Annotated in this window: 183 protein-coding genes, 12 tRNA genes, 1 rRNA gene and 5 pseudogenes (1 of these 201 running past the window's edge); 118 read left to right on the forward strand and 83 right to left on the reverse strand. The window is 21.9% G+C overall.

Annotated elements, in window-relative coordinates:
* Positions 1-88 precede the first annotated feature (88 nt).
* The 4 genes from ilvN to AB4W51_RS00995 form a co-directional block, all read right to left on the reverse strand.
* The gene (gene ilvN / locus AB4W51_RS00980; RefSeq protein WP_367676816.1) at positions 89-568 is read right to left on the reverse strand and encodes an acetolactate synthase small subunit; all 480 of its coding nucleotides are present in this window, start codon (positions 566-568) and stop codon (positions 89-91) included.
* 6 nt (positions 569-574) lie between these two features.
* Complete coding sequence (locus tag AB4W51_RS00985; RefSeq protein WP_367676755.1) at positions 575-2,290, reverse strand: acetolactate synthase 3 large subunit; 1,716 nt, start codon at positions 2,288-2,290, stop codon at positions 575-577.
* 324 nt (positions 2,291-2,614) lie between these two features.
* Positions 2,615-3,526, reverse strand: coding sequence for an FAD:protein FMN transferase (locus AB4W51_RS00990; RefSeq protein WP_367676817.1), 912 nt, complete (start codon positions 3,524-3,526; stop codon positions 2,615-2,617).
* Positions 3,453-3,644, reverse strand: coding sequence for a hypothetical protein (locus AB4W51_RS00995; protein ID WP_367676756.1), 192 nt, complete (start codon positions 3,642-3,644; stop codon positions 3,453-3,455). The genes AB4W51_RS00990 and AB4W51_RS00995 overlap by 74 nt, the downstream gene beginning before the upstream one ends.
* A 566-nt stretch (positions 3,645-4,210) precedes the next feature.
* Here AB4W51_RS00995 and AB4W51_RS01000 point away from each other — a divergent pair.
* Positions 4,211-5,641 carry a Do family serine endopeptidase gene (locus AB4W51_RS01000; RefSeq protein WP_367676757.1) on the forward strand — a complete coding sequence of 477 codons (1,431 nt, stop codon included), beginning with the start codon at positions 4,211-4,213 and terminating at the stop codon, positions 5,639-5,641.
* A gap of 85 nt (positions 5,642-5,726) precedes the next feature.
* Here AB4W51_RS01000 and dapD read toward each other — a convergent pair whose 3' ends face one another.
* Both dapD and map read right to left on the reverse strand, forming a co-directional pair.
* Positions 5,727-6,551 carry a 2,3,4,5-tetrahydropyridine-2,6-dicarboxylate N-succinyltransferase gene (dapD, locus tag AB4W51_RS01005; RefSeq protein WP_367676758.1) on the reverse strand — a complete coding sequence of 275 codons (825 nt, stop codon included), beginning with the start codon at positions 6,549-6,551 and terminating at the stop codon, positions 5,727-5,729.
* Between the two features lie 95 nt (positions 6,552-6,646).
* Complete coding sequence (gene map, locus AB4W51_RS01010) at positions 6,647-7,435, reverse strand: type I methionyl aminopeptidase (RefSeq protein WP_367676759.1); 789 nt, start codon at positions 7,433-7,435, stop codon at positions 6,647-6,649.
* 357 nt (positions 7,436-7,792) lie between these two features.
* Between map and rpsB the strand changes: the two genes are divergently transcribed.
* The 8 genes from rpsB to dnaE all read left to right on the forward strand — a co-directional run bounded on the left by rpsB (position 7,793) and on the right by dnaE (position 18,573).
* Positions 7,793-8,503 (forward strand): 30S ribosomal protein S2, encoded by a 711-nt coding sequence (rpsB, locus tag AB4W51_RS01015; RefSeq protein ID WP_367676760.1) that lies wholly within the window; start codon positions 7,793-7,795, stop codon positions 8,501-8,503.
* 154 nt (positions 8,504-8,657) lie between these two features.
* Positions 8,658-9,464 (forward strand): translation elongation factor Ts, encoded by an 807-nt coding sequence (gene tsf, locus AB4W51_RS01020; RefSeq protein ID WP_367676761.1) that lies wholly within the window; start codon positions 8,658-8,660, stop codon positions 9,462-9,464.
* A 92-nt stretch (positions 9,465-9,556) separates the two neighbouring features.
* The gene (pyrH, locus tag AB4W51_RS01025; RefSeq protein ID WP_367676818.1) at positions 9,557-10,291 is read left to right on the forward strand and encodes a UMP kinase; all 735 of its coding nucleotides are present in this window, start codon (positions 9,557-9,559) and stop codon (positions 10,289-10,291) included.
* Positions 10,292-10,429: 138 nt separating this feature from the next.
* Entirely contained in the window at positions 10,430-10,987 is a 558-nt protein-coding gene (frr, locus tag AB4W51_RS01030) for a ribosome recycling factor (protein ID WP_367676762.1), read from the forward strand.
* A 362-nt stretch (positions 10,988-11,349) separates the two neighbouring features.
* Positions 11,350-13,785 carry an outer membrane protein assembly factor BamA gene (gene bamA, locus AB4W51_RS01035; protein WP_367676763.1) on the forward strand — a complete coding sequence of 812 codons (2,436 nt, stop codon included), beginning with the start codon at positions 11,350-11,352 and terminating at the stop codon, positions 13,783-13,785.
* Between the two features lie 82 nt (positions 13,786-13,867).
* Positions 13,868-14,311 carry a 3-hydroxyacyl-ACP dehydratase FabZ gene (gene fabZ, locus AB4W51_RS01040; RefSeq protein ID WP_367676764.1) on the forward strand — a complete coding sequence of 148 codons (444 nt, stop codon included), beginning with the start codon at positions 13,868-13,870 and terminating at the stop codon, positions 14,309-14,311.
* A gap of 121 nt (positions 14,312-14,432) precedes the next feature.
* Positions 14,433-15,020, forward strand: a complete 588-nt coding sequence (locus AB4W51_RS01045) for a ribonuclease HII (RefSeq protein WP_367676765.1) — start codon at positions 14,433-14,435, stop codon at positions 15,018-15,020.
* A gap of 55 nt (positions 15,021-15,075) precedes the next feature.
* A complete protein-coding gene (gene dnaE / locus AB4W51_RS01050; RefSeq protein WP_367676766.1) occupies positions 15,076-18,573 on the forward strand; it encodes a DNA polymerase III subunit alpha in 3,498 nt (1,165 codons plus the stop codon).
* A 39-nt stretch (positions 18,574-18,612) separates the two neighbouring features.
* On the opposite strand, the gene AB4W51_RS01055 is transcribed toward dnaE, so the two are convergent.
* Complete coding sequence (locus AB4W51_RS01055) at positions 18,613-20,313, reverse strand: proline--tRNA ligase (protein ID WP_367676767.1); 1,701 nt, start codon at positions 20,311-20,313, stop codon at positions 18,613-18,615.
* 303 nt (positions 20,314-20,616) lie between these two features.
* On the opposite strand from AB4W51_RS01055, the gene flhB reads away from it, so the two are divergent.
* Both flhB and flhA read left to right on the forward strand, forming a co-directional pair.
* On the forward strand, positions 20,617-21,774 hold the full coding sequence (flhB, locus tag AB4W51_RS01060) for a flagellar biosynthesis protein FlhB (protein ID WP_367676768.1): 1,158 nt from the start codon (positions 20,617-20,619) through the stop codon (positions 21,772-21,774).
* The gene (gene flhA, locus AB4W51_RS01065; RefSeq protein ID WP_367676769.1) at positions 21,767-23,878 is read left to right on the forward strand and encodes a flagellar biosynthesis protein FlhA; all 2,112 of its coding nucleotides are present in this window, start codon (positions 21,767-21,769) and stop codon (positions 23,876-23,878) included. The genes flhB and flhA overlap by 8 nt, the downstream gene beginning before the upstream one ends.
* 217 nt (positions 23,879-24,095) lie before the next feature.
* Here the strand turns inward: flhA and argS are convergent, their stop codons facing one another.
* Positions 24,096-25,832, reverse strand: a complete 1,737-nt coding sequence (gene argS, locus AB4W51_RS01070; protein WP_367676770.1) for an arginine--tRNA ligase — start codon at positions 25,830-25,832, stop codon at positions 24,096-24,098.
* Positions 25,833-26,160: 328 nt separating this feature from the next.
* Here argS and AB4W51_RS01075 point away from each other — a divergent pair.
* From AB4W51_RS01075 to AB4W51_RS01085, 3 genes are all read left to right on the forward strand, one after another.
* Positions 26,161-27,717 (forward strand): 16S ribosomal RNA (locus tag AB4W51_RS01075).
* Positions 27,718-27,781: 64 nt separating this feature from the next.
* Positions 27,782-27,858 (forward strand) — tRNA-Ile (locus AB4W51_RS01080).
* Positions 27,859-27,872: 14 nt separating this feature from the next.
* Positions 27,873-27,945 (forward strand) — tRNA-Ala (locus AB4W51_RS01085).
* 7 nt (positions 27,946-27,952) lie between these two features.
* Here AB4W51_RS01085 and gloB read toward each other — a convergent pair.
* Entirely contained in the window at positions 27,953-28,693 is a 741-nt protein-coding gene (gene gloB / locus AB4W51_RS01090) for a hydroxyacylglutathione hydrolase (RefSeq protein ID WP_367676771.1), read from the reverse strand.
* 85 nt (positions 28,694-28,778) lie between these two features.
* Entirely contained in the window at positions 28,779-29,264 is a 486-nt protein-coding gene (gene rnhA / locus AB4W51_RS01095) for a ribonuclease HI (protein WP_367676772.1), read from the reverse strand.
* A gap of 80 nt (positions 29,265-29,344) precedes the next feature.
* Between rnhA and dnaQ the strand changes: the two genes are divergently transcribed.
* The 4 genes from dnaQ to AB4W51_RS01115 all read left to right on the forward strand — a co-directional run bounded on the left by dnaQ (position 29,345) and on the right by AB4W51_RS01115 (position 31,540).
* On the forward strand, positions 29,345-30,082 hold the full coding sequence (dnaQ, locus tag AB4W51_RS01100; protein WP_367676773.1) for a DNA polymerase III subunit epsilon: 738 nt from the start codon (positions 29,345-29,347) through the stop codon (positions 30,080-30,082).
* A gap of 69 nt (positions 30,083-30,151) precedes the next feature.
* Positions 30,152-30,225 (forward strand) — tRNA-Asp (locus tag AB4W51_RS01105).
* 194 nt (positions 30,226-30,419) lie between these two features.
* Positions 30,420-30,875: a xanthine phosphoribosyltransferase gene (gene gpt / locus AB4W51_RS01110; RefSeq protein WP_367676774.1), complete on the forward strand. Its 456-nt coding sequence runs from the start codon at positions 30,420-30,422 to the stop codon at positions 30,873-30,875.
* 50 nt (positions 30,876-30,925) lie between these two features.
* Positions 30,926-31,540, forward strand: coding sequence for a nucleotide exchange factor GrpE (locus tag AB4W51_RS01115; RefSeq protein ID WP_367676775.1), 615 nt, complete (start codon positions 30,926-30,928; stop codon positions 31,538-31,540).
* Positions 31,541-31,580: 40 nt separating this feature from the next.
* On the opposite strand, the gene AB4W51_RS01120 is transcribed toward AB4W51_RS01115, so the two are convergent.
* Entirely contained in the window at positions 31,581-31,868 is a 288-nt protein-coding gene (locus AB4W51_RS01120) for an RnfH family protein (protein ID WP_367676776.1), read from the reverse strand.
* A 149-nt stretch (positions 31,869-32,017) separates the two neighbouring features.
* On the opposite strand from AB4W51_RS01120, the gene smpB reads away from it, so the two are divergent.
* Entirely contained in the window at positions 32,018-32,503 is a 486-nt protein-coding gene (gene smpB / locus AB4W51_RS01125; protein WP_367676777.1) for an SsrA-binding protein SmpB, read from the forward strand.
* 32 nt (positions 32,504-32,535) lie between these two features.
* Positions 32,536-33,012, forward strand: coding sequence for a tRNA adenosine(34) deaminase TadA (gene tadA / locus AB4W51_RS01130; protein WP_367676778.1), 477 nt, complete (start codon positions 32,536-32,538; stop codon positions 33,010-33,012).
* Between the two features lie 2 nt (positions 33,013-33,014).
* On the opposite strand, the gene acpS is transcribed toward tadA, so the two are convergent.
* From acpS to lepA, 5 genes are all read right to left on the reverse strand, one after another.
* Positions 33,015-33,395, reverse strand: coding sequence for a holo-ACP synthase (acpS, locus tag AB4W51_RS01135; RefSeq protein ID WP_367676779.1), 381 nt, complete (start codon positions 33,393-33,395; stop codon positions 33,015-33,017).
* 159 nt (positions 33,396-33,554) lie between these two features.
* Positions 33,555-34,415 (reverse strand): GTPase Era, encoded by an 861-nt coding sequence (gene era, locus AB4W51_RS01140; RefSeq protein WP_367676780.1) that lies wholly within the window; start codon positions 34,413-34,415, stop codon positions 33,555-33,557.
* Entirely contained in the window at positions 34,412-35,092 is a 681-nt protein-coding gene (gene rnc / locus AB4W51_RS01145) for a ribonuclease III (RefSeq protein ID WP_367676781.1), read from the reverse strand. Before rnc ends, era begins: the two co-directional genes overlap by 4 nt.
* A 112-nt stretch (positions 35,093-35,204) precedes the next feature.
* Positions 35,205-36,110, reverse strand: a complete 906-nt coding sequence (gene lepB / locus AB4W51_RS01150; RefSeq protein WP_367676782.1) for a signal peptidase I — start codon at positions 36,108-36,110, stop codon at positions 35,205-35,207.
* Between the two features lie 24 nt (positions 36,111-36,134).
* Entirely contained in the window at positions 36,135-37,922 is a 1,788-nt protein-coding gene (lepA, locus tag AB4W51_RS01155; protein WP_367676783.1) for a translation elongation factor 4, read from the reverse strand.
* Between the two features lie 455 nt (positions 37,923-38,377).
* On the opposite strand from lepA, the gene mnmA reads away from it, so the two are divergent.
* From mnmA to ribA, 9 genes are all read left to right on the forward strand, one after another.
* A complete protein-coding gene (gene mnmA / locus AB4W51_RS01160) occupies positions 38,378-39,499 on the forward strand; it encodes a tRNA 2-thiouridine(34) synthase MnmA (RefSeq protein WP_367676784.1) in 1,122 nt (373 codons plus the stop codon).
* 243 nt (positions 39,500-39,742) lie between these two features.
* On the forward strand, positions 39,743-41,113 hold the full coding sequence (purB, locus tag AB4W51_RS01165; RefSeq protein WP_367676785.1) for an adenylosuccinate lyase: 1,371 nt from the start codon (positions 39,743-39,745) through the stop codon (positions 41,111-41,113).
* Between the two features lie 196 nt (positions 41,114-41,309).
* Positions 41,310-42,080 carry an enoyl-ACP reductase gene (locus tag AB4W51_RS01170; protein ID WP_367676786.1) on the forward strand — a complete coding sequence of 257 codons (771 nt, stop codon included), beginning with the start codon at positions 41,310-41,312 and terminating at the stop codon, positions 42,078-42,080.
* A 236-nt stretch (positions 42,081-42,316) separates the two neighbouring features.
* Positions 42,317-44,284, forward strand: a complete 1,968-nt coding sequence (locus AB4W51_RS01175) for an exoribonuclease II (protein WP_367676787.1) — start codon at positions 42,317-42,319, stop codon at positions 44,282-44,284.
* A gap of 198 nt (positions 44,285-44,482) precedes the next feature.
* On the forward strand, positions 44,483-45,130 hold the full coding sequence (locus AB4W51_RS01180; protein WP_367676788.1) for a YchE family NAAT transporter: 648 nt from the start codon (positions 44,483-44,485) through the stop codon (positions 45,128-45,130).
* A gap of 161 nt (positions 45,131-45,291) precedes the next feature.
* Positions 45,292-45,894 (forward strand): lipoyl(octanoyl) transferase LipB, encoded by a 603-nt coding sequence (gene lipB, locus AB4W51_RS01185; RefSeq protein ID WP_367676789.1) that lies wholly within the window; start codon positions 45,292-45,294, stop codon positions 45,892-45,894.
* Positions 45,895-46,009: 115 nt separating this feature from the next.
* Positions 46,010-46,954, forward strand: coding sequence for a lipoyl synthase (gene lipA / locus AB4W51_RS01190; RefSeq protein WP_367676819.1), 945 nt, complete (start codon positions 46,010-46,012; stop codon positions 46,952-46,954).
* 88 nt (positions 46,955-47,042) lie between these two features.
* Positions 47,043-47,753: an orotidine-5'-phosphate decarboxylase gene (gene pyrF, locus AB4W51_RS01195; RefSeq protein WP_367676790.1), complete on the forward strand. Its 711-nt coding sequence runs from the start codon at positions 47,043-47,045 to the stop codon at positions 47,751-47,753.
* A 195-nt stretch (positions 47,754-47,948) separates the two neighbouring features.
* The gene (gene ribA, locus AB4W51_RS01200) at positions 47,949-48,557 is read left to right on the forward strand and encodes a GTP cyclohydrolase II (RefSeq protein WP_367676791.1); all 609 of its coding nucleotides are present in this window, start codon (positions 47,949-47,951) and stop codon (positions 48,555-48,557) included.
* Between the two features lie 1,323 nt (positions 48,558-49,880).
* Here the strand turns inward: ribA and cls are convergent.
* The 8 genes and pseudogenes from cls to trpD form a co-directional block, all read right to left on the reverse strand.
* On the reverse strand, positions 49,881-51,341 hold the full coding sequence (gene cls / locus AB4W51_RS01205) for a cardiolipin synthase (RefSeq protein WP_367676792.1): 1,461 nt from the start codon (positions 51,339-51,341) through the stop codon (positions 49,881-49,883).
* A gap of 509 nt (positions 51,342-51,850) precedes the next feature.
* Positions 51,851-52,249: an acyl-CoA thioester hydrolase YciA gene (gene yciA / locus AB4W51_RS01210; RefSeq protein ID WP_367676793.1), complete on the reverse strand. Its 399-nt coding sequence runs from the start codon at positions 52,247-52,249 to the stop codon at positions 51,851-51,853.
* A 52-nt stretch (positions 52,250-52,301) separates the two neighbouring features.
* Positions 52,302-52,828 (reverse strand): annotated as a pseudogene (locus tag AB4W51_RS01215) (septation protein IspZ).
* Between the two features lie 31 nt (positions 52,829-52,859).
* Positions 52,860-53,597, reverse strand: a complete 738-nt coding sequence (locus tag AB4W51_RS01220; RefSeq protein WP_367676794.1) for a YciC family protein — start codon at positions 53,595-53,597, stop codon at positions 52,860-52,862.
* Positions 53,598-53,826: 229 nt separating this feature from the next.
* Positions 53,827-54,636 carry a tryptophan synthase subunit alpha gene (trpA, locus tag AB4W51_RS01225; protein WP_367676795.1) on the reverse strand — a complete coding sequence of 270 codons (810 nt, stop codon included), beginning with the start codon at positions 54,634-54,636 and terminating at the stop codon, positions 53,827-53,829.
* Positions 54,623-55,828, reverse strand: a complete 1,206-nt coding sequence (gene trpB / locus AB4W51_RS01230; protein WP_367676796.1) for a tryptophan synthase subunit beta — start codon at positions 55,826-55,828, stop codon at positions 54,623-54,625. The genes trpA and trpB overlap by 14 nt, the downstream gene beginning before the upstream one ends.
* Positions 55,829-55,861: 33 nt before the next feature.
* Complete coding sequence (trpCF, locus tag AB4W51_RS01235; protein ID WP_367676797.1) at positions 55,862-57,229, reverse strand: bifunctional indole-3-glycerol-phosphate synthase TrpC/phosphoribosylanthranilate isomerase TrpF; 1,368 nt, start codon at positions 57,227-57,229, stop codon at positions 55,862-55,864.
* Positions 57,192-58,233 (reverse strand): annotated as a pseudogene (trpD, locus tag AB4W51_RS01240) (anthranilate phosphoribosyltransferase). The gene trpCF and the pseudogene trpD overlap by 38 nt, the downstream one beginning before the upstream one ends.
* Positions 58,234-58,542: 309 nt before the next feature.
* Here trpD and AB4W51_RS01245 point away from each other — a divergent pair.
* The 5 genes from AB4W51_RS01245 to cysB all read left to right on the forward strand — a co-directional run bounded on the left by AB4W51_RS01245 (position 58,543) and on the right by cysB (position 65,838).
* Positions 58,543-59,433, forward strand: coding sequence for a DMT family transporter (locus AB4W51_RS01245; protein WP_367676820.1), 891 nt, complete (start codon positions 58,543-58,545; stop codon positions 59,431-59,433).
* A gap of 296 nt (positions 59,434-59,729) precedes the next feature.
* Positions 59,730-60,485 carry a pseudouridine synthase gene (locus AB4W51_RS01250; protein WP_367676798.1) on the forward strand — a complete coding sequence of 252 codons (756 nt, stop codon included), beginning with the start codon at positions 59,730-59,732 and terminating at the stop codon, positions 60,483-60,485.
* Between the two features lie 222 nt (positions 60,486-60,707).
* Complete coding sequence (gene sohB, locus AB4W51_RS01255; protein ID WP_367676799.1) at positions 60,708-61,727, forward strand: protease SohB; 1,020 nt, start codon at positions 60,708-60,710, stop codon at positions 61,725-61,727.
* Between the two features lie 417 nt (positions 61,728-62,144).
* Positions 62,145-64,745, forward strand: coding sequence for a type I DNA topoisomerase (topA, locus tag AB4W51_RS01260; RefSeq protein ID WP_367676800.1), 2,601 nt, complete (start codon positions 62,145-62,147; stop codon positions 64,743-64,745).
* Positions 64,746-64,863: 118 nt separating this feature from the next.
* A complete protein-coding gene (gene cysB / locus AB4W51_RS01265; RefSeq protein WP_367676801.1) occupies positions 64,864-65,838 on the forward strand; it encodes an HTH-type transcriptional regulator CysB in 975 nt (324 codons plus the stop codon).
* A gap of 172 nt (positions 65,839-66,010) precedes the next feature.
* On the opposite strand, the gene AB4W51_RS01270 is transcribed toward cysB, so the two are convergent.
* Positions 66,011-66,790 (reverse strand): inositol monophosphatase family protein, encoded by a 780-nt coding sequence (locus AB4W51_RS01270; RefSeq protein WP_367676802.1) that lies wholly within the window; start codon positions 66,788-66,790, stop codon positions 66,011-66,013.
* A 342-nt stretch (positions 66,791-67,132) separates the two neighbouring features.
* On the opposite strand from AB4W51_RS01270, the gene rlmN reads away from it, so the two are divergent.
* The 3 genes from rlmN to glyA all read left to right on the forward strand — a co-directional run bounded on the left by rlmN (position 67,133) and on the right by glyA (position 71,105).
* Positions 67,133-68,218 (forward strand): 23S rRNA (adenine(2503)-C(2))-methyltransferase RlmN, encoded by a 1,086-nt coding sequence (gene rlmN, locus AB4W51_RS01275; protein WP_367676803.1) that lies wholly within the window; start codon positions 67,133-67,135, stop codon positions 68,216-68,218.
* A gap of 235 nt (positions 68,219-68,453) precedes the next feature.
* Positions 68,454-69,728 carry a histidine--tRNA ligase gene (gene hisS, locus AB4W51_RS01280; RefSeq protein WP_367676804.1) on the forward strand — a complete coding sequence of 425 codons (1,275 nt, stop codon included), beginning with the start codon at positions 68,454-68,456 and terminating at the stop codon, positions 69,726-69,728.
* Between the two features lie 123 nt (positions 69,729-69,851).
* Entirely contained in the window at positions 69,852-71,105 is a 1,254-nt protein-coding gene (gene glyA, locus AB4W51_RS01285; RefSeq protein ID WP_367676805.1) for a serine hydroxymethyltransferase, read from the forward strand.
* Between the two features lie 252 nt (positions 71,106-71,357).
* On the opposite strand, the gene bioB is transcribed toward glyA, so the two are convergent.
* The 3 genes from bioB to mfd form a co-directional block, all read right to left on the reverse strand.
* Positions 71,358-72,389 (reverse strand): biotin synthase BioB, encoded by a 1,032-nt coding sequence (bioB, locus tag AB4W51_RS01290; RefSeq protein ID WP_367676806.1) that lies wholly within the window; start codon positions 72,387-72,389, stop codon positions 71,358-71,360.
* Positions 72,390-72,753: 364 nt separating this feature from the next.
* A complete protein-coding gene (locus AB4W51_RS01295; RefSeq protein WP_367676807.1) occupies positions 72,754-73,746 on the reverse strand; it encodes a beta-propeller fold lactonase family protein in 993 nt (330 codons plus the stop codon).
* A 473-nt stretch (positions 73,747-74,219) separates the two neighbouring features.
* The gene (mfd, locus tag AB4W51_RS01300; protein ID WP_367676346.1) at positions 74,220-76,613 is read right to left on the reverse strand and encodes a transcription-repair coupling factor; all 2,394 of its coding nucleotides are present in this window, start codon (positions 76,611-76,613) and stop codon (positions 74,220-74,222) included.
* A gap of 928 nt (positions 76,614-77,541) precedes the next feature.
* Between mfd and gap the strand changes: the two genes are divergently transcribed.
* A complete protein-coding gene (gap, locus tag AB4W51_RS01305) occupies positions 77,542-78,546 on the forward strand; it encodes a type I glyceraldehyde-3-phosphate dehydrogenase (RefSeq protein WP_367676347.1) in 1,005 nt (334 codons plus the stop codon).
* Positions 78,547-78,681: 135 nt separating this feature from the next.
* Here the strand turns inward: gap and AB4W51_RS01310 are convergent, their stop codons facing one another.
* Positions 78,682-79,218 (reverse strand): flavodoxin, encoded by a 537-nt coding sequence (locus AB4W51_RS01310; RefSeq protein WP_367676348.1) that lies wholly within the window; start codon positions 79,216-79,218, stop codon positions 78,682-78,684.
* 435 nt (positions 79,219-79,653) lie between these two features.
* Between AB4W51_RS01310 and phrB the strand changes: the two genes are divergently transcribed.
* The 8 genes from phrB to AB4W51_RS01350 all read left to right on the forward strand — a co-directional run bounded on the left by phrB (position 79,654) and on the right by AB4W51_RS01350 (position 89,381).
* A complete protein-coding gene (gene phrB, locus AB4W51_RS01315) occupies positions 79,654-81,081 on the forward strand; it encodes a deoxyribodipyrimidine photo-lyase (protein WP_367676349.1) in 1,428 nt (475 codons plus the stop codon).
* Between the two features lie 30 nt (positions 81,082-81,111).
* Positions 81,112-81,855: a Nif3-like dinuclear metal center hexameric protein gene (locus AB4W51_RS01320; protein WP_367676350.1), complete on the forward strand. Its 744-nt coding sequence runs from the start codon at positions 81,112-81,114 to the stop codon at positions 81,853-81,855.
* Positions 81,856-82,113: 258 nt separating this feature from the next.
* Positions 82,114-84,888, forward strand: a complete 2,775-nt coding sequence (locus tag AB4W51_RS01325; protein ID WP_367676821.1) for a 2-oxoglutarate dehydrogenase E1 component — start codon at positions 82,114-82,116, stop codon at positions 84,886-84,888.
* On the forward strand, positions 84,885-86,117 hold the full coding sequence (gene sucB, locus AB4W51_RS01330) for a dihydrolipoyllysine-residue succinyltransferase (protein WP_367676351.1): 1,233 nt from the start codon (positions 84,885-84,887) through the stop codon (positions 86,115-86,117). The genes AB4W51_RS01325 and sucB overlap by 4 nt, the downstream gene beginning before the upstream one ends.
* A 446-nt stretch (positions 86,118-86,563) precedes the next feature.
* A complete protein-coding gene (gene gpmA / locus AB4W51_RS01335) occupies positions 86,564-87,277 on the forward strand; it encodes a 2,3-diphosphoglycerate-dependent phosphoglycerate mutase (RefSeq protein ID WP_367676352.1) in 714 nt (237 codons plus the stop codon).
* Positions 87,278-87,517: 240 nt separating this feature from the next.
* Positions 87,518-88,480 carry a 6-phosphofructokinase gene (pfkA, locus tag AB4W51_RS01340; protein WP_367676353.1) on the forward strand — a complete coding sequence of 321 codons (963 nt, stop codon included), beginning with the start codon at positions 87,518-87,520 and terminating at the stop codon, positions 88,478-88,480.
* A 101-nt stretch (positions 88,481-88,581) separates the two neighbouring features.
* On the forward strand, positions 88,582-88,908 hold the full coding sequence (locus AB4W51_RS01345) for an aquaporin (RefSeq protein ID WP_367676354.1): 327 nt from the start codon (positions 88,582-88,584) through the stop codon (positions 88,906-88,908).
* A gap of 44 nt (positions 88,909-88,952) precedes the next feature.
* The gene (locus AB4W51_RS01350; RefSeq protein WP_367676355.1) at positions 88,953-89,381 is read left to right on the forward strand and encodes an aquaporin; all 429 of its coding nucleotides are present in this window, start codon (positions 88,953-88,955) and stop codon (positions 89,379-89,381) included.
* Between the two features lie 28 nt (positions 89,382-89,409).
* On the opposite strand, the gene tpiA is transcribed toward AB4W51_RS01350, so the two are convergent.
* The 6 genes from tpiA to serS all read right to left on the reverse strand — a co-directional run bounded on the left by tpiA (position 89,410) and on the right by serS (position 97,242).
* Positions 89,410-90,186 (reverse strand): triose-phosphate isomerase, encoded by a 777-nt coding sequence (gene tpiA, locus AB4W51_RS01355; protein ID WP_367676356.1) that lies wholly within the window; start codon positions 90,184-90,186, stop codon positions 89,410-89,412.
* 464 nt (positions 90,187-90,650) lie between these two features.
* Positions 90,651-92,330: a 30S ribosomal protein S1 gene (gene rpsA, locus AB4W51_RS01360; protein ID WP_367676357.1), complete on the reverse strand. Its 1,680-nt coding sequence runs from the start codon at positions 92,328-92,330 to the stop codon at positions 90,651-90,653.
* A 115-nt stretch (positions 92,331-92,445) separates the two neighbouring features.
* Positions 92,446-93,120, reverse strand: coding sequence for a (d)CMP kinase (gene cmk / locus AB4W51_RS01365; RefSeq protein ID WP_367676358.1), 675 nt, complete (start codon positions 93,118-93,120; stop codon positions 92,446-92,448).
* A 220-nt stretch (positions 93,121-93,340) separates the two neighbouring features.
* A complete protein-coding gene (gene aroA / locus AB4W51_RS01370; RefSeq protein WP_367676359.1) occupies positions 93,341-94,627 on the reverse strand; it encodes a 3-phosphoshikimate 1-carboxyvinyltransferase in 1,287 nt (428 codons plus the stop codon).
* Between the two features lie 69 nt (positions 94,628-94,696).
* A complete protein-coding gene (gene serC, locus AB4W51_RS01375) occupies positions 94,697-95,782 on the reverse strand; it encodes a 3-phosphoserine/phosphohydroxythreonine transaminase (protein WP_367676360.1) in 1,086 nt (361 codons plus the stop codon).
* A 167-nt stretch (positions 95,783-95,949) separates the two neighbouring features.
* Positions 95,950-97,242: a serine--tRNA ligase gene (serS, locus tag AB4W51_RS01380; RefSeq protein ID WP_367676361.1), complete on the reverse strand. Its 1,293-nt coding sequence runs from the start codon at positions 97,240-97,242 to the stop codon at positions 95,950-95,952.
* Between the two features lie 552 nt (positions 97,243-97,794).
* On the opposite strand from serS, the gene trxB reads away from it, so the two are divergent.
* The 3 genes from trxB to aspS all read left to right on the forward strand — a co-directional run bounded on the left by trxB (position 97,795) and on the right by aspS (position 101,116).
* Entirely contained in the window at positions 97,795-98,733 is a 939-nt protein-coding gene (gene trxB, locus AB4W51_RS01385; protein ID WP_367676822.1) for a thioredoxin-disulfide reductase, read from the forward strand.
* An 88-nt stretch (positions 98,734-98,821) separates the two neighbouring features.
* Positions 98,822-99,040: a translation initiation factor IF-1 gene (infA, locus tag AB4W51_RS01390; RefSeq protein WP_367676362.1), complete on the forward strand. Its 219-nt coding sequence runs from the start codon at positions 98,822-98,824 to the stop codon at positions 99,038-99,040.
* A gap of 315 nt (positions 99,041-99,355) precedes the next feature.
* Positions 99,356-101,116, forward strand: a complete 1,761-nt coding sequence (gene aspS / locus AB4W51_RS01395) for an aspartate--tRNA ligase (protein WP_367676363.1) — start codon at positions 99,356-99,358, stop codon at positions 101,114-101,116.
* A 326-nt stretch (positions 101,117-101,442) separates the two neighbouring features.
* On the opposite strand, the gene pyk is transcribed toward aspS, so the two are convergent.
* On the reverse strand, positions 101,443-102,885 hold the full coding sequence (gene pyk, locus AB4W51_RS01400; RefSeq protein ID WP_367676364.1) for a pyruvate kinase: 1,443 nt from the start codon (positions 102,883-102,885) through the stop codon (positions 101,443-101,445).
* A 758-nt stretch (positions 102,886-103,643) separates the two neighbouring features.
* Here pyk and zwf point away from each other — a divergent pair.
* The 5 genes from zwf (at position 103,644) to tsaB (ending at position 109,812) form a co-directional block, all read left to right on the forward strand.
* On the forward strand, positions 103,644-105,110 hold the full coding sequence (gene zwf / locus AB4W51_RS01405) for a glucose-6-phosphate dehydrogenase (RefSeq protein ID WP_367676365.1): 1,467 nt from the start codon (positions 103,644-103,646) through the stop codon (positions 105,108-105,110).
* 612 nt (positions 105,111-105,722) lie between these two features.
* Positions 105,723-106,598 carry a protease HtpX gene (gene htpX / locus AB4W51_RS01410; protein WP_367676366.1) on the forward strand — a complete coding sequence of 292 codons (876 nt, stop codon included), beginning with the start codon at positions 105,723-105,725 and terminating at the stop codon, positions 106,596-106,598.
* A 358-nt stretch (positions 106,599-106,956) separates the two neighbouring features.
* Complete coding sequence (cspC, locus tag AB4W51_RS01415; RefSeq protein WP_367676367.1) at positions 106,957-107,166, forward strand: cold shock-like protein CspC; 210 nt, start codon at positions 106,957-106,959, stop codon at positions 107,164-107,166.
* Between the two features lie 309 nt (positions 107,167-107,475).
* Complete coding sequence (locus AB4W51_RS01420; RefSeq protein WP_367676368.1) at positions 107,476-109,020, forward strand: TerC family protein; 1,545 nt, start codon at positions 107,476-107,478, stop codon at positions 109,018-109,020.
* 117 nt (positions 109,021-109,137) lie between these two features.
* Positions 109,138-109,812 carry a tRNA (adenosine(37)-N6)-threonylcarbamoyltransferase complex dimerization subunit type 1 TsaB gene (gene tsaB, locus AB4W51_RS01425; RefSeq protein WP_367676369.1) on the forward strand — a complete coding sequence of 225 codons (675 nt, stop codon included), beginning with the start codon at positions 109,138-109,140 and terminating at the stop codon, positions 109,810-109,812.
* A gap of 94 nt (positions 109,813-109,906) precedes the next feature.
* On the opposite strand, the gene minE is transcribed toward tsaB, so the two are convergent.
* From minE to minC, 3 genes are read right to left on the reverse strand one after another with little or no spacing between them, the layout of a single operon-like run.
* Positions 109,907-110,158: a cell division topological specificity factor MinE gene (gene minE, locus AB4W51_RS01430; RefSeq protein ID WP_367676370.1), complete on the reverse strand. Its 252-nt coding sequence runs from the start codon at positions 110,156-110,158 to the stop codon at positions 109,907-109,909.
* Positions 110,159-110,163: 5 nt separating this feature from the next.
* The gene (minD, locus tag AB4W51_RS01435) at positions 110,164-110,976 is read right to left on the reverse strand and encodes a septum site-determining protein MinD (protein ID WP_367676371.1); all 813 of its coding nucleotides are present in this window, start codon (positions 110,974-110,976) and stop codon (positions 110,164-110,166) included.
* Positions 110,977-111,000: 24 nt separating this feature from the next.
* The gene (minC, locus tag AB4W51_RS01440) at positions 111,001-111,705 is read right to left on the reverse strand and encodes a septum site-determining protein MinC (protein ID WP_367676372.1); all 705 of its coding nucleotides are present in this window, start codon (positions 111,703-111,705) and stop codon (positions 111,001-111,003) included.
* Between the two features lie 644 nt (positions 111,706-112,349).
* On the opposite strand from minC, the gene rsmC reads away from it, so the two are divergent.
* On the forward strand, positions 112,350-113,366 hold the full coding sequence (gene rsmC, locus AB4W51_RS01445; RefSeq protein WP_367676373.1) for a 16S rRNA (guanine(1207)-N(2))-methyltransferase RsmC: 1,017 nt from the start codon (positions 112,350-112,352) through the stop codon (positions 113,364-113,366).
* Between the two features lie 35 nt (positions 113,367-113,401).
* On the opposite strand, the gene AB4W51_RS01450 is transcribed toward rsmC, so the two are convergent.
* Together AB4W51_RS01450 and AB4W51_RS01455 are read right to left on the reverse strand one after the other, a co-directional pair.
* Positions 113,402-113,485: transfer RNA gene (locus AB4W51_RS01450), tRNA-Leu, on the reverse strand.
* Between the two features lie 17 nt (positions 113,486-113,502).
* A tRNA-Cys gene (locus tag AB4W51_RS01455) sits at positions 113,503-113,573 on the reverse strand.
* Between the two features lie 331 nt (positions 113,574-113,904).
* Here AB4W51_RS01455 and AB4W51_RS01460 point away from each other — a divergent pair.
* Positions 113,905-113,989, forward strand: a tRNA-Ser gene (locus AB4W51_RS01460).
* Positions 113,990-114,054: 65 nt separating this feature from the next.
* Here AB4W51_RS01460 and AB4W51_RS01465 read toward each other — a convergent pair.
* Positions 114,055-115,140 carry an OmpA family protein gene (locus tag AB4W51_RS01465; protein WP_367676374.1) on the reverse strand — a complete coding sequence of 362 codons (1,086 nt, stop codon included), beginning with the start codon at positions 115,138-115,140 and terminating at the stop codon, positions 114,055-114,057.
* Positions 115,141-116,091: 951 nt separating this feature from the next.
* The gene (gene flgA, locus AB4W51_RS01470; RefSeq protein ID WP_367676375.1) at positions 116,092-116,784 is read right to left on the reverse strand and encodes a flagellar basal body P-ring formation chaperone FlgA; all 693 of its coding nucleotides are present in this window, start codon (positions 116,782-116,784) and stop codon (positions 116,092-116,094) included.
* A gap of 270 nt (positions 116,785-117,054) precedes the next feature.
* Here flgA and flgB point away from each other — a divergent pair, with 270 nt between their 5' ends.
* From flgB to AB4W51_RS01515, 9 genes are all read left to right on the forward strand, one after another.
* Positions 117,055-117,465: a flagellar basal body rod protein FlgB gene (gene flgB, locus AB4W51_RS01475; RefSeq protein ID WP_367676376.1), complete on the forward strand. Its 411-nt coding sequence runs from the start codon at positions 117,055-117,057 to the stop codon at positions 117,463-117,465.
* Between the two features lie 5 nt (positions 117,466-117,470).
* The gene (flgC, locus tag AB4W51_RS01480) at positions 117,471-117,881 is read left to right on the forward strand and encodes a flagellar basal body rod protein FlgC (protein ID WP_367676377.1); all 411 of its coding nucleotides are present in this window, start codon (positions 117,471-117,473) and stop codon (positions 117,879-117,881) included.
* A 249-nt stretch (positions 117,882-118,130) separates the two neighbouring features.
* Positions 118,131-119,339 (forward strand): flagellar hook-basal body complex protein, encoded by a 1,209-nt coding sequence (locus AB4W51_RS01485; protein ID WP_367676378.1) that lies wholly within the window; start codon positions 118,131-118,133, stop codon positions 119,337-119,339.
* Positions 119,340-119,367: 28 nt separating this feature from the next.
* Positions 119,368-120,123 (forward strand): flagellar hook-basal body complex protein, encoded by a 756-nt coding sequence (locus tag AB4W51_RS01490; RefSeq protein WP_367676379.1) that lies wholly within the window; start codon positions 119,368-119,370, stop codon positions 120,121-120,123.
* A 24-nt stretch (positions 120,124-120,147) separates the two neighbouring features.
* Positions 120,148-120,930, forward strand: coding sequence for a flagellar basal-body rod protein FlgG (gene flgG / locus AB4W51_RS01495; protein WP_367676380.1), 783 nt, complete (start codon positions 120,148-120,150; stop codon positions 120,928-120,930).
* Positions 120,931-121,018: 88 nt separating this feature from the next.
* Positions 121,019-121,711, forward strand: a complete 693-nt coding sequence (locus AB4W51_RS01500; protein WP_367676381.1) for a flagellar basal body L-ring protein FlgH — start codon at positions 121,019-121,021, stop codon at positions 121,709-121,711.
* A 301-nt stretch (positions 121,712-122,012) separates the two neighbouring features.
* On the forward strand, positions 122,013-123,125 hold the full coding sequence (locus tag AB4W51_RS01505; RefSeq protein WP_367676382.1) for a flagellar basal body P-ring protein FlgI: 1,113 nt from the start codon (positions 122,013-122,015) through the stop codon (positions 123,123-123,125).
* Positions 123,122-123,448 (forward strand): rod-binding protein, encoded by a 327-nt coding sequence (locus AB4W51_RS01510; protein WP_367676383.1) that lies wholly within the window; start codon positions 123,122-123,124, stop codon positions 123,446-123,448. The genes AB4W51_RS01505 and AB4W51_RS01510 overlap by 4 nt, the downstream gene beginning before the upstream one ends.
* A 79-nt stretch (positions 123,449-123,527) precedes the next feature.
* Complete coding sequence (locus AB4W51_RS01515) at positions 123,528-125,321, forward strand: FlgK family flagellar hook-associated protein (RefSeq protein ID WP_367676384.1); 1,794 nt, start codon at positions 123,528-123,530, stop codon at positions 125,319-125,321.
* Between the two features lie 153 nt (positions 125,322-125,474).
* On the opposite strand, the gene rne is transcribed toward AB4W51_RS01515, so the two are convergent.
* Entirely contained in the window at positions 125,475-128,399 is a 2,925-nt protein-coding gene (rne, locus tag AB4W51_RS01520; protein ID WP_367676385.1) for a ribonuclease E, read from the reverse strand.
* 532 nt (positions 128,400-128,931) lie between these two features.
* Here rne and rluC point away from each other — a divergent pair.
* From rluC to AB4W51_RS01580, 12 genes and pseudogenes are all read left to right on the forward strand, one after another.
* Positions 128,932-129,888 (forward strand): 23S rRNA pseudouridine(955/2504/2580) synthase RluC, encoded by a 957-nt coding sequence (rluC, locus tag AB4W51_RS01525; protein ID WP_367676386.1) that lies wholly within the window; start codon positions 128,932-128,934, stop codon positions 129,886-129,888.
* Positions 129,889-129,941: 53 nt separating this feature from the next.
* Positions 129,942-130,112 carry a 50S ribosomal protein L32 gene (rpmF, locus tag AB4W51_RS01530; protein WP_367676387.1) on the forward strand — a complete coding sequence of 57 codons (171 nt, stop codon included), beginning with the start codon at positions 129,942-129,944 and terminating at the stop codon, positions 130,110-130,112.
* Positions 130,113-130,267: 155 nt separating this feature from the next.
* On the forward strand, positions 130,268-131,209 hold the full coding sequence (fabD, locus tag AB4W51_RS01535; RefSeq protein WP_367676388.1) for an ACP S-malonyltransferase: 942 nt from the start codon (positions 130,268-130,270) through the stop codon (positions 131,207-131,209).
* Positions 131,205-131,938, forward strand: a pseudogene (fabG, locus tag AB4W51_RS01540) (3-oxoacyl-ACP reductase FabG). Before fabD ends, fabG begins: the two are co-directional and overlap by 5 nt.
* Before the next feature lie 116 nt (positions 131,939-132,054).
* Positions 132,055-132,294 (forward strand): acyl carrier protein, encoded by a 240-nt coding sequence (gene acpP / locus AB4W51_RS01545; protein WP_367676823.1) that lies wholly within the window; start codon positions 132,055-132,057, stop codon positions 132,292-132,294.
* A gap of 221 nt (positions 132,295-132,515) precedes the next feature.
* Positions 132,516-133,163 carry a dTMP kinase gene (gene tmk / locus AB4W51_RS01550; RefSeq protein ID WP_367676389.1) on the forward strand — a complete coding sequence of 216 codons (648 nt, stop codon included), beginning with the start codon at positions 132,516-132,518 and terminating at the stop codon, positions 133,161-133,163.
* Positions 133,142-133,417: a hypothetical protein gene (locus tag AB4W51_RS01555; RefSeq protein ID WP_367676390.1), complete on the forward strand. Its 276-nt coding sequence runs from the start codon at positions 133,142-133,144 to the stop codon at positions 133,415-133,417. The genes tmk and AB4W51_RS01555 overlap by 22 nt, the downstream gene beginning before the upstream one ends.
* A 37-nt stretch (positions 133,418-133,454) precedes the next feature.
* Positions 133,455-133,586: pseudogene (locus AB4W51_RS01560) on the forward strand (DNA polymerase III subunit delta'); the annotation flags it as partial.
* A gap of 126 nt (positions 133,587-133,712) precedes the next feature.
* Positions 133,713-134,141 (forward strand): DNA polymerase III subunit delta' C-terminal domain-containing protein, encoded by a 429-nt coding sequence (locus tag AB4W51_RS01565; protein ID WP_367676391.1) that lies wholly within the window; start codon positions 133,713-133,715, stop codon positions 134,139-134,141.
* Between the two features lie 28 nt (positions 134,142-134,169).
* A complete protein-coding gene (locus tag AB4W51_RS01570) occupies positions 134,170-134,964 on the forward strand; it encodes a YchF/TatD family DNA exonuclease (protein WP_367676392.1) in 795 nt (264 codons plus the stop codon).
* Positions 134,965-135,086: 122 nt separating this feature from the next.
* A complete protein-coding gene (gene ptsG, locus AB4W51_RS01575) occupies positions 135,087-136,514 on the forward strand; it encodes a PTS glucose transporter subunit IIBC (protein WP_367676393.1) in 1,428 nt (475 codons plus the stop codon).
* A gap of 133 nt (positions 136,515-136,647) precedes the next feature.
* On the forward strand, positions 136,648-137,004 hold the full coding sequence (locus tag AB4W51_RS01580; RefSeq protein ID WP_367676394.1) for an HIT domain-containing protein: 357 nt from the start codon (positions 136,648-136,650) through the stop codon (positions 137,002-137,004).
* Positions 137,005-137,325: 321 nt separating this feature from the next.
* Here AB4W51_RS01580 and asnS read toward each other — a convergent pair whose 3' ends face one another.
* Both asnS and pncB read right to left on the reverse strand, forming a co-directional pair.
* Entirely contained in the window at positions 137,326-138,723 is a 1,398-nt protein-coding gene (gene asnS, locus AB4W51_RS01585; protein ID WP_367676395.1) for an asparagine--tRNA ligase, read from the reverse strand.
* A gap of 155 nt (positions 138,724-138,878) precedes the next feature.
* Positions 138,879-140,063 carry a nicotinate phosphoribosyltransferase gene (gene pncB, locus AB4W51_RS01590; protein ID WP_367676396.1) on the reverse strand — a complete coding sequence of 395 codons (1,185 nt, stop codon included), beginning with the start codon at positions 140,061-140,063 and terminating at the stop codon, positions 138,879-138,881.
* Between the two features lie 412 nt (positions 140,064-140,475).
* On the opposite strand from pncB, the gene AB4W51_RS01595 reads away from it, so the two are divergent.
* Entirely contained in the window at positions 140,476-142,368 is a 1,893-nt protein-coding gene (locus tag AB4W51_RS01595; protein WP_367676397.1) for an ATP-binding cassette domain-containing protein, read from the forward strand.
* A 248-nt stretch (positions 142,369-142,616) separates the two neighbouring features.
* On the opposite strand, the gene AB4W51_RS01600 is transcribed toward AB4W51_RS01595, so the two are convergent.
* From AB4W51_RS01600 to AB4W51_RS01610, 3 genes are all read right to left on the reverse strand, one after another.
* Positions 142,617-143,567 carry a rhodanese-related sulfurtransferase gene (locus AB4W51_RS01600; protein WP_367676398.1) on the reverse strand — a complete coding sequence of 317 codons (951 nt, stop codon included), beginning with the start codon at positions 143,565-143,567 and terminating at the stop codon, positions 142,617-142,619.
* A gap of 142 nt (positions 143,568-143,709) precedes the next feature.
* Positions 143,710-146,565, reverse strand: coding sequence for a valine--tRNA ligase (locus AB4W51_RS01605; RefSeq protein WP_367676399.1), 2,856 nt, complete (start codon positions 146,563-146,565; stop codon positions 143,710-143,712).
* A 78-nt stretch (positions 146,566-146,643) separates the two neighbouring features.
* Positions 146,644-148,146 carry a leucyl aminopeptidase gene (locus AB4W51_RS01610; protein ID WP_367676400.1) on the reverse strand — a complete coding sequence of 501 codons (1,503 nt, stop codon included), beginning with the start codon at positions 148,144-148,146 and terminating at the stop codon, positions 146,644-146,646.
* 266 nt (positions 148,147-148,412) lie between these two features.
* On the opposite strand from AB4W51_RS01610, the gene argF reads away from it, so the two are divergent.
* Both argF and AB4W51_RS01620 read left to right on the forward strand, forming a co-directional pair.
* Positions 148,413-149,420, forward strand: a complete 1,008-nt coding sequence (argF, locus tag AB4W51_RS01615; RefSeq protein ID WP_367676401.1) for an ornithine carbamoyltransferase — start codon at positions 148,413-148,415, stop codon at positions 149,418-149,420.
* Positions 149,421-149,700: 280 nt separating this feature from the next.
* Positions 149,701-150,096, forward strand: coding sequence for a RidA family protein (locus AB4W51_RS01620; protein ID WP_367676824.1), 396 nt, complete (start codon positions 149,701-149,703; stop codon positions 150,094-150,096).
* 82 nt (positions 150,097-150,178) lie between these two features.
* Here the strand turns inward: AB4W51_RS01620 and AB4W51_RS01625 are convergent, their stop codons facing one another.
* From AB4W51_RS01625 to greA, 12 genes are all read right to left on the reverse strand, one after another.
* Complete coding sequence (locus AB4W51_RS01625; RefSeq protein ID WP_367676402.1) at positions 150,179-151,981, reverse strand: DEAD/DEAH box helicase; 1,803 nt, start codon at positions 151,979-151,981, stop codon at positions 150,179-150,181.
* A 597-nt stretch (positions 151,982-152,578) separates the two neighbouring features.
* Positions 152,579-154,660 (reverse strand): polyribonucleotide nucleotidyltransferase, encoded by a 2,082-nt coding sequence (gene pnp, locus AB4W51_RS01630; protein WP_367676403.1) that lies wholly within the window; start codon positions 154,658-154,660, stop codon positions 152,579-152,581.
* Between the two features lie 239 nt (positions 154,661-154,899).
* A complete protein-coding gene (rpsO, locus tag AB4W51_RS01635; RefSeq protein WP_367676404.1) occupies positions 154,900-155,166 on the reverse strand; it encodes a 30S ribosomal protein S15 in 267 nt (88 codons plus the stop codon).
* A 70-nt stretch (positions 155,167-155,236) separates the two neighbouring features.
* Entirely contained in the window at positions 155,237-156,172 is a 936-nt protein-coding gene (gene truB, locus AB4W51_RS01640) for a tRNA pseudouridine(55) synthase TruB (RefSeq protein WP_367676405.1), read from the reverse strand.
* A gap of 27 nt (positions 156,173-156,199) precedes the next feature.
* A complete protein-coding gene (gene rbfA / locus AB4W51_RS01645; protein WP_367676406.1) occupies positions 156,200-156,571 on the reverse strand; it encodes a 30S ribosome-binding factor RbfA in 372 nt (123 codons plus the stop codon).
* A gap of 57 nt (positions 156,572-156,628) precedes the next feature.
* Positions 156,629-159,241 (reverse strand): translation initiation factor IF-2, encoded by a 2,613-nt coding sequence (gene infB / locus AB4W51_RS01650; RefSeq protein WP_367676825.1) that lies wholly within the window; start codon positions 159,239-159,241, stop codon positions 156,629-156,631.
* A gap of 20 nt (positions 159,242-159,261) precedes the next feature.
* Entirely contained in the window at positions 159,262-160,749 is a 1,488-nt protein-coding gene (nusA, locus tag AB4W51_RS01655; RefSeq protein WP_367676407.1) for a transcription termination factor NusA, read from the reverse strand.
* Between the two features lie 633 nt (positions 160,750-161,382).
* Positions 161,383-161,469, reverse strand: a tRNA-Leu gene (locus AB4W51_RS01660).
* A 98-nt stretch (positions 161,470-161,567) separates the two neighbouring features.
* A complete protein-coding gene (gene secG, locus AB4W51_RS01665; protein WP_367676826.1) occupies positions 161,568-161,843 on the reverse strand; it encodes a preprotein translocase subunit SecG in 276 nt (91 codons plus the stop codon).
* A 211-nt stretch (positions 161,844-162,054) separates the two neighbouring features.
* Positions 162,055-163,899 (reverse strand): ATP-dependent zinc metalloprotease FtsH, encoded by a 1,845-nt coding sequence (gene ftsH, locus AB4W51_RS01670; protein ID WP_367676408.1) that lies wholly within the window; start codon positions 163,897-163,899, stop codon positions 162,055-162,057.
* Between the two features lie 50 nt (positions 163,900-163,949).
* Positions 163,950-164,579, reverse strand: coding sequence for an RlmE family RNA methyltransferase (locus tag AB4W51_RS01675; RefSeq protein ID WP_367676827.1), 630 nt, complete (start codon positions 164,577-164,579; stop codon positions 163,950-163,952).
* Positions 164,580-164,852: 273 nt separating this feature from the next.
* A complete protein-coding gene (gene greA, locus AB4W51_RS01680) occupies positions 164,853-165,332 on the reverse strand; it encodes a transcription elongation factor GreA (RefSeq protein ID WP_367676409.1) in 480 nt (159 codons plus the stop codon).
* A 626-nt stretch (positions 165,333-165,958) separates the two neighbouring features.
* Here greA and AB4W51_RS01685 point away from each other — a divergent pair.
* The 4 genes from AB4W51_RS01685 to cgtA all read left to right on the forward strand — a co-directional run bounded on the left by AB4W51_RS01685 (position 165,959) and on the right by cgtA (position 168,671).
* Positions 165,959-166,216 carry a BolA family protein gene (locus AB4W51_RS01685; RefSeq protein WP_367676410.1) on the forward strand — a complete coding sequence of 86 codons (258 nt, stop codon included), beginning with the start codon at positions 165,959-165,961 and terminating at the stop codon, positions 166,214-166,216.
* Between the two features lie 655 nt (positions 166,217-166,871).
* Positions 166,872-167,198, forward strand: coding sequence for a 50S ribosomal protein L21 (gene rplU / locus AB4W51_RS01690; RefSeq protein WP_367676411.1), 327 nt, complete (start codon positions 166,872-166,874; stop codon positions 167,196-167,198).
* A 6-nt stretch (positions 167,199-167,204) separates the two neighbouring features.
* On the forward strand, positions 167,205-167,465 hold the full coding sequence (gene rpmA / locus AB4W51_RS01695) for a 50S ribosomal protein L27 (protein ID WP_367676412.1): 261 nt from the start codon (positions 167,205-167,207) through the stop codon (positions 167,463-167,465).
* 198 nt (positions 167,466-167,663) lie between these two features.
* Positions 167,664-168,671 (forward strand): Obg family GTPase CgtA, encoded by a 1,008-nt coding sequence (gene cgtA / locus AB4W51_RS01700; protein WP_367676413.1) that lies wholly within the window; start codon positions 167,664-167,666, stop codon positions 168,669-168,671.
* An 85-nt stretch (positions 168,672-168,756) separates the two neighbouring features.
* Here cgtA and rpsI read toward each other — a convergent pair whose 3' ends face one another.
* A complete protein-coding gene (rpsI, locus tag AB4W51_RS01705; protein WP_367676414.1) occupies positions 168,757-169,149 on the reverse strand; it encodes a 30S ribosomal protein S9 in 393 nt (130 codons plus the stop codon).
* A gap of 24 nt (positions 169,150-169,173) precedes the next feature.
* Positions 169,174-169,602 carry a 50S ribosomal protein L13 gene (gene rplM / locus AB4W51_RS01710; protein WP_367676415.1) on the reverse strand — a complete coding sequence of 143 codons (429 nt, stop codon included), beginning with the start codon at positions 169,600-169,602 and terminating at the stop codon, positions 169,174-169,176.
* Positions 169,603-169,983: 381 nt separating this feature from the next.
* Here rplM and AB4W51_RS01715 point away from each other — a divergent pair, with 381 nt between their 5' ends.
* The 6 genes from AB4W51_RS01715 to rplS all read left to right on the forward strand — a co-directional run bounded on the left by AB4W51_RS01715 (position 169,984) and on the right by rplS (position 174,728).
* Entirely contained in the window at positions 169,984-171,126 is a 1,143-nt protein-coding gene (locus AB4W51_RS01715; RefSeq protein ID WP_367676416.1) for a prephenate dehydratase domain-containing protein, read from the forward strand.
* Positions 171,127-171,345: 219 nt separating this feature from the next.
* On the forward strand, positions 171,346-172,689 hold the full coding sequence (gene ffh, locus AB4W51_RS01720) for a signal recognition particle protein (protein WP_367676417.1): 1,344 nt from the start codon (positions 171,346-171,348) through the stop codon (positions 172,687-172,689).
* A 116-nt stretch (positions 172,690-172,805) separates the two neighbouring features.
* On the forward strand, positions 172,806-173,057 hold the full coding sequence (gene rpsP / locus AB4W51_RS01725) for a 30S ribosomal protein S16 (protein WP_367676418.1): 252 nt from the start codon (positions 172,806-172,808) through the stop codon (positions 173,055-173,057).
* 1 nt (position 173,058) lies between these two features.
* Entirely contained in the window at positions 173,059-173,568 is a 510-nt protein-coding gene (rimM, locus tag AB4W51_RS01730) for a ribosome maturation factor RimM (RefSeq protein WP_367676419.1), read from the forward strand.
* On the forward strand, positions 173,550-174,287 hold the full coding sequence (trmD, locus tag AB4W51_RS01735) for a tRNA (guanosine(37)-N1)-methyltransferase TrmD (RefSeq protein WP_367676420.1): 738 nt from the start codon (positions 173,550-173,552) through the stop codon (positions 174,285-174,287). Before rimM ends, trmD begins: the two co-directional genes overlap by 19 nt.
* A gap of 93 nt (positions 174,288-174,380) precedes the next feature.
* Positions 174,381-174,728, forward strand: a complete 348-nt coding sequence (rplS, locus tag AB4W51_RS01740) for a 50S ribosomal protein L19 (protein ID WP_367676421.1) — start codon at positions 174,381-174,383, stop codon at positions 174,726-174,728.
* Between the two features lie 134 nt (positions 174,729-174,862).
* Here the strand turns inward: rplS and tldD are convergent, their stop codons facing one another.
* The gene (gene tldD, locus AB4W51_RS01745; protein ID WP_367676422.1) at positions 174,863-176,311 is read right to left on the reverse strand and encodes a metalloprotease TldD; all 1,449 of its coding nucleotides are present in this window, start codon (positions 176,309-176,311) and stop codon (positions 174,863-174,865) included.
* 234 nt (positions 176,312-176,545) lie between these two features.
* Between tldD and aroQ the strand changes: the two genes are divergently transcribed.
* Entirely contained in the window at positions 176,546-176,998 is a 453-nt protein-coding gene (gene aroQ / locus AB4W51_RS01750; RefSeq protein ID WP_367676423.1) for a type II 3-dehydroquinate dehydratase, read from the forward strand.
* A 59-nt stretch (positions 176,999-177,057) separates the two neighbouring features.
* On the opposite strand, the gene rluD is transcribed toward aroQ, so the two are convergent.
* Positions 177,058-178,008 carry a 23S rRNA pseudouridine(1911/1915/1917) synthase RluD gene (gene rluD / locus AB4W51_RS01755; RefSeq protein WP_367676424.1) on the reverse strand — a complete coding sequence of 317 codons (951 nt, stop codon included), beginning with the start codon at positions 178,006-178,008 and terminating at the stop codon, positions 177,058-177,060.
* 442 nt (positions 178,009-178,450) lie between these two features.
* On the opposite strand from rluD, the gene alaS reads away from it, so the two are divergent.
* From alaS to gshA, 5 genes are all read left to right on the forward strand, one after another.
* Complete coding sequence (alaS, locus tag AB4W51_RS01760) at positions 178,451-181,090, forward strand: alanine--tRNA ligase (RefSeq protein ID WP_367676425.1); 2,640 nt, start codon at positions 178,451-178,453, stop codon at positions 181,088-181,090.
* 172 nt (positions 181,091-181,262) lie between these two features.
* Positions 181,263-181,448, forward strand: coding sequence for a carbon storage regulator CsrA (gene csrA / locus AB4W51_RS01765; RefSeq protein ID WP_367676426.1), 186 nt, complete (start codon positions 181,263-181,265; stop codon positions 181,446-181,448).
* Between the two features lie 144 nt (positions 181,449-181,592).
* Positions 181,593-181,678: transfer RNA gene (locus AB4W51_RS01770), tRNA-Ser, on the forward strand.
* Between the two features lie 14 nt (positions 181,679-181,692).
* Positions 181,693-181,766, forward strand: a tRNA-Arg gene (locus AB4W51_RS01775).
* Positions 181,767-181,951: 185 nt separating this feature from the next.
* On the forward strand, positions 181,952-183,487 hold the full coding sequence (gene gshA / locus AB4W51_RS01780) for a glutamate--cysteine ligase (protein WP_367676427.1): 1,536 nt from the start codon (positions 181,952-181,954) through the stop codon (positions 183,485-183,487).
* A 154-nt stretch (positions 183,488-183,641) separates the two neighbouring features.
* Here the strand turns inward: gshA and AB4W51_RS01785 are convergent, their stop codons facing one another.
* The 6 genes from AB4W51_RS01785 to AB4W51_RS01810 all read right to left on the reverse strand — a co-directional run bounded on the left by AB4W51_RS01785 (position 183,642) and on the right by AB4W51_RS01810 (position 185,551).
* Positions 183,642-184,016, reverse strand: a complete 375-nt coding sequence (locus tag AB4W51_RS01785) for a 5-formyltetrahydrofolate cyclo-ligase (RefSeq protein WP_367676428.1) — start codon at positions 184,014-184,016, stop codon at positions 183,642-183,644.
* Entirely contained in the window at positions 183,971-184,210 is a 240-nt protein-coding gene (locus tag AB4W51_RS01790; protein ID WP_367676429.1) for a hypothetical protein, read from the reverse strand. The genes AB4W51_RS01785 and AB4W51_RS01790 overlap by 46 nt, the downstream gene beginning before the upstream one ends.
* 100 nt (positions 184,211-184,310) lie before the next feature.
* Positions 184,311-184,973, reverse strand: a complete 663-nt coding sequence (gene rpiA, locus AB4W51_RS01795; protein WP_367676430.1) for a ribose-5-phosphate isomerase RpiA — start codon at positions 184,971-184,973, stop codon at positions 184,311-184,313.
* Positions 184,974-185,248: 275 nt separating this feature from the next.
* A tRNA-Gln gene (locus AB4W51_RS01800) sits at positions 185,249-185,322 on the reverse strand.
* A gap of 34 nt (positions 185,323-185,356) precedes the next feature.
* Positions 185,357-185,438: transfer RNA gene (locus tag AB4W51_RS01805), tRNA-Leu, on the reverse strand.
* 39 nt (positions 185,439-185,477) lie between these two features.
* A tRNA-Met gene (locus tag AB4W51_RS01810) sits at positions 185,478-185,551 on the reverse strand.
* A 219-nt stretch (positions 185,552-185,770) separates the two neighbouring features.
* Between AB4W51_RS01810 and glnS the strand changes: the two genes are divergently transcribed.
* The 3 genes from glnS (at position 185,771) to eno (ending at position 190,907) form a co-directional block, all read left to right on the forward strand.
* The gene (gene glnS, locus AB4W51_RS01815) at positions 185,771-187,444 is read left to right on the forward strand and encodes a glutamine--tRNA ligase (RefSeq protein ID WP_367676431.1); all 1,674 of its coding nucleotides are present in this window, start codon (positions 185,771-185,773) and stop codon (positions 187,442-187,444) included.
* A 426-nt stretch (positions 187,445-187,870) separates the two neighbouring features.
* Positions 187,871-189,535 (forward strand): CTP synthase, encoded by a 1,665-nt coding sequence (locus tag AB4W51_RS01820; RefSeq protein WP_367676432.1) that lies wholly within the window; start codon positions 187,871-187,873, stop codon positions 189,533-189,535.
* Between the two features lie 34 nt (positions 189,536-189,569).
* Positions 189,570-190,907 carry a phosphopyruvate hydratase gene (gene eno / locus AB4W51_RS01825; RefSeq protein WP_367676433.1) on the forward strand — a complete coding sequence of 446 codons (1,338 nt, stop codon included), beginning with the start codon at positions 189,570-189,572 and terminating at the stop codon, positions 190,905-190,907.
* Between the two features lie 575 nt (positions 190,908-191,482).
* Here the strand turns inward: eno and cysC are convergent.
* The 8 genes from cysC to mutS all read right to left on the reverse strand — a co-directional run bounded on the left by cysC (position 191,483) and on the right by mutS (position 203,183).
* Complete coding sequence (gene cysC, locus AB4W51_RS01830; RefSeq protein WP_367676434.1) at positions 191,483-192,103, reverse strand: adenylyl-sulfate kinase; 621 nt, start codon at positions 192,101-192,103, stop codon at positions 191,483-191,485.
* A gap of 40 nt (positions 192,104-192,143) precedes the next feature.
* A complete protein-coding gene (cysN, locus tag AB4W51_RS01835; protein WP_367676435.1) occupies positions 192,144-193,544 on the reverse strand; it encodes a sulfate adenylyltransferase subunit CysN in 1,401 nt (466 codons plus the stop codon).
* A gap of 14 nt (positions 193,545-193,558) precedes the next feature.
* Positions 193,559-194,467, reverse strand: a complete 909-nt coding sequence (gene cysD / locus AB4W51_RS01840; RefSeq protein WP_367676436.1) for a sulfate adenylyltransferase subunit CysD — start codon at positions 194,465-194,467, stop codon at positions 193,559-193,561.
* Positions 194,468-194,525: 58 nt separating this feature from the next.
* The gene (gene cysG, locus AB4W51_RS01845) at positions 194,526-195,902 is read right to left on the reverse strand and encodes a siroheme synthase CysG (RefSeq protein ID WP_367676437.1); all 1,377 of its coding nucleotides are present in this window, start codon (positions 195,900-195,902) and stop codon (positions 194,526-194,528) included.
* Between the two features lie 227 nt (positions 195,903-196,129).
* Positions 196,130-196,864, reverse strand: coding sequence for a phosphoadenylyl-sulfate reductase (locus AB4W51_RS01850; RefSeq protein ID WP_367676438.1), 735 nt, complete (start codon positions 196,862-196,864; stop codon positions 196,130-196,132).
* A gap of 14 nt (positions 196,865-196,878) precedes the next feature.
* Positions 196,879-198,594 (reverse strand): assimilatory sulfite reductase (NADPH) hemoprotein subunit, encoded by a 1,716-nt coding sequence (gene cysI / locus AB4W51_RS01855; protein WP_367676439.1) that lies wholly within the window; start codon positions 198,592-198,594, stop codon positions 196,879-196,881.
* A complete protein-coding gene (locus AB4W51_RS01860) occupies positions 198,594-200,408 on the reverse strand; it encodes an assimilatory sulfite reductase (NADPH) flavoprotein subunit (protein ID WP_367676440.1) in 1,815 nt (604 codons plus the stop codon). The genes cysI and AB4W51_RS01860 overlap by 1 nt, the downstream gene beginning before the upstream one ends.
* A 222-nt stretch (positions 200,409-200,630) precedes the next feature.
* Positions 200,631-203,183, reverse strand: coding sequence for a DNA mismatch repair protein MutS (mutS, locus tag AB4W51_RS01865; RefSeq protein ID WP_367676441.1), 2,553 nt, complete (start codon positions 203,181-203,183; stop codon positions 200,631-200,633).
* 231 nt (positions 203,184-203,414) lie between these two features.
* On the opposite strand from mutS, the gene AB4W51_RS01870 reads away from it, so the two are divergent.
* Together AB4W51_RS01870 and polA are read left to right on the forward strand one after the other, a co-directional pair.
* Complete coding sequence (locus AB4W51_RS01870) at positions 203,415-204,044, forward strand: DsbA family protein (RefSeq protein WP_367676442.1); 630 nt, start codon at positions 203,415-203,417, stop codon at positions 204,042-204,044.
* 105 nt (positions 204,045-204,149) lie between these two features.
* Positions 204,150-206,873: a DNA polymerase I gene (gene polA, locus AB4W51_RS01875; RefSeq protein WP_367676443.1), complete on the forward strand. Its 2,724-nt coding sequence runs from the start codon at positions 204,150-204,152 to the stop codon at positions 206,871-206,873.
* Between the two features lie 69 nt (positions 206,874-206,942).
* Here polA and yihA read toward each other — a convergent pair.
* Positions 206,943-207,464, reverse strand: a pseudogene (gene yihA, locus AB4W51_RS01880) (ribosome biogenesis GTP-binding protein YihA/YsxC); the annotation flags it as partial.
* Between the two features lie 567 nt (positions 207,465-208,031).
* Between yihA and typA the strand changes: the two are divergent.
* The gene (gene typA, locus AB4W51_RS01885; protein ID WP_367676444.1) at positions 208,032-209,858 is read left to right on the forward strand and encodes a translational GTPase TypA; all 1,827 of its coding nucleotides are present in this window, start codon (positions 208,032-208,034) and stop codon (positions 209,856-209,858) included.
* Between the two features lie 303 nt (positions 209,859-210,161).
* Here the strand turns inward: typA and gmk are convergent, their stop codons facing one another.
* Complete coding sequence (gmk, locus tag AB4W51_RS01890) at positions 210,162-210,788, reverse strand: guanylate kinase (RefSeq protein WP_367676445.1); 627 nt, start codon at positions 210,786-210,788, stop codon at positions 210,162-210,164.
* A gap of 172 nt (positions 210,789-210,960) precedes the next feature.
* Positions 210,961-211,947, reverse strand: a complete 987-nt coding sequence (gene ygfZ / locus AB4W51_RS01895) for a tRNA-modifying protein YgfZ (protein WP_367676446.1) — start codon at positions 211,945-211,947, stop codon at positions 210,961-210,963.
* A gap of 232 nt (positions 211,948-212,179) precedes the next feature.
* Between ygfZ and prfB the strand changes: the two genes are divergently transcribed.
* The 13 genes from prfB to tusA all read left to right on the forward strand — a co-directional run bounded on the left by prfB (position 212,180) and on the right by tusA (position 226,376).
* Positions 212,180-213,278, forward strand: a protein-coding gene (prfB, locus tag AB4W51_RS01900) for a peptide chain release factor 2 (RefSeq protein ID WP_367676447.1) whose coding sequence is annotated in 2 segments (ribosomal slippage) — positions 212,180-212,242 and positions 212,244-213,278 — 1,098 coding nt in all. Because the reading frame shifts where the segments join, the coding sequence is not laid out codon by codon here.
* 2 nt (positions 213,279-213,280) lie between these two features.
* Positions 213,281-214,789 carry a lysine--tRNA ligase gene (gene lysS / locus AB4W51_RS01905; protein ID WP_367676448.1) on the forward strand — a complete coding sequence of 503 codons (1,509 nt, stop codon included), beginning with the start codon at positions 213,281-213,283 and terminating at the stop codon, positions 214,787-214,789.
* Positions 214,790-214,929: 140 nt separating this feature from the next.
* On the forward strand, positions 214,930-216,168 hold the full coding sequence (gene lysA / locus AB4W51_RS01910) for a diaminopimelate decarboxylase (protein WP_367676449.1): 1,239 nt from the start codon (positions 214,930-214,932) through the stop codon (positions 216,166-216,168).
* A 155-nt stretch (positions 216,169-216,323) separates the two neighbouring features.
* On the forward strand, positions 216,324-217,181 hold the full coding sequence (gene lgt / locus AB4W51_RS01915) for a prolipoprotein diacylglyceryl transferase (RefSeq protein ID WP_367676450.1): 858 nt from the start codon (positions 216,324-216,326) through the stop codon (positions 217,179-217,181).
* A gap of 12 nt (positions 217,182-217,193) precedes the next feature.
* Positions 217,194-217,988: a thymidylate synthase gene (gene thyA, locus AB4W51_RS01920; RefSeq protein WP_367676451.1), complete on the forward strand. Its 795-nt coding sequence runs from the start codon at positions 217,194-217,196 to the stop codon at positions 217,986-217,988.
* Positions 217,989-218,076: 88 nt separating this feature from the next.
* Positions 218,077-219,405 (forward strand): tRNA (N6-isopentenyl adenosine(37)-C2)-methylthiotransferase MiaB, encoded by a 1,329-nt coding sequence (gene miaB / locus AB4W51_RS01925; protein ID WP_367676452.1) that lies wholly within the window; start codon positions 218,077-218,079, stop codon positions 219,403-219,405.
* A 303-nt stretch (positions 219,406-219,708) separates the two neighbouring features.
* Positions 219,709-220,173: an rRNA maturation RNase YbeY gene (gene ybeY, locus AB4W51_RS01930; protein ID WP_367676453.1), complete on the forward strand. Its 465-nt coding sequence runs from the start codon at positions 219,709-219,711 to the stop codon at positions 220,171-220,173.
* A gap of 77 nt (positions 220,174-220,250) precedes the next feature.
* On the forward strand, positions 220,251-221,120 hold the full coding sequence (corC, locus tag AB4W51_RS01935) for a CNNM family magnesium/cobalt transport protein CorC (protein WP_367676454.1): 870 nt from the start codon (positions 220,251-220,253) through the stop codon (positions 221,118-221,120).
* Between the two features lie 624 nt (positions 221,121-221,744).
* The gene (gene leuS, locus AB4W51_RS01940) at positions 221,745-224,345 is read left to right on the forward strand and encodes a leucine--tRNA ligase (protein WP_367676455.1); all 2,601 of its coding nucleotides are present in this window, start codon (positions 221,745-221,747) and stop codon (positions 224,343-224,345) included.
* An 86-nt stretch (positions 224,346-224,431) separates the two neighbouring features.
* The gene (gene holA, locus AB4W51_RS01945; protein WP_367676456.1) at positions 224,432-225,397 is read left to right on the forward strand and encodes a DNA polymerase III subunit delta; all 966 of its coding nucleotides are present in this window, start codon (positions 224,432-224,434) and stop codon (positions 225,395-225,397) included.
* A gap of 30 nt (positions 225,398-225,427) precedes the next feature.
* On the forward strand, positions 225,428-225,682 hold the full coding sequence (locus AB4W51_RS01950; protein WP_367676457.1) for an adenylyltransferase/cytidyltransferase family protein: 255 nt from the start codon (positions 225,428-225,430) through the stop codon (positions 225,680-225,682).
* Positions 225,683-225,738: 56 nt separating this feature from the next.
* Positions 225,739-226,071: a nicotinate-nicotinamide nucleotide adenylyltransferase gene (locus AB4W51_RS01955; protein ID WP_367676828.1), complete on the forward strand. Its 333-nt coding sequence runs from the start codon at positions 225,739-225,741 to the stop codon at positions 226,069-226,071.
* A gap of 77 nt (positions 226,072-226,148) precedes the next feature.
* On the forward strand, positions 226,149-226,376 hold the full coding sequence (gene tusA, locus AB4W51_RS01960) for a sulfurtransferase TusA (protein WP_367676829.1): 228 nt from the start codon (positions 226,149-226,151) through the stop codon (positions 226,374-226,376).
* Between the two features lie 190 nt (positions 226,377-226,566).
* Here tusA and asd read toward each other — a convergent pair whose 3' ends face one another.
* Positions 226,567-227,685 (reverse strand): aspartate-semialdehyde dehydrogenase, encoded by a 1,119-nt coding sequence (asd, locus tag AB4W51_RS01965; RefSeq protein ID WP_367676458.1) that lies wholly within the window; start codon positions 227,683-227,685, stop codon positions 226,567-226,569.
* A gap of 642 nt (positions 227,686-228,327) precedes the next feature.
* On the opposite strand from asd, the gene AB4W51_RS01970 reads away from it, so the two are divergent.
* The 3 genes from AB4W51_RS01970 to fbaA all read left to right on the forward strand — a co-directional run.
* Complete coding sequence (locus tag AB4W51_RS01970) at positions 228,328-228,921, forward strand: YhgN family NAAT transporter (protein WP_367676459.1); 594 nt, start codon at positions 228,328-228,330, stop codon at positions 228,919-228,921.
* A gap of 266 nt (positions 228,922-229,187) precedes the next feature.
* A complete protein-coding gene (locus AB4W51_RS01975; RefSeq protein ID WP_367676460.1) occupies positions 229,188-230,348 on the forward strand; it encodes a phosphoglycerate kinase in 1,161 nt (386 codons plus the stop codon).
* Positions 230,349-230,420: 72 nt separating this feature from the next.
* A protein-coding gene (gene fbaA, locus AB4W51_RS01980; RefSeq protein WP_367676461.1) for a class II fructose-bisphosphate aldolase crosses the window boundary here: on the forward strand, positions 230,421-230,686 show its start. 826 nt of this gene lie beyond the right edge of the window; only the first 266 of its 1,092 coding nucleotides appear in the window; its start codon is at positions 230,421-230,423; its stop codon lies off the right edge, out of view.

The following is a 230,686-nucleotide window of genomic DNA, read 5'->3' on the forward strand; positions in this document are numbered from 1 at the left end:
GATCAGTATGATTAAAGTTTTGTTAACTATCATAAATACAGTTAATTATGAATCACACTGATTATTAAATAATAAAGCTTTTGATTGATTAATTTTTTGTAATTCCGATGATACCTGATCGAACTATTTCAAGTATTTTTGAAATTTCTTTTATTAAATTAATAAAAATATCTATTTTTTCGCTAGATTCAGATAATTGAATCACATAAGTACATGTTGTCATATTTACAATTTTACCTTGGAAAATATTTGTTATTCTATAAATTTCTGATTGATTTTTTTGGTTTTTTTGCACTTTAACTAACATGGTTTCTATTTCTATATGTGTTTTTTTATCAATTTTTATAACACTTAGTACATCTATTAGTTTATGTAGTTGTTTTTCAATTTGTTCAATAACTTTTTCTTCGCCTATGGTTTGTATAGTCATTTTTGAAATAGTTGGATTATCAGTAGGAGCAACTGTAACACTTTCAATATTATAATTTCTTTGTGAAAATAATCCTATTACTCTTGATAACGCACCAGATTCATTTTCTAGTAAAATTGATAAAATTTTTCGCATAATAACTCCTTAATTGTTTCTTAATAACATTTCGTTCATTCCACCACCTCTAATTTGCATAGGATAGACATGTTCCGAATGATCAATTTGTATATTTAAAAAAACTAAATTATTTTTTTTGACATAAAAAAGTGCTGATTTTAATTTTTTTTCTAGTTTATTTGGAGAATCAACATGCATACCAATATGTCCATATGATTCTACTAATTGAACGAAATCTGGTAATGATTTCATATATGAATGTGAGTGTCTACCTTCATAAATTAAATCTTGCCATTGTTTTACCATTCCAAGTGATTTGTTGTTAAGATTGATAATTAAAATAGGTAACTGATATTGTTTTGCTGTAGATAATTCTTGAATATTCATTTGGATACTACCATCTCCAGTAATACAAATTACAGTTTCATTTGGAAATGCAAGTTTTACACCAAGTGCTGCAGGCAGTCCAAATCCCATTGTTCCAAGACCTCCAGAATTAATCCATCGTCTAGGTTGATTAAATGGATAATATAATGCTGCAAACATTTGGTGTTGTCCAACATCTGAAGTAATAAAAGCTTTTCCTTGAGTTAATTTCCAAATATATTGAATAACTGTTTGTGGTTTAATATTTTTTTCATCTTGATAATATTTTAAACTATTTTTAGATCTCCATTGATTTATTAATTTCCACCATTCTGTTAAATTATTTTTTAAAATATTTTTTTTATTGTTTTTTAATATAGCAATCATTTCTTGAAGGATACATTTTGCATCTCCGATAATTGGAATATCTGATGTTACTGTTTTAGAGATTGAAGTAGGATCAATATCTATATGTAATATTTTAGCGTTTGGACAATATTTTTCTAAATTATTGGTTGTCCTGTCATCAAAACGTACACCTATAGCAAAAATTAAATCTGAATGATGCATAGTCATATTAGCTTCATATGTTCCATGCATTCCTAGCATAGAAAGATTTTGAATATGATTACCAGGAAAACAACCTAAACCCATTAATGATGTGGTGACAGGTAGATTAAGAATTTCAGCAATATTTTTTAATTCTTTGTGACTAGATGAACTAATAACGCCTCCACCAGCATAAATAACGGGTTTTTTTGCATTAATTAGTGTTTTTATTGCATTTTTAATTTGATTTTCTTGTCCTTTTTTGATGGGATTATAAGAACGGATATGTACATTATTTGGCCAAATATATGTGATTTTATGATTTGGATTTAAAATATCTTTTGGTAAATCAATTACGACAGGACCAGGTCGACCGCTATTTGCTAAAAAAAAGGCTTTTTTAAATATTTCTGGAATGTCTTGTGTTTTTTTTACTAAAAAACTATGTTTAACTATTGGTCTTGATATGCCTATCATATCACATTCTTGAAAAGCATCATATCCGATAAGAGATGAGGCTACTTGTCCAGATATAATGACCATTGGAATTGAATCCATATAAGCAGTGGCTATACCAGTAATAGCATTAGTAGCACCAGGACCGGATGTCACTAAAACTACTCCTGTTTTTCCAGTAGCTCTTGCATAACCATCAGCCATATGAGTAGCACCTTGTTCATGTCTAACTAAAATATGTTTGACACCTCTGATTGTTTTTAAAGCATCATAAATATCTAATACAGCTCCTCCTGGATATCCAAATATATATTTTATTCCTTGATCAATTAAAGATTGAACAACCATTTCCGCACCTGATAATATTTTCATATTGTCTCCAAATAAAATTAATATTACATATTGTTTAAATGAATTTGTACTAATTAATATTCATTATTTGATATAGTTTATTGTTATTTTAAAATGTATATATGGAGTTAAAAAATTAATAATTTTTTTTATTAATTATTAATAATATTTATATTTTATTTAAGATAAATTTAAAAATAATTTATTATTGTATATTAAATGTAAAATTTTATTCTATTAGAATTAATATTTATATTTATTGAAAATATCGAGAATTAATTTTTTGTTTTTTTGATTATTTAGTTATTCATAATTATTTTATTAATGTTTTATTTAATTTAATTACTATAACAAAAATTTTTTAAATTCAGGAGAATACCATATTGAAAAGTATTTTTTTTCCTTTTTAATTAAACAAACAGATAATTTCTCAAAAATAGCTATTTTTTTTGCTTCTTTAAAACCTAATATCATTAAAGCTGTATCCCAAGCATCGGCTTCTAGTGCAGAATTAGATATTATACTTACAGATAGTAAACTATTGTTTATTGGTTTTCCAGTAACAGGATTAATCAGATGAGATATTTTTTTATTATTTAATTTGTAGTAATTATGATAGACACCTGAAGTGCTAATAGATTTTCCGTTTAAATTAACTATAGTGTTAATAGTATTTTCTTTTTCGAATGGAGATAATATTCCTACAGGAATAATTTTATTTTTATCTATTGAATGGCTGATAACTACTCCTCCAATAGAAATAATATAGTTTTTAATTTTATAATTTTTGAGAATTTTTTTTATTTCTTCTGCAGCAAATCCTTCTCCCATTGTAGATAAATTAATTTTAATTTGTGATATATTTTTTGTAATATACGTTCCGGATATATTTTGAATTAATTGAATATTTTGTATTCCTGTTTTTTGAATAGTATTTTTAATTTTTTCTATTGAAGGATAATGTAGTATCTTATTTCCAGGACCAAACCCCCACATATTTATTAAATTTCCTATAGTAATATCTAATGCACCATGAGTTTTTTTCCCTATACACAGTCCTGTAAGAATTATTTTTTTTAAATTTTGATCGATTAATTTTGGTTGATTAGCTTTATATTGATTAAAAATAGATACAAATGATTTTTTATTCCAAGATGAAATTTGTTTTTCATAAATATTTAGCTTATGAGTAATATTTTTTTTTATAATGTTGATTTTTTTTTTTAGTTTCGATTTCTGGAATTGTAATTTTCCAATATGTACCCATTGTTTTACCTTGTATGGTCTGATATTTTTGTTTTATTTGGCATATATGAAGATTATATATTATGCAAAAAATATAAAATAATAAGTTTAAATTAATTGTTGTTAACATGTATTGTTCACCATGGTTTTTATTAATACTAAATAGTATCTGTATTATATTTATGTAATAGAATAAATTATTAAAAATTAGAATATTATTTTGCAATATATTATAGATTATTACAGTTTTTACTTTTTAAAATATTATTCAATTATTTCATTTTTATTGGTTGTATATTTTTTAAAATAGATTTTTATTTTTCATAAAAACTATTTTAAAAAATATATTTATGTTTAATTTTTTTAAAAATTGGAATTAATTTAATTATTTTTAATATAAATATTATTATATATAATGTTTATAATATTTAAAAAATTATTTTAAATTAATATTTATTAATTTATTTTAATAAAAAAAAATGTTTTTATTTCATTTTATTTTGTATTAATAATATTATTATATTTTATTAAAAAATTAGTTTTTTAATTATAAATACGATTTTTAACATAATTAATAGGATTATATAGAATATTCAGCAACTAAATAGGCTAATACAGTATATATTATTTTTTTATTGTATACTATTGTTCCAAATCTTACTTTTTTGGAATATATTGTAATTTGAGAATAGAATAATGAAAAAAATATACATAATAGTACAGGTGTTATTGACCATAACACTATTAATGTTTTGTAATATAGCGTATTCTAGTAATTTAGAAAAATCTATTTTAAAACCAGTAATTCCAAGTTTAGCACCTATGTTAGAAAGAATTATACCTTCTATTGTAAGTATTAATGTAGAAGGTGTTGTCTCTATTCGTAAACATCGTTTATCAGATTTTTCTCCATCATTATTCGATCCTAATTCGATTTTATATAAAAATACTTCTTTTTTACAATATTCATCTCTACATCTCAATTCTTATAAAAAAAATAGAATTTTTCATAAAAATTTTCATGCTTTAGGATCTGGAGTTATTATCAATTCTAAAGAAGGTTATGTAGTTACTAATAATCATGTAGTTGAAAATGTTAAAACAATAAAAGTAAATTTAAGTGACGGTCGTTGTTATTCAGCTAAGATAGTTGGCAGAGACCGTCGTTCTGATATTGCATTATTAAAATTAACAATAGCAAATAATTTAACTGCTATTACTATATCTAATTCGGATTTGGTCAAAGTTGGAGATTTTGCGATAGCTATTGGTAATCCTTATGGATTAGGAGAAACAGTTACATCTGGAATTATATCTGCTTTAGGTCGTAGTGGTCTGCATTTAAAAAATTATGAAAATTTTATTCAGACTGATGCAGCTATTAATCGTGGTAATTCTGGAGGTGCATTAGTTAATTTACAGGGTGAATTAATAGGTATTAATACGGCTATTTTAGCCCCTAATGGAGGTAATATTGGTATTGGTTTTGCAATTCCAAGTAATATGATCAGGCATGTTACTCAGCAAATTATAAAATATGGTCGTGTAACAAGAATTAAATTAGGTATTATTGGGACTGAATTAAATGCAGATATTGCTAAAATAATGAGATTAAATTCTTGTCGTGGAGCATTAGTAAGTGAAGTTTTAAAATATTCTTTAGCAGAGAAATCAGGTATAAAATCAGGTGATATCATTGTTTCAATTAATAAAAAATTTATATCTAATTTTTCAATGTTTCGTGCTGAAATGAGTATGTTTACCAAAAATACAAAAATTAGATTAGGAATATTAAGAAAAGGTTTCTTATATAAAATTGTATTTATATTAAAAGATGATATTAATCAGAAAATTTATTCTTTACAATCATATAAATTTCTTATAGGAGCTTTTGGTTGCAATTATTACAATTTTAAAAAAAATCAATTTATTAAATTATATTATGTTTTAAAAGATAGTTTAGCTTATGATCAAGGATTTAAACAGAATGATATTATTATTGATGTCAACAATTATATTATACATAATTTGAATAATTTAAAAATAATTTTATCTAAAAAAATTGATTTAGTTGTTTTTCATATCCAACGTGAAAATAACATAATTTATTTAGTATTACAAGAGTGATAATTCAAATATAGTCCGCCAATTAAATATTCAGGCGGACTAAAAATTATTTTTTAATATATTTTTATGATGAAGAATGTAATATTTATTGAATTTCTCTTAATAATTGATTTAATTCAACTTTTTTTAAAGTTTTGTTGTCTACAGTTTTTACTATAACTGCACAATATAAATTACATAATCCGGTTTTTGAAGGTAAAGTTCCTGAAACTACTACAGAATTTTTTGGTATTTTACCATAAAATATTTTATTTTTTTCTCGATCATAAATTTTAGTACTTTGTCCAATAAAAACACCCATAGAAATTACAGAACCTTCTTCAATGATTACACCTTCTACAATTTCAGAACGTGCTCCAATGAAACAATTATCTTCAATAATAGTAGGATTATTTTGCAAGGGTTCTAATACTCCTCCAATACCTACTCCACCTGAAATATGTACATTTTTTCCTATTTGAGCACATGAACCTATTGTAGCCCAGGTATCAATCATGGTATTTTGGTCAATATAAGCTCCTATGTTAATGTATGATGGCATTAATATTGTATTTTTAGCAATAAAAGCACCATGTCGAACAGTAGCTTGAGGAACAATTCTGACTTGTTCTTGTTGAAATTGTTCTTCAGTATATCTTTGATATTTTAATGGAATTTTGTCAAAATATGATTGTGTATCATTTTTTATGATTTTGTTTTTATTAAAATAAAAATTTAACAAAATAGCTTTTTTTAACCATTGATGTGTGATCCACTGATTATTAATTTTTTCAGAAACTCTTAACTGTCCTGTATTTAACATATCAATAACATATTTTATTTGTTTTTTTTCTGATTGGATATTTTTTTTAGTAATAATTTCATTTTTATTATCAAATATTGTTTCAATTATTTTTTGGTATTGATCCATTTTTTATCCTGATGGTATTTTCTAATGTATATTTGATACATTTGTTCATGTATTATATTTAATAAATTATATATTATAATTAATAAAGCATTTTTCTAGTTAATAAAAAATTTAGAAATATTTTCTTGATATTGTTTTGTTAGTACTTCACATCCGTTTTCAGTAACTAAAATTGTATGTTCATATTGTGCAGATAAACTACGATCTTTAGTTTTTACAGTCCACTGATCTTTCATTAATTTTATTTCTCTGCTTCCAGTATTCACCATGGGTTCAATTGTAAAAATCATATTTTTTTTTAAAACAATTCCTTGATCATCTCCTTCATAATGTAGTATTTGAGGTTCTTCATGAAAATTTTTTCCTATTCCATGTCCACAATATTCTTGAACTACTGAAAAATCATGTTTTTCGACATATTTTTGAATAGTTGTTCCAATTTTTTTTAAAGGTATGCCAGGTTTTATAATAGATAAGGATAAATATAAACTATTTAATGTTATTTGACATAATCTTTTTCCTAATATACTAGTTTTTTGTACAATATACATTCTAGAAGCATCACCGTAATATTGGTTTTTAAGTATAGCAATATCAATATTAACAATATCACCGATTTTTAAAATTTTTTTTGTATTTGGTATTCCATGACAAACAACATCATTAATGGAAATACATATTGATTTTGGATAACCTCGATATCCTAAACAAGCTGGTATAGCTTTTTGTACATTTTTGATATAATCATGACAAATTTGATTTATTTTTTCAGTATTCATATTAGGAATGATATATTCTTCAATCATATCTAAAACATTTGCAGCAAGTTGGCAAGATAATCTAATTTTTTCGATTTCTTGATTTGTTTTTATAGGAATTGTCATTTTTCAGAATTTTGAATAATTTATATGATTAAATATATTAATAGAAAAATATTTTAAAAAACATTTATATTTAAAATAATTAAAAATATGAATATAATTTTATAATTTTCATAATGAATAATTCATATTTTTTAATAGTTTTATTAAGATAATTTTTTATACTAACAATTGTTAGTATCATTAATTTCATTTATAATACATCAAATACAAAGATATTTGATATTATTAAATTTTTTTTTTGTATAATAATAATATATAATGAAAAAAATATATTTTGTTTTTTATTTAAAATTATGTTTTTATTAAAATAATAATTTTTTTGATTTATTAATTTTTTGATATATGGTTGAGGTTTATATGACAGTAATTTCGATGAGAGATATGTTAAAAGCAGGTGTGCATTTTGGTCATCAAACGCGTTATTGGAATCCTAAAATGAAACCATTTATTTATGGTTCTCGTAATAGAGTTCACATTATTAATCTAGAAAAAACTTTACCTATGTTTAATATATCTACATCAGAATTAAAAAAAATTTTTTTAAAAAAAGGTAAAATTTTATTTGTTGGTACTAAAAAAGCAGCCAGTGAAGGAATTAAAAATATTGCAATTAATCTTAATCAATTTTATGTTAATCATCGTTGGCTGGGTGGTATGTTAACTAATTGGAAAACTGTACGTCAATCAATTAAACGTTTGAAAGATTTAGAATTAGAATCGAATGATGGCACATTTGAAAAATTAACTAAAAAAGAAGCACTTATAAGATACAGAGAATTATATAAGTTAGAAAATAGTTTAGGTGGAATTAAAAATATGGGTGGTTTACCAGATGCATTATTTATAGTTGATGCAGAACATGAAAATATTGCAGTGAAAGAAGCAAATAATTTGGGAATTCCGGTGTTTGCTATTGTTGACACCAATTCTAATCCTGATGGGGTTGATTTTATTATTCCAGGTAATGATGATGCTGTACGTGCTATCAATTTATATTTAACTAGTATTACTGCAATTTTATTAAAGCATTCTGATAATATTAATAAAATAAGTATATGTGAGGTTTAATTAACTGATCATATTTCATTAAAATATTATTTTTATGATTAACATTTTATTATTCATGATTTAGTAATTTTTTATAAAATATCTTTAGTATATAATTTTTAGTATCAATGTTTTATTTTATTTATTGGATATAATTTTTTCAAGGAATTTAAAAATGATTTATTGTGTTACAGCTGTTTTAGTTAAAGCATTGAGACAACGTACTGGTGTTGGTATTATGGAATGTAAAAGAGCACTTTTAGAAGAAAATGGTAATCTTGAATTAGCTGTTGATAATTTAAGAAAAAATGGTTTAACTCGAGCATTAGAAAAGCGATCAAAAATTGCGTCACAAGGGTCTATTTTTGTTTATGTCAATAATAATATAGGTGCAATTTTAGAAGTTAACTGTGAAACTGATTTTGTTGCTAGAAGCATTGATTTTTTAAAATTTGGAAAAGAAATTATTCGAACAGCAGTGTTAAAAAAAATTTCAAATCTTGATATATTGAAAAATACATTTGAATCATTAAGATTAAATTTAATTGCAAAAGTTGCTGAAAATATTATTATTCGTAGATTTAAATTAATAGCAGGTCGTAATAAAATAGGTTCTTATGTTCATGTTTCTCGTATTGGTGTATTGTTAAATTCTAATTTAAATGATCTTGATTTAGTTAAAAAAATAGCGATGCATATTGCAGCTAGTAAACCAGAGTATATAAGCATAGAAGATATACCAAATGATGTTTTAGATCGAGAGAAAAAAATTCAACTGGATTTAGTAAAAAAATCTAAAAAATCTTTAATAATTACTCAAAAAATTGTTAATGGCAAGATGAGTAAATTTATGAGTGAAATTTCTTTATTAGAGCAAGATTTTATTTTAGATACTAAAATAAAAGTAAAAGATTTTTTAAATCAACATTCAGGAAGAGTGGAATCTTTTGTTCGATTTGAACTTGGCGATTCAATTAAATAATTATTTTTAAAAATTTTTAATTATTACTTCTATTTTTATGAATATACATTTTCATATTTTTATTTAATTAGGTTTACACAATAATGACCATTATGAAAAAAAATAAACCTATATATCGACGTATTTTATTAAAAATAAGTGGTCAAACATTACAAAAAAACATTAATGGATTTGGAATAGATATTCAATCAATTGATCGTCTTGTCAAAGAAATTAAAATTTTAGTAGATTATGGTGTAGAAATTGGATTAGTTATAGGTGGTGGTAATTTATTTCGAGGTTTTCATTTAAAACAATTAGGAGTAAATAAAATTATTTCTGATCAAATAGGCATTTTATCTACTGTGATCAATAGTTTAGCCGTGAAAGATGCAATTCATAGAGCATCTATGAATGTTCATTTAATGTCTGCAATTAAAATTAATGGTATTTGTGAAGGTTATGATTATGAAAAAGCTATTCATTTATTATCAAATCAACATGTTGTTATTTTTGCAGCAGGAATAGGAAATCCGTTTTTTACTACTGATTCAGCTGCATGTTTAAGAGGAATTGAAATTCAAGCTGATATTCTTCTTAAAGGAACTAAAGTCAATGGAGTATATAATTTAGATCCAGAAAAAAATTTAAATGCTGTTATGTATAAACAACTAAGTTATCATACGGTATTAAAACATGAATTTCAAGTAATGGATTTATCAGCTTTTACTTTAGCCAGGGATCATTGTTTGCCAATTCGTGTTTTTAATATTAATAAATCTGGAGCTTTGCATCGTATTATATTAGGAGAAAATGAAGGTACATTAATTACTACTTCTAATAATTAAATTCATTTGAGTTTTTTAGATAATTAATAATTTTAAATAAAAAAATAATTTTTTTATTTTTTATTAGTAATAAAAATTGTCTTTAGTAAATATTTATATATTTTATTAAATAAAAATAAATCTTGGATAGGTATATATATGATATTGGAATTACAACAAGATGCTGAGAATAAAATGATTCACTGTGTTACGTTATTTAAAAATAATATTAATAAATTAAGAACTGGTAAAGCTTCACCAGAAATATTAGATAGTATTCATATTAAATATTTTGGTGTAAATAAATTATTAAGAAATATATCTAATATATCTGTCGAAGATTCTCGTACTTTAAAAGTGCATGTTTTTGATAAATCAATTAGTATTTTAGTACAAAAATCCATTATAAATGCTGATTTAGGTTTAAATATTAGTCTTTTAGGAGATATAATTCGTGTTTCATTTCCAATTTTAACAGAAGAAAGAAGAAAAAAATTAATTAAATTAGTTCGTTTAGAAGCTGAGCAAAGTAGAATTGCTATTCGTAATATTCGTAGATTATTTAATGAAAAAATAAAAAAACTTTTAAAGAAGAATATTATAACTAAAGATTTAGATCATAGTAGTCAAATAAATATTCAAAATAAAACTAATCAATATATAAAAAATATAGATTGTGTTTTACTTAGTAAAGAAAAAGAGTTAATGACGTTTTAAATTTAGAATTGATGTTCTATGTTAGAAAAAGTATTATATTAATTTTTTATCAATATATAACATTTCATATATTAATGATAATGAATAATTTATTTTTATTTTGGAATGGCATTTTTTTTTTATAAATAATTATTTTTGTTACATTTAATAAATTCTTAATTAAATGATTATTTTTAGAAGGGTATTATTTTTTATTTTAAATATATACAATATTTTTAAAAAATTTTTTCAATTTTTTAAAAATATTGTATATATTTATTTATCATTAACATTATTTAGAATTTTATATTTTTTAAAAAAATTAAAAATATTAATATTTAATAAAAATAATATATAGTAATAAATTACTGTAAGATAATCATATGACCATTTTAATCAAAAAAATATTTTTAGTATTTTTAATATTATTTATGATAAGTATCAATCATAATATTCAAGCTAAAAATAAATGGAAAGTAGATAAAATTCAAGTTTTTGGTTTGCATAGAATATCATTGATTCATGTTTTGCATACAATTAAAATTCATGTTAATCAATTTATTTCACAAAAGAATATTGATGATTCTATTTATGCATTGTTTTTAACAAAAGAATTTGAAAAAATTAAAGTATTTAAGTCTAATCATACTATTATTTTTCAATTACAAGAAAGATTAATTATTTCAAAAATTGATTTCTATGGTACAAAAATTTTTTCTTTGAAAATTTTAAAACAAAAATTAAAGGAATTAGGAATTGTTCAAGGTCATAGTTTTGATTTGTTTGCTATTGATGTTTTTAAAAAACAAATAAAAAATTTTTATCAGAAAATAGGAAAATATCAATTTAAAATACAGATTTTATATAAAATATTACCTAATAGTTGTGTTGATTTAAAAATATCTTTATTTGATGGTTATTTTTATATATTAAATGAATTAGAAATTACAGGAATCAAACATTTTTCATTAATAAAAATTAAAAATTTATTAAATACTAAAAAAAAAATATCAAAGTGGAATATTATAGGAGATAAATATTATTATCCTAATAATATATCAGAAGATTTGCAAAAAATACAAAATTTTTATTTCAATCATGGTTACATTCATTTTTTTGTTCATTCAATAAAATTACCTGTTATTAATAATAAAAAGATGATTTCAGTATTTATAAATGTACATGAAGGATATAGGTTTAATCTTTCTGATATTTTAATACATGGTGATTTATCATATTATTGTAATAAAATTATTAGAAAATTTCATTTTAAACATGGAGAACCTTATAATTTAATTAAGATTAATTATTTAAAATATGAATTATTAAAAATTTTTGTACAAAATGGATTTAATGATGCAAAAATAATTATTATTCCTGAAATAAATGAAGATAAACATGATGTAAAAATTCATGTGAATCTTTATACTGGTATTCGTTATATGATTCATAAAATTTATTTTAAGGGTAATCAATACACTAAAAATTCAATTTTGCGTAATATAATAGGAATTTCTGAAGGAGATGTTTTTAGAAAAAAAGATTTTTATCATGCACAACAAATATTACAACAAACAGGTTTTTTTAAAAATATTAATGTTGATATACATACTATTCCTAATTTAAATAATCAAGTAGATATAATATTTGACATAAAAGAAAATAATACTGGTTCGTTCAATTTTAGTTCTGGTTATGGATTTGAAACTGGGGTTAATATAAATTTAAATTTAAATCAGAATAATTGGTTTGGTTCAGGACAATTATTTTCAATTAATACATTAAATAATAATTACCAAACTTATGGAGAAATAGTATTAGATAATCCTTATTGGTCTAATAACAATAAAACATTAACAAATCGTATTTTTTATGATCAATTCAAAGGTGGTTATAGTCATTTTTCAAATTATACCGATACTAGTTATGGTTTTGATTCTAATATAGGATATGTTTTAAATGAAAATAATAAATTGCAGTTTGGAATAGGGTATGTGCATAATGGAATAGCTTATATTAAATCTACAGTATTGACCGATTATGATTTTTTTAAAAAACACAAAAGATGGAAAGTGAAAAAAAATGTATATCATATTACTGATGATTTTACTTTAAATTTTTTTTTAGATAGTTTTTATCCCTTTTTTTATAATTCAGATTGGTTAAAAAATTTTTTTAATATAACTGGCAAAATTACTATTCCTGGATCAGATAATAATTTTTTTAAGTTATTAGTGGAAAACCAACAATCGTTTTTTTTAGATAAACAAAAATTATTTAGATTGTTATTTCATTCTCGTTTAGGAATCGGTGATTCATGGATATCAGATACAAAAATGCCATTTTATGAAAATTTTTATGCTGGTGGATCGCATTCAGTACGTGGTTTTGCAATTAATAGTATAGGTCCAAAAATTAATACATATAATACTAATATTCATTCTTGTTCAAAATCGAATAAAAATGAAAATTGTTATATTTATAATTTTATTGGAGGAAATCGAATGCTGATCACGAATTTAGATTTATTTATAACTAATTTATTTTGTAAGAATGTAAATCAAAATAAATTTAATACTTCACTTTTTTTCGACTTAGGAACAGTTTGGGATACAAATTGGAAAAACATGTTAAATAATAATACTTCAAATAATTCTTTAAGTTATAAAAACCCTAATAAAATTCATAGTTCTGTTGGTTTATCATTAAAATGGAAATCATCATTAGGAGAAATATCTCTTTCTTATGCAGAACCAATAGGTACTTATAATAAGTATAAAATAGAAAAGTTTCAATTTAATATAGGGAAAATATCTTAAATAAATATTTTAAATTTTACAAAATTGTTTTTATTAATTCATGTATCTATTGATTATTGATTTTATTTTAATGAGTATAATTATGTATGAAAATAATATATTCGATTTAGATTTTATTTTTAATGCATTACATCATAGATATCCTTTTTTATTAGTAGATCGTATTATAAAATTTGAAAAAGATAATTTTATTATATCTATTAAAAATGTTACTATTAATGAATATTATTTTCAAGGACATTTTCCAATAAAAAAAATTGTTCCTGGTATTTTATTAATAGAATCTATAGCTCAAACAGCAGGTATTTTTTTATTTCAAAATAATATTTCTCAAAAATGTGCTAAAAAATATTATTTATCTAGCATTCATAAAGCTCAATTTAAAAAACCAGTAATTCCAGGAGATCAAATGATTATTAAAGTCATATTAGATCAATTTTTTAAAAATTTTTACAAATTTAATGCTTTGATAAAAGTTGATAATAATATTGTTTGCAAATCTATTATCACGTGTACTAATTTTTAAACATCATAAAATTATATTTATTAAATATATTGATAAAAATATTTTTAAAAAATTATTTTTTTATCGATTCAATAAGATTAATATCGTTTAATATTAATTTTAATTAAAATAAGTTAAAAATATGATTCAATATAATTTTTCTATAAAATCTTGTTTAACTGCTGGTGTAGATGAAGTGGGTTGTGGATCATTAGTAGGTAATATTGTAAGTGCTGCAGTTATTTTGAATAATATTAATTTTATTAATAATCTGAAGGATTCTAAAAAATTATCTATTAAAGAGCGATCACAGATATCTATTGAAATAAAAAAAAAATCAAGATGTTGGAGTCTAGGTTACGTCAACACTGAAGAAATAGAAAGATTAAATGTTTTTTATGCGAGATTATTAGCTATGTCTCGTGCCATTCAAAATTTAACGATATCTCCTGATTTTATTTTTTTTGATGGTAAACATATTCCTCAAGTTTCTATTCCATCGATGGCTATAGTTCGAGGAGATAATATTATTCCTGAAATTAGTGCTGCTTCAATTTTAGCAAAAGTAGAAAGAGATAATGAAATGATTAATTTACATAAACATTACCCAGAATATAATTTTAAAAAAAATAAAGGGTATCCTACTAAAGCTCATTTATCCGCTTTGTCAAAATATGGTATAACTATTTTTCATCGATTTAATTTTTCTCCTGTTAAAAAATTTTTATAAAACATATGGTATAAAAATAATACATTACAAATAAAAATAATTGGTAAGATAAAGAATGTATAATACTCAATTTGTTCATCTTCGTATACATAGTGATTATTCTTTAATAGATGGATTGTCTAAACCGGATAAATTAGTTCAACATGTATCTAATTTAAATTTTCCAGCGATGGCTATAACCGATTTTGGAAATTTTTATGGTATTATTAAATTTTATAAATCTGCTTATCTTGCAGGAATTAAACCAATTATTGGTGTTGATGTTAATATTCGGTCAAACATATTTCCAAATAAATTAACTAAATTAACTTTATTTGCTGCTAATAATCAAGGATATTATAATTTAATTATTTTAATATCTATGTCTTATCAGAAAGGTTATAAAAATTCTATTTTATCAGTATATATTGAACAAGAATGGTTATTAAAATATAAAAATGGATTAATTATTTTATCTGGAGGTATTTTTGGTGATTTAGGGATGAGTTTATTAACAAATAATAATAAATTAATTTTTAATTGTATATCTTTTTATAAAAAATATTTTCCTGATAATTATTATATTGAATTAACTAGAACTAATCGTATTAATGAAGATATTTATTGTAAAAAAGCTGTTTTAATAGCATTAAAAACTCATATTCCTGTTGTTGCAACAAATGATGTTCGTTTTATAAATAAAGAAGATTTTGATGCTCATAATGTACGTGTAGCTGTTCAAAAAGGTATTTCAATTAATAGTGCTTATTTATTACAAGAATATACATGTGAACAATATTTAAAAACAGAAGATGAAATGTGTAAATTGTTTTCAGACATTCCTCAAGCTTTATTTAATACTGTTGAATTAGCAAAAAGATGTAATGTAACAATTCGTTTAGGAGAATATTTTTTACCTCAGTTTCCTACTGGAAAAATGAATACTAAAAATTTTTTAATTTTAAAATCTAAAGCTGGATTAGAAAAAAGATTAAAAATTATTTATCCGGATAAAAATTTAAGAATATTAAAAAGAAAGAAATATGATTTAAGATTAGACAACGAGTTAAATGTAATTAATAAAATGGGTTTTCCTGGTTATTTTTTAATTGTTATGGAGTTTATACAATGGTCTAAAAATAACAATATTCCAGTTGGACCAGGAAGGGGTTCAGGGGCTGGATCATTAGTAGCATATGCTTTAAATATTACAGAACTAGATCCTTTATCTTTTGATTTGTTATTTGAAAGATTTTTAAATTCTGAAAGAATTTCTTTACCAGATTTAGATATTGATTTTTGTATTCAAAAACGAGATCAAGTAATTGAACATGTTGCTAGTATTTATGGTCGTGATTCAGTTTCTCAAATTATTACATTTGGGACTATGACTGCTCGAGCAGTTATTAAAGATGTAGGTAGAACATTAGGTTATCCGTATGGATTTTTAAATAGAGTTTCTAAATTAATTCCATTAGATCTTAGAATAACATTAGATAAAGCTTTATCTACATGTTCGGAATTAAATAATTTATATAAAATTAATCCAGACGTAAAAATATTAATTAATATTGCAAAAAAATTAGAAGGGGTGACTCGTAATATTAGCAAACATGCTGGTGGTGTTGTTATTTCTCCTACTAAAATTATTAATTTTTCACCATTATATTATGATGAAACAGGAAATAATCAAGTTACACAGTTTGATAAAAATGATATTGAAAATGTTGGTTTACTTAAATTTGATTTTTTAGGTTTAAGAACTTTAACAATTATTCATTCTGCTGTTAAAATGATTAATAATAATTATTATAATCAAGAAAAAAATAATTATGTTGATATAAATTTAATTTCTTTAAATGATAAAAAATGTTTTAATTATTTACAAAAAGCAAAAACTACTGCTGTTTTTCAATTAGAATCAACAGGAATGAAAGATTTAATTAAAAGATTAAAACCTGATACGTTTGAAGATATTATTGCTTTAGTCGCTTTATTTAGACCAGGTCCTTTGCAATCTGGAATGGTGGATAATTTTATTAATCGAAAACATGGTTTAGAAAAGATATATTTTCCAGATAAAAAATGGCAACATATATTATTAAAACCAATTTTAGAATCTACTTACGGTGTTATTTTATATCAAGAACAAGTAATGAAAATAGCTCAAGTTTTAGCTGGTTATACATTAGGACACGCTGATATTTTTCGAAGAGCAATGGGTAAAAAAAATCCAGAAGAAATGTCTAGACAGCGTTCTATATTTCAAGCAGGAGCACAAAAAAATGGAATTAATAGTAATTTATCGATTAAAATTTTTGATTTGTTGGAAAAATTTGCTGGATATGGTTTTAACAAATCACATTCGGCGGCGTATGCTTTAGTATCTTATCAAACTTTATGGTTAAAAGTAAATTATCCATCTGAATTTTTATCTTCAGCAATGAATTCTGAGATAGACAATACAAATAAATTAATGATTTTAATTGATGAAGTCTTTACAATTGGTATTGTTGTATTGCCTCCAGATGTAAATTATAGTGAATTTTATTTTTATGTTAATCAAAAAAAAGAAATTATTTATGGTTTAGGAGCAATTAAAGGAATAGGTAAAAATATTATATTGTCTATTTTAGAATCTAGAAAAAAATTCGGAAAGTTTAATGATATTTTTGATTTTTGTTTACGTTTAGATTCAAAAAAAATAACTCGTAGAATTTTATTAAAATTGATTATGTCTGGATCATTTGATTCTTTTAATATTCATAGATCTGCTTTAGTCGATATCTTAAATAATGTTATATATGCTACAAAACAATATATTATCGAAAAAACCAATAAACAAAATAACATATTTGGTAATATACATTATGAGTTTCAAAAAATTACAAAAAGTATTATTCAATCATCTTCTACTTGGTCAGAAAAACAAAAATTAAATTTTGAAAAAGAAACATTAGGGATTTATCTTACTGGACATCCAATTAATGAATATTTATATGAATTACTTCATTATACTCGTGGCTTTCGTATTAAAGATGTATTTTTAATTATACGTAATAAAACAAGTTGTATTATTGCTGGTATAGTAACAGATATTAAAAAAAAAATTACTAAAAATAATGATAATTTTTATATTTTACAAATAGATGATAAATCACATAGAATTGAAGTGATTATTTTTTCTAATTTAATAAAAAAATATCATAATTTATTGTTTAAAGATAATATATTAATTATTAAAGGTTATGTTGTAATTGATAAGGTAGCTAATTATTATAAAATAATTGCAGTACATATTATTAATTTAGATACTGCTAGACAAAAATATGTAAAAAAGATTGTTCTCTTCTTAAACATAGAAATGAATGAATTATTTTTAAGTAAATTATATAAAATATTAGAAAAGTATGTTGGTGGTCCTATTCCAATTTATATTAGTTATCAGAATAAAAAAAAAGTTTTTTTAAAATTTCCGTTAAATATTCAATGGTGTGTTTTTCCAAATGAAAAATTAATTTCTGATATTAATATAATGAAGGATATAAAAAAAATTCAATTTGATTTTAAATAGATTATTTTTAATATATTTTATTCAAGATAAAATTTTATTTTATAGTATTTCTTTAATAAAATTATTTATATCGTTTATATTAATCATATTTTTTATAGTACTATTCCTGTAATGATATTCAATATTGTTGTTTTTTAAATTTGTCTCGCTAATAATTAGTTGATGAGGAATCCCGATTAAATCCATTTGAGAAAAAATTATTCCTATTTGTTCGTTTTTATCATTAAATAAAACATCAATTTTATTATTAATTAATGTTTGATATAATGATTCTGAAATTTTTTGAACTATTTTTGATTTATATAAATTAATAGGTATAATTGCAATTTGAAATGGAGCTATTAAATTTGGCCATATAATTCCTTTATTATCATTGTTTTGTTCGATAATTGCAGCAACAATTCTAGTTATTCCTATTCCATAGCATCCCATACTTAAATTTTTATTTTCACCTCTTTTATTTTGTATATTTGCTTTAAAAATAGAAGAATATTTATTTTCTAATTGAAATATATGTCCAATTTCTATACATTGTTGTATTTTTAATATTTCTTTTTTTTCATTAAAAATATTTTTATCAAAATTGGTATCAATATTTTTGCTTATATCTAGAATCTGAGATTCTTTAAAAAAATTTTTCCAAATTTCATTAATATTAATCAAATGTTCATTTATTTTAATCCAATTTATATTTTTTAATGAATTTATAACAGATAAATCAGTAATAAGGAAAATATTATTTAACGTTTTTTTTAGATCTTGTTTTTGATTTTTAATAAATTCATTTTGTTCATCCTTTGAAGCATATTCAAGTGGGTTAATAATTATATCAATTTTCTCTAATTGTTTAAAATTTATTATGTGATTATTTTTTATGGCTACAGCAATAAATTTATCTTTTAGTTGATTTTCTTTTGCTTTTAATAAAATAATTTTTATTATTTTATTCAAATATAATTGATTTATTGTACTGATAATATTTTTTTGATTTTTTTGTATAATATTCTTTAAAAGAGATTGTGTAATTGATGGGTTGATATTAATATTTTCTGTATAATTAGATTCTTGAGAATACATAATCGTATCTTCTCCATTTTTTGAAAAAGCTTGAAATTCATGTGAAATTTCTCCTCCCATTATGTTTGAATCAGCTTTGACTGATCTATATTGTAATTTTAATTTATCAAAAATTTTTATATAAGTCTCGTGCATTATATGATACATTTTTGTTAATGATAATTTATTTAAATGAAAAGAATATGCATCTTTCATAATAAATTCACGTGATCTAATGACTCCTGAACGTGGTCGAATTTCATCTCTAAATTTATTTTGTATTTGATATAATAATATAGGTAGTTGTTTATAAGAATGTATTTCATTTTTTATTAAATAAGTAACTATTTCTTCATGTGTAGGAGCAAGAACAAATTGATGATTTTTACGATCGCATAATTTAAATAATTCATTCCCATATGTTGTCCATCTTTTACTTTCATGCCATAAGTTAGCAGGTTGAATAGCAGGCATATATATTTCTATTCCTCCTATTTTTTGTATTTCTGTATGTATAATTTTTATAATTTTATTTAATACTTTTATACCTGTTGGTAACCAAATGTATATACCGGAAGATAATTGTCTTATCAAACCAGCTCTTAACATTAATGTATGACTATCATTTTCTATATTTATTGGTTTTTCTTTCATAGTAAAAAGTAAATATTTGGTTGTTTTCATAAAAGTATCTCTAATTATTTTCTATAAGTAATTTTATATGTATAAAACATTATAAATTTATTTTAATTTGTATTAGAATGTTATTTTAAAATTTTTAATCTAAAATATATCAAGTATATATTTTGATCATTATTTTTAATGTAATCACCGCTATATATATCATATTTTATAAATAAAATATTTATTAATGAATATTTAATATTTTTAATTAGTGTAGTTATAAAAATATTTTATATAAACAGTTTTGATTTTTATTTTATTATAATCAGTGATCTTTATAGTAAATTAACAAAGGGAGTAATTGTGCATCGTGATAATAATGAAGAAAAAACAGAACAACCTACTAATTATAGATTACTTAAGGCTCAAAAAAAAGGAATAGGTAATAAGTATTCTCGTGAATTAAATTCAATCTTAATTTTGTTGATGGCTTTAATTAGTTTTAAATTATATATTCCAAATATTTTTTTTGAATTAAAAAAAATTATGTTTACTTGTTTTCATTTTAATGATTTTAATTTAAATGATTATAATTATACTATATTAATGTTATTGAATATGTTAAAAAAAATTTTTTTTATTTTTACACCTATAATAATATTATTAATTTTGATTATTGTGATTACTCCATTATTATTTAATAGTAAAAAATTAAATTTTTTATCTTTAAAATTTAATTTAACTATCTTAAATCCTATTAATGGATTGAAAAAAATTTTTTCATTACAAGTTATTATAGAATTTTTTAAAACAATATTAAAAGTATTTTTTATAATGAGTGTTTGTTTATTTTATTTATGGACATATATGCCAAATATATTATCATTATTATTTATAGATAGTATATTAGATGCATTGTATTTTGGCATTCATCAACTATTTGTTTGTTCTTTATTATCTATAATAAGTATGATACCAGTAGTTTTTTTTGACGTTATTTTTCAATATTTTAATTATTATAAAAATTTACGTATGAGTCGTCAAGATATACGTGATGAATTTAAACAAATCGAAGGTGATCCATTAATCAAACTTCGAATTCGTCAAGTGATGAAAGCTAATATACAAAAACGTATGATGATAGATTTACCTCAAGCGAATGTAATAATCAAAAACCCGATACATTATGCAGTAGCATTACAATATAATGAGAAAAAAATGAATGCACCGAAAATTTTAGCTAAAGGAGCTGGTGAATTAGCATTAAAAATTTGCAAAATAGGAGAACAGCATAGTATTCCAATACTTTCTTCACCAGCATTAGCTCGTACTTTATATCTTTATACAGAAATCGGACAATATGTTCCTAGTAAATTATATACTATGGTTGCAGAAGTATTAGCATGGGTATGGAAATTAGAAAAATGGAAAAAAGAAGGAGGAGATTATCCTTTGAAACCAAACATTTCTTTTGTTCCAGATGACATTAATTATATTAGAGAGAATACAAAAGATGGCTAATTTTGTTTCTTTTTTTCAACAATTAAAAAATTTTAAAAATTCTCAATGGCAAATATTAGTTGGTCCTATATTAATATTAATAATCTTGTCTATGATGGTTTTACCGTTACCATCTTTTTTGTTAGATATTTGTTTTACATTTAACATAGCTTTATCCATTATTATATTACTAGTTTCAATATTTACTAGAAATACATTAGAATTTACAGCTTTTCCAACTATTTTGTTGTTGTCTACATTATTAAGATTAGCTTTAAATGTGGCATCTACTAGAATTATTCTTTTAAATGGACATACTGGTTCTACTTCTGCTGGTTATGTTATTGAAGCTTTCGGTCATTTTTTAGTTGGTGGAAATTTTGCAATAGGTACAATTGTTTTTATTATTTTAGTAATTATTAATTTTATGGTTATTACCAAAGGTGCTGGGAGAATTGCAGAAGTTGGTGCTCGTTTTGTTTTAGATGGAATGCCAGGAAAACAAATGGCAATTGATGCAGATTTAAATGCTGGTTTAATTGGTGAAAAGGAAGCAAAAATTCGAAGACAAGAAATTAGTCAAGAAGCAGATTTTTATGGTTCTATGGATGGTGCGAGCAAGTTTGTGAGAGGAGATGCTATGGCTGGGATATTAATTATGGTAATTAATATTTTTGGTGGTTTAATTATTGCCATAGGACAACATCATATGATTTTAGAACAGGCAGCTAAAGTATATACATTATTAACCATCGGAGATGGATTAGTTGCTCAAATTCCAGCTTTAGTTATTTCTACTGCATCAGGTGTAATTGTTACTAGAGTTAGTACGCATCAAAATGTTGGAGAACAAATAATTAGTCAATTATTCTGTGATTTTCGTGTAATTTTTTTAAGTTCATTAGTATTGGGGGTATTCGGATTAGTACCAGGTATGCCTAATATGGTTTTTCTTTTATTTACATGTTTGTTATTATTTTTATCTTGGAAATTATATATTCATTATGAAAAATTACAATTATCTCAACTATCATTAGATCATAATGGATCAGAAAAAAATGAGTCTTTAATAAAGGATGCTTCATGGAATGATGTAGATTTAGAAGATGTAATAACAATTGAATTAGGAGAAAAGTTATTACCTATGATTGACATGGATATTGATGGAGATTTACAAAAACGCATTCGTTCAATTCGTAAAAAATTTGCTAAAGAAATTGGTTTTCTTCCTCCTCGTATACATATTTATCATAATAATGGATTATCTAGTAGTAGTTATAAAATTTTTATTAAAGGTTTAGAATTAGGATCAGGGGAAGTTTTTTATAACCGTTTTATGGCTATTGATCCAGGTAATTTAAATTTTGTTTTATCTGATGAGTTTACGAGAGATCCTACGTTTAATTTGCCAGCATATTGGATTGACTTGGATTTAGTAGAAGATGCTAATAAAAAAGGATTTACTGTAGTAAAACCTAGTATTATTATTGCAACTCACTTAAATGATTTAATATTCAAATATATTCATGAATTATTTGGCAGACAAGAAGCGCAGTTTTTATTAGAACATATTTCTAAAAAAATGCCAAAATTGATAGAAGATTTTATTCCTAATGTAATTAGTTTAACAGTATTTCATAAAATAATTTATAATTTATTATCGGAAAATATTTCTATTCGAGATATGAGAACTATTATAGAAACTATATTAGAACAGAATGTTAATATTAATAATCAACATCAAGAATTAACATCTATAGTTCGTATAGCTTTAGGAAAAACTATTACACAAAAATTTTTCCCTAAATCATTAAGTGTAATAAAAGTAATAGGTTTACATATAGAATTAGAACGTATATTATTACAAATTTTGCAATCTAGTAGTGGATGTATTGAACCTAATTTATCAGAAAGGTTATTAAATCAAACAGAAATTGCTATTAATCAGCAAAAATTACTTAACTTATCTATTATTTTATTAGTTAATCATTCATTGCGTTTGTTTTTGTCTAATTTTTTACGTCAAAAATTTCCTGAATTAGTAGTTTTGTCTCATATGGAAATTGTTGATAATCGTGAAATAAAAATTACTACTGTTATTGGTTCTTATCAATCAGACGTATAATTTTTATTAATAATAATACAATATCATTGCGATTGTTATTAATAATTAAATTTAATATAAATATTTTTATAGATAAAATATTCTTACATCAGTTAAACACGTAAACATAATAAAAAACTAGTTTTTAATCTTTTTGATTTTAAAATAAAAATTATTTTTTTTTATGAACGTGTTTTTACTTTATTAATATATTAAATATATAAAAAAATATATAAAATTATAAAAAACGTATTGTTTTAATACCTAATAGATATAATCCTTTTTTAATTGTTTTAGCAGTTAATAAAGATAATTTTAATCTACTTAAAGTGACATTGCTTTCGGATAAAAAAAGAATTGGATAATTTTGATAAAAATTAGAATATAATACTGATAATTCATATAGATATTGACATATTAAATGGGGGTATCCGCTTTTTTTTACTTGTTCTATTGTTTCTTCAAATTGTAAAATTTTTAATCCTAATTTTTTTTCTAGTTTTTGTTTTAAATTAATCCCATTTGGTAATTTGAACATAGATATATTACCTTTTCTAAAAATAGATAATATTCTAGTATAAGTATATTGAATATATAGAGCAGTATTACCTTCCAGTAATAAAATTTGATTCCAATTAAAAATATAGTTACTTGTTCTATTTTTTGATAAATCTGCATATTTAATGGCTCCAATACCTATTTTTGCAGATTTATTTTGAATTTCTTCTTCAGATAATAAAGGATTTTTGTTTTTTATAATAATTTTAGTTCTTTCAATAGATTCTTTGATTAAATCTGTTAATTTTATAGTATTACCACTTCTAGTTTGAAATGGTTTGTTATTGTTAGATAATATCATTCCAAAATAATGATGTATAATTTGAATATTATCATTAATGTAACCTGCTTTTTTTGCTATTTCACATATATTTCTTAAATATGGCACTTGTCTAGAGTCAGTATAATAAAAAATTTTATGTGCATTTAAAATATTAGAACGATATTTTAAACAAGCAAGATCGATACTAGCATATAAAGAAGCACCGTCTTTTTTTTGAATGACTACACCCATAGTATGATTTTTTTTATTTTTCATATTATCAATTAATACGACAATAGAATTATTTTTTTCTACTGCTAATTTTTTTTTTTTTAAATCTTGTATGATATCAGGTATCATATTATGATATGCACTCTCTCCTTTTATATCTTTATTTCTTAAAGTGGTATTTAATATTTTATATATTTTTTCATTTTCTATTATTGTTACATTGACTATTCTTTTCCATAGTAAATATATTTTTTTGTCTTTTTTTTGTAATTTAACTACATATTTTCTAGATAATTCTGCAAAATATTCATTATCTAAATACATTTTTTTTGATAATTTATAATATTTTTCTAATGCTTTTAAATTAATTTTTTTTAATGTATTGATTTTTTTTTCATTCTGTAAATACGCTAACAGTATTCCAAATTGAGTCCCCCAATCACCGATATGATTTGCTCTAATAACTTTATGACCATAAAACTCCATAATTTTTACCATAGTATCTCCAATTATTGTTGAACGTAAATGTCCAACATGCATTTCTTTGGCTATATTTGGAGAAGAATAATCTATAACAATTTTTTTTGGGTTTTTAGAATGATAAATGCCTAAACGAGAACATTGTATAATTTCTTCTAATTTTTTTTCAATCCAAGTGGTTTTTAAATAAATATTTATAAAACCTGGCTCAGATATTTCAATATGATCACAAATATTATATAAACAAATATTCGCAATAACTTTTTTAGCTAAGATCATTGGTGAAATTGTTAAATTTTTAGCGATTTTCATAATTCCATTGATTTGATAATCTCCTTTTTGTTTTTTTAATGATTGAATTATCACCGGATCATAGTGTTGTGGAATACCACTATTAATTAATGCTAATTTAACATGTTTAGATAAAATTTTTTGTATATTCATTGTTTTCCTAATATATATTGATATTTTAATTTAAATATGTATTAATCATAAAAAATATTTTATAAAAAATATTAAAAATGATTCATTGTTTAATGATATACGTATATTATAAATTTTAAAAATTAAAATATATATAATTTTGTATTTTTAACAAAATAAAAAGATAAAAAGATTGACTTTTATAATAAATAATGTATTATGAATAAAGTTTCATTATCTGTTGCTCTTTAAAAATATCAGAAAATCTATGTGGGCACTTAAAAAATTAATTGATTAGTTATTTTAAATTTATTTAAATCTCATTTTATTGGGATTAAAACAATTTTTTCAATTGAAGAGTTTGATCATGGCTCAGATTGAACGCTGGCGGCAAGCCTAACACATGCAAGTCGAGCGGCATCGAGAAAAAAGTTTACTTTTTTTGGCGGCGAGCGGCAAACGGGTGAGTAATATCTGGGGATCTGCCCTAAAGTGGGGGACAACTACTAGAAATGGTGGCTAATACCGCATAATGTTGAAAAACCAAAGTAGGGGACTTTTATTTATTTTTTTAAGCCTTACGCTTTTGGATGAACCCAGACGAGATTAGCTTGATGGTGAGGTAATGGCTCACCAAGGCAACGATCTCTAGCTGGTCTGAGAGGATAGCCAGCCACACTGGAACTGAGACACGGTCCAGACTCCTACGGGAGGCAGCAGTGGGGAATATTGCACAATGGGCGAAAGCCTGATGCAGCTATGCCGCGTGTATGAAGAAGGCCTTAGGGTTGTAAAGTACTTTCAGCGGGGAGGAAAAAATAAAAGCTAATAACTTTTGTTCTTGACGTTACCCGAATAAGAAGCACCGGCTAACTCCGTGCCAGCAGCCGCGGTAATACGGAGGGTGCGAGCGTTAATCAGAATTACTGGGCGTAAAGAGCACGTAGGCGGATTGTTAAGTCAGATGTGAAATCCCTAGGCTTAACCTAGGAACTGCATTTGAAACTGGCAAACTAGAGTATCATAGAGGGAGGTAGAATTCTAGGTGTAGCGGTGAAATGCGTAGATATCTGGAGGAATACCTGTGGCGAAAGCGACCTCCTAAATGAATACTGACGCTGAGGTGCGAAAGCATGGGTAGCAAACAGGATTAGATACCCTGGTAGTCCATGCCGTAAACGATGTTGACTTGGAGGTTGCTTCCTAGAGGAGTGACTTCCGAAGCTAACGCATTAAGTCAACCGCCTGGGGAGTACGGTCGCAAGGCTAAAACTCAAATGAATTGACGGGGGCCCGCACAAGCGGTGGAGCATGTGGTTTAATTCGATGCAACGCGAAAAACCTTACCTGGTCTTGACATCCACAAAATTTTATAGAAATATAGAAGTGCCTTCGGGAATTGTGAGACAGGTGCTGCATGGCTGTCGTCAGCTCGTGTTGTGAAATGTTGGGTTAAGTCCCGCAACGAGCGCAACCCTTGTCCTTTGTTGCCATCGGGTTAAGCCGGGAACTCAGAGGAGACTGCCGGTTATAAACCGGAGGAAGGTGGGGACGACGTCAAGTCATCATGGCCCTTACGACCAGGGCTACACACGTGCTACAATGGCGTATACAAAGAGATGCTACTCTGCAAAGACAAGCCAACCTCAAAAAGTTCGTCGTAGTCCGGACTGGAGTCTGCAACTCGACTCCACGAAGTCGGAATCGCTAGTAATCGTGGATCAGAACGCCACGGTGAATACGTTCCCGGGCCTTGTACACACCGCCCGTCACACCATGGGAGTGGATTGCAAAAGAAGCAGGTTGCTTAACCTTTTGGATGGCGCCTACCACTTTGTGGTTCATGACTGGGGTGAAGTCGTAACAAGGTAACCGTAGGGGAACCTGCGGTTGGATCACCTCCTTACAAAAATACACTTTTAATTTTAAAGTGTCCACATAAATTATCTGATATTTATTTATATTTATACAGGCTTGTAGCTCAGTTGGTTAGAGCACACCCCTGATAAGGGTGAGGTCGGTGGTTCAAGTCCACTCAGGCCTACCAATATCACAAAAAATGGGGCTATAGCTCAGCTGGGAGAGCGCCTGCCTTGCACGCAGGAGGTCAGCGGTTCGATCCCGCTTAGCTCCAAAAAAAATTATTTATAATTGTTTTTTATTGTTCTAATCAAAATAAAATTGTCATATGATTTCTTTTCTAATTTTTTATTTTTTATTCTAGACAAATGCAGAAAAACATTTATTTTTTTTTCTAAACCTATTGTGCTTGGTAAAGTTATTTTTTTGTATTTTATTTTATTTATTAAATTATAGTATTCGATTATATTTTTTTCATTTGGAAATAATTTTTTTGAAAATTCTAAATTTTTTTTTGTATATTCGTGAGCAGGACATATAATTGTTTTATTAGGTAAAATTGAAAATTTTTTTAGGGATAAAAACATCATCATATAATTTTTTTTGTATATATTACCACATCCTCCTGAAAATAATGTATCACCACAAAACAAATATGGATTTATATAATAAGATAAATGTCCGATTGTATGTCCAGGAGTGTATATTACATGGAATATTTTATCTAATAAATAAATTTTTTCCCCTCCAAAAAGAACATTATTTATTCCAAATTTTATAGATTCTATTGGTCCATATACTTTTATTTTTGGAAAACAAAAAATTAATTCATTAATTCCAGCAACATGATCAATATGATGATGAGTGATTAATATTGCTTTTGGTTTCAAATTTAATTGAATAATTTTTTTAAATACTGGTAAAAAATCTCCAGGGTCTATAATTACACATGATTGATCTGATTGATTTAATATCCATACATAATTATCATTGAGAATAGAAACTATATTTAAATTCATCATCGAATTAATATTTTTATTAATATATCACATATTATATATTATTTGTTAAAAATAATATATAATATGTGATATATTAATAAAAATATTAATTCGATGATGAATTATTAATATTATCTATATATCCAAAATCTATCAATGATGGATTTTTTGCTGACATTTTTGCTAATAAATCACATTTCTCATTTTCAATATATCCTGAATGACTATTAATCCATATCCATTGAATTTTATGAATTTTCATTATTGTGTTTAATTTAGTCCATAAATCTAAATTTTTTATTAATTTGTTGTTATTGTTTCTCCAATTTTTTTTTTTCCAATTTTTTAACCAAATGGATACACCTTTTTGAACATATTGACTATCAGTAATAATTTTTATTTGACACATTTCCTTTATTTTTTCTATTCCTATAATAACACTCATTAACTCCATACGATTATTGGTAGTCCAATAAAATCCATTTTGAAATATTTTTTCATGTTTTTTATACCGCATTAATATTCCATATCCACCAGGTCCTGGATTGCCTAAACATGATCCATCTGTAAAAATTGTAATTGATTTTAACATATTATTATTTTTTTGATTGTATGAATATATTTATATTTATCAAATTCAATTTTAAAAATCTATATTTTAATTATATTATTATGAATAAATTACAAAAAAGACAAATTGTATTAGATACTGAAACTACAGGAATGAATATTACAGGTGTTCATTATCTTGGTCATAAAATTATTGAAATAGGTGCAGTGGAAATTATTAATAGAAAATTAACTGGTAATAATTTTCATGTATATATTCAACCTAATCGAATTATAGAACAGTCAGCATTTTTGATTCATGGAATTTCTAATGATTTTTTATTAAATAAACCAAAATTTATTAATATTGTAAATAATTTTTTAAATTATATTAAAGGAACTGAATTAATTTTACATAATGCAAATTTTGATATTAGTTTTATTGATTATGAATTAAAATTATTAAATATGAATTTTCCTTTAATAAAAAATATTTGTAAGATTACTGATAGTTTATCTATTGCTAGAAAAATATTTCCAGGAAAAAAAAATAATTTAGATGCATTGTGTTTACGTTATAATATTCCAGTTAATAGAAATACCCATAGTGCTATTTTAGATGCAAAAATTTTAGCAAAAATATATTTATTAATGACTTTGAATCAAGAACAAATAAATTTTTCTAATTTGATTAAAAATGATAATTTAATAGATTATAAAATTAAACATAATCCATGTTTATCAAAATTATTAAAAAATGCAAATCCAATAGAAATAAATAATCATGAAATATATTTAAAAAATATGATAAAAAAATCTGGAAAATGTATTTGGAAAGAAAAATTATCAATTAAACATTGAATAGATATTGACTTGTTAATAAAAAAATGTATAATTTTATTTTTATTATAATAAATATTTTTATTTTTAGGTGCGGTAGTTCAGATCGGTAGAATACTGGCCTGTCACGCCAGGGGTCACGGGTTCGAACCCCGTCCGCACCGAAATAAAAAATTTTATTTTATATATATTATTATTTAAATTAAATTCAATATATTTATATATGTATATATATTTTTATTTTTGTATAAAAATAAAAATTTTATGAATTGCATTGATTTAATAAAAAGTTTTATTTTATGTGAAATAAATAAATTATAGTTAATTTAACAATAGTATTATTTTAGGATTTTGTTTAATGACTAATAAATACATTGTTACTTGGGATATGATTCATATTCATGCTAAAAAATTAGCTAGAATTTTAATATCTATTAAAAAATGGAATCGTGTTATTGCAGTTAGTCGTGGAGGATTAGTTCCAGCTGCCATTTTATCCAGAGAGTTAGGAATTCGTTGTGTTGATACAGTTTGTATTTCTAGTTATGATTATAAGACCATTCGTGATTTAAAAATAATAAAAATAGCTGAAGGGGATTGTAATGATACTATTATTATAGACGATTTAGTAGATACAGGTGGCACAGCAAAAATTATTCGTAAGATATATCCAAATTCTTATTTTGTTACAATTTTTGCAAAACCAAATTCTCGTTTATTAGTTGATAAATATATCATAGATGTTCCTCAAAATATATGGATTGAATTACCATGGGATATGTCTATTAATTATGTTGAACCAATGATAAAATAAATTATTTATTTACAATAGAAAACTATGTCCTATTTTATAGGAATTTTATTATGATTGATATTAAAAATTCAGAATTGGAAGAAAAAAAAATTTTTGATGAAAAAAATGATAGTGGATTTTTTGATCAAAATAATCAAATCATTGATAATAATGATTTGAATAATCAAATCATTGATAATAATGATTTGAATAATCAAATCATTGATAATAATGATTTGAATAATGATCTTATATTAATTAAAGAAAAATTTTTAAATTTAAAAAAATTATCAGAAAAAGAGATAAATAATACTCTTGTTAGAGTACAAAAAAATAATGAATTAAATTATAAATTTGCTTTAGAAAAAATTATCATTGCTTTGTTACCAACTATTGATAGTTTAGAACGTGCTTTGAATTTGTCTAATGATGCTGATTTGAATATGAAAAAATTCAATTGTGATATCAATTTAATTTTAGAAAAATTTTTGAATGTATTGATTGAATTTAATGTAACCATTATTAATGAAAAAAATGTTCCATTTAATCCAGAATTCCATCAAGCAATGTCTGTAATTAACTCAACAAAAAATAAAGATAATTATGTCATGGATATTATTCAAAATGGATATTTATTACATCAACGGTTGTTAAGACCAGCTATGGTCATTGTTTCTAAAAACTAATTTTAACAAAATATAAAATATTCATTTAGTTATTTTATATTTATTTAATATTGTTATATAAAATGTTTTTTCTTCTTTGTTCCATTGGGCTAAAAATTAAATTTCTATAAATTTCAATTCTATCATTATTGTTTAATTTATGATTTAAATTAACTAATTGACCATAAATTCCAATTTTATTTAAACAATTTTTATTATTTTTTATTTTATAAATTATTTTTGATTTTAAAATTGCTTGTATTACAGTACTGTTTTTTTTTATTTTTATTGAATATATAAATTGTTCTTCAGGTAATGCATATACTACACTTACATTAATTGGATTCATAAAATACATTATTGATTAAAAATGATATTTTGATTATATATAATTTATATAATAAATTCATTAATTAATATTTATTTAGTGAATTTATTATATTTATGTTATAAATATTATCATATATATTTTGAAGTCTAATATTAAAATATTATTTTATGATAAAAAAAAAATCAAATCTTAATGTATTAGAAATACAATCAAACCAAAAAGCTTATTTTAATTTTTTTATAGAAAAAAAAATTGAAGCTGGCTTAATTTTAAAAGGTTGGGAAGTTAAAAGTTTAAGATTAGGTATAGTAAATATTAATACTGCATATATTACTATTAAAAACAGTGAAGTATTTTTGTGTGGTTCATATTTTGAAAGATTATCAACAATATCTAAAAATATTTTAAAAAAAAAAAACGATCGTCAATGTAAGTTATTATTAAATAAATATGAAATTAATTTTTTGAAAAGTAAAATATATCAAAAAGGTTATACAATTATTCCTTTATCTATTTTTTTGAAAAAATCATGGTTTAAATTAAAGATAGGATTGGCTATAGGTAAAAAAAATCAAGATAAACGTATGGATGATAAAAAAAAACAATGGATAAGAGATAAAAATAGATTAATCAAAAATAAAAATTTAAATTGATTTTTAATATATATATTATTTAAAAATAAAATATGACAAGTAATAATTCTGATGAATATTGGATGAAACAAGCCTTGAGATTAGCTAAATTATCTGAATTAATAGGTGAAATTCCTATCGGGGCTGTTTTAATTTTAGATAATAAAATTATTGGTAATGGTTGGAATTCTTCTATCAGCAAATGTGATCCCACTGCACATGCTGAGATTATTGCATTACGTGAAGGAGGTTTGTTTTTAAACAATTATCGTTTATTAAATACTACTTTATATGTTACATTAGAGCCTTGTTTAATGTGTTTAAATGCAATATTTTATAGCCGTATTTCAAATTTAGTATATGGTGCTAAAAATAATCGATATTGTTTTTTTAAAAAAAAATTAATAGATAACAATCTTTTTGCTAAAAAAATTACTATTCATGGTGGTGTTTTAGAATTAACTTGTTCATTATTATTAAAAAATTTTTTTAAAAATAAAAGAAAAAATAAAAAAAATAATTTATTATAATTTTATGTTTCAATAACGACTACTGCAAAAGTATATAATTCATCATGTGTTAATGATACATGAATAGATTTTATTTTTGATTGATTTAATATATTTATATTATTTTTTAATAAATTTATTTTTGGTTTTCCTAATTTATCATAATATAATTCAATATGTTTAAAAAAAATTCCTTGTTGTATTCCTGTTCCTAATGCTTTAGAAGTGGCTTCTTTAATTGCAAACCTATTAGCTAAAAAATTAATTGGATGATTGTTTTTTATAATTTCTTGATATTCATTTTTAGATAGAATTTTTTTATAAAATTGGTATTTAAATTTTTTTTTTATTCTTTCAATTCTTTTTAAAGAAACAATATCAGTTCCAATACCAAATATAGTCATAAAGTAATATTTTATTGTTATATAAATTATTTAATTATATTACTGTAATTATTTTATATTGTACATTTTATTTTTAAAATATATTGATATATTTCAATTTTTTATTTTTATATAAATATTTTTATAAATAATAAATAAAAAAAATTTTTTAATAATTATTTATGTAATATTATTTATTTTAACCCATATTGTTAAAAATATTTTTTTTTGTAATTTTTTTTCTATTTCTTTTCTAGATAAAGTACTTAAAATTTTTATTTTTTGTCCTTTTTTTCCAATGATAATTTTTTTTTGATTATTATTATTGACTATCAATAAAACTTTTATACTATAATTTCCATTTTTTTGAACATCAATAGATTCTATTTTAATTTTTATAACATATGGAATTTCTTCTTGAAAATTTTTTATAATTTTTTCTCTTATTATTTCAGATATTGTAAATTTAAGTGAGTTTTGAGTGTTAATGTTTGAAGAATATTCATGTTCTGAAAGAGGTAGTATTGTTTTTATTTCTTGAATTAAATAATTGATATTACTTTTATTTTTTGCTGAAATAGGAATGATTTGATTGCAATTATTAATTTTCCCTTTAATGAATGCAATGAAAGGTAACAATAATTTTTTGTTTTTAATCAAATCAATTTTATTAATGACTATAATGATAGGTTTGTTAAATTTACTTATATTTTGAAGGATTTTTTGATCTTCAATTGTAAAATTTTTTGGATTAAGTATGAATAAAATTATATCAGCTATTTTCATCGTATTTTTTGTTTCTTTATTTAAATCACAAGTATTAAAATATTTATTGTTTGTATTAATTCCGGGGGTGTCAAAAATAATATATTGATAATTTTTTTTTGTTTTTATTCCTGTAGTTTTTGTTTGAGTTGTGTTTTTTTTATGCGATACAATTGAAATTGTATCTCCAATTATTTGATTGAGCAATGTAGACTTTCCTACATTACTTTTTCCTAATAAAATAATTTTTCCACAAAAATTATTATTGATATTCATTCTAATCCTAGTTTTACTAGTGCATGTTGAGCTGCATTTTGTTCAGCTTTACGACGGCTAGCTCCAATTCCAATAAAATGTTCATTTAAACCAGTAATAATGCAATGAATGGTGAATAATTGATTATGAGCTTCTCCATATACTTGCATAACTAAATATGATGGTAATGGTAATTTTCTTGCTTGTAAATATTCTTGTAGTCTTGTTTTAGGATCTTTTTGCTTATCTCCTGGGCTAATTTTTTTTAATCTTTTTTTATACCATTGTAAAATTAATAATTCTATTGTTGTTATATTACTATCTAAAAAAATTCCACCTATAATTGCTTCAATAGTATTAGCCAGGATAGATTCTCTACATCCTCCTCCACTTTTTAATTCCCCTTGTCCTAATTGCAAATATTCACCTAAATCAAATTCATATGCTAATTCAGCTAAAGTATGACCTCTGACTAAAGTTGCTCTCATTCGACTCATATCGCCTTCATTAACATATGGAAAATCATGGTATAGTGCATTAGCAATAACAAAACTTAGAATTGAATCTCCTAAAAATTCAAGACGTTCATTATGTTTGCTATTTGCACTTCTATGTGTTAATGCTTGTTTTAAAATTTCTTTTTGTATGAAAGTATAACCTAGTACTTTTTGTAGTCTATCTATTGTGATATGATCCATATTGTACCAATATAAATATTTTTAATATTGTTGTATAGAATAAAAAATAAAAAAATAAAGTAAGGTAAATATCTTACATGAATATTTTTTAATTAACTACATGGTATTATTTTTAATTAATTTTTCCTATTCTCAGAAAACGAAATGAAAAAGGCCATAAATTATATGTTTTTTTGATGCTCATCCAAATATGTGTAGCTTTACCTATTAAATTTTTTTCAGGAAGAAAACCCCAAAATCGACTATCAAAACTATTATCTCGATTATCACCCATGACAAAATATTTATTTTTAGGAACAATCCATACTTGATTTTGGTTTTTTTGATTTGTTAAATTATGATTATTGTGATTAAAAAAATAATTTAATACAAGAATATTATGCTGGTGATGATCAATATTTTCTTGTAATTCTTGTAAATAGAAAAAATATTTGAATAATTTTTTTTGTATTTTACTATGATTTTGAAAAGTATTAAATTCTTCTTTACATAAGATATTAATATTTTTATTTGTTTGGTTAATATTTTTATATGTAATATTAATCACTGGACATGATTTTAAATTTATACATGATGGGATTATTTTTAATTTTTTATTTTGAGTATCATAAATAATTTTATCTCCAGGTAAACCAATAATTCTTTTTATATAATTTAATTTAGTATTTTTAGGATATCTAAAAACAGCAACATCTCCTCTTTTTGGTAAATTCATTTTTATAAGCGTAAAATGAAAAATAGGATCTTGAATATTATATGCAAATTTTTTTACTAAAATATAATCTCCTGTTAATAAAGTAGGAATCATGGATCCTGAAGAAATTTTAAATGGTTCATAGATAAAAGAACGAAAAAATAAAACAATAATAAATATAGGTAACATTGATTTAATTATTTCTAATAATTGTTTTTTTTTTGAATAATTTTTGTTAAGTTGATGTCTAATAAAATTAAAAGAATATATGACAACGATTATTGATATTCCTAGTAATAAAAATTTATAAATTAAATTTATCATTAATACATCCTTTTATTGATTGAATTAATAAGTTTTTAAAAGAGATAAAAATGCTTCTTTAGGAATTTGTATATTGCCAATTTTTTTCATTTTTCTTTTTCCATCTTTTTGTTTTTGTAATAATTTTTTCTTCCTGGAAATATCTCCACCATAGCATTTTGCTAATACATTTTTTCTAAGTTGTTTAATAGTAGCACGAGCTATAACATGATTACTAATAGCAGCTTGAATAGAAATATCAAACTGATGTCTTGGAATAATTTTTTTAATTTTTTCTACAATCATTCGACTATATAATTGAGAATTATCACGATGTGTAATAACAGATAATGAATCAATTTTTTCATTATTGATTAAAATATCTAAACAAATTAGATCAGCTTTTTTAAAATATTTAAAATTATAATCTAATGATGCATAACCACTAGAAATAGATTTTAGATGATCAAAAAAATTTAAAATAATTTCTGAAATAGGAATGTAATAAGTAATTGAAACTTGGTGATTATGATAAATTATATTTTTTTGTATACCACGTTTTTCTTCACATAATTTAATAATATTACCTACATATTTTTGTGGTACTAATATGTGGCATTCTGCAATAGGTTCTCTTAATTCTCTAATAGTATTTGTTAATGGTAAATTAGAAGGTGTATTAAAATATAAAACTTTTTTATTTATTAGTTCAACTTGATATACTACACTAGGAGTAGTTGAAATTAAATCAAGATCATATTCTCTTTCTAATCTTGCTTGAATAATTTCCATATGTAATAAACCTAAAAAACCGCATCTAAAACCAAATCCTAATGCAGAAGAATTTTCAGGTTCATAAAATAAAGAAGTATCATTTAAACTTAATTTGCCTAGTGCGTTTCTAAAGTTTTCATATTGATTAGAATTAATAGGAAACAAGCCAGCATATATTTGTGGTTTGACTTTTTTAAATTTTAACAATGGTTTTAAAGCTGGATTATTAAATGAAGTTAAAGTATCTCCTACAGGTATAGCTGTAATATTTTTAATACCACATGAAATCCAACCGACTTCTCCAGATTTTAAAATATTTTGCATAATTCTTTTTGGAGTAAAAATTCCAATTTGATCAATTTGATAATTTTTTTTAGTACTCATTACTTGAATTTTATCACCTTGATGTATTATACCATTTTTAATACATACTAATGACATAACTCCTAAATAATTATCAAACCAAGAATCGACAATTAATACTTGAAGTTTTTCATCATTATCTCCATTCGGATGAGGAATATCACTAATAATTTTTTCTAAAACTTGAGTAATTCCTTCACCAGTTTTTGCTGAACATTGCACTATATTATTAATTGGAATTTTCATAATTGCTTTTATGTCTTGTTCTACTTTTTTTGGATTTGCAGTAGGAAGATCAATTTTATTTAATACTGGTATGATTTTTAAATTCATATTAATTGCTGTATAGTAATTAGATAAAGTTTGAGCTTCGATTCCTTGTGTAGCATCAATGACTAGTAAAGCTCCTTCACAAGCTGATAATGATCTTGATACTTCATAAGAAAAATTTACATGACCCGGAGTATCTATAATATTTAAATGAAATATTTTCCCATTCTTGGCCAAATAATTTATTTTTACACTATGAGCTTTTATAGTGATACCTCTTTCTTTTTCTAATTCCATTGAATCTAATATTTGTGAAGATATTTTTTGTTTTGATAATGGTTTGCAATTTTGAATAAATCGATCAGCTAATGTAGATTTTCCATGATCGATATGTGCAATGATAGAAAAATTTCTTATATTTTTCATATTTAATAATTCACTTTTAATTAATTTTTTTATTTTTATGATGTATTTTAAAGTACTATATTAAAAAAAAATATTAATGTATATTATTTAAAATAAAATATATATTATAGATCAAAATCAATATAAAATTAAAAAATAAAAAAATAATTATATTTATATAATTGTTTTAACATTATAAATATTTATATTGATAGTTATATATTTAGTATTTTTATATTAATATATAAAAATTATATAAAAATTATAGATTTAAAAAATTATATAATAGTATTCACAAAAAATGATATTATTAATAAATTTTAAAAAAAATAATTATTATGATTAATTTTTTTAATTTTGATTCATGTTGATTATAAATTTCAAAAAAATATAAAATTTTATTAAATCGACTATCTAAATTAGTGATTTAATTCTTTATTTCATCAATTTTTATTAAAAATTAGAAAATTTCCATTATGTTAATCAATAAAAAAAATAAAGTTATTGTAGCAATGTCCGGAGGTGTGGATTCTTCTGTTTCTGCTTGGTTATTGCAACAACAAAATTATCAAGTAGAAGGTTTGTTTATGAAAAATTGGGAGGAAAATGATAATAAACAATATTGTTCATCTAAAAAAGATTTAGAAGATGCTCAAAGAGTTTGTGATCAATTAGGTTTATATTTACATACTATTAATTTTTCTATTGAATATTGGGAAAAAGTATTTTTAAATTTTATTAATGAATATAAAAGAGGAACTACACCTAATCCAGATATTTTATGTAACAAAGAAATTAAATTTAAATTATTTTTAGATTTTGCTATTACTGAATTAGGTAGTGATTTTATAGCAACTGGACATTATGTCAGAAAAAAAAACATAGATAATCAAGAAATATTATTAAGAGGGATTGATAAAACGAAAGATCAAAGTTATTTCTTATATACTTTAAATCAATATCAATTGAAAAAAAGTTTATTTCCTCTTGGAGAATTAAAAAAACAATCAGTTCGTGAAATTGCACATAAACTAAATATGAGTATAGCTAACAAAAAAGATTCTACTGGAATTTGTTTTATTGAACCAAAAAATTTTCAAAATTTTTTAAGTCGTTATTTTAATATTGTTAAAGGAAAGATTATTACTGTTTATAAAGAAGTTATAGGAATACATTCAGGATTAATTTATTATACTTTAGGTCAACGTAAAGGATTAAAAATTGGAGGCTTAAAAAATAAAAAAAAATTACCATGGTATGTTGTTGATAAAATTATTCATTTAAATCTATTAATAGTAGCACAAGGAAAAAATAATCCTTATTTGATGTCTATTGGTTTAATAGTTAAAAATTTACATTGGATTAATAAAAATTATTTTTTTAAAAAAAATATGATTTGTAGAATTCAAATTAGACATCTTCAATCAGCGGTATTATGTCAATTAATACCTATAGATGATAAATATATTAAAGTTTTATTTCAATCTCCAATATCATCGGTGACACCGGGTCAATCTGCTGTTTTTTATTTTTCTAATATATGTTTAGGAGGAGGGGTAATTTCATCTAGATTGCCTTATGTTTCATTATATATATAAAATATATATAAAAATATAATACATAGTAAAGTATAACTATATAAAAATCAAACTATATGAGAATTCAAATTATCAATTTGTAATTTTTTAAAATGATTAAAATAATTATTGATTTTATGTTTTTAAATTTTTAATATGAATTCCAATTATTGATATATTAAAAACAACGTAAAGAATTTTAAATTTTATAATTATTACATCAGAATTAATTTTAGTCTTTAATTAAACATTAGGTATAATATAATGAATGTCTTTTCTATAACTGCAATTTCACCAATAGATGGTCGTTATTTTGAAATGACATCTATTTTAAAAAAATTATTTAGTGAATATGGATTATTGAAATTTCGTATAAAAATAGAAATTTTATGGCTAAAACAATTATCTATGCATGCTGAATTAAAAGAATTACCATCTTTTAATCAATCAATAATAAAAATATTAACAGAAATTGAAGAAAATTTTAATGAAGAAGATGCATTATATATAAAAATATTAGAAAAAAAAAATCAACATGATGTTAAATCAATAGAATATTTTTTAAAAAATAAAATTCAAATGCAATTAAATTGTTCTATCAATTTAGAATTTATTCATTTTTCATGTACTTCTGATGATATTAATAATTTAGCATATGCATTAATATTAAAAGATACAAGAAAAAATATATTAATTCCATTATGGGATAATATTATTCAAGAAATAAAAAAAATGGTTTTTAAATATAAAAACATTGCTATTTTATCTCGTACTCATGGTCAAGCCGCTACTCCATCAACCATGGGTAAAGAAATAGCTAATTTTTTATATCGCATGATGCGTCAATTAAAAATATTTAAAAAAATAGATATATTAGGGAAAATAAATGGTACTGTTGGAAATTATAATGCTCATCATGTTGCTTATCCAAATATAAATTGGCATAAATTTAGTCAAGAATTTGTTACTGGATTAGGTATAAAATGGAATCCATTTACAACTCAAATAGAACCACATGATTATATTTCAGAATTACTAGATTGTATTATTAGATTTAATAATATTTTATTAGATTTTAATCGAGATATTTGGAGTTATATATCAATCAATTATTTCAATCAAAATGTTAATGAAAACGAAGTAGGTTCTTCAATTATGCCTCATAAAATTAATCCAATAGATTTTGAAAATTCTGAAGGAAATTTAGGATTATCAAATTCTATAATGCAACATATGTCAAATAAATTATTAATCTCTAGATGGCAACGAGATTTAAGTGATTCAACTGTGTTAAGAAATTTAGGAGTAGCTGTTTCTTATTCTGTTATTGCATATAAATCTGTTTTGTCAGGCATAAGTAAATTACAAATTAATAAAAAAGTTTTATTTACAGATCTAGAAATGCATTGGGAAATATTAGCTGAACCAATACAAACTATGATGAGAAAAAATAATATTAAAAATTCATATGAAATTCTTAAAAAAATGACTAGAGGTAAAAAAATTAATCAAAAATTAATTAGAGATTTTATTAATACATTAAACATACCTGATCAAGAAAAGAGACAGTTACAATTATTAACACCTCATAATTATTTAGGATATGCTTCAAGAATTGTTGATGAAATTATTTAATATTTTTTATTGAGCAATAAATTATTATTTTAAAATATTTAAAATATATATTTTTATCAAAATATATAAATAAATACATTAATTTTTATGAATCACACATAATAGTAACATAATCAACATTATGTAAAAAAATAATTTTTAAATATATTGTATTATGATGCATATTTAAATTTTTATGTGTTCAAGGTTATTAATAATGAAATTTCTTTCTGGGAAAAAAATTTTAATCACAGGATTATTAAATAATTATTCTATTGCTTTTGGAATTGCACAATCAATGTTTCAACATGGTGCTGAATTAGCTTTTACATATTCTGACATACGTTTAAAAAAAAAAGTAAAACTTTTAGCGAAATCATTTAATTCTAAAATATGTTTATTTTGCGATGTTAACTATGATTTAAATATTGTTAAATTATTTTTAAAATTATCACAATATTGGAAAAAATTTGATGGTTTTGTACATTGTCTTGCATTTGCTTCACGTTCACAATTTAAAGGTGATTATTTACAGGTTATTTCAAAAGAAGATTTTGAAATAACACATAATATTACTTCATACAGTTTTGTGGCCATGGCTAGAGAAAGTTTAAAAATGTTAAATAAAAATTCTGCTTTAATTACTCTTTCTTATTTAGGCGCTGTAAGAGTAATTCCTTACTATAATATTATGGGTGTTGCTAAAGCATCTTTAGAATCTAATGTCAGATATGTTGCTTGTTCTTTAGGAAAATATGATATTCGTGTTAATGCAATTTCTTCAGGTCCAATTAGAACCGTATCTTCATCTGTAATTAAAAATTTTCATCAATTATTGAAAAAATATAAAAAAAATTCACCTATAAAACGGGATATTTCTATTCATGATATTGGAAATACAGCATCTTTTTTATGTTCCAATTTATCTATTGGAATTACAGGACAAATAATTTATGTAGATAACGGTTTTAATATTACAGCTATTTGATATTATAAAATATAAATATATTTGATTATTTATTTTATCATTCATTAAATAAATTAATGTATCTAGTTTTATTTGATTAATAAAAAATAAAAATTTATTTTTTAACTTGTTTATCTCACTATAGTGTATTACTCTAAAATTATATCTTTTCGATTTTTTATTATTATATAATTGAGAATATATATGATTTTTTATTGATATCTTTCATTTTCATTCTAATTTTAGGTATTATTATTATGTTTCAAGATAATCCATTACTTGTAAAATTAAAAAAAAAATTACATTCTAAAATGCCTCGAATAGAAGGTATAATAAAAAGTTCGGAGAGAGGTTTTGGATTTTTAGAAATAGATTTTCAGAAAAGTTATTTTATTCCACCAAAAAATATGAAAAAAGTTATGCATGGTGATCGAATTAGAGCAATATTAAAAACTGAACAAAATAGAGAAATAATTGAACCAGAAAAGTTAATTGATCCTTTTTTAAAAACATTTGTAGGTAAAATTCATAAAACATCTAATCAATTATTTATTTTACCTGATTTTCCTTTAATCAATAATTTAATAAAATGTACGAATAAATCTGATCTTTCACATAATTTTAAACATGGTGATTGGGCTATTGCTAAATTAACTAAACATAAATTAGAAGGACATCAATTTTTTTTTGCAGAATTAATTGATTTTATTGTAACAGAAAAAAATCATTTATATCCTTGGTTAGTCACTTTGTCCGCTAATAATTTAAAAAAAGAATCTCCTATATTGTTAAATCATGAAGAAATTATATTTGATGATTCAATTTCGAGACATGATTTAACTAATTTAGATTTCATTACAATTGATAGTTTGGAAACTAAGGACATTGATGATGCAATATTTATTGAACAAAATCATTATTTTTTTACTGTCTATGTTGCTATTGCTGATCCAAGTTCATATATATCACAGAATAGTCGATTAGATAATATTGCTAAAGAAAGAGGTTTTACTAATTATCTTCCTGGATTTACTATTCCTATGTTACCAAATGAATTATCTGAAGATATCTGTTCATTATTACCTAATGTTCGTCGTCCCGTGGTAGTGTGTCGTTTTAATGTTTTATTAGATGGAAGAATTTTAGATGATAGTATTGTATTTTTTATGGGATGGATTCAATCAAAATCAAAATTAGTTTATGACAATGTATCAAATTGGTTAGATAAAAAGATAGGTTGGGAACCAGAATTAAAATCTATCAGAAATCAAATTATATTATTGCATAAATTATATCAAATAAGATTTTTTTGGAGAAAAAATAATGCTTTAATCTTTAGAGATCGACCTGAATATAAGTTTTATTTTTCAAAAGATAATTTAATATCAAATATAATTATTGAACCTAGACGTATTGCACATCGCATGATTGAAGAAGCAATGATTGCTGCTAATGTATGTGCTGCTAAATTTTTATCTAAACATTTAGGATATGGTATATATAATATTCATAAAGGTTTTGCAGATATTATCAATGCTGAACATGCTGTTGCTCTATTATCTAAATTTAAAATTAATTTTACTGTAAAAGATATTATGACTTTAGATGGTTTTTGTAAAATGCATAGAGAATTAAATATTTTATCTAATAGTTATTTAGATGCTAGAATACGTAAATTTCAATCATTTGGAGAAATTAATATTTATCCTGATTGTCATTATTCCTTAGGTTTTGAAAAATATGCTACTTGGACATCACCAATTAGAAAATATAGTGATATTATTAATCATCGTTTGTTAAAATCTATTATTCTAAAACAACCAAGTATTAAAATTCATCATGATGTCTTAATAAATATTAATGATAAAAAACGTAAATATCGTATAGTAAAAAGAAGTGTTGAAGATTGGTTATATATTTTATATTTTAATCAAAAAAATAAAAAAATAAATCAATATGATGCAGAAATTATAGATATTTATAAAAGTGGAATCCGGGCCAGATTATTAGAAAATGGAGCAAATGTTTTTATACCAGCTACTTTTTTACATTTTCTTAAAGAAGAACTATTTCTTGATAAAGAAAACGGTCTAGTATACATTAAAAATGATATAGCTTATAAATTAACTGATATCATACAAGTAAATTTAATAGATATTAAAAAATCTACAAGAAATATTATAGCAAAACCAAAATCATGTTCTACATTAGAATTAAATAATTAAATTTAAATATTATATTAATTTTAATATTTTTTAAAATAAAATAGTAAATATTATTCAATTTTACTAAAAATCATCAATAAAAATATTTGTTATAAAAATATTATAATAATTACTAATATTGATTTTGATTATATCAATCTTTTATTAATTTAATATTCAATTTTATAGAATGCCTTTAATATAAATTAGGAGCATAGTGTGCAATTTTTTTTCCTAGATTTTTCTGCTTATATAAAATTTTTCATTAATTTATTTGCATTAGTTAATCCTGTTGGAATGATTCCAATTTTTATGAGTATGACGATTAATCAAACTACATCAGAAAGAAATAAAACTAATTTCAAAGCAAATTTTTCTTCAGCAATCATTTTAATAATTACATTATTTGTTGGTGATTATATATTAAATATTTTTGGAATTTCTATTAATTCTTTTAGAATAGCTGGTGGAATATTAATTATTATGATAGCGATGTCTATGATTAATGGAAAATTAATTAAAGAAATGGAACAAAAACAAAAATTAAATGATGATAAAACTGTATATAAAGATATTTCTATTGTACCGTTAGCTACTCCTTTAATAGCGGGACCTGGTGCTATTAGTTCGACTATTGTTTGGAGTAATTATTATTCTCAATGGAATAATCTTTTTTGTTGTTGTTTGTTAATTATATTTTTTTCTTTTTTTTGTTGGTTATTATTTAGAACTGGTCCTGCTGTAGTACATTTATTAGGAAAAACAGGAATAAATGTTTTAACTAGAATTATGGGTTTATTGCTTATGTCTTTAGGTATAGAATTTATAACTATCGGTATAAAATCTACATTTCATTTTTTAATGTAATAATAATACTATATTAATATAGAGTATTTTTTACATGAATCATAATTTATACACCTTTGATGATTATAATTAATTAATAATATTATTTTAAATAATATATTTATTTACTATAATCTAAACATTATTTTTAAATATATTAAAAAATTATTTTTTATCAATATATGTATAAAAAAATTATTATTAAAGATTTAGGGTTGACTCATTGGAAAACAACTTTTCTTGCTATGCATGAATTTATAAAAAATAGTAGTTCTCAATCTATAGATGAAATTTGGTTTTTAGAACATTATTCTATTTTTACTCATGGTCAAGTAAAAAACCATGATAATATAATTAATTTAAATAATATACCTCTGGAGTATAGTGATAGAGGTGGAAGAATTACATATCATGCTCCAGGACAACAGATAGTATATTTTTTAATTAATATTAAACGTCGTAATATATATCCTCGTTGTTTGATTACTTTATTAGAAAAATTAATTATTAATACATTAAAATATTTTTCAATTATAGGTTATACAATAAATAATTATCCTGGTGTATATGTAGATAATAAAAAAATTTGTTCTATTGGATTAAGAATAAAAAATGGATATTCTTTACATGGTTTAGCACTGAATGTAAATTTAGATTTGTTGCCATTTAATTATATATATCCTTGTGGAAATCAAAATATAAAAATGACTATGATGGCAGATTATGTTTCTAATATTACGATGCATCAAGTTAAAACTGTTTTATTAAAACAAAATTTTTTTTAATGCATTTATTTATTATTTTTTAAATATTTTTTATTATTATTATTTTTAGTGTATTATATTGTACAAAAATTGTTATTTAAACGGAAATAAGAAATTGATAAAAAAAAAATATAATATTGTATTAAATTCGATTAATAAAAAAAATGATTTATCTAAATATATTGATATTGAAAATATTTCTATAAAAAATGATATTTTGCAAAAACCTAATTGGATAAAAGTAAAATTACCAGTTAAAACTAAAAAAATTAAAAAAATGCAAGATATTTTAAAAAAAAATAAATTAAATTCTGTATGTGAAGAAGCACAATGTCCAAATTTTTTTGAATGTTTTAATAAAGGCACTGTTACATTTATGATTTTAGGATCTATTTGTACTAGGCGTTGTCCATTTTGTGCAGTGAAATCAGGTAGACCGATGTTAATTGATCCAAATGAAGCAATAAATTTAGCTCATGTTATTAAGCAAATAAAAGTTAATTATGTAGTGTTAACATCTGTAGCAAGAGATGATTTACACGATGGAGGATCTGGTCATTTTTCTGATTGTATTTTACAAATCCGTCAAATTAATGATATTAAAATTGAAATTTTAGTACCAGATTTTAGGAATTGTCAAAATATAGCTTTAAAAAATATTGGACAATCATTACCAGATATTTTTAACCATAATTTAGAAAATGTTCCAAGATTATATAAACAAGTAAGGCCAGGTGCAAATTACAAATCTTCTTTAAAATTATTATTTGAATTTAAAAAATTATATCCAAATATCAAAACTAAATCTGGATTAATGTTAGGTTTAGGAGAAAGTAATGCAGAAATTATTCAAGTAATGAAAGATTTATATTCTAATGGTGTAGATATGTTAACTATTGGTCAGTATTTACGTCCTAGTAGATTACATTTACCAGTCATTCGTTATGTTTCTGTTTCGGAATTTGATGAAATTAAAAAAGAAGCATTATCTATTGGATTTACTAATGTATTTTGCGGACCTTTAGTTAGGTCATCGTATCATGCTTATGAACAAACTAAGATATTTAATAACGATAAATAGTCTTAAAAATAAATTATTTTAAATGATTAAATAATATTTTTATAATATTATTTTTTTATATGTATTTATATGTAATAAGAGGTTAATTTTGTTACAATTTGATTCAGTAAAAAAAACAAAAATTATAGTAGCTTTAGATTATTCTAGTAAGAATGAAACAATGAAATTAGTAAATATTTTAGATCCATCTTTATTTTATTTAAAAATAGGTAAAGCAATGTTTACTCGTTTTGGATTAAAATTAATACATGATTTACATAAATTAAAATTTAAAATTTTTCTTGATTTAAAGTTTCATGATATTCCAAACACTGTTTTTTCATCCGTTCAAGCGGCAGCAGATTTAGGTATATGGATGATTAGTGTACATATTTCAGGTGGAATAAATATGCTTAATTCAGCTAAATTAGCATTAAAAAGTTTTACTCATAATGCTCCAATGTTAGTAGGTATTACAGTATTAACAAGTTTAAACAATCATGATTTAAAAACTATTGGTATTTTTCATTCATTACATAAACAAATTTTTTTATTAGCTAATTTAGCAAAAAAATGTTGTTTAGATGGTATAGTGTGTTCAGGTTTAGAAGCTAAAAACATTAAACAACAATTTGGAAATAGTTTAAAAGTTATTTCTCCTGGTATTCGTTTATCTGGTTCATCAAATAATGATCAAAATCAAATTATTACACCAGAATTAGCTAAAAAATTTTTTATTGATTATATAGTTATAGGTAGACCAGTGACTTTGTCTAAAAATCCAATATCTATATTAGATCATTTAAATTCTATATTATAAAAATAATTTTTATTAAGATTTAAAATTATTATTGTTTTATATCAAATTCAACATATATGAAATATATAAAGAAAAATAAAATTTATTTTTTAATGATTTGATTAAATATGCATTTAAATCAATTTAATATTTTTGCACATATTTTATATATGTCATACATTATGAAATATATTTAAGATTAAAAATGGGGTATGTATGTCTCTCGAAAAAATAAAAGAAGAAGCTATATTACCAACTCCATGGGGAAAATTTATTTTAATAGGTTTTAAAGAAAATACGAAAATTGAAAAAAATCATGTTGCTTTAATATATGGAAAAATTTTAAATAATACAAATCCTATATTAGTTAGAGTACATTCTGAATGTTTAACAGGTGATGCGTTATTCAGTTTACGTTGTGATTGTGGTTTTCAATTAAAAAAATCTATGAAAATGATTGCTTCTTTAGGTAAAGGAATTATTATATATCATCGACAAGAGGGAAGAAATATTGGATTATTAAATAAAATAAAAGCATATTCTTTACAAGATACTGGATTAGATACTGTAGAAGCTAATCATAAATTAGGTTTTTTAGCAGATGAAAGAAATTTTTCAGTATGTGCAGATATTTTAAACAATTTAAATATAAAAGATATATTTTTATTAACTAATAATCCTTTAAAAGTTATTGCTATGAAAAAATTAGGAATTAATGTAATTAAAAGAGTTTCTTTAATTGTAGGCAGAAATATTAATAATTCTATTTATCTCGACACAAAAGAAAAAAAAATGGGACATTGTTTAAAAAAAAATATTCAATAATAAAATAATAAAATCATGAAATATTTATGTAGTTAAAATCAATAACTTAATAAAATATTACTCATGATGATATAAAATATAATTTATGTATCATTATTTTATGATATTATACAACAATATATATTAATTTGATCAATATTTTTTTTATGGTTTTTAACAATAAATATTGTTTAATTAAATTATATTTTTAAAATTATTATTTCAATAATTATATTGATATTTTCAATTAATATATATATAAGAAACAGTTTTATATTAATATTAAAATAAAATTTTTTTGGTTATAATTTATAAAATGAAAAAATAATTTTTAAAAATACAACTATCATTATTTTTTATTATTGTTTATATTTGAAAATTTTAAAATATATTTAAAAAAATATAATATTTTTTTAATATATAAGTATTTTAATAAAAATGATGTATATTTTTATATATAGTTATCTTGATAAATATATTTGGTTTTAAAATTTTTACTTATCTAAATTCTTTTTATATATATTTTTAATAGATGACTATATATAAAATAAGAATTTTTTTAATTTTATTTATAATTGGATTAAGATATATTTTTATATATAGATATATATTTATTTCAGTAAAATGATATCAAAAAATACATTTAGATATATTAAAAAAATATAATACTAATCTGTGATAAATATTTTTAATGTTTTAATTATGACATATATTATATTCCTAATATTTTTTTCGATCTTAAAAAGTGTTATTTTTAAAATTATGATGAATATATTTATATTCATTAGAAATATTGGATTTTTGATTTTAAAATAACATTTTTTTAATATTTTTTTCTTGTTTTGATTATTGTTAATTTTTTTTTAAAAAAAATATTCTAAATTTTTTTAACATAAAAGTTTTTATCAGATGTTTTTAGAATTGGAATATTATAAAAAAATTATTAAGAAATTAATCATTATAATATTGTCTAAATATAATTTTATTATAATATTTTTAATTATTTATTAATGATATTAATCTAAATCACTACAATCATTAATTAATTTTTTAAATTATAGTACAATTTAAAAAAATAATATTTAATAATATAATAATAATGAATTAAAAATGAACATGAAAAATTTCAAATTTAAATTTTACTGATGAATAATTATTTTTATAATAAATTTTAAATTAATATTTATAAAACAAATTTGTATTCAATGTTGATTAAATCAATAATAAAAATAATTAATTTAATTAATTTTTTAAATAAAAATTTATCAAGATAATTAATTTTCATTTTATTTATTTTTGGATACTATAAAAACTACATCATAAATTCAATATCATTTTGTATTATTATAATAAAGGACTTAAAAAATAAAAAATTTTTTCTACAATTCTTTTCCAGTAAGAACGCATTAACCATTGTTTTGCATCTAATAATTTTGAATGATTAATATATTCATATTGTACAGATGCTAAATTGTTTCCAAAAATACTATCATCAATTACTAAAGTAATTTCGAAATTTAACCATAAACTTCTCATATCTAAATTTGCCGTACCAATTAAACTAAGTTGTTTATCAACTAATATACTTTTACTGTGTAATAATCCTTTTTCAAATTGATATATTTTTACTCCAGATTCAAGTAATTCACTAAAAAAAGATCGACTGGCCCATTGTACTAATATAGAATCATTATATTTTGGAATTATTATAATCACCTCTACTCCTCTTTGAGAAGCAGTGCAAATGGCATTTAATAGATCATCACTAGGTACTAAATAAGGTGTAGTAATAATTAATTGTTTTTGAGCAGAATATATAGCAATTAAAAATGATTGATGAATCATATGTTCAGGAAACCCTGGACCAGATGCTATAATTTGAATTGCTATATCTTTATTATTATTGTTAAATTTATGATTATCTTCTGGTATTTCAGGTAAGATTTTTTTCCCTGTTTCTAATTCCCAATCACAAGAATATACTATTCCTATAGTAGTAGCTATTGGACCTTTTATTCTAGTCATTAAATCAATCCATTGACCTAGTCTATTTTTTTTTTTCAGTACTGTTGGATCAACTAAATTCATACTACCTATATATGTAATATAATTATCAATAAGTATTATTTTTCGGTGTTGTCTTAAATCAACTCTTTCAAAAAATGTTCTAAAAAAATTAATTTTTAAAGCTTCTACAATATGTATACCAGCATGACGCATAATGTGAACCCATTTGCTTCTAAAAAATTCTATACTACCTGCAGAGTCTAACATTAATCTACAAAAAATACCTCTTTTAGCAGATGATATTAATGCTTTCGCCACTTCATCTGCTAATCCGCCAGGTGTCCAAATATAAAATACCATTTCAATATTTTTTTTTGCTAAATAAATATCTTTAATTAAAATTTTTATAATATCTTTAGAGTTTGTTAATAATTGTAATTGATTATTTGTAATACCAGATAATCCTTGGCGATTTTTGCATAATTGAAATAATGGTCCAGCAACCTTACTATTTTTGTTTTTTAAAATATTTTTATATGATTTAATTTTTTTAATCCATTGATTATTTTGATTCCAGATTTTGTTAATTAATTTTATTTTTGTTTTTCTTATATATGGTTCATCAAAACAAAACCACATAAAAATACCCAATAATGGAATTACATAAATAATTAATAACCATGTTATAGCTGAATGTCTTGTTTTATTTTTAATAAGAATTTTAATTGTAATACTAGTAATTAATAACCAATATCCTAAAAAAATTATCCAAGAAAAAAAAATATAACAATTCTTCATTCAATATATTTCCTATTGTTTTTTTATTAAAATATTAACTATAAAAAAATTATTAATATAAATTATATAATTGATATACATTAATCAATCTGTATTGTTTTTAAAATAAATAAAATAAAAATTAACAAGATAATATTTTATGTATAAACATCAGATTTATTTTTTTTGATATATTTAAAAAAATAATACATAAAAAAAATTATAGAAAATTATCTAAATAAAATAATAAAATTATATATTTTATAATTATTTTAAACAAATAATTAATAATAAGGTAATTTTTTAAAAAATATTAGTATTTTTAGATATTAATTTTCTTATATATAGAATATTGAATATACTAGTACAATAATAATTAATTATATTTTTACTAAAAATATATGAATTAATATTCATTAATAACTAAATATCAGTTATTAATTTTTTGTTATATTTAAGGTAGTTTTTATTATTTATAAAAAATTTATTTAATTTTAATCAATTAAATTATCTTGTATAATACAAAAATATTATTTTTTAGATAATAATTTTGGTTCTCCATTTTCATCAATGGCTACATAAATAAAAACAGCTTCTGTAGCACGATAAAAATAACCTATAGGTACAGAAGTAATTTTTTTAATCCAAACTTCAACATGAATAGTAATTGAACTATTTCCAATTTTAATACATTTAGCATAACATCCAACAACATCACCTACATTTACTGGTTTTAAAAATACCATACCATTTACACTAACTGTTACTACTCTTCCTTTCGCTATTTCTTTCGCTAAAATAGCTCCCCCCATATCCATTTGGGACATAATCCAACCTCCAAAGATATCCCCATGAGCATTAGTATCTTTAGGCATTGCTAGTGTTCTTAATACCATTTCACCTTGAGGCATTTGTTGTTTATTTTTCATAATTATGATCTCATTAAAATGATAATAAAATATTTTGTAATATAAAAAAATTTTATTTATTATTTTTATAATATATATATATTATATTTATTAAAATAAACAACATTGTAATTACTGATAATCCTAATGTCTTAAAATATATCCAACAAATTTCTGAACAATAATATGCTATATATAAATTTAAAATGCTACAAATAAGAAAAAATATTGACCATGATATATTTAATTTTTCCCATTCTACATCAGATAAATGTATTTCTTGATTTAAAATAATTTGTAATAATGTTTTTTTTTTTTAAATTGATGTATTAATAGTATTAATGATAATGCAAAATATACAATTGTAACTTTCCATTTTATAAATAAAGAATTATGAAAAAAAATAGTTAAAAAACCAAATAAAAAAATTGATAAAAAACTAATTAAATTTATATAATCGATTTTTTTATAAAAAATATAATTTGTAAAAAAAAATATTCCTGAACTAATCATTAATAACATTGTAGCTATAAAAATATTAAATATATGATAAATAATAAAAAATACTAACATAGAAAAAATATTTAATAATATTTTCATTTTTTTGATATCCTAAAATTAGAAATATTATTTAATTATGAGTTAACATATAAAAACGATATAAATAAATAATAAGAATACTAGATATAAAATTATTAAAAATGTTATGTAATAAAAATGATAAACTAGTAGGAAAATTACTAAATAAAACAATAATCATCATGGATATAAGAATTTTACTTACCATCCATATTATTATTGCTGGTGATATAGTGTATATTTTGTCTTTTATTAAATTAATACTAATAAATATTGAATTAATAATTTTTTGTTTTTCAATAATTAAAACAATAGGAGATAATGCTAATATAATAGATCCAATAATTCCAGGCAATATAAAACACACAAATCCTATTTGAATAATAATAGATAATATTAATAATAGTGAGAATAAGGATGGAAATAATGGTGTTAGTTGTTTGATCGATTGTTTGATTTTTATTTTTTTTTGTTGAGATGTTATTTGAATAAATAGAATCAAAGAACCAAAAAGAAATGTATTACCTATTAAATAAGCAATATTTCTAAAAATTGATATTTTAAATAATATTTTTTTTTGTGCTATGGTCATATTTTTAATTATTTCAAATAAATTATCGGTGTCATAATTCATGTATATTTTTGATATTGAACAAATATTTGGTGTAATAATATGATCAATTATAGTACTGATGAAAGCACTAAAAAATATTATTAATAAGATAGGTTGTATGTTTTTTATCAAAAAATTACAAGTGTCACGGTATAACGATATTGCCGTGATAAACATAAATATTCCTTATGTAATAATTATAATTTCAATAATATAATTAATATGTATAAATAATTTTATATATAAAAATTATAAAATATGAATATATAATTTGATTATATATTTTTAAAATTAAAATTAATATATGATAGTAATTAAAAATATTTTTTATAAAAATATAATGAATCATATTTTATTAATTATCTTAAGATAAATTAATTGAAAATAATAATCATTATGAATAGTATTATATTTTTCTAGTAGCATTCTTTAATTTAATTAATACTAATTTTAATTGATTAAATAATTTTTGTTCATCAATATAATTTTTTTCTATAATTTTGATAAAAACAGATCCGCAAATAACTCCTGACACTCCAGATGAAATTATATTTTTTATTTGTTGATCATTATAAATTCCAAATCCTTGTATTAATGGTATTGATGTTTGTTTTTTTAAATCCATAATTAATTGATTAATTGAAATAGAATTTTTGTTATGCATTCCAGTAATACCAGAACGAGATAATAAATATATATAACTTTTGGAACGATTACAAATTTTATTAATTAATGTAGAATCAGCATTAGGAGGACAAATAAAAATTGGACTAATTTTGTTTTTTTTTGATTCAATTATAAACATTTCATGTTCTTCAATAGGAACATCAACTAATAATATTGAATCAATTTTAATTTCTTGACATCTTAAGTAAAAATTTTTTATACCATTTTGTAATACTAAATTTGAATATAGTAGTAATCCAATGGGTATTTGAGTATATTTTTCTCTGATTTTTTGTAACATTAAAAAACATTTTGATGTTGTCATACCATTTTTTAAAGCACGAAAATTGGCACGTTGTATAATAGGACCATCCGCTAATGGATCTGAAAATGGCATTCCTAATTCTAAAGCGTCTGCACCATTTTGAATTAATATATCAATTATCTTTAATGAAAGATTAATTGTTGGATCTCCAAGTACTACAAATGGTATGAATGCTCTTTCTTTAAGTAAATTTAAATTATAGAATAATTTTTTATAAAGTGTCATAAAATATTTCCTTATTATTGTCTAAAATATTTTTTACTGTAAGAATGTCCTTATCCCCCCTACCAGATAAATTCACAATCAAAATTTGTTTTTTATCATGATTTTGATTCATGATTTTTAATGCATATGATAATGCATGAGATGATTCTAAAGCAGGTATAATACCCTCTTTTTTACAAAGTAGTTGAAAACTAGATAATGCTTCATGATCATTCACGGTTACATAAGATACTCGTCCAGTTTTTTGCAACCATGCATGTTGAGGGCCTACTGATGGAAAATCTAATCCTGCTGATATAGACCAGGATTCTTTAATTTGACCTTCATCATTTTGTAATAGTTTAGATTTCATTCCAAAATATATACCAGTTTTCCCTTTACATAAAGTAGCCCCATGTTTTTGAGTATTTAATCCTAATCCACCTGGTTCTACTCCAATTAGCTTTACAGATTCATCATTTAAAAATTCATTAAAAATACCAATTGCATTAGATCCTCCTCCAACGCAAGCTAAAACTATATTTGGTAATATACCTTCTTGTTTTAAAATTTGTTTTTTTGTTTCGATACCAATAATTTTTTGAAATTCTCTTACTATAGTAGGATATGGATGAGGTCCGGCTGCAGTACCCAACATATAATATGTAGAATCATAATTTTCAGACCAATCTCTTAAAGCTTCGTTACAGGCATCTTTTAGACTACATGATCCATTATTTACAGAAATAACTGTCGCTCCTAATAATTTCATTCTAAAAACATTTTGTGATTGTCTTATAATATCTTTTTCTCCCATATAAATTCGACATTTAAGACCTAATAATGAACAAATCATTGCAGTGGCAACACCATGTTGACCAGCTCCTGTTTCTGCTATAATTGTTTTTTTTTTCATTCTTATTGCTAATAATGCTTGTCCAATAACTTGATTAGTTTTATGTGCTCCTCCATGTAGTAAATCTTCTCTTTTTAAATAAATTTTAGTTTGAGTGCCTTGTGTTAAATTTTTACATAAAGTTAAAGCTGTTGGTCTACCGGCATAATTAATTAATAAATTAGATAACAATTTATTAAATTCAACATCATTTAATGCTTTAACAAATTCTTCTTCTAATTTTTTAAGCGGGATTACTAAAATTTGAGGAACATACATCCCACCAAATTCACCAAAATAAGCATTTAATATAGTCATCTTTACCTCAATAATAATTTTAATTGTATTGCATTATTTATAATAACGAAGTATATGAAAAATATTTTTAATTTTTTCTTTGTCTTTCACACCAGGTTTTTTTTCTACACCAGAGTTAAAATCTAGCCCAACACAACCGATTTTAGATGCATTAAAACAATTTTGTTCATTTAACCCACCAGCTAGTAAAACTTTTTTTAAACAAGAATTTTTTAATAATGACCAATCAAATGTTTTACCTGTTCCTCCTCCATTTTTATTATCAAATAGATAATAATTAACATTTTTCCAATTGTATTGAGGTATGTTTTTGTCAATATAAAAAGCTTTCCAAATTTGAGTATTTTTTGGAATGATTTTTAATAAATTATTTATGTATTCTTGATTTTCACTACCATGTAGTTGAATACCATACAATTGTAAATCATTGATTTTATAATTAATATTAATAATAGGTTCATTACAAAAGACACCAATATATTTTAATTTTACTTGTTCTACAATTTTTTTTGCAATTTTGTCATGAATATATCTAGTTGAATTTTTAAAAAAAATTAAACCACCATAAATAGCACCATAATATTCAGCTGTTTGGGCATCTTGTAATCTAGTTAATCCGCAAATTTTATTTTTCCCTACCATAATACTTTTAATAGATTCTTCTAAATTATTAGACAACATTAAAGAAGAACCAATTAAGAATCCATTAACTAAATCACTTAATTCTCTGACTTGATTATAGTTTGATATTCCGGATTCAGAAATAATAGTAATATTTTTTGGAATTGATATTGCTAATTTTCGAGTATAATCTAAATTAATTGTTAGATCATGCAAATTACGATTGTTGATTCCTATAACTTTAGCTTTTAAATAAATAGCACGGTCTACTTCATTTTGATTATTGACTTCAGTTAAGATTCCCATTTTCATGCTTTGAGCAATCTCAGACAATATTACATATTGTTGATCTGATAATACTGATAACATTAATATAATTGCATCTGCTTGATAATAACGAGCTAAATATATTTGATATGGATCGATAAAAAAATCTTTACATAATATTGGTTGATGTAAAATTGATCTACATTGAGTAATATTTTGAAAATCACCATGAAAATAATGTTGATCTGTTAAAATTGAAACAACAGAAGCATAATGCTTGTATGTATTAGCTATTTGTTTTATATTAAATTTTTTATTAAGTAAACCAAGAGATGGAGAGTATTTTTTACATTCAAAAATAAATGCAGGTTTATTTTTTTTTAAAGCAAGATAAAAATCTTTATTTGTAACTGTTATTTTATTTTTAAAAGACAACAATGGTTCTTCAACTTTTTTTTTATCTAACCATATTTTTTTATTTATTATGATTTTTTGTAAAAAAGTTTTTTTCATAATTATCCTCTTTTGTTAGAAATTTTTTTAATATATTGATCAATTTTCCCACTTGTAATAATAGACAATGCATATTCAGTATTTTCTTTTAAGTCTTCATTTCCAAATATTTTAAGTAACATGGCTACATTAATTGCTATAGTTTGCATATGAGTAATATTTCCATTACCTTCCAATAAATTTTTCATCGATTCTGAATCATTTGAAAAAGAAATATTTTTAAATAAATGTTGTTTATTATTTTTAATTCCAAAACTTTCTGCAGTTAGTTGGTAAGAAATAATTTTGTTATGATTGAGTTCTACAACTTCAGTAATTCCATTTAATGTAACTTCATCGGTTCCATTACTATGTATTACTATTGCACGATCATAATTTAATAATTTTAATGCTTTAGCCATCGTTAACAATAGTGTTTTTTTATAAACACCGACAACAATTAAAGATGGTTTGGCTGGATTTAATAATGGAGCAATAATATTAAAAAAAGTTGTCGTTGATAATACTTTACGTACTGACATAGCATATTGAAATCCAGTATGATATTTAGTAGCCAGTAAAAAACAAATATTATATATATCTAATATATTTTTTGATTGCAATGATGACAAATCAGTACTAATTTCAAAATATTTTAAAAAATCTGCAGACCCTGATTTGCTAGAAATACTATTATTACAATGTTTAATGATTTTTATACCTGATATTGCAGCAACAATAGCGCTAATAGTAGATATATTAATTGTATATTGACAATCTCCTCCAGTACCCACAATATCAGCAAAAATATAATTTGGTTTAGGAAACAATTCACATTTTTTTAAAAATATTTTTACTGCTCCAACAATTTCTTCAGCAGTAATATTTCTAACTTTCATTGCAGTTAAAATGGCGCTGAGCTGTATATTGTTTATCTTTCCTTCTATAAAATTACTAAATAAATGATAACTTTCATATTCTGTTAAAGATGATAATTGATATAATTTGTTTAAAATTTTTTTCATGTGTAGATCTTTTTTAAAATTGTTAGAATGAAAAAATATAAAAAATAACTATAAGTAAACTTAGTATTATAATACTAGATTTTTCTTTTAAACAATAAAATTAATTTATATTAAAGAATTTTTATAGTTATCGTTAAAAGATAACTATCTTGCAAAGATTTGCATATTTAAAAGATAGTTATAATATATATTAATTAAATACCAAAAATCATTATTAACAATAATTTTATAAGATTTGTTTATTAATATAAATTAATATATATCTTATATCTATATTCAAAAATGATTGTTTATTGTGAGGGGGTTATGATCAATAAAGTCATGATCTGTATTTTATTTTTAATTGTATCTATTACTTGGGGGACTACTTGGATTGCTATGAAAATAGCATTAATGACTATTCCTCCTTTATTTGTCACGTCAGTAAGATTTTTAATTACTGCTTTGATCTTGATGTTAATAGGATTATTAACAGGAAAACCACTCTTATTTCCTCCTGGTAAAAAAAAATTTCAATTAATAATGTGTATATTTTATTTTTTATTACCATTTACTCTTATGTTATATGGCGGTGCACATGTTAGTTCATCATTAGCATCAATCATTTTTTCAACTATGCCAGTTTTAATATTTTTATTTTCATACTTAATTATGAAAGAAAAAATTTGTATAATTAAAGTAGTTGGTTTAATTATATCTTTATCGTCATTATTAATGATATTATTAAGTCAAATAAATGTTAGTTCTATAAATCAATTGAAAGGAATAATAGCATTATTATTAGCTTTAATTAGTCATGCTTTAATTTATTCTAAATCTAAAAAAGAATTTTCTAGTTTATCTATTTTTACTTTAAATACTTTACCATCTTTTTTTTCAGGAATAATATTATTATTGTTTTCTATAATATTTGAAAAACCAAATTTAATACATTTTTCTAAAGAATCTATGTTTGCTATATTGTATTTAGGTAATATTTCTGGAGTTTTTGGTATATTAGCATATTTTTATCTTCAAACAAAAATTAGTATTTTTAAAGCATCAATTATATTTCTTATTTTTCCTTTTATTTCTATTTTTTTAGAATATATTTTTTTTGGTTCTGTAGTTTCTATGAATATTCTTTTTATGTTTATTATATTAGTCTTAGGTATTTTGTTAACTTTGTTGCCTTGCAAATGTCAAAAAAAAAAAATATAGTATTGGATAATAATTTTTATTATTCTTAATATTAAATTATATTAATTACATTTTTTGATTGTTATATTTATTGATTTTTTATTCATGGTATTAAGTACATAAAATACATATTTTTATATATAAAAATAATCTATTTATAATCTATATAATCTATTATATAAAGCATGATTGAATTAGAATTTAAATGATCAATGATATTAAATAAATACAAAATTAATTTCTTTAATTAATTGTATAAAGTTATTCATACATATTGCTTTTTTAAAATTTTGACAAATTTAAGATACATTATACATATGACAGAAAAAATACAAAAGATTTTAGCAAATTTAGGATTGGGTTCAAGAAGAAAAATAGAACAAGTAATTATTTCAGGAATGTTGTTCATCAATGGTCTTAAAGTCAATATTGGAGATCGATTTATATTAGAAAAAATAAAAACTATATATTTTCATAAAAAATTTTATTATTTTAAAAAAAAACTAAAAAAAAAAATTCGAATGTTAATTTATAATAAACCAGTTGGAGAAATTTGCACTAATTATGATATAAATAATCGAGATACTGTATTTAAATCGTTACCATTATTAACTAATCAAAAATGGATTAGTATTGGCAGATTAGATTTAAATACTAGTGGTATTTTATTATTTACTAATTGTGGTAATTTAGCACATACTTTAATGCATCCTAGTTCTAATTTAGAAAGAGAATATAAAGTTCGTGTTTTTAGTTTAAATAATAGTGAATCTAAAATAAATTTGTTAAAACAAGGAAGAATATTAAAAGATGGTTTTGCAAAATTTAATATTATTAAATATGAAAGTGGAAAAGGAAAAAATAAGTGGTTTACAGTAACATTACTGGAAGGTAGAAATAGGGAAGTAAGACGGTTATGGCAATCTGTTAATTGTTCTGTAAGTAAATTAATAAGAATTCGTTATGGTAATATTGTTTTACCTCCAGATTTAAAATTAGGACATTGGAAAGAATTAAAATATCTTGATATTCATAATCTTATCAAAATTAGTTCTAAAAAAAAATATTTATAATATATAATTTTTATAATATTTTTAAATAAATATCATTTTATCATTTTTATAATTATTTTAAAAAATATTTTATTTATAATGTTTATTTAAAATTCATCATTTTTAATGCAATCAAAAATTGTTTTTATAAAAATATTTTTATTTTTGTTATGATAAAAATAGATTTTTTTATTATATTGAGATAAATTTAAAATATATAAAAATATAATAATGGTGATTATTATGAATTTTTTGTGTAATTATTTTTTGTTTATATCAAAATTTTTTACTATCATAATATTAACGATAACTACTTGTTTCTTCATCGCTAATATTATTTCAAAAAAAAGAAGTAACAATGGTAAAATAAAAATTACTATTTTAGATAAAGATTTTGAAGATATAAAAAATAATATTTTATTATCAACAATGTCTACTATAGAAAAAAAAATCTGGTATAAATTAAAAAAAAAAAAAATAAAGAATAAAATACATCAAGCAAAAATAGCAGGATTAAATAACTTAAACATTAACAAACCAAAATTATATATTTTAGATTTTAAAGGTAGCACAGATGCTCATGAAGTATCAAATTTAAGAAAAGAAATTTCAGCTATTATTTCTGTCGCTCAAAAAAATGATGAGGTTTTATTAAGATTAGAAAGCTCAGGTGGAATAGTTCATGGTTATGGTTTAGCAGCTTCACAATTACAAAGACTGAAAAATCGAAATATTTATTTAACTATTGTAGTAGATAAAATAGCTGCTAGTGGTGGATATATGATGGCATGTGTTGCTGATCATCTGGTAGCTGCTCCATTTTCTATTATTGGATCAATAGGAGTAGTATCTCAATTACCAAACTTTAATAGATTTTTAAAGAAAAATGATATTGATTTTGAATTACATACTTCAGGATCTCATAAAAGAAATTTGACGATATTTGGTAAAAATAATGAAGAGGGAAGAAAAAATTTATGTGATCAATTAAAAATAATACATACGTTATTTAAAACTTTTGTAAAAGATATGAGACCAAATTTAGATATAGATTCTGTTTCTAATGGAGAATATTGGTTTGGTTCAGTGGCTTTAAAAAAAGGTTTAATTGATGATATTAATACTAGTGATGATATTATTTTTTCTAAAAAAAATCGTTTTTGCCTAATTCATATACAATATTTAAAAAAAAAAAATTTTTTAAGTTTTTTATTAAAAAATGTATTAAATAATTTAATAAATATCATAAGAATTTTTATATAAAAAATCAATATAGATAATTTATTAATATCATTAATAGTCATTAAATTTTATTACATGTTTTTTTCAACAAACATTTTATTTTTTAAAATTAGATTATGAATAAAAAATTTATTTTTATATTTTATTTTATAAAAATAATTAAATAATTTTTATATTTTAAAATATATTTTTCAATATATTTATATTTCAATTTTAACAAAAAAAAATTATTTTTATTTTTAATAATTTAACAATGAACATCAATTTTTAATATTTTTATTTTTTCTTTAAAATTTAATAATTTAATTCATTGTTAATATAAAAATAATTAGATTCATTAATGAATATTGTTCTGTAAATATAAAAATTATTTTCATAAAAAAATTAATATATATAATATATTTTGAATTTATGTAAAAAATTAGGTAATTATATAATATGAATAAAAATTTAGTAATAGTTGAATCTCCAGTAAAAGCAAAAACTATTAGTCAATATTTAGGTAAAAATTATATTGTTAAATCAAGTTTTGGACATATAAGAGATTTACCAATAAAAAATAATATTTATCAAAATAAAAATAAAAAGATAAATACTATAAATAAAAAAAAATCTTGTATTGGATTCCAAAAAGAAAATTTTTTAAATAAAATTGGAATTGATCCTTATAATAATTGGAAAACAAAATATATAATATTAAAAGACAAAAAAAAAATTATTTCTGAAATTAAAACTATTTCTAAAATAGCTAATTATATTTATTTAGCTACCGATCTTGATCGAGAAGGAGAATCCATAGCGTGGCATTTAAAAGAAATTATCGGAGGTGATCAATCTAAATTTCGTCGTGTAATTTTTAATGAAATTACTAAAAATGCTATTAAATATGCTTTTAAAAATTATTCTAGTATTAACATGAATAAAGTATATGCTCAACAAGCTCGTCGATTTATGGATAGAATTGTAGGTTATATGGTATCTCCCTTATTATGGAAAAAAATTTCTAGAAATCTTTCCGCTGGACGAGTTCAATCAGTAGTAGTGCGTATTATTGTTGATAAAGAACACTCTATTAAAAATTTTTCTCCAAAAGAATATTGGAAAATGTATGTTTCTTTTAAAATGTTAGATAATGAACCATTAGTTTTACCAGTCACTCATTTTAAAAATAATTTATTTATTCCTAAAAGTCATCAAGAAACACAATTAGCAAGTAATCAAATCAAATTGTCTTCTTGTATAGTTGAAAATAAAGATGAAAAAATAATTTATATAAAATCTAATCCACCATTTATTACTTCTACTTTACAGCAAACAGCTAGTAATATATTAGGGTTTTCAGTAAAAAAAACAATGATTATAGCTCAAAAATTATATGAAAATGGATATATTACTTATATGAGAACTGATTCTGTTATGGTTAGTCAAAATGCTATTGACATGGTTAGAAAATATATTGAAAAAAATTATGATGATTGTTATTTGCCAAAAATTCCAAATTTCTTTATAAAAAACAATCATTCACAGGAATCTCATGAAGCAATACGTCCAGTAAATATATTTCAATGTAGTGATGATTTATATAATTTATCTTCAGATGAAAAAAAAATATATAAATTAATTTGGTCTCAATTTTTAGCTTCTCAAATGACTGAATCTCAATATCAATTACAAACATTAACTATTCGAGCTCATAATTTTCAATTACATAAAAAAATAAAAAAAATATTTTTTGATGGTTGGACTAAAATAATAAAAAAAACAGATTTTAAAAAATCTAATAATTTATTTTTTAACTTTTCTATTGGAGACAAATTAAATATACAATCTATAGATTATCAACAATGTTTTTCTAAACCGCCTATTAGATTTAATGAATCTTCTTTGATTAAAGAATTAGAAAAAAAAGGAATAGGAAGACCATCAACATATTCTTTAATTATGTCTACTATACAAAATCGTGGATATGTTTGTTTAAAACAAAATAAATTTTATGCTAAAAAAATTGGTGAAATAGTTACTAAACGTTTAATAAATTCATTTCAAGAATTAATGAATTATGATTTTACAGCAAATATGGAATCTCAATTAGATCAAATAGCTCATGATCAATTATCATGGATCACTGTGTTAGATAATTTTTTTTGTAATTTTTATCAAAATTTTAAAGAATCAGAAAAAAATCCAGAAAATGGAGGAATGAAACCAAATTTTATTGTAAATACCTCTATAAAATGTAAAAATTGTCAAGATAGTATGGTTATACGTACAGCAAAAACAGGTGTTTTTTTGTCTTGTTCAAATTATTCTAATTTTTCTAAAGAAAAATGTAAATATACTATTAATTTAATTCCGGAATATGATTTTTTAAATATGATACAATCATCTTGTAATGATAATGAAAAAAATAATATTTATAAAAATTGTAAGATATGTCACGTTTCAACTGATAAATATTTGATGGATGAAAAACATAAATTACATATCTGTGATAATTATCCTGATTGTAATTATTATAAAATAGAAAAAGGTTTTTTCCCTATGCAAGATTATATGGGGCAAATGGTGAAATGTGAAATATGTCATTCTCAAATGTGTTTTAAAGTAGGTAAATTTGGAAAATTTTTATTATGTTCTAAAGATAATTGTAATAATACTAGAAAAATTTTAAACAACGGAAAAATCAATGTGCCTAAAATTATTCCAATACCATTACCTGAGTTAATTTGTAAAAAATCAGATGCTTTTTTTGTTATAAGAAACGGAATTTCAGGAATATTTCTTGCCGCAAACACTTTTCCAGTTTCTCGTGAAACTAGAACACCATATATAGAAGAACTAGTACGTTTTAAATATTTATTGCCTCCAGAAATTTTGTATTTAACTAGTGCACCTGTACAGGATAATGAAGGAAACAAGACTATTTTAAGATTTGATAAAAATAAAAAAGTTCAATATATTGGTTCAAAAAAAAATGGTAGATATACTTTATGGAGAGCTTTTTTTAAAAATAATGAATGGACAGTATTAAATGAATGATAAATATTTATAAAAAATAATATTTTAAAAACTAATTTAATTGACAACTATTTTAATAGTTGTGCTTAAAATTAATATTTTAATAACGTTGTAATGAAATATATCTAAGGAATATTAAATGAAATTACAGCAACTTCGTTATATTGTAGAAGTAGTAAATCATAATTTAAATGTATCTTCTACTGCAGTAGGATTGTATACTTCACAACCTGGTATTAGCAAACAAGTAAGAATGTTAGAAGATGAATTAGGAGTGCAAATTTTTATGCGTAGTGGTAAACATTTAACTAATGTAACAAGTACTGGTGAAGAAATTATCCGAATTGCTAGAGACATTTTATCCAAAATTGAATCTATTAAATCAATTGCAGCAGAACATACATGCCCAGATAAAGGATCTTTATATATAGCGACAACACATACTCAAGCTAGATATGCATTACCTAATATTATAAAAAACTTTATGAAAAAATATCCTAAAGTATCTTTGCATGTTCATCAAGGTTCACCAAAACAAATAGCTGATTCTGTCGCCAGGGGTAATGTTAATTTTGCTATAGCTACTGAATCTTTTCATTTATATGAAGAGTTATTAATGTTGCCATGTTATTATTGGAATAGATCTATTATAGTTCCTTTAAAACATGAATTAGCTAATAAAAAATACATTACTATTGAAGATTTATCTAAATATCCACTAGTAACTTATACATTTGGATTTACCAGTAGATCAGAATTAGATCAAGCATTTAATAAAGCTGGTTTAACACCTCACATAGTATTTACAGCTACAGATGCAGATGTAATAAAAACTTATGTCAGATTAGGATTAGGAGTTGGTATTATAGCTAGTATGGCTATTGATAAAAAATTAGATATAGATTTATTTCAATTATCAGTTAATAATATTTTTTCTAACAGTACGACTAAAATTGGTTTTAGAAGAACTATTTTTTTAAGAAGTTATATGTATGATTTCATTCGAAAATTTGCTAATCATTTAACTCGGGATTTAGTAGATTATGCATTATCGCTTCGTTCTAATAAAGAAATTGATGAAATATTTCAAAAAATATCATTACCCATTAAGTAATTATTACAATAATGATGAATAATATATATTTAATTTATTTTATATAAAAATATATTCAGGTCAATAATATTAAAATATTTTTTTATTGCATAATATTAAATATTATAAATTTTATTTTTATTGATATTTATTTTCAATTTTTTTAAATATATAAAAATATAATATTAAAATATTAATATTTAATGTTTTTTATTTTATCAAAAACTAAACGTATAAATTTAGAATGTCCTATTAAAGAAATACCGGATTGAAGATAATTACAACCACCTCTAAAATCACATATTAAAGCACCAGATTCTTTTAATTGTAATTCTCCAGCATAGAAACTCCATGGTGTAAAATTCATATTAAATAAGCAATCTAATCTTCCAGTTGCGACATAAGCTAAATCAAGAGTATTTGAACCACTCAATCGAAAATGTATTTTTTCAATAAGTAAAATTTTCATTATTTGCAAATATAAATTATGTGATTTATGTTGATTTAAAATATTGATAGAAATAGTAGAAAACATCAATTTAGAAACATTGTTACATCTCATTCTATAACCATTAATTTGAGCACCTTTTCCTTTAATCGCGGTGAATAATTCATTCTTAATAGGATCGTAAATAACAGAAATCTCTGTTTGATTTTTTATTTGAACAGCTATAGATATACAAAAATGAGGTATATTTTTGCTGAAATTAGTTATACCATCTAATGGATTAATAATCCATTGAATCTCATTGAATTTCTTGTTTAATATAGTTTTGTTAGTGCAAATTGCATGATGAGGATAAGATTTTGAGATAGTTTCTATAATTTTTTTTTCAGAAATATAAATAATATTTTCAAGATTGTTTATATTATTATCTTTGCAAATTGTATTTTTTTGTAAATCATATTTTTGAACAATAAAATTACCTCCTTTTCTTACAGCACGTATAGCAATATTTAACATTGGATGCATAAATTTTTCCATTTTTTATAATGATAAATTGTATATATAATTATATACAAAAATATTCTTGAAGTATTGATTTTTTTAAAAATTATATTTAAATAAATTATTTTTAATTGAAGTATAATAAGTCATATATACTTATATATACTTGATTATTTTAATAAAAAAATATTTTTTTACATACAACAATTATTAATATATATAAGGTTTATAAATTTTTTGAAATATATCAACATATGAATTAGATAAAATAATTTAAAATTCTGTAATTTTATAGTATTACAATATTTTGTTAATTATAATTACTTTATTGTATTTTAAACAATATTAAAAATGTAAAGAAAGAATATGTCAATACATTCAAAGCATGCTTTTTTATGTTCTAAAAAAATTAATTTATTAAATTTAAATTATTGTCAGTTGAAAAAATTTATGCAGAATTTAGGAGAAAAACCTTTTCGAGCTATTCAAATTATGCAATGGATATATCGTTATTTTTGTACTGATTTTTATAAAATGACAAACTTAAATAAAACATTACAAATGAAATTAAATCAACATGCATATATTGCTTCTCCTGTTTTTTTAAACCCTCAATATTCTTGTGATGGAACAATTAAATGGACTGTAGAAATAAAATCTAAATTTTTTGAAACAGTTTATATCCCAGAAAAAAATAGAGCTACGTTATGTGTATCTTCACAATTTGGATGTGCTTTAAAATGTCATTTTTGTGCTACAGGTAAAATAGGTTTTCAAGGAAATTTAAATTTATCAGAAATTATTGGCCAATTATGGAATGTTTCAAAAATACTTAATTTAAAAAATTCAAATAAATTTCCAAAAATTACAAATGTAGTATTTATGGGTATGGGTGAACCATTATTAAATTTTAACAATGTTGTCAGTGCATTAGAAATTATGTTAGATAAAAATGGTTTTCAACTATCAAAAAATCATCTTACAATTTCTACTGCTGGTATAGTTCCTGCATTAAATAAATTGAGTCAAGTAATAGATATTTCTTTAGCTATTTCATTGCATGCCCCTAATAATCAATTACGTAATTTATTAATGCCAATTAATAAAAAATATAATATTGATTTATTATTAAATGCAGTAAAACAATATTTAAAAAAATCTACTGCTAACAGGGGTTATGTAACAATTGAATATGTTATGTTAAATAATATTAATGATACATTAGAACATGCAAAAGAATTAGTAAAATTATTAAAAAATATTCCAAATAAAGTAAATTTAATTCCTTGGAATAATTTTATTGGATCTAACTATGTTTGTAGTAGCAAGATAAAAATAATAAAATTTTCGAAATTTTTAAAAGACCATGGTATTTTTAATACTATTAGAAAAAATAGAGGACAAGATATTTATGGTGCTTGTGGTCAATTAATTGGCCAAAAAAATTTTTAAAAATTTATAGTTAAAAAGATACTATTACTGTCGTAAAAATATTAATTAAAATATTTATATAAATAATTATTTGTTTTATTAATATTTTTATTTATTATTATTTATTAATTATTAAAATTATTGTGCGTATTAAAAAAAAATGTATTAATATTTATTATCGTTAGTAAAATATGAATAACAATTATTATTTTAAAAGAATTATTTATATAATAATATGATTATTTAAGGCAATATAGTGAAAAAAAATTTTCAATCTATTAGAGGAATGCATGATTTTTTACCAAAAGATCTAAGTATTTTTAATAATATAAAAAATATATTAATAAAAATATTAAATAATTATTGTTATTCTGAAATTAACATGCCTATTTTAGAAAATACAAATTTATTTACAAGAACAATAGGGAATATTACTGATATTGTTGAAAAAGAAATGTATTCTTTTACAGATCAAAGTGGAAATAGTTTAACCCTAAGACCTGAGGGAACTGTTGGATGTGTAAGAGCATGTATAGAAAATGGTTTGATTTATAATCAAATACAAAAATTGTGGTATCTTGGTCCAATGTTTAGATATGAAAGACCACAAAAAGGCAGATATCGACAATTTTATCAACTTGGAGTAGAGGCTTTTGGTTTTGATGGTCCTGATATTGATGTAGAATTAATTATGTTAACAGTGCGATGGTGGAAAAAATTGAATTTATTACCATATTTAAATTTAGAAATTAATTCAATAGGATCTCTTCAATCTCGTTTAATATATCAAAAAGAATTGATAATATTTTTAAATAAAAATAAACTATCTTTAGATTTAGAATCAAGAAAAAAAATATTGACTAATCCATTAAGAATTTTAGATACTAAAAATAAAAACGTTCAACTATTATTAAAACAAGGGCCAAAATTACATGATTATTTTGATAAACCATCATATGTTTATTTTGAACAACTGTGTCAATTATTAGATTCTATGAATATTAATTATCAAATTAATAGTTTATTAGTCAGAGGATTAGATTATTATAATGATACTGTATTTGAATGGACTACAAAATATTTAGGATCTCAAAATACTATTTGTGCTGGTGGACGTTATAATTCATTAGTATCTTATATAGGTAATCAATCTGTACCTGCAATTGGATTAGCTCTTGGTATGGAACGTTTAATGTTATTGTTTAAAAATATATATCAAACGTCATGTATAAAATCGAATTTTTCAATAGATATAAATATTCTTTTTTCTAATTATACGATTGAATCGATGCAACTAGCCGAAGAAATTAGAAATAAATTTCCAAATTTAAAAGTCATGATAAATTATTCAGGTGGATCAATTAAAAAACAATTAAAAAAAGCTAATAAATTTTTCACTTTAATTGTTTTATTTTTTTTTAAAAACAAAAATCATGAATTTGTCGTATCTATGCAAAATTTAAAAAAAAATAGTGTAATATATTTGTTTAAACATGAAGTGATAGAAACATTAAGTAAAATATTTAATTAAAATAAAATAAAAAATTATTTTTAATAATTATAAATAATTTTTTATTTAAAATATTATTGATATATTTTTATATATAATCAATATTAATTACAATGCATTTTAACTATGAGATAAATTACAATTGTGTTTAAAAATAAAAATAATATTCGTGAATATGATATTAAATTATGGAATGCTATTGAATCAGAAAATAATAGACAAGAAAATCATATTGAATTAATAGCTTCAGAAAACTATGTTAGTAGAAGAATTATGGAAGCTCAAGGATCACAATTAACAAATAAATATGCTGAAGGTTATCCTGGAAAACGTTATTACAATGGTTGCCAACATGTGGATACTATTGAAAACATAGCTATTCAAAGGGCTAAGAAGTTATTTAAAGCCAATTATGCTAATGTACAACCTCATTCAGGTTCACAAGCTAATTTTGCTGTATATCATGCATTATTAAATCCAGGAGATAAAATATTAGGAATGGATTTAACACATGGAGGACATTTAACTCATGGTGCATATGTAAATTTCTCTGGGAAAATATATTTTTCAATTGCATATGGTCTAAACAAAAATGAAGAAATTGATTATGAAAATTTAAATGATCTTGCAGAAAAACATAAACCAAAAATAATTGTTGGAGGTTTTTCATCCTATTCTGGTATTTGTAATTGGAAATTAATGCGTAAAATAGCAGATAATATTCAAGCGTATTTATTAGTTGACATGGCTCATATTGCTGGTTTAGTAGCAACTGATTTATATCCTAGCCCATTACCTTATGCACATGTAGTAACAACTACTACTCATAAAACTTTAGCTGGACCGAGAGGTGGTTTGATATTATCTCAAGAAAAAGATGAATCCTTGTATAAAAAAATTAATTCTTCTGTATTTCCTGGTATTCAAGGAGGTCCTTTAATGCATGTTATAGCTGCTAAAGCAATAGCTTTCAAAGAAGCTATGGAAATATCTTTCAAAGAATACCAAAAACAAATTTTAAATAATGCAAAATATATGTCAAATATTTTTATTGCTGAAGGATATCATGTAATTTCTGGTGGAACTCATAATCATTTATTTTTATTAAATTTAGAAAATAAAAAGTTAACTGGGAAAATGGCTAGTAATTTATTAGATTTAGCCAATATTACTGTTAACAAAAATTCTATACCTTATGATAAACAAAATCCTTTTGTAACTTCAGGTATAAGAATAGGAACTCCAGCTATTACTCGTCGTGGTTTTAAAGAAAAAGAAATAGAACAACTAACATATTGGATAATTAATATATTAAATGATAGCAGTGATAGCAATCAAATAAAAATGATTAAAAAACAAGTTCTAAATATGTGTAGACGGTTCCCAGTCTATATATAAATTCCATTTATAAAAAAATAGACATTTTATATTAATGAAATTGAATATTAACGAAAACAATAAATTTTTATTATTGTTAATAAACTTGTTTATTAACAATAATATTATTGATATTTTATAACTTTAATAAATGTTAAAAATTATAACATGTACATTAAAATATAAAATTAATGTTTATTATGATTATGCAACAGTACAATATATAGATATTATGAAAATAATTTTTTATTTCAAACATAAAAATTATTATTTTTATTGTGCTGCGTTATAATAATTTTTGTTTTTTATCTTAGATATATTATTAAATAGAATAGTATTTTTTTCAATTTTTTCTTTACTTAAAATTTTTTTTTCTGGTGACAAATTTAATTTTTTAAATAATTCAAGATCATTTTTTTCTTCTGGATTGGAAGCGGTAAGTAATTTACAACCATAAAAAATAGAATTAGCTCCAGCCATAAAACACATTGCTTGTGTTTGTTGATTCATTTTTTCTCTTCCTGCAGATAATCTAATATAAGATTTAGGCATCATAATTCTAGTTAATGCAATTATTTTAACAAAATCAAAAGGATCAACTTCATTCACATTTTCCAATGGAGTCCCTTTTATTTTTATTAACATATTGATAGGAATGCTTTCTGGTGGTTTTTCTAAATTGGATAATGTAATTAATAATTGTAATCGATCTGTAATAGTTTCACCTAAACCAATAATACCTCCAGAACAAATTTTCATTCCACTATTGCGAATAATATTCAAAGTATTTAATCTATCTTGATAAGTTCTAGTTGTTATGATTTTTTTGTAAAATTCATTCGAAGTATCTAAATTATGATTATAAAAATCTAATCCTGCAGAATGTAATAATTTTGCTTGTGATTTTGTTAACATTCCAAGTGTCATGCAAGTTTCCATTCCTAGTTTTTTTACTTCTTTTATAATTTTTATCAAATATGGCATATCTCTATCTTTAGGATTTTTCCATGCAGCACCCATGCAAAATCTAGAAGATCCTGACAATTGAGCTTTTTTTGCAGCATTTATTATCTTGTTTATTTGCATCAAAGGTTGAATATCAATATTAGTTTTATATCGAGAACTTTGTGGACAATATTTACAATCTTCTGGACATGCACCAGTTTTTATAGATAATAAAGTGCTAATTTGTATTTTATTAGGATTGAAATTTTCACGGTGTATCGTTTGAGCTTGAAACATTAATTCAAAAAATGGTTTTTTTATTAACAGCATGACCTGATCATAATTCCAAGATGTTTTCATAATTTAATCTCCAAAAAAATCATGTATATTAATATATAGATGAATAATTATATAATAGATATTAATTTATATTAACTAAGTATATTTTAATAATTATTTTTAAAATATAATTATTAATATAATCAAAATGATTTTTTTATTGTTACATAAAACCAATCAATATTTTTATTATTTAAATAAAAAATTGATAAATTTATGTAAAATTTTATCTGATGATATTTTAAAAAAAATTAATAAAAAATATTTTTTAATTCATTTTTAAAAATATTTTTATGATTCATTAATTTAATTTACATAATAATTATTATTTATCTCAATGAAAAAATAATCAAATTAAAATATTAATCGATAATATTTTATATACTTATTTTTTAATTGATATCCATAAAGGATTTTTTCCTACTGGATAACGTTGAATAAGTTTTAAAAAACCTGTCTTTAAATTGATACAATAAATACTAATAAAATTAGATTTTTCTCCTGCTACAATTAAATATTTTCCATACATATCAATATCAAACGATCTAGGTTGTAATTCTGTATTAATATTTTGTATTAGCATTAAAAAACCGTTGGATAAATTAATTTTAAAAACAAAAAGCATACTAGTATTTCTATCTGTAGCATATAAATATTTTCCAGTTGGTGATATTCGAATTTCTGATGACCATGGAACTCCATTAAAATTTTTAGGAATAAAAATGATATTTTGAATATGTTTAATAGAATTATTGATATGATCAATATGCCATGCATCAATCGTACCGTTTAATTCATTAATATGGTATAAATTTTTTTTATTTGGATGACATACAATATGTCTTGGTCCGGATTTTTTATTAGTATTTACATATTGTTGATTATTGTTGATACATATTGTCTGTTTATAAAAATTATATAAATAAATTTTATCTTTTTTTAAAGCAGAAACAAATAAAAATTTTTGACTGTAGTCGATAACGCAAGAATGACATCCATCTAAATTATAGATATTTTTAATTATTTTTTTTGGATATCCTAATTTATTTAATAAAATTACAGTTAGTAATCCAGAATGGTAAGAACTATAAATCAATAATTGTTTGTTTTTGTGAATAGCAAGATAATTAATTGCATCATTAATTTTAAAACAAAATATTTCTTTAATCATTCCTGATTCTAAAATTTGATAACAAATAATTTTATTTTCTGGACGTATACCTACATAAAGTATATTTTTTTCTTTAAATATTTTTATAGGTTGAGCTTGACCATTAATCGGAATTATTTGTATTAATTTTAATATTCCATTTTCATTTAGCTGCCATACTTCAATTTGATTACTACCTGTAGTAGAAATATAAACATATTGATACATATTGTTTCCATTAAAAATATAAATAAATATTTTTGTTTTTGATTAATAATGTGAAATTAAATTATTTTCATGTTGTATATATTATCAATGATTATATATAATCATTGATTTAAAATATTTTGTTTTTTATTAAAATAATTATTTGTTCTAATAAAAAAATTTATTTATTAATTAAACATTTTATATTAATTTTATATTAAAAAATAAAATTTTTAATTAAATATTGATTTAATTGTTTCAATTTAATCAATATTTAATTTTTAGGTTTAAGAATATATTATTCATTTAATATTCTAAATATTGATATTTAATCAATATCAAATTTTTATACGATTATAAAAATTTATTATTATGAAATTAATAATATCAAATTTAATAATATTAATTTATAAAAGTGATTTAATTTAACAATATTCATAAAAATATATGTATATATTTTTATGAATATTGTTTTTTTATATAAAAATATTTTTTTAATTTTTATTATCAAATATTCTATTTTTATATAGTAATTTAATAAAATTTAAAATCCATTTTAATATATCTTGATTATTAAATAAATTATGAATAAATTTTAATTTATTAGAACTAATGATATTCCATTGATTAGGTTCTAATTTTATTTTTTCAACTAACCAATTAAAATTAATATCATGATTATGATGAAATATTATAAATCCTTCTTTTTTTCTAGAATAAATTTTTTTAATGCCTATATTATTGGATAAAATACGAATAACAGTAATAGTAATTAAATTTTTTACAGGTTCTGTCATAATTCCAAAATGATAAATTAATTCATTTTTAATATTGTTTATATCGTTTTTAGAATGACAATTTGAAATTTTTTTATAAAAGTTAATACGAGTATTAACATCAGAAATATAAGTTTCTGGTAATAAAGCAGGAATATTAATTTCTATTTCTGTATTATGTACATTGATTTTTTGAGCATATTGCTTGCCCCACTTTTTATACATACTTATAGTATTTTGTAACATTTCTTTATAAAGAACAACACCAATTTTACTCATATGACCGCTTTGGTCATGACCAATGATTTCTCCCATTCCTCTAATTTCTAAATCTTGATTAGATAAAATAAATCCATCACCAATGTTTTGACAAGAATAAATAGAATCAAGTCTTTTTTTTGCATTATCATTAATATTTTTATAGTTTTTTATTAATAATAATACATATGCTTGTTGATGAGAACGACCAATTCTTCCTCTTAATTGATGTAATTGTGCTAATCCAAATTGCTCAGCTTTTTCAATAATCATGGTATTGGCATATGGTATATCAATTCCAGTTTCAATAATTGTTGTACACAGTAAAATATTAAATTTTTGATTATAAAAATCATGCATTATTTTTTTTAAATTTGTGCTATTCATTTTACCATGTCCAATTTTTATTTTTGCTTCTGGTATTAATTTATTTAACTGTATAGCTTTTTTTTCAATATTTTGAATAGAATTATAAATATAATAAATTTGACCTCCTCTAAGTAATTCTTTAAGAATAGTTTTTCGAATTAGATTTATATCATATTCTATAATTATTGTTTTAATTGCTAGTCTTTTTTCTGGGGGGGTTGTTATAATTGATAAATCTCTAATACCATGCATAGCCATATTTAATGTACGTGGAATAGGAGTAGCTGTTAAAGTTAATATATCAATATTAGTAAATAATGATTTTATTTTTTCTTTATGTATCACACCAAATTTATGTTCTTCATCGATAATCAGTAATCCTAAATTAAACCATTGTATATTTTTTAATAACATTTGATGAGTTCCAATTAAAATATTTAATTTTCCTTCTTTAGCTTCATTAATAGATAATGATATTTCTTTTGGTTTACATAATCTCGATAACATTTTTATTCTTACTGAACAATGAGAAAAACGATCAACAAAATTATTGTAATGTTGTTGTACTAATAGTGTAGTTGGTACTAAAATAGCTACTTGTTTTTTATTGACTGTTGCTATAAATGATGCTCTCATAGCTATTTCTGTTTTTCCAAAACCAACATCTCCACAAATTAAACGATCCATAGGTATTGGTTTTTCCATATCATTCAATACTTCATTAATTGCTTTATCTTGATCTATTGTTAGAACAAAAGGAAATTTTTTACAAAAATTGTTATATTTTTTGGATTTTAAATTAAAAGAAAAACCTAATTTAGTAGCTCTTTTGGCATAAATATCTAATAATAATGCTGTAGAATCATATATTTTTTTTTCAATTTTTTTTCTTTCCCTGATCCATTGATCATTGCCTAATTTATTTAGTAAAATATTTTCATTAGATGTATTACTATAATGATTAATTAAATTTAAAGAAGTAATAGGAACATATAATTTAGCTTTTTCTGCATATTCAATAATACAATATTCATTATTAATTCCATTATTTTCCAACATTATTAAACCTTTATATCGACCAATTCCATGTTTAAAATGAACAACTAATTGATTAAGATTTAATTGAAATTGATGATTTAATTCTTTACCTTGGTTTTTTTTATGATATTGATAAAAAGGTGAACAGATGAGTTGGTTGTTTAAAATATCTTTAACACAAAGACAAGCAATATTATTTTTTTGATCAATAAATCCATATTTTTTTTCTTTAAAAATAAAAAAATATTTTTCTGATTTATTTATATCTAAAAATTGTTTGATATTAAATTCATATATTTGTTTTGGTAAAATTTTAAAGTAAGATATTATATTTAATAAATGATAATAATTTTTTTTACTTTCAACAAAAAATATAATTTTCCCCCGGAATACATTTAAAAATAATTCAAAATTTTTTATATTTTTTTCTTGTGATGAACATATCATATTGAATAATAATTATAGTTAGAATGAATTTAATTGTTTTAAAAATTATATATCAATTTAATAATTAATATTAATATTTTAAACAAATATTTATTATAAAAAAATTATTTATTTTTAATTTTTTATAAAATTTTCAATCAAATATAATGCAATTATATATTAATAATAACAATTCATTGTATATATTTAAATGAAATTAAAAATTTTAAGTAGATTTTTAATTTCAAAAATCTTATTAATTTTTTAAAATTTATTAAAATAATTTTATTTTTATTTTGATATTATTAAATATTTATTAAACATTCAAAATATATTATCTTTTAAACATAAACTAAATAAATTAACAATCTAAAAATATTATTTTTAATAATATTTTTAGATTGTTAAAAATAAAAAATCATTCAAAATATAAATATATATAAATTTATTATTGATATGGATTAAATTTTAAAATTTTCATTATTTTCTATAAAAATATCAAAAAAATTAACATTAATACATGTTAATGAAGTGATCAAAAAATTATTTAAATATAAGAATATTTTATTTTAATTAATTTTTATTATTTTTAAAATAATACACAATAATTATCGTAATACATTGATTTTTGATAAAAACATTTTATTTAAATTGTAAATTAATATAATAGTTATTATTTTATTAATATTTTATTAATTTAATTTATTAATTAATATCAATAATTTTGAAACAATTACACATATTTTATCAATTGATTTAAAATTTTTTAAGCTTTTTTAAAAAAAATATAAATTATATTTTTTAAAAAAATATTGTATAATTTAATAATAAAGTCATTTTTATAAAATAATTTTTAATCATTTTAAAATTTTTATAGTATATATATACTATATATCTATAATTTTTAAAAATATAATCAATTTTTTAATTTAATATGATGGTGATATTTATGACTATTAAAGTAGGAATTAATGGTTTTGGTCGCATTGGTCGTATTGTTTTTAGATTAGCACAATATCGTTCCGATATTCAAATTTTAGCAATTAATGATTTAATTGATCCAGACTATATATTATATATGTTAAAATATGATTCTACACATGGAACATTTAATGAAAAAATTACCATAGATAAAAACAATTTAGTTATCAATGGTAAAAAAATTAGAATATCTTCTGAAAAAGACCCATCACGGTTACATTGGAAAGATTTAGATATTGATGTTGTTATAGAATCAACGGGTCTATTTTTAACTTCTGAATCTGCTTATAAACATATTTTAGCAGGAGCTAAAAAAGTGGTTATGACTGGTCCTTCACAAGATAATACTCCGATGTTTGTTAAAGGAGTTAATTTTGATTCATATAAAGGACAAAAAATTGTTTCTAATGCATCGTGTACTACTAATTGTTTAGCACCATTAGCTAAAATCATACATAATAATTTTCAAATTATAGAAGGTTTGATGACTACCGTACATGCTACTACAGCTACACAAAAAACAGTAGATGGTCCTTCAGCTAAAGATTGGAGAGGTGGTAGAGGTATTTTACAAAATATTATTCCATCTTCTACAGGTGCAGCAAAAGCAGTAGGTAAAGTTATACCAGAATTGGAAGGTAAATTAACAGGAATTGCTTTCCGTATTCCAGTTTCTAACGTATCTGTTGTAGATTTAACAGTTAGAATTAAAAAATCGGTTATATATGCAGATTTATGTAATATCATTAAACAAGCATCATTAACAGAAATGAAAGGTGTGTTAGGATATGTTGATGAAGAAGTTGTTTCAAGTGATTTTAATTCATGTGAATTCACATCTATATTTGATTCTAAAGCAAGCATAGTTTTAAATAAAAACTTTTTAAAATTAATATCATGGTATGATAATGAAACTGCTTATTCTAGTAAAGTGCTCGATTTAGTTTCCTTAATTCATTCAATTAAAAAATAATACAATAAATTGAATTGCAATTAATATAATATAAAAAATAATTCACAATATTATAATAATATTGTGAATTATTTTTTATATTATATTAATTGCAATTCAATTTATTGTATTATTTTTTAATTTATTTAGATTTATTTATATTATAACATTATTTTTTTCTATTAAATATATTTCATTAGTAATTTGGTTAACCCATTTTTTAATTCTAACTAAACTTTTTTCTGGTTGTCTATCTTGATCTAATGTTAATCCATAAAAAAAATCATTGTTTACCATAGCTTGAGAATTAATAAAAGAATATCCTTTAGTAGACCATTGCCCTATAAATTTTATTTTTGGAGAATATATTTTTTTATACAATAAACCTATTGCATCACAAAAATATTCTGAATAATCTTCTTGATCTCCACATCCAAAAAAACCTATAATTTTTTGATTAAAATTTATTTTTTTTAAAATTGGCAAAAAATCTTCCCAGTCAGATTGCATTTCACCATAATACCAAGTGGGAACACCAAACAATAATATTGAAAACGATTCCAAATCTTTTTTAATACAGGAAGATATATCATGAATAACAACTGGATATGGTTTTAAAACATCATATAATAAATTAGCCATGGATTCTGTATTTCCTGTATCACTTCCAAAAAAAATTCCAATTTTGTTCATGTTTTAAATTACCATTAGTAATAATTTTAAAAATGTTGTATTGAATAATATTTAATAATATTATATATATGAAATTATTATTAACTACAATAAATTATTTTTTTTTATTATTATTGAAAAAATCTTTATAAAAAGAATAATATATAGTTATATTTAAAGATAATTATATTATAAATATAAAAGTAATATTTTTATATTTATATTAATTTAATTTTTATTTTAAAAATTAACAAAATAAACTATTCAATATTTAAAATATTTTCATTATTAAATATAAAATTGTTTGATTAATTAATAAATATTCACAATATAAAAAATTATTTTTTTAATGAACTATATTAATTCAAATAATATTAATATTTTATATATATATTTTATATAAAATATTAATATAATAACTATATGATTTTTAAACTTTGTGTTTTTAATTAAAATATGAACAATCATCATTTAATTTGGTTTAGAAATGATTTAAGAATTACAGATAACTCAGCTTTATATTTTGCATGTAAAAATCAATTTAATAAAGTTTCTGCTTTATTTATAGCTACTCCTAAACAATGGTTAAAACATTATGATTCTCCTAAAAAAATTGTTTTTATGTATGAACATCTAATATTATTACAAAATAAATTATATGATTTAGGAATTATGTTATATTTTTATCAAACAAAATATTTTGTTGATTCTATAAAATATGTATTAAAATTTTCCTTAAAATATAAAATAAATCATATATTTTATAATTATCAATATGAAATTAATGAAAAAAAAAGAGATAAAATATTAGAAAAAATATTATTTAAACATAATATTGCTGTTAGTGGTTTTCATGATAGTTGTTTAATTTCACCTCAATATATTCAAACTCAAACAGGTTTAACTTATAAACGTTTCTCTCCTTTTTATAAAAAAATAATTAAACAATTAAAATTTACAATACCAAAATGTTATCCAGTTCCAAAAAAAAGATATTTTCAAAATATTTTTTTTAAAAAACATATTGCTTATTTTGATTTTCCTTATGAAAATATTAATAAAAATATTTTTCCTATAGGTGAAGAATTAGCATTAAATAATTTAAAAAAATTTTTTCAAAATAATTTTAAAAAATATGTTGATAAAAAAAATTTTTTGTTCAAAAACTATACTAGTCTAGTATCAGCATATTTAAATATTGGAGTATTATCATCCCGACAATGTCTGAATATTTTAGTAAATTATTATCCAAATATCATATATTTTAATCAAAAAAGTGATTGGTTTCATCAATTAATATGGAAAGAATTTTATCAACATTTATTAGAAGGATATCCACTATTAAGTAAAAATCATTCTTTTTATAATTGGGAATCAAAAATCCCTTGGAGTAATAATAAAAAAAATCTAACAGCATGGAAAAATGGTCAGACGGGTTATCCAATTATAGATTCTGGTATGCGACAGTTAAATAAAATTGGATGGATTAATAATCGGATGAGAATGATTACTGCTAGTTTTTTAGTTAAAAATCTTCTAATTGATTGGAGACAAGGTGAAAAATATTTTATGTCTCGTTTAATTGATGGTAATTTTTCAGCCAATAATGGAGGATGGCAATGGATTGCATCTGTTGGTGTAGATAGTTTGTCTTATCTTCGTATATTTAATCCTGTTCTTCAGTCAAAAAAATTTGATCCAAAAGGTTTGTATATTCGTCATTATTTACCAGAAATAAATTCTGTTCCTAAAAAATATATTCATGATCCACATGTTTGGATAAAAAAAAATAATTCTCAATTAAATTATCCAAAACCAATTATAGAATATTCAAAAACTAGGGAAAATACATTATTAATTTTTTCACAAGCATTAAAAAAATGATTTTATTTTTGATTAATTAAAGGTATTAAAATGAAAAATTTTGTATTAGAAAAAATCATCAACCAAAAATTAAATTCAATAAAATTTAAAGATTGTGTTCCAAATGGTCTTCAAATTGAAGGATCTGAAGATGTATTAAAAATTATTACAGGTGTAACAGCTTGTCAGGAATTATTAAATTATGCTGTAAAACATAATGCTCATGGAATTATTGTACATCATGGTTATTTTTGGGAAACAGAATCTAAGATAATTCATGGAATGAAAAAAAATAGATTAAAAACGATATTATTAAATAATATTAATTTATATAGTTGGCATTTACCTTTAGATTTTCATCCTGAATTAGGTAATAATATTCAAATAGCTAAAAAATTAGATATAGAAGTATTAGGTTCATTATCAAAATATATGCTGTGGGGAAAATTGAGATCTAGTATTACTGGATTAGAATTAGTTGAAAAAATAACTCAAGTTTTTGGAAGAATTCCATTTTATTGTAATGATAACACAAAAAAAAATATTAGTTCTATAGCTTGGTGTAGTGGTAAAGGACAATCATTAATATATGAAGCAGCAGCATATAACATGGATGCATTTATTACTGGTGAAATGTCTGAAGATACTATTCATTGTGCTCGAGAAAATGGATTGCATTTTTTCTCTATTGGTCATCATGCTAGTGAAAAATTTGGGATTCAAGCTTTAAATGATTGGTTAAAGAATCAATATAAATTAGATTGTACTTTTATAGATATTAATAATTTTGCATAAAAATAATTAATTAAATGTTTCTATATAAATTATACTGATATATATAATAATAATCAAAAATAAAATATAAATTTATTTTAAAAAAATTCTTTTTTGAATAACAATTTTAAAAAATGAAATTTTTAAGTATTAATTAATAATATAATTAATTATCAATCATTAAAAACAATTGAAATTATTATCAATATTAATGTTTTAATTTTTTTTTTGAATATATTTTGAGATAATAAAAAGGAAATAACTATAATGTCTTTAAAAATAACAGAAAATGAAATTTATTATTTTTGGCTGAACGGAGCTAATATAGCATATCTTGAAAATTTATATTTAGATTTTTCTTGTAATAAAGATTTAGTACACAATAGCTGGCATAAAATATTTACAGAAGATACTATTAATACTATTAATTTTTTTAAAAAAAAAAATACAAATACGTCTATCAATAAATATATTGATTTTAATTTTACATCTCAAAAAATTGTTAAATTAATTAATGCATTTCGATCCCATGGTTATAAATACGCGAATGTTAATCCGTTAATAAAACATCAAAAAAAAATATATATTAAATTGGAATTGTCTAATTATAATTTTTCTGAAATAGAATTAAAACAAAAAATTGATAATAAAAATTATATTAATTTTGATAATATTAAAAATATTAATCATTTATATAAAAAATTATTTTTAATTTATTGTAATAAAATTAGTTTTGAATATATGCATATTGACAATACTAATGAAAAAAATTGGTTAAAAAATGAAATTGAATCAACAAATATTACTACTTTATTAGATATTAATGAAAAAAAAAATATATTAAATAAATTAATTCAATCTGAGTCTTTTGAAAATTTTTTATCAATAAAATTTTCAAGTGCTAAACGATTTTCATTAGAAGGATGTGAAATTTTAATTCCAATGCTAGATGAAATCTGTCGTTTAACAAACAGTAACGATATTAAAAAAATTATGATTGGTATGGCACATAGAGGTCGTTTAAATGTTTTAGCAAATATAATTGGGAAAAAATATGAAGATTTATTTAATGAATTTCAATATGATTATTATCATTCAAATAAAAGTGGAGATGTGAAATATCATATGGGATATGATTCCATTATTGATATTGATTCAAATAAGAAAATAGAATTGTCTTTAAAATTTAACCCTTCTCATTTAGAAGTAGTTCATCCGGTAGTAATGGGTTCTGTGCGTTCTGAAATTGATACTCTGGAATATAACCAATATAATACTGTTTTACCTATTGCTATTCATGGAGATGCTTCTATTACAGGTCAAGGTATCATTCAAGAAACGTTAAATATGTCTCAAACCCAAGCATATCATGTAGGTGGCACCATTCATATTATTATTAACAATCAAATTGGTTTTACTACTTCAAAACAAGAAGAGTTAAGATCAAGCGATTATTGTAGTGATATTGGGAAAATAATAAAATCTCCTATTTTTCATGTTAATGCTGATGATCCAGAATCAGCAATATTTGCCATACGATTAGCTATTAAATTTCGTTTATTATTTCATAAAGATGTATTTATTGATTTAGTTTGTTATCGTCGACATGGCCATAATGAAGTAGATGATCCTTTAGTCACACAACCTGTGATGTATGAAACAATCAAACAACATGAAACTATTACAAAAATATTTTCAAAAAAATTAATCAAAGAAAAAACAATTGATAAAAATTATATATTGAAAATTAAAAATAAATTTCAAGACATATTACAATTATCTTATGATCAATCTTTAAACAAAGAAAAAAAATCTACTTTAATAAATCATTTTAACAAAAAATTATTCAAGCAACAAAAAATAAATAATTTTATTCAAATCGATGAATTGCAAAATTTAGCTATTAAAATTAATACTTTACCTAATAATATTAATGTACATATTAGAATAAATAAAATTTATCAAAGTAGAATCGATATGGCATTAGGAAAAAAATTATTTGATTGGGGAGCCAGTGAAACTTTAGCTTATGCAACAATATTAAAACAAGGAATATCATGTCGAATATCAGGTGAAGACAGTTGTAGAGGAACATTTTTTCATAGACATGCAGTTGTTTATAATCAAAAAAATAATGCTTATTATATTCCATTAAAAAACAATAATATTTTTAAAACAAAATTTAATATTTTTAATTCTGTATTATCTGAAGAAGCAACTTTAGCTTTTGAATACGGATTTTCAATCAATAATCAAAAAACATTAACAATTTGGGAAGCACAATTTGGTGATTTTGCTAATGTAGCACAAGTAATTATCGATCAATTCATTAGTACAGGAGAACAAAAATGGGATATAAAATCTAATATAATATTATTTTTACCTCATGGTTATGAAGGTCAGGGACCAGAACATTCTTCTGCTCGAATAGAAAGATTTCTGCAATTATGTTCTGAAAATAATATGATAATTTGTATTCCTTCTACTAGTGGACAAATGTATCATTTATTAAGACGTCAAGCATTCCAAAAAGATTTAAAACCATTAATTATTATGACCCCTAAATTTCTTTTACGTTATCAACCTTCTTGTTCATCAATTCATGATTTGACCTATGGTAAATTTCAGACTGTAATAAATGAATTAAATAATGAATATAATGAAAAAACAACAAAAAGAATAATTTTTTGCAGTGGTAAAATATACTATGAATTAAATGATCAAAGAACAGAAAAGCAACAAAAAAATGTATTAATTATAAGAATAGAACAATTGTATCCATTTCCAGAGAACAATATAAAAAAAATAATTTTAATAAACAATCATATAAAAGATTTTATTTGGTGTCAAGAAGAACCAAAAAATCAAGGCTCATGGAATTTCGTAAAAAATTATTTTAATAAAATTATTTCACAAAAATATACAATACGTTATATTGGACGTCCTAGTTCTGCTGCACCTGCAACTGGTTATATGTATATTCATCAACAACAACAAAAAAAAATAATTAATGATGCTTTAAATATTAACATTATACAAGAAGAACAGAAATGAAAAAAATAAATATATTAGTACCAGAATTACCAGATTCAATAAATGATGCTACTGTAGCATCATGGCATAAAAAAAAAGGAGATTTAATTAAAATTAATGAACTTATTGTTGATATTGAAACAGATAAAATTATGCTGGAAGTTGTTTCACCAACTAATGGTATTTTATGTGAAATATTAGAAACCGAAGGTAAAATTGTTAAAGCTAGACAAATTTTAGGTTACATAAATAAATCTCAAGTCATCCATCATGAAAAAATAAAAAAAAATAAAGTTGATTTTATTGATCATAATAATCATAGTTTAATTAATGCTTTTATTACTAAAAATACCATATTAAATGATTCTACTCCTAAAGTTAGAAGATTAACAAACAATCATAATTTTAATTCAATTAATATAAAAAACAGAATAGAAGAAAAAGAAAGAATTATACAACAAAATAGTAATAATTTTGTTACTCAAAATCATGAAGATGATTTAAATAATATTGTTTTGAAAAATAACAACGATAATACAATATTAAATATAAGAAAAACTAAAACAATACCAATGAGTCGATTACGTCAAAAAATATCTGAAAGATTGTTAGAAACCAAACAAAAAACAGCTATGTTAACAACATTTAATGAAGTTAATATGCAATCAATAATTAAATTACGTAAAAAATATGGTGTTATTTTTAAAAATAATTATCAAATTCGATTAGGTTTTATGTCTTTTTATGTAAAAGTAGTTATTGAAGCATTAAAACGTCATCCAGAAATTAATGCGACTATAAAAGATCAAAATATAATTTATTATCAATATTATGATATTAATATTGCTATTTCTACTCCAAGAGGACTAATAACACCTATATTAAAAAATGCAGATTTAATGAGTATGTATGTTATTGAAAAAAAAATTGAAGATTATGTATTTAAAAGTCAAACAGGAAAAATTAGTCTAGAAGAATTAACAGGAGGTACTTTTACTATTACCAATGGAGGAGTATTTGGATCAATGATGTCAACACCTATTATTAATCCTCCTCAAACAGCAATTTTAGGAATTCATGCAATTAAAGATCGACCAATGGCTGTAAATAATGAAGTAAAAATTTTACCGATGATGTATTTAGCATTATCTTATGACCATCGTTTAATAGATGGTAAATCAGCAGTGCAATTTTTAGTAACTATTAAACATTTATTAGAAGATTTTTCTCGAATTTTATTAGAAATATAATGCCCAATATTTTTAATAAAAAATATATTGATAATTATTAATATATTTTTTTATATTACTAATTATTAATATGAATTATTAAAATCAAAAATAAAAATATATTTAATATATAATATGATTTATTATATTTTTTTAAAATTTTTCTAATTAAAAAAATTTTAATTTTTAAAATAGATTCAATAAATTTTAAAAAAAAATATTTAATATTTATCACTATGGAAAAATATTATTTTTATATAAATAATATCATATTGTTAATAAATTAAGTATAATTAATTATTATTTATTAATAATATTATTAAAAAATAAATATTTTTATTTATAAAAAAATTAATGATTAATAAAATATTTTGTATGATGCACGGTATGAAATTTAAAATAAATAATGTAATCATATTATTCATATATTTTTAATATAATCAATAATGATCAAGAGGATTTTTATTATGACAATTAAAAAATTAGTTTTAATGAGACATGGTGAAAGTGAATGGAACCAACTAAATAAATTTACTGGATGGTATGATGCAAAATTGTCAAATAAAGGTAAACAAGAAGCTATTTTAGCTGGGAAATTATTATTAATGCATGGATTTGATTTCCAATTTGCTTATACTTCTATGTTAACTAGAGCTATTAATACTTTATGGATAATTTTAAAAGAATTAAATCAAGCTTGGTTGCCAATAGAAAAAACATGGAGATTAAATGAAAGACATTATGGAGCATTACAAGGATTAAATAAATTAGAAACAGAAGAAAAATATGGTAAATATCAAGTAAATTTATGGAGAAGAAGTTATAATATTATTCCCCCTGAAATTGATTTTGAAGATGATAGATTTCCTGGAAAAGACAAACGTTATTCAAAAAATATTTTAAATGATTTACCAACTGCTGAAAGTTTAGAATTGACTTTAAAAAGAGTACTGCCATATTGGTTAAATGTGATTCAAAAAAAATTTGAAAATAATCCAAAAATATTAATCGTAGCACATGGCAATTCAATTAGAGCACTAATAAAATATTTAAGTAATATTAATGACAATGATATTACAGCAATAAATATTCCAACTGGTATACCTATTATTTATGAATTTTCGAACTCAATGAATCCAATAAAGTATTATTTTTTAAATTCAATAAAAAAAAACAATTAATATCAAAATATTAGTACTTTGTAATATTAATCAAACTAATTCAAAATAAAAAATTATCTATTTTTTTTATTTTAGTGTAATAATATTTCTAAAATATATAAAACATAAATTTTTAATATAATTCAATATTATGTCAATATTCTAAAAAATTTTTTATGAGATTATATATAAATATATATCTTAACATAATTAATATTATAAAATATTTTTACATAATATATTTTATAAATGGTGGTTTTTATGATTAAAACAATTGGAGTATTAACAAGTGGTGGTGATGCACCTGGTATGAATGCAGCTATTAGAGGTGTTGTTCGTCGAGCAATTAGTGAAGGTTTAGAAGTGTTTGGAATATATGATGGATATTTAGGTTTATGTCAAGACAGAATGATAAAATTAAATAGATATAGCGTATCAGATATTATTAATCGTGGTGGTACATTTCTAGGTTCAGCACGATTCACAGATTTTTGTAAACATAATATACGTTTTTTAGCTATTAAAAATTTAAGAAAAAGAGGAATAGATGTATTAGTGATTATTGGAGGAGATGGTTCATACATGGGAGCAAATCTTTTGACACAGATGGGATTTCCTTGTATAGGTATACCTGGAACTATTGATAATGATGTCGCTGGTACTGATTATACAATTGGATATTTTACAGCTTTAGAAACAGTAGTAGAAGCTATTGATAGATTAAGAGATACATCTTCTTCACATCAAAGAATTTCTATTGTAGAAGTAATGGGTCGATATTGTGGAGATTTGACTTTAGCTGCTGCAATTGCAGGAGGGTGCGAATTTATTGTTATTCCTGAAATTTATTTTACGAAAAAAGAATTATTATCAGAAATATTAACTGGAATTAAAAATGGGAAAAAACATGCTATAGTCGCTATTACTGAATACATTTGTAATGTATACGAGTTGGCAAAATATATTGAAATGCATACTAAAAGAGAAACAAGAGCTACAATTCTTGGACATGTTCAAAGAGGAGGTGCTCCTGTAGTATATGATAGAATTTTAGCTTCAAGAATGGGTTCATATTCTATTGAATTACTATTAAAAGGCTATGGTGGTCATTGTGTAGGAATTCAAAATGATCAAATGGTACATCATGATATTACTGATGCTCTAAAAAATATGAAAAAACCATTTAAAGCTGATTGGTTAGAAACTGCTAAAAAATTATATTAAAAATTAGTTTGATGATTAATATTATTTATTATTTATTTTTAATATATCAAAAATTCCTATAATAGGATTTTTTATTATTAATTAGTCAGGATTTTAAAAATATGAATTGTTTTTTAAAAAAATTATATTGTAATAAACAGTGTTTAACTGAATTTATAGGCACTGGATTAATTTTATTCATGAGTAGTAGTTATATTGCACTTTTATCTATCAATAACATAAACATTGAACCATGGATAATAAATATTGTATTAAATATAAATCTAATAATTATTATTTATTGTAGTAAATCTATTTCAGGTGCTCATTTAAATCCTGCAATTACTATAATTTTTTATTTATTTTTTCAATTTCCAAAAAAAAAAGTCATTCCTTATATTATTTCTCAAACTTTAGGTTCTTTTTTTTTTCTATTATATCATATCTAATTTTTAATAAAATATTAATTATTTTTAATAATACATATTATATTATGAAACATCATTTAAATCATGTTTATTTTGTTTCTTTTTTTTCTTTATATGTAGAACATAATCATTTATTGTTAGTAAATTTATTTATAGAATTACTAATTTCCGCTATTTTTATAATTTTTATTATTTTTTTAAATGAGTATAAAGATTATTTTATTTTAAATCATATTGATTGTTCTCCATTAATTATTGGTTTAGTTTTAATTATTATTAATAATACAATTGGTAATAATATAGTTTTTTGTTTAAATCCAGCTTTAGATTTAAGTCCTAAAATTTTTTCTTTATTAAATATTTATTTAAGAAATTTATATTTAATAAATATCCCAAATTTATTTTCTTTTTTTTTTATACCAATCATTGGTCCTATATTAGGGTTTATAATAGGTGTGTACGGATATAATTTTATCCATAAAATTTTTAAATAAATATACATATAAAAATTTTAATATATAGTTAATGTAATTGAGATAATTTTATAATTGTAGAAAACGTATTATATTGCAATGCAGCTCCTCCAATTAATACACCATCTACATCTTGTTCTTTTAAAATAATTTTTATATTTTTTTCGTTAACTGATCCTCCATATATAAATAGTGTATTAGTGTGTTCACTATGATTAACAATTTTTATTTTATTTATATAATTTTTTATGTATTGATGAATATTGTTAATATATTCTGGATCAGGAATAATACCTGTACCTATAGACCAAATAGGTTCATATGCAATTATAGAACGATCAAATGCATTATCACCACAAAGATTAAATATTAAATCTAATTGTTTTTGAATAATAATTTTAGTTTTATTTTTTAATTTTTCGTTTTTGTTTTCACCAATGCATAAAATTGGAATACAATTAAATTTTTTAATTAATTGAAATTTTTTAGCAACTAACATATCATCTTCATGATGATTTTTTCTTCTTTCAGAATGACCTAATAAAACATATTTAATGCCAATATCTTTTAACATTAAAATAGAAGTTTCTCCAGTAAAAGCCCCTGAACAATTTAAATCAATATTTTGAGATCCTAAAACAATATTTTTTTGATAAATTATTTTATAAATATAATCTAAATATAAATTTGGAGGTAATATAATAATAGTATTATGAATAGAGTTATTTATTATGAAATCAGTTAATGGTATAAACATATCATGAATAGATTTTTTATTACCATTTAATTTCCAATTACCTATAATTACAGGTTTTTGAATTTTCATTTTGGTTACCTTGTTTATTTTGATTAAAATGGATGAAAATAAGCTATTATTTTAAAAAAAATAGAAGCTTATTTTCCCGTTTAAAATTCATTTAATTTTTTATAACGAGTTCAGTAACATATATTTTTAAAATTCCTCAATTTTTACTTGGTTTTCAAGAAGGAACTTACTATTAATGCATTATAGTGACTTTTCTATTTTTCAAATTTTAGAAATAGCGTGATACACTATAATGTAAAGCAAAACTACAAAATTTTCTAATCTCTATTTTTTTTTGATTACATATAGAAATATTAATATATTCTAATATTTTTTTACTATTTTTTTAATAATTTTCATTGAAATATTTTTTTATTAATTTTTTTAAAATAATTCTGATTTAGTCATAAAACCTCTATATAAAATTTTTAACTTGTTAAATAAAAATTTTTAAATATCATTTTTTTATATGATTGAATCATAAATTATTCATCTGTATTTTTAGCAGCCTTGAATGCTTCAAACATTACATTAGAAAATTTTTTTTCAATTAATTCTTTTTTTTCATTATTTAATGAATTTTGATTATATATTTCTTTTTTCGTTTCAATAGATAAATTCATAATTCTTTTTTTGCGATCAACACTATGTAATTTAACTTTGATTTCATCACCAATGTTTAAATTTGAAATAAAATCTTCATTTTGACTACTTGACGTATCTAAAAATTTTAGAGTTCCTTCAACATCTTTAGATAATTTTAAAATTACTTTTTTCTTATCTAAATATTTTATAGTTCCTACAACTATAGAATTTTTTTTGTGTTCTGAAATATAATTATTAAATGGATCTTCTTCTAATTGTTTAATACCTAATGATATACGTTCTCTTTCAGCATCGACTTGTAATACAACAGCAAAAATTTCATCATTTTTTTTATAAGCATTAACAGCCTCTTCTCCAGGTATAATCCAAGAAATATCAGATAAATGTACTAATCCATCAATGCCACCTTTTAATCCAATAAAAATACCAAAATCAGTAATGGATTTTATTTTTCCATTTACTTTAGTTCCTTTAGCATGAGTTTCTGAAAATAATTTCCAAGGATTCTCTTTGCATTGTTTTAATCCTAATGAAATTCTTCTTCTATCTTCATCAATATCTAAAACCATAACTTCCACTGAATCATTAACAGTAACTACTTTAGAAGGATGAATATTTTTATTTGTCCAATCCATTTCTGATACATGTACTAGTCCTTCAACGCCTTCTTGTATTTCTACAAAACAACCATAATCCGTTAAATTAGTGACTTTTCCTATGATTCTGGTTCCTTCTGGATAACGCTTAGCAATTTCTACCCATGGGTCTTTTCCTAATTGTTTTAATCCTAATGAAACACGAGTACGATCACGATCAAACTTAAGTATTTTGACTGTAATTTCATCACCTATTACAACTATTTCACTAGGATGTTTGACTCTTTTCCAAGCCATGTCAGTGATATGTAATAACCCATCAACACCTCCTAAATCAACAAATGCTCCATAATCAGTTAAATTTTTTACTATTCCTTTAACATCCATTCCTTCTTGTAAGTTTTCTAATAAATAATTTCGTTCAGCACTATTTTCTGATTCTATAACTGCTCTACGTGATACTACTACATTATTTCTTTTTTGATCTAATTTAATTACTTTAAAATCTAATTCTTTACCTTCTAAATGGATGGTATCACGTACTGGTCTTACATCTACTAATGATCCTGGTAAAAAGGCACGAATGTCATTAAGTTCAACAGTAAATCCACCTTTAACTTTTCCATTAATAATACCAACTACTGTATCTGATTTAGAATAAGCTTTTTCTAAAATTAACCATGCTTCATGTCTCTTAGCTTTTTCACGAGATAAAATTGTTTCACCAAATCCATCTTCAATTGCATCTAGAGCAACATCTACAGTATCTCCAATTTTTACATCTAATTTACCTTGATTGTTTTTAAATTGTTCAATTGGAATTGCTGATTCAGATTTTAATCCTGCATCAACTATTACTACTTCTTTTTCTATAGAAACTACAATTCCATTAATAATTGAACCTGGTTTAGTTTCAATTTCTTTTAATGATTGTTCAAAAAGTTGTGCAAAGGATTCTGTCATATTAATAATCTTAGAATGTTTTTAAATATTATGTCTTTATTAACATCATGTTAACAAGAATTATTATTAGTTCCAATAGATTATCCATTCTATGGTATGATAAAATTTTTATAATTTATGAAGAAAAATAATTTTTTATATATTTTAAAGATATATTTAAAGTTTCTTTAATTCCTATTTTTGTTGAATTCAACATGATAGCATTTTTAGCTGGTATTAAAGGAGATGATTCTCTTTTACAATCAATATTATCACGGTTTTTCATTTCTAATAAAAGTTGATTAAAATTAACATTAAAGCCAGATTCTTGCAACTCTCTCATTCTTCTTGAAACACGAATTTTTAAGTTTGCATACAAAAAAAATTTTATACATGCATCAGGAAAAACTATAGTACCCATATCACGACCATTAGCAATTAATCCAGGTAATCGTCGAAAACATCTTTGTGTTTTTAAAAGTGTTTTTCGAAGATTAGGGAAAATTGCTAATTGTGCAGCAACATTGCTAACATTGTTAGAAATGATTTCATGAGAAATATTTTTTCCATCGAGAAAAATTAATGTTTTATTATATTTTTGAAGTAAATTAATTTTTAATTTGTTCGCACAAAATATAATATTATTTTCTACAAGTGGAATGTGATTATTTATAACAATCCATGCTAATATTCTATAAATTATTCCAGATTCTAATATATTCCAATTTAATATTTTTGCTATTTTTGTACATAATGTACTTTTTCCTGCAGCACTAGGACCGTCAACTGTAATTACAGGTACAATATTCATTACTATACTCATAATAATTTTATTTAAAAATACAATTTATATTATTTAAATTATTATTTTTCTTATATTTTTATTATTTTTACAATTATTATATATAATATTTTTAAAATACTATATATTAATAATTTGTATTGTTATATAAAAATTAATTAATAATTTGTATTATATGATTTTAATTTTTAGATTTAATAAAAAATTTTATATATCATAAATCTCATTTTTAATAACTAATTTTTTTAAATGTTTCAAAATATTTTGGAAATGTTTTTTTAGTACATTGTGGATTTAAAATAGTGATATCAATATTAGCTAAAGCTAACAATGAAAAACACATAGCAATACGATGATCGTTATAAGTATTAATTGTAGCACTAGAAAATTTTTCAGGAGGTGTAATAGATAAAAAATCCTTGCCTTCTTCTACAATAGCTCCTATTTTTCTTAATTCTGTTGACATGGCTGATAAACGATCTGTTTCTTTCACTCTCCAATTATAAATATTTTGTATTGAAGATTGACCAACAGCAAATAATACGACAATTGCTAATGTCATTGCGACGTCAGGAACATTATTCATATTAATACAAATATTATTTAATCTATTTCTAGCACAAGTAATATAATTATCCCCCCATATAATACTAGCTCCCATTTTTTCTAATATTTTTGCAAAGTAGATATCTCCTTGAATACTATTTTTTCCAACACCATGAACTGTTACTGATCCACCTTTAATAGCTGCTGCAGCTAAGAAATAGGAAGCAGAAGATGCATCACCTTCAATAAAACATTCTCCTTCAGGTGTTCTATATTCCTGATTTCCTTGAATAAAAAAAGATTGATAAGAATTATGTTTTATTTTAATTCCAAATTTTTTCATTAAATTGATTGTTAAATCCACATAAGGTTTGGAAACAAGTTCTCCAATAATAACAATATTTGTATCTAATATTGCTAAAGGAGCTGCTATTAAAATAGCAGTTAAAAATTGGCTTGAAATATCTCCACTTAATTTTATTGATCCACCTATAAAACCACCTTTAATTAAAACAGGAGGATACAATTCTTGACTAGTATATTCTATTATTGCCCCAGATTGTCTTAAAGCTTCTACTAAATGTTGAATTGGGCGTTCTTGCATTCTAGGATCACCAGTTAACACTATATTATTTTTTCTTAATGATAATACTGCTATTAAAGGTCTCATAACAGTACCTGCATTACCTACAAAAATTGATAAATATTTTTTTTGCTCTAATAGATCAATACCTTTTCCATAAATTAAACAAGCTGTGTTTTTTTTAGAAAGAATATATTTTACACCTAATAATTTTAAAGCATTTAACATATATTTTGTATCATCACAATCTAATAAATTATTAATATATGTTTTAGATTTCGATAAAGCTGATAATAATAATACACGATTTGAAATGCTTTTTGAACCTGGTAAATCAATACTACCTTTAATATAATTAATTGGTTTTAAAATTAAAGCATCATTCATAATTTATATCTCTGTTTATATTATTATTAATTTAAATTACAATATGTTAATATATAAAAATATTTATTATTAACCATATCTTTTTTCAAAATAAATCATAAATTTAATTAATGCATATATTCCGTCTATAGGCATAGAATTATAAATTGAAGCTCTGATCCCTCCTAATATTTTATGATTTTTCAAAAATAATAAACCAAAATTGGTTGATTCTGTAAGAAACAAAAGTTCTAATGATGGATCAATAAGTCTAAAAACAATATTCATAATAGATCTATTATCACAATGTATATCATTAATATAAAAATCACTATTGTCTATTAAAGAATATAATAAATATGCTTTTTTTTTGTTAATTTTTTCTATTTCTTTTATTCCTCCATTTTTTTTTAACCATTTAAAGACTAAGCCACATAAATACCAAGAAAAAGTTGGAGGTGTATTGAACATCGAATCATGAGTTAGTAAAATTTTATAATCTAAAATAGAAGGAGTATTTTGCTTTGATTGTTTAATTAAATCTTCTTTAATAATGATTAAAGTAATACCAGATGGACCTATATTTTTTTGAGCACTGGCATAAATTAATGAATAATTTTCTATTTTAATAGATTGAGATAAAATACAAGAAGATAAATCACATATGATATGTTTATTAATAAATTTTGGTTCTTCAGGAATAAATATCCCACTGATGGTTTCATTTTGACAATAATGAATATAATTGGAATTAGGATTTGTTTTCCATTCTTTCATAGGTATAACTATTTTTTTATTATCAATTTTTTTTACAACGTTGATTTTGTTAACTATACAATATTTTTCTGCTTCTTTCGAAGCAGAAGAAGACCAATATCCACTACAAATATAATCTGCAATATCATTTTTATTTAATAAGTTCATTGGAATTACTGAAAATTGACCTCTAGCTCCTCCTTGAGAAAATAATATTTTATAATTTTTCGGAACATTTAATAATATTCTTAAATTTTCTTCTGTTTGTTCTACCATGTTTAAAAAATTTTGACTTCTATGACTGATTTCCATCATAGAATAGGAATAATTATTCCAATTTAAAAAATTATTCTGTGCTTCGATCATTACTTCTTTCGGTAACATTGAAGGACCGGCGCTAAAATTATAAATTTTATTCATTTTTTGACCTATCAATGATCATTATTTTTGTAATCAAGATAATAATTAAACAAATAATTATTAAAAATATAATATTATTAAAAATAATATGCATTAAAAATACAATATATATTACATTAATTAAAAAATAATTATCTATCATTATATAAATAAAACATTAAAATCATTTATTCAATATAATCTAAACCATTCATATATTTTTTTCTTAATATCGTTGGTATTTTTATTTTTCCATCTTTACATTGGTAATTTTCTAATATTGCAGCTAATGTTCTCCCAACTGCTAGACCAGAACCATTAACAGTATGTAATAAAAAATTTTTTTTAAGATTTAAATTCCGATATCTAGCTTTCATTCTTCTTGATTGAAAATCTAACATATTGGAACAAGAAGAAATTTCTCTATATTTATTTTGAGCAGGGAACCAAACTTCTAGATCATATGTTTTAGTTGAAGCAAAACCTAAATCACCACAACATAACAAAATTTTTCTATACGGTAATTCTAATAATCTTAATACTTTTTCTGCATGCAAAGTTAATAGTTCAAGAGTTTTCATAGAATATTCTGGTTTAACAATTTGAACTAATTCTATTTTATCAAATTGATGTAATCTAATTAATCCTTTAACATCTTTTCCATAAGAAGCGGATTCAGAACGAAAACAAGGACTATGTGCTACAAATTTTAATGGTAATTCTGATTCATTTAAAATTTTATTTCGCACAATATTGGTTAATGGTACTTCTGCTGTAGGAATTAATACATAATTATTTTTACAATTTTTGTTATCTGATTCAATATGAAATAAATCCTTGCTGAATTTAGGTAATTGTCCAGTACCAAATAAACTTTGTTGATTAACTAAATATGGAACATAAGTTTCTAAATATTCATGTTCATTAGTATGTAAATCTAACATAAACTGAATTAATGCACGATGTAAATAAGCAATCTTTCCCTTCATAACAATAAAACGAGATCCTGATATTACAGTGGATGCATGTAAATCAAAACCATTTAATTGCTCACCTAAATCAATATGATTTTTGATGATAAAATTATATTTTGGTATTTCCCCCCATTTCATTATTTCTTGATTACAAACTTCTGTTTTCCCGTTTGGTATATTATCATCTGGAATATTAGGTATATCTAAAAATATTTTTTTAATTTTATTTTGTAAAATATTTAATTTTTCTTTATAAATATTTAAATTTTTATTTATAATGATAACTTTTTGATATAATAATTGAGTATCTTCTTGAAGAATTTTAGATTGTCCAATTAATTTAGATAAAATATTATTTTTTTCTTGTAATTTTTCAGTTTTAATTTGTAATTTTTTTCTTATTTTTTCCATAGATTCGATTTTTTCTATATCTAAAACAAAACCTCTTCGTAATAATTTTTTTTTAACAGTATTCAATTGATATCGTAATAAATTAGGATCTAACATAGAATATATATATATTTAAAGGATATTATATAAAGTATACTTATTTTTTTTATATTTCTCTATTTTTAGTTAAAAGAATTATTGAATATAATAATTAATACAATATTTTTAATGAAGACTATTAAAAATATATACATTTTTGAAAAAATTCAAAAATTAAAAATTTATAAAAATTAAAATTAAAATATATATTTAGGAAAATATATATTTATATTATAGATGAATAAATATTTTTATAAAATAATTTGTTGTAATAAAATATTAAAAAATAATGATTTCTTTTTTTATGCTAAAATGTTAAATTTATTATATCGATAATATATTCATTATTTTAAATAAATATATTGATATAATTAACATTTATTAAAAATTATTTTAATTATTAATACACAATCATAATTATTATAAATAAATATTTTTATATTATTATCACTAAAAACCTATCATTAAAAATCATTTATATTAATATAATTTATTTATGTGTATTATTTATAAATATCCATTAAAAAAAATAAACTAATAAAAAAGAGAAAAAATTATGATAAAAAAAAAATTAAAAATAAATTAATTATTATAGGTTCAGGACCTGCTGGTTATACAGCTGCAATTTATGCTGCCAGAGCTAATTTATCACCAGTGTTAATTACTGGAAAAAATCCAGGAGGTCAATTAACTACAACTAATGAAATTGAAAATTGGCCTGGAGATATAAATAAAATAACTGGATTAGAATTAATGAATCGTATGAATCAACATTCACTAAAATTTAATACTAGTATTATTTCTGATTTTATTCATACAGTTAAATTCAATTGTTCACCATTTAAATTATTTGGAGAAGAATACGAATATAGTGCTAATTGTTTAATTATTGCCACCGGCTCTACAGCAAAATATTTAGGTTTAAAATCTGAAAAAAACTTTTTAGGGAAAGGTGTATCAACATGCGCTACTTGCGATGGTTTTTTTTATAAAGAAAAAATAGTAGCGGTTATTGGTGGAGGCAATACTGCTGTTGAAGAAGCATTATATTTATCTAATATAGCATCAAAAGTCTATTTAATTCATCGTCAGGAAAAACTAAAAGCTGAAAAAATTTTAATAACACGATTATTAGAAAAAATAAAAAATAATAAAATAATTTTTTACAACAACACGATTGTTCTAGATATTTTAGGTGATGAAATATCAATAAAAAAAATTAAGATTAAAAATAACAAAAATAATATTCAAGAAATTAATATATCTGGTATTTTTGTTGCAATTGGACATAATCCAAATTCTAATATCTTTAAAGATCAATTAAAATTAAAAAATGGATATATCCAAGTTGATTGTAATTCACATAAAAATTCAACTCAAACTAGTATTCCAGGAATATTTGCTGCTGGTGATGTAATAGATCATCATTATCGTCAAGCTATTACAGCTGCTTCAACAGGCTGTATGGCTGCTTTAGATGCTGAAAAATATTTAGACAGTATCTTTTAACATTATATATAATAATAATCAAATCAATTAATATTGATATTGTTCATAATATTTATCATTTTTATAAAAATTATTTGGAGTTTTAAATATGACCAAAGAAGAAAATATTGAGATGCAAGGTACAATCATAGATACTTTGCCTAATACTATGTTTCATGTCAAATTAGAAAATGGACATAATATTATTGCTCATATTTCTGGGAAAATGAGAAAAAATTATATTAGAATTTTAACAGGAGACAAAGTAACTGTAGAATTAACAACTTATGATTTAACTAAAGGAAGGATAGTATTTCGTAGTCGATAATAAAAAATATTTATTAAATAAAATTATTTTATAAAAATTATAAAAATTATGGTTTTATTTTTTAAATTAAACAAATAATTTTTAAAATCATAAATAAAAATTTTTATATATTATTACGCTATAATAATATATAAAAATTATAATTTTTATAATAAATGTTTAATATTAATATCTTTCATAAACAATAATTGATTTTTTATTTTAAATATAAAAATATATTAATAATTTTTATTATAATCAATAATGATTAATTTTAAAAAAATTAAAAATTTTTAATAAAAATATTATTTTAATTAAAACACCAGGAAGTATGAAATGCGTACTGCATATTGTGGAAAATTACGATTAAATCATGTCAATGAAACAGTAAGATTATGTGGATGGGTTCAAAATATTCGTCATTTTAAAAAAATTATTTTTATTAATATGCGTGATTGTAATGGTATAGTTCAAATTATAATTGATAATCGTGAATTGCAATTATTTGAAAAAGCTAAAACACTAAGAAATGAATTTTGCATACAAATAACTGGTATTGTTCAAGAAAAAAATGCAAAGAATATATCTATACAAAATGGTGATATTGAAGTATTAGTTTCTGAATTAATTATTATTAATTCTTCCAATCCTCTTCCTTTAGACCAAACTAAAAAAAATAAAAAAAATGTTAGTTTAAAATATAGATATTTAGAATTAAGAAATTCAAACATAATCAATAATCTTAAAATTCGAAATGATGTTATAAATTTTATTCATAACTTTTTATATAAAAATAATTTTTTATATATTGAAACACCTATTTTAACACAATCAACACCTGAAGGTGCTCGAGATTATTTAGTGCCTAGTCGTATTCATAAAAAAAAATTTTATGCTCTTCCACAATCTCCTCAATTATTTAAACAATTGTTAATGATAGCCGGAATCGATCGATATTATCAAATAGCAAAATGTTTTAGAGATGAAGATTTAAGATCAGATCGACAACCGGAATTTACACAAATTGATCTAGAGTTATCTTTTGTGAATGCTATTCAAGTTCAAAATATCATTGAATTGATGATATGTAATTTATGGATGAAAATCAAAAATATAAATTTACCAAAATTTCCTAAAATAACTTTTAAAGAATCAATAAAATTATATGGAACAGATAAACCGGATTTACGTAATCCAATCATGATGACAAATATAAAAACATTATTTTCATCAACGATATACCATGAATTTACACCATTTATGAAAGATGAAAATAGTCGAATTGTAGCAATAAATATTCCTGATGGAAATAATTTAAGTGATATTGAAATTCAAAAATATCAAATAGAAACTGAACAATATCATAATTCAATTTTTTTATGCATAAAAAATAATCAATTACAATTTATTAATAAAAATTTTAAACATTCAATAAAAAAAATTTTTACATTAAACGTTGTTCAAGAAATTATAAAAAAAACGTGTTCAAAAAAAAATCATGTGATTTTTATTATAGCTAATAAAACAAATATAATTCATGAAGTCTTTAATAAAATAAAAAAATCAATAGGAACACTATTAAAAATTATTCAAAATAATGTTTATAAACCAATTTGGATCACTGAGTTTCCTATGTTTTATGAAGAAATAGATGGCACACTTTCTTGTATGCATCATCCTTTTTCAGCACCTCTAAATATTACAATTGAAGAATTAAGATCCATGCCAAAAAAAACAATTTCAAATTCATACGATTTAGTTATTAATGGATATGAATTAGGAGGAGGTTCAGTACGTATTCATGACCCTGTTATGCAAAAAACAGTGTTAGATATAATTTCTATCAATAAACCAGAAGAACAAAGATCAAAATTTGATTTTTTTATTAATGCATTAGGATATGGAACTCCTGTACATGCAGGAATTGCTTTAGGATTAGATAGATTAATTATGTTATTAACTAATAATCATGATATAAAAGATGTTATTGCTTTTCCTAAAACGACTACAGCATCTTGTTTAATGACTAACGCACCTAATAAAATAAATGAACAAACATTAAATGAATTATTTATACAATATAATAAAGAAAATTAATTTATTAATTTATTTCATAAATATTTTTTTACAAAAATATCAATTATCATTGAATCTAATATATATAAAAATATATATTATTAAAAATGAATTTAAAAAATTAATTTAAAAAATAAAACAATAATCAAATTTTGATTATTAGATATTGAAGAATTCTGTCAAATAATAAATATAAAATATATATTTTAATAATAAAAATCTTTTGTAAATATATTATGTTTTTTAATATTTAGTATATTTAAATTAATTAAAAATAAACTATAAAAACAATACTTAATTATTTTTTAAATTTACTTTTGTATTTTTAAATTCATTATTTATAAATTTTATTCTACAACTAAAATTCTAATTGTATTAGTTTTTCCTATTGAACTCATAACATCTCCTTGAGTAACAATAACCAAATCATTTTTAACTAAAAATTTTTGTTCTTTAAGAAGAATAATTGCTTCAGTAGCAGCCACTACTCCTTCTTGATTACTATTAAAATAAACAGGTGTAACACCACGATATAAAGCTGCTAATTTTAATGTACTATGATGACGAGACATTGCAAAAATTGGCAACCCTGAAGTAATACGCGATGTCATTAAGGCTGTTCTTCCTGATTCTGTCATAGTAATAATTGCTGTTACACCTTCTAAATGATTAGCTGAATACATTGCTGACATTGCAATAGCTTCTTCGATACTATTAAATTGTAAATCTAGTCGGTGTCTGGAAACATTAATACTAGGAACTTTTTCCGCACCTTTACAAACTTTTGCCATTGCAATAACAGTTTCTACAGGGTAATTTCCAGAAGCAGTTTCTGCAGATAGCATAACAGCATCGCTTCCATCTAAAACAGCATTGGCAACATCCATTACTTCTGCTCGGGTAGGTAGAGGATTAATTATCATTGACTCCATCATTTGTGTAGCAGTAATGACTACTCTATTTAATTGTCTTGCTTTTCGTATTAAAGTTTTTTGGATTCCAGCGAGAGCTGGATCTCCTATTTCCACACCTAGATCTCCTCTTGCAACCATAATAACATCAGATGCTAAAATAATACTTTCCATCACAGATTCTGTTAAAACAGCTTCAGCTCTTTCTATTTTTGCTACAATTTTTGCATTACTTCCAGATTCGATTGCTAACTTTCTTGCTTCATTAATATCATCAGCTGATCTTGGAAAAGAAACAGCAAGATAATCTACACCTATACTAGCTGCTAATATTATGTCTTTTTTATCTTTTTTTGTTAATGATTTAGCAGATAGTCCTCCATTTAATTTATTAATTCCTTTATTTTTAGAAAGAAAACCTCCTATTATAACTTTAGTATATATCTTTTGTTTAGTAGATTTAATAACTTTTAATTGTATTCTTCCATCATCTAATAATAAATGATCCCCTGAAAAAACATCAATGGGCAGTTGTTTATAATCTACTCCAACTTTTTTCTCCGTTCCTTCATATATTCCTAATGTAGAATCTAGCAAAAATTGATCTCCAACATTTAAGAATACTTTTTCTGATTTAAAACCTGTAATTCTAATTTTAGGTCCTTGTAAATCTCCTAATAAAGCTACATGACATTTTAGTTTATTCATGATTTCAAAAACTTTTTTAGCTCTATTCTGATGTTCTTCTGGAAGACCATGAGAAAAATTCAATCGTAATACGTTTACACCTGATTTTATAATTTTTTCAAGATTATTATCTCTATCTGTAGCTGGACCTAAAGTAGCGACAATTTTTGTTCTTCTAAATCTTCTTATCATAAATTTATCTCGGTTAATTTTTAAAATATATTATAAAAAAAAATAAAAATTATTAAAAAATGACTTAATAATAAGAATTTTTATTTTTATTATTGTTTACATAAATTCATTAATATTATGAATATTCATTAAAGAATAAAATAACAAGTCTTCTTAATATAATAAAAGTAATATATGATTGCAATAAATCTTATTTTTATTAATTTTAAAAAATATAATTTTTATCAAATAGATTTAAAAACGATCAAACCTTATTAATCTTATAGATATAGATGAATAAATATAATAAAACAAATTATTGTTTATTCATGGTATATATTTTATGCTCTTACTATGTATTACAATAATTTTTTATAATATATAATTATATATCATAACAAAAAAAAAAATATCAATATCAATATCAAAATTCAACTAATGTATATAATATTAAATTAAATGTTTGTGTATATTTTGACAAGAAAATTATATATATAAAATATATATATAAATTCTCATTAAATAATTTATATAAAAAATAATATATTTATATATACAATATATTGATATAAAAAAAAAAAATTATTATTTTTTATCAACTTTTTAAATTTATTTAAATATATATATATATTTATTTTAAAAAAATGAAATTATTTTATTTTAATTTTGCAATATGTAAGGAAAATAATAGATTCAAAATTATTTCTATAATCTTATTAAATATATATCATGAATAAAATTTTAAATTTTATTTCATATGAAAGGAAAGATGTTAAAAAATGGTAAAAAATATAAAAAAAGGACATGATCTAATTATTTTTGGTGCTAAAGGAGATCTGGCGAAAAGAAAACTTATCCCTTCTCTTTATCAGCTAGAAAAAGCAAATAAACTTAATCAAGATACTAGAATCATTGGTGTTGGTCGTGCAGATTGGGATAAACAATATTATAAATATATTGTAAGAAAAGCTTTAGAAAATTTTATGACAGAAAAAATAGAAGAATCATTATGGAATAGATTACATAATCGACTAGATTTTTGTAATTTAGATGTGAATGAAACAAAAAATTTTTTAAAACTAAAAAATTTATTAGATCAAAAAAAAAGAATTACTATAAATTATTTTGCAGTGCCTCCTAGTATTTATGGAGCTATTTGCAATGGTTTGGCTTCAGCAAAGCTAAATCTACCTCCTGCAAGAATAGTTATAGAAAAACCTTTAGGTACATCTTTAAAAACATCACAAGAAATAAATAATCAAATAGGAAAATATTTTTCAGAATCACAAATTTTCCGTATTGATCATTATCTTGGTAAAGAAACTATACTAAATTTGCTATCTTTAAGATTTGCGAATCCAATTTTTTATAAAAATTGGAATAATCAAACAATTGATCATATTCAAATTACCGTAGCTGAAGAAATAGGAATTGAAGGAAGATGGGATTATTTTGATAAAACTGGACAAATGCGTGATATGGTTCAAAATCATTTATTACAAATATTAAGTATTATTGCTATGTGTCCTCCAAATAATCTCAATGCTGATAGTATTAGAGATGAAAAAGTAAAAGTATTAAAATCCTTACGACTTATTGATGAAACTAATATACAAAAAAATACTGTCCGAGGACAATATACTTTTGGGAGTATAAATGGTATATATGTTCCAGCGTATATTAATGAAGAAGGAGCTGAAACAAATAGTAATACTGAAACTTTTGTTGCTATTCGAGTTGATATCGATAATTGGAGATGGTCAGGTGTGCCATTTTATTTAAGAACTGGGAAAAGATTACCTCAAAAGTATTCTGAAATTTCAATTTTTTTTAAAAATATATCAATGAATTTATTTAAAGAATCAATGCCTATTCTGCCTCAAAATAAATTAATTATTCGATTACAACCTAATGAAGGAATTGATATTCATATTTTAAATAAAATACCAGAATTAAGTTCTACTAATAATTTAACTAATACAAAATTAAGTTTTAATTATGTAGAAAATTTTAAAAAAAATTGTTTAATCGATGCTTATGAACGTCTATTACTAGAAAGCATGAGAGGAGTTCAATCTTTGTTTGTTCGTAGAGATGAAGTAGAAGAAGCCTGGAAATGGGTTGATTCAATTATTCATGCATGGGATCAAAAACAAACTCAACCTGAATTATATCAAGCAGGAACATGGGGGCCAATTTCATCTAATAAAATGATTGAAAAAGACAAACGTAATTGGAATGAATAATACTTATTTTTTTTTTATGAATATTAATTTTAAATTATATTCTAAAATTATAAAAATATAATTATTAATTATAATATTAAATTTTATATATTGAATATAATTAAAAAAATTATTTAATAAAATTTTTTATAGAATGTTATATAATTCAAATAAAATTTTTATAGTTTCTAAAATTGATCAAGCATTATTTTATTGTTTGATCAATAAATGTAATTTTTATTGTTTTTAATAAAACATATATTCTATCTATTATTTATTTTAGTTTCTTTAATATAATCATAATAAATAAATAATTATTTAAAAAAATAAATAATAGATCAAAATATATATTTTAAAAATTGATTTATATTGTTAGATTGTATTTTACAAAAATAATTTTTTATATTTATGATATTATGCATATAAATATTCAATAAAAATATTAAACTAATGGTTTACTATGAATATTTTATTTATTTTTTTTAAATAAATTTTTATATAAAAAAATTTTATAAAATGATTAATAATATAATTATTAAATAATTATATTCACAAACATAAATAATATTAATTAATAAATTTATTTTTATAATTTATATTAATTTATTCACTATCTAGGACATAAAAAATTATATGATTAGAATAATTATTTTTTTATTCACTAATTTATCAGTAATGTTAATTTTTGGATTAATATTAAGTTTTACATCAATAGATATAAATAGTCTCTATGGTTTAATGATTATTTCTGGTTGTTTTGGATTTAGTGGATCATTGATTTCATTATTTATGTCAAAATGGATTGCTTTATATTCTGTTGGAGGTCAAATTATTTCCAAACCTAGTAATCCTAATGAAGAATGGTTAATGAATATTGTAAAGAAACATGCTGATAAAATGGGGATTATGACTCCTGAAATAGCTATTTATCCTGCTCTAGATATTAATGCATTTGCAACTGGTCATAGTAAAAATTCAGCATTAATAGCAATTTCTTTAGGATTGTTAAAAAAAATGAATTTAAATGAAGCAGAAGCTGTTATAGCACATGAAATGTGTCATATTTATAACGGTGATATGATTACTATGACATTAATACAAGGTGTAATAAATACAATAGTTATTTTTACATCTCGTGTTATTGCTAAAATTATTTCTACTAACTTCATTTCTAACAAAGAAGAAAATGAAAACAATCAAACTTCAATGATTTATTTTATTATATCTACGATATTAGATATATTATTTGGAATTTTAGCTAATATAATTGTTTTGTGGTTTTCTAGAAATCGTGAATTTTATGCTGATGCAGGATCTGCTAAATTAGTTGGAAAATATAAAATGATTGCAGCATTAGAAAAATTAAAAACTAGTTATGAACCAGAAGAACCTAATAATATAATTGCATTTTGTATTAATGGTAAATCTAGTGCTATTTTAAAATTATTTAGATCACATCCTTCATTAGAACAAAGAATTACAGCTTTATATAATGAAAAATATATGTAATATATAAGTTTTTATTATTTTTTACAAGATAAAATCTGTTTATTGAGACAATCTCAATAAACAGATTTTATCTTGTAAAAAATAATAAAAACATATATAATAAATTGTTAATTTTATTATATTATTATTTTTAATAGTATTTATAAATATTTTTTTTGTTTTAATTATAAAAAATTTTTAAAAAAAAATATTTTATAATTAAAACAAGTAACAATTTCTGTTTATGAAAGGCATTATCAAGTTAAAAAATTCAGAGTAAAGACGTTGATTCAACTGATCTTGCCGAATCTTATATTTATGCCTCATGCAGTTATGTTTCTAATTTTTATAAAAACAATATTTTAAGGAAATTGCAAAAATGGCAAAGATTAAAGGTCAAGTAAAGTGGTTCAATGAATCTAAAGGTTTTGGTTTTATAACTCCATCAGATGGTAGCAAAGATGTATTTGTACATTTTTCTTCTATACAAGGAAATGGATTCAAAACACTTTCTGAAGGTCAAAATGTTGAATTTGAAATTCAAGATGGACAAAAAGGTCCTGCTGCAGTTAATGTGTTTGCAATATAACTTTATTCAACCTAATTTAAAAAAAACTTGATATATAAATAATAATATTAAAAAAGCCTTTGCTGAAAAATTTGCAAAGGCTTTTTTAATATTATTCAAACTAAATTATTTTTCAGCATAATTTAGTTTGAATAATATTAAAAAATAAAATAAAAATAATCGATAATTCATTTATTAAAATAAGATATTATTTATATATATTTTATATAAAAAATATAAATATAAATTTATAATATATATGTTTATTTTTTAATTATAGTGAATAAAATTACTAATATTAATATATATTTATATTTTACAGAGATTATAATGGAATTTTTTTTAGATACATCACGTGTAGCAGGATTATTCACACTAATTATTTTAGAAGTAGTATTAGGTATAGATAATTTAGTATTTGTATCAATTTTAACAGAAAAATTACCACCACTTCAACGTGATAAAGCACGTTTAATTGGTTTAAGTTTAGCATTATTCATGAGATTAAGTCTATTATCATTAATTTCCTGGATTGTTACTTTAGTAAATCCTATAATTCAGAATAAATATATCAGTTTATCAGGAAGAGATTTAATTTTATTGTTTGGAGGATTTTTTTTATTATTTAAATCAACTATTGAATTACATGAAAGATTAGAAAATCACCAACATAAACATTTAGACAATAAAAACTATGCTAGTTTCTGGCCTGTAGTTATTCAGATAGTAATTTTAGACGCTGTATTTTCATTAGATTCAGTAATTACTGCTGTTGGAATAGTTAATTCTTTGTTGATGATGATGATAGCTGTTATTGTAGCCATGAGCCTGATGTTGTTGGCTTCTAAAACGATAACATCATTTATGAATTTACATCCAACTGTTGTAGTATTATGTCTTAGTTTTTTATTAATAATTGGTTTATCATTAGTAGCAGAAGCTTTAGGTCTGGATATACCTAAAGGATATTTATATGCTGCAGTAGGTTTTTCAATTATTATTGAATTGTTTAATCAAATAGCCCGTCATAATTTTATTAAACATCAATCAAAAATACCAATGAGACAACGTGCTGCAGAAGCAATATTAAGATTAATGATTCGAGAACGACAAAATAATAAAGAAGATAATATTTCTGAAAAAAACAATACTATCCCATTTGTTGAAAAAATAGCATCCAATGCATTTCAAGAAGAAAAATACATGATTAATGGTGTTTTAACATTAGCAGCACGCTCTATTAGAAGCATTATGACACCAAGAAGAGCAATATCATGGGTAAATATTGAAAAAAATAGAGAAGAAATTAGAGTACAATTACTAGATACTCCACATAGTTTATTTCCAATTTGTAAAGGAGAATTAGATGAAATTATTGGAATTGTTAGAGCTAAAGAATTATTAGTAAAATTAGAACAAAATATTAATGTTTCAGAATTTGCATCTCGAACACCACCTATTATTATTCCAGATACTTTAGATCCAATTAATTTATTAGGCGTTTTGAAAAAATCAAAAGGAAGTTTAGTAATTGTGAGTAATGAATTTGGTGTTATTCAAGGACTTATTACACCATTAGATTTATTAGAAGCTATCGCAGGAGAATTTCCTGATGCAGATGAAACTCCAGAAATAATTATTGAAAAAAATAGTTGGTTAGTGAAAGGAAGCACTGATTTACATTCATTACAACAATTATTTGATATAGAACATTTAATAAAAGAAAATCATTATGCTTCTTTAGCTGGACTTCTTATCGCTCAGAAAGGTCAATTGCCTCTTCCTGGAGAAATAATTTATATTCATCCACTACAATTTCATATTTTAGAATCAAATGAATATCGCATTGATTTAGTCCGTATAAAAAAAATATAATTGTAAAAAAAATAATTCTTTTTAAAATTTATTAAATAAAAATTAATATATTTTAAAAATTTATATTACAAAAATAATTAATTTAATTAATAAGGTATAAAAAATAAAAATTATATTATGAATAAAACAATTTTATCTATAGATACATCTATGCAAGCATGTTCAGTGGCTTTATTAATAAATGATCATATCGATTATTTATATGAGGAATCTATTAAAAATCATACTAAAAAAATATTAACAATGATTCAAAACATTTTAATACGTAATAAATTGTTATTAAAAAAAGTTGATTTGTGTGCTATTACAAAAGGACCTGGTACATTCACTGGAATAAGAACAGGAATCTGTATTGCTACAGGTTTATCTATAGGATCAGATATTCCTGTTATTACTTTTTCTACATTAGAAATCTTAGCAGAGCAAGCATGGCGTGTCAAAAAAATTAAAAAATTAATTATAGCTATAAAATTAAATAAAAAATTAATATACTGGAATATGTATATTAGAAAAAAAAATGGATTATGGGAAAAACAAACTAAAGAATTCATTTCAACACATCAAGAATTATATAATCAAATTTTAACAATAAAATCTGATTGGACAAGAATTGGAGATGGATGGAAAAATATTAATTTAAATTATAATATTCCTAATATAAAATATATAAAAATTATTCAACCTCATGCACAAGATATAATTATTTTGTCAAAAAATTTTTTAAAAAATAATCCATTTCCGATTAATACAATTATTCAACCAGATTATTTTTGTAATTATTTTGAATCATAAAAAATTATTTTACAAGACAAAATTGAATTAAAATAATTTATGATATTTTAAAAATTATTTTTTATTCATTAAATAATAATTAAAAAAATCATTTTTATTCAGGTATTGTAATATTCAATTCCAATATAGAAATATTTTTCTTGTTATATTCTAAATTAATTTGAATCATATTTGGATTTACATTAACATATTTTGATAAAATTAACAAAATTTCATTTTTTAAAGTTGGAAAATAATCAGGTTCTTGATTATTTTTTCTATGTTCTGCAATAATAATTTGCAATCTTTGTTTTGCAATATTAGCTGTCTGCTTTTTATTATATAAAAAAAAATCTAACAATGCCATATATGTTATCTCCAAAATAATCGTTTAAAAAAACTTTTTTTTTCTTCCTTCAGGAACCGAAATGGACAAGTATTACCAAGTAAACGATTAACTGAATCTAAATAAGCTTTTCCAGCATTAGAATGATGATCTAATATAATAGATTTTCCTTGATTAGAAGACTTTAAAACACAAATATCTTCAGGGATAACTCCTATTAATGGTATTCTAAGAATATCTAATACATCTTCTACACTTAGCATATCTCCTTGGTTAACTCTTTTTGGATCATAACGAGTTAGCAACAAATATTCTTTTATCGGTTCTTCTTTTTTTTCTGATCTTTGTGATTGAGAAGATAAAATACCCAACATTCTATCTGAATCTCTAACAGAAGAAACTTCTGGATTGGTTATAACTACTGCTTCATCAGCAAAATAAATAGATAACATTGCCCCATTTTCAATACCAGCAGGAGAATCACAAATAATATATTCAAATTTCATATTAATTAATTCTTGAAAAATTTTTTTTACACCATCTTTTGTCAGATATTCTTTATTTCTAGTTTGAGAAGCAGGTAATATAAATAAATTTTTAGTAATTTTATCTTTAATTAAAGCTTGATTCAAAAGAGCATCTCCTTGAATAACATTAATTAAATCATATACTACTCTCCGTTCACAACCCATAATTAAATCTAAATTTCTTAATCCTATATCAAAATCAATAACAATAGTTTTTTTCCCTTTTAAAGCAAAACCAGTTGCTAAAGCTGCACTAGAAGTTGTTTTTCCTACACCTCCCTTCCCTGATGTCACTACAATAATACGTGTCATATAAATATCCTATCTAATTATGATTCAATCAATTAATTTAATTTTTAATAATCCATTTTTTAAAAAAATTATTACTGTTTTTCCAATATAATTTAATGGAATATGATCTATTAACCAATATTCACCAGAAATAGAAATTAACTCTGCAAAAAAATTAGTACAAAAAATTTGTCTACTTGTATCCCCTTTAGCTCCAACTAATACTCTACCTCTCATAATACCATAAATGTGTACATTTCCATCTGCAATTAACTCAGCACCGGAACTGACATGACTAGTAATAATTAAGTCTCTATTTTGTGCATATATTTTTTGTCCTGAACGAATAGGTGTGTTAATTATTAATGTTTTTTTTGTTCTTTTTTCTTGATCATTTGCATTGTTATTAACAGATTTGATATATTTTTTTTTAAAAAAATAATTATTATAATTAGATAGAATAGGTAATCCTGAATTAATAATCATTTTTTTTAATTTTTCGTCATGACATTCCATGACACCTATAATATATATTCCTGTAGACAATATTGCTTTTTTCATTTCAATCCAATTTACCTGATTAGATAACGAAGATACATTTAATACAATAGGTAAATTAATGAATTTATAGGGTAATTGATTGATTTTAATTTGTATCGCTGTTTTTACTAGATTGACATTATAACTGAATAAATAAAGAATTAAAAAAGTAAAACAACTACTATTTAATTTTATAGGAGCAGATTGCATATTTATTAACTCTATTAAATATTTTTTTATATTATACAAATTGACAAAATATATATATGAAAATATTATTATTATATAAAATCAATATATATATAATATATCAATATAATAATCAACAATATTTAATTAATTATTAATAATTTCGAATATATATAAAAAAAATAAAAATATTCTATAAAAACTTTTTAGGATAAACATTTGATATGAATTTTATTAAAATATATGTATAAATATTTTATTTTTATACAATAATAATTATATTGTGTGAATCATTAAATTTTAAATTAATATTTTTAGAAAAACATTAATATTCAATATTATTTTTTAATAAATAAAAATATTATTATTTTTTTATAAAAAATAAATAAGATAATTTGTCTCAATAAAAATAATACCAAAGTAATATTATACCATTTTTTGACAGAAAACAATTTATAAATCAATTTTTAATATTCAATATAATATATTATATATAGTAATTATTTTCACAAGAATATTTTAATAATTAATATATAAACTTGTAACATGCAATATTAAAATTAAAAATCATCAATCATAATTATTTTTATATATCAATAAAAAATATTTTCTATATTAATTTAATTTTATTTTTATTAACTTTTTATTCACATATAAAAAATCTAATGATGCATAAATTGAACAACGAAAGTCAATTATTAAATAAACATAAACACTTTTTAAAAAATAAAAATATAATTTTTTATGGCGATATAAAAGATTGTTTTCCAATACTCTTTTCTAGTCAAAATACTAAAATATATACTACAAAATATAATATATGGACATTATTAACTAAGACTAACAAAAATATTTTTTTTAATTTTAAAATTCAAAAACAACATTGTATTAATACTAATTTAATTATTTATTATTGGCCAAAAAATAAAAAAGAAGCCAAATTTCAATTAAAATATTTATTTTCATGTCAATTTTTAAATTGTCAATTATTAGTAGTAGGAAAAAATAATAGTGGAGTTCGTAGCGTTCAAAATATTTTAAAAAAAATGGTCAAAATAGAAAAATTAGATAGTGCAAAACATTGTTCTTTGTTTTTAGGTAATATACAAAAAAAAAATACAATAAATCTAGAAAAAATATTTAGTACACATATTTTAAATAATATAGTAATAAAAACATTACCAGGAGTTTTTGGTCATTCAGGATTTGACTCAGGAACTTTGTTTCTCGCTTCGACATTTACAAAAAAAACTACAGGAAAGGTATTAGATATTGGTTGTGGAAGTGGTATTTTGTCTATTTTGTTACACCAAAAATCAGAAAAAGTCAATTTAACTTTAATCGATATTGATTTATTAGCTATAAAATCAAGCAAAAAAAATTTTGAAATAAATAATATTAAAGGCAAAATATTAGCTAGTGATTTATTTTCAAATATTCACATTCATGAAAAATTTGATTTAATAATTTCTAATCCACCTATACATGAAGGAATAAAATTCACAAAAAAAATAATTAAAAAAATTATTTTAGAATCTTGTAAATATTTAAAACCTAAAGGAGAACTAAGATTTGTAACTCAATCATCTTTATTATTTTTTGAAATTCTTAAAAAACAATTCTCAATAATAAAAATATTAAAAAAAAATAATTCTTTTATAATATATCAAGCTTGGATTTAAATATTGTTTTTATTATTTAAAAATATTTTTTAAAATACCCGGAGCGGGACTTGAACCCGCAAAGCTGTACAGCCGAGGGATTTTAAATCCCTTGTGTTTACCAATTTCACCACCCGGGCTTAAATAATTATTTTTAAGGCGCATTCCGGAATTGAACCGAACTAAACGGATTTGCAATCCGTCGCATAACCAATCTGCCAATGCGCCCAATATCTTCTATATTAAACTAAAACTAGAACATTTATCAAGATATTATATGATATTTTTTTTTTTTTTTAATATTATTAAAATTATTCATTTTAATGGTTTTTATGTATTATTTTATTAAAAATATGAATTATATATTTAATAAATGACAAAAAATAATAAAATATAAAAATTTTCATGTGAAGTAATTTAAAAAATAAAATATTTATATGAAAAAATAAAATATAATATAATTTTAAAATCTAAATATTTATCAAAATTCAAAACTAAATCAAATCAAAATGTATTACAATTACTATTGTAATTCCATTGTTTTAAAAATAGTATTTATGGAGGGATGGCCGAGAGGCTTAAGGCAGCGGTCTTGAAAACCGCCGATGAGCAATCATCCGAGAGTTCGAATCTCTCTCCCTCCAAAAATTAATTAAATAATAAAATATAATATTATTATATATTTTAAATTTTATAATAATCTATATTATTATTTACCATGAACGTTAATTTCAACTCTACGATCTGGAGCTAAACAACTCATTAATAAGGGTTTTTGCTGAATATTTTTACAAAATTGATTTACTAATGATTTTTCTTCCAATTCTTTTTCATTAATATATTTTTTTAAAACACCTCTTTTGGTTAAATATTTTATAACAGATTTGATACGATCACGAGATAAATTTTTGTTGATATCTTTATTTCCATATTGATCAATATATCCTGTAATATTGTATTTTACACTGGAAAAATTCATTTTTTTAATTTTTGAATTCAATTTTTCTAATGCCATTTTAGATGATGAATTTAATTGAGCGCTTCCAAAAGGAAATAAAATTGTTTCTTTTATATTTTTTAATGGATGCATAATAAAAGAATTTTTGAATTCATTATTATAATCATTTATATTTTTAAATTTAAAAATTAAACTCATACTTAATAATCCATTTTTAAATAATCTATTATGCAATAATCCATTTTTGAATAATTCATTATGCAATAATCCATCTTTAAATTTTATTAAATCGTTATATTTGAGATTTAATAAATCTTTTTTCCATGAATAATCCAATTGATATGAAATATTATTTATGATTTCTTTTTTAATACCAATAGAAAAAATTGGCATAATTTTTATTTTATTATGAAGAATTTTCCCAAATAAATTTTTATTGATATTGATATTAGAATTAATTTCACTACCTATACGATTATAAATTGAAAACCTACTACTAATTGGATAAGAAAATTTAATTCCTGAACTTAAATTGATAGTATTTAATTTAATTTGATTGATATTTTGATTATAATTTTTATAACCAATGCTATCATAACAAAACTCAAAGCTTAAATATGGATTTTGTTCATAACCTAAAATAAAAGATATTGGAATTTTATTTATAAATTTATTTATATTATGTTTTTTTTTTAATAATTCAGGATGAACAGAAAAATTAAAATCATATAAATTTAATTTAGATCCTAAATATAATGCTGATTCGTTATTTTCATGTGCTTCTACAGTAAAAGAAAAAAATAACAAAAATATAATACAAAAGACTGAATATTTCATATTACCTCTACCCTAAATTATGGTCGAAATAAAAGATTATTAAAAAATTACATTTATAGATTTTTTACTAAAAAAAGCAAAATATATAAAATATGTTATCTGTATAATAAATATTATGTTAATTATTAATATTTTATTTTATTAAAATAAAATTTTTATTTTTTTAACTAATCAAACAGATTTAATTAAAAAAATTCAATAAAAGATATTTATGATATGAAGAAGATTTATATTTATATAAAATCATTAACATAAAATATACTATGTATAAAAATATAATATATATTTTTTAAAAAATAATAATAGAACATAAAATATTTTCTATAAAAATTAATTATATATTTAAAAAATTTAAAATAAAAATTTATAGATAAATATTTTTATTATATATTGAAATATATATTAAAAAATTTTCAATTTTTGAAATAATATTTTTAAAAACATATAACAATATATATAAAAAATATATGAATTGAATGTATTTTTCAATCATAATTGAATATATTAAAAAAATAATTATATATTGAAATTAAATTCATTATTCTTCAAAATCAGTGAAAACAAAATTATTTCTTTTTATTTAAATAAAAATAAAAATTTTTATTAAATCAAATATTAATACATTTCAACAATATTATTGATATAATATTTTTAAGATCAATACATATTCAAACAATTAAGAAAATATTTTTTAAAATGGTTATTTAAGATAATATAGATTCATAATCAGTTATAGATGCATAATTAAAGAAAATAATTGCATTATATAATTATATTGTGACATTCAAAATGTTACAAAATCATAAAATTAATTTAGATACACATTTATTTAAAAAATTATCCTGAATGATATATTTTAAAAAAATTCTTGTTTTATTATTTTTTGATCTTTATCAAAAATAAAATATTTATTAAATATAGTTTTAAAAAAATATTTATACTTGAATAAATTCAATTTGATATTATAATTTTCCCATTAGCATTCACTACTCCTGCAATGATTTTCCCATTATCTAAAGCAATATTTATTTTATCATTATAAAAAGCATTGCTTAAAGCTTTTCCTTCTGACATTATTGTAAAACCACAACCTTTAATTAATATAGCTACACGTTGATAAATCTTTACTAACCAAGGTTTATGAAACATAGAAAATACAATTGGTTCATTTTTTTGAATATTACGGGAAGTTACATTATTTATTATTTCATTTATATTTAAACATATATTTGAAGATAAGGTATCTAATCTTCCTGTCACAATTGTTAGATCATCTAAAGAAATATTTTTACCAAATATAAGATATTGTTTTGCTATAAAATATTTTCCATACATTTGAAGATCAAATTGAATTGATTGACGATGTTTGTTACAAGTAATAATAGCATTAATTCTACCCCACATCGGTGAATGAGGAGATAAAATAATCTTTGGATGATCACACGTTATTTTTATATCTTGTATGTTTTTTATAATTATTTTAAAATTATCAGAATGGACAGGATCTCTTTTTTTTAATAAAGAAAGTAATTTTTGATGAATCAATTTAGAAGTATCAAAATGTTTAACACAAGTTTCATGTCCTATTACTTGTGATATATTGCAAGATACAAGAAATACAATAAAGTATATTATAAAACGCATAAAGTTTTTCCTTAATTAAATTATAATTATTTACTATATTTAAAAGTAGATAAATTAAACATACATATTTTAAATATTGAGGCATAATTAATAATTATAAAATCTATCTCTTGATAGAATTTATAAAATTGAATTAGAATAAATAAAAATATACGTTTTATGTTGTATTTTTGAAAATTTACATTGAAATAATTTAATTATAGTTGAATATTAATATAATTTAAATTATATTATATCTTCAAAAAAAATTTTTATTGATACAGAGGTGTTATGTTTAATAAAATACAAAGTGCATTTCAATTTAATAATACCGCTTTAGATTTAATTACCTATCGACAAGAAATATTAGCATCCAATATAGCTAATTCCGAAACTCCAAATTATAAATCTAAAGATATAAATTTTACGATGGAATTAAAAAAAGCAACGAATGAAAAAATAAATACTCCATCTCTTAAATTATATCAAACATCTGCACATCATATTAGTCATAAATATAATCATACATTACAAAATGTAAAAATAATTAACAATAATATAAAAAATAAAACATTTAACAATAATTCTGTTAATATGAATGTTGAAAGAGTAAAATTTTTAGAAAACACGATGGCATATCAAACAATATTAACACTTTTAAATCATCAAATAAAAAACATGTTTAATGTAATACAAGGATAATATTTATGACATTATTTAATATTTTTAATATTTCAGGTTCAGGTATGAATGTTCAATCAAAAAGAATCAACCTAAATGCTACAAACATAGCTAATATTGACACATATACCATTAAAAATAAAATACCATATCCATATGTTGCGAAACAATTTTCACTGAAATTTGATAATAAAAAAAATGCTTTTATTGGAGGTGTTAAAATAGATAAGATACTATCTGATCCAACACCATTAAAGGTAATATATAATCCTAATAGCCCTATGTCAGATAAAAATGGTTATACTAAAATATCTAATGTTAATGTTATATCTGAAGTAATTGATAGTATTGCCTCAGCACGTAATTATCAAGCTAATATTGAAGTGATCAATACTGTAAAACAATTACTTATAAAAACATTATCAATAGGACAATAGTTCAAAAATGTGAATCAATTGTTTAGGTTATTTAGGTCAATAATTGATTCTCAAAAATAAAATTATACAATATTTATCAAAAAATAATATTGTTAATATAAAATGGTAAATTTAAAATTTATATAAATAATAATGAATTATTAATTATACCAAAAAACATTTATATAATTTATATTTGCTATATCTTAATTAAATTAATTTTGCATAAATATTTTTATATTAAATAAATATTTTATCAGGATATTATAAATGAATTATTCCGAATCTATTAACGGATTACAGATGACATTAGATCAAATTAAAACTATTAGTAACAATATCGCTAACTCCGCTACCAATGGTTTTAAATCTAATAAAATATATTCAAAAGATATCATAACTGAAACTGATCAAAATAATAATGAAAAACATGGATTAGGAGCTATTCAATCTCGAATTCATTCAAATTATTTACCAGGAGATATAAAAAAAACTGGAAAAAATTTAGATTTTTTTATTAATCAAGATGGTTTTTTTCGTTTAGAAGATATTGATGGTTCAATTTATTATACAAGAAATGGAGAATTTTATATTGACAATAAAAATAATTTAGTTAATATGAATGGAATGTATTTAACAGGGTATTTAACAATAGATGAAAAATTTAAAAAAGAACCAGAAATAATTAATTTAAATAAATTTTCAATAATGCCTGCTAAACAAACTACATCAGTCAATGTATCTGCATCACTTAATAAATCAGAACCAATTATAAAACAAAATCTTCAAATTAACAAATCAAACACTTATAATCATAAAAATGATATGATCATATTCGATAATAAATCTCAAATGCATATAATAAGGTTATATTGGAAAAAAATATTTCCGACCGCATGGGATGTCTATTTTTTTGATGAAACAGTAAAAAATAAACAAATAGCAAAATGTACTGTTGAATATAACACAGATATTACTTCAATTGCAAGTAATAATTTTGTTGGTAAAATATTAGAATATAATGGATCAAAAGAATCTAATTTTGAAATTAAATTTGATAATTTTACCCAAAATAATAAAGCAAGTGAATTTGATTTAACGCAACAAAATGGATGTCGCTCTGGTGCATTATATTCATATACTGTTTTAGAAAATGGTAATATAATAGGCAAATATTCTAATCAAAAAAATAATATAGTTGGTAAAATTTCTATAAATAAATTTGCTAATTTAGATGCATTAATTAAAACAAAAGATAATTTATGGAAAATTGATAAGAATTTTTATTCTAATAATTCTAATATTACAGAAGAAAATGATTTACACAGTTTAACTATAGGTGCTTTAGAAACTTCTAATGTTAATATAAATAATGAATTAATTGATCTCATTTCAGCACAAAAAAACTATCAAGCAATCATACAATCAATTAAAATAAAAGATAAAATGATTGGAACATTGATCAATAATTTAAGCTAAACAATTAATTTTTGAGGATCATATAATAATGGATAATACAATACAAACCGCTAAAATAGCAGCTAATCAAACTATTGAAAAACAAGCAATTACAGCAAATAATTTAGCTAATGTTTCTACACCTGGTTTTAAAGCTCAATTGCAATCTTTATTAAAAACTATATCTAATCCTGATGAAACAAACAAATTAATATTAGATTCATTTCAATATGATTTATCTCATGGTGTAATTAGACATACAGAACAACCATTAGATTTAGCTTTACCAGAAAATGGCTGGTTTGTTCTTAGAAATGATCAGTTTGAAGATTTTTATACAAGAAATGGTCATTTTGAAGTTAATGAAAAAGGAGAATTAAACATGAAAGGATTGCATGTGATGGGTCAAAATGGTACAGCAGTCAAAATTCCAGTAAATTCTATTCCGTCTTTTAATAACAAAGGTGAATTTACTACACTAGTAAAAGATAAAAATAAAAGTAAAGAAATCATACTAGGAAGATTAAGAACTGTAAATATATTAGATAATAGCTATTTATATAAACATCCCAACGGATTCTTTAAATTAAAAGATGATTCAGCATCAGTTTGTTCTCAAATTGTTCAAAATAATAAAAAAATTAAACTTTTGCAAGGTGCTTTAGAAGAAAGTAATGTTAATCCTGCTGAAAATGTAATTAATATGATTAATAATACTAGACAATTTGACATGCAAATGAAAATGATATCTGATTGTAGTGATAATGAACAAAAAGCAAATTCAATTTTAAATGTAAATAATTAAAAATAATTACAAGGATAAAATTTTATGATTCCATCTTTATGGATAGCAAAAACTGGTCTAGATGCTCAGCAAATTAACATGAATGTAATCTCTAATAATTTAGCCAACGTGAGTACAAATGGTTTTAAAAAATCTCATGCAATATTTGAAGATCTGATGTATCAAACTCTTCGTCAACCTGGTGTTACATGTTCTAATAATTCAAATATACCTTCTGGACTGCAATTAGGAACAGGAGTGAGACCAATTGCAACCGAAAGAATTCATACTCAAGGAAATTTGTCAAAAACTGGTTCTTCAAAAGATTTAGCTATAAACGGACAAGGTTTTTTTCAAGTTCAATTACCTAATGGTAATATAGCATATACTAGAGATGGTTCTTTTCAAATCGATAAAAATGGTCAATTAGGAACAAGTAGTGGTTTTGCTCTTCAACCTACAGTTAATATTCCATTGCATGCCGTCAATATACATATTGGTAGAGATGGAGCGATTTTTGTTACATTACAAGGTGAAGTGAATCAAAATCAAATTGGTCAATTGAATTTAGTTAATTTTGTAAATAATGCTGGTTTAGAAAGTTTAGGTGAAAATTTATATAAAGAAACTAATGCTTCAGGAAGTCCAGTAGAAAGCGCTCCTGGTTCTAATGGAGCTGGTTCAATTTATCAAGGATTTGTTGAAACTTCCAATGTTAATGTTGCTGAAGAATTAGTTAATATGATACAAACACAAAGAGCATATGAAATAAATAGTAAATCAATAAATAGTTCTGATCAAATGTTACAAAAATTATCTCAATTATAATATATTATAAAAATCACAAAATTTATTATCCATTTAATAAGACAATGTATATTATAAATAACATATGATAATTTAAGGTAATTTTACTGTGTCCAAGTCGTTTATTTTAAAAACTAAAATCTTTTTAGTATTTAGTTTAATACTATTTTTGAATGGTTGTTCATCTATTCCTTATGATCAAAGATTAGAAACAACCATTCAAAATCCAAAAAATATTTATTCATCAATTCCTAATGATGTTAATGTTCAAGAAAAAAATAATTATTCTTTATTCGAGGATTATAAAGCTCATAATATTGGGGATACTATGACAGTTGTATTACAAGAAAATGTTAGTGCTAGTAATAGTTCTTCTTCAAATATTACTCGTAATGGCAACAGTAATATTGGTGTAACTGCTTTTCCTAATCCATTTAATTTAATTGGCAATAATCATAAAAATCAAGCTGAATTTAACACTGTTGGAAAACATGATTATTCCGGGAAAGGTAGTAGTACTGCTAAAAATATTTTTACCGGTATTATTACAGTTACTGTTAGTAATATATTGCCTAATCGAAATATGCAAGTATATGGAGAAAAAACTATTACTATTAATAAAGGAACAGAAAAAATTATTTTTTCTGGAATAGTTAACCCCCAAACAATAGGAAGTAATAATTCAGTTATTTCTACTCAAGTAGCAGATGCTCATATTGAATATATTAGTAATAATTATGTAAATAATACAAATCATATGGGTTGGTTACAACGTTTATTTTTTAAAATATCACCAATGTAAAATTATTTTATGTTGAATATAATATAGTTGTAATAAATTATCTGTATAATATAATTTATGAAATATTTAGTATATTTACTGATTGAATATAAATTAAAATATTTTCTTATTTTAATTATTAAATTTTTACATTTAACTACATAAACCTAATATTTTTAATTTTATAATTATTTTAAATGATTATAATAAAATATTATTTAATTAATTTATTAGGTTTGTAGTAATTATTAATTAAAAATATATTTTTATTATTATTATAATATTCAAAATATTATTTTGCATTCATTTGTAAAGGTATATTATGCGTAATTTATTTTTAAAATCTTTTGTATCTTTGTTAATATTATTTTATAGTTCAATTACTTATGCTGATAGAATTCGAGATTTAACTACTATTCAGGGGCTACAAGAAAAAAAACTAATTGGTTACGGATTAATTATTGGTTTAAATGGTACTGGAGATGAACTCAATCAATCACCATTAACTAGTCAAGCTATTACAAACATGTTGTTCAAATTAGGTATTGCAACATCGAATGAATCTAATACTAGATTAAAAAATACTGCTTCTGTCATAGTAACTGCTACATTACCTCCTTTTATCCACAAAGGACAAAAAATAGATATTTTAGTTTCTTCATTAGGAAATGCTAAAAGCATTAATAAAGGAAGGTTACTCATGACTTCTTTAAAAGGAAATGACAATATTACATATGCATTAGCTCAAGGTCAAGTATCATGTAATGAAACCGATGATTTGGAAGCTAAAAATGTTTTTTTAAGACCATTTCAAAATATGAATGGAGGAACCATCAGACAAGGTGCTGTGATTGATGTAGAATCAAACACCAATTTTGGTGATAATGGTATTATTGATCTTCAATTAAATGAAGAAGATTTTAGTTTGTCGCAAAATATTAGTGATTCTATTAATATAAAATATCCAGATACAGCTATTCCATTAGATTCTAGAACAGTACAATTAAGCACTCCAGAAAACAGAGCAGCCCAAATTAGAATGTTGTCTAATATTCAAAATATAGATATAAATATACCTATTCAAGATGCTAAGATTGTTATCAATTCAAAAACAGGTTCAATAGTTATCAATCATGATGTCACCTTGGGAAATTGTGCTATTTCTCATGGTAATTTTTCTATAGTTATTGAAAAAGATGAATTGTTACTTCATAAAAATAAAAATGTAACCAATAATCAAACATGGCAATCTCCTGAAGAAAATAATGAATCAATTCCTGATAATCAAACTATCAAACGAAATCAAAAAAATAATTTAAACAATATTATTCGTGCTTTAAACTCATTAGGTGCCAAACCATATGAATTAATTTTAATTTTACAATCAATGAAAGATGCAGGTTGTTTACATGCAAAACTGGAGATTATTTCATGAAAAACATATTATCAATAATGGAATCACCAAGTGATATCATTGTTCAAAAAACATTTAATTTATTTCAAAACCAAAAGACGATAAATGCGTCAAAACAACTAATTGAATCAGGAAAACAAATTGAAAGTATATTTTTAACAATGATTTTAAAAAGTAGCTATTCTTCAGAATTATTTAAAAATAATTTGTTTCATAGCGATCAATCAACAATGTATTCAGAAATATATAATCAAACAATATCTCAAAATATCAGTGAAAAAGGTTTAGGATTAGCAGAATTTATAGAAAAACAAATGTTAATATTACAACCGAATATAAAATAAAGAAAATTGTATAATATATTTATCAATACATATTAATATATTTTAATTGTATTATTTGTGTAATAATTTAAGGAAAGAAATGAATACAGTAATCAATTCATCAATTAATGCAATACATGATATACAAATGTCTTTAAATAAAAATATTAAAAATGTAGAAAATATTAATACATCTAACATTAATATTAAAAATGTAAATAATGATCCAAAAAATGAAAAATCAAACATTGATAGAACAAATTTAGATAAAAATCGCAATCCTATCTACTACTCAGAATCTCCTAAAAAAATAAACGATCCTGACCAAGAAGAAGAAATGAATGAAATCGATGAAGAAGAAATGAATTTTACTGATGAAGAAGAAATCAATGAATATAGTGAAAAAAATGATAATACTGAATTATTAATAAAAAATGTATATCATTTAAATTCTATTCAACAATCTGAAGAAGCAGAATGTATTAAGATAAATGAACTTAATACAATATTAGAAAAACACCAAAATATATTTTATAAATTTATCCCAGAATTTCATTCTTGTGTTAAAGCGGCAATTAAAGACAAGATTGGTACGCATTTTAGTCCAAACACAATATCATCTGCTCAAAAAGTTATACAAGAATTTCAAAGTCTTAATAAAGATTTAAATTTTTTATATAATAAAATTAATTATAGTATAAATTATTATGTTATGAGAATCAATCAAATTATTAATTCTATTATCAATATCAATAAATCTATTCAAGATAATTTATATTTAAAACAATCAAAAGACATTGATAAATCGAATGATTTACAAAAATTTTTACAATTAAGAACAAATAAAATTAATCAATTAAATAAAATTATTGGAACTGAAGAAAAAATACAAGATAATAATTATATTTTGACTATTAATAATAAATTTAATTTAATTCATAATTTACACACCAATAAATTAATTGTTGCTGAAGATGAATACTATGATAATCAATTTAGTATAGGATATATTGAACCAAAAAATGAAAAAATCATATTAATAGAAAGATTAATAACTACCGGTGTATTAGGTGGACTATTAAAATTTCGTCATGATACATTAAGTCACGCAAAAAGTAAAATTGGTCAGTTAATAGTTAATTTTACATATAGTTTTAACGATCAAAATAAATCTGGTTATGATATTAACAATCGTGATGGAAACAATTTTTTTTCCAAGATTGTGCCTGATGTTAAACCTAATAAAAATAATCAATCAGATATATTATTAATTTCTGCATGGAATGATTCTAGTATTGCTAAACCAGAACAATATAAATTAACATTTGTTAATTCTAATCAATGGAACATCAAAAAAATTTCTGATAATAAAAATATTGATTATATAAAAATTGATTTAAATAAAAATACATCATGTATCATATTTGATGGAATAAAAATAAAATACCCAAAAGATAAATTAATTAATAATGATCAATACATTGTAAAAACTCAAGATGATATCATTAATAAATTACATGTAGGAGCAACAACTTCTACTAAAATTGGTTTATATAAAAATTTTTTTGATACTGAAGATTATTCATTTAATGCTCAAAATATAATTGCTTTAAATGATGGAATATTAGTAGAACACAAAGAAACATTAAATGATTCATATGATAATTTGAAAAATCAAATACAAAAAAAAATAGCAATATTAAGTTTAAATCATAAACAAAAAAAATCAATGACAAAAGTATTAAAATATCATAAAGTTAAAAAACCTAATCCTATTAATTTAGATGAAATATATAAAGACACTACTGATTTACATAATAGTTATATGGCTAATACAAAAGTATTAAAAATCGAAAATAATATTGAAGATCAAATAATAAATATATTTAATTAATAACATTGATTAAAATTCAATTCTCAAAAATAAAATTGTCATATATATTAATTCTTTAATTAATATATATGACAAAACTATCAAATTTAAAAATAAAATATAATCATGATAATCATATTTTTAATTTTTAAATTTTATTATAATAATTTATTTTTATATTTTAAAAATTGGAGAACTTGAACGATTTTTTGCTACATGTCCTCCTGCAGCTCTATATTTTTTGTTGATTAATATTGAATATGATTTTATTTGATGAATATATAATTTTTTATTTTGCATATAAAATGAAATTTTTGTGACTGGAGCACTAGATTGTTCTTTTTTTTTAATTTTTTTAAAACATTTTTTTTTAGAAATTGATAATATTGATTTATTTGAATTTTTTTTTATAAAATTTAATCGATTACAATGATTAACTGGATAATTATTTAAAAAAAATAATTTTTTTTTGTTATTATTTATTAATGGTTGAAAGAAATTCTTTTGATAACCATTATTTTTAATAATTTTTTTATTTGATAAAATTAAATTTGTTTTTTTTTGAATTACACTATTTTTGATTTTTTTTAATACTAAATTAATTTGATAATAATATATCTCTAGTAAAATTAATAAACTAATACAATCTAAATTATTTTTTAAACAAGATTTAATAAATGATAATTGAGGATATTGTATCAATGTCAGTGCTAATTTTTGTTCAGGAGATAATACAGAAAGCATACTAGATGATATGACCTTTTTTAATTGTTTTTTATAATAATTTTTATTTTCATAACGGATATTTAATAAAATATTTTTTAATAAATTAAATTGATTAAAAATAATATTTATAGAATTGATATTATTATAATTTCTTTTTTGATTTATTTTTTTAATTTTTAATTTTTTAGATACTATTGATGAATTTATTAGTAATGGAAAACCATTATTTTTTGTTACTAATTGTAATTGTTTGCTTTTTAATATATTATTTTTTTTAAAATATTTTTTTTTATGTGCTATTAAAAATAAATTATATTCTTTAAGTGTATTTAAATATTTTAAAATATTATAATTTTTTTCCAATGAAAAATATTTATTTTTTAATATTTTTTTATAAAAATTATTTTTTTCAAAATTATTAATATAATTTATTTTTTGTACATCATTTAAATCAAATATTTTTGCATGTATTTTAAATGGATTTTTTTGATTGGATTGAATAATTAAATTTTTATTTTGATATTGTTTTTTACTTTTAAAAAAAATAATTTTTTTCCAATTAAATTTATGTAATAAATATTTTTTATGTTTTTCTATATTTTTATTTTTAATTTTTTTTATATTAAAAAATAATATATTATTAAATAATAATAATATTTTTTTTATAATTTTATTTTTAAAAATAATATTTTGAATACCAAAAAATTGTTTAATAATTTTTTGGTATTTTATTTTAAAAAAATTTTTTTTAATATTGAATTGCATATTAGAAATAGTTTTATCTGAAAACATTTGATATTGTTGTTGTTTTTTTTCTAACATTGATTGTGTTGAATAACTATTTTGTTTATGATAATATAATTTTGATAAATTATAACTAATTTTTTTTATATTTTCTCCTTTTCGAATACGAGTAATAGAATAATTAGGTGTTTCAATATGTTTGCTAGGAACAATAATAGTTCTTCCACCTAGTTGACGTTTTTCAATATTATTAACTTCACTTCGTTTCTCATTTAATAAATAACATGCGATTTCTATAGGAACAATAGCATGAACAGCATAAGTATTTTCTTTAATAGCTTCTTCTTCTATTAATCTTAATATAGATAGAGATAATGATTCATTATCTCTAATAGATCCAGTGCCACTACATCTGGAACAAACATGATAACTAGATTCTCCTAAAGATGGACGTAATCTTTGACGAGACATTTCCAATAATCCAAAACGAGAAATATCACTAATTTGAATACGTGCTCTATCATGTTTAACAATTTCACGTAATTTGTTTTCAATAGATTTTTGATTCTGAAATAATGTCATATCAATAAAATCAATAACTATTAATCCTCCTAAATCCCGTAATCTTAATTGACGAGCAATTTCATAAACAGCTTCTAAATTTGTATTAAAAGCAGTTTCTTCAATATCTAATCCTTTAGTCGAACGAGATGAATTAACATCAATTGCAGTTAATGCTTCTGTATTATCAACAACAATTTCACCTCCTGAAGGTAATCTCACTTCTCTTTTAAATGCTGAGCTAATTTGTGATTCAATTTGATAATAACTAAACAAAGGTATTGAACCCTTATATAACTTTATTTTACTAGAGAAATCTAACCTTCCTAATAAATGAATATATTGATAAGCAAATTCTAGAATTTTAGGGTTATCAATTATAATTTCACCTATATCTTGACGTAAATAATCTCGAAAAGAACGTAAAATAATATTACTTTCTTGATGTAATAAAATAGGGGATGAATTTATTTTCGCTAGATCTTGAATTGAATTCCATAATTGTAATCTAAAATTTAAATCCCATTGTAAAATTTCAATTGATTTATTCAATCCTGCTGTACGAATAATAATTCCCATATTTTGAGGTATAGATAATGATAGTATGATTTCTTTTAATTTTATTCTATCAAGTCCTGTAATTCTTTTCGATATTCCTATTGTTTTATTATTATTTGGCATAAGTACTAAATAACTGCCAGCTAAACTAATAAAAGTAGTTAATGCTGCTCCTTTATTACCTCTTTCTTCTTTATCAATTTGAACTATTATTTCTTGTCCTTCTTTTAAAAAATTTTTTATATTAAAATTTGAATCTAATGAATAATCTTGAGATAAATAACTATGAGAAATTTCTTTTAATGGTAAAAATCCATGTTTTTCTAATCCATAATCAACAAAAACAGCTTCTAAACTAGGTTCAATTCTAGTAATTTTACCTTTGTAAATATTAGATTTTTTTTTCTCTTGACCTGGAATTTCAATATCTAAATCGTATAATCGTTGTCCATCTACAAGAGCAACTCGTAATTCTTCTTTTTGAGTAGCATTAATTAACATTCTTTTCATGATATCAATCTCTCGTATTATTTTAAAATTATAATACATTTTAACAAACAAAATATTATTTAATTCAAGTCTAAATATTGAATGTTTTAAATAATACAATTATATATTTTTATTGTATTATTTTATTATTTTTTTAAAAAATTATTTTTGAAAAAGTAGAATACTAATAATATGCTCTCTAGTAATATAATTTTAAAAAATTACATTACTAGAGAGCATATTATTAGTATTCTACTTTTTCAAAAATAATTTTTTAAAAAAATAATAAAATTTATCTTTTTAAATTATATAAAATATTAAATATCAATAATAACATTATTTATTAACCAAATAAGAATTGTTAATATTTTTTATTAATCAATTGATTTTTTTCAATAAAAATATTGCAATAATTAATTAAATTTTAAATTTGACTTAAATTAATTAATTGAATATTATAAAAGACATATTGTAAAATATTTATATTAAAAACAATACTAAAATGAAAATTTTTTATTTGAAATATACATATTTTTATAAAAATTAAATATATATGAAAAAAATAACTAGTAAAGTAGTTTTTATAAATGTTACTGAAGATATGACACCACAAAGAATTGATAATTATTTATTTTCTAAATATAAAAAAATACCAAAAGATATGGTTTATAAAATTTTAAGAAAAGGTAGAATTAGAATTAATAAAAAAAGAATACTACCAAGTTATAAATTAAAAAAAGGAGATATTATTCGCATTCCTCCTATTCAAACCAATGATATAAAAACATATCCAAAAATAATAAACAATCATGAAATAATAAAATTATCAAATCAAATCTTATTTGAAGATGATTATTTAATTATTATTAATAAACCATCTGGAATTGCAGTACATGGAGGCAGTGGTGTGAGTAATGGAGTTATAGAAAAATTTAGATTATTAAGACCTGATTCAAAAAAATTAGAATTAGTACACAGAATTGATAAAGAAACTTCTGGAATTTTAATTATCTCTAAAAAACATTTTGCTTTAAAAGAATTACATCAACAATTAAGAGAAAAAAAAATAAAAAAAAAATACATTACATTTGTTCATGGTCAATGGCCATATAATACTAAAATAATAAAAGTCCCTTTATTAAAAAAAAAGGGTATCTCAACAATGAATAAAAACCAAGTATATGTAAATAATTCCGGAAAAATTTCAGAAACATATTTTAAAATTATAAAAAATTATCCAAAAACTACTCTAATTTCTGCTTTTCCAAAAACTGGACGTACTCATCAAATTCGCGTACATGCTTTACATGCAGGCCATCCAATAGTATTTGATCATCGATATGGTTCCAGTCAGTTAGATTTAGAAATCAATAAAAACAATCATTTATCTAAAAGATTATTATTACATGCACAAAGTATAACGTTTATACATCCTTATTCAAAAAAAAAAATGTATATAGAAGCTCCATTAGATCATACATTTAAACAATGTTTTGATCTATTTAATTAAAATGGATATGATTGAAATTCTTATAATATTATTTACTTATTTCAGGGGGAAAAATGGCTGTTCAAAAAAATAAACCTACTAGATCAAAAAGAGGAATGCGAAGATCACATGATTCTATTCAATTACCAACATTATCTATAGATAAAAAATCTGGTGAAATTCATCGCAGACATCATATAACTCAAAAAGGATATTATAAAGGTAAGAAAGTTATTGAAAAATAATTTAATAAAATTTATATATATATTTATTAAGATATATAAAATTTATGCAAAAAAAAATATATAAAAATATTTTATATATTAATATAAAAAATAATTTTTTAATATTCATTTTTATAAATATTATAAAAGTATGATTTTATCAAAGGACACTTAATATGACTTTTGCAATGATTTTTCCAGGACAAGGGTCACATAATTTTGATTTGTTAAAAAAAATATCATTATATAATTCTATAATTAAAAAAACGTTTGATGAAGCTTCTTATTATATCAATTTTAATTTATGGAAATTAATCCAGAAAAAAAATTTAGATATAATGAATTATAATAAATATATTCAAGCAATAATATTAACTACTTCCGTATCTATTTATAGATTATGGAAAAAAAAAATAAAAATAAATCCAAATATAGTAGCTGGTCATAGTCTAGGTGAATATTCTGCTTTAGTATGTGCAAAATGTATTCATTTTTGTGATGGATTAAAAATAGTAATGATTAGAAATCAACTAATGAAAGATGCTATGATTAGAAAACCAGGAAGAATGATCGCTATAATTGGTTTAAAAATAAATATCATAAAAAATATATGTTATAAATTTTCAAAACAAGAAATAGTTTCTATAGCATGTATTAATTCTGAATTAGAAGTTGTGATTTCAGGAAACAAAAAAAGTGTACAATTAGCTGGAGAAGAGTGCAAAAAATATGGTGCTAAAGCAATATTTAAATTATCTATGCACATTGCTTCACATTGCCAATTAATGAAATCTGCCGCAATTAAGTTATTGGATGTAATAAAAAAAATAATATTCCATAAACCATTATTTCCAATAATCAACAATATTGCAGTTAAGTGTGAAACCTCTGGTGAAAAAATTAAAATTGCTTTAATAAAACAATTATATCAACCTGTTTTCTGGAAACAAACAATTGAATATATTATTTCCAAAAAAATACCATTAATATTAGAAATAGGTATAAGTAACGTTTTAACTAATTTAAATAAAAACTTAATAAATATACTTTCTATATCTTTATCAAATCAAAACAATTTTTTAAAAGCAAAAAAATATCTAAAAAAGGAGAATTATTAAATTGAAAAACAACATTGCTTTAGTTACAGGAGCAAATAGAGGAATTGGCAAAGTTATAGCAGAAAAACTAAAAAAAAAGTAAAAATGGTTATTGGAACAGCTACTACTCAATCAGAAGTAGAAAAAATTAATAAATTTTTAAAAAATCATGGCATAGGTACAATATTAAATTTTGAAAATTCTCTTTCTATAGATAATACTATAAATATGATTTATAAAAATTTTGGTTCTATTGATATATTAATTAATAATGCTGGAATTAACTATGATAAACTATTAATGAATATTAATTTGTTTGAATGGAATAAAATTATCAAAATTAATTTAACTTCAGTATTTCATATTTCAAAAAATGTTATAAAAAATATGATAAGGAAAAAACAAGGAAGAATTATTACCATTGGATCTATTATTGGTCAGATTGGGAATATTGGTCAAACAAGTTACGCAGCTACTAAATCTGGTATCATAGGATTTCACAAATCACTTGCTTTAGAAGTAGCAAGATATGGTATTACTGTAAATATAATTGCACCTGGTTTTATAAAAACTAATATGACTAATAATTTAAACAATATTCAAAAAAAAAAATATTTATCTAAAATTCCTATGAATAGATTTGGACACGCTAATGATATTGCGAATGCTGTAATTTTTTTAGCATCCAATAAATCCGCATATATTACTGGTCATATCTTACATGTTAATGGTGGAATGTACATGAATTAAATTTAATTATGGTTAATAATAAATAGATAAATAATATTATACTTTACTATATCCAGTTATTTATAATATTATTAATATATTTTATTTATTAATTAAATATAGGAAAATCTATTATGATAAACAATATTGAAAATAAAATTAAAAAAATTATTTCAAATCAATTGGAATTACCATTTAAAAAAATATTAAACACAGATTTTTATACTAAAAATTTACATGCTGATTCACTCGATATTATTGAATTAATTATGTCTTTTGAAAAAGAATTTAATATTCAAATTTCTGATGAAGATGCAGAACAATTGACTAACGTACAAAATACTATCGATTATATATACAATAAAATAAATAATTAAAAATATTTATTTTGAATAAAAATAATATTTTGAATTAATATAAACATAAATTTATTAAATATGAATTTAAAAAAATAATTTTATAAAATAATATTAATAAAATATAAAAATATAAAATTAAAATAATAATTGTTCTTGAAAAAAATCATTAAATTCTATAATATTTTTGATTTTTATCCATATAATATATATATTATATATAAAAAAAAATCGTAATTATCATGTATAAAAAATTTTTTAATAACAAATTTATTGTGGTTGAAGGAATCGAAGGTGCTGGAAAGAAACATGCTTGTTTATTGATTAAACAAATTTTAAAAATGAATGGAATAAAAAATGTTATTTCTATTAGAGAACCAGGAAGTACTGCTATTGCTGAAAAAATTAGAATATTAATTAAAGAACAACATTACAAAGAAAAAATAATAAATATTACTGAATTATTATTAATATATGCAGCAAGAACACAATTAATAGAAACAATAGTCAAACCAGCGCTAAAAAAAGGAAAATGGATTATCAGTGATAGACATGATTTATCATCTTTTGCATATCAAGGCGGAGGATCTGGTATAAGTTCTAAAACAATTTCAAAAATAAGAAAAATTTGTTTAAAAAATTTTTATCCTGATTTAACTGTCTATTTGGATGTAGATCCTGAAATTGGTTTAAAAAGAGCGTTTTCTAGAGGAAATGTAGATCGAATAGAAAAAAAAAATATAAATTTTTTTATTAGAACTAGAGAACGTTATTTAGAATTAATTTCTAAAAACCCAAAATCAATTACAATCAATGCAAACAAAAACCTCTATATTGTTCAACAAACAATTTTAAAAAAAATAAAAAAATGGCTAAAAATACAAACATAAATTTATTTCCATGGCAATACATTCATTATAATAATATTATTTCACAACATCAAATGAAAAAAAGTCATCATGCCATAATAATTAAATCCAATCAAAATATAGGAACATTTGAATTAATATGGAACATCAGTAAATGGATTTTATGTACTAATAAACAAGAAAAAAACAGTTGTAATAAATGTAATAGTTGTATTTTAATGAACAATAACAATCATCCAGATTGGTATCATATAAAAAAAAAAAATACACCATAACATCGGAATTAATAATATTCTATATTTAATAGAAAATATATCTAAAACATCTCAACAAGGCATTGCTAAAATTTGTTTTTTTTCTCATGCTGAAAAATTAACTGAAAGTGCTATAAATGCATTATTAAAAATAATAGAGGAACCACCAAAAAATACTTGGTTTTTTTTTGAAAATAATAATAATTTAAGTTTACACCATACATTAAAAAGTCGTTGTATTATATGGAATGTATTTCCACCTTCAGAGCAAGTAGGAATAAAATGGTTAAAAACAAAAATTACATTACCAAAAAAAATGTACGCAACATCTTTAAAAATTTGTGATTATTCTCCTATTCAAGCAGAAAAATTATTTTCTCAATTACTTTGGGAAAAAAGATTAAACTTTTATAATCAATTAGAAAATTCTATAAAAACAAATAATATGATAAAATTACTAGTTTATTTTAATCATGATCATAAAAAAATTATTTTTTGGATTTGTTCATTATTACTTGATGTTATCAAATGGAAACATAAATTATACACATTAATAACTAATATAGATAAAGTTGAATTAATTACACAATTATCTCAAATTAATTCTTTTAAATATTTAAACAAGTCCATTCAATCATGGATAAAATGCCGTTATAAATTAATTACTATCAATGGAATTAACCATGAATTAATTATCGTAGAACAATTATTGTATTGGCAATATATATCAAATACATTTAATTAATTTTATAAACATTAGAGAAAAAAACTTTATGTTATTTATCGACAGTCATTGTCATTTAGATCAATTAAATTATAGTAAATTATACAAAAACATCGATGATTTATTTAAAAAAGCATATAATAATCATGTAAAATTATTTTTATCTGTTTCTACTTCCTTAAAAAATTTTCAAAATTTATTAAAACTCTTTCCTAATCAAAAAAATATATTGTATTCTTGTGGAATCCATCCATTAAATTGTGATTTAGAAATTATTGATTTAATAAAATTAAAAAGATTTTCTATGTATAATCAAGTAATTGCCATTGGTGAAACTGGTTTAGATTATTATTATCAAAAAAACAAAAAAAAACCACAACAATATTTATTTAGAAAACATATACAAATAGCCAAAAGTATCCAAAAACCAATCATAGTACACTCTAGACAAGCAAAAGAAGATACAATAAAAATATTACAAGAAGAAAATGCTCAATTTTGTCAAGGTATACTACATTCTTTTTCTGAAGATGTTCAATTTGCTAAAAAGTTATTAGATATAGGTTTTTACATTTCATTTTCAGGAATGATTACTTTTAAAAATTCAGATATAATTAGAAAAGTTTTAAAATATATTCCTATAGATTCTTTATTAATAGAAACTGATTCACCTTATTTAACTCCAGTGCCTTATCGAGGACAAGAAAACCAACCTAGTTATTTGTATGATATTGCAAAATATATATCATGTCAGAAAAAAATTAACATAGAATATTTATCAGAAATAACTACAAATAATTTTTGTAAACTATTTAATATCAATATATCTGAAATTTTAAAATAAAATAATAAAAAATTAGTATAAATCTGTCAATTCACATTAAATAAATATTAAAAATTATAAAAAAAATATTTAAATACAATCTAATTTATAGATTAGATTTATACCAGGAGTTTGACAATAATATGTTTAACAATTCATTTGCAAACCTGCAAAAGGTAGGTAAATCTCTTATGCTTCCAGTTTCTGTATTACCCATTGCTGGAATTTTATTAGGTATTGGATCTGCTAATTTGCATTTTATACCATTAATTATATCACATATTATGGCTGAAGCAGGTAGTTCAGTATTTACTAATATGCCATTAATTTTTGCTATTGGTGTAGCATTAGGATTTACTAAAAATGATGGTGTATCAGCATTAGCTTCTGTCGTATCATATGGAATTATGACACATACTTTATCAGTTGTAGCACCAATGATTTTACATATAGATGCAATAACAATAGATAAACAACATTTATGTGATACTGGTATTGTGGGAGGGATTATTGTTGGTATTGTTTCTTCTTATTTATTTAACATATGCCATCACATTCAATTGCCAGAATATTTAGGATTTTTTACAGGTAAAAGATTTGTACCCATTGCTTCTGGACTAGCATCTATAATTTTGGGAATTGTATTAGCATTTATTTGGCCACCAATCGGTCATATGATAAAATCTTTCTCTTCATGGGCTGCTTATCAAAATCCTTTATTAGCATTTGGTATTTACGGTATAGTAGAACGAATGTTAGTACCTTTAGGGTTGCATCATATTTGGAATGTACCATTTCAAATGCAAATTGGAGAATACACTAATTCTATTGGACAAGTTTTTCATGGTGATATTGCAAGATATATGGCTGGTGACCCTACAGCAGGAAGACTATCTGGTGGTTTTTTATTTAAAATGTATGGATTACCTGGAGCTGCATTAGCTATATGGAAATGTGCTAAAAAAACCAATCAAAAAAAAATAGGAGGTATTATGATTTCTGCTTCCTTAACTGCTTTTTTAACTGGAATTACAGAACCAATAGAATTTTCTTTTATATTAGTAGCACCAGTACTATATGTCATTCATTCAATCTTATCTGGTTTAGCTTTTACTATATGTGCTTTTTTAGATATGAAAGCTGGTACTAGTTTTTCTCACGGTTTAATTGATTTTATAATATTAAGTGGTAATAGTAATAAAATATGGTTATTTCCAATTATTGGATTTATGTATACATTAACATATTATTTGATTTTTTATATTTTAATCAAAAAATTTAATCTTAATACACCAGGAAGAGAAAAAATAATTTCAAATAAATTTAAAAATAACGATGAAATAGCATTAAATTTAATAACTATTTTAGGTAAAAAAAACAATATTAGCAATCTAGATGCATGTATTACCAGACTTCGTATTTCTGTTGTAGAAATATCTAAAGTAAATAAAAATGAATTAAATATGATTGGTGCTTCTGGTATTATTATATCTGGAACAGGAATTCAAATTGTTTTTGGAACCAAATCGGACAAAATTAAAAATTTAATGGAAAAATATATGAATAATTAACCAAATAAAAAATTTTACACAAGGTAAAAATAAAAATACTTAACCTTGTGTAATCATTAATTGTAATATTAAAACATAACAAAGATAAATTTATTTTTCTAAAATAAAAGTATTCTTATATAAGGCGATATTTATGACGGAAGAACAAACTATTTTCCATAAGATTATTCAAGGAAAGATTAAAGCTGATATCATCTATCAAGATAAATATCTTATGGCTATTAAAGATATTAATCCTCAATCTCCAGTACATATATTAATTATTCCAAAAACATATATACCTAATTCTAATTATATTAATAAAACAAATAAAAAATTATTTGGATACATGTTTTACATTGCTATAAAAATAGCAAAAAAAATTAAAATTGATAAAGATGGATATAGAATTATATTAAATTGTAATAAAAATGCTGGACAAGAAATTTTTTATTTACATATACATCTATTAGGTGGTAAAAATTTAGGTACATTATTAAATAATAAATAATATATATATTTAAATTTAACATTATATTTTTAAAATAAATCAATAATGAATAATTTTAAAATTACAACATATAATATATATTAATTTTTTATATAAAAATATGTATATTTAATATATATCTTAATATATATTTTATGCCTAAATCATAGATAATTAAATTAAGGATGTAAATAAGTTTAAATTATATAAATATTTTTATTTTAATTAATAAAAATATTATTTATTGATATATTTTATATAAAAATTATTATTGAATATAAAAATACATTTTTATTAATGATAAAAAAAAATAATTTAATCATTAAAAATAAAATAATTAAATTAAAATTGAAAATTTTTTACTGTACGTGGAAAAGGAATCAAATCTCTAACATTAGATAATCCTGTAATATAAGCAATCAATCTTTCAAATCCTAAACCAAATCCTGAATGTGGAACTGTCCCGTAACGACGAAGATCAAGATACCACCAATAATCTTGATCATTTAAACCTAATTCCTTTAATCTATTTTTAAGAAAATCAATTCTATCTTCTCTTTCTGATCCACCAATAATCTCACCTATTCCTGGTAATAAAATATCAACTGCAGCAACTGTATTTCCATCATCATTTAATTTCATATAAAAAGCTTTTAATTCTTTTGGATAATTTTTAATAATTACTGGTTTATTATTAAAATAAGAAACAATATATTTTTCATGTTCAGAGAATAAATCTATACCAAAAAAAACTTTTTCTTGAAATTTTTCTTTAGATTTTAATAAAATATCAATAACATCAATATAGTCAATATTGGTAAAATCTTGAATTAAAAAATTTTCTAATCTATTTTTTATTTTTTGATCAATATATTGTGATAAAAAATTTATTTCATGAAAACAATTTTTTAATACAATATTAACTACATATTTTAATATAGATTCAGCTAAAAATATAATATTTGTTAAATTTGAAAAAGACTGTTCTACTTCCAGCATCCAAAACTCGGCTAAATGACGACTAGTATTAGAATTTTCTGCACGAAATGTAGGACCAAAAGTATATACTTTAGATAAAGAACAAGCATATGATTCTAAAGTTAATTGCCCTGAAACAGTTAAAAAAGATTCTTTACCAAAAAAATCTTTTTTAAAATTCACAGATCCATCTTGATTTTTAGGTATTTTATTAAAATCAAAAGTAGATAGACGAAACATCTTACCTGTACCTTCAGCATCAATGCCAGTAATAATTGGTGTAGGTATCCAATAATATTTTTTTTGATCTAAAAATAAATGTAAAGATTGCATCACACAATGTCTAATTCTTGTTATAACGCCTATTAAATTTGTTCTAGATCTTAAGTGAGTCATAGTACGTAAAAATTCCAGACTATGTTTTTTATTAGATATAGGATATGTATCTGGTTGATCAATCCATCCTGTTATTTTAATATTTTGAGAAACAACTTCATATTTTTGTTTATTACCTTTAGATAAAATTAATGTTCCGTGAACAATGACAGAGCAACCAACAGTTAATTGTAATATATTTGTATAATTAGATAATGTATTATTAGCTATAATTTGCATAGGATCGCAAGTAGAACCATCATAAATATCTAAAAAAGAAAAACCTAATTTCGAAATTCTTTTATTTTTAATCCAACCGCAAATTACAATTTTATCATTGATTTCAATTTTATCTTCATATATATCTATTATAGACACAATCTGCATATTTATTTATACCTTATATCTATATAATGAATATTTTATTAATAAAATATTTTTTCTTAAAAAATAAATATATTAAAAGTATATTATTTTGAATGAATAAATTAAGATTAATATTATTATTAATATTTATATATTTTTCTATTTTATAAATACTATTAAATATTGAATGCATTTCTTAAAGATATCATAAATGATGAATCTAAACAAAATGTTTTACCAGGACTATCGGATATTTTTGCTACTGGTTTATTATTACAAGAAACTAATTTAATTACAATGTTTAATGCATGAACATCTGGAATATCACATGTTAATTGAGTTCCTAAACCAAATACTATTTGAATTTTATGCTTAAAAGTTTGATACAAATGAATAATATTATTAAAATTTAAATTATCTGAAAATAATAATGTTTTAGTTAATGGATCTATTCCTAATTTCTGGTAATGCATAATAGCTTTTTCTCCCCATTCTAAAGGATCTCCAGAATCATGTCTAATACCTTGATATTTTTTTGATAAATCATATTCAAAATCTTTTAAAAATGAATCCATATTAATACAATCTGTCAATGCAATATTTAAATAATCATTATAAAATTCCAACCAAATATTTAAAGCTAATTTTTGACTAGAAGATAATATTTTACTAATTTGTTGATGAGCTTGAAACCATTCATGAGCTTGTGTTCCAAATGGCGTTAATTTAAAAATACGAGCGAAATGATAATTACTTGTACCAATAAACCAAGGAAATTTGTTTTTTAATATTTCAATAATAGAAAAATGAATTTTATATGAAAATCTTCTTCTCGTTCCAAAATCTATTATCTTTAATTTAGATAATTCAATATTCTTAGTCAAATGATTAAAATTTAATATTTTTTTATGAAGATAATCAATAGCTATTCTTTTATTAATATTAGGATAACGATCGCGATTAACTAATTCACTAATTAATGATAAAATAGGAACTTCCCATAAGATTACTTCTTTCCATAAACCCATAATTCTAATATTTAATTTTCCATGAATATTAGTTATTTTTACTTGAGAAACATCAAAACGAAATTTTTTCAACCAAGTTAAATATTCCAAATGGAAATATGGAAAAGACAAAAGATAATTATATTCATCATGACTAAGATATAAATTAGACATCATTTGAATCTGTTCTTTTAATAAATCTATATATTTACCTAATAAATTTTTACCTCTACAAATAAATTCTGATACTACTGTTACTGTACTATATTTAAAAAAAACAAGTTGTTGCATATGTATTTTATAAGCATCAGTATCTAAAAAATATTTTAAAATAGGAGAATCATGTTTTTTCATATTATACTTAATCATTTTCATATTTAATTTTTTATAAAAATAGAATATTAATATTAAAAATATCAATATTAACTAATATACATATTTTTATATGTATTTATATTCATAAAATAATAATAAAAATATTTTTTTAACCTACATAAATACATATCAAAAATAAAATAAATATCAAAAGTAAAATATTTTTTATATGTAATTTTTTTATAAATAAAACTAAAACAATCATTATAAAAAATTAAATTTAATAATAGTTTTTATTATAATATATCTAAATGTACTAAATGTTAATAATAATTAATTATTAAAAAATAAAATTTCATATAAATATATTTTTATTTGATTAATTAAAAATTCATTTTCATAATTATAATAAAATTAAATTTTAAAATATAACATTTTTAGGAAAAATTTTATGTCTATTATAAATTTACAAAATTCTTTTTTATCTTTTCACAAATTAATTATATTAAATAATGTCAATTTACAAATTAATAACAATGAAAGGATTTGTTTAATTGGAAAAAACGGAGCTGGTAAATCTACATTATTAAAAGTGCTTGCAAAAAAACAAGAACTAGATCAAGGGAAAATTACATATAAAAATGGAATTAAAATATCTTATTTAAGTCAAAATACACCTGTAGTTTTAGAACAAAATATTGATGATTTTATATTCAATCAAAAATATTGCATAAAAAAACAATCAAAAAAATCATGCTTAATCCAAAATAATAATATAAAAAATATTAATATATCACATATGATTAAAAATCAATTTAATCAATCTAATCAACAATCAAAAATTAATCAAATTATTCATTCTTTAAATATAAAAAAACATGATAAATTATCTAACTTATCTGGTGGTGAATTACAAAAAACAATGTTAGCAAAAGCAATTATTAATGATGCAGATTTACTACTATTAGATGAACCTACTAATCACTTAGATCTAAAAACTATTATATGGTTAGAAAATTTCTTTATAAAATTTTCAGGAAGTATATTATTCATCTCACATGACCGTGCTTTTATTCAAAAAATTTGCACAAAAATTATTAATTTAGATAGAGGAGATTTAATTGTATTCCCTGGTAATTATAACCAATTCAATCAAAAAAAAGAAAAAAAAAATGAAATTGAATTAATAAAAAATGAAAAATTAAAAAAAAAAATAGAACAAGAAAATAAATGGTTTAAAAAAAATACTAAAGCAAGATGTACAAGAAATGAAGGAAGAGTTAAAATATTAAAAAAAAATCAAAATATTTTTAATAATTTAATTAAAATGCCTAAAAAAGTTAATATTGATATCAATTATCAAGAAAATTATCAAAAAATTATTTGTAAAATTCGTAATATTACTTTTAATATTCAAAAAAAAAGTATTTTAAAAATATTTTCAGAAACTATCATAAAAGGAGATAAAATAGCATTAATTGGAAATAATGGATCTGGAAAAAGCACTATGTTAAAATTAATTTTAAAAAACATTAATCCTACTACAGGAAAAATTACATTAAATAAAAATTTAAATATTGCTTATTTTGATCAAAATCATTCAACATTAAATTTAAATCAAAATATATTAGAAAATTTATCTTATGGAAAACAAGAAATCGTCATTAATAAAAAAAAAGAAAGTATTACACATTATCTTCAAAAATTTTTATTCTCTGAAGATCAAATTACAAGACCTATTCAAACATTATCTGGAGGAGAAAAAAGTCGATTATTACTAGCTAAAATTTTTTTAATTCCAAGCAATGTATTAATTTTAGATGAACCTACTAATAATCTTGATATAGAAACATTAAAAATATTAGAAAATGCAATTATTAATTATACAGGTACGGTATTATTAGTCAGTCATGATAGAACTTTTATTAATAATACTGTTAAAAAATGTTGGTATTTTACTAATACAGGTCAAATTCACAATTATATAGGGGGATACAAAAATATTCCTAAAAAATTATATATAAAAAATATTAATCAAAAAAAACCAGAAAAACTTAAAAAAAATATTAATAATACTAATATAACTAATAAAAAAATAAATAATCCAAAATTGAGTTATCATCTTCAAAAAGAACTATATAATTTGCCATCGATGATAGAAAAAATCGAAAAAAATATTTTTTATATACAACAAAATATGAAACAAAAATCTTTTTTTACTCAAAATCAACAAGAAATAAAATTAAAAACAAAAGAATTAAAAAAGAAAGAAAAAGAATTAAATAATGCTTTTAATAGATGGAATGAATTAGAACAATTAAAAAATTATTTTAATAAAAAATAGAATGATTCATTCAAATAAAAAAATATAATTTTTATGTTGTTCATAATAAACTTATATAAATAATTTAAAATAAAAATATTTATTTTTTTAAAAAAATCATTAAAAATATAAATTAAATAATAAAATATTTTTAAAAAAAATATTTTATTATTTAATAATTATTTTATTAATGACTAATCAATCATATTTTTATAATATTTAAAAATAATAAATTATTAAAATAGATATAATATATATGTAAAAATAAATTATTTTTTATAATTATTTAATTTATTTTGACATAAATATGAGCAACATTGATTAAACTTATAATTACATTTTATACATTGTATAAATAATAAATGACATTTTTGATAATTACAATTAACATAACTATCACAAGGACAATTACATTGTCTACAATAAGATATTACATCATCTGAAATTTTTTCAACTAATCTCGAATCAAATACAAAATTTTTACCCTTAAAATAAATTGGTAAATTTTTTTTACGAGCTTCATGAATATAACCGATAATACCATTTTTAATTTGATAAACATATTTAAAATTATGATATTTTAACCATGCCGAAGATTTTTCGCATCGAATACCTCCAGTACAATACATCACAATATTTTTATATTTATAAGGAATTAATTCATCAATAATAATTTTTAATTGATCACGAAAAGTATTTTTTTTGATATTAATTGCTCGATCAAAATGACCAATTTTATATTCGTAACTATTTCTCATATCTACAAAAACAGATTCTGGATCAGAATACATATTATTAACTGATTCAGCGTTCAAATATATACCAGTTTTTTTAATATTAAATTTTGTATCATTAAGACCATCAGAAACGATTTTTTTTCGTACTTTTATTCTTAAAACCCAAAATGAAAAATTACTATTATCTATAGATTGATTAATATGAATATCATCAAATATACTAGAAAATTGTGATAAAATACTACTAAATGAAAAAAAAATTTTTTCAGGAACACTGATTTGAGCATTAATACCTTCTTGAGCAATATATACTCTACCTAAAATATTTAAACGATTAAAAAAAATATATAAATTATTTCGAAATAATATTGGATTACAAATATTAAAATATTTATAAAAAGAAAGAGTAATCCTAGATTGAGATTCAATCATAACTTGATTTTTTAATTTTTTATTAGAAATTAAATTACATAAATGTAACATAAATGATATGCCCTAATTTTAAAAAAATCATGAAAAAATAATTAAAAATAATAATATTAATTAATAATTATATTATTTCAAAAAATCTTTATTATTTAAAAATAACTTTAAATTTAATAAAAATAAAAAAATATTGTTAATATTATTGAATATAATTTTTTAATTTATTTTGTTTATTTTTTAATTCTAATAATTTATTTTGTTCTTTATTAATAATCTCTTTTGGTGCTCTGGTTAAAAAATTATCATCAGATAATTTTTTTTTACAAATTTGAATTTGTTTTTTAACATAATTATACTTGTTTTTTATGTTTGTAAATTGATATTTAATCATATTTTTATTTAATAATGTATGATGTACAATAATACATTCTAATCCAACAATATGTATTTTTATACCAATAGGACAAATATCATGTTCATTTAAAATAGTAAAATTTTTTAAATTTAATATTTTAATTAAAAAATCCCCATATTTACTTAAATATTTTTTACTTTTTATGTTAACATTTTTAAAAAACAAACTTAATAAATTTTTTTTACTTAAATTGAAATTAATTTTAAAATTTCTCAATTCACAAATTATTTCTTGAATCCAAACAATATCTTCTAATATTATTTTTTTATTTTCAGGAATAACATAAGATTTTGGAAATTTTTGAATCATAATACTTTGATTACATTTGTTATTCATAAATAATGGTAACCGTTTCCAAATACTTTCAGTAATATATGGAATAATAGGATGCGCTAATCTTAAAATTTGTTCTAACAGTATTAATAATGTATATTGAGTTTTTTGTTTTTGAATCTGATTTGAATCACGTAAAATAACTTTAGATAATTCCAAATACCAATCACAAAACTTATTCCAAACAAAATCATATAAAATATTTGCTGCTTTATCAAATCTGTAATTATCTAAAGCTATTCGATAATTCTTAATAGTTTCATTTAATTCAATTTTAATCCATTGATCAAAAACAAAAGTGCTATTATCAATACCAAATATATTCAAATCTAATTCTTGACAATTGATTATTACAAAACGACTAGCATTCCATAATTTGTTACAAAAATTTCGATAACTCTTTAAACGACTATGATCCCAATTAATATTTTTATTCAATAAAGATAATGAAGCAAATGTAAATCTTAAAGCATCTGTTCCTGATTCTTCAATACCATTTGGAAAAGATAATTTTGTTCTTTGAGATATGATTTTTTTTAATTCAGGTTTAATCATATTTTTAGTCCTTTTTCGAATCAGTTCAATTAAATTAATACCGTTTATCATATCTAATGGATCTAAAACATTACCTTTAGATTTAGACATTTTTTGTCCAATTTCATCCCGAATGAGTCCAGTAATTAAAATTTTTTTAAATGGAACCTGACTGTTTCCTTGATCATCTTTAATTAAATACATTGTTAACATAATCATTCTAGAAATCCAAAAAAAAATAATATCAAAACCAGTAACTAATAAATCAGTACTATGAAATAATTTAAAATACTCAGTATCTGCTGGCCAACCTAAAGAACTAAATGTCCATAAAGCTGAAGAAAACCAAGTATCTAATACATCTGTTTCTTGAACTAATATTGTTTCAGGAGATATTTTATAATTTTTCCTGACATCTTCTTCATTATGTCCGACAAATACATTTTTGTTTTTATCAAACCAAATAGGAATTTGATGCCCCCACCATAATTGACGAGAAATACACCAATCTTCAATATTGTTCATCCAAGAAAAATAAATTTTTTCATATTTTTTAGGTATAAATTCAATCCTTCCATCTCTGACAGCTTGAATAGCTTCTTTAGCTAATAAAGAAGTACTTAAATACCATTGATTAGTCAACATAGGTTCTATAATCTTACCACTGCGATCACCATATGGTAATGTCAGTATTTTAGATATTGTTTTTTTTAATAAATTTAATTCTATTAATTTATTAATAATATTTTTTCTTGCTAAATTTAAATTTAATTGTTGTAGTTCAACAGGAATAGAATCATCATAGATTTTAGAAAAATTACCAGAATAATCAAAAATTTGTAATTTTTCTCTAATTTTACCATCTAATGTATAAATATTTATCATTGGTAATTTATGAATTAAAGCTATTTTATAATCATGGAAATCATGAGCAGGTGTTATTTTTACACAACCAGTTCCTTGATTTTGATTAATATGAGTATCAGCAATAATTGGAATAAGACGATTAATAATTGGTACTAAAACATATAAACCAATATATTTTTGATATCTTCCATCTTCAGGATGTACCGCTAGAGCTACATCTCCTAATAATGTTTCTGGTCTAGTAGTCTCAATTAATAAATAATTTTTATCTAAATTATTTTTTTCTTTACTAAATATAAAATACTTAATCCAATATACTAATCCATTGACATCACGATGTTCTACTTCTAAATCAGAAATAACAGTTTGTAATTGTACATCCCAGTTTGAAATTTTTTTTCTTTGGTAAATTAATTTGTCTTTATATAATTGAATAAAAGCTGTTTTTACAGCAATAGACATTCCTTTATCTAGTGTAAATCTTTCATTTTTCCAATCAACAGAATTCCCTAGTTTCTTCATTTGATTATTAATAGAAAGATTAAATTTTGATTTCCATTTCCATATTTTTTCAATAAATTCAGAACGTGTATATTCTATTCTTTTTTTCCCTTCTTCTAATTCTAATTTTTTTTCTACTAAAATTTGAGTAGCAATACCAGCATGATCAGTACCTACCTGCCATAATGTATTTTTACCTTGCATACGATGATATCGAATTATTATGTCCATAATAGTCTGTTGAAATGCATGCCCCATATGTAAATCACCAGTAATATTTGGAGGTGGTATTACTATACAAAAATTATTTTTTTTAATGTTTTTATTAGGCCTGAATAAATTATTTTTTTCCCAAAAATGATATATTTTTTCTTCAATATATTGAGGTTGATATTTAGTTTTCATATTATTTTTATAATCTATGATCAAGTTGTTTAGTAAAAATAAAAAATCAATAAATCAATTAATTTTCAATTAACTCTTTTAATTATTTAACATGTTTAATATAAATTGTACTAATAAAGAAACTGGTCTTCCAGTTGCTCCTTTTCCATTTCCCGATAACCATGCCGTGCCAGCAATATCCAAATGTGCCCATTTATATTTGTGTGCAAATTGAGAAAGAAAACAAGAAGCTACAATAGCTCCTGCAGAATTATGACCTATATTAGTCATATCAGCTACATAGGAATTTAAATCTTTTTGATATTCATCAATAATTGGTAATCTCCATACTATATCGTTTGTTTGTTTTCCAGCAATAATTAAAGATTTTGATAAAGAATTACTATTTGACATCAAACCTGTTATATGTGTTCCTAATGCTACAACACAAGCACCTGTTAAAGTAGCCACATCTATTACAATTTTAGGATTAAATCTTTCCACATAAGTTAAAACATCACATAAAATTAATCGACCTTCTGCATCTGTATTTAAAACTTCTACAGTTTTGTTTGACATCGTTTGTAATATATCACCAGGTCGCAAGGAATTACCACCTGGCATATTTTCACAAGTAGCCATTACTCCAATAATATTAATTGGTAACTTTAATTTTGCTACTATTAACAATACTCCGTATATAGCTGCAGCCCCACACATATCATATTTCATATAGTGCATATTTAAAGCAGGTTTTATAGACAATCCGCCCGAATCAAAAGTAACCCCTTTTCCTATAAATACAATATCTTGATAATTATTATTATAATTATTACCATGATATTTAATTACAGTCATGTATGATTGATTTTTAGAACCTTGACTAACTGCTAAATATGCATGCATACCTAATTGTTTCATTTTAACTTCATCAATAATATCAATATAAATATTCTCTTTATATAATTCAGATAAATATTTTGCTTTTTCAACTAAAAATAAAGGATTGCAAATATTAGGAGGTGTGTTACTAATATCTTTTGTTTCTTTAATACCTAAAACAATTGAAGAAGCATGTTTAATAGCTAATTGAACATATGGTAAATCTTTTTTAAGCAAAATATGAAATATTATTTCTGATAAAACAAAATCATTTCGGACTATTTTTGATTTAAATTTGTTAAATAAATATAATTGATTTTCTATATACTCTATAGCTAATCGTATTTTCCAATATATATCTCTATTATTTAAATTTAAATCTTGTATAATATATATTACATTTTTTATATTATTTTTTAATAAAATTTGAATACTATTTTGAATAATTTTTTTATATGAATATATCTTTAAATCATTGATTTTACCACAACCAATTAATAAAATTTTTTTAATATTAAAATAATTAATATTATGTAATAATAAATTATTCCCAATATCTTGATTAAAATCTTTATTTGCAATTAAATGACTAATATAGTTAGAATTAAAATCATCAATATCTTTTACACTTGAAGAAAAAGAAATTGAAGAAAATAAAAATAGCACAAGACAATCAATATTTGAATTTTCTTTTAAAGAATGAGTTATACTATAATGCATATTATTAAACCTTAAATTACTAAATTTAATTTCAATATTAAATTGAATGATTATTTTAAAATAAAATTTTCCATATTATATGATATAAACTAAATTTATAATATTAAAATTTTTTTTTAATTTTAATTACAAAAATATATTTATTTAAAAAATTATTCAAAAAAAATAAATTTAATATATTATAATTATAATTTATTAATTTATATATATGGTTAATAAAAATATATACAAATATTTACTTTTTAAAAATATATTTAGGAAAAAATATGATTAATTTATATCAAAAAAGTTTACTTAGATTATTCGATATTACCAAACAAGAAATTAATTATTTAATTAATTTCTCAAAAATTTTAAAAAAAAATAAAAAAAATAAAACAGAACAACAATACTTAAAAAAAAAAAATATAGTGTTAATTTTTGAAAAAGAATCTACAAGAACTAGATGTGCTTTTGAAGTAGCTGCTTTTGATCAAGGAGCTAATATTACATATTTAGGACCAAAAGATACACATTTAGGATCTAAAGAATCAATTAAAGATACTAGTCAAGTTCTTAGTAGTATGTATGATGGTATTCAATATCGAGGACATAATCATCAAAATATTGAAATATTATCAAAATATTCTAAAAAACCCGTATGGAATGGATTAACTGAAAAATTCCATCCTACACAATTATTAGCCGATTTATTAACTATAGAAGAAAATATTAATAAAAAAAAAGATTTATCTGAAATTACGTTGTCATACGTTGGAGATGCTAGTAATAATATATGTAATAGTATACTTGAAGCAGCTGCCTTAATTGGATTTAACTTTAAAATAGTTGCCCCTAAAAAATATTGGCCAGAAAAAAAATTTTTTGATATCTGTCAAAATAAAATTGAAAAACACAAAAAAAAAATAATATGTACTGAAAACATTCAAGAAGGTGTAAAAAATACAGATTTTATCTATACTGATGTTTGGATTTCCATGGGAGAACAGAAAAAAAAATGGGAAGAGAAAATTTTTTTTCTAAAAAAATATCAAGTAAATGAATATATGCTGAATTTAACAAATAATCCTGAAATCAAAATTTTACATTGTTTACCTGCATTACATAATAGTGAAACAAAAATAGGGAAAGAAATATTAAATATATCAGGATTAAAAGATGGATTAGAAATCACTAACACAGTATTCAAATTAAATAATAATATAATCTTTCAACAAGCTGAAAATAGACTTCATACTATCAAAGCATTAATTATATCTACATTAATTATGTGATATGATTTTAAATTAATCAAAAAATAATTTTTCAATATTGATATTAAAATATAATATTAAATAATTGTTTTTAAATACATATCCAAAATTTTATATATTAAAAATGATAAAAAATCATTATAATTGTAAATAAATAATTATTATTTTTGTTTTTAAATATTATATATTTAATTAAATTTTTATAATGATTTAAATGTAAACTAAATTATTTTTATAAAACCGTATAATTATGGTTGTAACATACATAATAATAAATTATTATTAATTTAAAAGGATGACAATAATGTCTAGTATATATACAATTAATGCACCAAAACCAATAGGTCCTTATTCACAAGCTATTACATTCAAAAATTTTATTATTACTTCAGGACAAATACCCATAGATATTAAATCAAATACTATTCCTAAAAATATTAATGAACAAACATATATTACTTTAAAAAACATTAAATCTATTTTAATTGCAGCTAATTTTAATATTAAAAATATTGTAAAAACGACAATATATATTGTTAATATGGAAGAAATAGACCAAATTAATCAAACATATGAAACATTTTTTATAAAAAATAATGTATCATACTTTCCATCAAGAACATGTATAGAAGTTTCAGCGTTACCTCAAAAAGTTAAAATTGAAATTGAAGCGATTGCATATAAAAATGACAAGTAATATCATAAAATAAGTGGTAGAAAATACCTTCTACCACAAAACCAAAACAAATTTATCAAAATCATCAATTACGTGTTTTTTTCTAACAAAAACGTTTATCAATACGTTTAGAGGATCTAGAAAAATGAGATTGAGGTACATGACGACGATCAGGTGTCCGATTCGTTATCGTACGATCTAAATTTTTTATTGAACTTTTAGAAAATATCCTACGTTCTTTTAATTTTGAATCATAGAAAATTTTTATATTAATTTGTTTATTTAAAATACGAGTACGAGCAAATGTTTGTAACAAATTACTAGATAAAGATTTTGGTAATTCAATTGTCGAATATGTAGGGAAAATATTAACATGACCAATATTTTTACTACTAATATCACCTTCATTAGCTATTGCACCTACGATATGACGTACTTCAACACCATCATTTCGACCTACTTCAATTTTGTATAGATCCATTTCCATATAACTTTTTCGATCTCTACGATTACGATAAATTCTTATGTTTTCTGTTTTTTTAATTTCATTATCTTTCATACAATTATAACGATTATATTTTGAATTTAAATCTGATTTAATGATTAAAGGTCTTTCACCTTGCGCCATCTTTAATAATGCAGCAGCTAATTTTTCTAAATTAAATTCATTTGATAACTGTATTTTAGGTAGTAATAAACAATATTCATTTAAATCAGCACTTTTTAAATTAATATTTACTTTTTCAGAAAATTTTTTCAAACGACGTTCGCTTAATAATGCAACGTTAGGTAACTTTACTTCTTGAATATTTAATTTCATAATACGTTCAATATTTCTTAATAAACGACGTTCTCTATTTTCAACAAATAATAAAGCACGACCAGTTCGACCCGCACGACCAGTTCGACCAATACGATGTACATAAGATTCAGCATCCATAGGAATGTCATAATTAATGACAAGAGTTATTCTATCTACATCTAACCCTCTTGCTGCAACATCAGTGGCTATTAATATATCTAATCTACCATCTTTTAATTTTTCTAATGTTTGTTCTCGAAGCGCTTGATTCATATCGCCATTTAATGCAGCACTATTATAACCATTTTTTTCTAATGCCTCTGAAACTTCTAAAGTAGCATTTTTTGTACGAACAAATATTATTGTTGCTGAAAAATCTTCTACTTCTAAAAATCGAATCAAACCATCAGTTTTTCTACCGTAAACTATCCAAAAACTTTGTTGAATATTTGGTCTAGTATTAATATTAGATTGAATTTTAATTTCTTTTGGTTCTTTCATAAATCTACGCGAAATACGAAGAATAACTTCAGGCATCGTGGCTGAAAATAAAGCTGTTTGATGTTCTTTAGGTATTTGAGCCATAATAGTTTCAACATCTTCAATAAATCCCATACGTAGCATTTCATCTGCTTCATCTAAAACTAATCCATGCAAATTAGATAAATTTAAAGTACCTCTTTTTAAATGATCAAGTAACCGTCCTGGAGTACCTACAACAATTTGAGGGCCTTTTTTTAAAGATTTTAATTGTAATTCATATCTTTGACCACCATAAAGCGCTAATATATGAATCCCATACATATATTTAGAAAAATCAGAAAAAGCCTGACCTACTTGAACAGCTAATTCTCTAGTAGGTGCTAATACTAATATTTGAGGAGATTTCAAATTAATATTAATATTATGCAGTAAAGGTAAAGCAAAAGCTGCTGTTTTACCACTTCCAGTTTGAGCCATACCTAATACATCTTTACCTTCTAAAAGATATGGAATACAAGTTGATTGAATAGGAGATGGTTTTATATATCCTAAATCATTTAATGCTTGGATTAGTGAAGGTTTTAAACCAAGAATAGAAAATGTAGTTTCAATGTGAGTCATGCAGTACATGAACCTCTTAAATAACTGTAGCCAATTGACATCAATTATTATGAAAATTTTTAATAAACATAATCAATGACAATGTCTGTTGACTGAAATTAAAATATGATGAATAAAAACTTATTATATTTTTATTACAAAACACTAAAAAAATAATTTTAGAAACAATAATAACATTATAAATATGAAATTATAAAATAAAAATTATCATAAATAATTAAAAATCTTAATGTTTCATAAATAATTTAACTGTATACAATATTTTTATATTATATTATTCACCCCGAATATATTTAAAATATTTAAAAATATTAAAAAAAATCAATTGATATATAAATAAATTTAAAAATTAAAAATATAAAAATAAATTATTATTCAATTTTTAATTAATAGTATTAATTATATTATTAATATTTTATTTAAAAAATTAAATTTAAATACATGCTAAATATTAAATATTAAAAAATAATTTTAAATATGGATATTATTTTAATATATTTTATATAAAATTATCTTGTAATATATACATTTTCATTACAATATGTAAAATATTATTTCTTTTATATAACTCAATAATACTAATTTAAAGAAAAAATTTTATTCACTATCTTTAATACTTAAACGTAACCGTCCCTGTCTATCTACATCTAATACTTTTACTGATACTTTTTGATCAATTTTAAGGTAATCAGTAACTTTTTCAACACGTTTATCAGAAATTTGAGAAATATGAACTAATCCTTCTTTTCCAATACCAATTGAAACAAATGCCCCAAAATCAACAATGCGAGTAACTTTGCCTAAATATATTTTACCGACTTCAATTTCAGCTGTTATTTCTTCAATTCTACGAATTGCGATTTTAGCTTTTTCTTTAATAATAGCTGAAATCTTTACTGTTCCATTATCTTCAATTTCAATTGTAGTTCCTGTTTCTTCAGTTAACATACGAATTACTGAACCACCTTTTCCAATTAAATCTTTAATTTTTTCTGGATTAATTTTTATTATATGTATTCTTGGTGCAAATTCAGAAATATCATTGCGAGGGTAATTTAATGCTTTTTCCATGACTTGAAGAATATGTAATCTAGCATATTTAGCTTTTACTAAAGCAAATTTAATAATCTCATATGTAATATCTTCTATTTTCATGTCCATTTGCAAACAAGTAATACCTGACTTACTACCTGCTACTTTAAAATCCATATCACCTAAATGATCTTCATCACCTAAAATATCAGATAATATAATGTAATGATCCCCTTCTTTAATTAATCCCATAGCAATACCTGCTATAGCTGATGAAATCGGCACACCTGCATCCATTAAAGCTAATGAAGCAGCACATACTGAAGCCATCGAAGAAGAACCATTTGATTCAGTTATTTCTGATACTATACGCACAGTATATGGAAACATATCTATACTTGGCATAACTGATAATAAACTTTTTTTAGCTAAACAACCATGTCCTATTTCTCTGCGCTTAGGAGAACCTATCATACCAATTTCTCCTACAGCATATGGTGGAAAATTATAATGAAATAAAAAATTTTCTGATCTATCTCCTAATAATTCATCAATATTTTGAGCATCCCTAGAAGTTCCTAAAGTAATCGCAACTAAAGATTGTGTTTCTCCACGAGTGAATAAAGCTGAACCATGTGTACGTGGTAAGATTCCTGTACGAACATCTAAAGCACGAATCATATCTGGTTCTCTGCCATCGATTCTTAATTGACCATTTAATATTCTATTACGAACTATATTTTTTTCCAATTCATAAAAAATATCATCAATTTCTGATTCATGAGTAATTAAATTTTCGTTTAATAAAGTAGAAATTAAGTCTGATTTAATCAAATCTAGTTCATGCATTCGCATTTTTTTTTCAACGATTTGATATGCATGACTAATCTTATATTCTGATAAAGATGAAACACGAAAAAATAAAACAGGATTATATGGTTCAGAAGAAATTTCCCAAGATAAAGATGTAATTTTATTAGACAAATATAAAATATTATCTATGACAGCTTGTTGTGCTTGATGTCCAAATGAAATCGCATTAATTATTTCATCTTCTGTTAACATGTCCGATTCAGCTTCTACCATTAAAACAGCATTTTTTGTTCCGGATACAACCAAATCTAACTTACTAATTTTCATTTCATCATAAGAAGGATTTAAAATATACTGATTATTTATATAACCTACTCTAGCTGCACCAACAGGTCCTCTAAACGGTAACCCTGATATACTTAAAGCTGCTGAAGCACCAATAATAGCTACTATATCTGGATTAACTTGAGGATTAAAAGAGACTACAGTAGCAATAATTTGAATATTATTCATAAAATTTTTAGGAAATAAAGGCCGAATCGGTCTATCTATTAATCTAGCTATTAATATTTCATTTTCACTCGGACGTCCTTCTCTACGGAAAAAACCTCCTGGTATTCTACCTGCAGCATATGCTCGTTCTTGATAATTTACAGTTAATGGAAAATATTTTTGATTCAATTGTATTTTCTTATCTGCTACAACTGTAACAAGAACGGCAGTGTCATCTATACTAACCATTACAGCTGAAGTGGCTTGTCTTGCTAGTATTCCTGTCTCTATTGTAACAGTATGATTTCCATATTGAAATTTTCGTACAATCGGATTGAGCAAAATATTATCCTTAAAATACAGTTAATTATGTTAAATTTTTTTAATTAATCATTTACAAATATATTATAATTTTATTATAGTAATATAATAAAGATAAAACATTCTGTATATTTTTATTAATATTTTTACGTATAATATAATTTTTTAAAAAAACACAAATTAAATTTATATTATGATGAATATACAAAATATTAATTAAATTAATTAAATTAAATAAAAATCATACAAGATAAATAATTTTATCTTCTTAAATTTAAATTTTTAATCAGTTTTTGATATCTTGAAAGACTATTTATTTTCAAATAATCTAGTAATTTTCTACGTTTAGATACCATTTTTAACAAACCTCTTCGACTACAATGATCTTTCTTATGACTAATAAAATGTTTTTGTAAATAATTGATTTGAAAAGTTAACAACGAAATTTGTACTTCAGATAATCCTGTATCTTTTTCATTTTTCCCATAAATTGCTATTAATTCTTTTTTTTTCAATGCTAATAACATATAAATCCTCATGTTTATATTTCAAATACAAAAATAAAAAATACAATTTTAATAAATATTATTAATACTATTACTGTGAAATTAATCGTATTGGAGTTAAAACACCATATTTATTAATTTTACCGATACCAATGAATAATTTAGATAAATTATTCATTATTCTCACAATTTTATTTGGACTTACAGGTATACTATTTAATTGTATAGATTGTCCACTGATTAATATTTTTGATTCAAAATCAGTTAATTTGATTTTAGAAAAACAAGAAACAGGGCTATCAATAGGATGTAATAAATTCAATTTACTTAAATACTGTGGAAACAGGAAATAATTTTGATTAAATTTTTTTTTTATATCAATCAGTTTATTAAATGTCACTAAATTATGCATTTTATATAAACCTACTTGCAAACGACGTAAAAAAACTACATGTGCTCCACAACCTAACTGTTCTCCTAAATCATCAATTAAAGTACGAATGTACGTACCTTTAGAACAATATACTTCTAATTTTATAAATTTTTTATGATATATAATACAGTTTAACTCATAGATCGTAATTTTTCTAGTATCTCTATCAATAGTAATGCCTTTTCTAGCATATTTATATAATGACAAACCCTGATATTTTATCGCAGAATACATCGAAGGTTTTTGTGTAATATGTCCTAAAAATTTTTTTAAAGTATTATTTAGTTTTTCTTTGGTAATATATACTGGACTAATTTTTATAATTTCCCCTTCTGCATCAGAAGTTGTAGTTTTTATACCTAATTGAGCAATAACAATATATCTTTTTTTAGCATTCAGTAAATATTTTGAAAATTTAGTAGATTCACCAAAACAAATAGGAAGCATTCCTGTAGCTAAGGGATCTAATGAACCAGTATGACCTGCTTTTTTTGCTCGAAAAATTTTTTTTACTTGCTGTAATAAATAATTAGAAGAAATTCCTTTAGATTTATCTATTAAAAGAACACCATTGACATTATATGAACATTTCATAGATATAAATTTTAATTCCTATATTTTTTAATGTTTTGAATTATTTTCACAAATATTTAATGTAGTATTAATAATTTTTGTCATCTTAATTCCTTTTAACAAAGAATCGTCATAAATAAAAATTAATGATGGAATTATACGACAAAAGATTTTTTGACTTAACTTTTTTCTAATATAACCAATTGCATGATTTAATATTTTTAATATTTTTTTTAATTGACTATCTTTTAACAAACTAAAAAATATTTTTGCATGAGATAAATCTTTAGAAACTACTACATGTAAAATAGAAACATTTAAATGAATTCTTGGATCATTAAGATCATATTGTAATATATTAGCAACAGATTTTTTTATTTCTTGACCTATTCGAATTGTTCTATAATTTATTTTGTCCAAATTTTTATATCCTGAAATATTTTAAAATTCTTAATTAAATCTCATAATGAAAAAAAATTAAATATTACGTATTATTGAAACAGTTTTGAAAACTTCTATTATATCATGTACATGAATATCATTATAATTTTTTACTCCTATTCCACACTCCATGCCATTTCTAACTTCATTTACATCTTCTTTAAATCTCCTTAATGATTCTAATTCTCCTTCATAAATTACTATATTATTTCTTAATACTCTAATTGGTTTACTTTTTTTAATAATTCCTTCTATAACCATACATCCCGCTATATGACCAAATTTAGGTGATTTAAAAATGTTTCTTACTTCAGCTAAACCTATAATTTCTTGTTTATATTTTGGGGATAACATACCTAACATAGAGGCTTTGACTTCATCAATGAGATTATAGATAACAGAATAATAACGTAAATCTATGTTATCTAATTCAATAATACGACGAGCAGAATTATCTGCACGAACATTAAAACCCACAATAATCGCATTAGAAGCTGATGCTAAAGATGCATCTGTTTCTGTAATTCCACCAACACCAGAACCAATTATTTTTATTACAACTTCATGATTAGAAATATTGATTAATGCATCTGAAATAGCCTCTAGAGAACCTTGGACATCTGTTTTTAAAATAATATTCAATTCAATATTATTTTTTCCATTTACATTTTGAAACATATTTTCAAGAGTTGTTTTTTTCTGAAGAGACAATTTTGTAATTCTAAATTGATCTTTACGATACATAGCTACTTCCCTTGCTTTTTTTTCATTTCTTACTACAGTGATTAAATCTCCAGCTGAAGGAACACCAGACAAACCTAATATTGCAACAGGTATTGATGGTCCAGCTTGTTGAATATCTTGACCTAATTCGTTTAATAATCCTCTTACACGACCATATTCAAAACCACATAATACAATATCACCTTTATTTAAAACACCTTCTTTTACTAATACTGTTGCTACAGGACCACGTCCTTTATCTAAATAAGATTCGATAACTACTCCTATAGCCATACCATTCGAAACAGAACGTAATTCTAATAATTCTGATTGTAATAAAATAGCACTTAATAAATCTTGTATTCCTTCTCCAGTTTTTGCCGAAACATTTACAAATATATTTTCCCCACCCCAGCTTTCTGGAACAATACCATGTTTTGTTAATTGATTTTTTATCTCTTCTGGATTTGATTCATTTTTATCAATTTTATTAATGGCAACTAAAACTGGTACTTTTGCTGCTTTAGCATGTTGAATCGCTTCTATAGTTTGTGGTTTAACACCATCATCAGCAGCAACAACTAAAACAACTAAATCAGTTGCATGAACTCCTCTGGCTCTCATAGAAGTAAAAGCAGAATGACCAGGAGTATCAAGAAAAGTAATTATTCCACTTTCTGTTTTAACATGGTATGCACCTATATGTTGTGTAATACCGCCAGATTCTTTTTTAGCTATATTAGTAGAACGAATATAATCTAATAAAGAAGTCTTACCATGGTCTACATGCCCCATGACAGTCACAATAGGCGCTCTATTAAATTGACTAGTAATACCTTTATCACGATCTTTTAATAAAGATTTTTCTAATTCATTATTAAATTGTAAAATAACTTTATGACCCATTTCTTCAGCTATCAATTGTGCTATATCTTGATCTAAAATTTTATCACCAGTAACTTTTATATTTTCTATTAAAAAAATTTTTTTTATTACTGCAGAAGTTTTTACAGACATTTTTTTTGCTAATTCTGAAACTGTAATAGTTTCTCTGATAAAAATATCCCGATTAATTATTTTTAATGGTTTTTGAAAACTTTGTTGTAATGATAAATAGTTTTTATTTTTATTTTTATTATTATGTTTAATAATTATATTTTTATTTTCTTTATCTATTTTATTCGAGAAATGATTATTATTTTTTTTCTTTGGAATATAATTCTTATGATTTTTAATACGATCACGATGAATTTTTTCTGTTTTTAAATTCTTATTATCTTCTATAGAATGATTATTAAAAAATTTTCTTGATAACAATTCTGTCTTTTCATTATTTTTTATTACCCAATTTTTTAATTTATCATTTAATTTGGTTCTTTTTTCAATTAATGTACGAGAAGATGACTCAGTTTTGTTTTTTCTATCTTTCATTTTATATTCTTTAGTCAAACTATTAGTGGCTATATGACTGGATTGATTTTTGATTAATGGCGTAGTAATTAATTTTCTTTTACTCATAGTTTTACTATTATTTTTTTTTTGTACAATATTAGGAGATATTAAAATATGAGCAGATATTTTTTTTTCTTTATTATTCAATATTTTTCTAGTATGATTAACAGGTATATTTTCTTCTATATTTTGCTTGAAATAGATATGTTTTTTACGTACTTCCACTTGAATTAATTTATTTTTACCATTAGCTGTAGAAAAATTTAAAGTACTATGTTTTTTACGTTGTAAAATAAATGTGTTTTCATTATTCTCTTTTTTAATATTTAAATGATTTAATAACATTTTTTTTTCATTGTAGTCTAAATAATCAAATTTTGTTTTTACTATACCAATCTCAGCTAATTTATTAATTAATTGATCTATAGAAATATTTATTTCTTTTGATAATAATTTTAAATTAATATGATCTATCATAAAATTGCTTCCTATTATTACAACTTACTACTAAACCAACAGATATTTCTAGCTGCCATGATTAATTTCCCAGCTTTGATAACATCTAATTCTTTAATATCAGTTAAATCATCAACACCTTGATCTGCTAAGTTCTCTAAAGTACATATTTTTTTTTTAGACAATTCAATAGCTAAAGTTTGAGTCATACCGTTTAAACGTAATAAATCATCATCAATAAGATATTTTTTAATATAATTATCTTTTTCTAATTCAATAATTTTTAAAGAATTTTTGGCATTATAACGAATTTTTTTAACTATATTTATATCTAAATCTGCTATATTTAATAATTCATTTAATGAAATATAAACTAATTCTTCTAATTTAGTAAATCCTTCATTAATTAAAATTTGAGCTATTTTATCATCAATATTTAAATATTTTTTAAATAAATTGAAAGAATCACAAGATTCTTTTTTGTGTTTAATAGTTAATTCTTCTATAGTCATAACATTTAATTCCCAACCTGTTAGTTGAGATGCTAAACGAACATTTTGTCCATTTCTTCCAATTGCTTGTGCTAAATTATTATTTTCTACTGCAATATCCATAGTATGTGAATCTTCATCAACAATAATAGAAGAAACTTCTGCAGGAGACATAGCATTGATCACAAATTGTGGATAATTATCATCCCATAATACAATGTCAATTCTTTCCCCACATAATTCACTTGAAACTGCTTGTACTCTTGCTCCTCTCATACCTACACAGGCCCCAACAGGATCAATTCTTTTATCATTAGTTTTAACAGCAATTTTAGCACGAGAACCAGGATCTCTTGCAGTTGCTTTGATTTCAATAACTTCTTCTCCTATTTCTGGAACTTCAATTCTAAATAATTCTATTAACATCTCATCTTTAGATCTACTAACAAATAGTTGTGATCCTTTAGATTCTGGATGTACAGCATATAATACTCCACGAACACGATCTCCTGGTCTAAAATTTTCTCTAGGTAACATATCTTCACGCATGATTAATGCTTCTGCATTATTACCTAAATCTAAAATAATATTATCTCGATTAATTTTTTTTACTATGCCTGTAACAATTTCACCAGAATGGTTACGAAATTGTTCAACGATCATAGCACGTTCAGCTTCTCGAACTTTTTGTACAATAACTTGTTTAGCTGTTTGAGTAGTAATTCTATCAAATGTAACTGATTGAATTTCGTCTTCAATATAATCATTAATTTTTTTTGTTTCATCTTCAAAACAAGCAGCAGCTAAAGTGATTTCTTTTGTTGGTTGAGTAACTTCATGAACTACAATCCAACGTCTAAATGTTTTAAAACTTCCTGTTTTTCGATCAATGCTAACTCTAATATCCACATCTTGATCATGTTTTTTCTTTGTTGCAGTTGCTAATGCAATTTCTAAAGCTTCAAAGATTTTTTCTCGAGGTAAAGATTTTTCATTAGATACAGCTTCTGCAACAGCTAAGATTTCTTTATTCATCTTAGTTAACCTTAGTTATTTTTAAAATAAACTGTGTGTTAAAATATATTAATATTATGATTAATAACAATTAAAATATTAATATTTTAATTGTTATTAATATTATACTATTTATTTGAAAACTATAATTTATATTGTAATAAAAATGATTATTTTAAAAATTTTTAACTGTATAATAAGACATATTAATATCTCTATTACTTATATTTATTAAATTAATAATAATTTAATAATTTTATTAAAAAAAATAATATAATTTGATAAAAAATTTTCTTAATAAATCAAAACCATTGTAAAATATAAATTTCATTTCATTAGTGATTTTTAATATATATAAATTATATTAAAAATATATAATCAATTATTATTAAATACAGGATATTTTTCAATATATTTAATAATAAAAAACCCCGATTAAATTCGGGGATTAAAAATCTGATACCCTAAATAAAAAATTTATAAAAATATTAATTAAAACAATAATTTTTAAAAATCAAAACAAAAATATTATTATCTTAATTTGAAATAAAAATTAAAATTTTATTTTTGAAAATTATTATAACGCATTTAAATATCATATTTAATTTAATTTGATATATATTATTTTTCTATTTTTTATTTAGTATTACTTCCTACCGAAGACGGGACTTGAACCCGTACGCCTCATTACAGGCACTACTACCTCAAAGTAGCGTGTCTACCAATTTTCACCACTTCGGCATTAATTATTCTAGTTATATTACTAAATATCTAATATTAAATAAAAATTATACTATGACATATTATTGAGGTATATCTAAAATTTAATTTTATAGATATTAACTGATCATCATAGAATCTACTATCTCTTTTTTTTGATTATTTGACATCAAATCTTTAGTTTCTTCAATAATAGTAATTTTACATAACATTAATGCAGTTAAAAAAAATATAATTGCTAAAAAACTAGTTATAATAATCAAAAAGTTATTTTTTTTATATGGATTTAATAATTTGTTCATAGTATTTAATTCTGTAGAAGTAACATTTATTTTTTTTTCTGATTGAAAAATAATTATAGTAATTAAAAAAAATGAAACAAAAATAAAAATTATAAAAAAAAATCATACATATATATTGTATCCTTATATTTATTAATAAAATTTTTATTAAATCATTTTAAAAAATATAAAAATTATAAAATTTTTATATTTTTTAAAAAATTAAATTATTAAAAATTAAGATATTCAATATCCAATTAAAATAACTAATAATTATTATTTATATTAATTAATAATAGTTATTATATTACTTTAATAAATATATTTAAGAAATATTATTATTTATGTTTTTTTCTGAAAAAAATTCTGGTGATCTAACTGGCTTTCGATTCATTAAATCACTAATTTGATCAGCATTAATAGTTTCATATTTCATTAATGCTTCTTTCATTGCATGTAATATATCTATATTATCATTTAATATTTTTTTCGAGCGATTATAATTCTTTTCGATTAATATTTTTATTTCTTCATCTATAATTCTTGCTGTTTCATTAGATATATGTTTAGATTTAACTACAGTTTTTCCTAAAAAAATTTCTCCTTCTTCTTCTGAATATAATAAAGGACCTAATTTTTCTGAAAACCCCCACTGAGTGATCATTTTTCTAGCTAAATTTGTAGCAATTTTGATATCATTAGAAGAACCTGTTGAAATCTTATCCACTCCATAAATAATCTCTTCCGCTAAACGACCACCATACAAAGTAGATATTTGACTTTCTAGTTTTTCTCGACTTATACTAAAAACATCTTCTTTAGGAAGAAAAAAAGTAATACCTAATGCTTGTCCTCTAGGTATAATCGTTACTTTATGAGCAGGATCATGACCAGGAACTAATTGCCCAATAATAACATGACCTGATTCATGATATGCAGTAGATTCTTTTTGCATATCGGTCATTACCATTGATTTCCTTTCAGATCCCATAATTATTTTATCTTTGGCTTTTTCTAATTCTAACATAGATACAACTAAATGGTTAGATCGAGCTGCAAATAATGCTGCTTCATTAACCAAATTAGCCAAATCTGCACCAGAAAAACCTGGAGTTCCCCTTGCAATAATCATAGGAACTACATTTTTAGCTAAAGGTATTTTTTTCATATGTACTTTGAGAATTTGTTCTCTACCTCTTAAATCAGGTAGAGCAACAATCACCTGACGATCAAAACGTCCTGGTCTTAATAACGCAGGATCTAAAACATCTGGACGATTAGTAGCAGCAATTAAAATAATACCTTCATTTCCTTCAAATCCATCCATTTCCACTAACATTTGATTTAAAGTTTGTTCTCTCTCATCATGTCCTCCTCCTAAGCCTGTACCTCTTTGTCGACCAACTGCGTCTATTTCATCAATAAATATTATACAAGGAGCAGATTTTCTAGAATGTTCAAACATATCACGTACTCTAGAAGCTCCAACACCAACAAACATTTCTACAAATTCTGAACCAGAAATAGTAAAAAATGGTACTTTTGCTTCACCAGCAATGGCTTTAGCCAATAAAGTTTTACCAGTTCCTGGTGGTCCTACCATTAATATACCTTTTGGAATTTTTCCACCTAATTTCTGAAATCTAGATGGTTCCTTAAGATATTCTACTAATTCTTTTACTTCTTCTTTAGCTTCATCACAACCTGCAACATCTGAAAAAGTAGTTTTAATTTTATTATCTTCTAACATTCTTGCTTTACTTTTTCCAAAAGACATTGCACCCTTACCACCACCAAATTGTATTTGTCTCATAAAAAAAACCCATACACCAATTAATAATAATGTAGGAAACCAAGATACAAAAATAGATGTAATTAAACTTGGTGGTTCAGGAAAATCACCTATGACTTTAACATGTCTAATTAAAAGATTATCAAGTAATTTAGGATCACTAATAGGAATTAAAGTTATATATTTACTACTATCTTTTTTAGTAACACTAATCTCATGACCATTTATACGTGCTTCACTAACCTGATCTTGGTTTACTTCCGATAAAAAAGTTGAATAATCTACTTTACGGTAGTTGTCATTATTAACACTTAAATTATGAAAGATAGATATCAAAACTACTGCAATAACAAACCAAAGAACTAGGTTTTTAACCATGTCATTCAATGGATTAACCTCACTTTTTTGTTAATAAAAAAAATAAGTAATTAATTTTTTAGCCCTATTGCTAAAATAAAAACTTCACGAGAACGTCCTCTTGAAGAATCTGGTTTACAAATTTTTACTTTTAAAAATAATGAACAAATTCTTTTTAAAAATGTTTCAAAACCAGTACCTTGAAATAATTTCAATAAAAGAATTCCATTTTTAACTAATAAATTTTTAGAAATAAATAAAGCTAATTCACCTAAAGCAATAATTTTTGGTAAATCTATCAATGAACATCCACTAGTATTAGGAGCCATATCAGACATAATTACATTGATTGTTTTAGTTCTACAAAGATTCAAGACCTTATGTAATATAATATTATTATTTAAATCACCTTGAATAAAAATTACATTATTAATGTATTTCATAGGTAAAATATCACAAGCTATAATTTGACCCTGTCTACCTATTTTGTTAACTGAATACTCTGACCAACTTCCTGGTGAAGATCCTAAATCCAGTACATTCATTCCTAATTTAAAAATTTTGTATTTGTTATTAATTTGTTCCAATTTAAACCATGCTCGAGAACATAATTTTCTTTTTTTTGATTCTTTTACATATTTATCTCTAAAATGTTCATGTAACCACTGATGAGAACTTTTTGAACGATTTTTAATAATCATAAAATATTTATCACCAAACATTAAATAAATCTCTTTGTAATTCAACTATAATTGTAATATTTCTATCAATAAAAAAATTAATTTTTTATATTTTAAATATTACAATTTTATAAATTAAAAATATTTTATTTATGCATCATACATAAAAAATTAAAAATAAATTCTATATTTAAAAAGTATTTCGGATCAAGAAAAATATATTATTGATTTAATAAAATAATAAAAACATAATCAATCGCATAAATATTAATATTAAATTAAAATATTATTTTTTTAAATATGTTCTATTTTAATAATTTTATAATTTACATTACCTCCAGGAGTTAAAATATGTGCAATTTCGTTCAATGATTTTCCAATCAGACCTCGAGCAATTGGAGAATTAATAGAAATAAATTGTTTTTTGAAATCTGACTCATCATTACCTACAATACAATAAGTAAATTTTTTTTTTGTTTCTAAATTCAGAATGGTTACTGTCACTCCAAAAATTACTTTTCCAGTATTAGGAATTTTACTAATATCTATTATTTGTGAATGAAATAATTTATTTTCAATATCTTTGATTCTTCCTTCACAAAAACTTTGTTCTTCTCTAGCAATATGATATTCAGAATTTTCCTTTAAATCACCATGTTCCCTAGCTTCTGAAATTGCAGAAATAATTTTTGGACGTGTAATATTTTTTAAATATGAAAGTTCATTTTGAAGTTTTTCTGCTCCCTGTACCGTCATTGGAAACCGTTTGACCATACTTTACACCTCATACATTAAAAATTAAATCATTTATTATTATCATATTTATTTATTATATTTATTATAAATTATCAATTAATATTTTAAATTTAAAATAATTGAATAAAATAAATAACTTTCAAAAAATAATATATTTCTATAAAAATAAAAATATATTATTATAAAATAACAAAAATAAATAATATATTACTATACATATAGTAATGAATTATTATACTATAATCAAAATAAAAATATCAAAAATCAATTAATTTTAATTAGTATATATTTATAAATTATGATATATAAAATATATTCAAATAAATTAAAAAAAAAATCAATACATAATATTATTATAATTTTTTATTAAATTAAAAATCATCTGAAATAAATATTCAATAATTTTTAATATACTATATTTTTAAAAAAATATTTTATAATAATTGTATGCTTTGAAAACTGATTTTAAAATAAAAATATTATTAAAAATAATTTATTATATTTACAAAAATTATAAATTAATTGTATTAACGGTATATTTTAAATTCATCAATAATAACTTTTAATATAAAAAATATTATTAAATAATATTTTTATATATTAATATAACAATTAAAAATATTTTGAGTAAATCAATTAAAATTATGGACATACAAAAAATTAAATCTATATTAATGAAATCCATATCATCATTAGAAAATGTATATATCAAAGGTGATAATAATCATATTGAAATTATAGCCATTGGAAAAATATTTTTAGGAATGAAACATGTTAAACAACAACAAACTATTTATATTCCATTAATGCAATATTTTACAAATCAAATTATTCATTCCGTATCCATTAAAACTTTTACACCACAAGAATGGAATCAAGAAAAAAATAATCATACATTATAAAAAAATATTTTTTTTATTGAATAACTATCAAAAAATATAATTTAAAATTATATTACAAATATTTAATAAACATGAAATAACTTTTACAACAATAATAATTGTTTAAAAATCTTTCATTAAAAATTAATTAATCTTAAAATATTTTATCAAATAATAAAAAAATAAATATCTTCACAATAAATTAATAAAATTAAATATTAAATAAATATATAAATGCACTATATTTATTAAATTAAAATTATAATATATAAAAATATATCAAAAATATTAAAATATAATTTTAATTAAAAATAATAAATTTTTAAAAATCATAATTTAAAAATATTTTTTAAAAAATAAATCTTGTTATATATAAAAATTTGATTTTATTTATTATATATAACCAATATACTATATCCGAAAAGAAATAAATTTTAAAAAACAATCAAAAATAATAACAAACATAATTAATTATCATATGATATATAATTAAAAAACTATTTAATATAAATATATAATATAATAATAAATTAAAATCAAAAATAAAATTAACAAAAAAAATATCAATTCTATAATAAAAATATAATCAAAATATTGCTTTTGAATAATAAAATTTAAAATTCTAAAAAAAAAATAAAAAATTTTAAAAGATATTAATTAAACCATGGAGTCAAATATGTATGCAATTTTAAAAAACGGTGGAAAACAATACCGAGTTACAATAGGACAAATAATTAAATTAGAAAAAATAAATCATAAAATTGGTGATATAATTCAATTTAATCAAGTATTAATGATATCTGATAACAATAAAATTAATATTGGTACACCATATCTGAATCAAATCAGTATCCAAGGATCTGTAATTGATCAAGGAAGAAACAAAAAAATCCATATTATTAAATTTAGAAGAAGAAAACATTATAAAAAACAGCAAGGACATCGTCAATTTTATACAAGTGTTAAAATACAAGAAATTAAAAATAATATACAATCAGGATAAAATAATATGGCACATAAAAAAGCAGGTGGGTCTACAAGAAACGGAAGAGATTCACATTCAAAAAGATTAGGAGTCAAAAAATTTGGTGGAGAATTAGTTTTTGCAGGGAATATTCTTGTTAAACAAAGAGGTACTAAATTTCATCCTGGAAACAATGTTGGTTGTGGAAAAGATTATACACTTTTTTCAAAAATTAATGGATACGTGCAGTTTATTACAAAAGGTATAAAAAATAAAAAATATATTAATATTATACAAAAAAAATAAAAAATATTAAAAAAAAAATTATTTTATCTTCAATAGATATTTAATATAATGCGTTTTACTTTAAAAAATAAAATTAATAATAAGATAACAATATATCTTTTTTAAAAATATTTTTCGATCAAAATAAAAATATAAAAAAACAAATTTTTATTTGATTCAATAATGCAAAAAAAAATTAATTAATTAACGGAAATAAAAATGAAATTTATTGACGAAGCTATTATTAACATAAAAGCCGGAAATGGTGGAGATGGATGTACTAGTTTTCGAAGAGAAAAATATATACCAAAAGGTGGGCCAAATGGTGGTGATGGCGGAGACGGTGGTAATATATGGTTAATAGCTTCAAAAAATTTAAATACATTAGTGGATTATAGGTTTAAAAAAATATTTCATGCAATGAATGGAGAAAATGGAAAACCGAAAAATTGTTCAGGTAAAAAAGGCTTAGACTTAATTCTATCTGTTCCTATAGGAACTAGACTTATTAATAATGATACTGATGAAATTATTTTAGATATGATTATTGAAAAAGAAAAAATACTAATTGCCAAAGGAGGATGGCATGGTTTAGGGAATACAAGATTTAAATCATCAACCAATCGAACACCAAAAAAAAACACTAAAGGTAAAAAAGGTGAGCAAATAAATGTTAAATTAGAATTAATACTATTAGCAGATGTTGGTACATTAGGATTGCCTAATGCTGGAAAATCTACATTAATCACAAAAATTTCATCGGCTAAACCTAAAATAGCAGATTATCCATTTACTACAATTATACCAACTTTAGGGGTAGTTAAAATAGGAGAAAAAAATAGTTTTGTTATAGCTGATATCCCAGGATTAATTGCAGGAGCATCTCAAGGAATTGGTTTGGGGATACAATTCTTAAAACATTTAGAAAGATGTAAAATTTTATTACATATTATTGATATTTCATCTAATGACATTAAATTAATAATAAATGATATTAGAATAATAATAACAGAAATAAAACAATATAATATGCAATTGTATCAAAAACCAAGATGGTTAGTATTTAATAAAATTGATTTATTAAATATTGAACAAATAAAATCAAAAATAAACAAAATATTAAAAAATATCATTCCTAAACCAAAAGTATATTTAATTTCATCGCTAAAAAAAATAGGCACCGATAAATTATGTTCAGATATTTTTAATTTTTTATATAATAGTTAAAAACTATTATATAAAAAATTAAACCTGATGTGATAAAATAATAACCGTGGATGAAAAATATTAAATATTATTTAAAATTATTATATTATCTTTTTGAAAATTGAGGACGACATCTAGCTTTTCTTAAACCAACCTTTTTACGTTCTACTTGTCTAGAATCACGAGTTACAAATCCAGCATTTCTTAAAGTAGGACGAAAAGTTTCATCATATTTTATTAAAGCTTTAGTTATTCCTTGACGAATAGCTCCTGCTTGACCAGAAATGCCTCCACCTTTGACAGTAATATAAAAATCAAATTTTTCATTTAAATTCATAATTTCTAAAGGTTGCAAAACAATCATACAGGATGTTTTACGACCAAAATATTCTTCTAATGATCGTTTATTAACTACTATTTTTCCAGATCCTAATTTAAAAAACACTCTTGCAGAGGAACGTTTACGTCTTCCAGTTCCATAATTGGTCACTTTATTCATATGATTATATATAAACCTCTATACTTAAAAATTTAACAATTTTGGTTTTTGAGCAATATGATTATGGTCATTAGTAGCATATATTTTTAGTTTACTTAACATAATCCTACCTAAAGAATTTTTTGGTAACATTCCTTGCACTGCAATTTTAATCGTTCTTTCAGGAAATTTTAAAATCATTTCCTGAAAAGTTATTTTTTTTATACCTCCTACATAACCTGTATGATGATAATAAAATTTATTGGTAGACTTTTTACCTGTGACTAATACTTTATTTGCATTTAAAACTATTAAATAATCTCCGGTATCTATATGAGGAGTAAATTCTATTTTATGTTTACCACGTAATCTTCTTGCTAATTCTGTTGCTAATCGTCCTAAAATTTTTCCACTGGCATCAACATAATACCAAGATTGTTTTACATTATTTTGTTTTATAGAAAAAGTTTTCATTCTTTTTACCTAATATTGTATGAATAAATAAAAATAATTGTAAAAATAAATAATATTCATAAAATTAATTATAAAAAATTATAGTGTTGATATTATATAAAAATATTATCTTATAATCATTAACAATAAATCTTCCATAATATATTAAATGAAACACTAAAAATTTCTACAAAAACTGTTTTTAAATAAGAAATTTTTATATAAATAATCAATTATCATTTTTATTATTTTTATATATAATTTAATAATTATAAATATTTAATATTTTTTATAAAAAATATTTTTATATAATTAAATGTACAAAATTATTTATAAAACATAAAAATAAAACAGTATTTTTATGATACGATTAAAATTATAACATATTAATAGGTAATTATTATGCAGTCTATTGATCCAATGCTAAAATTAAGATCTAATATTAATAATATTGATGAAAAAATAATTAATTTAATTAAACAAAGAGAATCTATTTCCATTCAAATTGCAAAAATTAAACTAGATAAAAAAATAAAAATAAGAGACAAAACAAGAGAAAAAGAATTATTATTCAATATAATAAAATTAGCTACAGAAAAAAACATAAATACAGATTTTGTTAATAAAATATTTAAAATTATTATAAATTATTCTATATTTATACAAAAATTATTTTTTGAAAAAAACCATAAATTAAATAAAAATAAATTATTTTATCTTGGACCCAAAGGTTCATATTCCTATATTGCTGCTCAAAAATATGAAAAAACATATTTTAAGCAATATGTAAAATACGCATGTATTAATTTTAAAAACATAATCAAAAAAACAGAAGAAAACAATAATAATTATGCTATTCTTCCAATGGAAAATACATCTTCAGGATTAATTAATGAAGTTTATGACGTATTAGAAAATACTAGTTTATATATTATTAAAGAAATAGATCTTCCAATTCAACATTGTTTGCTAGCATTAAAAAACACTAATATTCAAAATATAAATACACTATTTACACATTATCAACCATTTTTACAATGTAATAAATTTATTAAAAAATATCCAAATTGGAAAATAAAATACAAAAATAGTAGTACTGATGCTATGTATCATATTTTTAAACAACAAAATCATCAATTTGCTGCATTAGGACATGAAAAAAGTGGGAAAATATACAATTTACATGTAATAAAAAAAAATATTAGTAATCAAATTAATAATACTACAAAATTTATTATTTTAAGTCATCATATGAAAGAAATAAAAAATCAAAATAACATGAAAACTATTTTATTAATTCATATTAAAAAAAATTCTGATAACATTCAAAAAATATTATCAATTTTTCATAAAGAAAAAATAAAAATTACTAATTTTATATCTCGAACTAGTATTACTCAACCATTATTAAATACAATTTATATTACTTTTTTAAAAAATTGTGATTTAGTAGAAATTAAAAATATTTTAAAATATTTACATAATATAACAGAATCAATAAAAATATTAGGATATTACGACATTGAAAAAATAAATCAACAATAAAAATCAATACTATTGAATCAATAAAAATAACTAAAAAAAAATATTTATTAATCAATAAATTATTAATAACATAATTAATGAAATTAATTTTTAATTAAGAATATCATTAAGTTAATTATATAAAAATATATTTTTATATATTAATATTATAAAAACTCATAAAAAACAGAAAAATCATATGTTATTGATGAAAATATTAAATTTATTAGGATAATGATTATGTTTTCCAAATTAACTGAACGTTTATCTAAAACAATTAAAAATATATCTAATCAAGGAAGAATCACAGAAAAAAATATTAAAGATACATTAAGAGAAATTAGGAAGTCATTATTAGAAGCAGATGTTGCCTTATCAGTTATTCAAAATTTTATTCATTCTGTTAAAAATAAATTTATTGGATATAACATCAATAATAGTTTAACACCGGGTCAAGAATTTTTAAAAATTATTAAAAAAGAATTGATTATTATTATGGGTCAAAAAAACAATGAAATAAATTTAGCCATTACACCTCCAGCTGTTATTCTAGTAATAGGTTTACAAGGAGTAGGGAAAACAACCACAGTAGCTAAATTAGGAAAATTTATTAAAGAAACAAACAAAAAAAAAATATTAATTACATCTGCAGATATATATCGATTTGCAGCTATCAAACAACTAGAGATATTATCTAAACAAATTAATATTGATTTTTTCCCTATCAATAAAGAAGAAAAACCAATAGAAATTTCTAAAAAAGCTTTAAAATATGCTCAATTAAAAATGTATGATGCATTAATAATTGATACTGCAGGTCGATTACACGTTGATGTTGATATGATGAATGAAATAAAAACCATACATAAAATAATTAATCCAATTGAAACACTTTTTATTATAGATTCTATGATCGGACAAGATTCAATTAATATCATCAATACTTTTAATAACATTATCAATATAACTGGTGTTATTTTAACAAAAACTGATGGAGATGCCAGAGGTGGAGTTGCATTATCCATTCGTTATTTAACAAACATACCTATTAAATTTATTGGAACTGGAGAACAATTAAATGATTTAAAATTATTTGATCCAGAAAAAATAGCATCTAGAATTTTAGGAATGGATGATATGTTATCAGTGATTAAAGAAATTGAAAATACAGTAGATAAATACAAAATAATAAAAATGACTAAAAATATTAAAAAAAATAATAATTTTAATTTAAATGATTTTTTAATACATATCAATAAAATAACAAAAATGGGAAATATTACAAATCTTATACAAAAATTACCTCATAATGCAATAATTACAAAAAATTTTAAATCTTATTTTGATAAAAAAATGTTAATTAAAATAGAAGCTATTATAAATTCTATGACACCTAAAGAAAGAAACTCACCGGAAATAATTAAAGGATCTAGAAAAAAACGTATTGCAAAAGGTTCAGCAACTCAAGTACATGAAATTAATATACTATTAAAAAATTTTGAAGAAATCAAAAAAACAGTTAAAAAAATTAAAAACAAAGGAATTGGCAATATACTAAAAAATATAAAAAACAGTATTTTATAATAACAATTATTTTTTAATAAATATTAATAATTAGTATTTTAAAATAATTTTAGATGCATATTATTGCTAAAATCTAGTATAATAAAAATTATTTAAACATATATAGAGAAAAAATTATGGTAAAAATTCGTTTAGCTAGACATGGTGTAAAAAAAAGACCTTTTTATAAAATTATTATTGCTGATAGTCGTTTCCCTATTAATGGCAGGTTTATTGAAAAAATTGGATTTTTTAATCCTATAGCTTCAGGAAAAGCAGAAAAATTATTTATAAAAATAGATCGATTAAAATATTGGCAACAACAAGGAGCTCAATTATCTAAAAAGATTAATTTTTTAATTAAAAAACAAACGAAAAATAAATTATAAAATGTATCATTTTATAAAAATAGGAAAAATTATTGCTCCATATGGTATTTTAGGTTGGATAAAAATTTTTTCTTTTACAGAAAAACCTGAAAAAATATTCAATTATATTCCATGGTTAATTACTAATCAAAAAAAATCTAAAATAATTAAACCATTATTTTGGAAAAAACAAAAAAAAATATTATTAATTAAAATTAAAAATATTAACGATCGTGAAATAGCTCAAAAATTAAATAATTATTCAATTCTGGTTCATGAAGAACAATTACCAAAATTACCTGAACATGAATATTATTGGAAAGATATTATTAATTGTCATATTATTAATTTTAACAATAATATAGGAATAGTTACAAATATAATAAATACTGGTTCTAATGATATTCTTATTATAAAAAACAATAATTTAAATCAAAAAATAATATTAATCCCATTTATTATGCATCAAGTAATTAAAAATATTAATTTAATTCATAAGGTTATTACAGTAGAATGGACAATAAAATCTTAAATAATCAACAATCCACTTCTGTAATATGGATTGATATTATTAGTATTTTTCCAGAAATGTTTCAAATTCTAACAAATTATGGCATTATCGCTAAAGCAATCAAAAATAACATTTTAAAAATAAAATGCTGGAACCCAAGAAATTATACATCAAAAAAACGTAAAAATATAGACAATAAACCATATGGTGGTGGACCTGGAATGATTATGTCAGCTATACCCTTGATTCAAACTATTAGACATATCAAATCTATAAAAAAAAAAGGTATTACTAAAACAATTTATTTATCACCACAAGGAAAATTATTAAATCAAAAAATAATTTGTTCATTTTCTAAATTTTCTCAAATAATTCTCATATGTGGAAGATATAAAGGAATTGATGAAAGAATTATAGAAATGGAAGTAGATGAAGAATATTCTATAGGTGATTATATAATTAGTGGTGGAGAACTCGCTGCAATGGTATTTATTGATTCTTTAATTCGTATTCAACCAGGTGTTTTGCAAGATGAAAAATCATTTCAATCAGACTCATTTTATAATAATCTACTTGATTGTCCTTATTATACTAGACCAATAAACATAGAAGGAAAATGTGTTCCAACAATTTTATTATCTGGAAATCATGAAAAAATAAAAAAATGGAGAAAAATAGAATCACTAAAAAGAACTTTGCATAGACGTCCAGAACTATTAAAAAAAAATGAAAATCAATAATAAAAATTTGATTAAAAAATTCAAAAAAAGTAAAAATATAAATAATATAAACAATAAAAATTTATATTTATGTTAATTTTTATAGGATAAGCAATGAATAATATTATTCAAATCATTGAAAAAGAACAAATGACTAAAATCATACCAAAATTTAGATCTGGTGATACTATTGAAGTCAAAGTATGGGTTGTAGAAGGTTCTAAAAAACGTCTGCAATCTTTCGAAGGAATAGTAATTGCAATAAGAAATCGTCAATTAAATTCAGCATTTTGTGTTAGAAAAATATCTAATGGAGAAGGAATAGAAAGAGTTTTTCAAACTTATTCTCCTATAATTGATTCAGTTATTCTAAAAAGAAAAGGAGATGTACGACAAGCTAAATTATATTATTTAAGAAATCGAAAAGGAAAATCAGCAAGAATAAAAGAAAAAATCAATTAAAAATAAAAATCTTATTTTTATAAAATATAAATATCATGCAGTCAGCTTGCTATGCTAGACTGCAAAAATAACAAACTTTATAAAAATATGCATCTAAAAACAATACCAATTAAAAATTTTTGATATTTTATATTTTATCCAGAACCACCAATAGTTAATTTATCAACTTTAATAGTTGGTTGACCAATTCCAACAGGTATACTCTGACCATCTTTAATACATATACCTACACCAGTATCCATTTTTAAATCATTACCTACCATAGAAATCATATTCATAACATCTATTCCTGATCCAATTAAAGTAGCTCCTTTTACTGGTACAGTAATTTTTCCGTTTTTTACAATATAAGCTTCAGAAGTAGAAAAAACAAAATTACCAGAAGTAATATCTACTTGACCACCAGAAAAATTTGATGCATATAAACCATAATCAACACTATTTAAAATATCATCAGGATTAGATTTTCCAGACAATAAATATGTATTCGTCATTCTTGGCATTGGTAAATGAGAATATGATTCTCTTCTTGCATTTCCAGTCGAAACTGTATGCATTAATTTAGCATTAAATTTATCTTGTAAATAACTTGTTAAAATTCCATCTTTTATTAAAATATTATATTGAGTAGGTACTCCTTCATCATCAATATTTAAAGAACCACGTCTATTATTGATAGTTCCATCATCAACCACAGTACATAAATGTGATGCTACTTTTTGACCTATTTTATTACTAAAAACAGATGTTTGACGACGATTAAAATCACCTTCTAAACCATGACCAACCGCTTCATGTAATAATACTCCAGGCCAACCATTACCCAATACAACAGGATACATTCCTGACGGAGCAGATACAGCAGATAAATTTAATATTGCTATTCTCACAGCTTCTTTAGTTAAATGTTCTAACCATATTTCTCCTATTTCATTTTTTTCAAAATAAAAGTTATAATCATTACGTCCTCCTCCACCACTATAACCTCGCTCTCTATTATTATTGGATTCTACTAAGACACTAATTGATAGATGAACTAAGGGTCTAATATCAGCTGCTAAATTACCATCTGTTGAAGTTACTAAAATCTGTTCATATATACCAGTTAAACTAGCATTAAGTTTTATTATTCTATTGTCAATTTTTTTTGCAATATTATTAATTCTATATAAAAGATCTATTTTTTCTTTATTAGTAAATGTTAATAAAGGATTATTAATTTTATATAAATTAGGCGTATTACAAAATTTTAATTGATTAATTTTAGTAGATTGATTGCTATTAATAATTTTTTTTGCGATTTGTACATTTTGTTGTAATGTTTCTAATGTAATTTTATTAGAATATGAAAAACCAGTGCTCGTATTATGAATAACCCTAACACCCACACCTTGATCAAAATGATAATGAGAATTTTTTATTATTCCATCTTCTAAGGACCAATTTTCATAATATTGAGATTGAAAATATAATTCCCCATAATCTAGTTTACGATTAGATAAATCAGTTAAAAGAAATAACAAATCTTCATAATCAAGATTATTCATAGTTAATAATTGATCTGTCACCGAGCTCAGTATCATATAAACTCACTTATTTATAATAGTTTTTAATTATAAAAATACATAAATATTTTAAAAAATAAAATTAAATATATTAAATATATAATTAATGTATAAAAATAAAAATTTTTATTAAAAAATAAATTTTATATTGAATTTTAAATGATTATATATATAATTAATAGATAGATATTTATATTTCATTATTATTTTTAATATTTATTTTTTTTAATAAAATATTTTAAGTCAAAACTTATGAAAAATATGTTTAATATATTAGTATTAAATGGACCTAATATTAACCTTTTAGGTAATCGAGAGCCACAGATTTATGGTACAACCACAATAGAAAAATTAGTAACAGAATTACATGAAAAAGCAGTTAAACTAAATATTAATTTATCACATTTTCAATCTAACGCAGAACATGAATTAATCAATAAAATACATCAATCTCAAAATAAATTTCATTATATTGTTATCAATCCTGCTGCTTTTACACATACTAGTATTGCTTTAAGAGATAGTTTATTAGCTATTAATATTCCTTTTATTGAAGTACATATTTCTAATATTTATGCTAGAGAAAAATTTCGTGCCTTATCTTGGTTCTCAGACATTTCTCAAGGAATAATATCTGGATGTGGTGTAAAAGGATATTTTTGGGCATTGGAAATTGCTTCTTATCGTCTAAAAAATAAACACTAATCATTACATAAATAAAAAATTAAAAATATTATATATATATAAAATTATCATAATTATTTTTAATAACTCGACAAAATATGCAATAATTTTTTCATATCTTGAGGAATATCAATTTCCCATAACATAATTTTTTTAGTAATAGGATGTAAAAAACTTAATTTTGTTGAATGTAATGCTTGTCTAGGAAATTTTTTAATAATATTAAAAATATTTCTAGACAATCCATTAAGATAAATATTTTTTTTATAATATAATTTATCACCAACAATTGGATGATTAATAAAAGACATATGAACACGAATTTGATGTGTTCGACCAGTTTCTGGTATAATACGTAGATAAGTATGAAATTTAAATTTATTAATAATTCGATAATTTGTAATGGATTTTTTACCTAAAATATTTGTAGTCATTTTTTTTCTTTTTACTGAATGACGCATAATTGGTTCATCAATTTTTCCACCAGATATCATAGAACCAAACACAATAGTTTTGTATTCGCGAAACATTTTTCTAGCTAAAATTAATTCTTTTAATTGATTATATGCTAATAAAGTTTTGGCAACGACCATTAATCCTGTTGTATCTTTATCTAAACGATGTACTATTCCTGATCGTGGTAAATATTTAATATTATTATTTAAAAATAATAAAGCATTTAATAAAGTACCATCTAAATGACCAGGAGATGGATGTACCACTAAATTATCATATTTATTCACAACAAAAATATATTCATCTTCATAAACAATATCAATAGGAATGTTTTCTGGTTGTAATAAATCAGTTTTTTGAATTTTTGCAATAATTAAAATTGTTTCACCACCAAAAAATTTTTTATCTGGTTGATTGACAATTTTTTGATTAACTAAAACTTGATTATTAAGAATCCATTTTTTTAAAGTTTCACGAGAGTAATCATTAAATAATTCTACTAATATATGGTCTAACCGTTTCTTTAATCCATTTTTATAAGGTATTTGTGCAAATAATTCTATTTTTTTGTCCATAATAAAATTATAATTTAATAATTGATATTAATTATAATATATAAATATATGAAAAATAAATATAGAATTGATAAATATATTAATTTATTTATATAAAAACATTATTATTTTAAATTTTTTTTATATAAATAAATTATTTTAATATAATAACCAATCTTCAATTATACATGCATAATATTATTACATAAAAAATAATTATGTATGTATTTTTAATTAATAATATTTCAAATAAAGTTTAAAAAATATTCTAAAATTGAAATTATATAAAACTAATAATTGAAAAAAATAAAAATGATTGTTACTAATAATTAATATATTAAAATATTTTTAAAAATATAATTTTTATGTATTAATCAATATATATTAAGATAAATAATTCAATCATTAGAATAATAATGAAATAAATTAAAATAACTAAAATATATCTAAAAATAAAATTAAAATGAAAATAAATACTAATGACATACGTAAAATGTTTTTGACTTTTTTCAAAAAAAAAGGTCATGAGATAATGGCTAGTAGTTCATTAATACCAGAAAATGATTCTACTTTATTGTTTACAAATGCCGGAATGAATCAATTTAAAGATATTTTTTTAGGACAAAATAAAAATAAATATACTCGTGTAGCAACCATTCAAAAATGTTTACGTACAGGAGGAAAACATAATGATTTAGATAATATTGGTTATAGTGAAAATCATCATACTTTTTTTGAAATGTTAGGAAATTTTAGTTTTGGCGATTATTTTAAAAAAGAAGCTATTTTATATGCATGGGAATTATTAACATCCGAAAAATGGTTTAATTTAAATCAAAATAGATTATGGGTAACAGTATATCATAAAGATCAAGAAACATATAATATATGGATTAATACTATAAAGTTACCTAAAAATAAAGTTGTTTTTATCAAAGACAATAAAAATTCTCAATTTAATTCTGATAATTTTTGGCAGATGGGTGATTATGGACCATGTGGTCCTTCAACAGAAATTTTTTATGATACTACCAATGCTTATTTAAATAATTCTATCAATTATTGTACAAATACACTGAAAGGACAAGTAGAAATTTGGAATATAGTTTTTATGGAATATAATCGTACATATGATGGTCAATTAATAAAATTACCGATTCCATCTGTAGACACTGGTATGGGGTTAGAAAGAATTACAAGAATTTTACAAAACAAGAAATCAAATTATGAAATTGATATTTTTGAAAAAATAATAAAATCTATTATCCAATTTAATCCAAACATTAATATTAATGAAAAAAAATCTATTCATATTATAGCTGATCATATTAGATCTGCATCATTTTTAATTTCAGAAAACATATTACCTAGTAATGAAGGAAGAGGATATGTATTAAGAAGAATTATTAGAAGAGCTTTAAGACATGCTTATACTAGCGGTATGAATAAATTATTTTTTTATAAGTTAGTACCCACTTTAATTCAAGCAATGGAAGAAGAATCATTATTAATTAAAAAACGAGAAAAGATTATTCAAAATATATTAAAACAAGAAGAAATTCAATTTAATTATACTATTAGTCGTGGAATAAAATTATTAAAATCAAAAATACAAAAAATGAAAGGGAAAATATTAAACGGAAAAACGATTTTTAAATTATATGATACATTCGGTTTTCCAATAGATTTAACAGCTGATTTTTGCAAAGAATACAATTTAAAAATAGATTATGAAGGTTTTAAAAAAGAAATGAGTTTGCAAAAAAAACAAACAAGAAAATCAAATATGTTTAAGAACAATCATGAACTATACATAGATATTAAACATCATTCTATTTTTGTCGGTTATAATAAATATGAAATTAAATCTACAATTCAACAAATTTTCGTTAATGGAATTTCTGTAAAAAAATTAACTGTTGGAGAATCAGGAATTATTATTCTAAATCAAACACCTTTTTATCCTGAATCAGGAGGACAAATAGGAGATATTGGAATAATATTAAAAGATGAAAATGTTTTTGAAGTTAAAAATACAAAAAAACATGGTATTGGAATAGGACATTATGGAATATTAAAATCAGGTGAAATAAATATTAATCAATTAATAACTGCAAAAATAAATATCAAAAATAGAATTCTAATTCAAAATAATCATTCTGCTACTCATTTATTACATTCTACTTTAAGAAATATATTTGGTGAAAATACTGTCCAAAAAGGATCTTTAGTAAATGATTCATATTTAAGATTTGATTTTGTATGTTATCAAAAAATTACAATTGAAATAATACAAAAAATAGAAAATATAATCAATTATTATATTTTAAAAAATATACCAATTAATACAACAATTGATACATTCAATAATGCTAAACAAAAAGGAATATTAGCGTTATTTCATGAAAAATATAATGATATTGTCAGAATTGTGTCTATTAATAATTATTCTGTAGAATTATGTGGAGGTACTCATAGTAGTCATACAGGAAATATAGGCCTTTTCAAAATCATTAATGAAAAAAGTATAGGATCTGGAATTAGAAGAATAGAAGCAATAACAGGTAAAAATGCTGTTAAATTTATACAAAAAAAAGAAATAGAAATAAAAAATATAATTAATATTCTCAATGCTAATGAAAACAATGTTCTTGATAAAATAAAAATATTAATTGAAAAAAACAAAATTTTAGAAAAAAAAATTGAATATTTTACAGAAATAGAATTAATAAATATAAAAAATCAATTAATAAAAAAAAATCAATTAATCAATAATATTAATATATTAATTGAAAATGTTCATAATTTTAATATAAAACTACTACGTACTATTATTGATAAAATCAAACTAAATCTCAATTCTTCAATTATTATTTTAACAACTGTCAATAAAAATAAAATTTATTTTATTATCAATATTAGTAAAACATTAAATAATAATATACAAGCTAATAAAATTGCAAAAAAAATAATAGCACACATCGGTGGAAAAGGAGGAGGCAATCCTTCCTTATCAGAAGGCGGTGGAGGTGAAAAAATAGAATTATTATCTAGTACACTAAATAATATAAAACAATGGATTATAAAAAAAATCAATCAATAATAGTTTTATTGATAAATAATAATAAAAAATAAAAACATATTACTATAATATTTTTTTTAAAATTATCATTTGTACATCATTATGGTAAGAACTAAAAAATTTTATTTATATTCAAGATAGAATATAATAAACAAACTAACAATATAATTATTATTTTTGCAAGGAGCAAACAATGCTGATTTTAACTCGAAGAGTTGGAGAAACACTAGTTATTGGAGATGAAATCACTGTAACTGTTCTCGGTGTAAAAGGAAATCAAGTTCGACTGGGTGTAAATGCACCTAAAGAAATTTCAGTACATCGAGAAGAAATATATCAAAGAATTCAAGCAGAAAAAAAACAAGAATCTAATTATTAAATTTCTTTACGTCTTACATCTTTAAGAATTGTAAGACGTAGAGTCTAATAAAAAATTATTTGATTTTTTAACATAAAAAACGTATCATTAAAAATAAATAAAGCAGATAATACTATCTAATAACTATTAGATAAAAAAATATAAGGTGAGATGGCCGAGTGGTTTAAGGCGCTCCCCTGCTAAGGGAGTATGTGTAACTAGCATCGAGGGTTCGAATCCCTCTCTCACCGAAATTTTATAATTTGCATCCGTAGCTCAGATGGATAGAGTACTCGGCTACGAACCGAGCGGTCGGAGGTTCGAATCCTTCCGGATGCAATATAAAATAATTAAATATCAATAGAAATATTAATTAAAGTACTAAAATATAAAATCAATATTAAAATAACGAATAAAATTCTAATTAATTTTTTTTAATCAATAAATAATTATCAATCAATAATATCATTTTAAAAAATTATTTTAAAATGATAATAATAAAATTATATATCAAGGATTTTATTTTGATTCCTACTCTATCAAATGAATTAAAATGGCTAAAAGATAATGTTATTACCTTAAAAAATATTTGTAGAGGCATAGAAAGAGAAACGTTACGTATAAATTTAGATGGTCAATTATCCAATATCCCACATCCATTTTTTCTTGGATCTGCTTTAACAAATAAATGGATTACAACTGATTTTTCTGAAAGTTCATTAGAATTTATTACTCCAGTAAATAATGATATTAATTTTTTACTAAATTTTTTAAATCATTCTTACCATTTTGTCAGTCAAAATATTATTAATGAACGTATGTGGCCATTAAGTATTCCATTGTTACCAAAAAATGAAAATATGATACCAATTGCTCAATATGGATCATCAAAAATAGGAGAAAAAAAAACAATATATAGACAAGGATTAAAAAATCGATATGGATCTTCTATGCATATGATTTCGGGTATACATTATAATTTTTCTTTATCTTTAGATTTTTGGAAAAAGTGGAAAAAAATTAATAATCATAAGATTAACTATATTTCTGAAGGATATTTTAAAATAATTAGAAATTATCATCGATTTGGATGGATAATACCATATCTTTTCGGATCTTCACCTACATTATGTTCTAACTTAATTAAAAATAAAAAAAATATACATTATTTAAAAAAAAATAAAAAAGTAGATTTTTATGCACCATGGTCTACTTCTTTGAGATTAAGTAACTTTGGTTATAAAAATTATTCACATACTAAATTAAATATGAAATTTAATTCTTTAAATGAATATTTATTTAATTTAAAATATGCTATTAATACTCCTTTTGAAAAATTTGAAAAAATAGGATTAAAAAATTCAATAGGTTTATATAATCAACTCAATACTAATATATTACAAATGGAAAACGAACTATATACTCCTGTTAGACCAAAAATATTATTAAAATCTGGAGAATCATATTTAAAAAAATTATCCAAAAAAGGAATTGAATATATTGAAATTCGTTCACTAGATATCAATCCATTTTATCCTATTGGAATCAACAAAGAACAAATCCTTTTCTTAGATTTATTATTAATCTGGTGTCTACTAATTCATTCTCCTTTTTTAACAAAAACAGAATTAAAAATTGTCTATGAAAACTGGAATCGTGTAATTTTTGAAGGAAGAAAACCAAATCAACATATATTGATTAATAAAAACAAAGATTCTGTATCTTTAATGACTATCGGTAAAACTATTTTCCAAGATTTATTTAAAATAGCTGAAATTCTAGACTTAAATAATAATAATAATAATTATTATAATGTCTGTTTAGAACTAATTAAATATTTTGATAATACTGAATTGACGTACTCAGCTCAATTATTAGATAAATTAATAAAATATGGTATAAAAAATACAGGTCTAGAATTAGCAAATAAATATTATGAATATTATAAATTAAAACCATTAAATAAGAATATTAATGATTTATTTTTAAAAGAATCAAAGCGTTCTATTAAAGAACAAGATATAATAGAAAAAATTAATAAAAGTTCATTTTTAAAATAAAAATTAATTTTTATTTTAAAAATGAATTATTTTTATATTTAATTTAAATCATTTTTAATAAAAAATAAAATATTAAAAAAATAATTTTTAGATAATTTAATATACATTTTATTGTATATGTAATATGAATATATTTTAATTTTGACGGTATAATTTAAAAAATAATATATTTACTAGGAGTAAAAACTGAAAATAAAGATATATCCCATGCATTTATTGAAAATGTATTAAAATACTGAAAATCATATGCTAATCCTACCAAAAAACAATTTTTTTTTGAACAGGCAAGTGTGTGATCATAAAAACCTTTTCCCATTCCTAATCTATTGCCAAATTTATTAAATGCTACTAAAGGCAAAAAAATTAAATCTAAATTATCAACTAAACATATTTTATCTTTTATTTTTGGTTCAAAAATACCAAATATATTTTTTATTAATATAGAATGTGAATGATATTCATAAAATAATATTTTTCTTTTTTCTAAAGTACTAATAACAGGTAAAAAAATATTTTTTTTTTCAGCCATAATTGAAAAATTAATGGATTAGTATTTATTTCACCATCAAAAGATAAAAAAATTCCAATATTATTAGATTTATTAATAATATTATTATTTAAAACCAGCTTAGATATTTTTAAAGAAGAAACGTATCTAGTTTTTAATGAAATATTTTTTCTATATAATCGTATACAATGTCTAATTTCATTATTGTCTAACATAAATTATCCTATATGAAAATATTGTTTAAAAAATATATTTTATATAAAATATTTTATTATCATTAATTGATAATCATTATCAAATTGGTTTTTTTTAAATTTAATTATTTATAATAGTTTTTATGCCATTTTTAGTACCCACAAGTAAAATATCAGCTTTTCTTTGAGCAAAAATACCAACTGTTACAACTCCTGGAAAAGAATTAATTTTTTGTTCCATGTTCAAAGGATCAGTAATATTTAAATTATATACATCAACAATTAAATTTCCATTATCAGTAATCACATTTTTACGTAATTTAGCTTCTCCACCTAATTTATTCAATTCAGAAATAATATAAGAAGAAGCCATAGGAATAATTTCAACAGGAAGAGGAAATTGACCTAATACATTTACTTGCTTTGATTCATCTACAATACAAATAAATTTTTTTGATACCGACGCTAAAATTTTTTCTTTAGTTAAAGCTTCTCCTCCGCCTTTAATCATCTGTAAATTATTATTAACTTCATCTGCACTATCAATATAAATAGATAAAGTACCAACTTCATTTAAATCAAATACTGGTATTCCTAAATTATTCAAACAAATCGTAGAAGAAATAGAACTAGAGACTGTACCTTTAATTAATTTTTTTATACTACCTAACTCCTGAATAAAATAAGAAACAGTAGTTCCTGTACCTATTCCTATAATAGAATTAGGAGTAATATAATCTAATACTTTATGTGCTACAGATTTTTTTAAATGATTATAAAGCATAATTTAAGAACCTATATTCTATATCAATAACATTAATTTATATACAAAATGACATTTAAAAATATTTAAAAAATAAATTAAAATTAAAAAAAATAAATTTTTATATTACATGATTATTTACAAAAATAATAATAAAATTTTTTATGAACAATTCAGTATAAAAACATTTCCAACAAAAAATTATTTATAATTTTTTGTTGGAAATATCAATACATTTAAATTTAAAATCATAGTATATTTATATTGAATTTTAGTATATTTATAATATATATATATGGCTGGGACACCTGGATTCGAACCAGGGATGCCGGTATCAAAAACCGGTGCCTTACCACTTGGCTATGTCCCAAATTATGATGTTATAAATTATTTTAAAATACTTATACGGAAGGCGAGACTCGAACTCGCAAATCTTTCGATGTCAGATCCTAAATCTGGTGCGTTTACCAATTCCGCCACTTCCGCTATAATAATTTATTTTATAAAAACAAACATATTATATATTGGCTATGACGGGAATTGAACCCATGACCCCAGCGTTATGAGTGCTGTGCTCTAACCAACTGAGCTACATAGCCTTGAATATAAATAATTTATTTTAAAATAAAAAATATTTTAAAACATTACTTATTTTAAAATTTATAATTTATAATAAATATAATACTATATTTTTATTATATCATCAATAGACTTATGAATTTCTTATTAAAATAATTAATATGCCAATAATATTTAAAAAATTTTTTTATATATATTTAAGTATTTTTTAATAATAACCACTATAAAAATAAAAACAAATGAAAAAAATAATTCAATTTAAAAAAAATAATTTTATTAAAAAAATTATTTATTTAGACCTAAAAAATAACAAATATTCTCAAATTCATACAAGATTTCCACCTGAACCAAATGGATATTTACATCTTGGACATGCAAAAGCTTTATGTTTAAATTTTGGAATAGCTAATGATTACCAAGGATATTGTAATCTAAGATTCGATGATACAAACCCGAAAAAAACTAAAAAAAAATACATTAATTCAATTATCAATGATATCCAATGGCTTGGATTTAAATGGAATGGAAAAATTCATTATACTTCTGAATATTTTAAAATTTTATATGAATATGCTATACAATTAATTAATAAAGAACTAGCTTATGTGGATTTATTAGATAAAAATCAAATCAAAGAATATCGTGGTACACTAACTCAAAAAGGTAAAAATAGTCCTTATAGAAATCATACAATTGAACAAAACATCAAATTATTTCGACAAATGCAAAATGGCGAGCTAAATCCAGGGACAGCCTGTTTAAGAGCAAAAATAGATATGGAATCCAATTATATGATTATGAGAGATCCTGTATTATATCGTATTATATTTTCAAAAAATGATAGTAATCATCATAAATGGTATATTTATCCAACATATGATTTTAGTCATTGTATATCTGATTCTATTGAAGGCATTACTCATTCGTTATGTACATTAGAATTCACAGAAAATAAAAAAATATATGATTGGATACTTAAAAATATTAATATAAAAAATATTCCTAAACAATATGAATATTCTAGATTACAATTAGAATATTCAATTCTTTCTAAAAGAAAACTACAAACATTAATTGATAATAAAATTGTTAAAGGATGGGATGATCCAAGAATGCCAACAATTTCTGGGTTAAAAAGAAGAGGTTATACACCTCAATCAATAACAAATTTTTGTAAAAAAATAGGAATTACCAAACAAGAAAATATAATAGAATTATCTTTATTAGAATGCTGTATCAGAAATGAACTAAATTATACTGCTCCAAGAATAATGGCAATTTTAAATCCAATTAAAATAATTATTACTAATTATCCCATAAACTATGTAGAAAAATTGATTGTACCTAACCATCCAAATAGACCAGAATTAGGCACAAGAACATTATTGTTTTATCGAGAAATATATATTGATCAATCAGATTTTTCTGAAGAAGACAACCCAAACTATAAAAGATTAACTTTAAAACAAGAAGTTCGATTACGTTATTCTTATGTTATCCAAGCATATAAAATAAAAAAAGACATAAATAACAATATTAAAATTATATATTGTAAATATGATCCAAAAACATTAGGAAAATCACCAGATAATAGAAAAATTAAAGGTGTCATTCATTGGATTGCAAGTAATAATATTTGCAAAGCAGAATTTCATATATATAATCGATTATTTACTATCCCTAATCCTGAAAACAATAAAAATTTTTTAAATTATATTAACAAACAATCATTAATTATAAAAAAAGGATTAATTGAATCCAATATTATAAACAATCATGATCAACTTACATATCAATTTGAAAGAGAAGGATATTTCTATATGGAAAAAACAAAAAAAAATCATTTTATTTTTAATCAAGTGACTACATTAAGAGAAAATAAAAAAAATAAAAATAAAATTTTAAAAAAATAAAAATATTACATTTAAAATTGAATTATTATTTTAAAAAATTACTAATTAATGATAATGAAAAATTAATTTATTTAAAATATTTTATAATCATTAAAAAATTTTATTTGTTCTAAAAAATATTTTAAAATAAATATTAATATATAAAAATATTTTTTCAAAAAAAATATATTTATATATATATATATATTTATATAAAATAAATAAAAATAAATAATTTTATATAATTCTAAAAAAATAACAATAATTTATGCATGAAATCACATTCAAAATAAAATATTTAAACAAAATTGAAACATTTTTAAAAAACATTTTTTATATTCATAAAATGAATTAACTTAATCAATATGTTTTATTATCATATAATAATATAATTTAATATAATTTATTGTATGATATTCATATTACATTTTTTATCTCTGGTTCAGTATGAAAACTAATTATATTTTTATTACTGGCGGAGTCGTGTCATCATTAGGTAAAGGAATTACTGCAGCATCGATAGCTTCTGTTCTTGAATCTCGAAAGCTAAATGTTACTATTATGAAATTAGACCCATATATCAACGTAGATCCAGGTACAATTAATCCAATTCAACATGGTGAAGTATTTGTGACTGAAGATGGTTCTGAAACAGATTTAGACTTAGGGCATTATGAACGATTTATTAGAAAAAAAATGACACGACATAATAATTTTACCACTGGTAGTATTTATTCAGAAGTATTACAAAAAGAAAGAAAAGGTGATTATTTAGGTTCTACTATTCAGGTTATTCCACATATTACTAATGCTATTAAAAAAAGAATTCTTCAAGGATCTAAAAAAAGTAGAATTTCAATAATAGAAATTGGAGGAACAGTAGGAGATATAGAATCTTTACCTTTTTTAGAAGCAATACGTCAAATGTCTAATGATATCAATAAAAAACATATATTTTATATACATTTAACATTAGTACCTTATATTTCAGTCTCCAAAGAAATTAAAACTAAACCAACACAACATTCTGTAAAAGAGTTATTATCAATAGGCATACAACCAGATATGTTAATTTGTAGATCCGAATTTCCAGTACCAAAAAATGAAAAAGAAAAAATCGCTTTGTTTTGTAATATTCCAATCAAAGCTGTAATATCTTTACAAGATTTAGATTCAATTTACCAGATTCCAAAATTATTAAAATTAGAAGGTGTAGATAAATATATTTGTAATTATTTTAGAATTAAAGCACCTGAAGCTGATTTATCAGAATGGGATACAGTAATTTATGAAGAATCGCATACTAATAATATAATAACTATTGGAATAATAGGAAAATATATTGAATTACCTGATGCATATAAATCTGTTATAGAAGCATTAAAACATGCCGGTCTTAAAACTAGTACTATGGTCAAAATCCAATTAATAGATGCACAAAAAATTGAAAACAACAAAGGCATTGATTTATTAAATAATTTAGATGGAATTTTAATTCCAGGTGGTTTTGGGAAACGAGGAATCGAAGGTAAAATGATGTCTATTAAATATGCCAGAGAAAAAAAAATACCATATTTTGGTATTTGTTTAGGAATGCATTTGGCAATAATAGAATTTTTTAGAAATGTAATTGGAATAAAAGAAACTAATTCTACAGAATTTGATCCGAAATGTCAATATCCAATTATTGATATAATTTCTAATAATAAAAACAATAAAAATCTAAAAGCAACAAAAAAAAATAAAAAAGAAATACCAATAGGAGGTACTCTGCGTTTAGGTAGCAAAACATGTATTTTAGATAAAAATAGTTTAGTTGAAAAATTATATGGAAAAAATATTATTATTGAAAGATATAGACATAGATATGAAGTTAATCATCAACTATTAGATCAAATAAATATATCAGAATTAAAAATCACCGGTCGTTCTAAAAAAAATCAATTAGCAGAAATCATTGAATTAAATAATCATCCTTGGTTTATTGCATGTCAATTTCATCCAGAATTTACATCAACTCCAAGAGAAAGTCATCCATTATTTATCGATTTTATTAAAGCATCAATTAAATTTCAAAAAACAAATAATAATATTAATATCAAAAATAATTAAACAGATATTATTATTAATGAAAAATGGAAAAAAAATGTCAAAAATTAAAAAAATTATTGCTCGAGAAATAATTGATTCTAGAGGATATCCGACAATTGAATCTGAAGTTCATCTTGAAAATGGATGTATAGGTTTAGCTTCTGTTCCATCTGGAGCATCAACAGGTTCAAGAGAAGCATTAGAATTAAGAGATGGTGATCCATCTTATTTTTCAGGGAAAGGAGTCAAAAAAGCGATTAATATCATAAATAATGAAATTAACGAATTACTACATCAACAAAATCCTATGAATCAAAAAAATATTGATTCTATGATGATAGAATTAGATAATACCTATAATAAATCAAAATTAGGAGCAAATTCTATTTTATCAGTATCCTTAGCAAACGCCAAAGCAGCTGCTCATACAAATAAAATTCCTTTATACCAACATATCTCAAATATATATGAAAATTCTGGAATTTTTTCTATGCCATTACCAATGATAAACATTATCAATGGTGGAAAACATGCAAATAATAATATAGATATACAAGAATTCATGATTCAACCAATTAGTGCAAAAAATATCAAAGAAGCAATACATATGGGATCAACAATATTCCATAAATTATCAGAAATATTACAAAAAAAAGGTATGAATACTGCTGTTGGAGATGAAGGAGGCTATGCTCCAAATTTAAATTCTAATGCAGATGCTTTAAAAATCATTCAAGAAGCTATAGAACAAACAGATTATATTTTAGGTAAAGATATTACTTTAGCTTTAGATTGTGCAGCTTCTGAATTATACGATAACAAAACTAAAAAATACTATTTAAATAGTGAAAAAAAAAGTTTTAATTCAAAAGAATTTACACATTATTTAGAAAAATTAACCGAGAAATATCCAATTACATCTATAGAAGATGGTCAATCTGAATTAGATTGGGAAGGATTTTCATATCAAACAAAAATGTTAGGGGGAAAAATTCAATTAGTCGGAGATGACTTATTTGTAACTAATACAGAAATTTTAAAAAAAGGAATAAAAAAAAATATAGCTAATTCTATTTTAATTAAATTTAATCAAATTGGAACATTGACAGAAACTTTATCAGCTATTAAATTAGCTAAAAAATCAAAATACACTACAATCATTTCACATAGATCTGGAGAAACAGAAGATTCATTTTTAGCTGATTTAGCTGTAGGAACTGCTGCTGGTCAAATTAAAACAGGATCAATGAGTCGTTCTGACAGACTTATCAAATATAATCAATTAATAAGAATTGAAGAAAAATTAGGATATTTAGCAGCACCTTATCATGGTAAAAAAGAATTAAATATGTTTAATAATTGTTGTAAAAATAAAAATAAAACAAAAAATTAATATCAATAATAATTCAATTAATAATATGTCTTATTTATGATTAATATTTTATTGTTTAAGAATGTTTATTCTAGTTAATTATTATAAATGTAGTAAACAAGAATATTTTTATTTATTTAAAAATATAATTTATTCTATAAAATATATAAGATATATATATAAATATATAATTAATGTAATTGATAAAGATAAAAATTTTATTAACATAAAAAAATCTCAAAATATTAATTTATATTTATACAATATATTTATATATACTACTAATATTATATTTTTAAAAATGAAAATGATAATAAATTATTTTATAAGTAGTCCATATTAAAATAGATATGGACTACTTATATTATTTAAAAGAAGTTTATTATAATAAAAAAACAAAATAATGTATAAAATTTTTAATAATATATCATTTTTAATAAAATATAAATAAATAATTATATATACAATATTATTTTTATATAATGTGTATTATTATTAAAATAATTATTTTTTTAAGAATAAAATTATTGTTATACAAATAAAACATAATATTTAATTTTTAATATAAATTATTAAAAATCATTTTCCATATAAAATTAAAATATAAATTTTTTATAAATAATTTTTCTCAATTTTAGTTCATCAATAATTTTTTTTATATTATTTTGTAATTTTTCAGTTCCATTGATATATATATCAGGATTTTTTGGTATTTCATAAGGTGAAGTCAAACCTGTAAAATTAGATATCAACCCTAATCTAGCTTTTTTATACAATTTTTTCGGATCGCGATTTTCACAAATTTGCAAAGGAGTATCAACAAATATTTCTAAAAAATTATTTTTACCAACAATCTTTCTGACTAATTCTCGTTCATTATGAAAAGGAGAAATTAAAGCAGTAATCACTAATAAACCAGCATCAATCATTAATTTTACTATTTCCGCCACTCTTCTAATATTTTCTTTTCGATCTGTATCGGTAAAATTTAAATCTTTACATATTCCGTATCTTAAATTATCACCATCTAATAAATAAGTACTAATTTGGTTCTGAAATAATAATTGCTCTAAATTACCTGATATAGTCGATTTTCCAGAACCAGATAATCCAGTAAACCATAAGACATGAGCTTGATGACCATGTAACTGTTCTCTTTTATTACGAGTAATTATATGATTCTGAAAACTAATATTTAAATTCTTAAATCTTTTCAAATTAGTTATAATTCTCTATTATGATGTAAATTTCTATTTTTCAATCTGAAAAATAACGAAAAATTAAATCTTTTAACTCTAATTCAAAAAATTTCATATTTTTAGAATAATTCATTTTTTTAAAAACAAAAGTATTTTTAATCATACCAGCTGCAACAGTATTATTGCTTAAAAGATCGATAAAAATTACACTACCTATAACAAAATTATTTAAATAATTATCTATAATAATGGATTCATCAAAAATCACTTTAACACGTCCAATACTATTAATATTTAATTGCGTAGTATTTACTTTCGAAAAAGTATTAATATCTCTTGTATGTAAAATTTCTTGAATATATATTCGTACAATTTTTCCAGCAACTTTCATCAAATAAAATTCTTTTTTATATAATGGTTTTTCTGACATCCAAACAATATCTATATCTGCTTCTCTAATAGGTTTTAATTTTGAATCAATATCTACGATAACATCACCACGAGAAATGTCAATATTATCATTAACTACTAAAGTAATAGATTGTCCTTTTTTAGCAATTTTTAAATCACCTTCAAAAGTAACAATCCTTGAAACGCTAGTAGTTAAACCTATCGGTAAAATTTTAATATTTTGTCCAATTCTGATTTCACCAGAAGCTATAGTACCTGAATAACCTCTAAAATCTAAATCAGGTCTATTCACTAATTGAACAGGAAATATTAAAGCATCATTACAATTATCTTTAGATATATTAATATTTTCTAATATTTTAAGTAATGTAAATCCTTGATACCATAACATATTTTTACTTTTAAAAACTATATTTTCACCTATTAAAGCAGATATTGGTATGAAATATACTTGTAATTTAAATTTTATATTTTTTAAAAAAAGACTAAAATCCTTACAAATATCTTCAAATACTTGCATTTTATAATCTACTAAATCCATTTTATTCACAGCAACAATTAAATGTTTTATACCTAATAAATTAGAAATAAAAGTATGTCTTTTAGTTTGCTCTAAAATACCTTTTCTGGCATCAATCAATAAAATTGAAGCTGAAGAAGTAGAAGCTCCAGTAACCATATTTCTAGTATATTGTTCATGTCCTGGAGTATCTGCAATAATAAATTTTCTATTTTTAGTAGAAAAATAACGATAAGCTACATCAATTGTAATCCCTTGTTCTCGTTCAGCTTGTAATCCATCTACTAATAATGCAAAATCCAAAGATTTACCTTGAGTACCATGACGTCGACTATCCTGATATAAAGAACATAATTGATCATCATAAATATGTTGTGTATCATACAACAAACAACCTATCAAGGTACTTTTACCATCATCCACGCTACCACAAGTCAAAAATCTTAATAAACTTTTATTATATTTTAAATTCAAATAGTTATTTATATTACTATTAATATTTTTATTTTTTAAAACAACAGATTTCATGTTTTTAGTTATCCTTAAAAATAACCTTGTTTTTTCTTTAATTCCATCGAATTTTGTTGATCATAATCAATACTTCTACCACTTCGTTCACTAATTTTTGAAATTAAGGTTTCTTGTATAATTTCAGGTAATGTTTGAGCAGTAGATTCAATTGCACTAGTCAAAGGCCAACATCCTAAAGTACGAAAACGAACCATACGAGAACTTACTGATTCATTACATTGGATTTTCATATTCTCGTTATCGACTAATAATAATTTACCATCTCTTTCTAAAATTGGTCTGAGAGAAGCATAATATAAAGGAACAACTTCAATTCCTTCTAAAAAAATATATTCCCATATATCTAATTCTGTCCAATTAGATAGAGGAAAAACACGAATGCTTTCACCTTTATTAATTTTACCATTATAATTATTCCATAATTCAGGACGTTGTTCTTTAGGATTCCAACGATGAAGAGAATCACGAAAAGAATAAATTCTTTCTTTAGAGCGAGATTTTTCTTCATCTCTACGTGCTCCTCCAAAAGCAGCATCAAATTGATATTTATCTATAGCTTGCTTTAAACCTTCTGTTTTCATTAAATCTGTATATTTAGAACTATTATATGTAAAAGGAGTAATATTTAATTTCATCCCATCAGGATTTTTATAAACAATTAATTCTGCATTTATGTTTTTTACAATTTTTTTTCTAAATGTATACATTTCTTGAAATTTCCATCCAGTATCTACATGTAATAATGGAACAGGAATTTTACCGGGATAAAATGCTTTTCTAGCTAAATGCAACATTACAGAAGAATCTTTTCCAACAGAATATAAAATCACAGGGTTATTAAATTCTGCTATAACTTCTCTAAAAATATAAATACTTTCTGATTCTAACTGACGTAAATGTTCAAAATGATTTTTATTCATAATTTTTATCTTTTATATTCCATTAATATTAAATTTAATTAAATCATCATGCATGATATTAATAATTAAACCATTTAAACTTTTCATGAAAATGTACTACTTCACCTATAATTAATAATGTAGGACTAATTAATTTTTTTGATATAGATTCTAAATTTTTTAAACAATCAATATAAATTTTTTGCTGTAAAGTCGTTCCTTGAGAAATTAAAGCAATAGGTGTATTTTTAGAAAAACCATAATTAATTAATGTTAAAAAAATTAATTTAATTTTTTTTCTAGCCATATAAATTACTATTGTAAATGATTTTTTTGATAAATTTAACCAATTTACTGAATGAATAAAATCAGATGAATAAGCATTTAAAAATAAAATATTTTGAGCATATTTTCGATGTGTTAATGGAATTCCTGCATATGCTGCAGTACCAATAGCAGCTGTAATACCTGGTACTATTTGAAAATTAGCTCCTAATTTTCTTACAACTTCTAATTCTTCCATGCCTCTTCCAAAAATAAATGAATCTCCACCTTTTAATCTAACAACTTTTTTACCTTCTTGTACTAATTTTATAATTAAATTATTGATGTCTTTTTGTTTCCAAGATAATTTTTTATCATTAACACATTTTCCTACAAAAATACATTGAGCATCAAAACGAACTAAATTTAACATATCTTTTTGTACTAAATAATCATATAATACAACATCAGCTTGTTGTAAAACTTGTAATCCTCTTAAAGTTAATAATCCAATATCACCAGGACCAGCTCCGACTATTATCAATTCTCCTAATTTTTTGGAAAATGATTTCAATTCTAAATAAAATGTTTCAATAGCTAATTTTAAATTATTATTTAAAATATGGTTAACAAATACCCCATTAAAAATTTTTTCCCAAAAATAACGACGATCTGATAATTTATGAAAATAATTTTTAACTTTATTTCTTAATTTTCCTGCTAAATTAGCGACAAGTCCTATTTTAAATGGCAAAATTCTTTCAATCTGTTCTTTGATTAATCTTGATAATACAGGAGCTTGACCACTAGAAGAAACAGCGACTACAATTGGTGAACGATTAATTATAGAAGGGAAAATAAATGAACATTTATCCAAATCATCAACTATGTTAACTAACAAATATTTTTCATTAGAATATTGAACTATATTTAGGTTTACTTCATTATTACTGATTGTCGAAATTACTAAATAAATTTTTTTTAAATATATTTTTCTAAAAATATCTTTAACCCAAATAATTTTTTTTTGTTGATGTAACAAAATAAGATTAGGAGATAAGTCAATAGATATAACTGTTATAATCGCTTTTGCTTTTAATAATAATCGAATTTTACGATCAGCAATATCACCACCTCCAACGACTAAAACAGATTTCATTTTTAAATCGATAAAAACTGGAAGATAATTCACATTTGCCTTATCAAAAATAATTAATAAATAATTTATTTATATGAATTAAATAAATACTAGAAAAATTAATATTTTACAATATATTATAAAAACAAATTTAAAGAAAAAATTAATTTAATTAACTAAATGCAAATAAAATGATAAAAATTATAAATCAATATATATTCTAATATATTTAAGATATAAAAAATGTATAAATATTTTAAAAAAATATTTTTATTTCAACATTACTTATCATGCAAACCACATTCTCTTTTTAAACCAAAAAATCTAGTTTCATCTGGTGTCATGGTTTTGTCATACTTATGAGTAGTATGCCAATCTCCAATTGATAAATACCCTTTATTCCATAATGGATGACAGGGCAAATTATTTTTGTTTATGTAATCATTAATTTGATTATTATTCCAATCTAATATTGGTAATACTTTGAATATACCATTTTGAATGGATAAATATTGTAAATGAGAACGAAATTTTGATTGATCATGTCGTAATCCTGAAAACCAAGTCATAACAGATAGTTTTTTTAATGCTTGTTGCATTGGTTTGATTTTATTAATTGTATTGTATTTTTTTAACCCTATTAAACCACCTTCCCATAATTTTCCATATCTTGTTTCTTGCCATGCTGGTGATATTTTAGAACGAAATATATTTAAATTTAAATTAAAAATATTAGTAATAATATCAATATATTTATAAGTTTCAGAAAATAAATAACCAGTATCAATTAAAATAACTGGAATATTAGGTATTTGTTGTACAATGAAATTTAAAAAAACAACTGATTGCAAACCAAAACTTGATGAAACAACAAAATTTTTAGGTAAATTTTCTAATATCCAAACAATACGTTGCTGAATATTCATTTTTTTTAATAATAAATTGTATTCCAATAAAATTTTTTTTTGATCTACATCATTGAAATGGTTTAAATCTAACAAATTAATTGTAGACATTATTTTTCCTATGATTAACTCCAAAAATCTAACATAGAATTGATAATTTTTTTTGATATATTATAACGTATGCAAAAATCACCAAATCTTTCCTTTGGATAACGTTTTTCAGACCATAATTTGATTAATTTATCTAAAATATTAAAAATTTCTGATTCATTAATATTTTCAGAATATAAACTAGCTATGCGTGTACCGATCGAATTGCCTCCTAAATATAAATTATAACGACCCAAAGATTTACCTATTAAACCAATTTCTGCCAACAATGATCTTCCACAACCATTAGGACAACCAGAAATACGAAATACTATACTTTTAGCACCTACACCATATTGATTCATAATTCTTTCAATTTTTTTTATAAAAATTAATAATACACGTTCTGATTCTGACATTGCTAATGGACAAGTCGGAAAAGCAACACACGCCATTGAACTTTTTTGTAAATTTGTTACTGATTTGATTAATCCGTAATTTAATGCTATATCTTCAATATCTTTTTTATCATTTTCATCTACTCTGGCAATAATTAAGTTTTGATTAGCAGTTAAACGAAAATCCCCGCGATGAATTTTCGCAATAGCATTCATTCCTGATTTTAACAATTGATTTTTATCATCTAATAATCTCCCTCCTGGTATAAATAATGTTAAATGCCATTTATTATCTATTCCTTTTTTCCATCCAAAATGATCTCCTCTAGTTAAAAATTTATAAGGACGAATTGATTCAAATTTTATATTCGATCTTTTTTCTACTTCATTTTTAAAATTTTTTATTCCATATTTTTGTAATGTATATCTAGTTTTAGCATTTTTTCTATTACATCGATTTCCCCAATCTCGTTGAGTAGTTACTATTGATTCAACAACAATTAATATATTTCTTAATAAAACAAATCCAAATTCTATTGACAATGATGGCCAAGTATTCTTATTCCCATGTTCAATAGATAAACCACCACCGACTAATATATTAAAACCAACTAATTGATTATCTTCTACAATTGCTATTAAATTCATATCATTAGCATGTAAATCTATATCATTATCAGGAGGAATTAATATACCAGTTTTAAATTTTCTAGGTAAATATCTTTTACTAAGAATTGGTTCATGATCTGTAGTAATTACTTTAGATTTATCTAACCAAATTTCTAAATATGCTTTAGTTTTAGGTAATAAATGATTGGATATTTTTTTTGCCCATCTATAAACTTCATCATGTAGTGTCGATTCTATTGGATTAGATGTACACAATACATTACGATTTACATCATGAGCAGTACCTAAAGAATCTAGTCCAATTTCATGTAAAATTTTATGAATCATTTTTAATTTACTTTTAAAAATACCATGTAACTGAAAAGTTTGCCGATTAGTTAACCGAATAGATCCATAAATTGTATGTAAATTTGAAAATTCATCAATTTTTAACCATTGCAAAGGTGTAATTATACCACCAGGTAATCGACATCTTAACATCATAGCATGTTTTGGTTCTAATTTTTGTTGTATTCTTTCTGCACGAATATCTCGGTCATCTTGTTGATACATGCCATGAAATCTTATTAAAGAGTAATTATCTCCTGTAAAACCATTAGTTAAATTGTCTTTTAAATCATCAGTAATACTACCTCTTAAGTAATTACTTTCTACTTTTATACGTTCAAAATCAGATAACTGCTCTATATTATTATCTTGTTTATTTTTAATATTTTTAGACATTAATAAACATCCCTTTGATATCGATTATTAATACGTAAATGCATTAAATATTCATTAGATTTATCTTTATCCATAAATCCATACTTTTCAAAAATTTTTAATAAAGTCCATTCAACATCTTTAGCCATATTAGATTTATCTCCACAAATATAAATATATGCTCCATTTGAAATCCAATCCCATACTTCTTGCCCTTTTCTCCAAATTTCATGTTGAACATAATTTTTTTGACTAGAATCTCTAGACCAGGCTAAATCAATTTTAGTTAATAAACCCATTTTATAATATCTTTGCCATTCTCTTTGATATAAAAAATCTTCCGTGAAAGTTTGATTTCCATAAAAAATCCAATTTTTTCCTTTTGATTGTAAATATTCTCTTTCTTGCATAAAAGCTCTAAATGGAGCTATTCCTGTTCCAGGACCAATCATAATAATAGAAATATCACCATCTTTAGGTAAACGAAAATGGTTATTAGACTGAATAAAAATACGAATTTTACTATCTTCTGATACTCTATATGATAAATAACTAGAAGCACCACCTTGACATAAATAATTAGATAAAAAATATTGAACTACTCCAACTGTAATATGTACTTCATCATTTAATAATTTTTGAGAAGAAGAAATAGAATAAAATCTCGGAGTTAAAGGTCTTAATAAATTAACTAATTGCAAAGCTGACAAAACTGTTGGAAAATTATTAAACATACTTAAAATAGATTGTTTTTTTAAATAAGCATTAATTTTATCTTTATCTAAAATTAATTTTTTAAAATCATTATTATTGGTTAATAAAGCATAATTTTTAATAATTTTAATTGTATTAATCGTTAATTCAAAAAAATTTTTTAAAGCAATAAATATACTCATCGATTTATTATTAACTTTAACTAATTCGTCTTTATCAATATTAAATATTGCTAAAATATTCAATACTAATTCAGGATTGTTTTCATACCATATACCCAATGAATCTCCTGGTTGATAAACAATCTTAGAATTATCAATACCAATTTCAATATGTCTGACATCTTTAATTGAATTTCTACCAGTAATTTTTTGATTGACTAATAACACTCCCTGAAATGGATTTTCTTTTGTAAATTCATTAATATTATTAATTAATGATTTGTGATTAACGATATTTGATACTGAATTATTAACAAAACTTTGTTCTTTCAATTTTATCTTTAATTCAACAATCAAATTTCTACGCCATATTTTTGCTATTTCATTATATTCAATATCTGCATCAATACGATCAATTAATCTTATACCTCCTAATTCATGTAATCTAGAATCAAAATCTTTTCCAGATTGACAAAATAAATTATAAGAAGAATCTCCTAATCCAAAAATAGAAAAAAAAAGATTATTTAATTTAGGTACTTTTTTTGACATTAAAAAATTATAAAAAGATATTGCTTCTTCTGGAGGTTCCCCTTCTCCTTGAGTAGAAGTAATAATAATTAAAAATCGTTCTTTTTGAATTTTTTTAAAAGAATAATCACATGCCTGTAATAAATTAGATTCAATATTGTTTGATTTTAAATCATTAAATAATAATTTTGATAATTGATATGCATTCCCAGTTTGAGAAGCAGATACAATAGAAACAACAGGAGGTTTTTTTTTATTTAAATCAGAATTTAAAACTATATTTTTTTCATCATGATCAATCTTACCCCAATAATAACCAGAAATCCATGCCAATTGCATTTTTGATAAACGATTAGAATCAATTTTTAAAGACGATAATATTTCTGAATTAATAGGAAATAAATGATTTGAATCATCGTAATTTGTCATTGCACTTAATATCCGCTATATAAATATGTAAAAAATAATAAAAAATTAGTTATTTAATGAAAAAAATTAAAAATATCATTTTTATAAATACTAAAAAATATTAGAATTTTAATAAATAATGTTTTAAAAATAAATAATTATTTGTATCAAAAAAAATATTTTTAAAAATATATAAAAATAATAAAATTTATAATAAATTTTGATTCAAATTTTAATTAAAATTTATATAATAGATTTCAAAAAATAAATATAATCTAAAGCTTTTCTAGGAGAAATATTTTCTGGTTCTAAGGAAATAATAAAATTTATTAAAATATTATTTTTTTGTATATCTAATTTGATAGAATTTAATTCTTTTAATTTTTTTTTTGCTCTAATAATTACATCAGAAGGTAAACCAGACATTTTTGCCACTGATAAAGAATGACTATTTTTAGAAATACCAGGCTGTATAGTATATAGAAAAACAATATCATCATTTTTTTTCAATATACTAAAAAACATATTTTGTATTGTTTTAAATTTATGTATTAATAATGTTAATTCAACATAATGAGTAGAAAATAAAGTAATTGAATTAATTTGAGTAACTAGATATTCTACACATGACCAAGCTAAAGCTAATCCATCACAATTAGAAGTACCTCTCCCAATCTCATCTATTAATACCAAACTATGATCTGTCGCATGATTTAAAATACTAGATAATTCAATCATTTCTACCATAAAAGTAGACTGACCTCTAAACAAATTATCGGCTGATCCTATTCTAGTAAATATTTTATCAAAAATACCAATTTTAGCTTTTTTGGCAGGAACAAAACTTCCTATACTAGACAAAATTACAATAAGTGCAATTTGACGCATATAAGTACTCTTTCCACCCATGTTTGGTCCGGTAATAATCATTACATTTTTTTTTTGTGATAAAAATACATCATTAGCAATAAAAGATATTTGTGAAATTTCTTCTATGACTGGATGCCTACTTTTTTCTAAAATAATTTCATTTTTTTCAGTTATCAACGGACAAACATAATTCAATTGAATAGATCTTTCTGATAAATTAGCTAATACATCTAATTCTGACAAATAAATAGCGGCAATTTGTAATTCTTTTAAATAAGGAAAAATAATATCAAATAATTCTTCATACAATACTGTTTCTAATTCAATAGCTCTAAAATCAGCTGTTAAAAATGTTTCTTGAAATTGCTGTAATTCCGAAAACGTAAATCTAGTAAAATGTTTTAAAGTTTGTTTTTTAACATAATGACTAGGTATGAATTCTAAATATTTATTACTTATTTGAACATAATAACCAATTAAACTATTAAAACTTATTTTTAAATTACTAATTCCTAATTTAACACGTTCTTGATTTTCTATATTAATTAATATGTTTTTAGCTGATTTTTTTAATTGTCTTAATTCATCTAATTTTAAGTTATATTTATCAGCTATAACATTTCCTTCACGAATACAAATAGAAGGAAATTCAGCAATAGATCTTTCTAAGATAAGAATCAAATCAGGAAATAATCCAATATATGACAATAATATATTTAAATTTTTTTCACTAATATCTGATAAAAGATTATGAATTTTAGGAATAATTCTTAATGAAATCCTTAAAGACAACCAATCATTCGGTAAAGCAGTACGTAATGAAAGTCTTGAAACAATTCTTTCCAGATCACCAATATGAATTAATAATTGTTGCAAGGGATAATAATGTTTTTGTAATACAAAAATAATTTTTTGTCTATTTTTAATAGTTAATCTATTACGAATGGGAAAATACAACCATCTTTTTAACATTCTACTACCCATTTTTGTAACTGTACGATCTAAAACAGAAAGCAAAGTATTACTATTTCCACCAGAAAGATTTTTAACCAATTCAAGATTTTTAATTGTAGTTGAATTCATGTAAATATAATCTTGATTATTTAACATTTTTATTGAACGAATATGATCAAAATGATTATAATGCATAGATTTTACATAAATGAATAAACAACCTGCTGCAGGTAATACAATACTATTATCACTGATTCCAAAACATGATAAATTTTTCTTACCAAAATGTAAATTTAATAATTTTTTTGCTAAATTCATTTCAAAATCAGAATCAGAACATTTTTTTAAATTTTTACGATGCTTAATTAAATTAATATGTAAAAAATTTTCAGGGTATAATAATTCCTGAGGATCTGTAGATTGAATTCCTGCTAATAATGCATCTTTTGTATTATATTCATAAACATAAAATCTACCAGAAGAAAGATCTAAAGTGGCATAACCAAAATTATTTTTATGTTCATATACTGCAGCTAATAAATTATCTATATTTTCAGATAAAAAATCTTCATCTGTAACAGTACCAGGTGTTATAACTTTTACAATTTTCCGTTTCATTAATCCTTTTTGTAATGATTTATTTCCTATTTGATTACAAATAACAATAGATTTACCTAATTTAACTAACTTTGATATATAGTAATTAACATTACAACAAGGAATTCCAGACATTGGAATAGTATTAATAGAAGAATATCCTCTTTTAGTTAATTTAATATTTAATAAATAAGACGATTGTATAGCATCGTCAAAAAAAAGTTCATAAAAATCACCCATCTGATAAAATAAAAACATATTTGGATATTTTTTTTTAAACACTAGATATTGTTTTATCATTGGAGTATGAAAACTATTTTTTTTTTTTTGCAAAATAATCTTGCTATTATTCTTAATTTCTTTTAAATCATTCATAAAATTATATTTAAAATAAATATTATTATTTTTTATATTATGTGTATAATAAATAATATTATATTTAAATTATAATCTAAAACAATATTAATAACATTTAATTATCAATGATAATATCATTTATATCTTAAATTAAAATAAATTAAGTAAATTATATTATTTATTCAACATCAAAAAACCAATATAATTTATATTCAAAGAAATATTATTACTAAATTTTAGAGAATAAAATTGAAAAAACTATTTATTTTTATCATAAGCATAATATTTTCATCCAATTTATTTGCACAATCTTTTATTGAAGGAGAACATTATATACGTATTCCTAAAAGAATTCATAATGTTCCTACTATTGTAGAATTTTTTTCTTTTTTTTGTACACATTGTTATCAATTGGAAAAACAATTGAATTTAAATAAAAAAATAGAAAATATATTATCTTCGAAAAATAAAATACAAATGTGTCATGTAAACTTTTTAAATAATCAATTTGATCAAATGCTAACACATATTTGGCAAATGGCTATATCTATTCATGCTGAAAAAAAGATTCTTATTCCTATATTTAAATACATTCATGAAAATACATTTGCTCTTAACAAAAACAATATCAAAAAAATATTTATTAAATATACTAATATAACAAGCAAAAAATATAATTTATTATGGAATAGTTATCAAGTACATCAATTAATTTTTAACAATCAACAATTAACTAAAAAAATTTATTTAAAATACATACCAACATTTTTAATTAATGGAAAATATATTATTAATAATGAATCATTTAATAACGTGTCTCATCATCAATTTATTACAGAATATATAAATCTTTTAAAATATTTAATACAACAAAAATAAAATAAAATGAAAAAATCATTATATCTTTAATATATAAAAATTTATATTACAATAATAAAACATATTAAATATATTTTTTATTCAAACCTTAATCAAGAATAATCCATGTCAAAAAAAAAATCTATTTTATTAATTGATGGTACATATTATTTATATCGTGCATTTTATGCTTGTCCTTGTTTAACTAATCAAAACCAGCAACCCACAGGAGCTATATATGGAATGATTAATACGTTAAAAAAAATGTTTTTTGAACATGCTACAGATAATATTATAATCGTTTTTGATTCACCAAAAAAAAATTTCAGAAAAATATTATTTCCAAAATATAAAGCTAACAGAAAACCAATGCCAGAAGAACTTCAAAAACAAATTAATCCAGTTAAAAAAATAATCAAATATTTAGGCATAAATACTTTAACTATCCCATACTACGAAGCAGATGACATTATTGGAACTTTATCTACTATTTATTCTAATGAAAGTGATTTAATTTTAATTGGCACTAATGATAAAGATTTAGGACAATTAGTCACTTCAAAGATAAAAATTATTAACAACAAGAATATTATTGGAGAAAAAGAAATTGAAGAAAAATATGGTATTAAAGCAAAATTCATACCTGATTTATTTGGTTTAATGGGTGATGTATCAGATAATATACCAGGTGTATCAGGAATTGGAAAAAAAACAGCAGTATTACTCATACAAAATTATGGATCAATAAAAAATATTTATAAAAATATAAATAATATTTCATATTTACCAATTAGAAAAGCTCAAACTATCGCATTAACACTTTTAAAAAATGAAAAAACAGCTTTTTTATCTTATAAATTATCTAAAATCAAAAAAAACATAAAAATAGATCCAAAAATAATAGATCCTAAAATCAAAAATCCAAATTTTGAGAAACTTATTCAAGTATTCGATTATTATAATTTTAACAATTGGAAAAAAAATATGAATAATTTTTTTTTTATAAATAATAAAAAAAAAAATAATAAAATTGAAAAACAAATCGAAATAATTCAAAAAAAAAATATTAATTACAATATTGACTCAATAGAAATATTAAAATATTGTATTGAAAAACTAAATACATTATCAATTTTTTCTATTCTAATAGAATTAGATAATGTTTTAGAACTATCTCCAGAAATCATCGGTCTTGGTATATCTATTATCAGTGAAGAATCGTTTTATATTGATTTTACTAAAATATCTAAAAACAATTTAAAATTAAATCCAATTGATATATTCCATAATCTCAAATCTATATTAGAAAACCCCAAAAAAATTAAAATTGGATTTAACTTGAAAAAATATTATCATGCACTAAAAAAATATAATATTGAACTAAAAGGAGCTATTTTTGATGTTATGTTAGAATCATATATCAATTATCAGTTAAAATATTATAGTTATCCTAAAAAAATTATTGAATTAAATTTACTATTGATAGAATATATAAATTCTCAAACAAAAAATAATTATACTAATGAATCTAATTTAGGGGAAAAAGCACATATTATATTTCAATTACATATTAAAATGTGGAAAAAAATAAAAACAGACAAAATAATTAAAAATTTATTTCAAAAAATTGATATACCTCTTATTCCTATACTATTTAGAATTGAACAAAATGGAGTTTTAATTAATAAAAAAATATTACAAAATCAATCTTTAATCATTACAAAACAATTATCAAAATTAATACTTAAAGCACAGCAATTAGTTGGAGAAAAATTTAATTTATCTTCTAATAAACAAATACAAAATGTTTTATTTTATAAAAAAGACAAAAATTATTCAGAAATTATTAACAAAACAAAAAAAGGAAATATATCTACTAATGAATATGTTTTAAAACAACTATCTAAAAATAATCTATTACCAAAAATAATTTTAGAATATAGAAGTTTATATAAATTAAAAACAAATTATTTTAATAAACTACCTAATATGATTAATAACAATACTGGTAGAATTCATACTTCATATTATCAAAATACTACTATAACTGGAAGATTATCGTCTCGTTATCCTAATTTACAAAATATTCCTATTAGAAAAAAAAATGGAAAAAAAATTAGAGAAGCGTTTATATCAGAAGAAAATTTTATTCTATTATCTGCTGACTACTCTCAAATTGAATTAAGAATTATGGCTCATTTATCTCAAGATACAAAATTAATCACACACTTCATAAAAAAACAAGATGTACATATTTTAACAGCTTCTAAAATATTTAATATACCTAAAAATCAAGTAACAGAAGAACAAAGAAACAATGCAAAGAAAATTAATTTTGCAATAATTTATGGTATTAGCCCATTTGGATTATCAAAACAACTTGATATAAATTATTTAGAAGCAGAAAAACATATCACATCATATTTTTCTCAGTATCCAGGAATATTATCATATATAAAAAAAACGAAAGAATGTGCTCAAATAAAAGGTTATGTGTCTACATTAACAGGTAGAAAAATATATATACCTAATATTAATTCTAAAAAAACATATTTAAAACAATCAGCTGAAAGAACAGCTATTAATGGACCAATTCAAGGAACAGCAGCAGACATAATTAAATTATCTATGATAAAAATAGATCATTATTTTAAAAAAAATTTTTTATCTGACGCAAAAATTATTATGCAAGTACATGATGAATTGATATTTGAAATTAGGGAAAAATACCTACAAAAAATTAAAAATAGAATTATGTATTTAATGGAAAATAGTTTTTTATTAGACCTTCCACTAAATGTTAATATAAAAATTGGAAAAAATTGGAATAATTTAAAAAAAATTGATTAAAATATATAAATATTAAACAGCTTATACCATAAAATAAACTATAAATATTATATTTTTAAAAATAAAATATTAATTTAATGTAAACCAACAATTTATCTTTTTTTTTAATTCATTAATTCCAATATTTTTAAAAGATGAAAATATAATCACATCAATTTTTAATCTAAATATTGATAAATATTTATTTATAAAAATTATTTTTTTTTGGATCATGTTAAAACTTAATTTATCTGCTTTAGTTAATACTATACACAATAACATTTTATTTTTATTTAATGTATTTAAAAATTTTTTGTCTAATTCTTTTATGATATAACGAATATCCATAAAAATGATCAAACCTATTAAAGAAGTACTATTTAACAAATATTTATTTATATCTATATTCCAATCAAACTTAATTTTTTTTGATACTTTTGCATATCCATATCCAGGTAGATCTACTAAACGATATCCTGGAGATATCTCAAAAAAATTAATCATTCTTGTTGTACCAGGTTTTTTACTAGTTTTAGATAAAAATTTCTGATCTGTTAAAATATTAATAACACTTGATTTTCCTACATTCGAATAACCAAGAAATGCAATTTCTTTTCCATCTTTAAAAAGATTTTTTTTTTTATATTAACCATACTAGTTAAAAAATAAGTATCTTTATAATAATTTAAAAACATATACAACCTTTCATTAAAAAATAATTTAGTAAATTAATATTTATGATTACCCAATAAAAATGTTTACATTAATAATAGAAAAATTTATAACCAATATTAATTACATTTAATAATATAGCAAATGCATAAAAACTATTTACTAATTATAGTATCATAAATATTATAAAATTATTATTAATTAAATTAATATATTTAAACATATCAATATATATATTTCATGTGAATTAATAATAATAAAAATTATAATTTTTTATGAAAAATAATCTTATGAAAATAAATCCATTTTTAAAAATCTTTGAAGATTTTTAAAAAAATAGTATAATTTTTCTAAAAAAAACCAAAATAAATCAATGATATAAAAATATTCTATATTACATACTTTAATTCTATTAAAAATAAAAATTTCTTATTTTTATTCAATTTATATCAATATTTTATATATGTTTTATAAATTTTTAAATAATTAATATTTGAGGAAAAAATTATGAATCAAAAAATAAGAAATATAGCAATTATCGCTCATGTAGATCATGGAAAAACTACATTAATTGATAAATTACTACAACAATCTGGTACTTTTGATATACATGAAACACAAACAGATAGAATTATGGATTCTAATGATTTAGAAAAAGAAAGAGGAATTACAATATTAGCTAAAAATACTGCTATTCAATGGAAAGGATATCATATAAACATTGTTGATACTCCCGGACATGCTGATTTTGGTGGTGAAGTAGAACGTGTATTATCTATGGTTGATTCTGTATTATTAGTCGTAGATGCTCTAGAAGGACCTATGCCTCAAACTCGTTTTGTAACAGAAAAAGCATTTAATTATGGAATAAATCCTATTGTAGTCATTAATAAAATTGATAGAGAAAATTCTAGACCTAATTGGGTTATTGATCAAATTTTTGATTTATTTATTAATTTGAATGCTAATGATAAACAAATTGATTTTCCTATAATTTATACTTCAGCGTTAAAAGGAATTTCTGGAAGAAATATAAATCATATGAAAAACGATATGACAGATTTATATCAAGCTATTATAGAATACGTACCTGCTCCATTAAAAAATTATAATGAAAAACTACAAATGCAAATTTCTCAATTAGATTATAATAATTATTTAGGAGTTATTGGAATTGGAAGAATCAAAAAAGGATCTATAAAACCTAATCAACAAATTAATATTACTGATAGTTATGGAAAAAATAAATTAGGTAAAATTAATCAAGTATTAACTTATATTGGATTAAAAAGAATTCCTACTGATTTAGCAATTTCAGGATCTATTGTCGCAATTACTGGAATAGAAAAAATTAGTATTTCAGATACAATTTGTGATCCTACAGAAATTAACCCATTGCCAAAATTAAGTATAGATGAACCAACCATAAAGATGTTTTTTTCAGTAAATAGTTCACCGTTTTCTGGAAAAGAAGGTAAATATATTACTTCACGTCAAATATCTGCAAGATTGCAAAAAGAATTAATCTATAATGTAGCCTTAAATATGGAAGAAACTAATAATTCTAACACATTTTGTGTATATGGAAGAGGAGAACTACATTTATCTATCTTAATTGAAAATATGCGTAGAGAAGGATTTGAATTAGAAGTATCCAGACCAAAAGTTATATTCCGTGAATTTGATGGGGAAAAACAAGAGCCATTTGAAAATATTGTGTTAGATATGGATATAAAATATCAAGGTATTGTTATGAAATTTCTAGGAGAAAGAAAAGGAGAAATGCTCAATATTACACCAATAAATAAAAATAGAATTCGTTTAGAATATACACTATCTAGTAGAGCATTAATAGGTTTTCGTAGTGAATATATTAGTATGACTTCAGGAACAGGTTTGTTTTATTCATCTTTTAGTCATTATGGAAATTTGCAAAAAAATAACATTGGACAACGTCGTAATGGAGTTTTAATCTCGAACGGTACAGGTATGGCAGTAGCTTTCGCATTATATAATTTACAAGAAAGAGGAAAATTATTTTTAAGTCATGGTGCACAAGTATATGAAGGTCAAATTATTGGTTTACATAATCGTTCTAATGATTTAACAGTCAATTGTTTAACTGGTAAAAAACTTACTAATATGAGAGCTTCTGGAACAGATGAATCAATAACATTAACACCTCATATTTGTATGACATTAGAAGATTATTTAGGATTTATTAATGATGATGAATTAGTAGAAATTACTCCTAAAAATATTCGAATTAGAAAAAAATATTTAACTGAAAATGAAAGAAAACGTCTTTTTAGAAAAAAAAATAAAGAATCATAATATAATATAATTTATATTTAAACATATTAAAATTAATATTTTGTTTTAAAAAATATAATCCTATATAAATCATAGGATTATATTAATCATTTCAATTAAAACAAACAAAAATGTAAAAATGATAAAATATAAAAATATAGTTAAAATTTTATATATATAAATTATATATATAATATCAATAATCAAAAATTTATTATAGAAATATATATATATTATATTAAATAATATCAATTTATAATTTTCTTAAATTAAATACAAATATATATTATCATCTTAAAAATCAAGATTGAAAAAAATTTAAAACTAATATTGTGTAATTAATTTTTTAATTAAATTTTTATGAATATGCTTTTGACGATTTATATTTAACTGTTCAGCACGAATAATTAATTCTAAATGAGATACTGCTAAGTTAAATTCATCATTAATAATTAAATAATCATATTCTACATAATGTTGCATTTCTGAGACTGCTTTTCTCATTCGTTTAGAAATAACCTGATTCGTATCCTGACCTCTTGTTTGTAATCTTCTATATAATTCTAATTTTGATGGAGGCAATATAAAAATACTACGAGCAGTTAAAATTTTTTTGCGGATTTGTTGTGCTCCCTGCCAATCAATATCAAGAAATATATTTAAACCATTAGATAAATAATGATTAATAATTGTTTTAGAAGTACCATAATAATGATTGAAAACTTTAGCATATTCTAAAAAATCTTGTTCTTGGATCATTTGTAAAAATTTTTTTTTAGAAATAAAATAATAATGTTTACCATGATATTCACCTGGTCTAATTTTTCTAGTCGTATGAGAAATAGAAACATGTACATCACATAATACTGTTTTTTTTAAAAATGCTTGAATCAAACTTGATTTTCCAGTACCACTAGGAGCAGAAACAATAAAAAGAATACCTGTATTCATAATTAGAAAAAAATAATAAAAAAATAAATTTTAAATTATAAAAAAAAAACAAACAAGTATTATTTTTATATATTAAATATTTTTAAAAAATATTTATTGAATGTAATGAAAATTAAATATTATATACATAAATTATATTAAATAATTCATAAAATATTTATCATATATACTATTAACTAATATTATAAAAAATTGATTTAAAAATAATAAGAGGGTATTTTATATCTTGATTTAAATAAAAAACAGTACTATTACTAATTTTTTTACTAAGAATAGCTTGTATCCAAATTGTATTTTTATCTATTTTCAATACTGATAAAACTATACCAATGTTATAAAAGTCATTGCTTTTTTTTACTGTTATTCTTGAACCAATTTCTGGAATAAAAATATTATATCCTATCAAAAAATACATTATTTTTTTATTTAAATTTAAAAAATGATTTTTAGCAATCATTTCTTGTCCAATATAACATCCTTTATTAAAATCAACACCTTTTAAAAAATCTAAATTAACTGATTGAGGCATAAATTTTAATATCATTTTTTCATCTATAATAGGCAAACCAGAAGCCATATCTAGAGCTTGCCAAAAATCAATTTGACTATAACAAATGTTATTATAATTTTTTTTTTGAAAATCTCTAAACAAAGACAATGGCATTAATAATAAAAACCGTTCTATCGGTGTATTTATCCACAAAATATAAATATTATTTAATTGTACTACTGGTGTAGTATAATCTGGTAATACTAAATAATAATCTCGTAAAATTTTTTTTATATTTAATCCTATCATACCTAACAAAATCATTTTTTTGTTTTGAAAAATATTTATATTAGAAAATATTGAATATTTTTTAAATTCTCTCAAGGATTGTTCAACTACACTTGTCCGTAAAATACAAACAACACTATTATTATTTAACCAAAATAATCTTATTATACTTAAAATTTTACCTTTAATATTGCATTGTGCGGAAATTCGATGATGATTTTTATTCAAAGAAATTATATCAATTGTTAATTGACCTTGTAAATATTTTTTAACATCAATTCCTGTCATAAAAATACACGTCCAATTTTTTATAATTTGCACATTATTTAATCCATTTTGAAGCGAGAGCAAAAAATTATTTTGTAATTTTATATTAATCATAAATTAAACCTTATAAAAATTAAAATATTATTTTATATTCAGACCTAAAAAAATAAAGATATCATAATAAAAATTTGTTTAAAAAAAAAAATAATTGATATATATTTTGATTCAATAGTTTTTATAAAAAATATATTTTGCAATGTCATATATAATAAATGATACAGCAAAAATATATACAATAAATCTTTATTCTATAATTTTATTAAATCAAATAAAACAGAGAAATAATATGTCAATAATTAATTCAATCAAAAATAAAATTAATGAATTTAAAAAACATAAAAAAAAATTATGGAGGAATCTTTGAATACAACAAAAAACAAGAAAAACTAAAAGAAATTATAATAGAATTAAATGACTCAAAAACATGGGAAAATAGTAATAGATTAAAAAATCTAAATCAAGAAAAAAACAATATAGAAAAAAATATTAATGATTTCAATAAAATCGATAATCTTATCCAAGAAATAGAATTTTTTTCAGAATTAATAGTAGACAATCAAGACAATCAAATAGAATCTGAAATATTATCAACAATAAGAAAAATAGAAGAAAAAATTAAATATATAGAATTTTATCATATCTTTTCTAATAAAAATGATCATCTCAACTGTTACTTAGATTTAAAATCTGGATCAGGTGGTATTGAAGCTCAAGACTGGACTAATATATTACTCAGAATGTATTTAAGATGGACAGAAAAAATCGGTTTTAAAACAGAAATTACTAACTTATCAGAAGGAGAAAATACTGGTATTAAGTCAGCCACACTGCGTATTATAGGAAATTATGCATTTGGTTGGCTAAGAACTGAAAGTGGTATTCATAGACTAGTTAGAAAAAATCCTTTAAATACAGGAAGTCAAAGACACACCTCTTTTAGTTCTGTTTTTGTATATGCTGATATTAATGATGATATTAAAATAAACATTCATGAAAAAGATATCCGGATTGATGTTTATCGAGCTTCTGGAGCTGGAGGACAACATGTAAATAAAACTGAATCAGCTGTACGTATCACTCATTTACCCACAGGAATGACCACTCAATGTCAAAATCATCGTTCACAACATAAAAACAAAGAACAAGCAATGAAACAAATACAAGCAAAATTATATAATTTGAAAATAAAACAAAAGAATATCGAAAAAAATACTATAGAAAATAAAAAATCAGATATTGGATGGGGGAAACAAATTCGTTCTTATATATTAGACCAATCAAAAATTAAAGATTTAAGAACTGGAAAAGAACACCGAAATGTACAAAACATATTAGACGGAGATTTGACATCACTAATATTATCTACTTTAACATCCGGGATATAATAATGAATATAAAGTATGAAAACAATAATAAAAATGAATACCATACTAGATTAAATAAATTAATTGAAATAAAAAAAAATGGATTTTTATTTCCAAATACATTTAAACCAAACTATTCTTATAAAGATATTTATTTAAAATATTCACATATGAATAAAGAAGAATTAAAAAAAATAAATATTACAGTTAAGATAGCAGGTCGAATAATACAACGTAGAATCATTGGTAAAGCTACTTTTATTAATTTATACAATGAAAACGAAATAATACAAATTTATATAAAATCAAATAATCTGTTAAATCCAGATAATTATTTTATATACATCCAAGAATGGGATTTAGGTGATATATTAGGTATTACAGGAAAAATATTTAAAACCAATACTGGTCAATTATCAATTAATTGTATTAATATTGAATTGCTAACTAAATCACTTCGTTCATTACCAAATAAATTTCATGGTTTAATTGATCAAGAATTACGTTATAGATTACGTTATCTTGATTTAATTATGAATCAAAACGTAAAAAACATTTTTACAACTAGATCTAATATTATTAAAAATATTCGTAATTTTATGCATAATAATCATTTTATAGAAGTAGAAACACCAATTTTGCAAACTATACCAGGTGGAGCCAGTGCTCGTCCTTTTATTACTTTTCATAATACATTAAATAAAAATATGTATTTAAGAATTGCGCCAGAATTATATCTAAAACGTCTAATTGTTGGAGGATTTCAAAAAATATTTGAAATTAACAAAAATTTTCGCAACGAAGGAATGTCTACAAAACATAATCCAGAATTTACTATGATGGAAGTTTATATCGCTTATGCTGATTATAAAGATATGATGAAATTGATTCAAAATTTACTGAAAAAAATTAATCATGAAATTAATCAAAATCATATTACAAAATACAAAAACCATATATTTGATTTTTCTAAAAATTATGAAGAATTAACTATGAAAGAATCAATTATAAAATATGTGCCAAACATCAAAAAAGAAGATTTATATGATATTAATAAAATAACAAAAATTATGAACAAACTAAAAATAAAATATGATATAAATTGGAAAATTGGCAAATTAATAAACGAAATTTTTGAAAAATATGTAGAAAAAAATCTTATCCAACCTACATTTATTACCGAATACCCAATAGAAGTTTCGCCATTATCTAGAAGAAATAATTTAGATAAAAATATAGCAGATCGATTTGAGTTTTTTATAGGAGGATATGAAATAGCCAATGGTTTTTCTGAACTTAATGATTCCGAAGATCAAAAAATTCGTTTTAATAAACAATTAATAAAACAACAAGCCGGTGACCAAGAAGCTATGTTTTATGATAAAGAATATATCACAGCATTAGAACACGGTCTTCCTCCAACAGCAGGATTAGGTATTGGTATTGATCGTTTGATTATGATCTTAACTAATCAAAATAGTATTCGAGATGTCATTTTATTTCCAACTATGAAAACTAACCAACAAAAATAAAATATTATTTTAAAAAATAATATTTTATTGAAAAAAATATATTATATTAAAGATAAACATTTTATGAATTATAAAAATAAGTAATTTAAAAATAAATTACAATTTTTTAATATATATTCAATCATAACAAAGAGATCTATATGACTAAATTAAAAAATTTTAGAAATAATTTTAACACTAATACTATAATTCAAATGATTAAAAAATATGGTACACCTATATGGATATATAATGAAAATATTATTCAAAAAAAAATTTTTGAATTAAAATCTTTTGATAAAATTAGATTTGCTCAAAAATCATGTTCAAATATTAATATACTCAAAATAATGAAAAAAGCTGGTATTTTTATTGATGCAGTATCACAAGGAGAAATAGAAAGAGCATTAATAGCAGGATTTCAACCAAAAGAAATCATTTTTACTGCTGATATATTTGATAGCAACACATTATTAAGAATTATTCATTTAAACATTACAGTTAATATTGGTTCAATTGATATGCTTGAACAATTAGGTTCATTATCTCCTAATCATTCTATATGGTTAAGAATTAATCCTAAATTTGGAGATGGTCATCATAATAAAACAAATACTGGAGGAGAAAATAGTAAACACGGAATTTGGAATATTAATCAAGCTATTAAAACAATTAAAAAATATAATTTTAAAATTATTGGTATACATATACATATTGGATCAGGTATTAATGGTAAAAATATAAAAAAAACATGTCAAGCTATGATAGATACAATATATAATTTGCCATATGATATAAAATGGATATCAACAGGAGGTGGTCTACCTATACCTTATAAAACAGAAGATAAAACTATAGATATTCAAAATTATTTCAATTTATGGGATTCTACTAGAAAAAAAATTCAAAAATATTTAGGACATGAAGTATTGATAGAACATGAGCCAGGAAGATTTTTAGTAGCTGAATCTGGAATTTTGATATCTGAAGTTAGAGCTATTAAATATATGGGCCTAAAACATTATACATTAATTAATGCCGGTTTTAACGATTTAGTCCGACCTACAATGTATGGTAGTTACCACTATATATCCATCATTGATAAAAATACAAAAAAAATTAAATTTAGTGACCCAATAGAAACAATCATAGGAGGTCCATTATGTGAATCAGGGGATATTTTTACACAAAATAATAATATTCCAATAACTCGATTATTACCTAAACCATCAGTTGGAGACTATTTAATTTTTCACGATACAGGTGCTTATGGTGCTTCTATGTCTTCAAATTATAATAGTCGACCATTAATACCTGAAATTTTATTCAAAAAAAATTCTATTAAATTAATTAGAAGAAAACAAACTTTTAAAGAAATGTTTCAATTAGAATTAAATTAAATAAAATATATAATTTTTATTAAAAATAATATCAATAAAAATAAAACTAAATAATTAATAATTATTTAAAAAATTTTAAAAAAAATTATATTAATTAATATTCAATTAATGAAATTGATTAAAAAATAATTAATAACACATCAATATGGAGAAAAATGCATAAATATTTTATATTATTTCCTAATTTTAATCCAATTATTTTTTCATTTGGAATGTTCTCATTTCATTGGTATGGATTAATGTATTTTTTAGGATTAATTTTTGCTATATGGTCTGGTAAAAAATTTGCTAAAAAGAATAAAAAATATTGGCTAGAAAAAGAAACTGTAAATATATTATATATATGTTTTATTGGTATGATCATAGGAGGAAGATTAGGATATATATTTCTCTATGACTTCTTTTATTATTCAAATAATTTATTAGAATGTTTAAAAATTTGGAAAGGCGGAATGTCTTTTCATGGTGGATTAATAGGAATTGTTATAACAATATTTTTATTTTCAAAAAAAAATAAAAAAAACTTTTTAGAAATGTTGGATTTTATTACACCATTAGCACCATTTGGATTGGGAATCGGTAGAATCGGTAATCTTATAAATGGTGAATTATGGGGTAAAATTAATGTTAACAGCCCTATTTACATTTTTTTTCCTGCTTCAAAAAAAATAGACTTAAAAATTCTACAAACACGACCAGAACTGCAATCAATATTTGATCAATTTGGTAATCTACCAAGATATCCTTCACAAATTTACGAATTTTTTTTTGAAGGAATCATATTATTTATTTTACTTAATTATTTTAAAAATAAAAAAAAACCTGTTGGTAATATATCAGGAATTTTTTTAATTTATTATGGAATTATTCGTTTTGTTCTTGAATTTTTTAGAGAACCGGACATACAATTAGGTTTATTTTATAATTATATTAGTATGGGTCAAATATTATCTATTCCAATGTTAATTATTGGAATTATTACTCTAATGTATTCTAAAAAAATGTCAAAATAATTTTGAGGAATTATGAAAAAATATTTAACCTTATTAAAAAAAATTATTAAAAATGGAAAATATAAAAAAGATCGTACTAAAACTAGTACTTTTTCTATTTTTGGATATAACTTACGTTTTAATTTAAATGATGGATTTCCTTTACTGACAACTAAAAAATGCCATATACCATCCATTATTCATGAATTATTATGGTTCCTTAAAGGAGATACCAATATAAAATATTTAAATGATCATAATATTTCAATTTGGAATCCTTGGGCAAATCAATTAGGAGAATTAGGTCCTATTTATGGACAACAATGGAGAAAATGGAGAAGCAATGATGGACAAACAATTGATCAAATCAAATTAGCTATTGAAACAATAAAAAAACAACCATATTCAAGAAGAATTATTATTTCTAGCTGGAATGTTGGTGAAATTAAAAATATGGCATTACCTCCATGTCATGTATTATTTCAATTTTACGTTATAGATCAAACTTTAAGTTGTCAAGTATATCAAAGATCTTGCGATATTTTTCTTGGTTTACCATTTAATATAGCTAGTTATTCGTTACTCATTCATATGATGGCTCAACAATGTTGTCTGAAAGTGGGAGAGTTTTTATGGACAGGAGGAGATATACATTTATACAAAAATCATTTAATACCAGCAAAAATACAACTACAACGAAAACCAAAACAATTACCTACATTAATTTTAAACAATTGCCCTAATTCATTATTTGAATATGAAGAAAAAAATTTTAAAATTATTAATTATTATCCTTATCCAAGCATAAAAGCAACAATATCTATTTAAAATAATTGCAGAAATTCTATATATATTTTAATTAATAAAAATATTAATAATTAATTATTAATCTGTTAAATATAGTGAGTATATTACTATGAATCAAAAATTATTTATAAAAACATGGGGGTGTCAAATGAACGAATATGACTCCTTAATGATAATTAACCAACTAAAAACCAAACAATATATTATTACTGATAATCCAAAAGAAGCAGATATACTAATTTTAAATACATGTTCTATTCGAGAAAAAGCACAAGAAAAACTTTTTCATCAATTAGGAAGATGGAAAAAATTAAAAAATAAAAATAAAAATTTAATTATTGCTGTTGGAGGATGTGTTGCAACACAAGAAGGTAAAGATATTTACAAACGTGCAAATTATATTAATATAATTTTTGGAACACAAACAGTACATAAATTACCAGAAATGATAGATCATGCAAAAAAAACAAAAAAACTAATTATTGATATTTCTTTTAATGATCATAAAAAATTTAATATTGATTATATTCCGATACAAAAAAAACCTACAGCATTCATTTCTATTATGGAAGGATGTAACAAATATTGTTCATTTTGTATAGTTCCATATACGCGAGGACACGAGATTAGTCGTTCATTAGATGAAATTGTATATGAAATTTCATATTTATCAGATCAAGGAATTAAAGAAGTGAATTTACTTGGTCAAAATGTTAATTCTTATCTAGGAAAAGGATTTAATGGGAAAATATACAAATTTTCAGAATTGCTTCAAATAATTTCAGAAATAGATGGTATAGATCGTATTAGATTTACTACTAGTAATCCATTTGATTTTACAGATGATATTATTTATGCATATACTCAAATACCTAAAATAGTTAGTTTTTTACATTTACCGGTTCAAAGCGGATCAGATAGAATCTTAAAACTTATGAAAAGATTACATACAATACAAGAATATAAAAAAATTATAAATAAATTAACTTTAGCTAGAAAAAATATTCAAATCAGTTCTGATTTTATTGTAGGTTTTCCTGGAGAAACTCAAAAAGATTTTGAAGATACTATGAAATTAATTGAAGATATTAATTTTGATATGAGTTTTAGTTTTATATATTCTAAAAGACCAGGAACACCAGCTTCTAATTTAATAGATAATACTAATTTGCAAGAAAAAAAAGAACGATTATATATTTTACAAAAAAAAATTAATGAACAAACATTAAATTGGAGTCAAAAAATGCTAGGAACAACACAAAAAGTATTAGTCGAGCAAATCTCGAAAAAAAATTGTTCAGAAGTATATGGAAAAACTGAAAACAATAGAATAGTTACTTTTAAAGGTTCTAAAAATTTAATAGGAAAAATTATTAATGTTAAAATTATAAAAATTCATTCTTATTCTCTCAAAGGTCAAATGATAACCTCGCAATAAAAATTTATTATCTGAATAATGATATTTTAATGTTTTATATGTTTTTAGCATCACAAATAAAAAAATTAAATATTTAAAATTAATATTATTAATTTTATAATATATAAATATCAAAAATAAATTATTAAACATTTTTAAAACAAAATATTAATTGTTTTAAAAATACAATTATTATACTAATTAATAAAAATATAAACTATAATATTAATGATTAATATTAATTAATAGATAAAAATTTTAAAATATGATAAACAATAATATAATTATATGAACAAAAAATAAAAATCATGATTTTTTAAAATTATGAATATATTACAATTAAATTTACAAATTATATCTTGTGATAATAGTTATATACCAAAAAAAAAATATTTTAAAAAATGGTTAATAATAGTTTTAAAAAACCAATCAATACATGCAAAAATTACAATTAGAATTGTTAATGAATTAGAAATAAAAAAATTAAATAAACAATATAGAAAACAAAATAAAATTACAAATATACTATCTTTTGCTTATTTTATACCGTATAAAAAAAATCAATGTTTGATTGGAGATTTAGTTATCTGTAGTAAAAAAATTCAAGAAGAATCAATCAAACAAAAAAAATCATTTAAATCTCACTGGGCTCATATTATCATACATGGAATTTTACATTTACTCGGTTATAATCATATTAAAAAACTTGATCGTGTTTATATGGAATTAATCGAAATAAATTATTTATATCATTTTGGATTTAAAAATCCATATATATCAAAAAAATAATTTTTTAAAATTATTCTATATCAAATTTATAAAAAAAATTTCAAAATTAACTATTATGAGAAAAATAATTAAAAAAAATGAGCAACGACTATTCAGAACAGAAAAAAAAAATAAACAAAAAAAGTTTTTTTTCCAATTTACTTAATCAACTCAGAACAGAAGAACCAAAAAATAAAGAAGAACTCCTTTTAATGATTAGAAAACTAGAAAAAAATTCAATTATTGATCACGATACTAGCGATATGTTAGAAGGAGCAATAGATATTACTAAAAAAAAAGTTAAAGATATCATGATTCCAAGAACACAAATGATAACTTTAAAAATAAATTATGACTTTAATACTTGTATTAATATTATTATTCAATCTGCTCATTCCAGATATCCCGTGATGAGCATTGATAATAATTATGTAGAAGGATTATTAATAGCCAAAGATTTATTACCATTTATGAAAAAAAAACTAGATAATTTTTGCATTAAAAAAATAATGCGAACATCAATTATTGTACCTGAAAGTAAGAATGTAAATCGCATGTTAAAAGAATTTAGATCAAAACACTACCATATGGCTTTAGTTATTGACGAATTTGGAGCAGTTTCAGGATTAGTAACAATTGAAGATATATTAGAATTAATAGTGGGAAATATTGAAGATGAATATGATACAAATTCAGTGCTCCAAGTTCATCAAATCAATCAGAATTCTTTTGCAATTCCAGCATTAACTGAAATTAAAGAATTTAATGAAATGTTTAAAACTAATTTAAATGATAAAGAGGTAGATACTATTGGTGGTTTAGTTATGACTAAATTAGGATATTTACCTATAAAAGGAGAATCTATTAATATTAAAGGATATATATTTAAAATATCAATTGCTGATAGTAGAAAAATTATACAAATTCATGTTACTATTCCTAAAAATAAAATAAAAAAAATAGAGTAAATTATTTATCATGATAAAACAATAAAATTAAATATAATATTGTTCTGATAATTTCTATTGTTGATTAAACCATCAAGAATTTATTTTGATATTATATCAATAGAATAAATAATTATATTTAATATTTTATATTAAAAATATATGTCAAAAAAATAGACATATTTTAAAATTATTTAAAATACAATAATTTTTAATGCATTTTTTATCTTTTTATGCAATATTTTAAAAATAATTCAAAATTTATAAATTCTATTTAAAAAAATAAATAATTTTTATTATTTTATTAATTCAATGATTATTAAAAATTATTTTTATAATCAACAATATTTTTTAAAATTAATTATTTATCAATCTTAATTGATTATCTAATAATAAATTTATATATAAAATATTTTTTAAAATTTTTAATAAAAATATAATTTTATTTTCAAAAATAATTATTATTAATTAAAAGTCAATTATAAAAATATATATATATATAAAATTATATTAAAAAAATAATATATTTTTTATAAAAAAAATGTATTTATATAATTTTTAAAAAATTATATTTTCATTAAAAATTATTTTATATAAATTAACATTATTCATTAACAATATATCATTAAAGTGCTCAATAAAAATATGATTAACAATTATAATCCAGCAGAAATAGAAAAATTTGTTCAAAAATATTGGAAAAAAAATAATACATTTCAAGTTACAGAAGATCAAAAAAAAGAAAAATATTATTGTTTATCAATGTTGCCATATCCATCTGGAAATTTACACATGGGACATGTAAGAAATTATACAATTAGTGATGTCATTTCTAGATATCAAAGAATGATAGGTAAAAATGTTCTACAACCAATAGGATGGGATGCTTTTGGATTACCTGCTGAAGAAGCCGCTATTCAAAATAAAATCAATCCTGCAGATTGGACTAAAAAAAATATACAATCTATGAAAAAACAATTATTACTATTAGGATTTAGTTATGATTGGAACCGAGAAATCAATACTTCAAATCCAGAATATTATCGTTGGGAACAATGGATATTTAAAAAATTATATCAAAAAAAAATCGCATATAAAAAAACAGCCCTGGTTAATTGGTGCCCTAATGATAATACAGTTTTAGCTAACGAACAAGTAATTGATAAAAAATGTTGGAGGTGTAATTCATTAGTTACTCAAAAAAATATTTCCCAATGGTTTTTAAAAATAACTCATTATGCTGAAGAATTATTAAATCATTTAGATAAACTAACTGGATGGCCGAAAGATGTAAAACAAATGCAAAAAAATTGGATTGGAAAATCACAAATAATAGAAATTAATGTATTTGTTAGTCATAATAATGAAAAATTAAAAGTATATACTAATCGATTAGATTATCTTATGGGAGCTACTTTCATAGCTATTTCTACTTGTCATCCATTGTCAAAAAAATTAAAAAAAATAAATAAAAATATTAATTTTTTTTTAAAAAATTCTTGTTCTAATTTAGATTATGCTAGTAATCAAAAAGAATTTAATAAAAAAGGAATTAATACTAATCAATTTATTATACATCCATTAACAAATCATTTAATACCAATATGGATTGCAAACTTTGTTTTAAAAGAATATTCAGTTAACTCAATTATTTGTACTCCAGCACATAATCAAACTGAATGGGCTTTCGCAAAAGAAAATAAAATATTAATCAAATCAGTGATTCTTGATATTAATAATGAAAACCCAGATATTACTCAAAAAGCAACAATAAATACAGGAATTTTATATAATTCTCAACAATATAATGGTTTAAATAATAAAACAGCATGTGCTGTAATATTTCAAACATTAAAAAATAAAAAAATAGCAAAAAAAAAAATAATTTTTAAAATTAAAGATTGGGGGGTATCAAGACAAAGATATTGGGGAACCCCTATACCAATGGCTATTAGTGAAGATGGTACTATACATACTATACCTGATGATCAATTACCAGTAATGTTTCCAAAAATAAAATACACAAATCAAATCAAAAATAAATTAAAACCATATAAACTCTCCGAATGGAAAAAAATATTAATTAATAATAATCAAGCATTAAGAGAAACAAATACATTCGATACATTTATAGAATCTTCATGGTATTATGCTCGTTATACTTCACCTCATGATCAAAAATATATGATTAATCCTATTGCAGAAAAATATTGGTTACCAGTAGATCAATATATTGGTGGAATAGAACATGCTACAATGCATTTAATATATTTTAGATTTTATCATAAATTATTAAGGGATTTTGGATTAGTAACATCGGATGAACCAGTAAAAAATTTATTATGTCAAGGAATGGTATTATCAGATGCTTTTTATTACTTTGATGATAATAATAAAAAAATTTGGATCTCGCCTAACCAATTAAAAATTGAAAAAGACAAAAAAGAAAAAATTATTCAAATTACACATAAAAATAAAAAACAAATTGTTCATGCAGGTATGATTAAAATGTCTAAATCAAAAAAAAATGGCGTTGAACCAGAAAAAATTATTCATCAATATGGAGCAGATACACTAAGATTATTTATTATGTTTGCAGCACCAATAGAAATGTCTTTAGAATGGAAAGAACCAGGAATTAATGGATTACATCGTTTTTTAAAAAAATTATGGAAATTAACACATGATTATATTAATCTAAAAAATATTTACATTAATTTAAATTGGAATAATCTGAATGATTTTCAAAAAAAAATAAAAATAAAAATTAATCAAACAATTATAAAAGTAACAGATGATATTGATCGCAGAAAAATATTTAATACTGCAATTGCTGAAATTATGAAATTAGTTAATATATTAACTAAAATACCATTAATTGAAAAACAAAATAAAAATTTAATGTATTACGCTTTAATTAATATTATAAAAATGTTATATCCATTTACACCTCATATATGTTTTATAATGTGGAAAAAAATAACAGGAAAATATGATATTGATAATCATAGATGGCCTAATACTAAAAATCTCATTATTAAAAATAATAATTATTCTATTATTTTTCAAGTTAACGGGAAAACACGTCAAATTATTAATGTTGATCAAGAAAACATAACACAAGAAAAAATTATATCCATAGCTATTAATGAACCAAAAATTAAACAACAAATTGAAAGTTATAATATAAAAAAAATTATTTATATTAAGAATAAATTATTAAATATAGTACTTATTAAAAAATAAAAATTTAAAAACATCGCAATTTAAATTTAATTTTTAAAAATATTTATAAAAAAATTTTTATTTTAAACATTAAAAAAGTTACCATCATGACTATTTTTTATGACAATCTTGATATTAATTTACAAAAAAAATTATATTCTTGTTATATTCTACAAGGGAAAGAAATCATTTTGTGCCAAGATAGTGAAGAATTAATAATTCATTACGCAAATAAAAATGGCTATTATAAAATAAAATATTTTTATCCAAATAACAAATTAGAATGGGAAAAAATATTTTCAATGAATATTAACAAAAATATTTTTGTAGAAAAAAAAATATTAATTATAAACATTTCTCTCCATGAAATGAAAAATAATAATTATAAAACGATTAATACATTAATCCATACATCAAATAACTACACCTTATTAATAATAAAATGTTATCAAGATTTTTACTTTAATACAAAAAAAATTTTTTATACAAATCCATATAATAATGGATTATTAGTTAATTGCACTATCTTGAATCATATTAGTTTTAAAAAATGGTTTGATAATAAAATCAAAAAAAATAAAATAATTATTAATAAAAATATTCAAAAAATATTATGCTCATATTATGAAAATAATTTATTATCATTATCAAAAATATTAGATGTACTATCTTTAATATATTTTAATTCTGAAGTACAAATAACAGAAATTTATAATATAATTAGTGATGAATGTTTATTTAATGTATTCCAATGGTCAACATCAATTTTAAGTGGAAATGGTAAAAAATCTGTTAAAATTTTAAAAAAACTTATTGATAGCCATTATGAACCAATTATTTTAATTAGAGTTTTACAAAAATCAATATTAAAAATCATTCAAACACAGTATTTAATGACGAATATGTTGTCAAATATTAAAAAAACAAATACAATTAAATTATTTGATAAAAATAATTTTTTAAAATTATATAAAATAATAAAATTATTATCAAAAATAGAAATCAATATAAAAACCCATAAAAAAAATTCTATCTGGATTCAATTAAAAATATTATCATTAACTTTTAATTAATATTAACAATAATTACATAGACAGTTATTTATGAATTCAATATATGCAATATTTGGTGGTTCATTTGATCCTATTCATTATGGACATTTAAATATAATAAATAAAATTATCAAAGAAATAAAACTTAAAGAAATAATAATTTTACCTAATTATAAACCAATATATCGAAATAAATCGATTACGAATATTATTCATCGAATTAAAATGATCAAATATGCTATATCTAATCAGATTCAATATAAAATTAATTTAATTGAAGTAAAAAAAAAATTATTTTTACTATAAACACATTAAAAATAATAAGATCAGAAATAGGAGCAAAAAAACCTATTGTTTTTATCATAGGAGAAGATAATTTAATTAATATACAAACTTGGAAAGAATGGAACAAATTATTAAACTTTTGCCATTTAATAATTTGTCCTAGAAAAAATAACAACTTAAAATTAAATCAAATATTAAAAAAATGGATCCAGAAAAATAAAATTACTAATATAAATTTATTAAAAAAAAGTGCATCTGGATATATTTTTTTTTCAAAAATTAATTGTATTAATATTTCTTCAACAGTAATCAGAAATATGTATTATCAAAATCAAAATGAAAAAAATTTAGTACCTCAAAAAGTTTTAAACTATATAAAAAAACATAATCTATATCAAGATCCTTCATGATATATATAAAAAATAAAAATTTTCACTGAAAAATTCTATTTATTTTTAACATTATTTAATATAAAACATGATTTATGATAAAATATAATAAAAAAATCAATATAGTAGGTTTGTTCTGTCCGGATCCTATAATACTTATTCGCCATACTTTAAGAAAAATGAACAAAAATAATATATTACTAATAATAGCTGATGACCCTACAACAAAAAGAGAAATTCCAATATTTTGTCATTTTATTGGACATCAACTATTAAAAAAAAATATTAAAAATATACCATATCAATATTTTATACAAAAACGTTAAAAAAATCATTTTATATAATTAATGTATATAAAATTGATATGAAATATTATCAACAGAAAAATTAAACAAATGCAATATTTATATTATCAAAAATAATATTAAAAATTAATATGATTAATATATTTTTATACTGTAATAATAAAAATTATTAATAATCTATTTAAAATAGATATTTAATTTAAAAATATTTTTATATGGTTTTTTTTAATATTAATAATATTCTTCTTAATGGTTCAGCAGCTCCCCAAAGTAATTGGTCACCAACACTAAAAACAGATAAATAATCATTACCTATAGTCATTTTTTTAATTCTACCTACCAATATATTTAAAGTACCACTAACTTTAAGAGGATTTAAATTATTAATTGTATCTTCATAGTTATTTTCAACAACTGATACCCAAGTATTATGATTTTTTAATATTGTTTTTACATCAATAATAGAAATATTTTTTTTTAATTTAATAGTAAATGATTGACTATGGCAACGCAAAGATCCTATACGAACACATATTCCATCAATTGGAATAATTTTTTTAGAACCTAAAATTTTATTAGTTTCAACTTCTCCTTTCCATTCTTCTTTAGTTTGACCATTACTCATACTAATATCAATCCAAGGAATTAAACTAGTTGCTAAAGGAACAGAAAATTTACTGACTGGAAAATGATCAGTTTTAATAATATTAGCTACAGTACGTTCCATATCTAAAACAGAACAAAATGGATTTTTTAAATCTGTTGAAACTGAATTATACAATACTCCCATCTGAGATAATAATTCCACCATATGACCAGAACCACTACCTGAAGCAGCTTGATAAGTCGATACTGAAATCCATTCAATTAAATTTTTCTGAAACAATCCACCTAAAGCCATTAACATTAAACTAACTGTACAATTTCCTCCAACAAATGTTTTGATACCTTTATTTATAGAATCGATAATTATATTATAATTAACAGGATCTAATACAATTATAACATCAGATTTCATACGTAATACTGAAGATGCATCAATCCAATATCCTTTCCAATCTAATTTTTTTAATTTAAAATAAATATCATTAGTATATTTCGATCCTTGACAAGTAATAATAATATCTAAATTCATTAATAAATCAATATCATAAGCATTTTTTAATATACCATACGAAATATTATTAATTGTTGGAGCTTGATTACCAAAATTAGAAGTAGAAAAAAAAATTAAATTTATATCAGTAATATCATTTTCTTCAATCATTCTTTTTAATAAAACTGAACCTACCATGCCACGCCAACCAATAAATCCAACATTTTTTTTCATTTCTTCAGTATCACCAACTGTTATTAAATTTTATTTTCAAAAATATTATGTATAATTTTATTATGTTATAATAATTAATAATTTATTTAATTATTAATTATTATCAGTAATTAATAATTATTAATTATTAATTATTAATTGATATAATAAATATAAATATTAATAGTTTCAATAAAATATTAAAAAATATTTTTTTAAAAAAATCATAAAGATAAATATTATCTTTAATTAAATTAATATGTAGAATACATTATAAAATAAAATATAAATATTTATATATATTTTAAAAATTCATAAAATAATCAATGTATATTAATTATAAAAATAATTATTATAATTAATATATTTATGTTAAGTTTTCAATACACAGTATCAAAAAAAAATTAATCAATATTATCATTATTGTATTTTTTTTTAAAATATATCATAAAAACAAAAATATTTAGTATTCTATGATTTGTTTATAATAATGATCAAACTTTTAATTCAAAATAATAATTTTGTATATATTTTATATAGTATCTAATTATTATTTATAAAATATTAAAAATTTTTATTGTGCATTTCAATGTTATATTTGAAACAATAAAATAGATATATATATTTGATATATTTATACTAATATATTTTAGGATAAAATAAATGGATGAAATGATTTCTACTACTATACTACTCATATTTATTATGGATCCAATAGGTAATTTACCTATTTTTATGTCTATATTAAAAAATATAGAACCAAAAAGAAGACAATTAATATTAATAAGAGAAATGATAATAGCTTTATTAATCATGTTATTATTTTTATTTGGAGGAGAAAAAATATTATTAGTTTTAAATTTAAAAACTGAAACTATTTCTATATCAGGAGGAATTATTTTGTTTTTAATAGCAATAAAAATGATTTTTCCAAATGAAGAAAATAATAATCAAACTGTGATGAATCAAGATGAACCTTTTTTAGTTCCATTAGCTATACCATTAGTAGCAGGTCCTTCATTACTAGCAACATTAATTTTATTATCTCACCAACATCCTACTCAATTGTTTTACTTATCATCATCATTACTTATCGCATGGAGTATTACTGTAGTAATATTATTATCATCAGGATTTTTTTTAAGAATATTTGGAGCCAAAGGAATTAATGCTTTAGAACGACTGATGGGATTAATTCTTATTATGTTATCTACTCAAATGTTTTTAGAAGGTATAAGAACATGGTTTAAAAATTAATTTAAATTATTATTTAAATCATAAATAATTTTAATTAATTCAATAAAAATATTCTTTTTAAAATAAATATTCATAATAATTAATCATATAATATTATTTATATCATAAATATATAAAATATATATAACCAATAAAGTATTATACTTTATAGATATTGATCTATGTATTATTTTTTAAATAAAAATACTCATTAAAAATAATAATTAAAAATAATATAAATATTTAATTATAATTCATATCACCTAAATATATATAAGGATTTTACCATGCCTCTCAAAACTATTTCAGAAATTGATATTTATAAGAAAATAGTATTAATTCGTGCTGATTTAAACGTACCTATAAGAAATAATGTTATTGAATCTGATGCTAGAATTCTTGCAACATTACCTACGATTCAATTTGCGCTTCAAAAAAAAGCAAAAGTAATTATTATGTCTCATTTAGGTAGACCAAAAGAAGGTATCATTGATAAAAATTTTTCTCTATATCCAATATTTGAATATTTTAAAAAAATATTACCAAATCATAAAATTAAATTTTCTAATACATATTTAAATGAAATTAATAAAGATTTTCAAGAATTAACGATTTTAGAAAATGTAAGATTTAATTTAGGCGAAAAAAATAATGATACGTTACTTGCTAAAAAATATGCATCATTATGTGATGTTTTTGTCATGGATGCTTTTGGATGTGCTCATAGAAAACAAGCATCTACTCACAAAATCATTCAATATGCTAAACAATCGTGTGCTGGTTTATTATTTATGAAAGAAATAAATTCACTAACAACAAATTTAATTAATCCAGAACGCCCTATGGTGGCAATTATAGGAGGATCAAAAGTATCTACAAAATTTAATGTATTAAAATCAATAACAAAAATAGCGGATACTACAATTGTCGGTGGAGGTATTGCTAATACATTTATTGCTATTAATAATAATATAGGACAATCTCTATATGAACCAGAATTTATTAATGCAGCCAAAAAATTAAAAAATAAATATAATATTCTAGTACCTATTGATTCACATGTAAAAATAAATCAAAATCAAAATTTCACATCTACGATAAAAAAAATATCAGATATCAATGAAAACGAAGAAATTATGGATATGGGAACAGAAAGTATTAAAAACATGATCAAAGTTCTAAAAAACGCTAAAACTATCTTATGGAATGGTCCTGTTGGTGTTTTTGAAATATTAAAATTTAGAACAGGAACTGAAGCTCTAGCAAAAACTATAGCTGATAGTCATGCTTTTTCTATTGCTGGAGGAGGTGACACATTATCCGTCATTGATATGTTTAATATTAAAAAAAATATTTCTTATATCTCTACAGGAGGAGGTGCTTTTTTAGAATTTATTGAAGGTAAAAAATTACCTACTATTTCTATTTTAGAAAAATATAAATTATAATTCATGATATTTAATCATATCTTTATTATTTGATATTTTAAAATTATTATATTCACTAAAAACAGGACAACCATGTGTCATAGTATTGATTATTTTAAACCAGGAGTTTTATCTGCTCATAAAGCACAAGAATTATTTAAAATTGCTAAAAAAAATAATTTTGCATTACCAGCTGTTAACTGTATAGGAAATGATTCAATAAATACAGCTTTAGAAACTGCCTCATTAATGCAATCAGCAATTATTATTCAATTTTCTTATGGAGGATCTATTTTTATTTCTGGTTTAGGAATAAAAAATAAAAATCAAACAGAATTGGCTACTTTAGGATCTATTTC

Origin of the sequence: Buchnera aphidicola (Eriosoma grossulariae) (genome assembly GCF_964059045.1) — a bacterium.
Classification (GTDB): Bacteria; Pseudomonadota; Gammaproteobacteria; order Enterobacterales; family Enterobacteriaceae; genus Buchnera_D; species Buchnera_D aphidicola_A.

Bases quoted from the DNA above. Each gene is read 5' to 3' on its own strand.
- lysA (WP_367676449.1), top strand. From the start codon at position 214,930: ATGACTAAATTAAAAAATTTTAGAAATAATTTTAACACTAATACTATA.
- rpsO (WP_367676404.1), bottom strand. From the start codon at position 155,166: ATGTTATTAGCATTGAAAAAAAAAGAATTAATAGCAATTTATGGGAAA.
- htpX (WP_367676366.1), top strand. From the start codon at position 105,723: ATGATTAGAATAATTATTTTTTTATTCACTAATTTATCAGTAATGTTA.
- dnaE (WP_367676766.1), top strand. From the start codon at position 15,076: ATGTATAATACTCAATTTGTTCATCTTCGTATACATAGTGATTATTCT.
- acpS (WP_367676779.1), bottom strand. From the start codon at position 33,395: ATGACTATATTTGGTATTGGAACTGATATTGTTTCTTTAAAAAGAATT.
- ptsG (WP_367676393.1), top strand. From the start codon at position 135,087: ATGTTTAACAATTCATTTGCAAACCTGCAAAAGGTAGGTAAATCTCTT.
- AB4W51_RS01785 (WP_367676428.1), bottom strand. From the start codon at position 184,016: ATGGCTGAAAAAAAAAATATTTTTTTACCTGTTATTAGTACTTTAGAA.
- AB4W51_RS01610 (WP_367676400.1), bottom strand. From the start codon at position 148,146: ATGCATTATAGTATAACTCATTCTTTAAAAGAAAATTCAAATATTGAT.
- AB4W51_RS01345 (WP_367676354.1), top strand. From the start codon at position 88,582: ATGAATTGTTTTTTAAAAAAATTATATTGTAATAAACAGTGTTTAACT.
- mfd (WP_367676346.1), bottom strand. From the start codon at position 76,613: ATGATATGTTCATCACAAGAAAAAAATATAAAAAATTTTGAATTATTT.
- AB4W51_RS01860 (WP_367676440.1), bottom strand. From the start codon at position 200,408: ATGACAAATTACGATGATTCAAATCATTTATTTCCTATTAATTCAGAA.
- AB4W51_RS01420 (WP_367676368.1), top strand. From the start codon at position 107,476: ATGGAATTTTTTTTAGATACATCACGTGTAGCAGGATTATTCACACTA.
- rpsP (WP_367676418.1), top strand. From the start codon at position 172,806: ATGGTAAAAATTCGTTTAGCTAGACATGGTGTAAAAAAAAGACCTTTT.
- ygfZ (WP_367676446.1), bottom strand. From the start codon at position 211,947: ATGATTAATATAAAATTACAAAATAATTTTTTGCTCTCGCTTCAAAAT.
- cysD (WP_367676436.1), bottom strand. From the start codon at position 194,467: ATGAATAAAAATCATTTTGAACATTTACGTCAGTTAGAATCAGAAAGT.
- cysB (WP_367676801.1), top strand. From the start codon at position 64,864: ATGAAATTACAGCAACTTCGTTATATTGTAGAAGTAGTAAATCATAAT.
- sucB (WP_367676351.1), top strand. From the start codon at position 84,885: ATGAAAAAAATAAATATATTAGTACCAGAATTACCAGATTCAATAAAT.
- yciA (WP_367676793.1), bottom strand. From the start codon at position 52,249: ATGAAAAATAAACAACAAATGCCTCAAGGTGAAATGGTATTAAGAACA.
- aroA (WP_367676359.1), bottom strand. From the start codon at position 94,627: ATGAATGATGCTTTAATTTTAAAACCAATTAATTATATTAAAGGTAGT.
- frr (WP_367676762.1), top strand. From the start codon at position 10,430: ATGATATTGGAATTACAACAAGATGCTGAGAATAAAATGATTCACTGT.
- phrB (WP_367676349.1), top strand. From the start codon at position 79,654: ATGAACAATCATCATTTAATTTGGTTTAGAAATGATTTAAGAATTACA.
- aspS (WP_367676363.1), top strand. From the start codon at position 99,356: ATGCGTACTGCATATTGTGGAAAATTACGATTAAATCATGTCAATGAA.
- flgC (WP_367676377.1), top strand. From the start codon at position 117,471: ATGACATTATTTAATATTTTTAATATTTCAGGTTCAGGTATGAATGTT.
- AB4W51_RS01115 (WP_367676775.1), top strand. From the start codon at position 30,926: ATGATTGATATTAAAAATTCAGAATTGGAAGAAAAAAAAATTTTTGAT.
- miaB (WP_367676452.1), top strand. From the start codon at position 218,077: ATGAATCAAAAATTATTTATAAAAACATGGGGGTGTCAAATGAACGAA.
- rlmN (WP_367676803.1), top strand. From the start codon at position 67,133: ATGTCAATACATTCAAAGCATGCTTTTTTATGTTCTAAAAAAATTAAT.
- infA (WP_367676362.1), top strand. From the start codon at position 98,822: ATGACCAAAGAAGAAAATATTGAGATGCAAGGTACAATCATAGATACT.
- lgt (WP_367676450.1), top strand. From the start codon at position 216,324: ATGCATAAATATTTTATATTATTTCCTAATTTTAATCCAATTATTTTT.
- flgB (WP_367676376.1), top strand. From the start codon at position 117,055: ATGTTTAATAAAATACAAAGTGCATTTCAATTTAATAATACCGCTTTA.
- gpt (WP_367676774.1), top strand. From the start codon at position 30,420: ATGACTAATAAATACATTGTTACTTGGGATATGATTCATATTCATGCT.
- map (WP_367676759.1), bottom strand. From the start codon at position 7,435: ATGACAATTCCTATAAAAACAAATCAAGAAATCGAAAAAATTAGATTA.
- cmk (WP_367676358.1), bottom strand. From the start codon at position 93,120: ATGAATATTGTACCTGTAATTACAGTTGACGGTCCTAGTGCTGCAGGA.
- aroQ (WP_367676423.1), top strand. From the start codon at position 176,546: ATGAAAAATATGTTTAATATATTAGTATTAAATGGACCTAATATTAAC.
- dnaQ (WP_367676773.1), top strand. From the start codon at position 29,345: ATGAATAAATTACAAAAAAGACAAATTGTATTAGATACTGAAACTACA.
- bioB (WP_367676806.1), bottom strand. From the start codon at position 72,389: ATGAAAACATCTTGGAATTATGATCAGGTCATGCTGTTAATAAAAAAA.
- gpmA (WP_367676352.1), top strand. From the start codon at position 86,564: ATGACAATTAAAAAATTAGTTTTAATGAGACATGGTGAAAGTGAATGG.
- cysI (WP_367676439.1), bottom strand. From the start codon at position 198,594: ATGTCTAAAAATATTAAAAATAAACAAGATAATAATATAGAGCAGTTA.
- AB4W51_RS01170 (WP_367676786.1), top strand. From the start codon at position 41,310: ATGAAATTTCTTTCTGGGAAAAAAATTTTAATCACAGGATTATTAAAT.
- AB4W51_RS01975 (WP_367676460.1), top strand. From the start codon at position 229,188: ATGCCTCTCAAAACTATTTCAGAAATTGATATTTATAAGAAAATAGTA.
- rne (WP_367676385.1), bottom strand. From the start codon at position 128,399: ATGAAAAGAATGTTAATTAATGCTACTCAAAAAGAAGAATTACGAGTT.
- ribA (WP_367676791.1), top strand. From the start codon at position 47,949: ATGTCTCTCGAAAAAATAAAAGAAGAAGCTATATTACCAACTCCATGG.
- trmD (WP_367676420.1), top strand. From the start codon at position 173,550: ATGGACAATAAAATCTTAAATAATCAACAATCCACTTCTGTAATATGG.
- polA (WP_367676443.1), top strand. From the start codon at position 204,150: ATGTCAAAAAAAAAATCTATTTTATTAATTGATGGTACATATTATTTA.
- era (WP_367676780.1), bottom strand. From the start codon at position 34,415: ATGAATATCAATAATAATTTTTGTGGAAAAATTATTTTATTAGGAAAA.
- flhA (WP_367676769.1), top strand. From the start codon at position 21,767: ATGGCTAATTTTGTTTCTTTTTTTCAACAATTAAAAAATTTTAAAAAT.
- lysS (WP_367676448.1), top strand. From the start codon at position 213,281: ATGAATATAAAGTATGAAAACAATAATAAAAATGAATACCATACTAGA.
- AB4W51_RS01570 (WP_367676392.1), top strand. From the start codon at position 134,170: ATGTTATTTATCGACAGTCATTGTCATTTAGATCAATTAAATTATAGT.
- greA (WP_367676409.1), bottom strand. From the start codon at position 165,332: ATGGTCAAACGGTTTCCAATGACGGTACAGGGAGCAGAAAAACTTCAA.
- AB4W51_RS01000 (WP_367676757.1), top strand. From the start codon at position 4,211: ATGAAAAAAATATACATAATAGTACAGGTGTTATTGACCATAACACTA.
- minC (WP_367676372.1), bottom strand. From the start codon at position 111,705: ATGCAATCTGCTCCTATAAAATTAAATAGTAGTTGTTTTACTTTTTTA.
- mnmA (WP_367676784.1), top strand. From the start codon at position 38,378: ATGTTAATCAATAAAAAAAATAAAGTTATTGTAGCAATGTCCGGAGGT.
- AB4W51_RS01595 (WP_367676397.1), top strand. From the start codon at position 140,476: ATGTCTATTATAAATTTACAAAATTCTTTTTTATCTTTTCACAAATTA.
- trpA (WP_367676795.1), bottom strand. From the start codon at position 54,636: ATGACACTTTATAAAAAATTATTCTATAATTTAAATTTACTTAAAGAA.
- AB4W51_RS01625 (WP_367676402.1), bottom strand. From the start codon at position 151,981: ATGACTCACATTGAAACTACATTTTCTATTCTTGGTTTAAAACCTTCA.
- asnS (WP_367676395.1), bottom strand. From the start codon at position 138,723: ATGCAGATTGTGTCTATAATAGATATATATGAAGATAAAATTGAAATC.
- AB4W51_RS01580 (WP_367676394.1), top strand. From the start codon at position 136,648: ATGACGGAAGAACAAACTATTTTCCATAAGATTATTCAAGGAAAGATT.
- dapD (WP_367676758.1), bottom strand. From the start codon at position 6,551: ATGGATCAATACCAAAAAATAATTGAAACAATATTTGATAATAAAAAT.
- trpB (WP_367676796.1), bottom strand. From the start codon at position 55,828: ATGACTATATTAAATGCTTATTTTGGTGAATTTGGTGGGATGTATGTT.
- flgG (WP_367676380.1), top strand. From the start codon at position 120,148: ATGATTCCATCTTTATGGATAGCAAAAACTGGTCTAGATGCTCAGCAA.
- lepB (WP_367676782.1), bottom strand. From the start codon at position 36,110: ATGATAAATTTAATTTATAAATTTTTATTACTAGGAATATCAATAATC.
- fabZ (WP_367676764.1), top strand. From the start codon at position 13,868: ATGTATGAAAATAATATATTCGATTTAGATTTTATTTTTAATGCATTA.
- argF (WP_367676401.1), top strand. From the start codon at position 148,413: ATGATTAATTTATATCAAAAAAGTTTACTTAGATTATTCGATATTACC.
- AB4W51_RS01505 (WP_367676382.1), top strand. From the start codon at position 122,013: ATGCGTAATTTATTTTTAAAATCTTTTGTATCTTTGTTAATATTATTT.
- nusA (WP_367676407.1), bottom strand. From the start codon at position 160,749: ATGAATAAAGAAATCTTAGCTGTTGCAGAAGCTGTATCTAATGAAAAA.
- tsf (WP_367676761.1), top strand. From the start codon at position 8,658: ATGATTTATTGTGTTACAGCTGTTTTAGTTAAAGCATTGAGACAACGT.
- asd (WP_367676458.1), bottom strand. From the start codon at position 227,685: ATGAAAAAAAATGTTGGATTTATTGGTTGGCGTGGCATGGTAGGTTCA.
- AB4W51_RS00995 (WP_367676756.1), bottom strand. From the start codon at position 3,644: ATGTTAACAACAATTAATTTAAACTTATTATTTTATATTTTTTGCATA.
- pfkA (WP_367676353.1), top strand. From the start codon at position 87,518: ATGATTAAAACAATTGGAGTATTAACAAGTGGTGGTGATGCACCTGGT.
- pyrH (WP_367676818.1), top strand. From the start codon at position 9,557: ATGAAAAAAAATAAACCTATATATCGACGTATTTTATTAAAAATAAGT.
- eno (WP_367676433.1), top strand. From the start codon at position 189,570: ATGTCAAAAATTAAAAAAATTATTGCTCGAGAAATAATTGATTCTAGA.
- AB4W51_RS01295 (WP_367676807.1), bottom strand. From the start codon at position 73,746: ATGTATCAATATGTTTATATTTCTACTACAGGTAGTAATCAAATTGAA.
- rluC (WP_367676386.1), top strand. From the start codon at position 128,932: ATGAAAAAAATAACTAGTAAAGTAGTTTTTATAAATGTTACTGAAGAT.
- AB4W51_RS01310 (WP_367676348.1), bottom strand. From the start codon at position 79,218: ATGAACAAAATTGGAATTTTTTTTGGAAGTGATACAGGAAATACAGAA.
- tldD (WP_367676422.1), bottom strand. From the start codon at position 176,311: ATGATACTGAGCTCGGTGACAGATCAATTATTAACTATGAATAATCTT.
- tmk (WP_367676389.1), top strand. From the start codon at position 132,516: ATGTATAAAAAATTTTTTAATAACAAATTTATTGTGGTTGAAGGAATC.
- gloB (WP_367676771.1), bottom strand. From the start codon at position 28,693: ATGATGAATTTAAATATAGTTTCTATTCTCAATGATAATTATGTATGG.
- serC (WP_367676360.1), bottom strand. From the start codon at position 95,782: ATGAATAAAATTTATAATTTTAGCGCCGGTCCTTCAATGTTACCGAAA.
- zwf (WP_367676365.1), top strand. From the start codon at position 103,644: ATGGTAAAAAATATAAAAAAAGGACATGATCTAATTATTTTTGGTGCT.
- rpmA (WP_367676412.1), top strand. From the start codon at position 167,205: ATGGCACATAAAAAAGCAGGTGGGTCTACAAGAAACGGAAGAGATTCA.
- AB4W51_RS01055 (WP_367676767.1), bottom strand. From the start codon at position 20,313: ATGAAAACAACCAAATATTTACTTTTTACTATGAAAGAAAAACCAATA.
- AB4W51_RS01175 (WP_367676787.1), top strand. From the start codon at position 42,317: ATGTTTCAAGATAATCCATTACTTGTAAAATTAAAAAAAAAATTACAT.
- cysN (WP_367676435.1), bottom strand. From the start codon at position 193,544: ATGAAATCTGTTGTTTTAAAAAATAAAAATATTAATAGTAATATAAAT.
- gmk (WP_367676445.1), bottom strand. From the start codon at position 210,788: ATGAATACAGGTATTCTTTTTATTGTTTCTGCTCCTAGTGGTACTGGA.
- AB4W51_RS01270 (WP_367676802.1), bottom strand. From the start codon at position 66,790: ATGCATCCAATGTTAAATATTGCTATACGTGCTGTAAGAAAAGGAGGT.
- AB4W51_RS01600 (WP_367676398.1), bottom strand. From the start codon at position 143,567: ATGTTACATTTATGTAATTTAATTTCTAATAAAAAATTAAAAAATCAA.
- sohB (WP_367676799.1), top strand. From the start codon at position 60,708: ATGAATTTTTTGTGTAATTATTTTTTGTTTATATCAAAATTTTTTACT.
- rnhA (WP_367676772.1), bottom strand. From the start codon at position 29,264: ATGTTAAAATCAATTACAATTTTTACAGATGGATCATGTTTAGGCAAT.
- AB4W51_RS01510 (WP_367676383.1), top strand. From the start codon at position 123,122: ATGAAAAACATATTATCAATAATGGAATCACCAAGTGATATCATTGTT.
- cspC (WP_367676367.1), top strand. From the start codon at position 106,957: ATGGCAAAGATTAAAGGTCAAGTAAAGTGGTTCAATGAATCTAAAGGT.
- ftsH (WP_367676408.1), bottom strand. From the start codon at position 163,899: ATGGTTAAAAACCTAGTTCTTTGGTTTGTTATTGCAGTAGTTTTGATA.
- rpsA (WP_367676357.1), bottom strand. From the start codon at position 92,330: ATGACAGAATCCTTTGCACAACTTTTTGAACAATCATTAAAAGAAATT.
- argS (WP_367676770.1), bottom strand. From the start codon at position 25,832: ATGAATATACAAAAAATTTTATCTAAACATGTTAAATTAGCATTAATT.
- tsaB (WP_367676369.1), top strand. From the start codon at position 109,138: ATGAATAAAACAATTTTATCTATAGATACATCTATGCAAGCATGTTCA.
- fabD (WP_367676388.1), top strand. From the start codon at position 130,268: ATGACTTTTGCAATGATTTTTCCAGGACAAGGGTCACATAATTTTGAT.
- rimM (WP_367676419.1), top strand. From the start codon at position 173,059: ATGTATCATTTTATAAAAATAGGAAAAATTATTGCTCCATATGGTATT.
- rpsI (WP_367676414.1), bottom strand. From the start codon at position 169,149: ATGAATAAAGTGACCAATTATGGAACTGGAAGACGTAAACGTTCCTCT.
- thyA (WP_367676451.1), top strand. From the start codon at position 217,194: ATGAAAAAATATTTAACCTTATTAAAAAAAATTATTAAAAATGGAAAA.
- AB4W51_RS01120 (WP_367676776.1), bottom strand. From the start codon at position 31,868: ATGAATCCAATTAATGTAAGTGTAGTATATGCATTACCTGAAGAACAA.
- AB4W51_RS01850 (WP_367676438.1), bottom strand. From the start codon at position 196,864: ATGTCTACAATTAATTTGTTAGATTTAAACCATTTCAATGATGTAGAT.
- pyk (WP_367676364.1), bottom strand. From the start codon at position 102,885: ATGATAAGAAGATTTAGAAGAACAAAAATTGTCGCTACTTTAGGTCCA.
- rpmF (WP_367676387.1), top strand. From the start codon at position 129,942: ATGGCTGTTCAAAAAAATAAACCTACTAGATCAAAAAGAGGAATGCGA.
- AB4W51_RS01605 (WP_367676399.1), bottom strand. From the start codon at position 146,565: ATGAAAACTAAATATCAACCTCAATATATTGAAGAAAAAATATATCAT.
- minE (WP_367676370.1), bottom strand. From the start codon at position 110,158: ATGGCATTGTTAGATTTTTTTTTATATAATAAAAAGCAGACAGCTAAT.
- AB4W51_RS01950 (WP_367676457.1), top strand. From the start codon at position 225,428: ATGAATTCAATATATGCAATATTTGGTGGTTCATTTGATCCTATTCAT.
- AB4W51_RS01555 (WP_367676390.1), top strand. From the start codon at position 133,142: ATGGCTAAAAATACAAACATAAATTTATTTCCATGGCAATACATTCAT.
- rplU (WP_367676411.1), top strand. From the start codon at position 166,872: ATGTATGCAATTTTAAAAAACGGTGGAAAACAATACCGAGTTACAATA.
- AB4W51_RS01350 (WP_367676355.1), top strand. From the start codon at position 88,953: ATGAAACATCATTTAAATCATGTTTATTTTGTTTCTTTTTTTTCTTTA.
- AB4W51_RS00985 (WP_367676755.1), bottom strand. From the start codon at position 2,290: ATGAAAATATTATCAGGTGCGGAAATGGTTGTTCAATCTTTAATTGAT.
- purB (WP_367676785.1), top strand. From the start codon at position 39,743: ATGAATGTCTTTTCTATAACTGCAATTTCACCAATAGATGGTCGTTAT.
- rplS (WP_367676421.1), top strand. From the start codon at position 174,381: ATGAATAATATTATTCAAATCATTGAAAAAGAACAAATGACTAAAATC.
- lepA (WP_367676783.1), bottom strand. From the start codon at position 37,922: ATGAAAAATATAAGAAATTTTTCTATCATTGCACATATCGATCATGGA.
- alaS (WP_367676425.1), top strand. From the start codon at position 178,451: ATGAAAATAAATACTAATGACATACGTAAAATGTTTTTGACTTTTTTC.
- AB4W51_RS01565 (WP_367676391.1), top strand. From the start codon at position 133,713: ATGTACGCAACATCTTTAAAAATTTGTGATTATTCTCCTATTCAAGCA.
- rnc (WP_367676781.1), bottom strand. From the start codon at position 35,092: ATGGATCATATCACAATAGATAGACTACAAAAAGTACTAGGTTATACT.
- topA (WP_367676800.1), top strand. From the start codon at position 62,145: ATGAATAAAAATTTAGTAATAGTTGAATCTCCAGTAAAAGCAAAAACT.
- bamA (WP_367676763.1), top strand. From the start codon at position 11,350: ATGACCATTTTAATCAAAAAAATATTTTTAGTATTTTTAATATTATTT.
- leuS (WP_367676455.1), top strand. From the start codon at position 221,745: ATGATTAACAATTATAATCCAGCAGAAATAGAAAAATTTGTTCAAAAA.
- tpiA (WP_367676356.1), bottom strand. From the start codon at position 90,186: ATGAAAATTCAAAAACCTGTAATTATAGGTAATTGGAAATTAAATGGT.
- AB4W51_RS01715 (WP_367676416.1), top strand. From the start codon at position 169,984: ATGCAGTCTATTGATCCAATGCTAAAATTAAGATCTAATATTAATAAT.
- AB4W51_RS01220 (WP_367676794.1), bottom strand. From the start codon at position 53,597: ATGTTTATCACGGCAATATCGTTATACCGTGACACTTGTAATTTTTTG.
- AB4W51_RS01820 (WP_367676432.1), top strand. From the start codon at position 187,871: ATGAAAACTAATTATATTTTTATTACTGGCGGAGTCGTGTCATCATTA.
- holA (WP_367676456.1), top strand. From the start codon at position 224,432: ATGACTATTTTTTATGACAATCTTGATATTAATTTACAAAAAAAATTA.
- cls (WP_367676792.1), bottom strand. From the start codon at position 51,341: ATGAAGAATTGTTATATTTTTTTTTCTTGGATAATTTTTTTAGGATAT.
- rpsB (WP_367676760.1), top strand. From the start codon at position 7,793: ATGACAGTAATTTCGATGAGAGATATGTTAAAAGCAGGTGTGCATTTT.
- trpCF (WP_367676797.1), bottom strand. From the start codon at position 57,229: ATGAAAAAAACTTTTTTACAAAAAATCATAATAAATAAAAAAATATGG.
- corC (WP_367676454.1), top strand. From the start codon at position 220,251: ATGAGCAACGACTATTCAGAACAGAAAAAAAAAATAAACAAAAAAAGT.
- AB4W51_RS01685 (WP_367676410.1), top strand. From the start codon at position 165,959: ATGGACATACAAAAAATTAAATCTATATTAATGAAATCCATATCATCA.
- serS (WP_367676361.1), bottom strand. From the start codon at position 97,242: ATGTTAGATCCTAATTTATTACGATATCAATTGAATACTGTTAAAAAA.
- flgA (WP_367676375.1), bottom strand. From the start codon at position 116,784: ATGCGTTTTATAATATACTTTATTGTATTTCTTGTATCTTGCAATATA.
- AB4W51_RS01970 (WP_367676459.1), top strand. From the start codon at position 228,328: ATGGATGAAATGATTTCTACTACTATACTACTCATATTTATTATGGAT.
- tadA (WP_367676778.1), top strand. From the start codon at position 32,536: ATGACAAGTAATAATTCTGATGAATATTGGATGAAACAAGCCTTGAGA.
- rluD (WP_367676424.1), bottom strand. From the start codon at position 178,008: ATGGACAAAAAAATAGAATTATTTGCACAAATACCTTATAAAAATGGA.
- gap (WP_367676347.1), top strand. From the start codon at position 77,542: ATGACTATTAAAGTAGGAATTAATGGTTTTGGTCGCATTGGTCGTATT.
- AB4W51_RS01320 (WP_367676350.1), top strand. From the start codon at position 81,112: ATGAAAAATTTTGTATTAGAAAAAATCATCAACCAAAAATTAAATTCA.
- rplM (WP_367676415.1), bottom strand. From the start codon at position 169,602: ATGAAAACTTTTTCTATAAAACAAAATAATGTAAAACAATCTTGGTAT.
- lipB (WP_367676789.1), top strand. From the start codon at position 45,292: ATGTATAAAAAAATTATTATTAAAGATTTAGGGTTGACTCATTGGAAA.
- csrA (WP_367676426.1), top strand. From the start codon at position 181,263: ATGCTGATTTTAACTCGAAGAGTTGGAGAAACACTAGTTATTGGAGAT.
- AB4W51_RS01465 (WP_367676374.1), bottom strand. From the start codon at position 115,140: ATGAAATATTCAGTCTTTTGTATTATATTTTTGTTATTTTTTTCTTTT.
- rpiA (WP_367676430.1), bottom strand. From the start codon at position 184,973: ATGCTTTATAATCATTTAAAAAAATCTGTAGCACATAAAGTATTAGAT.
- glnS (WP_367676431.1), top strand. From the start codon at position 185,771: ATGAAAAAAATAATTCAATTTAAAAAAAATAATTTTATTAAAAAAATT.
- typA (WP_367676444.1), top strand. From the start codon at position 208,032: ATGAATCAAAAAATAAGAAATATAGCAATTATCGCTCATGTAGATCAT.
- minD (WP_367676371.1), bottom strand. From the start codon at position 110,976: ATGACACGTATTATTGTAGTGACATCAGGGAAGGGAGGTGTAGGAAAA.
- AB4W51_RS01045 (WP_367676765.1), top strand. From the start codon at position 14,433: ATGATTCAATATAATTTTTCTATAAAATCTTGTTTAACTGCTGGTGTA.
- smpB (WP_367676777.1), top strand. From the start codon at position 32,018: ATGATAAAAAAAAAATCAAATCTTAATGTATTAGAAATACAATCAAAC.
- ybeY (WP_367676453.1), top strand. From the start codon at position 219,709: ATGAATATATTACAATTAAATTTACAAATTATATCTTGTGATAATAGT.
- ffh (WP_367676417.1), top strand. From the start codon at position 171,346: ATGTTTTCCAAATTAACTGAACGTTTATCTAAAACAATTAAAAATATA.
- AB4W51_RS01485 (WP_367676378.1), top strand. From the start codon at position 118,131: ATGAATTATTCCGAATCTATTAACGGATTACAGATGACATTAGATCAA.
- AB4W51_RS01250 (WP_367676798.1), top strand. From the start codon at position 59,730: ATGACAGAAAAAATACAAAAGATTTTAGCAAATTTAGGATTGGGTTCA.
- AB4W51_RS01790 (WP_367676429.1), bottom strand. From the start codon at position 184,210: ATGTTAGACAATAATGAAATTAGACATTGTATACGATTATATAGAAAA.
- cgtA (WP_367676413.1), top strand. From the start codon at position 167,664: ATGAAATTTATTGACGAAGCTATTATTAACATAAAAGCCGGAAATGGT.
- truB (WP_367676405.1), bottom strand. From the start codon at position 156,172: ATGAAATGTTCATATAATGTCAATGGTGTTCTTTTAATAGATAAATCT.
- AB4W51_RS01490 (WP_367676379.1), top strand. From the start codon at position 119,368: ATGGATAATACAATACAAACCGCTAAAATAGCAGCTAATCAAACTATT.
- AB4W51_RS01675 (WP_367676827.1), bottom strand. From the start codon at position 164,579: ATGATTATTAAAAATCGTTCAAAAAGTTCTCATCAGTGGTTACATGAA.
- pncB (WP_367676396.1), bottom strand. From the start codon at position 140,063: ATGAAAAAACATGATTCTCCTATTTTAAAATATTTTTTAGATACTGAT.
- rsmC (WP_367676373.1), top strand. From the start codon at position 112,350: ATGATGCATAAATTGAACAACGAAAGTCAATTATTAAATAAACATAAA.
- mutS (WP_367676441.1), bottom strand. From the start codon at position 203,183: ATGAATGATTTAAAAGAAATTAAGAATAATAGCAAGATTATTTTGCAA.
- AB4W51_RS01515 (WP_367676384.1), top strand. From the start codon at position 123,528: ATGAATACAGTAATCAATTCATCAATTAATGCAATACATGATATACAA.